Consider the following 224428-nt stretch of genomic DNA (forward strand, 5'->3'; position numbering starts at 1 on the left):
ACGATGCCGTCGCTGAACGCCGCCGGTTCGATCAGCGCCGGGGTGTCTTCGGTGCTCGGGCCGGTGTAGATGTTGCCGGCCCGGTCAGCCATGAACCCGGCCGAGAGCACGACGTTGGGGATCAGGTCCACCACCAGCCGGGCATAGAGTTCGATGTAGGTGTGGATCGCGCCGATTTCCAGCAGTCCGTCTTCGAGCAACTGGCTGATGCGCAGGCTCTGGGTGCCGGCGAAGGAGAAATCGAGCTTGCGGGCGATGCCGCGTTCGAACAGGTCCAGATGCTCGGAGCGACCGACGCTGGGCATGATCATGTGCAGGTCGTGGAGTTTTTCAGGATCGGCCTTGGCCAGCGCACGGGAAAGGAAATCCGCCTGCTTCTGGTTATTGCCCTCCAGCACCACACGGTCGCCGGGCAGAATCAGCGCTTCCAGTGCCGCGACTATTTTGTCGGTGGGCAACACCGCACCGTCGGCCAACCCGCGCACCTTGTCGAGGCGCCGCTGCTTCTCGTCGCGCCGCCGCGTCCAGCGCGAGTCGGGGGAAATTGTTGTTGTCATGCTCACTCCACGGGGTTCGCTGTCGTGGAGCTACCTTAGGAGTGTCGGGTGGGGGCATCAATCAAGCGCGGTGGTGAATCATTACGCTCAGCGTAATGGTTGGAATCGCTATCGCGAGCAGGCTCGCTCCCACAAGGGAAACGCATTTCAAATGTGGGAGCGAGCCTGCTCGCGATGGGGCCAACCCGAACACTGCAGACTCTGGATCAGTGGACAAGCCCCGCATCCACCAACAACTTCTCCAGTGCCAACAAATCCGGCACCTTCGCCACCTGTTCCCCGACCTGCACCGCCGCCTGCTCCAGCGCACACAGCGGCACGTCGACATAGCTCAACTGGCTGTCGAGCTTGTACGAGCGCGGAATACCCTGCACCAGCAAGGCGATGAAGCGCAGCGTGGGCAATCCACCCAGAGCGTTGAGGATGACGATCCGTGCCCGTTCGCCGATGACGATCTTGTTGCCGCACGCCGACTCGAAACTCAGCAGCGGGATCTGCCGCTCGCGCCAGGTCACCCGGCCCAGATACCACGGCGGGGTATCGAGGTCGAAGGCGCTGGACTGGTAGTCGATCAGCTCGGCGACGGCGACGTTGGGCAGGATCAGGTTGCGATCGGCCAGCGGCAACAACAGCCCGGTGAGCTGACTGCTGCGTTGATTGTGGCGCCGCTCATGCATGTTTTTTGCTCCACAGGGCAATGCTTTCGAGCAGCACCGATTCCTGGTACGGCTTGCCGAGGTAGTCGTTGACGCCGATGGCCATCGCCCGGTCGCGGTGTTTCTGCCCGGTACGCGAGGTGATCATGATGATCGGCAAGTGTCGCAGGCGCTCGTCGTGGCGCACCTGGGTCGCCACTTCAAAGCCGTCCATGCGCGGCATTTCGATGTCGAGCAGCATCAGGTCCGGCATGTGTTCTTCCAGCAGCAGCATCGCATCGACCCCGTCCTTGGCGGTCAGCACGTTCATGCCGTGGCGTTCGAGCAGACGGCTGGTGACCTTGCGCACGGTGACCGAATCGTCGACCACCATCACCAGCAGCGGCTTTTGCGGCTCACTGTCGATCTCGTGACTGACCGGACGCTGCGGCAATCGCGCCTGCATGGCGCGGATCGGCGCCAGCAGATCGAGGATCAGCACCACCCTGCCATCGCCGAGGATCGTCGCCCCGGACACGCCCTGCACCGATGCGAACTGCGGGCCGAGGCTTTTGACCACGATCTCCCGGGTGCCGGCCATGGCATCGACCTGCACCGCAATGTGCCGGTCGTTGCACTGCACCAGCAGCACCGGCAGCGGCAGGCTCTGGCCAATGAGTTTCGGGCGCGGCGCGGTTTTCAGCAGCTCGCCCAGATAACACAGTTCATATCGCTGGCCACCGTACTCATAGCGCGGCGGATCGTGACGGAAATGCCCGTCCAGTTCGTTCGGCAGCACGCGGACGATGCCGTCGATGGTGTTCAGCGGAATCGCGTATTGATCCTCACCGCACTGCACCATCAGCGCACGGTTGACCGATACGGTGAACGGCAGGCGAATCCGGAAATGCACGCCCTGCCCCGGCACCGAGTCGATGCTCATGGTACCGCCCAGTTGCCGCACTTCTTCGTGAACCACGTCCATGCCCACGCCACGCCCGGAAATCTGGGTGATTTTCTCGGCGGTGGAGAAGCCCGGCTGAAGGATGAACTGCAACACTTCGCGGTCGCTGATTTCCGCGTTCGGCGCCAGCAGGCCGCGCTTGATCGCCTTGCGTCGAACGGCATCCAGCGGCACGCCAGCGCCGTCATCGCGGATGTCGAAAACGATGTCGCTGCCCTCGCGGGACAGGTCGAGGCTGATCTGGCCCTGGGCGGGTTTGCCCGCTGCCAGTCGCACGTCGGCCGGTTCCAGGCCATGGTCGACGGCATTACGCAGCATGTGTTCCAGCGGCGCGGCCATGCGTTCGAGGACATTGCGATCCATCTCGCCTTCGGCGTTGCCGACGGTGAACGCCACGTCCTTGCCCAGCTCTTCGGCGACCTGCCGGACGATGCGTTTCAACCGCGGCAACATGCGTTCGAACGGCACCATGCGCGTGCGCATCAGGCCTTCCTGCAACTCGGTGTTGATTCGGCCCTGCTGCTGCAACAGGTTCTCGGCGTCGTGGGTGCGTCGGTCGAGGGTTTCCTTCAGGTCCAGCAAGTCGGAAGCGGACTCGAACAGCGCCCGTGACAGTTGCTGCAACTGCGAGTGACGGTCCATTTCCAGCGGGTCGAAATCTTCGTAACCGAGGCGTTCGGCATCCACTTGCTGACGGCTGAGAATCCGCCCCTGGGTTTCGGTATCGAGCCGGCGCAACTGATCGCGCATACGCTCGATGGTGGTTTCCATCTCGTTCAGGGCGGTCTGTGCATCGCTGACCTGCTGCTCGATACGGCCACGGAAAATCGACGTTTCGCCCGCGAGGTTGACCAGGTCATCGAGCAGTTCGGCGGAGACCTTGACCATGTCCGCGCCGGCCTCGGCAGCGGGCGCGGCGGGCTCGGCCTTCACCGGTGCCGGCAGCATCGGCGCAGGTGCTTCCACCGTCACCGGATGGCTGAAATTCTGGATCGCACTGATCAGCCGATCCGCTGGCGGGCACGGCTGGCCGGCGCGCACCGCATCGAGCATCTGCGCCAACCGGTCATGGCCGCGCTGCAACAGGGCAAACAGTTCGGCGCTGCCCTGCAGGGTGCCGGAGGACAGGCTTTCGTAAAGGTATTCCAACTCATGGGCGAGGTCGCCGATCGGGCCGATCTCCACCATCCGCGCGCCGCCCTTGAGGGTGTGCAGGTCGCGCAGCAGGGTTTCCACTTCCTGGCGGTTGCCGGGTTCGGCCTGCCAGCGCAGCAACGCGGCACCGGAGTTTTCGATGATGTCGAAACCTTCTTCGAGGAAGATCTCCAGCAGCTCCGGATCGTGTCCGGCGCCGTCATGGCTGGCGGCGGGCGGTGTTGCGGGGCTGCCGGCCTGGCCCTGACGGAACTGGCGGATCGCGTCGATCAGGTCCTGCGCCGGTTTCAGTGGCTGAGGGTCAAGCAGCTCGTCGAGGAACAACGCCAGGCGGTCATGGCATTGCAGCAACAGTCGACCCAAGGCGTCGCTGTGGTTGTAGCGGCGATCCACCAGGCCTTCGTAAAGGTTCTCCAGCTCCTGGGCCAGGTCGCCAACGGCCTCGACCTCGGCCATTCGTGCCCCCCCCTTGAGGGTGTGCAGATCCCGTTGCAGCGACGACAGCGGCGCAGCGTTTTCCGGGTCGTTCAACCAGCGCTGCAAGGCTTGTCCGGCGCTGTCGAGAATGTCCACCGCCTCTTCGAGGAAGATCTCGACGATCTCCTCATCCGGGGCGATCCCGGTGGTGCTTTTTTGCAGTTCGGCGGTGGCGCTGCCCAGCTCTGAAATGCTCAGGGTACGACTGCCATCGCTGCGAATCAGGCCCATGGCCGATGGGTCGAGGCCTTCGTCGAGCAGTTCGTGAAGTGCACGGATGCGCTGCGGTTGCGGGGTGATTTCCTGGCCGGCGGCCAGTTCGTCGAGCATGTTGATCAACGCTTCGTGGGCCTGCTGCGCCTCATGGAAAAACCGTTCGCTGACCGCCAGGCTGCTTTCTTCCACCGCGCCATACAAATCGAGCAAGGCTTCGCACAACACATCCACCGGCAGCAGGTCTGCCAGGTGCGCGCCCTCGCCGAGGGTCGTCAGTTCATCCAGCAACGCGCTGAGTTCCTGGCGCTCTCCGGGGTGCTGCTGCCAGCGCTGCAGGAGGTTTTCGGCGTCGAGCAGGATGTCCATGCCCTGGGCCAGGAAGTTGTTGATCAACTGTGGATCACGCTTGACCCGCAAGCTGCTGCTCGGCGTGTTGAGGATGGATTCCAGCCGCTCACTCAGCAGGGTTTCGGTGCGTTTGATCAGCGACTGCGCACCGACAATCGGCGCCAGCGGATCGTGCTTGAGCTGGCGCAGACCGACGCGGAACAGGCCTTCGGCCTCCAGCAGCAGTTCCACTTCGTCCAGGTCCAGCGCCAGTTGATGGGCCTTGAACTCCCGGGCCAGTTTGTCCAGCGGCGCCGCCAGTTCGGCAATCGGTAATACGCCGGCCATCGACGCACTGCCCTTGAGGGTATGCAACGCTCGCTGCAACTCGTCGCTGGCCTGCAACGGCACATGCTCGGCGGCCTGATCGAGGAAACGATTGAGGCTGGCGAGGTGGGTTTCGGCTTCGTTGCGGAAAATTTCCAGCAACAGCGGATCGAGCGCCGCGACGTCTTCCACGTCTTCGGCCGGTAGCGGTGTATCACCCTTGGCCAATGCGTGAGCGCGAGCCGCCAGTTGATCGACATCCTGACGCTGGCGCTGGTGGTTGATGGCGAATTCGGCAATCAGGTCCGGCAGCAACAGCAACGTATCGGCCAGCAATTGCTGCACCGCCGGCCCAGGTTCAATGCTGTGCTCCAGCACGCGGTTGAGCAGGTTTTCCACGGCCCAGGCCAGTTCGCCGAGAACCAGTGCACGGACCATTCGCCCGCTGCCTTTCAAGGTGTGAAAGGCCCGGCGCAGTTCACTCAGGGCTGCGCTGTCCTGCGGATCGGCGGTCCAGCGCGGCAGGTAGTCGCGCAATACATCGAGCACTTCCTCGGTCTCTTCGAGGAACACTTCACGCAACTCATCGTCCACCGGTTCTTCATCGGCCGGTGGCGGCAGCAGACTGCCGGGTGTGGTCAGCGCGGGCGGGTTGACCGCCGACACCGGGCTGGCCAGCACATCGGCCAGCGACTGGGCGATTTGCGGGTCATCCAGCGCTTGCAGGTCCTGCATCACCAGCGCTTCGCCGGGGCTGAGAACGTCGTCGAGCAGCGGCACATGCTGTTCGCTGGGCGGTTCGTCAGGAAAGTAGCCGAGGCTGGCCAGGCTTTTCTGCGCGACATCCAGCAGTTGCTCGCTCGGTGCCTGTGGGTCATCGGTCAGACGTTCGAGGTAATACTCGATACTGGTGATGACATCCGCGAGGTTGTCCAGTTGCTGCCAGCCCGGCTCGTGCGGGTCGAGCAGCAGATGCTCGCGGATAAAACCGTTGCAGGCTTCCAGCAGGCTCGCCGCACGCGTCAGCGGAATCATTGCCAGCGCACCTCGCACCTGGGTCAGCAGCGCCGGCAATGGTTGCAGTTGCTGGCGATCCCAGTCGGCGTCGATGTAGTCGACGATCATGTCCTTGGCCTGTTGCAGGCAGATGCGTGCTTCCTTGATCACGATTTGATGGATCTGCGTCAGGTCGGTGGTTGGCAGCCGCGAGTCTTCCGGGCTCTCCGGTTCCACCGTGCCGACCATCCCGGCCAGGGTCGCTTCGACGTAAAGCAAGGCGCCGGCGACGTCCATCAGCGTGGCGTCATTCGGTTCGCGCTGGCCCTGAACGAGGCTGAGCACCACCGCCAGTTGATCGATGATGACCTTGCGCGGCTGGCCGAAACCAAGCACCGCCAGGGTGTCGGCGATCTGCCGCAGCGGCGCCAGCAGGCTGTCCAGATCCGAGGTGTGCTGGCGGTCGCTGCGCACGAACAGATCAAGGCGTTCCTTGACCCGCACCAGCTCTTCGCACAGCGCCGCGAGCACCGAGCGCATGGCATCGCGGTCGGGGCCGGCCAGGCGCGCGCGTTCTTCGTCGACCATCGCGCTGTCGGGCAACGCGTCGTCCAGGGAGTAGCGATCTTTCATGGTCAGCATCTGCCCGGTGGGATGTTCGGCTTTGGCAATGTAGAACAGCAGGCTTTTGAACAGCTCGGGTGGCGGTGGCTGGTTGAGGCCGGCCATGCCTTGTTCGAGCAGGCGCTTGAGCTCCTTGTCGGCGTCCTTGAACAGGCTGCGCAGGGCCGGGCTGTTGGCGATCCGGCCTTCACGCATGCCCTCGACCAGCGCCGAGGCGACTTGCCACAACGGACTCAAGGGTGCATCGCCGCTCAGGGCTTCGAGGCGGGTGAAGACTTTGCTCAGGTAACCGAGGTGCGTCTGGTCGTCCTGTTCGCGGAGCAAGCCCACCAGCGCCATCTGCAACATTTGCCGCAACTTGCGCAGCATATTGGGCAGATCCGCCGGTTCCAGCAGGGCCAGCGCTTGCGGGCTCAAGGGCGGCAGTTCGGGCAATTGCGGGCTGAACAGGCTGGTCTCCGACAACAGGCTTTCGCCCCGGGCGCTGCGCAGATCGTTGATCAGCGGCAACACCACCAGCGGCAAATCACGGCGGGCGCCTTGTACGCGATCAAGGTAAGTCGGCAATTGACCAAAGGCCTGCAACAGCAGGTGCAAGGCTTCGTCACGGTGACTGACGCGGTCGTTCAGCAAGGCTTCGACCAGATGCTCCATTTCTTCGGCGAGCAGTGCCGCGCCGTAAAACTCGACCATCTGCAGACTTCCGTGCACCTGATGGATGCATGTCAGGCACTCATCGAGGCCGGGCACCGACTGCGGATCGTCGAGCACGGCTTCGATGGCCTGATGCGCCTGCCTCAGCGTTTCGGCAATTTCACCCTTGACCCATTCGAGGGCCACGTAGTCGTGCCGGTCACTCATAACCACTCCGCTCGACATGAACTCGCCCGCAGGCCTCACGCCTTGTCCGTGGCGGGCGCTGGCGCCGCCGGCAAGGTGAACCCGGACACCGAACGCCGCAACTGGCTGGCCATTTTCGCCAGGTTGCCGATGCTTTCAGCGGTGGCCGTGGAGCCGGACGAGGTCTGCGAGGTGATCTGCTGGATCACGTTCATCGTCAGGGAAATCTGCCCGGCCGAAGACGTCTGCTGCTGCGCCGCGTTGGAAATGCTCTGGATCAGCGCTGCGAGGGTCTTGGACACGCCTTCGATTTCTTCCAGGGCCACTCCGGCATCCTGCGCCAGCCGCGCGCCGCGCACCACTTCGGTGGTGGTCTGCTCCATGGAGATCACGGCTTCGTTGGTGTCGGTCTGGATCGCCCGCACCAGCGTCTCGATCTGCCGGGTCGCGGCGGACGAACGTTCTGCGAGCCGCTGTACTTCGTCGGCAACCACCGCGAAACCGCGCCCGGCGTCACCGGCCATCGAGGCCTGAATGGCCGCGTTGAGGGCGAGGATGTTGGTCTGGTCGGCAATATCGTCGATCAGGCTGACGATGTCGCCGATTTCCTGGGACGACTCGCCCAGGCGTTTGATGCGTTTGGCGGTGTCCTGGATCTGTTCACGAATGTTGTCCATGCCATGGATGGTGTTGTGCACCACCTCGTTGCCCTTGTTGGCGATCTCCACCGAGCGCTCGGCCACCGCCGAGGATTCGGCGGCGTTGGCCGACACCTGATCGATGGACTGGGCCATGTCGTTGATCGCAGTCGAGGCCTCGGAAATCTGCTGGGCCTGATGCTCCGAAGCCTGGGCCAGGTGCATGGCGGTGGCCTGGGTTTCCTGTACCGCTGCGGCGACCTGGCCGGCGGTGAGGTTGATGGTCGCCACCAGGTCGCGCAACTGGTCGACGGAATAGTTGATCGAGTCGGCGATGGTCCCGGTGAAGTCTTCGGTCACCGAGGCCGTCACGGTCAGGTCGCCGTCGGCGAGGTCTTCGATTTCGTCGAGCAGGCGCATGATCGCGTTCTGGTTGCGTTCATTCTTCTCGGCGGTCTCGCGCAACTGACGGTTGGTTTCCCGGACCATGACCATGCCGATCAGGATGATCGATGCCAGCGCCAGCAGGCCCAGCACGTAGCCGCCGATGGTGTCGGTGCTGCGCCCCCCGGCGAGGTTCTCGAAACCGCTGGCCAGGTGCGAGGCTTCGTCGAGCAGGGTCTGCGACAGGGTGAAGATGTTGGTGGCGGACTCGCGGACCTTGAACAATTCCGGCGAGGTTTCGAGGATTTCATCCACCGAACCCGAGACGAACTGGAACAGCTCGGAAATCTCGCTCAAACGCGCACGGGCGTCGCGGTCTTCGACCTGGCTGACTTTCAGCGTCGGGTTGCCTTGCAGCATGCCGTTGAGCACCTGACCGAAACGCGCGGCATCACGACCGAAGGCATCGGCCGCCTGTTGCGAGTTTTCGTCGCCGGAAAGCACGGTGTTGACCGCGCCGAGGATCCGCTCGGCCAGCAGCGACTGCCGCTGGGCCATGGCGACCTGCGCCGCCGGAGCGCCGCGCTGCAGCAGGATCTCGACGACTTTTTCGTATTCGATCTGCAACTGCGGCACGGTTTCGGCCAGGGTCGCGGCGACCTGATGCAGGGACAGCACGGTCTGTTCGCTGGACAGGATGGCATCCGTGTTTTTCAGCAGGCGTTCCCAGTCCAGCTGCACGGCGCGCATTTCCGGGCGCACGGTGGACGGCGCCGGCGGCAGGCCGGTGGCAGGGTCGCCTTTCTTCAGGTAGCCCCAGCGCTGGGCGAAATCGTTGCGCGCATCGCTGAGCAGCTTGAACGCGGCAGCCTTTCCGGCCGCCGCCTCGGTGGCGTTCTTGGCGATCCGCTGTGACAGCACCCGCAGCTCGCCGGCGTGACCGATGTACTGCTTGTCGTAATTGGCCTGGGTGTTGAGGTAAGCGAAGTTGGCGAACAGCAGCATGATGAACACGATCAGCGCGATGAACAGCACGATGATCTGCGAGCGGCTGCGCGAGCCTTCTGCGGGCTTGCTGGTTTTTGCTTTGATCATCGGTCCTCGCCTGTTAAACCGCGACGTGCATGAAACTCGGTGACTGCGCCAGTGCAAACAGGCTGAACACTCGCCAGTTCTGCTCGCGCCGGAAATACCCTTTGACGAACTCGCCCTTGGAGCCTTGCCGTTTACGGATCGACACGGGTTCGAAGCTGTCCTGCTCGAAGTGCTGCAGACCGAAGACCTCATCGACCAGCACACCGGCAAAAACGTCCTGATGCTCCACTACCAATACCCGCCGCTGCTTGCGCATGGGTGACAGTTCATGGCCGAAAAATCCGCACAGGTCCATGATCGGCAACAACCGCCCGCGCAGATTGGCCACGCCCTTGACCCAGGGTTTTACCCCCGGCAATTGGGTGAAACGCGGCTCGGGCAGCACTTCGCTGACCTCGCCCATCGGCGCGACGTACCAGTGCTCGCCGAGGCGAAAGCCAATGCCGCTCCAGCGATCCTGGCGCGCCGGTTGCGACGGCAGGTCCGCCGCCAGCAGGCGACAGCGCTGGTCGATCTGCCACAACAGTTCGAACGCGGTCAGCGACTCGCTCATGACGGCGCGATCAACCGGCCAGCACGTTGTTCAGGGTCTTGATCAGCGTGTCTTCGTCGACCGGTTTGGTCAGGTAATCCCTGGCGCCCTGGCGAGTGCCCCAGACCTTGTCGGTTTCCTGATCCTTGGTGGTGATGATGATGACCGGGATGTGGCTGGTTTCAGCGTCCTTGGTCAGCTGACGGGTCGCCTGGAAACCGTTGAGGCCGGGCATGACGATGTCCATCAGCACGGCATCGGGCTTTTCCTGACGGGCCAGGGCCACGCCGTCGGCGCCGTTTTCGGCTTTCAACACTTCGTGGCCGTGCTTTTCCAGCATGCCGGTGAGTTTGTACATTTCGGTCGGCGAATCATCGACGATCAGAATACGTGCCATGGTTTCCCCCATTTTTCTTGTCGACACCGGGCCCGCTGGCCGAGCGTCACGGTGCGTGTCTTACTGCGGCAAATCAGCGGCAAAGCCCGGAACATGGGCCGCAATCGCGTCGAGCAGTTCTTCCTTGCTGAAAGGCTTGGTCAAAAATTGATCGGAACCGACAATCCGCCCCTTGGCCTTGTCGAACAGCCCGTCGCGGGACGACAGCATGATCACCGGCGTTGCCTTGAAAGCACTGTTGTTCTTGATTAAAGCGCAGGTCTGATAACCATCCAGACGCGGCATCATGATGTCGACAAAAATGATCCCGGGGTGGTGGTCGGCGATCTTCGCCAGGGCGTCGAAACCGTCGATCGCCGTGATGACTTCGCACCCTGCATTTTTCAACAGGGTCTCGGCGGTGCGACGAATCGTTTTCGAGTCATCGATCACCATGACCTTCAAGGCGCTGGACTGCTGTTCCATAAGGGGGCTCTACCGTCGCCTTTGCGAATCAATTTGTCCGTTTTGCGATGACTGATGGCTGGAAACCCTTGATGTTCAAGGGCCAACACGGCTGGGAGCCTTTTTAGCACAGTCTCCTGACGCAATCTATCGACGGGTTTTTCCTTGACCGAAAACCCGCCCGGCGCCACTCTGGCGGCACTTTTTTCATACCGATCCGGTAGCCAATTTTCGAGGAAAACCCAATGAGCGTTCGCGTCGGGATTGTCATGGACCCTATCGCCAGCATTTCCTATAAAAAGGATAGCTCGCTGGCCATGCTGCTGGCGGCGCAGAAGCGCGGCTGGGAACTGTTCTACATGGAACAGAAAGACCTTTATCAGGCCGAAGGTCAGGCACGGGCGCGGATGAAGCCGCTGAAAGTCTTCGCCAACCCGGAAAAATGGTTCGAACTGGGCGCCGAACAGGATTCCCTGCTCAGCGACCTGAACGTGATCCTGATGCGCAAGGATCCGCCGTTCGACATGGAATTCGTCTACTCCACCTACCTGCTCGAACAGGCCGAAGCGGCTGGCGTACTGGTGGTCAACAAGCCGCAGAGCCTGCGCGACTGCAACGAGAAGTTGTTCGCCACACTGTTCCCGCAGTGCACGCCGCCGACCATCGTCAGCCGTCGCCCGGACGTGTTGCGCGAATTCGCCGACCACCACGGTGACGTGATCCTCAAGCCGCTGGACGGCATGGGCGGCTCGTCGATTTTCCGTCACACCGCCGGTCATCCGAACCTGTCGGTGATTCTGGAAACCCTGACCTTGCACGGCAAGCAGCAGATCATGATCCAGGGTTACCTGCCGGCCATCGTCGATGGCGACAAGCGCATCCTGATGATCGACGGCGAGCCGGTGGATTACTGCCTGGCGCGGATTCCGGCCCAGGGCGAAACCCGTGGCAACCTCGCGGCCGGCGGCCGTGGCGAAGCCCGTCCGTTGACCGACAAGGATCGCTGGATCGCCGCCCAGGTCGGCCCGACCTTGCGCGAGAAAGGCCTGCTGTTCGTCGGCCTGGACGTGATCGGCGAGCACCTGACCGAAATCAACGTCACCAGCCCGACCTGCATCCGCGAGATCGACAATGCCTTTGGCACCGACATCGGCGGGATGCTGATGGATGCGATCGAGAAAAAGCTGCAAGCTTGATGTGTGTCACATGCAGCCTGTCGCTTGATGCTTGAAGCCCAAGGCGTGAAACCAACATTGCGTTATCATGCGCGGCCTGTGAAAAACGCGATGTTGGTTTTCTTGTCATGACACTTCCGTCCGATCTGCCCGCTGAACTCGCCCATAAAGGCGTGCGCCCGGTCGATCGCCTCGGATTTACCCTGTTTCTCGCGGCGCTGATCCATTTGGCGTTGCTGCTCGGCGTGGGTTTCACCATGGTCGAGCCCAAGCAGATCAGCAAAACCCTGGAAATCACCCTCGCCACCTTCAAGAGCGAAAAGAAGCCGGCGAAGGCCGATTTCCTCGCCCAGGAAAACCAGGAAGGCAGCGGCACCCTCGACAAGAAGGCGATTCCCAAGACCACCGAGGTCGCGCCGTTCCAGGACAACCAGGTCAAGAAGGTCACTCCGCCACCGGCCGCCAAGCCGCAGGTGCAGGAAGCCGCGCCCAAGGCGGCGGTGACCACCGTCGCGCCGAAACCGAAAAAGGCGCCGACCAAGAAAGAAGAAGCGAAGACCGAGACAAAACCAACGGTCGACGCCCCGACTTTCGACAGTTCGCAGCTCTCCAGCGACATCGCCAGCCTCGAAGCCGAACTGGCCAACGAACAACAGTTGTACGCCAAGCGCCCGCGCATCCACCGCCTGAGCGCCGCCTCGACCATGCGCGACAAGGGGGCCTGGTACAAGGACGAGTGGCGCAGGAAGGTCGAGCGCATCGGCAACCTCAATTACCCGGAAGAGGCCCGGCGCCAGCAGATTTACGGCAATTTGCGTCTGATGGTGTCGATCAACCGCGACGGCTCGCTGTATGAAGTGCTGGTGCTGGAATCATCCGGCCAGCCGCTGCTGGATCAGGCGGCGCAGCGCATCGTGCGGCTGGCAGCCCCGTTTGCACCGTTTACCGGGGACCTGTCGGACATCGACCGGCTGGAAATCATCCGCACCTGGAAATTCGCCCGGGGCGACCGGTTGTCCAGTAACTGAGTCGATCTTTTGCCCGCTCCAGCTTGTCAGTTCGCCCCCCGAACGCCACACTAGCGCACATGAAAAACGTCAGCCCCAGCTACCTCAAGCATCACTTCCTGATCGCCATGCCACACATGGCCGACCCGAACTTTGCCCATACCTTGACCTACATCGTCGAGCACACGGCCAATGGCGCCATGGGGCTGGTGGTCAACCGACCGCAAGAGCTGAATCTGGCCGACATCCTCGAACAACTGCGCCCCGACATCGATCCGCCAGCACTGTGCCAGCATGTGCCGATCTTCATCGGCGGCCCGGTGCAGACCGATCGCGGTTTTGTCCTGCACCCGGCGGGCCAGACCTTCCAGGCCACCGTCGAGCTGGAGGGCGATCTGGCCCTGTCCACCTCGCAGGACGTGCTGTTCGCCATCGCCGACGGCGTGGGCCCGGCCAAGAGCGTCATCACTCTCGGTTACGCCGGTTGGGAAGCCGGGCAACTGGAGGCTGAAATGGCCGACAACGCCTGGCTGACCTGCCCGTACGACGCCGACATCCTGTTCAACACCAGCAGTGAACTGCGCCTGGAAGCGGCGGCCAAGCACCTGGGGATCAACCTCAGCCTGCTGACCAGCCAGGCAGGACACGCCTGATGGCCCTGCGCCTGATCCTCGGCTTCGACTACGGCACCAAACAGATCGGCGTGGCGGTCGGCCAGGTGATTACCGGCCAGGCTCGCGAACTGTGCACCTTGAAGGCGCAAAACGGTGTACCGGACTGGAATCAGGTCGAAGCCCTGATAAAGGAATGGAAACCCGACGCCGTGGTGGTCGGCCTGCCGCTGAACATGGACGGTACGCCCAGCGAAATGTGCGCCCGCGCCGAGAAATTCGCCCGCCGCCTCAATGGCCGCTTCAACCTGCCTTTCTATACCCACGACGAACGCCTGACGACCTTCGAAGCCAAGGGCGAACGACTGGTGCGCGGGGGACAGAAAGGCAGTTACCGCGACAACCCGGTGGACGCCATCGCCGCCGCCCTGCTGTTGCAGGGCTGGCTCGACGAAAACACCGCACTGTTTGAATCCTGACAAGCGCTACGGCGCTTTTCTTTTGGTTACAACCCGAGCCCCGGTTCGCGAGAACCGGCTCGACCCCGAGAAGGAGCAACCATGAGCCTGCCCAATCCCGCCGATCTGATCAGCCAGATGGCGACCCGCCTCAAGGCGCACCTTGCCCAGCGCAATATCAGCGAACCGCGTTACATCGGCATCCGCACCGGCGGCGTCTGGGTCGCCCAGGCCCTGCTCAAAGAACTGGGCAGCGACGCGCCATTGGGCACGCTGGATGTTTCCTTCTACCGCGACGACTTCAGCCAGAACGGCCTGCACCCGCAAGTGCGTCCGTCCGCCCTGCCCTTCGAAATCGAAGGCCAGCATCTGGTGCTGATCGACGACGTATTGATGAGCGGCCGGACCATCCGCGCCGCCATGAACGAACTGTTCGACTACGGCCGCCCGGCCAGCGTGACGCTGGTCTGCCTGCTGGACCTGGACGCCGGCGAACTGCCGATCCGCCCGAACGTGGTCGGCGCGACGCTGTCGCTGGCCGCCCATGAGCGGGTCAAGCTGTCCGGGCCGGAGCTGGCCCTCGAACTGCAAGACCTTGCCCTTTAATCCGCCCTATTGAGAGTCCCATTCGCGATGACGCCTCTAGATACCAAGCGCCCGCTGCAGCTCAATGATCAGGGCCAGCTGCGCCACTTCCTCTCCCTCGACGGCCTGCGCCGCGAGTTGCTGACGGAAATCCTCGACACCGCCGACTCGTTCCTCGAAGTCGGCGCCCGGGCCGTGAAGAAGGTCCCGTTGCTGCGCGGCAAAACCGTGTGCAACGTGTTCTTCGAAAACTCCACCCGCACCCGCACCACCTTCGAACTGGCGGCCCAGCGCCTGTCGGCGGACGTGATCACCCTGAACGTGTCGACCTCGTCGGCCAGCAAGGGCGAAACCCTGCTCGACACCCTGCGCAACCTGGAAGCCATGGCCGCCGACATGTTCGTCGTGCGCCACGGTGACTCGGGCGCTGCGCACTTCATCGCCGAACATGTCTGCCCGCAGGTGGCGATCATCAACGGCGGCGACGGCCGACACGCGCACCCGACCCAGGGCATGCTCGACATGCTGACCATCCGCCGTCACAAGGGCGGTTTCGAGAACCTCTCGGTGGCCATCGTCGGCGACATCCTGCACTCGCGGGTGGCGCGTTCGAACATGCTGGCCCTGAAGACCCTCGGTTGCCAGGACATCCGCGTGATCGCGCCCAAAACCCTGCTGCCGATCGGCATTGAGCAGTACGGCGTGAAGGTCTACACCGACATGACCGAAGGTCTGAAAGACGTCGACGTGGTAATCATGCTGCGCCTGCAGCGCGAGCGCATGACCGGCGGCCTGCTGCCGAGCGAAGGCGAGTTCTACCGCCTGTTCGGTCTGACCACCGCGCGCCTGGCCGGCGCCAAGCCCGATTGCATCGTCATGCACCCGGGGCCGATCAACCGCGGCGTGGAGATCGAGTCGGCGGTGGCCGACGGCCCGCACTCGGTGATCCTCAATCAAGTCACCTACGGCATCGCGATCCGTATGGCCGTGCTGTCGATGGCCATGAGCGGACAAACAGCGCAGCGTCAATTCGAGCAGGAGAACGCCCAGTGAAGCTCAGCATTCTCGGCGCCCGCGTCATCGATCCAAGCAGCGGCCTGGATCAAATCACCGATATTCACGTTGAAGCCTGCAAGATCGTCGCCCTCGGCGCCGCACCGGCCGGTTTCACCGCCGTCGAAACCATCGACGCCAAAGGCCTCGTCGCCGCTCCGGGGCTGGTCGACCTGAACGTCGCCCTGCGCGAGCCGGGCTACAGCCGCAAAGGCACCATCGCCAGCGAAACCCGCGCTGCGGCGGCCGGCGGCGTGACCAGCCTGTGCTGCCCGCCGAAAACCAAACCGGTGCTCGACACCTCCGCCGTGGCCGAGTTGATCCTCGACCGCGCCCGCGAGGCCGGCAACACCAAGGTGTTCCCGATCGGTGCGCTGAGCAAAGGTCTGGATGGCGAACAGCTGGCCGAACTGGTGGCCCTGCGCGACGCCGGTTGCGTGGCGTTCGGCAACGGCCTGGAAAGCTTCCGCAATACCCGCACCCTGTGCCGGGCGCTGGATTACGCGGCGACCTTCGACCTGACGGTGATTTTCAACTCGCAGGATCACGACCTCGCCGACGGCGGCCTGGCCCACGAAGGCGCCACCGCCAGTTTCCTCGGCCTGCCGGGTATCCCGGAAACCGCTGAAACCGTGGCTTTGGCCCGGGATCTGCTGCTGGTCGAACAGACCGGCGTGCGCGCGCACTTCAGCCAGCTGACCAGCGCTCGCGGCGTGGCTCTGATTGCCCAGGCCCAGGCTCGTGGCTTGAAAGTCACGGCGGATGTCGCCCTGTATCAGCTGATCCTGACGGACGAAGCGCTGATCGACTTCAGCAGCCTGTATCACGTGCAACCGCCGCTGCGCACCCGCGCCGACCGCGACGGCCTGCGTGAAGCGGTGAAGTCCGGCGTGGTCTCGGCGATTTCCAGCCATCACCAGCCCCACGAGCGCGATGCCAAACTGGCACCGTTCGGCGCGACCGAGCCAGGCATCAGCAGCGTTGAACTGCTGCTGCCGCTGGCGATGACGCTGGTCGAAGACGGTCTGCTTGATCTGCCGACCCTGCTGGCGCGCCTGAGCGCCGGCCCGGCCGAGGCCCTGCGCCTGCCGGCGGGCAAACTGGCGGTGGGGGGTGCAGCGGATATCGTGCTGTTCGATCCGAAGGCTTCGACAGTAGCCGGCGAAAGCTGGCTGTCGAAGGGCGAGAACTGCCCGTTCCTCGGCCATAGCCTGCCGGGTGTGGTGCGTTACACATTGGTGGATGGCCGGATCAGCCACCAGGCTTGATACCGAGTTGCCCCAATCGCGAGCGAGCTCGCTCCCACAAGGGTCACCGCGAACCCTGTGGGGGCGAGCTTGCTCGCGAAGCTTTATTGGAAAGCGCCTCTGCCCTCGGCGTTACGCACCGATACCTGATCGTTCAGCGTCCAGAAGTCATACAGCACGCCAATAAAGAACAGCCCGCCCGTCAGCAGGTACAGCAGGCCGCTGATCCACTTGCCCTGATACATCCGGTGCACACCGAACACCCCGAGGAATGTCAGCAGAATCCACGCCACGTTGTATTCGATCGGTCCCGCCGCAAAGCGCAGGTCCGCTTCCCGGTCCATCGCCGGGATCAGGAACACGTCGATCAGCCAGCCGATCCCCAGTAACCCGAAGGTGAAAAACCAGATCGTGCCGGTCACCGGCTTGCCGTAATAGAAGCGGTGAGAACCTGTGAAACCGAATATCCACAACAGGTAACCGATCACCTTGCTATGGGTGTCTTTTTCCTTCACACGGGGCAGCTGATAGCCGTTCATTAAGACCTCGATACACGCGATAGATAAATATTCTTTAATTCTTTGTGACTTTTTTACAGGTAGCCGACGTACGGCAAATGCTACCTTGTGGTCCGTCAAAGCCTTATAGCACCGGACTTCTGTCCGACAATTGCGTTTTTTTGCCGCTTGTTTGGTTCCGTTGGCACCTGATTGAATCGACCAACGGCCTCGGAAGGGACAAAAAAGCTGTTATAAAGTTGCGCGCTAACACATAAGAGCCCTGCCTAATGCGTCCATTTTTCAAGACATGGCTAACTATTTGCCTATTAATGCCACTGGCCGCCCACGCCACCAATCGTGAGCAACGTCTTCCCAACGTTAACGGTTTCACTCCCAAATCCCATGCCTCTGCTCCTACGAACAAAGGCAAGCAAACGAAACACACCACGCTCGCCAGCAAGAGTCACGGCAAGCTGGTTCCACCGATGGCGAACAAGGAAAGCAGTAACGTCCTCAGTCGTGCGGTGAACGTCCTCGGTACACCTTACCGTTGGGGCGGCAGCAGCCCGAGCAAAGGCTTCGACTGCAGCGGTCTGGTCAAATACGCGTTCAACGACGCCACGTTCGACCTGCCGCGTACCTCGAATGCCATGGCCAGTGGTCACGGCGAGAAAGTCGAGCGCAAGGACCTCAAGCCTGGCGACCTGATTTTCTTCAATATCAAAAGCCGTCGGGTCAATCACGTTGCCATCTACCTGGGCAACGACCGCTTCATCCACGCACCACGCCGTGGCAAAGCGGTGAGTATCGATACGCTGAACAAACCGTATTGGGAACAACATTACGTGGTTGCCAAGCGCGTGCTGCCGAAAGAACCAGGTGGCAAGCAGATGCGCGTGGTTCAGCGCTGATCTGTACAGATCATAAAAAACGCAGCCTTCGGGCTGCGTTTTTTTTTCGTCCCTAGAAATTATCCGGTGTCCGCGCCTTCTCCCGCGCATGTTCACGACTGATCAGGCCCTTGGTCACCAGATCCTTCAGGCACATGTCGAGTGTCTGCATCCCCAGCGACCCGCCGGTCTGAATCGCCGAATACATCTGCGCCACCTTGTCCTCGCGGATCAAGTTACGGATCGCCGACGTCCCCAGCATGATCTCGTGTGCCGCCACCCGGCCGCCGCCGATCTTCTTGATCAATGTCTGCGACACCACGGCCAGCAATGACTCGGACAACATCGAGCGCACCATGGACTTCTCATCCCCCGGAAACACATCCACCACCCGGTCGATGGTCTTGGCCGCCGACGTGGTGTGCAGCGTGCCGAACACCAAGTGCCCGGTCTCGGCCGCCGTCAGCGCCAGGCGGATGGTTTCCAGATCACGCATCTCGCCGACCAGGATCACGTCCGGGTCTTCGCGCAGCGCTGAACGCAATGCCGTGGCGAAACTGCGGGTATCGCGGTGGACTTCACGCTGATTGATCAGGCATTTACGCGATTCGTGGACGAATTCGATGGGGTCTTCGATGGTCAGGATGTGGTGATGACGGTGGGTATTGAGGTAATCGATCATCGCCGCAAGCGTCGTGGATTTGCCGGAGCCGGTTGGTCCGGTGACCAGCACGAGCCCCCGCGGAGCATCGGTGATTTTGCGAAAGACGTCGCCCATGGCGAGGTCTTCCATGCTCAGCACTTTCGACGGGATGGTACGGAACACAGCGCCGGCGCCACGGTTCTGGTTGAAGGCATTGACCCGAAACCGCGCCACACCGGGCACTTCGAAGGAAAAGTCGGTTTCCAGATGTTTCTCGAACTCCACTCGCTGGGTGTCGTTCATGATGTCGTAGATCAGCTCGTGCACCTGCTTGTGATCCAGCGCCGGCAGATTGATCCGTCGCACATCGCCATCCACGCGGATCATCGGTGGCAGACCGGCCGACAGGTGCAGGTCGGAAGCGCCCTGTTTGGCGCTGAAGGCCAGCAGTTCAGTGATATCCATAGCGTCCCTCAATTCCAGTAGAATGCCGCGAACCTTCAGACCGCTGGCGCCTCTTGATGTCCACGATAGCAGACAACATTCTCCAGGTTAGTTCGCGTATTCATGCCGCCACCGCTGCCGCCGGACGCGATGAAAACAGCGTCCAGCTACTGGCCGTGAGCAAGACCAAACCGTCCGAAGCCCTGCGCGAAGCTTATGCCGCCGGCCTGCGCGACTTTGGCGAGAACTACCTGCAGGAAGCCCTGGCCAAACAGCTCGAACTGGCCGACCTACCCTTGATCTGGCACTTCATCGGCCCCATTCAGTCGAACAAGACCCGCTCGATTGCCGAGCATTTCGCCTGGGTGCACTCCGTGGATCGTCTGAAAATCGCCCAACGCCTGTCCGAACAACGCCCGGCGGAGCTGCCGCCGCTGAACATCTGCATTCAGGTCAACGTCAGTGGTGAAGCCAGCAAGTCCGGCTGCACCCCGGCCGACCTGCCGGCCCTGGCCCAGGCCATCAGCGCGCTGCCGCGCCTGAAGCTGCGCGGCTTGATGGCAATCCCCGAGCCAACCGAAGATCGCGCCGAACAAGACGCTGCATTCGCCGCCGTTCAGAAGTTGCAGGCCGACCTCGACCTGCCGCTCGACACGCTTTCCATGGGCATGAGCCACGACCTCGAGTCGGCCATTGCCCAAGGCGCGACCTGGGTCCGTATCGGTACGGCCCTGTTTGGCGCCCGCGACTATTCCCCATCTTGATGATTTCCAGATAAGGACCTGACATGAGCAACACACGTATCGCCTTTATCGGAGCCGGCAACATGGCCGCCAGCCTGATCGGCGGCCTGCGGGCCAAGGGTCTGGAAGCCGCACACATCCGCGCCAGTGATCCGGGTGAAGAGACCCGCAACCGGGTCAGCGCCGAACACGGCATCGAGACCTTCGCCGACAATGCTCAGGCCATCGACGGCGCTGACGTGGTGGTACTGGCGGTCAAGCCACAGGCCATGAAAGCCGTGTGCGAAGCGATCCGCCCGAGCCTGAAGCCGAATCAACTGGTGGTGTCCATCGCCGCCGGCATTACTTGCGCCAGCATGACTGCGTGGCTCGGTGAACAGCCAATCGTGCGCTGCATGCCCAACACCCCGGCGCTGCTGCGTCAGGGCGTGAGCGGTCTGTACGCCACCGGCGAAGTCAGCGCCGAACAGCGCCAGCAGGCCGAAGAGCTGCTGTCCGCCGTGGGCATCGCCCTGTGGCTGAACGAAGAGCAGCAACTGGACGCGGTCACCGCCGTCTCCGGTTCCGGCCCCGCGTATTTTTTCCTGCTGATCGAAGCCATGACCGCCGCTGGCGTCAAACTCGGCCTGCCGAAGGAAACCGCCGAACAACTGACCCTGCAAACCGCGCTGGGCGCGGCGCACATGGCCGTGTCCAGCGACGTCGACGCCGCCGAACTGCGCCGCCGCGTGACCTCGCCGGCCGGCACCACGGAAGCTGCAATCAAATCGTTCCAGGCCGGTGGCTTCGAAGCCCTGGTGGAAAAAGCACTCGGCGCCGCCGCGCACCGCTCGGCCGAAATGGCCGAACAACTGGGCAAATAAGGAGCCTTACATGATTGGATTGAACACCGCAGCGGTCTACGTGCTGCAAACCCTCGGCAGCCTGTACCTGCTGATCGTGCTGCTGCGCTTCGTCCTGCAACTGGTGCGGGCGAACTTCTACAACCCGCTGTGCCAGTTCGTGGTCAAGGCTACCCAGCCGCTGCTCAAGCCACTGCGCCGGATCATCCCGAGCCTGTTCGGCCTGGACATGTCGTCGCTGGTGCTGGCGATCCTTGTGCAACTGGCTCTGATGGCGCTGACCCTGCTGCTGACCTACGGCACCACCGGCAACCCGCTGCAACTGTTCATCTGGTCGATCATCGGCGTGACCGCGCTGTTCCTGAAGATCTTCTTCTTCGCCCTGATCATCAGCGTGATCCTGTCCTGGGTCGCTCCGGGCAGCCACAACCCGGGCGCCGAGCTGGTCAACCAGATCTGTGAACCGGCCCTGGCGCCGTTCCGCCGCTTCCTGCCGAGCATGGGCGGCCTGGACCTGTCGCCGATCTTCGCCTTCCTCGCGCTGAAGCTGATCGACATGCTGGTGATCAACAACCTCGCGGCGATGACGATGATGCCGGAAATCCTGCGCCTGTTGATGTGAGCTGGTTTCGTTGGGACGGTGACGACCTGATCCTCGAGTGTCACCTGCAACCGGCAGCCCGCAGCGATGACTTCGCCGGGCTGCACGGCGACCGCCTGAAGATCCGCCTGACCGCCCCGCCGGTCGAGGGCAAGGCCAATGCGTACCTGATGGGGTTTCTGGCCAAGGCTTTCGGGGTCTCCAAGAGCCAGGTCAGTTTGCTCAGCGGTGAGTTGAACCGGCAGAAGCGCGTGAAGATCTGCTCGCCGAAGAAGCTGCCGGATTTGCCGGGGCTCTGCCGCCCCTGATCGTTGCTTGCCGCTAACCCCACCGGTCTTTAGACTTACGCCTCATTTCAACGAGAGCAGGGTCGATGCCAGCTGCCTTTCCCCCCGATTCTGTTGGTCTGGTGACGCCACAAACGGCGCACTTCAGCGAACCGCTGGCCCTGGCCTGCGGCCGTTCGCTGGCCGCTTATGACCTGATCTACGAAACCTACGGCACGCTCAACGCGCAAGCGAGCAACGCCGTGTTGATCTGCCACGCCTTGTCCGGCCACCACCACGCCGCCGGCTACCACAGCGTCGACGACCGCAAGCCCGGCTGGTGGGACAGCTGCATCGGCCCCGGCAAACCGATCGACACCAACAAGTTCTTCGTGGTCAGCCTGAACAACCTCGGCGGCTGCAACGGTTCTACCGGCCCGAGCAGCCTCAATCCGGAAACCGGCAAGCCGTTCGGCGCCGACTTCCCGGTGCTGACCGTGGAAGACTGGGTGCACAGCCAGGCACGCCTGGCCGACCGGCTCGGCATCGGGCAGTGGGCGGCAGTGATCGGCGGCAGCCTCGGCGGCATGCAGGCGCTGCAATGGACCATCACGTATCCGGACCGCGTACGCCACTGTCTGGCCATCGCCTCGGCCCCCAAGCTGTCGGCGCAGAACATCGCCTTCAACGAAGTGGCGCGCCAGGCGATCCTCACCGACCCGGAATTCCACGGCGGCTCATTCCAGGAACACGGCGTGATCCCCAAACGCGGGCTGATGCTGGCGCGGATGGTGGGGCACATCACCTACCTGTCCGACGACTCCATGGGCGAAAAATTCGGCCGCGGCCTGAAGAGCGAAAAGCTCAACTACGACTTCCACAGCGTCGAGTTCCAGGTCGAAAGCTACCTGCGTTATCAGGGCGAAGAGTTCTCCGGGCGCTTCGACGCCAACACCTATCTGTTGATGACCAAGGCGCTGGACTACTTCGATCCGGCGGCCAACTTCGACGATAACCTGGCGAAAACCTTCGAAGGTGCGAAAGCCAAATTCTGCGTGATGTCGTTCACCACCGACTGGCGCTTCTCCCCGGCCCGCTCGCGAGAGCTGGTGGACGCGCTGATGGCCGCGCGCAAGGACGTCAGCTACCTGGAAATCGACGCGCCGCAGGGCCACGACGCCTTCCTGATTCCGATCCCGCGTTATTTGCAGGCGTTCGGCAATTACATGAACCGCATTACGTTGTGAGAAAGCCATGAGAGCTGATCTGGAAATCATCCAGGAGTGGATCCCCGCCGGCAGCCGTGTACTCGACCTCGGTTGCGGCGACGGCGAGTTGCTGACCTGGCTGCGCGACCACAAGCAGGTCACCGGTTATGGCCTGGAAAACGACCCGGACAACATCGCCGAGTGCGTGGCCAAGGGCATCAACGTCATCGAGCAGGACCTGGACAAGGGCCTGGGCAACTTCGCCAGCAACAGCTTCGACGTGGTGGTGATGACCCAGGCCCTGCAAGCTGTGCATTACCCGGACAAGATCCTCGACGAAATGCTGCGGGTCGGCCGCCAGTGCATCATCACCTTCCCCAACTTCGGTCACTGGCGCTGCCGCTGGTATCTGGCGAGCAAGGGCCGGATGCCGGTATCCGAATTCCTGCCGTACACCTGGTACAACACGCCGAACATTCACTTCTGCACCTTCGAAGACTTTGAAGAACTTTGTCGCGAACGTGAGGCGAAGGTCATTGATCGGCTTGCCGTGGATCAACAGCACCGCCACGGGTGGGCCAGTAAGCTATGGCCTAATCTGTTAGGTGAGATCGGTATCTACCGCGTCAGCAGCCCGGGGCTGCAGGATCACAGAATCGCGGTCTGAACCACGACATTGCGAGGAGAACGAACATGGGACGCCTGATTACCGCGTTATTGGCCGCCTGCCTGAGCCTGTCGGCCGTGGCCGCCGATGCCATCAAGAGCGAGCGCCAGGAAACCTTCGGCGACGTGACGGTGCACTACAACACCTTCAACTCGACCTACCTGCAACCGGACATCGCCAAGGCTGCCGAGCTGATCCGCAGCAAGAACCAGGGCGTGATCAATGTCTCGGTGATCAAGGATGGCAAGCCGTTGATCGCCAACGTCACCGGTACGGTGAAAGATCTGACCAGCCAGAGCGTGACCCTGAATTTCCGTCAGGTCACCGAACAGGGCGCGATCTACTACATCGCCCAGTACCCGGTGGAACAGCAGGAAACCCGCACCTTCGAAATCAAGGTGCAGACCGGCGACAAGATCAACACCATCAATTTCAACCAAGAGCTTTTCCCTGGCCAATGATCAATCTCAAGCAACTCGTACTGGCCAGCCATAACGCCGGCAAACTCAAGGAACTCCAGGCCATGCTCGGCAAATCGGTGCACCTGCGCTCGATCGGCGAATTCAGCAGCGTGGAACCGGAAGAAACCGGTCTGTCGTTCGTCGAGAACGCGATCCTCAAGGCCCGCAACGCGGCGCGTATTTCTGGGCTGCCGGCGCTGGCTGACGATTCGGGTCTGGCGGTGGATTTCCTCGGCGGTGCGCCGGGCATCTACTCGGCGCGCTATGCCGACGGCAAAGGCGATGCGGCGAACAACGCCAAGCTGCTCGACGCCTTGAAGGATGTGCCTGAAGCCGAACGCGGCGCACAGTTCGTCTGCGTGCTGGCGCTGGTGCGTCACGCTGACGATCCGCTGCCGATCCTGTGCGAAGGCCTGTGGCACGGACGCATCCTGACCGCCGCCAGCGGCGAGCACGGTTTTGGTTACGATCCGCTGTTCTGGGTGCCGGAGCGTAACGTGTCCAGCGCCGAGCTGAGCCCGAGCGACAAGAACCAGATCAGCCACCGCGCCCGTGCAATGGATCTGCTGCGCCAGCGTCTGGGCTTGAAATGACCGATAGCTCCTGCGCGTCGTCGCTGATTATCGGCGGCGCCGCCTCCTCGCCTCGGGCACCGTTGCCGACGCTGCCGCCCCTGGCGCTGTACATCCACATTCCGTGGTGTGTGCGCAAATGCCCGTATTGCGACTTCAACTCCCACACCGCCAGCCCCGTGCTGCCGGAGCAAGAGTACGTCGACGCGATGCTGGCCGACCTCGACCAGGATCTGCACGCGGTGTATGGCCGTGAGTTGAGTTCGATCTTCTTTGGCGGCGGTACACCGAGTCTGTTCAGCGCACAAGCCCTTGGTCGCTTGCTGGAAGGCGTCAAACAGCGCATCCCATTTGCCGATGACATCGAAATCACCCTGGAAGCCAACCCCGGGACCTTCGAACAGGAGAAGTTCGTCGCCTACCGCAAACTGGGGATCAATCGCCTGTCGATCGGTATCCAGAGCTTCCAGCAGGAAAAACTCAAGGCCCTCGGCCGCATCCACAACGGCGATGAAGCGGTACGCGCCGCCGGCATGGCGCGCCAGGCCGGGTTCGATAACTTCAACCTCGACTTGATGCACGGCTTGCCGGACCAGTCGCTGGACGATGCCTTGAGCGACCTGCGTCAGGCCATCGAACTGAAGCCGACACACATTTCCTGGTATCAGCTGACGCTGGAGCCGAACACCGTGTTCTGGAACCAGCCGCCAGTGCTGCCGGAAGACGATACGTTGTGGGACATTCAAGAGGCTGGTCAGGCGCTGCTGGCCGAGCACGGTTACGCGCAGTACGAAGTTTCCGCCTATGCGCAACCGGGCCGCCCGGCGCGGCATAATCTCAACTACTGGAGTTTCGGCGACTTCATCGGCATCGGCGCCGGCGCCCACGGCAAGCTCAGTCACCCGGACGGGCGCATCGTGCGCACCTGGAAGACGCGCCTGCCAAAGGACTACCTCAACCCGGCCAAAAGCTTCCAGGCCGGCGAGAAAGCCCTGACCAACGACGAGATGCCGTTCGAGTTCCTGATGAACGCCCTGCGCCTGACTGCCGGCGTGGAATCACGCCTGTATCCCGAGCGCACCGGCCTGCCGCTGGAGAGCCTCGACGAACACCGCCGCGAGGCCGAACAAAGCGGCCTGTTGCAGGTCGAACCGTCACGTCTGGCGGCCACCGAGCGCGGACAACTCTTTCTCAATGACTTGCTGCAAAAATTTCTGAGCTGATTAGCTCCCGGGGAAACCGCATGGATTTGATACTCGACCTGCTCGCCACCGTGTCCCGCTGGAGCCGCAGCAACCTCTCGGAAATCGCCCTGGCCCTGGTGGGCTGCCTGCTGGTGCTGTTCGGTGCCGACTTCAAAGGCTGGGTCGAGCAACGCCTGGGCAGCATTGCCGGCGCCCTGCGTGTGCCGCTGATGGCCCTGCTGTGCATGATCGGCAGCGGCGCCGCGCTGATCTACGCCACGCCTTGGGTGGTGAAGGGGTTGAGCCAGTTCAACAACTACAGCCTGGCGCCGGTGTTGTTGGTGGTGCTGGTGCTGATTGGCGTGGTCGCTGACCGCCGCTGATTTTCAGCACACACAGAACGCAAATGTGGGAGCGGGCTTGCTCGCGAAAGCGGTAGATCATTCGATATTGATATCGACTGACATGACGCCTTCGCGAGCAAGCCCGCTCCCACATTTATTGTTGCGTGATATTCAGGACTGCTTCTCGAACTTCAGATCCCACACGCCATGCCCAAGACGCTCGCCGCGGCGTTCGAACTTGGTGATCGGGCGCTCGGCCGGGCGTGGTACGCACTTGCCGTCTTCGGCGAGGTTGCGATAGCCCGGGGCGACGTTCATCACTTCCAGCATGTATTCGGCGTACGGCTCCCAGTCGGTGGCCATGTGCAGAATGCCGCCAACCTTCAGCTTGCTGCGCACCAGTTCAGCGAAGGACGCCTGAACGATGCGGCGCTTGTGGTGGCGGCTCTTGTGCCACGGATCCGGGAAGAACAGCATCAGGCGATCGAGGCTGTTGTCGGCGATGCAGCGATTGAGCACTTCGATCGCGTCGCAATCGTAGACCCGCAGGTTGGTCAGGCCTTGAGTCAGCACGCCGTTGAGCAGCGCGCCGACACCCGGACGGTGAACCTCGACACCGATGAAATCCTGTTCCGGCGCAGCGGCGGCCATTTCCAGCAGCGAGTGGCCCATGCCGAAACCGATCTCCAGCGAACGCGGCGCGGCGCGGCCGAACACCTGGTCGTAATCCACCGGCGCATCGGCCAGCGGCAGGACGAACTTCGGCGCGCCCTGATCCAGGCCGCGCTGCTGGCCTTCGGTCATGCGCCCGGCGCGCATCACGAAACTCTTGATGCGGCGGTGTTGGCGCTCGTCGCCTTCTTCCGTCTGGATTGGCGTGTCGTTCGATTCAGTCATCAATAGCTCTTACTTGATCAGACCATCCAGCGGCGAAGAGGCGCTGGCATAGAGTTTTTTCGGCATGCGGCCGGCGAGGTAGGCCAGACGGCCCGCGACCATCGCGTGTTTCATGGCTTCGGCCATCATGATCGGCTGCTGGGCGTGAGCGATGGCCGAGTTCATCAGCACCGCGTCACAGCCCAGCTCCATCGAGATGGTGGCGTCGGAAGCGGTACCGACACCGGCATCCACCAGCACCGGAATTTTGGCTTCTTCGAGGATGATCTGCAGGTTGTACGGGTTGCAGATCCCCAGGCCCGAACCGATCAGACCGGCCAGCGGCATGACCGCGATGCAGCCGATTTCCGCCAGTTGCCGGGCGATGATCGGGTCGTCGCTGGTGTAAACCATCACGTCGAAGCCTTCCTTGACCAGCACTTCGGCGGCCTTGAGGGTTTCGATCACGTTGGGGAACAGGGTTTTCTGGTCGGCCAGCACTTCCAGCTTCACCAGGTTGTGGCCGTCGAGCAGCTCACGGGCCAGGCGGCAGGTGCGCACGGCTTCGACCGCGTCGTAGCAGCCGGCGGTGTTCGGCAGGAAGGTGTAGCGATCCGGCGACAGCACTTCGAGCAGGTTCGGCTCGCCTTCGATCTGGCCCAGGTTGGTGCGGCGCACCGCGAAGGTGACGATCTCGGCACCCGAGGCTTCGATGGCCAGGCGGGTTTCTTCCATGTCACGGTACTTGCCGGTACCGACCAGCAAACGCGACTGGTAAGTACGACCGGCCAGAACGAAAGGCTTGTCGCTACGAACGATGCTCATGGGGAATCCTCTGTTGGGGTGAGGGTCTTGCAGAATTCTCGGCCCGTGCAGGCCTGGCGACTAGCCGCCGCCGATGGCGTGCACCACTTCGACGTTGTCGCCGTCGTTCAAAGTGGTGTCGGCATGCTGGCTGCGCGGGACGATATCCAGATTGAGTTCGACCGCGACGCGGCGTCCGGTCAGATCCAGACGGGTCAGCAGGGCCGCAACGGTTTCACCGTCGGGCAGTTCAAAGGATTCACCGTTCAACTGAATGCGCATGCGCAACGCCGCCATCACTTTTTAGGGGGTGGCATTCTAGCCCGATCATGACCTAAAGGTCAGCACCAAGCGTCAAGCGGTTGGCTGCAGGCGCCAGGCGGCGAGCCCGAGGCACAGCCAGCCGATCAGGAATGCCAGGCCACCGAACGGAGTGATGATGCCGAGCTTGCCGATGCCGAGGGTGGTCAGCAGGTACAGGCTGCCGGAGAACAGCAGGATGCCGACGGTGAACGAGATGCCGGCCCAGGCGACCAGCCGCCTCTGAAGCTGGGTGGCCAGCAGCGCCACGCCGAACAGCGCCAGCGCGTGCACCAGTTGATAGGTGACGCCGGTGTGGAAGATCGCGAGGTACTCCGGGGTCAGCCGGTTTTTCAGGCCGTGGGCGGCGAATGCGCCGAGGCCGACACCGGTGAAACCAAAGAAGGCAGCCAGCATCAGAAAGCTACGCAGCATGTAGAACTCCAGTCAGACTCGATCGGCAGGGTCTGTATAATGGCCCGCTCAACCGGTTCGGCCAAGCCATCTCTATGCTGCGTTTATCTCTCCGTCGTTTCACGAAGGCCCTGCTCTGGTTCGCGGGCGGCAGCGTATTGCTGGTGTTGGTGTTTCGCTTCGTGCCGCCACCGTTCACGGCGCTGATGGTCGAGCGCAAGATCGAATCCTGGGTCGACGGCGAGCCGATCGATCTGCAACGCACCTGGAAGCCATGGGACGAGATTTCCGATGACCTGAAGGTCGCGGTGATTGCCGGCGAAGACCAGAAATTCCCCGAGCACTGGGGTTTTGACCTGAGTGCAATCAAGGCCGCACTGGCCCACAACGAACTCGGCGGCTCGATCCGCGGTGCCAGCACCTTGAGCCAACAAGTGTCGAAGAACCTGTTTTTGTGGTCCGGTCGCAGCTATCTGCGTAAAGGTCTAGAGGCGTGGTTTACTGCGCTGATCGAAGTGTTCTGGCCCAAGCAGCGGATTCTCGAGGTGTACCTGAACAGTGTCGAATGGGATGACGGCGTGTTTGGTGCCGAAGCAGCGGCAAGGCATCACTTTGGCGTAGGTGCCAGGTCGCTGTCCCGACAGCAGGCGAGTTACCTGGCGGCGGTGCTGCCGAATCCCCGAGTCTGGAGCGCCAGCCATCCGACCGCTTACGTGTCGCGCCGAGCCGGCTGGATTCGCCAGCAGATGAGCCAGCTGGGTGGCGACAGCTATCTGCTGACACTCAATGATTCCCGCCGGGCGCCCTGGGCCCAATGACTTTGTGACAGGCAAACAAAAACGCCCCGATCATCACTGATCGGGGCGTTTTTTATTGCCGGACTACCGGTTATGCGGCAATCGACAACTTGAGCTTGTTCATCGCGCTCTTCTCGAGCTGACGGATCCGCTCGGCCGACACGTTGTACTTCTGCGCCAGGTCGTGCAGCGTGGCTTTCTCTTCTGCCAGCCAGCGCTGGTAGAGGATGTCGCGGCTGCGTTCGTCCAGCACTTCCAGCGCTTCGTGCAGGTTGTGATTGGAATTGTCGCTCCAGTCGGCATCTTCCAGTTGACGCGCCGGGTCGTACCGGTGGTCTTCCAGGTAATTGGCCGGTGACTGGAAAGCACTGTCGTCGTCGGCTTCGGCAGCCGGGTCGAAGGCCATGTCATGGCCGGTCAGGCGACTTTCCATCTCACGCACTTCACGCGGCTCGACACCGAGGCTTTCCGCCACACGGTGGACTTCCTCGTTGTTCAGCCAGGCCAGACGTTTCTTCTGGCTGCGCAGATTGAAGAACAGCTTGCGCTGGGCCTTGGTGGTCGCGACTTTCACGATCCGCCAGTTGCGCAGGATAAACTCGTGAATCTCGGCCTTGATCCAGTGCACCGCGAAGGACACCAGACGCACGCCCATTTCCGGGTTGAAACGCTTCACGGCCTTCATCAGACCGACGTTGCCTTCCTGGATCAGGTCAGCCTGAGCCAGACCGTAGCCGGAATAGCTACGGGCGATGTGTACGACAAACCGCAGGTGGGCGAGCACCATCTGCCGAGCCGCCCCCAAATCCTGCTCATAGTAGAGACTCTCGGCCAGTTCACGCTCCTGCTCCGGCGTCAGCAATGGAATGCTGTTGACGGTGTGTACATAAGCTTCCAGGTTTGCGCCCGGAACCAATGCATACGCAGGTTGCAAAGAATTGGTCATACGAAAAAACCTCCGACTTACATACTCGCGCCTTTCGGCACTGCGAAAAATTGACCGGGAACTCAAGTACAAGTTCCCAAAAAACCGCAAGGCCAATCACGCGCAAAAAAGATTCTACTTCGGCGCCAGCTCCCTGAGATGACGTGCGACTGCAATCCATGCACCGATATAACCCAACAGCACCGCGCCAAGCAAGAGCGACAGACCGTCGGCAACTGGCACTCCGGCCAGTGCGAAATCACTGCCGTACAAGCCGGCCAGCCCAACCACCGCGTCGTTCAGCCAGTTCAGGCCGAACGCCAGCACACCCCAGGACAGCAGCCCTGCACCGAAGCCATACAACGCGCCCATATAAAGGAAGGGACGACGCACATAGCTGTCGGTGCCGCCGACGAGTTTAATCACTTCTATCTCTGTGCGGCGGTTTTCAATATGAAGACGAATGGTATTGCCTATCACCAAAAGTAATGCGGAAACCAGCAACACCGTCAGACCGAAGACAAAGCGGTCGCCGAGCTTGAGGATGGCGGCCAGACGCTCGACCCAGACTAGATCAAGTTGCGCCTGTTGTACCTTGGGTAACTCGGAAAGTTTTTGTCTTAATGCTTCCAGGGTCGACTTGTCGACCTCCTTCGGCGTCACCAGCACCACGCCCGGCAGCGGGTTTTCCGGCAGCTCGCGCAGGGCTTCGCCCAATCCGGACTGCTGCTGGAACTCTTCCAGCGCCTGGTCGCGGCCGACATATTCAGCATCAGCTACGCCGGGCATGCCTTTGATCTGATCACGCAATGCTTCGCCCTGGGCCGGGCTGGCCTCAAGCTCCAGGTACAGCGAGATCTGCGCCGCGCGCTGCCATGAACCACCCAGACGCTCGACATTGTTCAGCAACAGTGACAGGCCCATCGGCAGACTCAGCGCAACCGCCATCACCATGCAGGTGAAGAAGCTGCCGATCGGCTGCTTGCCGAGACGGCGCAGGCTGTCGATCCAGCTGGCGCGGTGACTTTCGATCCAGGCACGGAACAACGTGGCAAAGTCTGGCCCGTCGTCATCGTCGTGCTTTTTCTTCTTTGGCGGTTGCGGATCGGCGGCCTTCGGAGCCACGCGCTCGGAAACCTTCGGACTGCGTGTCGCACTCATACGCCGGCCTCCCCGTCGCCGATCAATCGGCCGCGTTGCAGGGTCAGCATGCGATGGCGCATGCGCGCAATCAGCGCCAGGTCGTGACTGGCGATCAGCACGCTGGTGCCCAGACGGTTGATATCTTCGAACACACCCATGATCTCGGCCGCCAGACGCGGGTCGAGGTTACCGGTCGGTTCGTCCGCCAGCAGCAAGGCCGGACGGTGAACGATGGCGCGGGCAATGCCGACGCGCTGTTGTTGACCGGTGGACAGGTCGCCGGGGTACAGATCGGCCTTGTCCGACAGCGCCACGCGCTCCAGCGCCGAATCGACGCGCTTGGCGATCTCGACCTTGGACAGCCCGAGAATCTGCAACGGCAGCGCGACGTTGTTGAACACCGTGCGATCGAACAACAGTTGATGGTTCTGGAACACCACACCGATCTGCCGACGCAGGAACGGAATCTGCGCATTGCTGATGGTGCTCAGGTCTTGCCCGGCCAGCAACAGTTTGCCACTGGTCGGACGTTCCATCGCCAGCAGCAGGCGCAACAACGTGGATTTACCGGCACCGGAGTGGCCGGTGACAAACAGGAACTCGCCGCGACGGACTCGAAAGCTCAGCTCATGCAAGCCGACGTGACCGTTCGGGTAGCGCTTACCGACCTGTTCGAAACGAATCATGAACGCTCCCGCTCGGCAAACAGTGCCTGGACAAAGGGTTCGGCTTCAAAGGTACGCAGATCGTCGATGCCTTCACCGACGCCGATGTAGCGGATCGGCAGACCAAACTGCTTGGCCAGGGCAAAAATCACCCCGCCCTTGGCCGTGCCGTCGAGCTTGGTCAGCGCCAGGCCGGTCAGTTCGACAGTCTGGTTGAATTGCTTGGCCTGATTGATGGCGTTCTGGCCGGTACCGGCATCGAGCACCAGCAGCACTTCGTGCGGCGCATCGGCGTCGAGCTTGCCGATTACCCGGCGAACCTTTTTCAGTTCTTCCATCAGGTTGTCTTTGGTGTGCAGACGACCGGCGGTGTCGGCGATCAGCACGTCGATGCCACGGGCCTTGGCGGCCTGCACGGCGTCGAAGATCACCGAGGCCGAGTCCGCGCCAGTGTGCTGGGCGATCACCGGGATCTTGTTGCGCTCACCCCAGACCTGTAACTGCTCGACAGCCGCAGCACGGAACGTGTCACCCGCGGCGAGCATGACCTTCTTGCCCTCCAGTTGCAGCTTCTTCGCCAGTTTGCCGATGGTGGTGGTCTTGCCGGCGCCGTTGACACCGACCACAAGGATCACGAACGGCTTGTTCTGCGAAACGATCTTCAGCGGTTGCTCGACCGGTTTGAGCATCGCGGCCAGCTCGGCCTGCAGGGATTTGTACAGGGCGTCGGAATCGGCCAGTTCCTTGCGGGCGACCTTCTGGGTCAGGCGCTGGATGATGACCGACGTCGCCTCGACGCCAACGTCGGCGGTCAGCAGACGGGTTTCAAGATCGTCGAGCAGATCGTCATCGATGGCTTTCTTGCCGAGGAACAGGCTGGCCATGCCCTCGCCGATGCTGGCACTGGTCTTGGACAGGCCTTGCTTGAGCCGGGCGAAGAAGCCGGCCTTGGTTTCCTCGGTGCGCGGGGCCTGGACAGGGGTTTCGACGACAGCGACAGGCGCAGCGACTATCGGTGCAGGTGCAGGTGCAGGTGCAGCGACTATCGGCGCAACCGGGGCAGCGACCACAGGCTCGGGAATGACAGGAGCAGGTTCGACCACCGGCGGCTGAACAGGCTCAGGCGTGAATGCAACCGGTGCCGGAATCGGCGGCGTAATGTGCGGCGCAGCCTCTTCAACCAGTGCCACCGGCTCTTCGGCCACCGGCAAGGTCAGCCACGGCTGGGCGGCCGGGGTCAGGGGCAGTTCAGCGGCGGTCGGCGCTACAGGCTCGGCCTCGGCCACCGGTTGCAGCACCGGCTCGGCAATCGGAAGCACAACCGGTGCCGGCACTTCTTCTATGACAGGTGCTGGCGCCGGGGCTGGCTCAGGAATGGCAGTCGGCTGTTCGACGACGGGTTCCTGCGGCTTTTTGCGCAGCCATCCGAACAGGCTTTTTTTCTCGCCAGCCGCAGCTGGGGTCTTCTTGTCGTCGTTGGAACCAAACATGGAGGACGGCTATCTCACGGTAGCGACGCGCCACAGGGGCGCCCCGGCAAATAAATATTCGATGCAGAACAGACTGTGTTTCATCCAGCTTGTTCACGCGCAACATTTTGTCGAGGTGCAAGCGGCACCTCAAAAGATTGATCAACACGAAGGACTGGTAGGCCATCGTCGGGGAAAAAGCAGAGTCTAGCGGACAAAATCCAGATTAAATCCGCAAATAGCATCACCTGCCTGCCGATCAAAGGCCTTATAGGCGTGGCCCCCAGTAAAACGGATCAGTATCCTAGCACCCTCTCGCCCGCCGACGCTAAGACCAAGCGGGCAGCCCAACAGGTTTAAAAACGAATGAATGCTCTAGCCCGCCGCGCCGCAGGCCTGTTGCTCAGCACAGTCTGCCTGCCCCTTTCGGCCCTGGCGGCCGACCCGCAACCGACTCACGAATTCACCCTAGACAACGGCTTGAAGATCGTCGTGCGCGAAGACCATCGCGCACCGGTGGTGGTGTCGCAGGTCTGGTACAAGGTCGGTTCCAGCTACGAAACCCCGGGCCAGACCGGTCTGTCCCACGCCCTCGAACACATGATGTTCAAGGGCAGCGAAAAAGTCGGCCCCGGCGAAGCCTCGCTGATCCTGCGCGACCTCGGCGCCGAAGAGAATGCCTTCACCAGCGACGACTTCACCGCTTATTACCAAGTGCTGGCCCGCGACCGTCTGGGCGTGGCCTTCGAACTGGAAGCCGACCGCATGGCCAACCTGCGCCTGCCGGCCGACGAGTTCGCCAAGGAAATCGAAGTCATCAAGGAAGAGCGCCGCCTGCGCACCGACGACAAGCCGATGTCCAAGGCCTACGAGCGCTACAAGGCCATGGCCTACCCGGCCAGCGGCTATCACACGCCGACCATCGGCTGGATGGCTGACCTGGAGCGGATGAAGGTCGAAGAGCTGCGTCACTGGTATCAGTCCTGGTACGTGCCGAACAACGCCACGCTGGTGGTGGTCGGCGACGTGACCCCGGACGAGGTGATGACCCTTGCTCAGCGCTACTTCGGGCCGATCCCGAAACGCGACGTGCCGCCGGCGAAAAAGCCGCTGGAACTGGCCGAGCCCGGCGAACGCCAGATCACCCTGCACGTGCAGACCCAACTGCCGAGCCTGATGCTCGGTTTCAACGTTCCAAGCATCGCCACCGCCGAAGACAAACGTTCGGTCAACGCCTTGCGCCTGATTTCGGCGTTGCTGGACGGCGGCTACAGCGGCCGCATCCCGACACAACTGGAGCGCGGCGAAGAGTTGGTGTCCGGCGGTTCATCGAGCTACGACGCCTACACGCGCGGTGACAGCCTGTTCACCCTGTCGGCCACGCCGAACACCCAGAAGAAAAAGACCATGGCCCAGGCTGAAGCCGGCCTGTGGAAACTGCTGGAACAGCTGAAAACCTCCGCGCCGTCCGCCGAAGAGCTGGAACGTGTGCGTGCCCAGGTCATCGCCGGCCTGGTCTTCGAGCGCGATTCGATCACCAGCCAGGCCACCGCCATCGGCCAACTGGAGACCGTCGGTCTGTCGTGGAAGCTGATGGACACCGAACTGGCGGATCTGGAAAGCGTCACCCCGCAAGACATCCAGAACGCCGCCAAGCTGTATTTCACCCGCGAACGTCTCAGCGTCGCCCATGTCCTGCCACTGGAGACGACTCATGAGTGAGCGCAAAACCCCACGCCTGCTGCTCGGCCTGATCGCCGTGGCCATCATCGGCTCCGCCGCGCTCTATCTGGCGCCGAGCGACGACAGCAAGGCCAGCGAAGCGCTGGATAACGCCAAGTCCAGCCAGAAGCTGCAATCGCTGGCCGAACTCGACGGCAAGGCCCCGGCCAGCCGCAAGCTCGACGTACAGACCTGGAACACCGCCGAAGGCGCCAAGGTGCTGTTCGTCGAGGCTCGCGAACTGCCGATGTTCGACATGCGCCTGATCTTTTCCGCCGGCAGCAGCCAGGACGGCAATGCACCGGGCCTGGCCCTGTTGACCAACGCCATGCTCAACGAAGGTGTGGCGGGCAAGGACGTCGGCGCCATCGCTCAAGGCTTCGAAGGCCTGGGCGCGGACTTCGGCAACGGCGCCTATAAAGACATGGCCATCGCGTCGCTGCGCAGCCTCAGTGCTGCCGACAAACGCGAGCCGGCGCTGAAGCTGTTCTCGGAAGTGGTGGGCAAACCGACCTTCCCGGCCGACTCCTTCGCGCGCATCAAGAACCAGATGCTCGCCGGTTTCGAGTACCAGAAACAGAACCCCGGCAAACTCGCCAGCCTGGAATTGATGAAGCGTCTGTACGGCGATCATCCGTATGCCCATTCCAGCGACGGCAATGCGCAAAGCGTGCCGAAGATCACGCTGGCGCAACTGCGTGAATTCCACGCCAGGGCCTATGCGGCCGGCAACGTGGTGATTGCGCTGGTGGGCGATCTGTCCCGCAGCGAAGCCGAGGCGATTGCCAACCAGGTGTCCGCTGCGCTGCCAAAAGGCCCGGCGCTGGCGAAAGTCGAGCAACCGACCGAGCCGAAAGCCGGCATCGGCCACATCGAGTTTCCGTCGAAGCAGACCAACCTGATGCTCGCGCAACTGGGCATCGACCGTGATGACCCGGACTATGCCGCACTGTCGATGGGCAACCAGATCCTCGGGGGCGGTGGCTTCGGCACCCGTTTGATGAGCGAAGTCCGCGAGAAACGCGGCCTGGCCTACGGCGTGTATTCGGCGTTCAGCCCGATGCAGGCGCGCGGCCCGTTCATGATCAATCTGCAGACCCGCGCGGAAATGAGCGAAGGCACCCTGAAACTGGTGCAGGACGTGCTCGCCGACTACCTGAAGACCGGCCCGACCCAGAAAGAACTCGATGACGCCAAGCGCGAACTGGCCGGCAGCTTCCCGCTGTCCACAGCGAGCAACGCCGATATCGTCGGCCAGCTCGGCGCCATGGGCTTCTACAATCTGCCGTTGAGCTATCTGGACGATTTCATGCGTCAGTCCCAGAGCCTGACCGTCGAGCAGGTCCGCGACGCCCTGAACAGACACCTGAGCACGGACAAAATGGTCATCGTCAGCGCTGGCCCGACCGTGCCGCAAAAGCCGTTACCGGCCCCATCTGATAAACCTGCCGAGCAGCCGCTCGGGGTTCCGGAGCATTAATGGCCAGTCCAAAGAAACCTGTACAAAAACTGCACAACGGTGTGAACCAGTTGCGCATCATCGGCGGCGAATGGCGCAGCCGCAAACTGAGCTTCCCGGATGCGCCGGGCCTGCGTCCGACGCCGGACCGGGTACGCGAAACCCTGTTCAACTGGCTCGCGCCATACGTTGCCGGGGCCAAGGTGCTCGATCCGTTCGCCGGCAGCGGCGCGCTGTTTCTGGAAGCGCTGTCCCGTGGCGCGTCCATGGGCCAGGCACTGGATGCCAGCCATGTCGCGGTCTCCAGCCTGAAAGAACACCTCGGCACGCTGCGCTGCACCAACGGCCACGTGCAGACCGCCGACGCCCTGCGCTATCTGGAAACCCAGACCGCGACCGCGTTCGACCTGGTGTTCCTCGACCCGCCGTTCAACCAGAACCTGTTGCCTGCCGTGTGCACGCTGCTGGAAGAACGCCAATGGCTGGCGGATGATTCGTGGATCTACACTGAAAGTGAAACCGCGCCATCGACCCTCGGCCTGCCAGGCAGCTGGCGCCTGCACCGCGAACAGAAATCCGGGCGGGTGTACTACGCGTTGTGGCAACGCAGCGTGCCCTCTCCTGACGTCTGATGAACGCAGTATTCGGCGTGCGGTAGATAACTACCGCACGCCGCCCGCGCAAAATCTCCACAGTGGATTACGCATTTCAGTAATCCATTGAGGACGAATCATTTATGGACACTTTGTGCAGCAGGATGCTGCCTTGTCTGGCCTTTGCCCCGCTGCTGGCGCTGGCCGACCCACTACCGACTACCCACGAGTTTCTGCTGGACAACGGATTGAAGGTCATCGTCCGCGAAGATCACCGGGCCCCGCTGGTCACCTCCCAACTGTGGTTCAACGTCGGATCGGCCGACGAAGCGCCAGGCCAGACAGGGCTGTCGCATGCACTGGAACACATGCTTTACAAGGGCAGCAGCAAGACTTGCCCGGGCGAGGCGTCCGCGATCCTGGAGTCGTTGGGGGCATCGGAAAATGCCTTTACCAGCAAAGACGTCACTGCCTACCATCAGACGCTGCCCAAGCCTTATCTGGGGGTTGCGTTCGAATTGATGGCCGACATGATGTCGACTGCTCACCTCAAACCCGAAGACTTCGCCTCCGAGATCAGTGTCATTCAAGAAGAGCGCCGCTTGAATGTGGAAGACAGTTCTCTGGACACCGCCATGGAACGTCTGGAAACCCTGGCCTACCCATCCAGCAGCTACCGAACGCCCGTCATCGGCTGGATGAATGACCTGCACGGTTTGAACACCACTCAGTTGCGGGACTGGTATGAGTCACGCTATGCCCCCGGCAATGCCACGCTGGTAGTCGTCGGTGACGTCACGCTCGATTACGTTCAGCCCCTGGCTCAGCGCTACTTCGGCGGCCTCGCCAGTCGCCCTTTTCCCCAAGCCGTGAAACCGCGAGAACTGTCGGAACCGGGAGAGCGCCGAATCACACTGAACCAACCGGTTCCTGCCCCCGAACTGATCATGGCATTCAACGTTCCCAGCCTGGCTACTGCAGAGACATATCAGACCGCGCATGCATTGCGCCTGATCGAAATGTTGCTGGCAGGCTCCCAGAGCGCACGTCTGCAAAAACGCCTGCTGCACCATGAACATATGCTCAGTCACGTCGACGCCAGCTATGACCTTTACAGTCGTGGCGACACCCTCCTGATATTGCGCACCCGACTCGACAACTCGCACTCGGCCAGTCCTGACGAGGCGCAATCAAGAGTCTGGGATCTGCTCGAGGAGCTGCGTACCACGCCTCCTCCCATCGACGAACTGGAACGCGCGCGAACCCAATTGATCGCCCGAAGTTTTTTTGCACGAGATTCGATCGATAGCACTGCCCAACATCTGGCCGCACTCGAGAGCATTGGCCTGTCGTGGCAATTGCTCGATCAGGAGATTGCCGAGTTAAAGAGCGTGACGCCTGAGGACATCCGTCAGACCGCTGAAAAATATCTGATCCGCGAACGCCTCAGTACCGCCCATGTGCTCATGGAGAAAAAACATGGATAAATCTGCGCACATCTTTGGGCCTGCCCTGGCCTGTTTCGCATTCATCGGTTGGCTGTCAGCCAGCCCGGCTGCTGCCCTTACCGCGCCAGTCGCCTTTCCCGAGTCCCGATTGCAATCATTGTCGGAAACAGACACGACCCGACAGAGCCCACGCCCATTGATCATCCAGGGCTGGAAAACCACGACAGGCATCAAAACGTTATTCATCCGCACCACGGAGCTGCCGATGTTCGATGTTCACGTCAGCTTCGCCTCCGGCAGCGCACACGATGGCGACACCCCCGGCCTGGCAGCGGTGACCTTCAGCCTGTTCAACGAAGGTGTGAGCGGCAAGCGTGATCATGCAGCGATCGCCGAAGTCTTTGACGGGCTGGGTGCGAAGCTCGGCATGGATCTGGATCAGGAGCGTGCTACCTTCACGTTGCGCAGCCTCAGCGATCCAGACAAAAGCAGCCCGGCCCTGCAATTGTTCACGCAAATGCTGGGGCAGCCTTCTCTTACCGAAGAAGCTCTGCTCAGGGTCAAGAGCGAGCTTCGCGGGTTACAGCTGGCACAACAGCAACAACCTGCGGAAATTGCTGCGCAACGCCTTCAGGAGCTGCTGGCCCCGGACACGCCATACGCCCGTCCGCTCTACGGAACCGATGCCGGCCTGACCTCGATCACCCGCCAGGCCGTACAAACGTTCCACCGCCAAACCCACTCGGCAAGCCAAACACAAATTACGTTGGTGGGAGATCTTTCCGTCGAACAGGCGCAGGCCATCAGCCTGCAAATCACCAACGCACTCCCCGCGCCCCTCGTCGCACTCCCCGCAGTCGAACCGCCCAAATCGTTCGGCATTGAAATGCATCGCCATGTCGAGCGTGCACAGGAACAGACTCACGTATTGCTTGGGCAACCGAGCCTGTCGCGCCAACACGACGACTTCGTCGCGCTGTATGCCGCGACGCAGATTTTCGGCAGGGGTGCGAACTCCCGTCTGATGACCGAACTGCGGCACAAACGCGGTCTCGTGTACGACGCCAGCATTCGCACCAAAGACTGGGCGGGCAGCGGACTGACATCAATCGCTCTGCAGACCAGCCCCCAATTCGCGAATGAAACGGTGGCACTGGTGAAATCGATGCTCAGCAATTTCCAGCGTGAAGGCCCCTCGCAGGAGGAACTCGATCACTTCAAGCGCGGACTGGCCAACACCAATATCATTGGCAGCGCCAGCAACGAGCAGATTCTCGGGCGCCTGGCCGAGATCAACCGTCATCACTTGCCACTGGACCTGGATTTCTTCGCGCAACAGGTGCAGCGCCTGACGCTTGAGCAGATCAGAATGGCAGTGGACAAACATTTGTCAGACGATCAGTGGCGGGTAGTGACCATAGGTCCCACGGTCCAGCAACTGCCGCTCCCGCAACCGGCCATTGTCCCGACCGTCGAGCCGTCAGGGCATTCGTGTCGCGCTGATGCAGGCTTTGTGGCAAGTTAGACCTCCCTTGAAGTGACAGCGCTTTGCATGACTGTCACTTCATGCATAACACCGTCGAGATTTACCGTGCGCGCACTTCTTTCTCCTTCCGAACCCGGATTTCGTTTCACGCCCGCCTTCGGCCTCGGCAATCCGCACCTGCAAACCTTGTGGGGGCCGCTGTGGCGCAAAACCGTACACCTTGATCGCCAGCGCGAACGGCTGTGGCTGGAGGACGGTGACTTCCTCGACCTCGACTGGCATGGCCCACACAGCGCCGACGCGCCACTGGTGCTGGTCTTGCACGGGCTGACCGGTTCTTCCAACTCGCCTTACGTCGCCGGGATCCAGGCAGCGCTCGCAGCACAGGGCTGGGCCAGTGTCGCGCTGAACTGGCGTGGCTGCTCGGGCGAGCCGAATCTGTTGCCGCGAAGCTACCATTCCGGCGCCAGCGAAGACCTCGCCGAAGCCATCCGTCATCTGAAAGCCAAGCGACCACTGGCGCCGCTGTATGCGGTCGGCTATTCCCTCGGCGGCAACGTGTTGCTCAAGCATCTGGGGGAAACCGGCAGCGCCAGCGGCGTGCTCGGCGCAGTGGCGGTGTCGGTGCCGTTTCGACTGGATCAATGCGCCGACCGTATCGGCCAGGGCTTTTCGAAGGTCTATCAAGCGCACTTCATGCGCGAAATGGTCGCCTACATCAAGAACAAGCAGCGCCAGTTCCAGCACGACGGACGCGAGGACGGTCTGGCCGCACTGGCAGCCCTCGGCTCGCTGGAAAACATGCGTACCTTCTGGGATTTCGACGGCCGGGTGACCGCGCCGCTGCACGGTTTTGTCGATGCCGAGGATTACTATCGCCGTGCGTCGAGCCGCTACTTTCTTGGGGAAATCCGCACGCCGACCCTGATCATTCAAGCGGCGGATGATCCGTTCGTGTTTCCCCACAGCCTGCCGCAGGCCAGCGAGCTGTCGACCTCGACGCAGTTCGAATTGCAGAGCAAGGGTGGCCATGTCGGTTTCGTCGACGGCTCATTCCGCCAACCGGGTTATTACCTGGAACGGCGCATTCCCCAATGGCTGGCCGAATCGGGGCGCGGGTGAGGTCATGAGCGATCAGGGCGAGTCGATCCGTTTCTGGCAAACCGCGCCATTGGCCGGCGTCGAACTGCTCTCGGCGCGCTACATCGAGCATCGTTTCGCCCCGCATGTCCATGACGGCTATGTGATCGGCATGATCATGGCCGGCGCCCAGCGCTACCGCTATCGCGGCGCCGAACACCTGGCGGGCAGTGGCACGCTGGTGCTGATCAACCCGGACGAATTGCACACCGGCCACAAAGGCACCGAGGACGGCTGGCTGTACCGTGCGTTCTATCCGGACACCGGCAAGATTGTCTCGTTGCTCGAAGAACTGGAACTGCCGACCACGCCAATGCCAGCCTTTGGCGCGACGCTGTACCGCGATCCGGATCTGGTCAACGGCTTCAGCCAGTTGCACCGTTTACTGGAAAGCCCCGCCACCGCGCTGCAACAACAGACGGTATGGCGCGAAATGATGATGCGGCTGTTGCAACGCCACGCGGCGGTGCAGATCAACGGCAATCCCGGCAAAGAGCACCGCGCAGTGGCGATGGCCAAGGAGTTGCTGCACACGCAACTGGCGGCGCCGCCCTCGCTGGAAGAACTGGCGGCGGCGGTGAACCTGTCGCCCTTCCACTTCGCCCGGGTGTTCCGCCGCGCCACCGGCATGCCGCCCCACAGCTGGCTGATGCAGCAGCGGATCGCCTGCGCCCGGGGCTTGTTGCAGAGCGGTTGCCTGCCGGTGGAAGTCGCCACCCGGCTGGGTTTTGCCGACCAGAGCCATCTGAGCCGGCAGTTCAAACAGGTTTACGGCGTGGGGCCGGCGGCCTATCGCAGCGCGCGGCTGGATCGCTGAACGCGTTTACTCGCCCGTAGCGATACCGCGCGAAGGCTCGTTGATCCATTCGCTCCACGATCCGGCATACAAAGAACCCAATGGGTAACCCGCCAGGCACAGGGCGAACAGGTTGTGACACGCCGTCACCCCGGAGCCGCAGTAAGCCACCAGATCGTTCGGCGAACGCTCGCCGAGTTTCGCGGCGAAACGCTGCTTGAGCTGATCGGCCGGCAGGAAACGCCCATCGCTGCCCAGGTTGTCGGTGAACGCCGCGCATTGCGCGCCGGGAATGTGCCCCGCTATTGGATCAATCGGCTCCACTTCGCCTTTGAACCGCGGCAAGGCGCGGGCATCGAGCAGGGTCAGGGCCGGCTGGCCCAGGCGCTGCTGCAATTGCTCGGCGCTGAGCAGCAGGCTCATGTCCGGCTGGCCGCTGAAGTTGCCCCGGGCCGCTGACGGTGGATCAAGACTCAACGGCAGCCCCGCCGCATGCCAGGCCTTGAGCCCGCCATCGAGAATGAACACGCCGTCACGCTTGCCCAGCCACGCCAGCAACCACCAGGCCCGCGCCGCATAGGCGCCCGGGCCGTCGTCATACAGAACCACGTCGCTGTCGTTGTCGATGCCGAACGCTTGCAGGCGTTCGATCAGCGCCGCCGGCTCTGGCAGTGGATGGCGACCGGTCACACCCTTGGTCACCGGGCCGCTGAGGTCGCGCTCAAGATCGGCGAAGTGTGCCCCGGCAATGTGCCCCTCGGCGTAGCTGCGCTGGCCGTAATCCGGGTCTTCGAGGGCAAAACGGCAATCGAGAATCACCAGCCCCGGCCGCGCCTTGCGGGCATCCAGTGCGGTCGGGCTGATCAGTTGCGCAATCGGCATAGCGAACGACTCCAGTGAGGAAGTGGGCTTACGGTCTTTCTTCGAGGGCCTGGGCCAGCGGCACGTAGAACTCTTCGAACAAGGCGTTGACCTCATCGCGGGCCTGCTCGGTGACGAACCCTGCTTCCAGCACCAGCACCTGATACACGCCGCGTTTAATGGCCTGCTCGCTGAGGTGGTTGGAGTTTTCCCGGGTGGTGCACAGGAAGCGCACCCAAGAGGTGAGGATGATCCACGCGTTGAGGGTCAGGGATTCGATCTGCACCCGGTCCATTTTCAGGATGCCGGCGGCGACGAAACCTTCATAGATGGCCGCGCCCTGAATCACGCAGCGCTGGGAAAAGCGCCGGTAACGCCCGGCCAGATCCGGATCGCTGTCGAGCAGATGCTCGAGATCGCGATGCAGGAAACGGTAGCGCCACATCGCCGACAGCAGTTCCTTGAGGTAGAAACGCTTGTCTTCGACCGTCGCCGGCCGCCCCTGAGGCGGGCGCAGGAAGCTGTCGACCAGGCTTTCGTACTCACTGAACAGCACAGCGATGATCGCCTGCTTGTTGGGGAAGTGGTAGTACAGATTGCCCGGAGAAATCTCCATGTGGGCGGCGATGTGATTGGTGCTGATGCTGCGCTCGCCCTGCTGATTGAACAGCTCAAGGCTGTTCTGCACGATGCGCTCGCTGGTTTTGATCCGTGGGGCCATGGCTTGAGCTTTAATTCAGAGTGCGTTGGGGGGCATCTTACGACCTAACCGGAATTGGATAAAACCGTGACGCACCAGGAAGTCATTTGACTTTCTAGAGCATAGACTCTAGAAAGTTCCTCACGACAACAAATCCGGAGCCGACAATGACCGCCGATATTGCCTACCTGCAATCGTTGAAACAGCCGTTGGAGGCGCTCAACCGGTTATTCGAAGCCCAGCGCACCGCCTACGCCGCCAACCCGATGCCGCCTGTCGCCCAGCGCCAGCAATGGCTCAAGGCCCTGCGCGATCTGCTGAGCAGCGAACGTCAGGCGCTGGTCGAGGCGATCAGTTCTGACTTCAGCCATCGCAGCGCCGATGAAACCCTGCTCGCCGAGCTGATGCCGAGCCTGCACGGCATTCATTACGCCAGCCGGCATATCAGCCAATGGATGAAGCCTTCTCGGCGCAAGGTCGGCGTCGCCTTCCAGCCGGCATCGGCAAAAGTCGTGTATCAGCCGCTGGGCGTAGTGGGCGTTATCGTGCCGTGGAACTACCCGCTGTTCCTGGCCATGGGCCCGTTGACCGGCGCGCTCGCGGCAGGCAACCGGGTGATGCTCAAACTCAGCGAATCGACCCCGGCCACCGGACTGCTGCTCAAGGAATTGCTGGCGCGGATCTTCCCCGAAGATCTGGTGTGCGTGGTGCTCGGCGAGGCCGATGTCGGTGTAGCGTTTTCGAAACTGCGCTTCGATCACCTGCTGTTCACCGGCGCCACCAGTATCGGCAAGCACGTGATGCGCGCGGCGGCGGAAAACCTCACGCCAGTGACTCTGGAGCTGGGCGGCAAGTCGCCGGCCATCGTTTCCCACGACGTGCCGCTCAAGGACGCCGCCGAACGCATCGCCTTCGGCAAGACCCTCAACGCCGGCCAGACCTGCGTGGCCCCGGACTACGTGCTGGTGCCGGAAGAGCGCGTCGGCGGTTTCGTCGAAGCCTATCGCCAGGCCGTGCGCGGGTTTTATCCGACACTCGCCGACAACCCGGACTACACCGCCATCATCAATGAACGCCAACTGGCGCGTCTCAACGGCTACCTCAGCGACGCCACCAGCAAGGGTGCGCTGCTGATTCCGTTGTTCGACCAGGGCCAGGGCCGACGCATGCCTCACAGCCTGCTGCTGAATGTCAGCGACGAAATGACAGTGATGCAGGACGAAATCTTCGGCCCGCTGCTGCCGATCGTGCCGTACCAGAATCTGGATCAGGCATTTGCTTACATCAATCAGCGACCACGTCCTCTGGCTCTTTACTACTTCGGCTACGACAAGCGCGAACAGAACCGCGTGCTCCATGAAACCCATTCCGGAGGAGTTTGCCTGAACGACACCTTGTTGCATGTGGCCCAGGACGACATGCCGTTCGGCGGTATCGGACCGTCGGGGATGGGCCATTACCACGGGCACGAAGGTTTTCTGACCTTCAGCAAGGCCAAGGGCGTGCTGGTCAAACAGCGCTTCAACGCGGCGAAGCTGATCTACCCGCCGTACGGCAAAACCATTCAGAAACTGATCCAGAAACTGTTCATTCGCTAACGTCACCGCCGGGTAATAACAACAATGCACCCAAGCCTGACCGAATCACCCGCCCTCTCGCGCCGTGGCCTGCTGAAATTCAGCCTGGGCGCCACGGCTTTCCTCGCCACCGCCGGCCTTGGTGCCAGCCTCAGCGGCTGTTCGTCGAGCGTATCGGCCAACGGATTCGCCACGTTGCGCAGCGGTGATCTGCTGTTTCTGCGCGCACTGATTCCAGTAATGCTGGATGGCGCCGTTGCTGTGGAAAAGATGCCCGCCGCTGTCGATGGAACCCTGAAGTCCCTGGACTACAGCCTCGATCACCTGTCGCCGGAAATGCTCAAGCTCACCCGGCAACTGTTCGATGTACTGGGCATGGCGGTGACGCGCGGGCCATTGACCGGAATCTGGGGCAGTTGGGAAAACGCCAGCCCCGAGGCGATCCGCCACTTCCTCGAACGCTGGGAAAACAGCTCGCTGAGCCTGCTGCGCATGGGCCACAGCTCCCTGCAGCAAATGGTGAAGATGGCCTGGTACACCCGCGCCGAATCCTGGGCCCATTGCGGTTACCCCGGCCCGCCCGCCGTTTGAGCCTGGCGACCCACGCAAAAAATAATAAGAGAACCTGATCGATGCCCGTACCCGACCCGTTTCGCGAAGGCCTTGCCCGTGGCTGGAAAACCTACAACGGCGCACAACTGAACGATGACCTGACCCTGGAAGCCGACGTGGCGATCATCGGCAGCGGCGCCGGCGGCGGCACCACGGCGGAAATCCTCAGCGCCGCCGGCTACAAGGTGCTGCTGATCGAAGAAGGCCCGCTCAAGACCAGCAGCGACTTCAAACTGCTGGAAGACCAGGCCTACAGCAGCCTCTATCAGGAAGGCATCGGCCGCATGAGCAAGGACGGCGCAATCACCATCCTTCAGGGCCGCGCGGTCGGTGGCACCACCCTGATCAACTGGACTTCGAGCTTTCGCACCCCCGAGCCGACCCTCGAACACTGGGCCAAGGAACACAACGTCAAAGGCCACAGCCCCGCCGACATGGCGCCGTGGTTCGAAAAAATGGAGCAGCGTCTCGGCGTCGCCCCTTGGAGGGTGCCGCCCAACGCCAACAACGACGTGATCCGCAAAGGCTGCGAACAGCTCGGCTACAGCTGGCACGTGATCCCGCGCAACGTGCGCGGCTGCTGGAACCTCGGCTATTGCGGCATGGGCTGCCCGACCAACGCCAAGCAATCGATGATGGTCACCACCATTCCGGCGACCCTGGAAAAGGGTGGCGAGCTGCTCTATCTGGCCCGCGCCGAAAAACTGCTGATCAACGGCGACAAGGTGACCGGGCTGCGATGCGTGGCGATGGACGAACGCTGCGTCGAACCGACCGGACGCCAGATCACGGTCAAGGCCCGCCATTACGTGCTGGCCGGTGGCGGGATCAACAGCCCAGCCCTGCTGCTGCGCTCGGACGCGCCGGATCCGCATCGACGCCTCGGAAAACGCACCTTTCTGCACCCGGTGAACATGTCCGCCGGGCGCTTCGACGAGGTCATCAACCCGTTTTACGGGGCGCCACAATCGATCTACTCCGACCATTTCCAGTGGAAGGACGGCATCACCGGGCCGATGGCCTTCAAACTCGAAGTGCCGCCGCTGCACCCGGCGCTGGCCGCCACCCTGCTCGGCGGCTTCGGCCAGGAAAACGCCCGGCACATGGCGGATCTTCCGCACACCCACGCCATGCTGGCATTGCTGCGTGACGGCTTTCATCAGGACAGCCAGGGCGGCAGTGTCGAATTGCGTGGCGACGGTTCGCCAGTGCTGGATTATCAGGTGTCGTCCTACGCCTGGGACGGTTTGCGCCGGGCCTTCCACGTCATGGCCGAGATCCAGTTCGCCGGTGGTGCCAAAGCGGTGATGCCGATGCACGCCGATGCGCGTTATGTGAACAGCCTGGCCGAGGCGCGCACGATGATCGACGGCTTGAGCCTTGAGCTGTACCGCACTCGCCTGGGCAGCGCCCACGTCATGGGCGGTTGTGCGATGGGCGAAGACCCGAAGACCGCGGTTACCGACAGCCTTGGCCGCCATCATCAGTTGAGCAATCTGTCGATTCATGACGGCTCGCTGTTCCCCACCAGCATCGGCGCCAACCCGCAGCTGTCGGTGTATGGTCTGACAGCACAACTGGCGACATCCCTCGGCGAACGGTTGAGAAACCCGTGAAAAAGCCGAAGATTCGTACCGCCTATAGTGCTTTCTTACCCAAAAGGCGACTTGGCCGACCGGGACGGCTGCGATACCATCCGACTCCCCAACGGATTCCCGCCAGGACGACGCGATGAACCGAGTGTTGTACCCAGGTACCTTCGACCCTATTACCAAGGGCCATGGCGATCTGGTCGAACGCGCCTCGCGCCTGTTCGATCACGTAATCATCGCCGTTGCCGCCAGCCCCAAGAAAAATCCGCTGTTCCCGCTGGAACAACGGGTCGAGCTGGCCCGCGAAGTCACCAAGCACCTGCCCAACGTGGAAGTGGTCGGCTTCTCGACGCTGCTGGCGCATTTCGCCAAAGAGCAGAACGCCAACGTGTTCCTGCGTGGCCTGCGCGCGGTGTCGGACTTCGAATACGAATTTCAGCTGGCCAACATGAACCGCCAGTTGGCGCCGGATGTGGAGAGCCTGTTTCTCACCCCGTCCGAGCGTTATTCGTTCATTTCCTCGACACTGGTGCGGGAAATTGCAGCCCTGGGCGGCGATATCAGCAAGTTCGTCCACCCGGCAGTGGCTGATGCCCTGACCCTGCGCTTCAAGAAGTAACGACCGTTCAAACGGTGCCCGCGTGCACTGCGGGCGCCAATGCGGCACAATTGCGCGCATTGATTTATTGCGCCCGGGCCCGCCGCCCCGGCTGGAGTTAGCATGTCCCTGATCATCACCGACGATTGCATCAACTGCGACGTCTGCGAACCTGAGTGCCCGAACGCCGCCATTTCCCAAGGCGAAGAGATCTACGTGATCGACCCGAACCTGTGCACCCAGTGCGTCGGCCACTACGACGAGCCGCAGTGCCAGCAGGTCTGCCCGGTGGATTGCATTCCGCTGGACGAAGCCCATCCGGAGACTGAAGAACAGTTGATGGAGAAGTACCGCAAGATTACCGGCAAGGCTTGAGTCTCTGACCGCGATCGCAGCGCAAGGCTGCGATCGCGTCATTCACGCTGCTCGAATCCCTCCCCGGTACATCCCAGACAGCGCACGAACGCCGCTTTCGCCGGTGCCACCACCAGCGCCTCCCCCGCATCGCCGACGCCACCACCCAGCGCGGTAAACGGCAACGACACCACGAACACCCCCGCACCGATCACTGTGGCCGCCACCAGCAAGGGGCGGGCAATCAGCAGATCGCCGATCATGGCGTAGGCCGGTGGATTCTGGATGGCGTAACGCGGATCACCGCTGCCGCCTTCCGTGGCCTGAACGGTCAGGCTGGAACACAGCAGCAGTGCGAGGAAAAGGGCTAGCGAGGATTTCATGGCACGATCCTTCGGGCTGAACAGTGAGACAACTCACTATAGACCGTAGGACTTTTTCAGCTTTTCGTCAGGTCTGGCAGCGCGGGCAGAAAACGCTGGCCCGCTGACCCAGCTTAACGTCTCGAAGGCCTGTGCCGCAGACCTTGCAGTGCTCGCCACCGCGACCGTAAACAAACAGTTCCTGCTGGAAATACCCCGGCTGCCCGTCACCACCGATGAAATCGCGCAACGTGGTACCGCCACGCTCGATGGCAGCGGCGAGGATGCGTTTGATCTCGATCGCCAGCTTCAGATAGCGCGCCCGGGAAATACCCTTGGCTTCGCGGCGCGGATCAATACCGGCGGCGAACAGCGCCTCGGTCGCGTAAATGTTGCCGACGCCCACCACCACCGCGTTGTCCATGATGAACGGCTTGACCGCCATCGACCGTCCGCGTGACAGCTGAAACAACCGCTCGCCATCGAACAGATCGGTCAACGGCTCCGGCCCCAGGCGAATCAGCAACTCGTGATTAAGCGGGTCAGTGCTCCAGAGCATCGCCCCGAAACGCCGTGGATCGGTGTAGCGCAGGGCCAGGCCCGACTCCAGTTCGATGTCGACATGCTCATGCCTGGCCGCCGGCATCCCGACCTCAACCAGCCGCAAATTGCCCGACATGCCCAGATGGCTGATCAGCGTGCCGACTTCGGCGTTGATCAGCAGATACTTGGCGCGCCGCTCGACCAGCACGATGCGCTGCCCGGACAGGCGCACATCGAGGTCCTCGGGAATCGGCCAGCGCAGCCGCCGGTCACGTACGATCACGCGGCTGACGCGCTGGCCTTCCAGGTGCGGGGCGATGCCGCGGCGGGTGGTTTCGACTTCCGGCAATTCAGGCATGAGCGTCTCGAATCAGGAGCGGTTTGATCAGTGTGCGCCGAGTTCGCGGATCGTCTGCTTCAGGGTTTCGAAGTCGTAATCCGAGAGACCGATGTATTCGAGCACCAGCGGCCCGACAGCCTGCCACTCGAAGTCTTCGCTCTGGTTGCCCAGCACCCGGTACGACGCGCAGATATGCTCGGCCATTTTCAGGATCGCCAGCAGGTTTTTCATCTGACTGTTGCGCGAAGTCTCGTCGCTGAAGATCGCCATGGCGTTGTGGTGATTGGCGATGGCCGCGCTGACATGCTCCGGCAGGCGCCAGGACTTGGCCGTGTAGTAACCCACCACCGAATGGTTGGTGTTGTAGACGCGGTTTTCGGTGTCCACCACCCGGCATTCGGCGCTGGCGTTGGCGTAAGCCTCTTCGAGCGTCTTCATATAGTCCGGGAAGCGCTGAAGCATCAACGGCACGCCGCAGTCATGGAACAAGCCCAAGGCGTAGGCCTCGTCGCTCGCCTCGGTACCGACGCGCTTGGCCAGGGTCAGGCAGGTCATGGCCACGTCCTGGGCGGTGTCCCAGAACCGGTTGAGGGTGACGATGGTGTCGTCGTTCATCTCGCCCTTGATCGACATCGCGTTGATCAGATTGATGATCGAACGGCTGCCCAACAGGTTCACCGCGCGCTTGATCGAGGTGATCTTGTTGCTCAGGCCGTAATAGGGCGAATTGACGATTTTCAGCAGTGAGCCGGACAGGCCGGGATCCTGGGAGATCAGCTTGGCGATCGTCTCCAGATCCGGATCGGGCATGTACTGCTCCATTTGCAGATCCACCATGATCTGCGGCTGCGCGGGCACACTGATGCCTTGCAGGGACTGTTGAATCTGTTCGGTGGTCAGCTCTTGGGACATAAGTACACACTCTGGGACAGGCGGCGATTCTAACCCCTAAAAACCGACGAACGACACATCGCGGGGCAGATCGGCGGAAACTTTCATTCAAGACCATCGAGCGAATTCTGCCTTCGTCCGTTTGCGCGCCAGGCCGGGGCGCCACATGTCCAGCATCGAACCTGCATGCATCGCAACACGGTATACTCCCGCTCTTTTTTCCGGAGCGACGTCATGTCCCTGCCTAGCTTGCGCCTCAAAGCCAACGCCGACCGTCGCCTGCGCGCCGGCCACCTGTGGGTCTACAGCAACGAAATCGACGTGGCCGCCACCCCGTTGCACGGCTTCAAGGCCGGCGACCAGGCGATCCTTGAAGCCGCCGGCGGCAAGCCGATGGGCATCGTGGCCATGAGCCCGAACAACCTGATCTGCGCCCGCCTGCTGTCGCGCGACATCAAGCTGGCGCTGGACAAGTCGCTGCTGGTGCATCGCCTGAACGTAGCGCTTTCCCTGCGTCAGCGCCTGTTCGACAAACCGTTCTATCGCCTGGTCTACGGCGACTCCGACCTGCTGCCGGGTCTGGTGGTCGACCGTTTCGGCGACATCCTCGTGGTGCAGATCGCCTCCGCCACCATGGAAGCCCATAAAGATGACGTGATCGCGGCACTGACCCAAGTGCTCAAGCCGAGCGGCATCCTGTTCAAGAACGACTCCGCCGCCCGTGACGCCGAAGGTCTGGAGCGCTACACCGAAACCGTATTCGGCCTGGTACCGGAGTGGGTGCCTCTGGAAGAGAACGGCGTGAAATTCGAAGCCCCGGTGATCCAGGGCCAGAAGACCGGCTGGTTCTACGACCACCGCATGAACCGCGCACGCCTGGCGCCTTACGCCAAAGGAAAACGCGTGCTGGACCTGTACAGCTACATCGGTGGCTGGGGTGTGCAGGCTGCCGCGTTCGGCGCCAGCGAAGTGTTCTGCGTCGATGCATCGGGCTTCGCCCTCGACGGCGTCGAGCGCAATGCCGCGCTGAACGGCTTTGCCGACAAGATGACCTGCATCGAAGGCGACGTCTTTGAAGCCCTGAAGGAGCTCAAGGCCAGCGAAGAGCGCTTCGACGTGATCGTGGCCGACCCACCTGCGTTCATCAAGCGCAAAAAGGACATGAAAAACGGTGAAGGCGCCTACCGCCGCCTGAACGAGCAGGCCATGCGTCTGCTCAACAAGGACGGCATCCTGGTCAGCGCTTCGTGCTCGATGCACCTGCCGGAAGATGATCTGCAGAACATCCTGCTGACCAGCGCCCGCCACCTGGACCGCAATATCCAGCTGCTGGAGCGCGGCGGTCAGGGCCCGGATCACCCGGTACACCCGGCCATTGCTGAAACCCGCTACATCAAGAGCATCACCTGCCGCCTGCTGCCCAACAGCTGACAGGCGCACGGCATTGATGCTGTTGAAAGGGGAGCCTGCGGGCTCCCCTTCTTTTTGTCTTGCACTGTGCTTTCCTACATTTAGCGTCCTGCCGTCGTGCAGGATATTTCCTTAAATACTTTATTTTCCGAAATTTAACTTACACATTCACTCCCAGCCAAAGATCACTCCGACAAAATTACTGGATAATTCCTACTTAATATTTGCTTGCGATTAATCCATTACAAACTATTATTAAGTCGTCACCACGGAGGTGACACCAACTAACCACGAAGCAACAATGAACAAGGAGTTCAATCATGAAAGCAATTACTCTGGAATCCCGCACCCTCGCAAACCTGGCTTTTCTGGTCGCACCTAAAGCCCGCTAAGTAAGGTGGGCGCTGGGTATGCCGGCTACCCAGCGCCTCTGACAACGCACCTATCCAGAGCAGCGTGCCCCAACATGCATATAAATCCTTATTTATTCATACTGCCACGAACGCCCGGCCAGATAGTCTGGAACTACAAAGACCATACTCAGCACGAACTTGATCTCGAATACTCTTCTCGACTGACACAACTTATCCACGATCCGGATTTATATGACAGCAACAACATAATAGACACGCAACTTCTAAAAGCCGGAATATTGACTTCTTTAAAAGTCACAGCGCCGGTCTGGGGCTGGGATGAACTGTCAAGGATCTACCATATCGGCACGCGGAATATTCCCTGCGAACACACTCCCCGAAATATTCAGGAATGGTCCAGGCAATACCTCGAACACTGCGAGACAGTGCTTGCCACTTCACCTCCGGCGGACGCCTCTGCAGACAACGGTCCAAATGCACTCATCGCCCTGCCAGCACCACTGGCACTGAATGACGACAGCCTGTCGAGTTCGCTCACCCGGCGCAAGACCTGCCGGTCCTTCACCGGCGCCCCCCTGTCGCTGGACGATGTCGGCACCTTGCTATACCTGTCTCTCGGTTACCTGCGAGAACGCGAGGCCGACTGTGACGACAGCATCGCCGAAGGGCTTGGCGCGCGGCGCAGCAGCCCTTCCGGGGGCGGGCTTAACGCCTGCGAAGGTTACTTGCTGATCCAGAACGCCGAAGGCCTGGCACCCGGCCTATATGCCTATCACCCGGCGGAACACGCCTTGAGCCTGATCAATCTGCCACCCGACACGGCACTGGGTAATCTCCTGGGAGGGCAGCACTTCATCAATAACCTGCCAATGGGCCTGTTCATCACCGCCCGCTTCGACAGACTCTGGTGGAAGTATCCCCACTCGCGCGCCTATCGAATGGCATTCGTCGAAGCCGGACACCTCTCACAGACGTTTCAACTGGTGGCCACTGCCCTGGGCATGAACACCTGGCTGACAGGTGCGTTTTCCGACGACCAGGTCGAGCGCTTGCTGAAACTCGAGAACAGTGCGGAACAACCCTTGTTCTTCGTCGGCTGCGGGGAAAGCGACGGTCAGGCGATGTGCCAGGAAATGCGTGACCTGTTGCGCGAGACGCAAGCATGAGCCTTCTCTCCCACGCCCCGACCTTCGAGTTTTCACTGGGCGACTGGAACACTCGCGCTTCAGTGCGCACCAGTGCCCACGATTACCGCTTGCCGGCTGATATAGCGCAGCAACTGGAAACCCGTCATTGGTTCCCGCCGGCATTTCTCCCCTATCTCGCGCACCCTGCCATCAAAGCGTCGGGCCGTTCGATGCTGCACCGACTCACGGCCAATCATCTGGTGCACTTTCTTGACTACACAACCCTGCTGGAGCACCGCATCGTCAATCGCGCCGTGGAAGTCATCGTTCACGGCGAACTGCCGATCGATGTTCCGCCGCTCATGAAAACTGCCGCGCTGCAGCTCTACACCGACGAGGGTTACCACGCCCTGTTCTCTCATCAGGTCGCGGAGCAGATCGCCGGGCTCTACGCCATCAACGCGCGCCCGGTGACGCCCAGGCGGATCATTCGCATGAACAGGCTGATCGCCAAAACCCTTCCAGAGCAACAACCGCTGACATGGTTCCTGCTCGGCTTCGTCTCGGAAACCATCATTGCCCGGGAACTGCTCGACGTCTGCCGGGACAGCCTGGTGTCCGGGGTCAGTGACATGCTGCGCGATCACCTCACCGACGAGGCGCGCCACAGTCGCTACTTCACTGAAGTGTTCCACTACCTCTGGCTGCATCTGGACTCGCACCAGCGAACTTTCGCGGCCGCCACCCTGCTCGAGATCATCGTGATCTTCTTCGAAGCCGATGACCGGTGGCTGCGACGAAGCCTGCGCGACGCCGGGATTGCCGACAGCGCGGTGCGGGAGATAGTCGACAGGTTGGTAACGGCGCAAGCCACCCGATTGCGCGCACGGACAGGCAGCATCGCCACATTGAATGCACTGAAAAAAGCCGGATTTTTTGCTGAATCTCAAAACCAGACACTTTTCGCCAGGGCGGGACTGATCGATGGATAACGGAAAATCCGGGATGACGACCCGACAGCGTCGCGGGGCCGTCAGCCTGTTGCTCGCGTTGGTACTGCTGGGTGTATTTCCACTGGACGTCCTGCTGCCTTCGTTCCCGGCGCTGGCCGAACACTTTCGCAGCACCCCGGCGGACATCGCGCTGTCCATCAGCCTGTTCGCCGTCGGCATCGCCTTCGCCCAGCTGCTGATCGGGCCGCTGTCGGATGTGATCGGGCGCAAGGGTTTGCTGCTCGCCGGCATGAGCGTTTCAATGCTCGGCGCCCTCGGCTGTGTCATGACCACTGATTATTCGCTGTTCCTGATGTTCCGGGTCGTGCAGGCGCTGGGCTGCGGTTGCTTCGTACTGTCCCAGGCACTGGTCCAGGATCTGTTCGAAGGTCAGGAACGTGATCGCCTGCGAATCCTGATGGTCACCGCCGGCGGGATTTTCATCTCGCTATCGCCTCTTGCCGGTACGTTCTTGCAGGCAACACTGGGATGGCGTGGCAGCTTCTGGGTGTTCATCGCATTATCAGCCGCCGTGCTGCTCAAGGCCTGTCTGTTTCTGGAGAACACACGACCGACCACCCGTGGAACACGTACAAACTTCCTCACGGCTTACCGACAGGTTCTGGGGGATTTCGACTTCGTCGGCTACTGGCTGATTTCGGCATTTGCGTTCGCCTGCCACTTTTCATTCATCGTGATCTCGCCGCTGATCTTCATGGACCGGCTGCAATTGTCCGCTTACGAGTTCTCGTTGATCCTGCTGATCTACGGTGCGGCGTATGTCGCCGGTGGCATCCTCGCCAGCGTGCTGAGCAGGCGCATCACCAGTGGCCAGCAGATCGTCGTCGGCCTGAGCCTGATCCTGTTCGCCGGCGTGACCATGCTGTACCTGTCGTCGAGTTTTTCCCTGGCTGCGGCGACAGTGCTGATCCCGATGCTGATCTGCACCGCCGGCACCACCATTGCCCGACCAGCGGCCACGTCCAGGGCCATGAGCCTGTTTCCGGACAACGCCGGCACGTCGGCGTCGGCCGGCAGCACCATCATTTTCATCTGCGGCGGCCTCATCAGTGCCTTGATCAGCCTGAGCCCGACCAATCTGCAATCCACACTGGGTTACGCTTTTGTCTTGCTCAGTGGCGTGGCACTCACATTGAACAGCCGGATCAGCCGTCGCGCCAGAATCCTCCAAGCCGACGCCATTGCACAACCGAACGGTGATTAACCCTGCCGGTCGTCATTCCGCACGCAGCGTCAGCACTGGAACAACGTTTTGCGCCATTCCCTCCTGACGCCAGCGGTGTAGAATCGCGAGATTCATCGCCATTCATCCCCGGCGGGTTTATGAGCTCAGGCTGAGACCAGCGGCGATCCCGCAACGTCATCGGCAACTTCAGGACACACGGCCATTTCTGAGTGTTCCAGACGTCAATAGAAGCTCACTCCCTTTTGATACCTGATTTAGCCGCCCGGAGTGCTCCATGCCAGATTACCGCTCGAAAACATCCACCCACGGCCGCAACATGGCCGGCGCCCGCGCACTGTGGCGCGCCACCGGGATGAAAGATGACGACTTCAAGAAGCCGATCATCGCCATTGCCAACTCCTTCACCCAGTTCGTACCGGGCCACGTCCACCTGAAGGACCTGGGCCAGCTGGTTGCCCGTGAGATCGAACGCGCCGGTGGCGTGGCAAAAGAATTCAACACCATCGCCGTGGACGACGGCATCGCCATGGGCCACGACGGCATGCTCTATTCGCTGCCGAGCCGCGAGATCATTGCCGACTCCGTCGAGTACATGGTCAACGCCCACTGCGCCGACGCCATCGTCTGCATCTCCAACTGCGACAAGATCACCCCGGGCATGCTGATGGCCGCCCTGCGCCTGAACATTCCGGTGATCTTCGTTTCCGGCGGCCCGATGGAAGCCGGCAAGACCAAACTGGCCAGCCACGGTCTCGACCTCGTCGATGCCATGGTCATCGCTGCCGACTCCAGCGCTTCTGACGAGAAGGTTGCCGAGTACGAGCGCAGCGCCTGCCCGACCTGCGGTTCGTGCTCCGGCATGTTCACCGCCAACTCGATGAACTGCCTGACCGAAGCCCTGGGCCTCGCACTGCCGGGCAACGGTTCGACCCTGGCCACCCACAGCGACCGCGAACAGCTGTTCCTGCAGGCCGGCCGCACCATCGTCGAACTGTGCAAGCGCTACTACGGCGAGAACGACGAGTCGGTCCTGCCGCGCAACATCGCCAACTTCAAGGCGTTCGAGAACGCGATGATGCTCGATATCGCCATGGGCGGTTCGACCAACACCATCCTGCACTTGCTGGCCGCCGCCCAGGAAGCCGAGATCGACTTCGACCTGCGCGACATTGATCGTCTGTCGCGCAAGGTGCCGCAACTGTGCAAGGTCGCGCCGAACATCCAGAAGTACCACATGGAAGACGTGCACCGCGCCGGCGGCATCTTCAGCATTCTCGGTTCGCTGGCCCGTGGCGGCCTGCTGCACACCGACCTGCCGACCGTGCACAGCCGCAGCATGGAAGAAGCCATCGCCAAGTGGGACATCACCCAGACCAACGATGAAGCCGTGCATCACTTCTTCAAGGCAGGTCCTGCCGGTATCCCGACCCAGACCGCGTTCAGCCAGTCGACCCGCTGGGAAACCCTGGACGACGACCGTGAAAACGGTTGCATCCGCAGCGTCGAACACGCCTATTCGAAAGAAGGCGGCCTGGCCGTGCTGTACGGCAACATCGCCCTGGACGGCTGCGTGGTGAAAACCGCCGGCGTCGACGAATCGATCCACGTGTTCGAAGGCAACGCGAAGATTTTCGAAAGCCAGGACAGCGCCGTGCGCGGCATCCTCGCCGACGAAGTGAAGGAAGGCGACATCGTCATCATTCGCTACGAAGGCCCGAAAGGCGGCCCGGGCATGCAGGAAATGCTCTACCCGACCTCGTACCTGAAATCCAAGGGCCTGGGCAAAGCCTGCGCCCTGCTGACCGATGGCCGTTTCTCCGGCGGCACCTCCGGCCTGTCCATCGGCCACGCTTCGCCAGAGGCTGCAGCCGGCGGCGCGATCGGTCTGGTGCAAGACGGTGACAAGGTACTGATCGACATCCCGAACCGCTCGATCAACCTGTTGATCAGCGACGAAGAACTGGCGGCTCGCCGGGTCGAGCAGGACAAGAAAGGCTGGAAACCGGTCGAACAGCGTCCACGCAAAGTGACCACCGCCCTCAAGGCCTACGCCCTGCTGGCGACCAGCGCCGACAAGGGTGCCGTGCGCAACAAGGCGATGCTCGACGGGCTGTAAGCGTCAACTCGCAGAAACAGAAATGCCCCGCCAAGTGCGGGGCATTTTTTTGCCTGACCGAAATCCCAATGTCACTGCAGATCAAAACTGTGGGAGCAAGCCCGCTCCCACATTGGATCTATGCAGGTTTACTGGATTTCTTCAGGTTTGACGATCACCCAGTTCTTGTCCGCCGTCACCGGCAAACCTTCTTTTGCCTGGGCCGCGGCATGCTTGGCCATCATGCCGTTGAGCTGGGTCATATACTTGTCCTTGCGGTTGACCCACAGGTGAATCCCACCCTTGGCCACGTCCACATCGTGGAACAGCATGTAGCCGTCGCTGGTCGGCGTGTCGCCACCCACCAGCACCGGTTTTTTCCATTCGTCGATGTAGGTCAGGATCGCCGCGTGCTTGCCGGCCATCCAGGTCGCCGGGGTCCAGAGGTATGGCGTCAGTTCCAGGCCGAGGTTGGCCTTCTCGTCATACTTGCCGGCGGTGATCTGCTTGCGTGCGGTGGTCAGTTCACCGGTCTCGCGGTTCTTCAGCAAGGTGGTCACACCGATAACGTTCTGCGGTTTGACGTTGTAGCCGTACTTCGGATCGGCCGCGACCATCCGCACCAGTTCTTCGGAGGCGGCGGTCATCACGTAGACCTCAATGCCGTTCTCCATCAGTTTGTTGTACAGCTCAGCCTGACCGGTGAAGACTTTCGGCGGCTGCACGTCGATGTTCTTCACTACATCGCCTTCGTAATAGGTCGCCGGCACCGGCTTGCCCGACGCCATCAGTTCGTCGACGTAGCCTTTGAGTTCCTTGAGGGTGAAGCCGGAGAACACCTGCGCCACCCATGGGTAGCAGACCATGTCGTCGACTTCGCAGAGGCGGTAGTAGTAGCTGAACAGGCTTTCCTTGTGGTCGGCGGTGTCCTTGAACGGCATCAGTTTCAACGACGGGTCGAGCTTGTCACGGGTGATCAGGCCCTTGTTTTCCATGAACGGCAGCAGCGACTCTTCCAGGTCGTAGCGGTAACTGGTGTTGTCCATGTCGAACACCGCGTAGTTACCCTTGTTGGCGTTGGCGGCGATCATCGCGTCCAGCGCCTTGGCCTGATCCGCCGGCCAGTGCTTGAGGTCAGTGGCGAACGCTTGGCCAACAAGGCCGAAGCAGAGTGCGGCAGCCAGCAATTTAGGTGCGAACTTCATTCTGCGTTTCTCCCCGATTGAAAGAGATCGACGCTAACAAATCAGTGTGACAGTTACCGTCTGTCAGCGACTGTCCACGTCCCTTTTGCGCCAACTGCATCCCCGAGAACGACACCCGCTTATTCCAAAAACGACGGACGACCTTTGATTTCGGTATTAAATCATTGGAAATCAAGCTGTTAGGCTTGCCGGTTCGCAACAGCCCCGGAAGGTTGTTGGCACAGTCTTTTCTGGAGTCCTCATGAATCTGCCCCTGATTCTCAACTTGCTGGTGTTCCTTGCCTTGCTCTTCGGTCTGGCGCAAACCCGTCACACCACGTGGAGCCTGGCGAAAAAAGTTCTGCTCGCGTTGGTGCTGGGCGTGGCATTCGGTGTCGCGCTGCACACGATTTACGGCGCGGGCAACCCGGTGCTGAAAGCCTCGATCGGCTGGTTTGATCTGGTCGGCAACGGTTATGTGCAACTGCTGCAAATGATCGTGATTCCGCTGGTGTTCGCCTCGATCCTCAGCGCCGTGGCCCGTCTGCACAACGCTTCGTCGCTGGGCAAGATCAGCTTCCTGACCATCGGCACGCTGCTGTTCACCACGGCGATTGCGGCACTGATCGGCATCGGCCTGACCAACCTGTTCGGCCTGACCGCCGAAGGCCTGGTCGCCGGCACCCAGGAAATGGCCCGTCTGCAAACCATCCAGACCGACTACGCCGGCAAGGTCGCCGACCTGAATGTGCCGCAGCTGCTGCTGTCGTTCATCCCGCAGAACCCGTTCGCCGACCTGGCGCGGGCCAAGCCGACCTCGATCATCAGCGTGGTGATCTTCGCTGCGTTCATGGGGGTTGCCGCGCTGCAACTGCTCAAGGATGACGCCGAGAAAGGTCAGAAAGTGATCAACGCCATCGACACCCTGCAAGCCTGGGTGATGCGTCTGGTGCGTCTGGTGATGAAGCTGACCCCGTACGGCGTGCTGGCGCTGATGACCAAAGTGGTGGCCGGTTCCAACCTGCAGGACATCATCAAGCTCGGCAGCTTCGTGGTGGTGTCGTACCTCGGTCTGGGCCTGATGTTCGTGGTACACGGTCTGCTGGTCTCGGCGGCCGGGATCAACCCGCTGCGTTTCTTCCGCAAGATCTGGCCGGTGTTGACCTTCGCGTTCACCAGCCGCTCCAGCGCCGCGAGCATTCCGCTGAGCATCGAAGCGCAGACCCGGCGTCTGGGCATTCCACAATCGGTTGCAAGCTTCGCCGCTTCGTTCGGCGCGACCATCGGCCAGAACGGCTGCGCCGGTCTGTACCCGGCAATGCTGGCGGTGATGGTTGCGCCAACGGTCGGCATCAACCCGCTGGATCCGCTGTGGATCGCGACGCTGGTGGCGATTGTGACCTTGAGTTCCGCCGGTGTGGCGGGCGTGGGCGGCGGCGCGACCTTCGCGGCACTGATCGTTCTGCCGGCCATGGGCTTGCCGGTTTCGCTGGTGGCGTTGCTGATTTCGGTCGAGCCGCTGATCGACATGGGTCGTACGGCACTGAACGTGAGCGGTTCGATCACCGCTGGTGCGATTACCAGCCAGGTGATGCAGCAGACCGACAAGGCACTGCTGGAAGCGGATGAGCATGCGGAGCTTGCTCAGGCTTAAACTCTTTAGCGCCTAAGCGGGCCTCTTCGCGGGCAAGCCCGCTCCCACAGGGATCATCGGTGTTAACACAATGTGTGTCTCACCTTAGATACTGTGGGAGCGGGCTTGCCCGCGATGCTTTTAAGTCCTTTCCCAGACTTCGAAGTTGTAAGCCGGTTTGTCGCCTTCGGCCGGGTTAGGAGCAACCCACACCCGTTTCCATAGGTTGAGATCAAACTCCGGGAACCAAGCATCCCCCTTAGGGCTCAGCTCAACAGTGGTGAGATACAACCTGTCTGCATGTACCAAGCCCTGTGCATACAGCTGAGCTCCGCCGATCAGCATTACCTCATCGACACATTGCTCACGGGCCCACTCTTCAGCCCTCTCCACCGCAGCCTCTAACGACGTAAATACCTCTGCACCTTGAAGTTGCAGTCCCTCTTGGCGACTGACCACAATATTCAATCGCCCAGGTAACGCACGCCCCAAAGAATCCCAAGTCTTGCGACCCATGATTATCGGTTTACCGAGCGTAGTTTCTTTGAAGTACTTGAAGTCACCCGGCAAGTGCCAAGGCATGGTGTTGTTCACGCCGATCACACGGTTTTCACCGAAAGCTGCAATCAAGCTTAAAGTAAGAGTCTTTTTCATGCGGGCGAGCATACCAGAGGCTTCACATCCCGCAACTTGCCCCGACCAGCGCCACAGCGGTTATGCTCACGGCTCAATCAAGCAACGGGACGCCGCGTGACTGAACTGACTTCACTGCAAAACCTCTGGCTCACCGAAACCGTGCGCCTGCGCGAAGAACACGCAGGCCCGCTGGACGATCAGGAAGCCAATCGCCTGGCCCGCGCGGCCGGCGGCGATCTGCCGGGACGCATTCAACGACGCGCCCTGTGGCTGGCCGAGCGCGATGGCCTGACCTCTGCGCTCAAGCACTGGCTGCAAGGCGCGCGTCTGGCGCTGGTGTTGCTGGCGATCTTCGCGGTTCTGAGCGGCGCCGGCCTGGCCTTCGCCGCACTGGGCCAGACGCCGGTCAATGTGTTCTGGGCCCTGGGCAGTCTGCTCGGGCTGAATCTGATCTTGCTGTCGAGCTGGGCGCTGGGGCTGATCTTCGCCGGGGAGCACGGCGCCACACTCGGCCGCTTGTGGCTGTGGCTCAGTGAAAGACTCGCCCGCGACGCCAAGGCTGCGCAACTGGCGCCGGCCCTGTTGTTGATGCTGCAACGCCAGAAACTCAATCGCTGGGCGCTCGGCTCGCTGGTCAACGGTTTGTGGTTGCTGGCGATGCTCAGCGCGCTGGTTTTGCTGCTGACGCTGATGGCGACCCGGCGCTACGGCTTCGTCTGGGAAACCACGATTCTCAGTGCCGACACGTTCATCAACATGACCCAGGCCCTCGGCACCTTGCCGGCGCTGCTGGGCTTCAACGTGCCGACCGTGGACATGATCCGCGCCAGCGGCGACACCGCGCTGAACATCGAAAGCGCCCGTCAGGCCTGGGCGACCTGGCTGGCCGGCGTGCTGGTGGTGTACGGCGTGCTGCCGCGCCTGCTGTTGGCGCTGTTTTGCTTCTGGCGCTGGAACAGCGGCAAGGCGGCGTTGCGCCTGGACCTGAACCTGCCCGGTTACGCCCAGTTGCGCGAACGCCTGATGCCGACCAGCGAACGCCTCGGCATCACCGACCCGGAGCCTGCGCAATTGCACCGCGTCGAAAGCACCGTCGGCGAACACGCCAGCGATGGCGCGCTGCTGGTGGCCATCGAACTGGACGATCAACACCCATGGCCACCGGCGTTGCCGAAAAACGTCAGCAACGCCGGCATCCTCGACAGCCGCGAATCGCGCAACAAACTGCTCGAACAACTCAGCCGCTTCCCCCCGGCGCGCCTCGCGATTGCCTGCGACCCACGACGTTCGCCGGATCGCGGCAGCCTGGCGCTGATCGCCGAGCTGGCACGCAATGCCGCCGCGACCCGGGTCTGGCTGTTGCAGGCGCCGCCAGGACAAGCGCTGGACGCCGAACGCCTCGGTGACTGGCACGTCGCATTGCAACAGTTGCAACTGCCGTTCGCCGATTGCGCCCCGTTGAACTGGCTGGAGCACGGACATGACTGATGCCTGGAAAGCACCGCTGAAACTGGCGGTGGTCGGCCACACCAACGTCGGCAAGACTTCACTGTTGCGTACCCTGACTCGCGACGTCGGCTTCGGCGAAGTCTCCCATCGACCGAGCACCACCCGGCATGTCGAAGGCGCGCGGTTGTCGGTGGATGGCGAGCCGTTGCTCGACCTCTACGACACACCCGGTCTGGAAGACGCCATCGCCCTGCTGGACTTTCTCGAACGACTGGAACGCCCCGGCGAACGCCTCGACGGCCCGGCACGGTTGGCGCGGTTTCTCGACGGCAGCGAAGCGCGCCAGCGTTTCGAACAGGAAGCCAAGGTGCTGCGGCAACTGCTCGATTCCGATGCCGGCCTGTACGTGATCGACGCCCGCGAACCGGTGCTGGCCAAGTACCGCGATGAACTGGAAGTGTTGGCCAGTTGCGGAAAACCGTTGCTGCCGGTACTGAATTTCGTCAGCAGCGCCAACCACCGCGAGCCGGACTGGCGTGAAGCCCTGGCGCGCCTCGGCCTGCACGCGCTGGTGCGTTTCGACAGCGTCGCCCCGCCCGAAGACGGGGAGCGGCGGCTGTACGAAAGCCTCGCACTGTTGCTGGAAAATGCCCGCCCACAACTTGAACGCCTGATCGCCGATCAACAGGCCCAACGCCTCGCCCGCGAGCAAAGCGCCGCACGCCTGATTGCCGAATTGCTGATCGACTGCGCCGCGTGCCGACGCAGTGTGGCGAGCAACGCCGAGCAGGAACAACAGGCCATCAGCGAACTGCGCAAAGCCGTGCGCCAGCGCGAACAACGCTGCGTCGAAGCGCTGCTCAAGCTCTACGCCTTCCGCCCGCAGGACGCCGCCGCCAGCGATCTGCCGTTGCTCGACGGACGCTGGGGCGATGACCTGTTCAACCCGGAAACCCTCAAGCAGCTCGGCGTGCGGGTCGGCGGCGGGATTGCCGCCGGAGCCGCAGCCGGTGCGGGCGTGGATTTGCTGGTCGGCGGCATCACCCTCGGCGCCGCCGCACTGGCCGGTGCCATTGCCGGCGGCGCCCTGCAAACCGCCCGCAGCTATGGCAACCGCCTGCTGGACAAGATCAAAGGGCAGCGGGAACTGACGGTCGACGACAACGTGCTGCGCCTGTTGGCATTGCGTCAGCGGCAATTGTTGCAAGCGCTGAATGTTCGTGGTCATGCGGCGATGGACGCCGTTCAGGTGGCGACGCCGCAGGACAAGACATGGCGTGAGGGCAAGTTGCCGGAAGCGCTGAACATCGCCCGGGCCCATCCGCAATGGTCGTCGCTCAACCCGCATCCGAAACTGAATCAGGCCCAGCGTCAGGAACAGATCGATGAGCTGGTGAGCAAGGTCCTCGAGCTCTAGAACCAGCCGAGCTTGAGGAACTGTTTGACCAGCGCCGTCACCCGACTGCGATCGGTACGATTGGCGCGCCCGTCGTTGTCGACGTCCGAACACAGGACAACCTCGAAGCGGCCATCGTTATCCAGGTCGTGGACGGCGGCCTTGTAAGCAATGGTTTCGCCCTGGTGAAAGTGCAGCCTCACTGATTCCGGCGTTCCATCGCTGCCGGGGTTCAGAACGAAGATCCGCAGATGTCGCGAATCCTCGTCGGCCGCGTTGAACCAGGCACATTTCAGATAGGTGCTGGTGAAGCTGCGTAGTTGCGCCACCTCGCGAGCCGAGGCTTCGCGCCAGTCCTGTTCACTGTCATGAAAGCGCAGCTGGACACTGTCCCCTGCGCCGCTGCCCGATCGATCCCGGGCAATCACTTTCAAAAAACGCATCCGTGCGCTCCTTCGGCAAAGAACCAGTCTGGGCCGACGGGGCAACACGCGCCATGCACCGTTTCCCCGTTTGGCGTAAGAAGGTTCAGCGCGCCTCGCGAGACAACACGGTAAAAGCCTTGTGCTTCAACAGCGCAAGATCCATCACCGGAACAGCCATTTCTTTGGCCAGCTCATCCCACTGGCGCATTCGCAGGCTGACGGCACACAACGGATCCTGCTCGAACGCATCCGCTTCAGCCTCGGTCATCACCCCGCCCTGATAGTCCAGGGTGCGGCGGCTGGCTTCGCTCAAGCGCTCGTAGTAGCTCGCCTCCCTGAGCGTCAGATAGCGCTTGGCCTGGACGTGATATTCCACCAGCCGCGCCAGGCGTTCGCTGAAGCCGGCCTCACGCAAATAATCCGCGCCGAGGCGCTCGTGGCTGACCACGCCATAACCGCCCATGTTCTCCGCGCCTTCGGCACACAAGTGACCGATGTCATGGAAGAACGCGGCGAGCACCACTTCATCGTCGAAGCCTTCGGCGATGGCCAGTTGCGCCGCCTGGGACATGTGCTCGATCTGCGACACCGGTTCGCCGATGTAGTCGCTGGCGCCGAAACGCTCATAGAGGCCGAACACCCGCTCGATGATTTGTTCGTGGCTCAACATCCGTTCTCTCCAAAAAGCTGTGCCACATTGCGCTCGGCCATGGCCGGGCCGACGCTCATGCCAACGCCGCTGTGCATCAGCGCCACACTCAACCCCGACGCCGGCCGCAAAAACGAAAACGGCCCCGGCCCCCGGGAACCATAGACACCCTGCCAGCGCTCGACCACTTGCACCTTGCAGCCGAGGGTCTGTTCGGCCAGTTCGAGCATCCAGTTGTCGACCTGCTCGGCGTTGAACGGCGACGGATCGCTGCCGTAATGGTGCGAATCGCCAATGATCAGTTCGCCATACGGCGTCGGGCTGATCAGCAGGTGAATGCCGTTTTCCTGCAAGTGCGGTTGCTCGCGCAGGATTTGCGCCTGCACTGCAGCCGCTTCCGGCAGATCGGCGAAGGCGCCGTAGTGCACGCAACTGAGGCCGGTGAGCAAGGCGTGTTGCAGGTTCAGGTCGATCTGCGGCCGAGCGCGAAGCATTTGCAGGCGGCAGATTTGCGGGTCGAGGGCGGCAATCGGCTCGGCCAGCAGGGTCTGATAATCGTGACCGGAACAGACGATGATCTGCTCGGCGGTGAAGATCCCGGCGGTACTGTGCAAGCGCTCCGGTTCGACGTCGCGCACCAGCGTCGAGAAGTGAAACTCGACGTTGAGTTCGCGACGCAAGTAGTCGATCAGCGCCGCAATCGCTTCCCGGGAATACAGCTGTTGATCGTCCATGCCGTGCAGCGCGGCGCGGTGATGGCTGAACTGACCACCGTACAGATCGCGCAACGCGGCACCACGCAGCAGCTCGACGCGGTAGTCATGCTCCACGGCGCGCCCGGCGCAGAAGGCTTCCAGCAAATGTTCTTCCGCCTCGGTGCGGGCGAACAGGTACGAGCCGTTGCGCTTGAGTTGCAGGCCGGCGAGCTGCGCCCACCGGCCCCAGATTTCGCGGCTGGCCTTGGCCAGTTCGAGCATCGGGCCCGGTGGCTGGCCGGTGACCAGGGCCTGACCGAAGTTACGAACCGAGGCGCCGAGTGGCGTGGCGGTGCGTTCGAAAACCGTGACCTTGAGACCGCGCCGGGCGGCGGCATAGGCATGGGACAGGCCCAGGATGCCGGCGCCGACGATCAGCAAGTCTTTGTGTTGTGTCATCTAGAGGTGCTCTGAATGCGAGACCGCTTTCGCGAGCAGGCTCGCTCCCACACTGGATCGCATTCACAACGCAAATCACTGTGGGAGCGAGCCTGCTCGCGATAGGGCCCTGTCAGTCGATGAAGATCTTACTTGGCCGCGACTTTCTCGGACTTGCCGTCATAGCGCTTGCGCCATTCGGTCAGGATCTCGTCGCGGTTCTTCGAGGCCCAGGCGAAGTCATTCTTGATCAGGCGTTGCTCGTAGTCGGCCGGCAGTTCGGTCTGCGGCTTGGCGATGCCCGGCTGGGCGAGGACGGCGAAGTTTTCCTTGTACAGGTCCATCGCCGGGGCGCTGGCGGAGAAGTCGGCCAGTTTCTTCGCGGCCTCTTCGTGCGGCGTGCCTTTGATCACGGCAGTCGCCTCGATCTCCCAGCCCAGGCCTTCCTTCGGCAGGATGATGTCCAGCGGCGCGCCCTGGCGCTTGAGCTGAACAGCCGGGTATTCGAAGGAAATCCCGATCGGGAATTCACCCGCCGCCGCCAGTTTGCAAGGCTTGGAACCGGAGTGAACGTACTGGCCGATGTTCTGGTGCAGACCGTCCATATAGGCCCAGCCCTGCTTCTCGCCGAAGGTTTGCAGCCAGGCGCTGACGTCGAGGAAACCGGTGCCGGACGAAGCCGGATTCGGCATCACGATCTTGCCTTTGTACTCAGGCTTGGTCAGGTCCTGCCAGCTCACCGGTTTGGTCAGGCCCTGTTTCTCGGCCTCGACGGTGTTGAAGCAAATGGTCGCGGCCCAGACGTCCATGCCGACCCAGGCTGGCGGGTTGGCGGCGTCGCGGTAGTTCGCGCCGATCTTGCCCAGATCCTTCGGCGCATAGCTTTGCAGCATGCCTTGCTGATCGAGGATCGCCAGGCTCGACGCCGCCAGGCCCCACACCGCGTCAGCCTGCGGGCGTTCCTTTTCGGCCAGCAGTTTGGCGGTGATGATCCCGGTGGAATCGCGCACCCACTTGATCTCGACGTCCGGGTTGGCCTTTTCGAAGGCCTCTTTATAGGACTTCAACTGTTCGGCTTCGAGGGCGGTGTACACCGTCAACTCGGTTTTTGCCGCGAAGGCATTCAGGCTGAAAGTCGCGAGCACAGCAGCGGCCAGGGCCATAGGCTTGAACATGATCGTTTTCCTGTCGTTGAGTTGAGGCTTTAGGGATTAGTCGTGGATCAGTGGCCGGGCGCCGTTTGCCGCCAGGCCTGGGAACGGCGCAGCAGGCCGCGCGAAGCCCACGCCAGCAGCAAGGACACGCCCGCCGAGGTGAACAGAATCAGGGTCGACATCGCCGCCGCGCCGCCGACGTTGCCGGCGTCATCCATGTTCAGCACCGCCACCGCCGCGAGGATGGTGTCGGGGCTGTAGAGGAAGATCGCGGCGGACACGGTGGTCATGGCCGAGACGAACAGGTAGCGCACGATGTCCAGCAGCGCCGGCAGGCAGATCGGCACGGTGACCCGCAGGTAATGCCGGTACAGCGGCGCTTTCAGCGACAGCGCGGCGGCTTCGAACTCGGCGTCGAGCTGACGCAGCGCGGTGGTGGCGGTCATCTGCGCGGTGGTCAGATAGTGAGCAATGGTGCAGATGATCAGCAGGGTCATGGTCCCGTACAGCACGTGCAGCGGGTTGCCGGTGAGGTTGAAGAAGAAGACGTAACCCAGACCGAGCACCAACCCAGGCACCGCCATCGGTACGAAACTGAGCATGCGCAACGTCAGATTCAGCCCGCGCTGGCTGCGGGTCTTTTCCATCAGGTAGGCGCCAGTGAAAATCAGCACGCTGCCGATCAACGCCGTGCCCAACGCCATCTTCAGGCTGTTGCCGTAGGCCAGCCAGCCACCGCCGGCGGTCTCGTTGAACTGGTAGTGATTGAGCGACAGCGACAGGTTGTACGGCCAGAACTTCACCAGCGACGAGAACACCGCCATACCGAACACCAGCAGCAACGCGGCGCTGATCAGCAGGACAACGCTGAGATAAAAGGCATCGCGCTTCTTCGACGGCGCCGGTTTGAACACCTGGGCGCGGCCACTCATGGCGTCGCCGTGACGCCGACGCAACCAGGCATCGACGCCGAAACTGAATAGCGCCGGCAGCAGCAGAACCATGCCGATCAAGGCGCCGCGACCGAACTGCTGTTGACCGACCACCGCTTTGTAGGCTTCCAGCGCCAGCACCTGATAGTCGCCACCGACCACCACCGGCACACCGAAATCGGTGATGGTCAGGGTGAACACCAGGCAGAACGCGGCGAACACGGCCTGACGGGTCGCCGGCCAGGTGATGCTGCGAAAAGCTTTCGCTGGACTGGCGCCCATACTCGACGCGGCGTCGAACAGTCGCGCATCCGCCAGCGACAGGGCTGACAGCAAAATCATCAAGGCGTGTGGGAAGGTGTAGATCACCTCACCCAGAACAATCCCCCAAAAACCGTAGATGTTGTCCGACAGCAGCCCCCGCAGCATGCCCTGATTGCCGAACAGATAGACCAGCGCAATCCCCGGCAGCATCGAGGGTGCCATCAGCGGCAGCAGGGAGATCCCGCGCCAGATGCCTTTGGCCGGAATCAACGTGCGCTGCAAGGCGTAGGCAAACAGGTAGGCCAGCGGTACGACGATCGCTGCGACGCTGAGGGAAACTTTCAGGCTGTTGCCGAGCAACCAGTGGAAATTGTCGCTGGTCACCAGCTCCTTTGCGGCGAGCCAGCCACCGCCCTGCCCGGCTTCGCTGCTGAAACCGCGCCAGAAGATCGCCAGCAATGGCAACAGCACCGCCACACCGAGCAGCACCAGCAGCAGGAGTTTGCCGCCGAGGACGAAGATCCGGTCGCCGACCTCGGCCCCGGACACCTGCCGCGCCTGCTTGTGCGGTAGCGGCAGTGCAAGGTTGCTGTTCATCAGGCAAACACCTGCAGGCTGCGCGGCGGCAAGGCGACCATGATCTGCTGGGCGCCGAGGCGCGGCATGGCTTCCGGCGCCAGTTCGGCGAGCAAGGCGTGACCGGGCAATTGATCGAGTTCGAAGCTCATGCGGCAGCGGTTGCCGAGGAAGGTGATCTCGCGGACCTTGGCCGGGAACAGGTTTTCCTCATGCACCAACGGATTGACGTTGATCGCTTCCGGGCGGCAGAACAGTCGGCCCGACGGGCTGTGGACGCTGCCGTCGGCCAGGCGCAGGTTCATCCCGCCGACCTTGGCATGGCTGTCACTGCTGCGCTGGAACGGCAGCCAGTTGCCCTGGCCGACAAACTCGGCCACGAACGGCGTGGCCGGCCGGTTGTAGATTTCCTGCGGGGTGGCGTACTGCTCGACCTTGCCGTTGTTCATCACAGCAATACGATCGGCCATCAGCATGGCTTCGTCCTGATTGTGGGTGACCATCAGGGTGGTGATGCCGAGGTTGCGTTGCAGTTGGCGCAGCTCGGTGCACAGATGCTCGCGAACCCGGGCGTCGAGGGCCGACATCGGTTCGTCGAGCAGCAACAGCGACGGCGCGGGGGCCAGGGCTCGGGCCAGTGCCACACGTTGCTGCTGACCGCCGGACAACTGGCCCGGGTATTTTTTCTCACTGCCGGTGAGGCCGACCAGTTCCAGCATCTGACCGACGCGACGGCGCACTTCATCACGACCGCTGCCGGCGAGGCCGTAGGCAATGTTCGATTCGACGGTCAGATTGGGGAACAGCGCGTAGGACTGGAACAGAATGCCGTAGTCCCGAGCCTGCGGCGCGAGGTGGGAAACGTCGCGCTCGCCGAGGTACAACTCGCCGCTGTCCTGCTTTTCCAGACCGGCGATGCAGCGCAGCAACGTGGTCTTGCCACAGCCCGACGGGCCGAGCAGGCAAACGAGCTCACCAGCCGCGACATCAAGGGAGACGTTATCCAGCGCAGTGAAGGCGCCGAAGCGCTTCTGCACGCCGCGCACTTTCATCGGTGCGCCGGGGTTGGTCAGGGCAGTTGCGATTGCAGGGTTCATGGACAGACCTCATCAAGCAGATGAGACGAATCCTAGAGTTGTAATGCGTCGGTCATATGGCAGTGAGGCAAAAACGACCGATAGTGGTATTGGCAGATTTGAGGTTATCCGTTGTCCGGGCTGCCGCCATCGCTAGCAGGCTAGCTCCCACAGGGGAGCCGGGTGCTAACAACATTGTATTCACTGAAGATCCAATGTGGGAGCTAGCCTGCTAGCGATGAGGCCTGAACAGGCACTGAAGATCTCAGGCCGGGGACATTTCCTGCGCCAGCCCGAGAAACGCCGCCGGCAACCGGGCGTTCTTGCGTTCCTTGAGGCAGTAGAGGTATTCGGGAATCTGCGGCGCATTCTCCAGGGTCAGCACGCGCAACTGCGGATCGTGCGGCACTTCCTGACGGGCAATGATGCTGATGCCGATGTTGCGCAGCACCGCCTCGCGGATCGACTCGCGGCTGCCGATTTCCAGCAACGGGCCGAAACTGACACCGGCACTGGCCAGCAATTCTTCGGTGAGACGCCGGGTGGTCGAGCCGGATTCACGCATCAGCAAGGTATGCCCGGCCAGCGCGCTCAGCGTGACATGATCGTGCACCGCCAGCGGATGATTGCGATGCACCGCCAGCACCAGCGGATCGCTGCCGAGCACCCGGCGGATCAGCCGCGCATCGTCGAGCAATTGCGACGACGCCGCGACATCCACCCGATAATCCTCCAGCGCTTCGAGCACTTGTTGCGAGTTGCCGATTTCCACTGACACTTCCACCTGCGGCAGGCGCTCGCGGAAGGTCTTCACCAGATCGAGGATGTAATACGGCGCGGTGGCGGCGATGCGCAGCGTGCCCTGCACCTGACCGCTGTTGCGCAGGAAAAACTCGATATCGGCTTCCTGCTGCAACAACGCCTTGACCATCGGCAACAGCCGCGCGCCTTCCTCGCTGACACTCAGACGCCGGCCGCCACGGTAGAACAGCTCCACCGAATACTGACTTTCCAGATTGCGGATCTGGGTGGTCACGGTCGGTTGGCTGAGGCCGAGTTTTTTCGCCGCCAGCGTGATGCTGCCCAGCCGGGCCACCATGTAAAACGCTTTCAGCTCGGCACTCAGCACAACCGTCCCTCTTCCTCTATTTGCGCAACAGGCGCAAACCGTTGAACACCACCAGCAGACTCACGCCCATGTCGGCAAACACCGCCATCCACATGGTGGCGAGCCCGGCGAAGGTTACCCCAAGAAAGATGGCCTTGATCACCAATGCCAACGCAATGTTCTGTTTCAGGATACTGGCCGTGTTGCGGGACAGGCTGATGAAGGCCGGAATCTTGCGCAGATCGTCGTCCATCAGGGCGACATCGGCGGTTTCAATCGCCGTATCGGTTCCAGCCGCCGCCATCGCAAAACCGATCTCGGCCCGAGCCAATGCCGGCGCGTCGTTGATACCGTCGCCGACCATGCCGACCCGACGGCCCTGCGCATACAGGTCTTCGATGGCTTGCAATTTGTCGGTCGGCAGCAAGTCGCCCTTGGCTTGATCGATTCCGACCTGCGCCGCAATCGCCTGCGCGGTGTGGACGTTGTCGCCGGTGAGCATCAGGGTTTTCACGCCCAGTTCGTGCAGTTGGCGAATCGCCTCGCGGCTGGTTTCCTTGACCGTGTCGGCCACGGCGAACAGTGCGAGCGGACCGGAGCTGTCGAGCAGTAGCACCACGGACTTGCCCTGCTTCTCCAGCGCGAACAGTGTTTCTTCCAATTGCGGCGAGCACAGGCCCAGTTCTTCCACCAGACGGTGGTTGCCCAAATGGTAGACCTGACCGTTGACCTCGCCTTTTACGCCACGGCCGGCCAGCGCTTCGAAGTTATCCACAACCAGCGCCGCAAAACCTTTATCCACAGCCGCATGGGCGACGGCCAGCGACACCGGGTGATCGGAGCGCCCGGCCAGTGCCGCGGCAATGGCCGGGGCCGTGGCGTCGGCGGTCGGATCGAGGGACAGGTAGTCGGTCTGCACCGGTTTGCCGTGGGTGATGGTGCCGGTCTTGTCGAGGGCCAGATAGTCGAGCTTGAAACCGCCCTCCAGGTACACGCCGCCCTTGACCAGAATACCTTTGCGCGCCGCAGCAGCGAGGCCGCTGACGATGGTCACCGGGGTGGAAATCACCAGCGCACACGGGCAGGCGACCACCAGCAACACCAGCGCCCGGTAGATCCAGTCGAACCACGCGGCGCCCATGAACAGCGGCGGGACAATTGCCACGGCCAGGGCCAGAACGAAGATTACCGGGGTGTAGATTTTCGAGAATTGATCGACGAAACGCTGGGTCGGCGCACGCGCGCCTTGCGCCTGCTCCACGGCGTGGATGATTCGCGCCAGGGTGGAATGGTTGGCCGCAGCGGTCACCGTGTATTCCAGCGAACCGGCCTGGTTGATGGTGCCGGCGAACACCTTGTCGCCAACGGTTTTCTCCACCGGCAGGCTCTCACCGGTGATCGGCGCCTGATCGATGGTCGAGCTGCCGCTGACGACTTCACCGTCCAGCGCAATACGCTCGCCAGGTTTTACCCGCACGCGGGCGCCGAGATCGATACTTTTGACGTCCAGTTCGACCCAGTTGCCGTCAGCCTGCAACACCGTCGCCTGCTCCGGTGTCATCTGCATCAGGCCGCTGATGGCGTTGCGTGCGCGATCCAGCGAGCGCGCTTCGATCAGCTCGGCCACGGTGAACAGGAACATCACCATCGCCGCTTCCGGCCATTGGCCGATCAACACGGCGCCGGTCACGGCGATGCTCATCAGCGCATTGATGTTGAGGTTGCGGTTCTTCAGGGCAATCCAGCCCTTCTTGTAGGTGGTGAGGCCGCCGCTGAGGATCGAGATCAGCGCGATGATCGCCACCACCCAGGTCGGGGCGGCGCTGGTGAAGTGGATCACTTCGGCAGCGAGTGCGCCGACGCCGGACAGCGCCAGCGGCCACCAGTGTTTTTTCACCGGCGCAGGCGTTGGCGCTTCGACGCCTGCTTCCAGCGGCTCGGCCTGCATGCCGAGGGATTTGATCGCGTCGATGATCGGCGCGGTGTCCGGCAGATTGTGGGTCACGCCGAGCACGCGGTTGATCAGGTTGAATTCCAGTTGCTGGATCCCGGCCAGTTTGCCGAGCTTGTTCTGGATCAGCGTCTGCTCCGTCGGGCAATCCATCGCCTCGATGCGGAAACTGCTCAACCGGGCGTCGGCGCTTTTTGCCTCGCTCAGTTGAATCAGCGACGGTGCCGCGGCTTTTGACGCACAGCAGGAATCAGCGCCGTGGTCGTGTTTATGCACAGGCTGCAATTTGTGGCTGTGGTCGTGTCCCGCGTGGGATTTGTGGGTGTGCTGGGAATCGCTCATTGGTCGCGTCCATGAAGGTGCCTGTTGCCAAGTAAAGACCCTGTAGCCACTATAGGGTCAAGCACCCTTTTGGAGATTGCCGTCATGAAGATCGGAGAACTGGCGAAACAGACCGATTGCGCCGTGGAAACCATCCGCTACTACGAACGCGAAAACCTGCTGCCCGAGCCGGCCCGCAGTGACGGCAACTACCGCGTCTACACCCAGGCCCACGCCGAACGCCTGACCTTTATCCGCAACTGCCGCACCCTCGACATGACCCTCGAAGAAATCCGCAGCCTGCTCGCCTTGCGCGACAGCCCGCAGGATCAGTGCGAAAGCGTGAATGCGCTGATTGACGAGCATATTCAGCACGTCAAGGCGCGAATCGATGGGTTATTGGCGTTGCAGACGCAACTGCTCGACCTGCGCCAGCGCTGTGGCGAAGGGCCGGAGGCGGATCAGTGCGGGATCCTGCAGCGGCTGGAAGTCAGTGGCGGGGTTGTGGCGGCGGAGGTCGAGCATTCGCATGTAGGCCGTAGCCACGGTCATTAAGAACGGCGGAAACAATTGAGGGAGCCATTTGGCTCCCTCAATATTTGGTCACTCGTGCTTCAGACCGCCATCGGCGCGGTCATCGGCGCATGGTGCTCGTAGCCTTCCAGCGAGAAGTCGCTCGGCTCCACCAGCTCCAGCCATTCCGGCTGGTACACGCCCGTCTTGGCAAACTCCGGCACGCGGTCCGAAATCTTCAGCTTCGGCATGGCGAACGGCTCGCGCTTGAGCTGTTCGTTGAGCATGTCGAGGTGGTTTTCGTAGACGTGGGCATCACCGATGAAATAGGTGAACCAGCGCGGCGTGTAGCCGGTCAGGCGACCGATCAGGCTCAGCAGCGCAGCGCCTTCGGTGAGGTTGAACGGCGTGCCCAGGCCCAGGTCGTTGGAGCGGATGTAGAGGGTCAGGGAAATTTCCTTGGTCTCGACATTCGGGTGGAACTGGTACAGCAGATGGCACGGCGGCAGGGCCATTTCATCGAGCTGGGCGCAGTTCCAGCCGTGGAACAGGATGCGCCGGCTGCCCGGATCCTTGATGATCGTGTCGACGCACTGGCGCACCTGATCGATGGCTTTGTACAGCACCACATAGGCCTGGCCGTCTTCTTCGCCCTGGGCAATCTGCTTGTAGCCGTTGTTCAGGGTTTGTTCGATGGCGGCGGTGTTGCTTAACGGGATCTGCTTGTACGCCGGCCATTTGCGCCATTGCACGCCGTAGATCTCGCCGAGGTCGTCTTCGCCCTGGCGGAACGGGTTGGCCAGCCACTGGGCGTTTTCGTTGGCGTTCTGATCCCAGACCTTGCAGCCCAGCGCACGGAATTCGGCGGCGTTGTTCACGCCACGCAGAAAGCCGCACATCTCGCCGATAGCCGATTTGAAGGCCATCTTGCGGGTGGTGATCGCCGGGAAACCTTCCTGCAGATCGAAGCGCAGCATGGCGCCCGGAAAGCTGATGGTGTTCACGCCGGTACGGTTGGCCTGTTTGGTGCCGTTGTTGATGACGTGCGACACCAGATCGAGATATTGCTTCATGAGTTACCTGTGTCCTTGCCCCCGGCCAACCGCGCCGGGGGTCGAATATTTAAGCTGTCGGGGCAACCGGCGCCGACGGGGCACGGCGATAGGCCAGCCAGATCAGGAACAGCCCGCCGATGATCATCGGTACGCAGAGTACCTGACCCATGGTCAGCCAGTTCCAGGCCAGGTAGCCCAGTTGCGCGTCCGGCACGCGGACGAATTCGACGATGAAACGGAAGATGCCATAGAACAGCGCGAACATGCCCGAGACCGCCATGGTCGGCCGCGGCTTGCGCGAGAACAGCCAGAGGATCAGGAACAGCGCGACACCTTCGAGCGCGAACTGATACAGCTGCGACGGGTGACGCGGCAGTTGCGCCGGGTCGCTGAACGGCGGGAACACCATGGCCCACGGCACGTCGGTGGCCTTGCCCCACAGCTCGGCGTTGATGAAGTTGCCGATACGCCCGGCGCCCAGGCCGATCGGCACCATCGGCGCCACGAAGTCCATCAGCTGGAAGAACGACTTGCCATTACGCTTGCCGAACCACAACGCCGCCAGCATCACGCCGATGAAGCCACCGTGGAACGACATGCCGCCCTTCCACACCTCGAAAATCAGCGTCGGGTTGGCGATGTAGGCGCTCAGATCGTAGAACAGTACATAGCCCAGTCGCCCACCGACAATCACCCCCATCGACAGCCAGAACACCAGGTCGGAGAGTTTCTCCTTGGTCCAGGTCGGGTCGAAACGGTTAAGCCGGCGCGACGCCAGCAGCCACGCACCGCCGATGCCGACCAGATACATCAGGCCGTACCAATGGATTTTCAGCGGACCGATGGCCAGAGCCACCGGGTCGATCTGCGGGTAAGGCAGCATTGCGACTCCTCGTTAGCGTTCAAATCTTCAAAATTCCCGGGCGACGCTGCCACCTCAGGATTAAGCCAGGATTGTGGCCTGCTCAGAACAAAAAGCTCAGCCCCACGCAGAACAGCAAAGCGGCGAACAGCCGTTTCAGCAACTTCGGCGACAATTTGTGCGCCAGCCGCGCGCCGAGACGGGCGAATACCATGCTGGTCAGCGCAATGCCCAGCAACGCCGGCAGATACACAAACCCGAGACTATGGGCCGGCAGCAACGGATCATGCCAGCCAAGAATCATGAAACTTATTGCACTGGCCACGGCGATCGGCAGACCACAGGCCGACGAGGTCGCCACGGCCTGCTGCATCGGCACGCTGCGCCAGGTCAGGAACGGCACGGTCAGCGAGCCGCCGCCAATGCCGAAAATCGCCGAGGCCCAGCCGATCACACTGCCGGCCATGGTCAGACCAAGCTTGCCGGGCACCGTTCGACTGGCCTTGGGTTTGACGTCCAGCGCCAGTTGCGCCGCGATCACCAGGGCGAACACGCCGATGATCTTCTGCAGGTTGGGCCCGGAAATCGCTTCGGCGGTCAGCGCGCCGAAACCGGCGCCTAGCAGAATGCCGACGGTCATCCACTTGAATATCGGCCAGCGCACCGCGCCGCGTCGGTGATGCTCGCGCACGGCATTGACCGACGTGAAGATGATCGTCGCCAGGGACGTGCCGACCGCCAGATGGGTCAGGATCGACGGATCGAACCCCTGCAAGGTGAAACTGAACACCAGCACCGGGACGATGATAATCCCGCCGCCCACCCCGAACAGCCCGGCCAGTACGCCCGCACAGGCGCCCAGCGCCAGATAGAGCAGAAATTCCATGACCGCCTCCCAAGGCACGTCCCCAAAACCGGAGCGGCATGGTAACGGATGGATACCCTTCGGCTCCACTGGCGATGGATGCACGGACGATGTCTGCGTAGAGTGGACAAAAAACACACAAGGACCACCTTATGTGCCTGATCGTTTTCGCCTGGCGGCCGGGGCATGCCCAGCCGCTGATCGTCGCGGCCAACCGTGACGAATTCTACGCCCGACCCAGCCTGCCGCTGGCGCAGTGGCCCGAGTCGCCGCATGTCCATGCCGGTCGCGATCTTGAGGCCGGGGGCACCTGGCTCGGTCTCGGCGCCAACGGTCGTTTTGCGGCGCTGACCAACATTCGCGATCCGCATCAGCCGCCGGCGCGACGCTCTCGGGGCGAGTTGGTGGCGGGTTTTCTGACCGGAAACCTGTCGATCGATGACTATTTGTCCGACGTTGTCGCCCGTTCCCCGGAATATGCCGGGTTCAATCTGCTGCTGGGCAATGCCAACGAGCTGTGGCATTTCAACGCCCGGTCTTCGGAACCGGTGATGTTGCAACCGGGCCTCTACGGGCTTTCAAACGCGGGGCTGGATACGCCGTGGCCGAAACTGCTCAAGGCCAAGGCAGCATTGAGTGCGGTGCTGGATGATCCGCAGCCCGACCGGTTGTTGGCGTTGTTGGGAGATGCGCAGACGGCACCGTTTGCCGAGCTGCCGGATACCGGCGTGGGGCTGGCGACCGAGTCGTTGCTGTCGAGTGTGTTTATTGCCAGCCAGAGCTACGGGACGCGGGCGAGTACGGCGCTGATCGTGCAGGCGGACGGGACGCGGCGGATGGTGGAGCGCAGTTTTGGACCGTATGGCGGGCACTTGGGGGAAGTGGAAATCAACCTCTGAAGATCGCAGCCCGAAGGCTGCGATCCTGTGCTCAGAGAGGTTTGGCCGCCGCTGGACTGACCATCTTCGCCAACCCGAGGTTCTTCAGCGCCAGTTGCAGCGAGCTGTGGATAACTTGCGGATTGTCGATGGTCATCAGTTCCGCCAGCAGATCCTTGGCCTTGCTCAGGTTGATCTGGCGCAACATCCATTTCACCTTCGGCAGGTTGGTGGCGTTCATCGACAGGCTGTCGAAGCCCATCGCCATCAACAGCACCGCAGCCGCCGGGTCACCGGCCATCTCGCCACAGATGCTCACCGGCTTGCCTTCGGCATGGGCGTCGCGCACCACGGTCTGCAGGGCTTGCAGGACTGCCGGGTGCAGGTAGTCGTAGAGATCGGCCACCCGCGGGTTGTTGCGGTCCACCGCCAGCAGGTACTGGGTCAGGTCGTTAGAGCCGACCGACAGGAAGTCCACCATCCGCGCCAGTTCCTTGGTCTGGTAGACCGCCGCAGGAATTTCGATCATCACGCCCACCGGCGGCATCGGCACGTCGGTGCCTTCGTCGCGCACTTCGCCCCAGGCCCGGTGAATCAGGTGCAGCGCCTCTTCGAGCTCGTGGATGCCGGAAATCATCGGCAGCAGGATCCGCAGGTTGTTCAGGCCTTCGCTGGCCTTGAGCATCGCGCGGGTCTGCACCAGGAAGATTTCCGGGTGGTCGAGGGTGACGCGGATCCCGCGCCAGCCGAGGAACGGGTTGTCTTCCTTGATCGGGAAGTACGACAGCGACTTGTCGCCGCCGATGTCCAGGCTGCGCATGGTCACCGGTTGCGGGTGGAACGCGGCGAGCTGCTCGCGGTATATCGCCAGTTGCTCCTTCTCGCTCGGGAAGCGCTGGTTGATCATGAACGGCACTTCGGTGCGGTACAGGCCAACGCCTTCGGCGCCACGCTTCTGCGCCCGCGCCACGTCCGCCAGCAGGCCGGTATTGACCCACAGCGGCATGCGGTGGCCATCGAGGGTCACGCATGGCAGGTCACGCAGGGTATCGAGCCCCAGCGCCAGTTGTTTCTCTTCCTCCACCACCTCGGTGAATTGTTTGCGCAGCACTTCGCTGGGGTTGGTGTAGACCTCACCCTTGGTGCCATCGACGATCATTTCGATGTTGTCGACCTTGGCGTACGGGAGGTCGACCAGGCCCATCACCGTCGGGATGCCCATGGCCCGGGCCAGGATCGCGACGTGGGAGTTACCCGAACCGAGCACCGACACCAGACCGACCAGCGTGCCTTCCGGCACCTCGCCGAGCATCGCCGGCGTCAGTTCTTCGCTGACCAGAATGGTTTTTTCCGGGTAGACCAGATTCTGCTGGCGCTCTTCCTGCAGATAGGCGAGCAAGCGACGGCCCAGGTCCTTGACGTCCGACGCCCGCTCACGCAGGTACTCGTCGTCCATCAAATCGAAACGGTTGACGTGATCGGTCACGACCTGACGCAACGCGCCCTGGGCCCATTGGCCGGTCTTGATCACGTTGGTGATTTCGCTGCCCAACGAGGCATCGTCGAGCATCATCAGGTAGACGTCGAACAGCGCGCGCTCTTCCGGGCGCAGCTGGGTCGCCAGCTTGGCCGACAACGCACGCATGTCGGCGCGCACGCCTTCGATGGCGGTCTTGAACAACGCCAGTTCCGCGTCGATATCGGTGATGGTCTTGTCCGGCACCACGTCCAGGTCCGCCGGCGGCAGCATGACCACCGCGGTACCGACCGCCGCACCCGGCGAGCCCGGCACACCGACGAACTTGGCTTCCTGGATGCCCTTGCCCTGCCGGCCCAGGCCACGGATCGACCCGGTGGCCTCGGCGTGAGCGATCACGCCGGCGAGCTGCGCGCTCATGGTCACGAGGAAGGCTTCTTCACCTTCATCGAACTGGCGGCGTTCCTTTTGCTGGATGACCAACACCCCGACGACTCGACGGTGGTGAATGATCGGGGCTCCGAGGAACGAGGCGTAGCGCTCCTCGCCGGTCTCGGCGAAGTAGCGGTAACGCGGGTGATCCGCCGCGTTTTCGAGGTTCAGGGGTTCTTCACGCGTGCCGACCAGGCCGACCAGACCTTCGTTGGGTGCCATGCTGACCTTGCCGATCGAGCGCTTGTTCAAGCCCTCGGTGGCCATCAGGACGAAGCGGTTGGTCTCGGGATCAAGCAAGTAGACCGAGCAGACCTGGCTGCCCATGGCCTCTTTGACGCGCAACACAATAATCCCCAACGCCGCCTTGAGATCCTTGGCGGAGTTAACTTCCTGGACGATCTTGCGCAGCGTATTGAGCATGGCTCGGGGTCGAACTCCGTCGTCAGTCGCGCGCTAAAAGGCGCGGGGCAAGCTCTTTGAGAGCGCGGCGATACACTTCGCGCTTGAATGTCACCACCTGGCCCAACGGATACCAATAGCTGACCCAGCGCCAGCCATCGAACTCCGGTTTACCGGTCAAATCCATCCGCACCCGCTGCTCGTTGGAGATCAGGCGCAGGAGAAACCACTTCTGCTTCTGGCCGATGCACAGCGGTTGGCTGTGGGTTCGCACCAGACGTTGCGGCAAACGATAGCGCAACCAGCCCCGGGTACAGGCGAGAATTTCAACATCTTCGCGTTCCAGGCCCACTTCTTCGTTCAACTCGCGGTACAAGGCGTCTTCCGGCGTCTCCTCGGGATTGATTCCCCCTTGCGGAAACTGCCAGGCATCTTGATTGATACGGCGAGCCCATAGCACCTGGCCGGCGTCATTCGTCAGAATGATCCCGACATTAGGACGGAAACCATCGGGGTCGATCACGGCAACAACCTCGCAAACGCATGTCGCCGCATTGTTCCACAAAGCTTGTGAAGGCGGCAACGAAGGTTCCGAGCTTATGTGCACTCTTGTGAAAAGACCGTATTCTTGTGGCCTTTTTACTGACTTTTCAGCGGGTAACTGCAATGCGCCTGGCTTTATTCGATTTGGACAACACCCTTCTGGGCGGCGACAGCGATCACGCCTGGGGCGACTATCTGTGTGAACGCGGCTTCCTCGACCCGATCGCCTACAAGGCGCGCAACGACGAGTTCTACCAGGATTACCTGGCGGGCAAACTGGATAACGCGGCGTACCTGAACTTCTGCCTGGAAATCCTCGGCCGCACCGACATGGCCGTGCTCGAGCAATGGCACAGCGATTACATGCGCGACTGCATCGAGCCGATCGTTCTGCCGAAGGCGCTTGAGCTGCTGCAACAGCACCGCGACGCCGGCGACAAACTGGTGATCATCACTGCCACCAACCGCTTCGTCACCGCACCGATTGCCGTGCGCCTGGGCGTTGAAACCCTGATCGCCACCGAGTGCGAGATGCAGGATGGCCGCTACACCGGCCGCAGCACCGACGTGCCGTGCTTTCGCGAAGGCAAGGTGACGCGCCTGAACCGCTGGCTGGAAGAAACCGGGCATTCGCTGGAAGACAGCTACTTCTACAGCGACTCGATGAATGATCTGCCGCTGCTGGAGCAGGTGGTGAATCCGGTGGCCGTTGATCCGGACCCGAACCTGCGGGCCGAAGCAGAGAAGCGTGGCTGGTCGGTCATCTCGCTGCGCGATTGATGCCGAGACCGGGCGCCGGGCCTCAAACCGGTTTGGCGCCCATCAATCCGGCAATCGCGACAAAGCAGACAAAACTGAACAGCGCCAGGGCAAAGCTGAACCGGCCGACGCCACCCGGCGTCTTGCGCAAGCGGTTCAAGCGCACCAGCAGCCAGAACCACGCCAGCGCCGACACGGTGTACAGCACGCTGGAGGCCAGAATCCAGGTCTGCCCCAACGGCCAGCCCACCAGATGCACCATCCACCAGCCGGTAAACGGCATGCTCAGCAGCGCCAACCCCATCAGCAGCCAGACAAACACCCGCGGCCGCTGCAACGTGCGGCTGCCCGCCGTCGCATCCCCCCTGCGCCGGGCCAGGAAAACCCAGACGCCCAGCCCCAGCGCACCCGCCAGCAAAACCACGGTGGCGACCATGTGCGCCGTTTTCAGGGCAGTTAATGTTTCCATTGTCGAATTTCCTTATGGCCTGCCCATCAGCGTAGCCGCTCAGCCAAGAAACAGCTGATAGGCCGGGTTGTCGCTTTCGTCCCAGTACGGGTAGCCGATTTGCGCCAGCGCTGCGGGAACCAGGTGACGCTCCTCGTGAGGCACTTGCAGACCGGCGACCACACGACCGTCCGCCGCGCCGTGGTTGCGGTAGTGGAACATCGAGATGTTCCAGCGCCCGCCGAGCTTGTTGAGGAAGTTGAACAGCGCGCCCGGACGCTCCGGGAACTCGAAGCGCAGCACCACTTCATCGACCACCTGCGCCGCGCGCCCGCCGACCATGTGGCGGATGTGCAGCTTGGCCAGTTCGTTGTCGGTCAGGTCGAGCACCGGGAAACCCTGTTCGGTCAGGCTCGCCAGCAGTGCGCTGCGCGGGTCGTTGTCCGGGTGGGTCTGCACCCCGACGAAGATGTGCGCTTCGCTGCCATTGTTGTAGCGATAGTTGAATTCGGTGATCTGGCGCTTGCCGATGGCTTCGCAGAACGCCTTGAAGCTGCCGGCCTTCTCCGGGATGGTCACGGCGATGATCGCTTCACGGCCTTCACCCAACTCGGCGCGCTCGGCGACGTGGCGCAAACGGTCGAAGTTGACGTTGGCCCCGGAGTCGATGGCGACGAAGGTCTTGCCGCTGACGCCGCGCTGCTCGACATACTTCTTGATCCCCGCCACGCCCAGTGCACCGGCAGGCTCGGTGATCGAACGGGTATCGTCGTAGATGTCCTTGATCGCCGCGCAGATTTCGTCGGTGCTGACGGTGATCACTTCATCGACGTAATCCTTGCAGATATCGAACGTGTGCTGGCCGATCTGCGCCACCGCCACGCCGTCGGCGAAAATGCCCACGGTCGGCAGCACGACGCGCTCGCCCGCCGCCATCGCCGCTTGCAGGCAATTGGAGTCGTCGGGCTCAACGCCGATGACCTTGATGTCCGGACGCAGGTATTTCACGTAGGCCGCGATACCGGCGATCAGGCCGCCGCCGCCCACCGGGACGAAAATCGCGTCCAGTGGCTGCGGGTGCTGGCGCAGGATTTCCATCGCCACGGTGCCCTGCCCGGCAATGGTGTGCGGATCGTCGTACGGGTGGATGTAGACGTAGCCTTTTTCATCGACCAGTTTCAGCGAATAGGCCAGTGCTTCCGGGAAAGAATCGCCGTGCAGCACCACTTTGCCGCCACGGGAACGCACGCCTTCGACCTTGATCTCCGGGGTGGTCTTGGGCATCACGATAGTCGCCTTCACGCCCAGCACTTTCGCCGCCAGGGCCAGACCCTGCGCATGGTTGCCCGCCGACGCGGTGACCACGCCGCGAGCGCGTTCTGCGTCGCTCAACTGGGTCAGCTTGTTGTAGGCGCCGCGAATCTTGAACGAGAACACCGGCTGCAAGTCTTCGCGCTTGAGCCAGATGTCGTTGCCCAGCCGCTCGGAGAGCTGGCGAGCGTTCTGCAGCGGGGTTTCTACGGCAACGTCATAAACGCGCGAGGTGAGGATCTTCTTGACGTACTGTTCGAGCATCGGAAAGCATCACTGAGCGGGTTGGGCAGGGCCAACGAGTCTAACCCGGCTTTCGGGCGCACGACCACACGAATCCAGAGGTTTTAGCCCGGCTTGAGGCTATAATGCCGGCCTTTCCGTTCTTACCTTGCCCGCTTCCGGAGCCCGCATGACCCAGGATCAACTCAAACAGGCCGTGGCCCAGGCCGCCGTCGACTTCATCCTTCCGAAACTCGACGACAAGAGCATCGTCGGCGTCGGCACCGGCTCCACCGCCAACTGCTTCATTGACGCCCTGGCCCAGCACAAGGGCGCGTTCGATGGCGCCGTCGCCAGTTCCGAAGCCACCGCTGCGCGCCTCAAGGGCCACGGCATTCCGGTGTATGAGCTGAACACGGTCAGCGACCTGGAGTTCTACATCGACGGCGCCGACGAAAGCGACGCGCACCTGAACCTGATCAAGGGCGGCGGCGCAGCCCTGACCCGCGAGAAGATCGTCGCGGCCGTGGCCAAGACCTTCATCTGCATCGCCGACGGCAGCAAACTGGTGCCGGTGCTCGGCGCATTCCCGCTGCCGGTGGAAGTGATCCCGATGGCCCGCAGCCACGTGGCCCGCCAACTGGTGAAACTGGGCGGCGACCCGGTCTACCGCGAAGGCGTGCTGACCGACAACGGCAACATCATCCTCGACGTGCACAACCTGCAGATCACCAACCCGGTGGAGCTGGAAGCACAGATCAATGCGATCGTCGGCGTGGTCACCAACGGCTTGTTCGCGGCGCGCCCGGCGGATCTGCTGTTGCTGGGTACCAGCGAAGGCGTGAAAACCCTGAAGGCCGAGTAAGCCTCAAGATCCTGTGGGAGCCTGCCCGCTCTCACAGGGGGTCAAAGAAGAATGTCAGTTCTGCGCAGGCTTTCTGAAGACATAAAACAGATTCGGCTCGCTCACCAGATACAACGTCCCGTCGTCATCCATCGCGATACCTTCCGCCTGCGGCACGGTTTTCTTCAGTCCTTGCCGGCCACCGCGCAACGACATCGTGCTCAACGGGCGCCCGTCCACATCCAGCTCCAGAATCAGCCGTGACTCGTCCGACAGCGCCAGCAGATGACCGCTGCGCTCGTCGTATTGCAGGCTCGACAGATCGCGCACGAACATTCCGGCGTCGCGCTTGGGGTTGTTGATCACATGCACTGCGTAAGACTTTTCCGGGTTGAAGTGCGGAAAACCGTGCACCTCGTAGATCAGCATCGGATCGCGTTCCTTGGCCACGAACAGGCGCTTGCCCACTGAGTCGTAAGCCAGACCTTCGAAACCCTTGTTGCCGCTCATGTGCACGCCGAGCGTCATCTGCTCGGCGTCCGCCGCATCGAGGAACGTGGTGTCGTGCTCCAGATGAATCTTGATCAGACGCTGCTGGCGCTCGTCGGTGATCACGTAAGTGTCGGCACTGATGAACTCGACCGCCTCCGCATCGCCGAAACCGATCAGCGCGACACGGCGCAGTATCCGCCCCTCAAGCGACAGCTCGATCAGCTCGGCATTCTTGTTGGTGACAGTGAACAGGCTCTTGCGCACCGGGTCGTAGGTCAGCGCGGAGACGTCATCGTTCAGCCCCTCGATGACCCGAGCCTCGATGCCCACTCGATACTGATCCAGATTGATCGCCTCAATGCTGTGGGGCTGCCAGTGACTTTGCAGGTTGAACCAGGCGCGCTCGAACAGACGCAGGTATTGGCCGATCGCAATCAATACGATCAGGGCAATCACCGAAAGGATGATCAGAAGAGGCTTGGGACGGGCAAGTCGACGCATGCGGGTTGTGCTCGGGATCAAAACAGGCGGATGAAATATCACGCCTGTCTGAATCGAAGCTTAAAGGCCACTTGCCCCGCACGACAACCTTGCGGCGGCAGGCCGGTTATTTCTGCTTTTCGAAGCGATAGAACAGGTTCGGCTCACTGACCATGTACAGCGTGCCCTGCTCGTCCATGGTCACGCCTTCGGCGCGGGGAATGGTTTTCTTCAGGCCGTTGAAACCGCCGAGCAGAGTCATGAAGCTGACTTGTTCGCCCTTCTCGTCCAACTCCAGCAGCAGGTGTGAATCAGCGGACAGCACCAGGGTATGGCCGGTACGCGGATCGACCGCCAGCGCCGAGAGGTTGCGGATGTCCAGCTCGTCGTTCGCCAGCTTCTGCTTGTCGCCGGAGAGGGTCTGGCTGCCGTCGCTCTTCCAGATGAACAACGCCGGTGGACGCTCTTCGCCCAGCAACAACTGGTGATTGCGCGGGTCCCAGGCAATCGCTTCGAAGGCCTTGTTCTGGTCCTTCGACGGGCCGAGGTCGTATTTCGGGAAATCGTCGCGCTTCAATTCGCGGGTCGCGGCGTCGACCTTGACGATGGACAGAATGTGCTCGCGCTCATCGACGATAGCCAGCAGGCCGTTGCCCAGCACGGTCACGCCTTCCGGGTTGCTCCAGCCCACCAGCGGCATCTTGCGCAACACGTCGCCCTGCAAGGTCAGTTCGACCAGGAACGGGTTCTTGCCCATCACCGAAAACAGGGTCTTGCTCTGCGAGTCGTAGGAGACGTCCGAGGCCTCGTCCTTTTCCATGCCCGGCAACAGCTTGGCATCAATCACCACGCGATAGTCGGGCAGCCAGATGCTCGCCGTACGTTCGGCCGGCGTTTCGAAGCGCTCGCGCACCCACAGCAGGCCCCGGTCATCCCAATGCATGGCATGCGCCAGACCGTAAGCGGCAGCGACCACCAGCAACAGCCAGTAATACCAGCGCAGGGCGAAACGTGAACGACGGGCAGGGGTGAGCGGAGTTTGAGATGACATCAGAGGACGCGTTCCGAAAATTCAGGCTATGGGTAATAGCACAAGGAGGCCGGCTCAGACGCCAGGATGACCGGAATTATCCGGACAAAATGTGAAAAAAACGGCAAATGGCGGGATTGCCTTATGCCTTTGAGAGCCGCAACACAAAACAACTGTGGGAGCGAGCCTGCTCCCACAGTTTTTTCCAAGTGTTGCAGTCAGCGCACGCTGCTGGTGAATCGGCTTGCGCCCGGCAGTTCCAGCACAATGTCATCGCCGACGTTCAGCGGCCCCACGCCCACCGGCGTGCCGGTCAGGATCACGTCACCGGCCTGCAACGAGAAGCAGCCGGCCATGTGCTGGATCATCGGTACGATCGGGTTGAGCATCGCGCTGCTGTTGCCGTCCTGGCGCACTTCGCCATTGATGGTCAGGCGGATGCCGATGTCGGTCAGGTCAGGGAATGTGCTGCCAACCACGAACGGTGCAATGACCGCCGCGCCGTCGAACGACTTGGCGATTTCCCACGGCAGGCCCTTGGACTTGAGTTCGGCCTGCTTGTCGCGCAGGGTCAGGTCCAGTGCCGGAGCAAAACCGGAGATGGCGTCCAGCACTTCTTCACGACTCGGTTTGGTCGACAGGGGCTTGCCGATCAATACAGCGATTTCCGCTTCGTAATGCACGGAGCCACGCTCGGTGGGAATGCTGAAACCGCCTTCCAGCGGCACCACACAACTGCCCGGCTTGATGAACAGCAGCGGCTCGGTAGGGACCGGGTTGTCCAGTTCCTTGGCGTGTTCGGCGTAGTTACGGCCGATGCACACCACTTTCCCCAGCGGAAAATGAATCCGCGTACCGTCGACATACTGGTGCTGATAGCTCATTACCGACTCCTGCCTTCATTGATTCATCAGGGATTGCCAATCAAACCGCGAAAATCTTGCCCGGGTTCATGATGCCGTTCGGGTCGAACACCGCCTTGACCGCTTTCATGTATTCGATTTCGACCGGCGAGCGGCTGTAGGTCAAGTAGTCGCGCTTGGTCATGCCCACGCCGTGTTCGGCAGAAATCGAACCGTTGTACTTCTCGACGGTTTCGAACACCCACTTATTGACGGTGGCGCACTTGGCGAAAAACTCGTCCTTGCTCAGGTTGTCCGGTTTGAGGATGTTCAGGTGCAGGTTGCCGTCGCCGATGTGACCGAACCAGACGATTTCGAAGTCCGGATAGTGTTCGCCGACGATCGCGTCAATTTCTCGCAGGAATGCCGGAACTTTCGAGACGGTCACCGAGATATCGTTCTTGTACGGCGTCCAGTGGGAGATGGTTTCGGAGATGTACTCGCGCAACTTCCACAGGTTCTGCAACTGGGTTTCGCTCTGGCTCATCACGCCGTCCAGTACCCAGCCCTGTTCCACGCAATGCTCGAAGGTTTCCAGGGCGCTGTTGGCCACTTCTTCGGTGGTCGCCTCGAATTCCAGCAAGGCGTAGAACGGGCAATCGGTCTCGAACGGGGCCGGGACATCGCCACGGCCCATGACCTTGGCCAGGGCCTTGTCGGAGAAGAATTCGAACGCGGTCAGGTCGAGCTTGCCCTGGAAGGCGTGCAGCACCGGCATGATCGAATCGAAATCGGCGGTGCCGAGGACCATCGCGGTCAGGTTTTTCGGCGCACGATCCAGGCGCATGGTGGCTTCGACCACGAAACCGAGGGTGCCTTCGGCGCCGATGAACAGCTGTCGCAGGTCATAACCGGTGGCGTTCTTGATCAGGTCTTTGTTGAGTTCCAGCACATCGCCCTTGCCGGTCACCACTTTCATGCCTGCGACCCAATTGCGGGTCATGCCGTAGCGAATGACCTTGATCCCGCCGGCATTGGTGCCGATATTGCCGCCAATCTGACTCGAACCAGCCGAAGCGAAGTCGACCGGGTAGTACAGGTCATGTTCTTCGGCAGCATTCTGCAGTTGCTCGGTGACCACGCCCGGCTGGCACACAGCGGTACGGTCGGTGAGGTTGATGTCGAGAATCTGGTTCATGTAGTCGAACGACACCACCACTTCGCCATTGGCGGCCACGGCCGCGGCGGAAAGTCCGGTGCGCCCGCCCGACGGCACCAGCGCCACTTTATGTTCGTTGGCCCAGCGGACGACGGCCTGCACCTGTTCGATGGTCTTGGGGAACACGATGGCGCTGGGCGCCGGGGCGAAGTGCTTGGTCCAGTCCTTGCCGTAAGCGTTCAGGGAGTCGGCATCGGTCAGGACCTTGCCAGGCTCGACCAGGGTCTTCAGTTCATCAATCAGGACAGGATTGGTCATCGACGGAACTCTCGAACAATTCATGGTCATCCTGAGAACGCTTCACGTCGCAGGAATGAGTGTTTAGCGGGGCGGCTATGCTAGCATACCGACCCCGCAGGCCAGTGCCCAAGGCCGGTTCTGCGGTGACGGCTTTCTTGTCGTCCAGGTCAATGTCTGTTGACCATTTCCTGCCATTTTTCTCCGGGATACAGGTTTACGCAGATGAGCAAGACTTCTCTCGATAAGAGCAAGATCAAGTTCCTTCTTCTCGAAGGCGTCCACCAATCGGCTGTCGACGTCCTCAAGGCGGCGGGCTACACCAGCATCGAATACCTGACTGGCTCCCTGCCGGAAGACCAGCTCAAGGAAAAGATCGCTGACGCTCACTTCATCGGCATTCGCTCGCGCACCCAACTGACCGAAGAAATCTTCGATCACGCGAAGAAGCTGGTGGCAGTCGGCTGTTTCTGCATCGGCACCAACCAGGTCGACCTGAGTGCCGCCCGCGAGCGCGGCATCGCCGTGTTCAACGCGCCGTACTCCAACACCCGCTCCGTGGCCGAGCTGGTGCTGGCCGAAGCGATCCTGCTGCTGCGCGGCATCCCTGAGAAAAACGCTTCCTGCCACCGTGGCGGCTGGATCAAGTCCGCAGCCAACTCCTTCGAGATCCGTGGCAAGAAACTGGGCATCGTCGGCTATGGCTCGATCGGTACTCAGCTGTCGGTCCTGGCCGAAGGTCTGGGCATGCAGGTGTTCTTCTACGACACCGTGACCAAGCTGCCCCTGGGCAACGCGACCCAGGTCGGCAACCTGCACGAACTGCTGGGCATGTCCGACATCGTCACCCTGCACGTCCCGGAAACCGCTGCGACCCAGTGGATGATCGGCGAGAAGGAAATCCGCGCCATCAAGAAGGGCGGCATCCTGATCAACGCTGCACGCGGCACCGTGGTCGAGCTGGATCACCTGGCCGCTGCGATCAAGGACAAGCACCTGATCGGCGCCGCCATCGACGTGTTCCCGGTCGAGCCGCGCTCCAACGATGAAGAATTCGAAAGCCCGCTGCGTGGCCTGGACAACGTGATCCTGACCCCGCACATCGGCGGTTCCACCGCTGAAGCGCAGGCCAACATCGGTCTGGAAGTGGCAGAGAAACTGGTCAAGTACAGCGACAACGGTACGTCGGTATCGTCCGTGAACTTCCCGGAAGTGGCCCTGCCGGCTCACCCTGGCAAGCACCGCCTGCTGCACATCCACGAGAACATCCCGGGTGTGATGAGCGAGATCAACAAGGTCTTCGCCGAAAACGGCATCAACATCTCCGGTCAGTTCCTGCAGACCAACGAGAAGGTCGGTTACGTGGTGATCGACGTCGACGCCGAGTACTCGGAGCTGGCGCAAGAGAAGCTGCAACACGTCAACGGCACCATCCGTAGCCGCGTGCTGTTCTGATCAAGCGTTGAGCGACAAAAAAGGGAGCCCCTCGAGGCTCCCTTTTTCATGCACGCGGAAACGTCATTTGACGTTGACGGTGATTTTCTTCGACACGATCGGCGGATCGAAGGCCATGTGGCCGCTGTCACCCAGCTCCAGTTGCAAGGTGTGCTCGCCCGGTGCGAGTTTGATCTCGGCCTGGGTCTGCGCCTTGCCGAAGTGCATGTGGTTGGCGTCGGTCGGCACGACGGAACCGGCCGGCACGATTTCCTTGGCATCGATCAGCAGATGGTGATGACCAGTATTCTTGGTGACGTCACCGGCCGGTGCCAGCGCGATGTCCTTTACACCGAACTTGACCGTGAAGGTCTGCGGAACCGTGGCTCCGTCCTCGGGAGAAACGATGAACACTTCGGCGCCCTTCGGTGCCGGTGTGGCCGCACTGGCCAGTACCGAAACACCCATCAGCACACCGGCCAACGCTGCACGTGACATAAAGCTTTTCATTTTCTTCTCCAGTTTTTCCGTAAAATCGGCACGGTCATGACAACTTCATGACCATTCGTTGTCGAAGGCACTCGACAACCATAGCAAAGCGAGCCTGGAAAACAGGCCGCGACAATGATTTCAAAGGAGTGACCATGCGTTTTCTGCCTGGCCTGATCTGCCTGCTACCCCTTCTGAGCCCTCTGGCTCACGCCGAACTGATTGATGACGTCAACGACCGTGGCGAGTTGCGCATAGCCCTGGAGGCTAATACACCGCCCTTCAATTTCAAGGATGGTGACACACTCACGGGGTTCGAGGTCGAGCTTGGGCAACTGCTGGCCAACGAGCTGGATGTACGCGCCGACTTCATCGTCACGGACGAAGCCGATCTGCTCCAGGGCGTTGAAAGCGGCAAGTACGACGTCGCGCTCAACCACATAGCACTGACCCCGGAACTCAAGGATCGTTTCGACGTGAGCGAGCCTTACACGCAGGTCAATTCGCAATTGCTGGCGAAAAAGGACGAGCAGCCTCGGCCGCTGGTGCTGGTGCAGACGCTGACGGAAGAAAAGCCGAAGGTCGGCCCGCCGGTGGATCTGGCGATTCCGTTTCAGAAGGGCAACCCGGCGTTTCACGCGAGCCTGGAGAATGCCTTGCAGCGGATCAAGGCGGATGGGCGGTTGGAGGCGTTGTCGAAGAAGTGGTTGAGTGCGCCGGCTGCGGAAAACTGAAGTGATCGTGACTAGTCGAGCAAGCTGAGGGCCTGTGCGGCTTCGGGCAGTTCCAGTTCGCTGAAGACCTGCACGCCATGACGCTTGAGCAACGCGGCGGTAACGCCCTCGCCACTCACCTTCACCCCACTGAACGTCCCGTCATAGGTCAACAGATTGCCGCACGAAGGGCTGTTGGCCTTGAGCACCGCCACCCGAATCCCATGCTTTTGCACCAACGCCAGCGCCTGCCGCGCACCGTCGAGAAACTGCGCACTGACGTCTTCGCCCTCGGTGGTGATCACCGAGGCGAGCCCGTCCAGCACTTCGCTGCCCTGCCCGCCCGGAATTTCTGCCGCCGCCCGTGGCGTCGGCAAACCACCGGCGACTTCCGGGCACAGCGGCACTACGCGCCCTTCGCTGATCCACTGCTCCAGCAGATCGAACGGCCCGCTGGCCCCACCGTCGTAACGCACGCGATGGCCCAGCAGGCAGCGGCTCACAAGAATCTTGTGCATCTCAGAACGGCTCGTTGCCACGGCGGCGGAACCAGCCTGTCAGCGACAGCCGCTCACGGTTGGCTGGCAACACTTCGTGAGGGACTTCGCCGGAGAGAAACACCACCAGACAACCGCCCGTTGGTTGCACGTCATGGACGCGATCATTCTCCAGATACATGCGCAACTGCCCGCCGTCTTCCGGCAGCCAGCCGTCATTGAGGTAGATCACCGCCGAGACCATGCGCCGGTCATCGTCGCGAAAGCGATCGACATGCTTGCGATAGAACGCACCCGGCGGGTACAGGGCGAAATGGCATTCGAAGTCTTCCAGCCCCAGGAACAGTCCGCGATTGAGCGCCTCGCGCAGGCTGTCCATCAGGTTCAGATAACGGTCGCTGGCCTCGGCCTGACCGGGATCGATCCATTGGATATGGTCGCCGCGAATGCCCTCGCGGACCTCCGAAAACGGCCCGCGTCCGACGCCCGCCGGTGCCAGTTCACCTTCGGCCTCACGTTTACGGCACTCGGCGGCCAGCGCGCGGGTCAGATCCGCAGGCAGGAATATGTTCTGCTGCGACCAGCCACGCTCGGCCAGGTCGTCGACGATACGTAACAGCAGCGGGTGTTCAGAGGATATTTGCATGGCGCGCATAGTATGCCTGCGGCAAGAATTCCGACAGAGCCACGCGGCGGCTTGATACGAATTCTCGACAAGTACTGGCACCGCACGGAGAATAGTCCGCTGCCGACAGGAGTCCCTATGCGCCGTTTGCTTTTTTCACTGTTGATGTTCTGCGTTTTGCCCGCCTGGGCGGACGGCCACGACCAGTTGTACAAGGTCGCCGGCTGGCCAGAACAACGCGCGCATTTCAACGACGCCCTGAGTGCCGCGCAACAGCGTTACCAAAGCAGCTTGCCGCCGGCGGTGTTTCAGGCGCTGGTGAACAACAGCAATCAGCGCTTCGCGCCCCAGGCCGTGGACCGGCGCGCCGAAGCGCAACTGCGCAAGAACCTCGCCGATCCGCAGCCGGCCCTGTCGTTCTTTCAGTCACCGCTGGGCAAGAAGATCGTCGCCGCCGAACTGTTGGCGACCCGTCGCGATCAATTGGCGAAAAACGCCAAGGGCCTGCCGAAGATGCCGGCCAGCGACAGTCGCCTGCTGATCATCGGCCACCTCGCCCAGGCCCTGCCCGCCCGTGAAGCCGGTGCCGAAGTCAGCCTGGCGATTGCCGGCGTGGCGGCGGACAGTTTGAGCTCGATGATTCCCGGCCTGCTCGGTGGCGGTCAGGCCCAGGGCATGTTGAACGGTCAACGCCAGCGCCTGATGGATCAGATCGGCGCCGACCTGAACAACACGCTGCTGTACGTCTATCGCGACCTGTCGGATGAAGAGCTGGAAGAGTTCGCGACCTTTGCCGAATCCACCGAAGGCAAGGCCTACTATCAGGCCGCGCTGGCAGCGATCCGCGCCGGGCTGGCCGTGGGGCAAAGCACCTCGAACCTCAGCCAGTAATCTTTACGGCCTGACTGACCGCCTTCGCGAGCAAGCCCGCTCCCACATTCGACCGAGTTGATGCTGGATGAATACGGTTAAATGTGGGAGCGGGCTTGCTCGCGAAAGGGCCATCAGGATCACTAGGGGTTGCGGCCCTTGATCCGCTTGCTCAAGAACTCGAAATACTCCTCGCGCATTTCCGCCGTCTCATTGGCCAGGTGATGCCGCGCCTCGGCCAGCAACAGAATCTGCGGCCGGTCGAATTTCCACTTCAATACTTGCAGGTTGTGCTGCCAGTCCACGGTCATGTCTGCCTGGCCCTGAACGATCAGCGGCCGACGCGGGCTCTTCTTCGCGTATTCCACCCGTTTGATCCAGCGCGACAACGCCCCGACCCACGCGGTCGGCAAGCGTTTTGGCTGCAACGGATCGGCCTGCAGGAACGGCAGGAAGTCCGGGTCGTTGGAGTTCTCGCTGAAACGCCGGGCGATGCCCCTGACGAAGGGGCGCAACAGGTAATAACTGAACTGCGACCAACCCCAGGCACGCGGACGCACCAACGGCGCCAACAGAATCAGCTGCCCCTGGGCCGGGCTGTTTTCACCATGATTGAGCACGTGATCGACAATGATCGCCCCACCGGTGCTTTGCCCGCACAAGTGCCACGGCTGCGGCAACGCAATCGAGCGCGCCTCGGCGAACAGGCCTTGCAGCGCATCTTGATATTCCGAGAAATCGCGGATGCTCGCACGCGGCCCGCTCGACAGACCATGCCCCGGCAAATCGCAGGCAATCACCGCAAATCCCATATCCAGCGCCCATTCGATCACATGCCGGTAGAGGCCGGTGTGGTCATAAAACCCGTGCACCAGAAACAGCGTGGCCCTGGCCGTTTGCGCCGGCCACCAGCAATGGCTTACGAGCTCATAGCCATCGATGTCGAACCGGCCCATGCCGCGCCAGACATCGCGCTCCGGAAAGTCGGTCTTGTAGAACCGCTGATACGCCTTCGCCTCCTCGGACAACGGCTGCCACTCGGCCAGAGGCTTGAGGCTCGCACGCAGATGATCGGGATCGAAGGCAGCAGACATGGGCAATTCCAATACGTTAAACGGACTTTATCGGCCTGCGATATTCATCTGTAGGAGCAAGCATGGCAAGCTAGCGCGCTCTTGAGGATCCAAAGCCATGCGTTCGCCCTACCGCACCGCACTGTTTGCCAGCCTGCTCGCCATCGTGTGTGCCGGCGTGCTGTGGGCCGCGTACGACTGGTTTCAGGGCCGCTATCTGCGGGCCTTCAGCGAACACACCGCGGTGTTTTCCGGCGATCCGCTGCGTCTGCCCGACGACCTCGCCGGCCCCGGCAATATCCGCCTGGTGCACTTCTGGGACCCGGCCTGCCCGTGCAACGTCGGCAATCAGCAGCACCTGACCGAGATGGTCGAACAGTTCGGCCCCAAGGGCGTCGAGTTCTTCGCGGTGCAGAAGGCCGGCAGCCACGGCCAGTTGCCCGCCACCCTCAGCAACCTCAAGACCATCGCGGTGCTGCCCGGCTCCGAACAGATTCCCGCGAGCCCGGCCGTGGCGATCTGGGATCGCAGCGGCAGACTGGCGTACTTCGGCCCCTACAGCGAAGGCCTGACGTGCAACTCCAGCAACAGCTTTATCGAACCGATCCTGCAAGCGTTGAGTGATGATCGTCCGGTCAATGCGACCCATACGCTGGCGGTCGGTTGCTACTGTCCGTGGCCGACGCAGACGAAGTAAGGCATTCCGGACATTTCAAGGACGGCGATGCGCAGCACACGAGGCGTGTGCTAATTGTTTGCAGCCCGCACGGGCGGCAACCCCGAATGCACAAGGAGTCACCATGAAACGCGTCTTCACCGTTCTTGCCTTGCTCATCGTTGCACTGCTCGCCGCCGCCGGCTGGTACGTATACAGCAAGCAACCGACGCGTCAGGGCCAGGTGGAGTTGCGCAACCTGCAAGGCTCGGTGACCGTGCGTTACGACGAACGCGGCGTGCCGCACATCCGTGCCGAAAACGAAACCGACCTCTATCGCGCACTCGGTTATGTGCACGCCCAGGACCGACTGTTCCAGATGGAAGCCATGCGCCGTCTGGCCCGGGGCGAACTGGCCGAAGTGCTCGGACCGAAACTGCTCGACACCGACAAACTGTTTCGCAGCCTGCGCATTCGTGAACGCGCCGCCAGTTACGTGGCCGGCCTCGACAAACAGTCACCGGCGTGGAAGGCCCTGCAAGCCTATCTGGACGGCATCAATCAATATCAGGACTCACACGCCGCCCCGGTCGAGTTCGACGTGCTGGGCATCCCCAAGCGGCCGTTCACCGCGGAAGACAGCATCAGTGTCGCCGGCTACATGGCCTACAGCTTTGCCGCCGCGTTTCGCACCGAACCGCTGCTGACCTATGTGCGCGATCAACTGGGGGCCGATTACCTCAACGTGTTTGATCTCGACTGGCAGCCCAAGGGTGTGCTCGCCAAGGGCCGCGCCAGCACCACACCGCCACTGGCTGCCGAAGACTGGAAGGATTTGAACGCCCTCGCCCGCCTCAGCGAACAGGCGCTGATCGACAACGGCCTGCCGCAGTTCGAAGGCAGCAACGCCTGGGTGATCGCCGGCAGTCGCAGCAAGGGCGGCAAGGCATTGTTGGCCGGTGACCCGCACATCCGTTTTTCGGTGCCGTCGGTGTGGTACGAAGCGCAGTTGTCGGCGCCGGGTTTTGAACTCTATGGTCATCATCAGGCGCTGGTGCCGTTTGCGTTTCTGGGGCACAACCTGGATTTCGGCTGGAGCCTGACCATGTTCCAGAACGATGACCTGGACCTGATCGCCGAGAAGGTCAATCCGGACAATCCGAATCAGGTCTGGTACCACGGCCAGTGGACCGACATGGTCAGCACCGAGCAGCAGATCGCCGTGAAAGGCCAGGCGCCGGTGACCCTCACCCTGCGCCGGTCGCCCCACGGGCCGATCGTCAACGATGCCCTCGGTACAGCCGCCGGAAAAACCCCGATTGCCATGTGGTGGGCGTTCCTCGAAACGCCGAACCCGATCCTTGAAGGTTTCTACCAGCTCAACCGCGCCGACACGCTGGCCAAGGCCCGCACCGCTGCGGCCAAGGTGCAGGCACCGGGATTGAACATCGTCTACGCCAATGCCAAGGGCGATATCGCCTGGTGGGCTTCGGCGCTGCTGCCCAAGCGCCCGGCCGGGGTCAAACCCGAGTTCATCCTCGATGGCAGCGGCAATCAGGCGGACAAGGACGGCTACTTCCCGTTCAGTGCCAACCCGCAGGAGGAGAACCCGACGCGGGGGTATATCGTCTCGGCCAACTTCCAGCCCGTGTCGCCGACCGGCATGGAGATTCCCGGTTACTACAACCTCGCCGACCGTGGCCAGCAACTCAACCGCCAGCTCGCCGACAAGAATGTGAAGTGGGACAACGACGCCAACCAGAAGCTGCAACTGGGCACCACCACCGGTTATGGCCCGCGCGTGCTGGCGCCGTTGCTGTCGGTGTTGCGTGAAGTGGTGACCGATCCGGCGCAGCTGAAACTGGTCGAGCAACTGGCGCAGTGGCAAGGCGACTATCCGCTGGACTCGGTCAGTGCGACGGTGTTCAACCAGTTCCTCTACGACCTGGCCGACGCGGCGATGCGCGATGAGCTGGGCAACGACATGTTCGAGACCCTGCTGTCGACCCGCGTGCTCGATGCAGCGTTGCCGCGGCTGGCAGCCAACGCCGACTCACCGTGGTGGGACAACCGCAACACGCCAGGCAAAGAGACCCGTGCCGACACCGTGCGCACCGCGTGGCAGGCGAGCATGGCGCACCTGAAGCAGACCCTCGGCGACGATGCTTCCGGCTGGCAATGGGGCAAGGCCCACACCCTGACCCATGGTCATCCGCTGGGCCAGCAGAAACCGCTGGATCGCATTTTCAACGTCGGTCCGTTCGCAGCACCGGGCTCCCATGAAGTGCCGAACAACCTCTCGGCGAAGATCGGCCCGGCGCCATGGCCGGTGACCTACGGGCCGTCGACGCGGCGGCTGGTGGACTTCGCAGATCCCGCTCACAGCCTGACCATCAACCCGGTCGGCCAGAGCGGCGTGCCGTTCGACAGCCACTATGACGATCAGGCGGAAGCCTATGTGGACGGGCTGTATGTGCAGGCGCATTTCAGTGATGAGGAGGTGACGGCGAATACGCGCAGTACCTTGAAACTCTTGCCCAAACGTACAGAGCCTTAAAAGCCGCCCTCACCCCAGCCCTCCCGAAACGTCGGACCGCCCGGAGGGAGAGGGAGCCGACCGAGGTGTCTTGCGTCATACGTCGACCTGAAAGATCGGAGTCGATTATGGATTCACAGCAGATCGTTCAGGTCGGCGTATCTCTCCAACATCCCCCAATCGGCCCCCTCTCCCTCCGGGAGTGTATGTACCGGAGACATGGTGAACACATGTTCGGAGACATGGTGGACGGTTTTTAGATCCTCTTACCTGCCGTAACAATCTGCAAGTTCAAGTCGATTCGGGCGATACGATGTCTACTCCAGTAGACATCGTGGATGCCATCCTCCGCTGTTTCCCTGATCGCTATCGACAGCCCGTGAAATGCTTTTCCGATTGAGTATTCACGGTTCCTCCAGTAAATCTCGCCCTTCACCTGGACCTTTCTGACCACATCTCCGTCGGCGTATTCCGGCGCCATTTGCTGCTCCTGATACTCCCGAGGGCTGCTGCTGTAGCGAGTCGCCGGCACCTGCATATCCAGCGCTTGATGAGGACGTTTCTGGTTGTAGACATCACGCCAGATATCAAATGCCTGTTGTGCGCTGTTGAGGTCCGTGAAGTGCCGACCTTGCAGCACTTCACTCTTCAGGCTGCGGTGGAAACGCTCCAGTTTTCCCTGGGTCTGCGGATGATAAGGCCGGGAGTGACCTACCTTGATGCCCTGACCCATCAGCCAGACTTCCAGCGCGGTATAAACCCCAGTCTGGTCACCCCAGGGCGAACCGTTGTCCATCGTTATGCGCAAAGGCAAGCCGTAACGCCGAAAGACCCGGATTAGATGCTCCTGGACGGTGTCACGCTGCTCATTGGCGCACGCGGCGATACACATCGAAAACCGCGAGTGATCGTCCAGTATCGTCAATGGATGGCAACGCCCTGACTCAGGCTGAAATGGCCCTTGAAGTCCATCTGCCAGAGATCGTTGGGCGCTTCATGCTCGAACCGGATAAACGGTTTGATCTCAGCAGCCTTTGGATCAACGCGCGAATGACGCTGTAAAACTGCATGCACAGTACTGACGGAAGGCATCGCTAAACCTTTGTCTTCCAGCACGCGTTTGAGCTTGCGAGCGCCCCAAGCCGCGTACTCCTGACTCACGATCAGAATCTGCTTCTCCACCTCGTCAGCACAACGTTTGGGGGACGTCTTCGGTCGTCGTGACTGATTGTTCAGCCCCTCGGCCCCTGATTTTTCAAACCTGCTGAGCCATTTGTAGGCAGTGCTTGGGCTGATGTTGAATCGACGGCAAAGCTGCCGAACATTGGCCCCTTCTTGCCGAGCCAAAAGCACGAATTCTGTACGTAGCTGCACGGTAGACACCTCTTCCCAAGACACAGGCCATCTCCTTCGCGATGAGCAATGTGTCTATTTAAAAGTGTCCACCATGTCTCCGAACACCTGTCCACCATGTATCCGGTACATACAGGGAGAGGGCTGGGGTGAGGGGTGGCGATCCAAAGCCGATCACCGCTCAAACCATCGCCGCAAAATTCAGCCGAAACTGCTGCGGCGTCACCCCCAACCGCCGGTTGAACACGCTGCGCATATGTTGCGCATCGCGAAACCCGCATTGATACGCGACGGTCTTCAGCGGCGCCGTGGTGCTTTCGAGCATCACCCGCGCCGCATCCACCCGCGCCCGTTCGACGAATTCCGCCGGGGTGACTTTCGCTTCGCGAGCAAACACCCGGGAGAAATTCCGCGCACTCATATTCGCCGCCTTCGCCAGGTCGGCGATGGTCAGGTCGCCGGTGAGATTGGCCAGCACATACAGCTGCACCATCGCCACCGCCGACGTCGGTTCGGCGTGGGGCGTGAGGAACGGACTGAACTGCGACTGCCCGCCCGAGCGCTGGGTGAACACCACCAGCCGCTTGGCCACACTCAGCGCCACCTCGGCCCCGTAATCACGCGCCAGCAGGTACAACGACAGATCGATCCCCGCCGTCACCCCCGCCGAGGTGTAGAGCTGGCCATCCTCGACGTACAGCCGATCAGCCTCGACCCGGCTCGACGGGCACAACTGCGCCAGCGCCTCGGCGTCGTTCCAGTGGGTGGTGACCGTGCGCCCGTCCAGCAACCCGGCACGGGCGAGCATGAACGCACCGTTGCAGATCGAGCCAAAACGCCGCGCCCGCCCACAGGCTTCGCGCAACCAGGCATCAAAGGTCTCGCCGAAATCCAGAAACGGCAACTGCGGCCCACCCGCCACCAGCAGCAAATCGTAAGCCTGCGACGCTTCGCTGAAATGCCGATGCGCACTCAGGGTCAGCCCGTTGGAACACGGCATCGGCCCGCGCTCGACGCCGATCACTTCGAGCCGGTAATGATCCTCCGGCGCCAGGAAGCGGTTGGCCTCGGCGAACACGTCCATCGGCCCGCTGACGTCCAGCGCCTGCACGCCGGGGAACACCACGATGGCGACGGTTTTGTTCATGGCAATGAAGGCTCCGGGGGAATGGCGGATCAGCGCCAACCCTAGCCAATCCACGCAGCAGAAGCGAGCTGGCACGATTTGCAGGTGCAATGGCAAGGATCGCAGCCATGGATCGATTGTCCGGTCTTGCCCCCGGGAACAGACTTTCTCCCTCAGCGCCGTGACGGCGTTTTCGACGAGGAAGCTCAACATGACCACGACCATCGCCGGTATCCGGATCCCCGACAGCGCCCTCGCCCGGGCCACCACCGAGTACATTCGCGACATCGAATCCGACCTGCTTTACCACCACTCGCGCCGTGTGTTTCTGTTCGGCGCCTTGAGCGGCGAGCGCCGTCAACTGGCCTACGATCCGGAGCTGCTGTACGTCGGCGCGATGTTCCACGATCTGGGTCTGGTCGAGGGTCACCGCAGCGATGACGAGCGTTTCGAAGTCGATGGCGCCAACGCCGCGGCGGCGTTTCTCAAACCTTACGGGCTGAGCGATGACGACATCGAACAGGTCTGGCTGTCGATCGCCCTGCACACCACGCCGGGCGTACCGAAGCATCTGCGTCCGACCGTGGCGCTGGTGACGGCGGGTGTCGAGATGGATGTGCTGGGCATGGACTACGCGGCGTTCACCACGGTGCAGCGTGAGGCGGTGGTGCATGCGCATCCACGGGGCGAAGGCTTCAAGGAGTGCATCATCTGCGCGTTCGCCGATGGCTTGCGCCATCGTCCGCAGACCACGTTCGGCAATGTGAAAACCGATGTGCTGAGAGATCAGGTGCCGGGGTTCAAGCCGATGAACTTCGTCGAGGTCATCCGCAGTTCTCCGTGGACTTCCTGATCACCACAAAACACTGTGGGAATGGGGCTGATCACACAGTTGTGATCAACCCCGCTGGCTTAAGCCGCTTCCGGCGTCGGCGCCCGGCGCACGTCCGGTTGCTTCCACGAATCGGCAGCGCTTTCTTCGATGGCTTGCTGGATTGCCTTGCGGCGCGCTTCTTCGGCACGGCGGCTGAAGAACCAGACCATGAAGGTCACCAGCGATACCGCCAGCAGAATCAGGCTGGCCACGGCGTTGATCTCCGGCTTCACGCCCAGACGCACCGCCGAGAACACTTCCATCGGCAGGGTCGTCGAACCCGGGCCGGAGACGAAGCTGGCCAGCACCAGGTCGTCCAGCGACAGGGCGAACGACATCATGCCGCCCGCCGCCAGCGACGGCGCGATCATCGGGATGGTGATCAGGAAAAATACCTTCCACGGTCGCGCACCCAGATCCATCGCCGCTTCTTCGATCGACAGGTCCAGCTCACGCAGACGCGCCGACACCACCACCGCCACATACGCCGCACAGAACGTCGTGTGGGCGATCCAGATGGTGACGATGCCACGCTCCTGCGGCCAGCCGATCATCTGCGCCATCGCCACGAACAGCAGCAACAGCGACAGACCGGTAATCACCTCGGGCATCACCAGCGGCGCGGTGACCAGGCCGCCGAACAACGTGCGGCCCTTGAACCGGGTGATGCGGGTCAGGACGAACGCCGCCAGCGTACCCAGCGCCACCGCCGCGACGGCGGTGTAGCAGGCGATTTCCAGCGAACGCACCACCGAGCCCATCAGTTGGGTGTTGTCGAGCAGGCCGACGTACCACTTGATCGACCAGCCGCCCCACACCGTCACCAGTTTCGAGGCGTTGAACGAGTAGATCACCAGGATCAGCATCGGCAGGTAGATGAACAACAGGCCGAGCACCAGCATCAGGCTGGAGAAACGGAAGCGCTTCATTCTTTACCCTCCATTTCCTTGGCCTGACTGCGGTTGAACAGGATGATCGGCACGATCAGGATCGCCAGCATCACCACCGCCAGGGCGGACGCCACCGGCCAGTCACGGTTGTTGAAGAACTCTTGCCAGAGCACTTTACCGATCATTAGGGTTTCCGGACCGCCGAGCAGTTCCGGGATCACGAACTCGCCCACCACCGGGATGAACACCAGCATGCAGCCGGCGATGATGCCGTTCTTGGACAGCGGAACAGTGATTTTCCAGAAGCTGTTGAAGGTGCTCGAACCCAGGTCGGACGCGGCCTCCAGCAGGCTGGTGTCGTGCTTCACCAGGTTGGCGTACAGCGGCAGAATCATGAACGGCAGGTACGAATAGACGACGCCGATGTACACCGCCAGGTTGGTGTTGAGGATCTGCAGCGGCTCGTCGATCAAGCCCATGCTCATCAGGAAACCGTTGAGCAGGCCGTTGTTGCTGAGGATGCCCATCCACGCATAGACGCGGATCAGGATCGCGGTCCAGGTCGGCATCATGATCAGCAGCACCAGCACCGTCTGCACTTCCTTGCGGGCACTGGCGATGGCGTAGGCCATCGGGTAGCCGATCAGCAGGCACAGCAGCGTGCTGAAGAACGCCATTTTCAGCGAACCGAGGTACGCCGAGATGTACAGTTCGTCGTCGCCGAGCATCGCGTAGTTGCCCAGGTTCAGCAGCAGTTGCAGCTTCTGCTCGGCGTAGGTGTAGATCTCGGTGTACGGCGGGATGGCCACGTCCGCTTCAGCAAAGCTGATCTTCAGGACGATGAAGAACGGCAGCATGAAGAACAGGAACAGCCAGATGAACGGAACCCCGATGACCAGCTGACGGCCACCGGGAATTATTCGATTGAGCCGGCGTTTGAATTTGCGCATGTTCATGAGCGAAGTACCACGCCGCTGTCGTCTTCCCACCACACGTAGACCTGATCGCCCCAGGTCGGACGTGCGCCACGGCGTTCGGCGTTGGCCACGAAGGACTGCACCAGTTTGCCGCTCGGCAGTTCGACGTAGAACACCGAGTGCCCGCCGAGGTAAGCGATGTCGTGCACCTTGCCGCTCGACCAGTTGTATTCGCAGGTCGGCATTTCGGCGGTGACCAGCAGTTTTTCCGGACGGATCGCGTAGGTCACGGACTTGTCCTGCACCGAGGTGCTGATGCCGTGGCCGACGTAGATCTGCCGGTCGAGGTCCTTGCAGGTGATGGTCGCGTGACCTTCGGCGTCGTCGATCACTTCGCCTTCGAAGATGTTCACGTTGCCGATGAATTCGCAGACCAGACGGCTGGTCGGGGTTTCGTAGATGTCGATCGGGCTGCCGATCTGGGCGATCCAGCCCAGATGCATGATCGCGATGCGCTCGGCCATGGTCATGGCCTCTTCCTGGTCGTGGGTCACCATCACGCAGGTCACGCCGACACGCTCGATGATTTCCACCAGCTCCAGCTGCATCTGCGAACGCAGTTTCTTGTCCAGTGCGCCCATCGGCTCGTCGAGCAGCAGCAGCTTCGGACGCTTGGCCAGAGAACGGGCGAGTGCCACACGCTGACGCTGACCGCCGGACAACTGGTGCGGCTTGCGCTTGGCGTACTGGCTCATCTGCACCAGTTTGAGCATCTCGGCCACACGGGCGTCGATCTCGGCTGCCGGGATCTTGTCCTGCTTGAGGCCGAACGCGATGTTCTGCGCCACGGTCATGTGCGGGAACAGGGCATACGACTGGAACATCATGTTGATCGGTCGCTCGTACGGCGGCATGTCGGTGATGTCGACGCCGTCGAGGAAAATGCGCCCCTCCGTGGGCCGTTCGAACCCTGCCAGCATCCGCAGCAGAGTGGATTTGCCCGATCCCGAACCGCCGAGCAGGGCGAAGATCTCGCCCTTCTTGATTTCCAGGGACACATCGTCCACGGCAACCGTCTCGTCGAACTTCTTCGTGACCCGGTCGATTTTAACCAGCACCTGTTTCGGTGTCTGGTCGCCCTCGAGGGCTTTCTTATAGGCGCCGGAGGCAACTGCCATTTACGAAACTCCCAGAAAAAAGAGTGCAGTTCGCCCACGCAAGACGAACCCAGGATGATTTGCGCGTTATTTACCCGACTTGACCTTGGTCCAGCTACGGGTCATCAAACGCTGAATATTCGGTGGCAACTCGATGGACACATAGGTCTTGTCGAGGACGGCCTGCGGTGGATAAACCGCTTCGTCGGTGCGAATGGACTGCTCCATCAGCTTGTCCGAACCCGGGTTGGGGTTGGCGTAACCGACGTAATCACTGACCTGGGCAATCACCTCAGGTTTCAGCAAATAGTTGATGAAGGCGTGGGCCTCTTTGACGTTGGCCGAATCCTTCGGAATCGCCAGCATGTCGAACCAGAGCGCGCCGCCCTCTTTCGGGATGGCGTAGGCGATGTTGACGCCTTTCTTGGCTTCTTCGGCACGATGCTTGGCCTGGAAGATATCGCCGGAGAACCCGATGGCCACACAGATGTCGCCGTTGGCCAGATCACCGATGTATTTCGAGGAGTGGAAGTAGGTCACGTACGGACGCACCGCCAGCAATTTGGCCGTGGCTTTTTCGTAATCCTTGGGATTGGTGCTGTTGGCGTTCAGGCCCATGTAGTTGAGCACGGTCGGCATCATTTCATCGGCCGAATCGAGGAACGCCACGCCGCAGCTGTGCAGCTTCTTGATGTTCTCGGGTTCGAACAGCACGCTCCAGGAGTCGATCTTGTCGACACCGAGCACGGCTTTCACTTTATCGACGTTGTAGCCGATGCCGTTGGTGCCCCACAGGTACGGAACGGCGTACTGGTTGCCCGGGTCGTTCTGTTCCAGGCGCTTGAGCAGCACCGGGTCGAGATTGGCGTAGTTCGTCAGCTGCGCCTTGTCGAGCTTCTGGAACGCGCCCGCCTTGATCTGCTTGCCAAGGAAGTGGTTCGACGGCACGACCACATCGTAACCGGTACGCCCGGCAAGCAGTTTGCCTTCCAGGGTTTCGTTGGAATCGAACACGTCGTAGACCGGTTTGATCCCGGTTTCTTTCTGGAAATCGGCCAGGGTGGTCTCGCCGATGTAATCCGACCAGTTATAAATATGCACAGTACCGGCAGCCTGGGCACCGACAACGAACGTCAGGCCGGCAGCGGCCAGCAGGGCATTGCGCAAAGAAGAAAAAATAGGCAAGTGGAGGTCCTCTGATTGAGTTGGGCCCAAGTTGCCCCGCGCTGCATGACAGTCACGGTTGCCCGGCAACAAAACCGGCGCGCAACTTACCTTCGAAAAACCGTTCCAGCAAAACTTTCTGTCATTTAATTGCACCGCTGGCCGCCCTGGTGAAGGCGACGGCCAGCGGTTGCGGCTTCAAACCGGCTTATTTGCCGGATTTGATCTTGGTCCAGCTGCGCGTCATTTCACGCTGGGTCGCCGCCGGCAGATCGGCGATGGCATACAGCTTGGCCTGCACGTCGGCTGGCGGGTAGATGCCTGGATCACTGGTGATGTCTTTCTCTACCAGCGCTGTTGCAGCAGCGTTACCGTTCGGGAAACGTACGGCGTTGGTGATGCTGGCCATGACTTCAGGCTTCTGCAGGAAGGTCATGAACTTGTAGGCGCCTTCAACGTTTTCGGCATCCTTGGGAATGGCGACCATGTCGAAGAAGCTGCCAGCGCCTTCCTTCGGAATGGCGTAGCTGACTTTCACCTTGTCACCGGCCTCGGCGGCACGGGACTTGGCCTGCTGCACGTCACCCGAGTAGCCGACCGCTACGCAGATGTTGCCGTTGGCCAGGTCCGAGATGTACTTGGACGAGTGGAAGTAGGTGATCGAAGGACGAATCTTGAGGAACAGATCCTCGGCTTTCTTGATGTCTTCTTTCTTCTGGGAGTCGGTTGGCAGGCCCAGGTAGTGCAGCGCGACCGGGAGCATTTCGGTCGGCGAATCGAGGAAGCTCACGCCGCAGCCCTTGAGCTTGGCGATGTTTTCCGGCTTCAGCAGTACGTCCCAGGAATCGATCTTGTCGACGCCCAGCGCAGCCTTGACCTTCTCCGGGTTGTAGCCGATGCCGATCGAACCCCACATGTACGGGAAAGCGTGCTTGTTGTCCGGGTCGCTGACCGATACGGCCTTGAGCAGGTCCTGGTTGAGGTTCTTCCAGTTAGGCAGCTTGGAGCGATCCAGTTCCTGGTACACACCGGCCTTGATCTGCTTGGCCAGGAAGTTGTTGGACGGCACGACCACGTCGTAGCCGGACTTGCCCGCCAGCAGCTTGGCTTCCAGGGTTTCGTTGGAGTCGAATACGTCGTAGACCACCTTGATCCCCGACTCTTTCTCGAAGTTCGCGATGGTGTCCGGAGCGATGTAGTCAGACCAGTTGTAGACGTGCAGCACTTTGTCGTCCGCGTGAACCGCGCCCGCCATCATGCCCGCGACGGACAGGGCCAGAAGAGTCTTGCCAGCAAGCTTTTTACCTAATGCCTTCATGCGTCATGCTCCAAATTTTTCTTTTTTGAACCACTTTGTTCAGCGGCCGAACCCGGACAACTGGAACCGCGGCTAGTCTGGCAAGATACGAGGCGGTCTTTCAAGAAAAGACCAGCCTTTGCAACTGCTCCGAGCGACAGCGCAACAGCTCCATCGCTCAGAGCCTAGCACTTAGCCCTGCAATGCACTGAGGGTCAGGTCCAGGCATTTGCGTGCCTTGGTCACCAGTTCATCGATCTCCGCCTTGCTGATCACCAGCGGCGGCGCAATGATCATGGTGTCGCCCACGGCGCGCATGATCAGTCCGTTGTCGAAGCAGAACTGGCGGCAGATCATGCCCACACCCTTGCCTTCGTAACGCTTGCGAGTGGCCTTGTCCTGCACCAGCTCGATGGCCCCCAGCAGACCGACTCCGCGCACTTCCCCCACCAACGGGTGATCGTTCAGCTCGCGCAGACGTTTCTGCAAATACGGTGCCGTTTCTTCGTGGACGCGCTCGATGATTTTCTCTTCGCGCAGAATCCGGATGTTTTCCAGACCCACCGCCGCCGCCACCGGGTGACCGGAGTAGGTGAAACCGTGGTTGAAATCGCCGCCCTCGTTGAGCACCGCCACCACTTCGTCACGCACGATCAGGCCACCCATCGGGATGTAACCGGACGTCAGGCCTTTGGCGATGGTCATCATGTGCGGCTTGAGGTCGTAGAAATCGCTGCCGAACCATTCGCCGGTACGGCCGAAACCGCAGATCACTTCATCGGCCACGAACAGGATGTCGTACTTGGCGAGGATTTCCTTGATGCGCGGCCAGTAGGTATCTGGCGGAATGATCACGCCGCCGGCGCCCTGGATCGGCTCGGCAATGAAGGCGCCGACGTTGTCCACGCCGACTTCCAGAATCTTCTCTTCCAGTTGATTGGCCGCCCAGATCCCGAATTCTTCCGGGGTCATGTCGCCGCCTTCGGCGAACCAGTAAGGCTGGGCGATGTGGACGATGCCCGGAATCGGCAGGTCGCCCTGTTCGTGCATATAAGTCATGCCGCCGAGGCTCGCACCGGCCACGGTGGAACCGTGGTAGCCGTTCTTGCGGCTGATGATGACCTTCTTGTTCGGCTGGCCCTTGATCGCCCAGTAGTGGCGAACCATGCGCAGCATGGTGTCGTTGCCTTCGGAGCCGGAACCGGTGAAGAACACGTGGTTCATGCCTTCCGGCGCCACGTCGGCGATGGCCTTGGCCAGTTCCAGCGCCGGCGGGTGGGCGGTCTGGAAGAACAGGTTGTAATAAGGCAGCTCGCGCATTTGCCTGGCGGCCGCATCGGCCAGCTCATCGCGCCCATAACCGATCGCCACACACCACAGACCCGCCATGCCATCGAGGATCTTGTTGCCCTCGCTGTCCCACAGGTACACGCCCTTGGCGTTGGTGATGATCCGTGGACCCTTTTCTTTCAGCTGCTTGAAGTCGCTGAACGGGGCCAAGTGGTGCTCGCTGCTGAGGGCTTGCCACTCACGGGTTTGCGGGTTGTTGCTGGTCATGCCAATTCTCCTTGTTATCGGTGAAGGCGCGGCGGCTGCCCGCCGCGCCCGGCGTATCAGACGGCGAAGAGCAGGTACTCACGCTCCCAGGAACTGATCACGCGCTTGAAGTTTTCATGCTCGGCCCGCTTGACCGCGACGTAGCCGGTGATGAAGGTCTTGCCCAGGTATTTCTCGATGGTTGCGCTGTTTTCCATACGCTCCAGCGCGTCTTCGATGGTCAGCGGCAGGCGCAGGTTGCGGCGCTCGTAGCCACGGCCCACCACCGGCGCGCTCGGGTTGATCCCCTCGACCATGCCGATGTAGCCGCAGAGCAGGCTCGCGGCAATCGCCAGGTACGGGTTGGCGTCGGCGCCCGGCAGGCGATTTTCCACGCGGCGGTTCTGCGGCCCGGCATCCGGTACGCGCAGACCCACGGTGCGGTTCTCTTCGCCCCACTCCACGTTCACCGGTGCCGAGGTGTCCGGCAGGAAGCGACGGAACGAGTTGACGTTCGGCGCGAACAGCGGCAGCAGTTCCGGGATCAGTTTCTGCAGGCCACCGATGTGGTGCAGGAACAACTGGCTCATGGTGCCATCGTCATTGGAGAACACGTTCTTGCCGGTCTCGATGTCGATGATGCTCTGGTGCAGGTGCATCGCGCTGCCCGGCTCGCCGGTCATTGGCTTGGCCATGAAGGTCGCGGCGACGTTGTGCTTGAGGGCGGCCTCACGCATGGTGCGCTTGAACACCAGAATCTGGTCGGCCAGGGACAGGGCGTCGCCGTGACGGAAGTTGATTTCCATCTGCGCAGTGCCGTCCTCGTGGATCAGCGTGTCGAGGTCCAGCTCCTGCAATTCGCACCAGTCGTAGACGTCTTCGAACAGCGGGTCGAACTCGTTCGCCGCCTCGATGGAGAATGACTGGCGACCGATTTCCGGGCGCCCGGAACGGCCGACTGGTGGCTGCAACGGATAGTCGGGGTCGTCGCTGCGCTTGGTCAGGTAGAACTCCATTTCCGGCGCCACGATCGGCTGCCAGCCCTTGTCGGCATAGAGTTTCAGGACTTTCTTGAGCACGTTGCGCGGCGACAGCTCGATCGGGTTCCCTTGCTTGTCGTAGGTGTCGTGGATCACCTGGGCAGTCGGTTCGACGGCCCAAGGCACCAGGTACACGGCGTTCTGGTCGGGGCGGCAGATCATGTCGATGTCGGCCGGGTCGAGCAGTTCGTAATAGATGTCGTCTTCGACGTAGTCGCCGGTCACGGTCTGCAACAGAACGCTCTCTGGCAGGCGCATGCCTTTTTCGGCGATGAACTTGTTGGTCGGCGAAATCTTGCCCCGGGTGATGCCGGTCAAGTCGCCGATCATGCATTCGACTTCTGTGATCTTGTGGTCTTTCAACCAATCGGTGAGCTGGTCGAGGTTGTTGCTCATAAATGCCTCTGGGCTGAGTCTCCTGACGCATGTCAGGCAAGTTTGACGCACGGGGCGTCGCGTTAAAGGGGGCTTGTTTGTGCGCAGTGCCGGCTTACGCCTGGCACCGCGCATCGACAATGAAGGAGGAGCTTACCTGCCCTTTACGCTGGCGTTGCATTTCCTGTGCACATCCCGGGTGTGCGCAATCACGGGCACGGCGACGGGCGCGGTGCAGGCCGGGAGCAGGAAAGAGATCTATATTGAAAGCAGAACCGCTGAAGAGGATGCCCTTCCCTGCGTCCAGAATATCGGACGCCGGCGCCTGATCCGCCATGGTCAAAGAGATCGCTGGCAGAATGCGAGCCTGGCTGTCGGCTGCGCTGCGGACGGACGTGTCGCCACTGATGTGATAAGCATGCAGACCGCACTGCACGGAGCAGTCGGTGACGCCGATTAACGGCAGGCGAGACATGAAGCACCCCGGTATTATTGCTGTTATGGGTTTGACCCGAGCTTAGCCTTGTTCATTTTTTTACACAACACCCCCGTAAAAAATACAACACGGCCTGCTCAAGCCTGCGGGTGGCACGTCTTTCACGGATAAAAAAATGCCCCAAAGTGCCCCGTAAATGCCCTCTCGGCGCTTTTTCAGGGCAAAAAAGGCCTCGCTTGACTTCGGCAGGCCGTTCGGGTTGACTGAAACCAGAAAAGATCAATGATTGATATTTTTAACAACAAAGGTGTTGCATCATGTCGGTACCCCCGCGTGCCGTTCAGCTTAACGAAGCGAACGCGTTCCTTAAGGAACATCCTGAGGTTCTGTACGTTGACCTTCTGATTGCGGATATGAATGGTGTGGTGCGCGGCAAGCGCATCGAACGCACCAGCCTCCACAAGGTTTACGAGAAAGGCATCAACCTGCCGGCCTCTCTATTTGCTCTGGATATCAATGGTTCGACGGTGGAAAGCACCGGCCTGGGCCTGGACATCGGCGACGCCGACCGTATCTGCTATCCAATCCCCGATACCCTGTGCAACGAGCCATGGCAGAAGCGCCCGACCGCGCAACTGTTGATGACCATGCACGAACTCGAAGGCGACCCTTTCTTCGCCGATCCGCGCGAAGTGCTCCGTCAAGTTGTTGCAAAGTTTGACGAGCTTGGCCTGACCATCTGCGCCGCGTTCGAACTCGAGTTCTACCTGATCGACCAGGAAAACGTGAACGGCCGCCCTCAGCCGCCACGCTCGCCGATCTCCGGCAAACGCCCGCATTCGACCCAGGTCTACCTGATCGACGACCTCGACGAATACGTCGACTGCCTCCAGGACATTCTGGAAGGCGCCAAAGAGCAAGGCATCCCGGCCGACGCCATCGTCAAGGAAAGTGCCCCGGCGCAGTTCGAAGTGAACCTGCACCACGTCGCCGACCCGATCAAGGCGTGCGATTACGCGGTCCTGCTCAAGCGTCTGATCAAGAACATCGCTTACGACCATGAAATGGACACCACTTTCATGGCCAAGCCGTACCCGGGTCAGGCAGGCAACGGTCTGCACGTCCACATCTCGGTTCTCGACAAAGAAGGCAAAAACATTTTTGCCAGCGAGGATCCCGAGCAGAACGCCGCGCTGCGTCACGCGATCGGCGGTGTGCTCGAGACCCTGCCCGCGCAGATGGCTTTCCTCTGCCCCAACGTCAACTCCTACCGTCGTTTCGGCGCGCAGTTCTACGTGCCGAACTCGCCGAGCTGGGGTCTGGACAACCGCACCGTGGCCCTGCGCGTACCGACCGGCTCCGCCGACGCGGTCCGCCTGGAGCACCGCGTGGCCGGCGCCGACGCCAACCCGTACCTGCTGATGGCTTCGGTGCTGGCGGGCGTGCATCACGGCCTGACCAACAAGATCGAGCCACCGGCCCCCACCGAAGGCAACAGCTACGAGCAGAACGAGCAGAGCCTGCCGAACAACTTGCGCGATGCCCTGCGCGAGCTGGACGACAGCGAGGTGATGGCCAAGTACATCGATCCGAAATACATCGATATCTTCGTCGCCTGCAAAGAGAGCGAGCTGGAGGAGTTCGAACACTCCATCTCCGACCTCGAGTACAACTGGTACCTGCACACCGTTTAAGCGGACTGCAGCAAAGGAAAACGCCGTTGGCTTCTCAGCCCGCGGCGTTTTTTTATTGGCCTCTGTGGCAGACATTCAAGCTCTGCGTACAATGCCCGCTGCCCCGCAGGAGACTTTCATGACGCGTCCCGCCCCCGTCCGCAAACCCCGTGCCCGCAGTCAGGCGCGGATCGATTCGATACTCGACGCCGCGCGCACGCTGCTGGCCGCCGAGGGCGTGGCGAGCCTGTCGATCTACAGCGTGGCCGAGCGCGCGCAGATTCCGCCCTCCTCGGTCTACCATTTCTTCGCCAGTGTCCCGGCGCTGCTTGAAGGCCTGACGGCGGATGTTCACGCCGCCTTCCGCGCCTGCCTGCAAGCACCGATCGATCACGAGGCCCTGCGTGACTGGCGCGACCTGTCCCGCCTGGTCGAGCAACGGATGCTGGAGATCTACGATGAAGACGCCGCCGCCCGCCAACTCATCCTCGCGCAGCACGGCCTTACCGAAGTCACCCAGGCCGACCGCCAGCACGACCTTGAACTGGGCGACCTGATGCACAAGCTGTTCGATCATCACTTCGAACTGCCGAGGCTGCCGGATGACGTGGACGTTTTCGCGCTGGCAATGGAGCTGGGCGACCGCGTCTACGCCCGCTCGGTGCAGCAGCACGGGCAGATCACCCCGCGCATGGCCGAGGAAGGCATGCGCGTGTTCGATGCCTATCTCGGGCTGTATCTGCCGCCCTATCTGCCCAAGCGAACTCTCTAGCGCCGCACGACAGACACAAAAAACCCCGAAGGGCTCACACCCTTCGGGGTTGTTTTTGTCCCACGCCCTTACAACTTGGCGATGGACACCTCGGTGGATTTCACGAAGGCGATCACTTCGCTGCCGACCTCCAGTTCCAGCTCCTTGACCGAACGGGTGGTGATCACCGACGTGACGATGCCGGAGGCGGTCTGCACGTCGATTTCCGACAGCACGTCGCCGAGAACGATCTCCTTGATCGCGCCTTTGAACTGGTTGCGTACGTTGATGGCTTTGATAGTCATGGCATTGATTCCTGTCGTTTGCTTGAGTTATTGAGCCCAACGCAGTTGCGTAGGCAAGGGTGAAACGGGTTCCGGCGCCGGCGGCTCGCCGGGCAGGGACAACACACGGTTGAGTACTTCGGTTTCCAGCGCCGCCAGGCGATGGGAGCCACGCACCCGAGGGCGCGGCAGGTCCACTTGCAGGTCGAGGCCGACTTCGCCGTCCTCGATCAGAATCACCCGGTCGGCAATCGCCACCGCTTCGCTGACGTCGTGGGTCACCAGCAACACGGTGAAACCATGCTGTTGCCAGAGACGTTCGATCAGTTGCTGCATCTCGATCCGGGTCAGCGCATCCAGCGCACCCAGCGGCTCGTCGAGCAGCAACAGACGCGGTTGATGAATCAGCGCCCGGGCCAGCGCCACACGCTGCTTCTGCCCGCCGGACAGTGCCGCCGGCCATTCATGGGCGCGATCGGCGAGGCCGACTGCATCCAGCGCCTGCAAGGCTTGCGCACGCCAGTTGCCCTTGAGGCCGAGACCGACGTTGTCGATGATCTTTTTCCACGGCAGCAGTCGCGCTTCCTGGAACATCAACCGGGTGTCATCCCGCGCATCGCTGAGCGGTGCAGCCCCGGCGAGCAGATCACCGCCGGTGGGTTGATCGAGGCCGGCGAGCAGACGCAGCAACGTACTTTTGCCGCAGCCACTGCGCCCGACCACGGCGACGAATTGCCCCGCCGGAATGTGCAGGTCGATGTCACGCAGCACCTGCCGCGAACCGAAGGTTTTTTGCAGGTTGCGCAGCGCCAGCGGAATTCCGCGCAGCAGACGTGGAGGTTGTTGAGCGGTCATGCCGCACCTCCTTTCGCCACTTGATACGCCGGATGCCAGCGCAGCCACACACGTTCAAGTCCACGGGCCGCAAGGTCGGCCAGTTTGCCGAGCACTGCGTAGAGCAGAATCGCCAGCACCACCACGTCGGTTTGCAAGAACTCGCGGGCGTTCATCGCCAGATAACCGATGCCGGAGCTGGCGGAGATGGTTTCCGCCACGATCAGCGTCAGCCACATGAAGCCCAGTGCGAAGCGCACGCCGACCAGAATCGAAGGCAACGCGCCCGGCAGAATCACCTGCCAGAACAGGCTGAAACCGGACAGGCCATAACTGCGCGCCATTTCCACCAGCGCCGGATCGACGTTGCGGATGCCGTGGTACGTGTTGAGGTAGATCGGGAACAGCGTCCCGAGCGCCACCAGGAAAATCTTCGCCGACTCATCGATGCCGAACCACAGAATCACCAGCGGAATCAGCGCCAGGTGTGGCACGTTGCGGATCATCTGCACCGAGCTGTCGAGCAGGCGTTCGCCCCACTTCGACAGGCCGGTGATGAAACCCAGCACCAGACCGATGCTGCCACCGATGGTGAAGCCCAGCGCGGCGCGCCAGCCGCTGATCGCCAGGTGCGTCCAGATTTCGCCGCTGCGCACCAGGCTCACGCCGGCTTCGATTACCGCCACCGGCGCCGGCAGAATCCGCGTCGACAGCCAGCCCGCCGACACCGACAACTGCCACACCGCCAGCAGCAACACCGGCAACGCCCAGGGCGCGAGGCTGTGGATAAATTTCTTCATGGCGGCGCCTCAGCTCTGGGACGCGGCTTTGGGAAGAATGTCGTTGGCCACCATCTCGCCGAACGGGCTGACGTAACCGGCGCTTTTCGGCAGTTCCGGGCGCTCGACGTCGAGGTGCGGGAACAGCAACTCGGCGACGCGATACGACTCTTCGAGGTGTGGATAACCGGAAAAGATAAAGGTATCGATGCCCAACGCCGCGTATTCCTTCACGCGTGCAGCCACGGTCGGGCCGTCACCGACCAGCGCCGTGCCGGCACCGCCGCGCACCAGACCGACGCCGGCCCACAGGTTCGGGCTGACTTCGAGATTGTCACGGCTGCCACCGTGCAGTGCGGCCATGCGCTGCTGGCCGACCGAATCGAACCGCGCCAGCGAAGCCTGGGCGCGCTTGATGGTGTCGTCGTCCAGATGCGAGATCAGGCGATCCGCCGCCTGCCAGGCTTCAGCGTTGGTTTCCCGCACGATCACGTGCAGACGGATGCCGAAGCGCACGGTGCGCCCAAGCTTGGCCGCTTTGGCGCGAACCTGTTCGATCTTCTCGGCTACGGCTGCGGGCGGCTCGCCCCAGGTCAGGACCATCTCCACTTGTTCGGCGGCCAGATCCTGCGCCGCTTCCGACGAACCACCGAAGTACAGCGGTGGACGCGGTTGCTGGATCGGCGGATAGAGCAATTTGGCGCCCTTCACGCTGATGTGCTCGCCGTCGTAATCCACGGTTTCGCCTTCCAGCACGCGGCGCCAGATCCGGGTGAATTCCACCGAGGCCTGATAGCGCGCTTCGTGATCGAGGAACAGACCGTCGCCGGCCAACTCTTCCGGATCGCCACCGGTCACCAGGTTGAACAGCGCACGACCGCCGGACAGTCGATCCAGGGTCGCGGCCTGACGCGCCGCCACCGTCGGGGAAATGATCCCGGGGCGCAGGGCGACAAGGAATTTCAGACGCTGGGTCACCGGGATCAACGATGCCGCCACCAGCCACGAATCCTCGCAGGAGCGGCCGGTGGGAATCAGCACGCCGCCAAAACCCAGTCGATCCGCCGCTTGCGCGACCTGTTGCAGATAGCCGTGGTCGACGGCGCGGGCGCCTTCGGCGGTGCCAAGGTAATGGCCGTCGCCGTGGGTTGGCAGGAACCAGAAGATGTTGAGGCTCATGGAGTGGTCTCCTTGGGGATTCGATTTACTGGGCTTGGGTGACCGAGCTTTGGGCCACAGCGGCCGGCGGGGTCCAGATCACGTCCTTGATGCTCAACGGCTTGGGAATCAGCTTGAGCTGGTAGAAGGTGTCGGCGATTTTCTGTTGTGCGGCGACCACTTCCGGGGTCAGGAACAGCGCGCCGTAGCCCTGGCGTTTCACCGAGGTCAGGGTGATGTCTGCCGGCAGACCGAGCAGCGGCGACACCTGTTGAGTCACGTCTTGCGGGTTGGCCTTGGACCACTCGCCCACGGCGCGCACTTCTTCCACGAGGGTCTTGATCACCTCGGGATTTTTCTGTGCGTAGGGTTTGGTCGCCAGGTAGAACTGATGGTTGTCGACGATGCCTTTGCCGTCACGCAGGGTGTGCGCTTGCAGCTGCTTCTCGGCGGCGGCCTGGTACGGATCCCAGATGACCCAGGCGTCGACGCTGCCACGTTCGAACGCGGCGCGGGCATCGGCCGGCGGCAGGAATACGGTTTGAATATCGGTGTACTTGAGGCCGGCGTCTTCCAGCGCGCGCACCAGCAGGTAGTGGACGTTGGAGCCTTTGTTCAGGGCGACTTTCTTGCCCTTGAGATCCGCCACCGATTTGATCGGCGAATCTTTCGGCACGAGGATCGCTTCGCTGTTCGGCGCTGGCGGCTCATAGGCCACGTAGAGCAGATCGGCACCGGCTGCCTGGGCGAAGACCGGCGGGGTTTCACCGGTGACGCCGAAGTCGATCGAGCCGACGTTCAGGCCTTCCAGCAGTTGCGGGCCGCCGGGGAATTCAGTCCATTGCACGTCGACGCCTTGGGCGGCGAGGCGTTTCTCCAGCGTGCCTCTGGCTTTGAGCAGCACCAGCGTGCCGTATTTCTGATAACCGATCCGAAGCGTCTCGGCCTGAGCTTGAGTGATGGCGCCGAAGGACACAGCCGCAGCAAACAGAGCGACCAGACCACGACGCAAAAATACAGTGCGCATAGCGCTCTCCTTTTTGCTGTTGGGTTTTGGCTGCACCTGCTTGGCCGTTGGCGGCTGAGTAAGGTGAGTACTTCAAGTTTCGGTGTGGCTCAAATGCTCCAGCGAGCACTCAACAAACGTTCGTTCAACAGCCCCGGATCCAGCGGCTTCGGCCGGCGGGCCATGGCGCTGACAAACTGGTCCAGCTCTTCATGCAGTCGCTGCTCCAGAGCCGGCGCCAACTGCGCCTGGGCACTGCCTTCGCCGTAGGCGATCTGGCTGTCCTCGGCAAAAATCCCTTGCAGCATTTCCTGGGCCTTCAACGCCGACAGCACAGGCTTGAGGGCGTAATCGACCACCAGCATGTGGGCGATACTGCCGCCGGTGGCCATCGGCAGGACAATCTTGTGGTTCAGCGCGCGCTCGGGCAGCAGATCCAGCAAGGTCTTCAGGGCGCCGGAGAACGACGCCTTGTAGACCGGTGTGGCGATCAGCAGGCCATCGGCATTTTCAATCTGTTGCAGCAGGTCGAGCACCTTCGGGCTGTCGAAGCGGGCGTGGAGCAGGTCTTCGGCCGGGAAGTCCCGTACCTGATAACTCACCACTTCCACCCCTTGCTGCTGCAACCAGCGTTGCGAGCGCTCCAGCAACACCCCGGAGCGAGAACGTTGACTGGGACTGCCACCGAGTGAGACGACCAGCATTCAGACGATTCCTTGCGCGTTACAGGCGATTCGCGGGTTGCGATCTCGCTTCGATGTGAGTGACCTTACCAGCTGATTCATATATCCAGAAATCATATTTATTCATTTGGTTATGCTATTAAGAGATATTGAATTGAGGTTTTTCCAGACGAAAAAAAAGGCCGTCGAAACGGCCTGAAATTCCCTGCATCGTGGTTCTGAATTCTGTGTCGCTCAAGCCGACGCCTTCGTCGGAACGCCGCCCGGAACAAGCCCGCTCCCACAGGGGAACGCATTCCAGAATGTGGGAGCGGGCTTGCTCGCGAAAGCGGTGGTGACTACACCGCTAAATTTATTGATTCACTTGTTCGGCTGTGGGGTGAGGCGCAGGTACGGTTTCACCGCGCGATAGCCCTTCGGAAAGCGTTGCTTGATTTCGTCTTCGTCCTTGAGCGACGGCACGATCACCACCTCTTCACCGTCCTGCCAGTTGGCCGGGGTGGCCACCTTGTAGTTGTCGGTGAGCTGCAGCGAATCGATCACCCGCAGGATCTCGTGGAAGTTGCGCCCGGTGCTCGCCGGGTAAGTGATGGTCAGGCGGATCTTCTTGTTCGGATCGATCACGAACAGCGAGCGCACGGTCAGGGTGTCGCTGGCGTTCGGGTGGATCAGGTCATAGAGATCCGAGACCTTGCGATCGGCATCGGCCAGGATCGGAAAGTTGACGATGGTGTTCTGGGTTTCGTTGATGTCCTCGATCCACTTGTGGTGCGAGTCCACCGGGTCGACCGACAGTGCGATGGCTTTCACGCCACGCTTGGTGAATTCGTCCTTGAGCTTGGCAGTGAAGCCCAGCTCGGTGGTGCAGACCGGGGTGAAGTCTGCCGGGTGGGAAAACAACACGCCCCAGCTATCGCCCAGCCATTCGTGGAAACGAATCTTGCCGGCGCTGGAATCCTGTTCGAAATCGGGGGCGATATCGCCAAGTCTGAGGCTCATGGTGCTGCTCCTGATGAGTGGTGGGAGACCTCAACTGTAGCTCGGGATTTCATCTTCTGAAAAAGAATATATAACTAGATATTTATATCTTTTAAGAATATTAAACTTCTGTTCACTGGACGCTTGCCGGGAACGCGTCGAACATCGGCCCCGAGGTTCGAGAAGGCCTTGAGTTGCTGTAAAGAGGGAAATGTCGGGAAAGGTCTACGGGGGTGGGCCGGACCCGAAAACGCAAAAGCCCCGTCCGGCGCGATGCCGGACGGGGCTTTTTTACTTCGGGCTTTTTACATCAGTGCAGGAGCGCGCTATTACAGCAGCGGGATCGAGTAGCTGACGATCAGGCGGTTTTCGTCCTGGTCACGCTGACCAGGAATGTCGTTGCGCCAGGTAGCGTTTTTCCACATGAAACCCAGGTTCTTGGCTGGGCCTTCCGGAATCACGTAACCGATGGTCAGGTCGCGTTCCCACTCGGAGTTGCCATTGCCGTTCTCACGACGGTTGGAACCCACGGTGTCGATGTCGCTGCCACGCAGGTAGACCATACCGGCAGTCAGGCCTGGCAGGCCGACTTTGGCGAAGTCATACGAGTAGCGAGCTTGCCAGGTTTTCTCGCCGGCACGACCGAACTTCTGGATCTGCATGTCGGTGATGGTGTAGTTCGACGAACCGTCGCCCTGGTTCAGCCAAGGGAAGTCGGAGCTGCCGTTGGAAACCTGATAGCCGCCACCGAAGGTGTGACCTTCAACGGTGTACAGGAACAGGCCGCTGTACAGGTTGTTGTCGATCGGGCCTTTGCCGCTGACGTTGCCGACATAGTTACCGTTGCCAAAGTAGGCCGCGGTGTTGTGGTTGGCGCCATCGTCGCTGCTGTGGAAGTAACGGAAGTCAGACTTCAGCACGCCCGGGCCGATTGCCCAGTTGTGAACCAGACCCAGGAAGTGTTGCTTGTAGAAGTCTTCCAGGTTGCCGTAGTAGTACTGGGCAGTCAGGTCCTTGGTGATCTTGTAGTCACCACCGGCGTAGTAGAACTTGTTGCTGTTGGCTACGCGAGCGTTCGCACCGCCAATGGACAGGTTCTCGTTGTTGCTGGAGTTACGACCTTTCACAGCTTCGATTTGACCTGCGACCAGGGACAGGTCCTTGATCTCGCCGGAAGTGATCTGACCGCCCTGCCAGGTTTGTGGCAGCAGACGACCGTCGTTGGTCACGATAACCGGGTTCTTCGGCTGCAGCGTACCCAGCTTCAGTTCGGTCTGGGAGATCTTGGCCTTGGCGGTCAGGCCCAGGCTCGAGAAGTTATCAACAGCTTCGCCGTTGGACTTGCTCGGGAACACAGTGCCACCGTAGGACGTCGAGGTTGCACCGTTGGTGCCACCGCCCGAATCCAGACGCACGCCCAGCAGGCCGATGGCGTCGATACCGAAGCCTACGGTGCCTTGGGTGTAACCGGAGATGAAACGCAGATCGAAGCCTTGGCCCCACTCTTCGTTCTTGCTCTGCACGCCAGAGGCAGTTTTGGCAGCGCTGTCGCGGTTGTCGGTGTTGATGTAGAAGTTACGCAGCCCCAATGTGGCCTTGCTGTCTTCGATGAAACCGGCTGCGCCTGCCTGCTGCGCAATAACCCCTACGGCCACGGCCAGGGCCAAGGTGGACTTGTTCATGTATCGCTCCTCTCGTTTCTAATTCTTGTGTTCCTGGTCCGGAGTCTGACGCCCCTGGATCCTAAGATGCGCGATTAGCACCAGACCGTGACTGACAAGTCAATCGTAACCTTGTGTGTCTACGACCAAGGTCTAATCGCAGTTATTTGGTCCCTGCAGGGTAAAGACTTCCAGATAAACCCAAAAAGAATTTATTCATTCTTTTTCATAACATTCAGGAATATGACGAAATAGTGGCCATCTGTGCCGGGATACAGTGTATCGGCGACTAAGCTCATTCCTAAATGGTATTTATTGGCCTTTTTTTAGATCGTTTAGCTTTGTCGAAACCCCGATTCGTCAAACCCTATCGAAAAGGCGACGCCATCATGGCCAAACGCGCACTATCCAGTCAATTTGTTACAGTTTGTGTGTCAGCTCTGATTTCTTTTTCTGTCCATGCTTCCAGTCTCACTGTCGGCTACCAGACCGGCATCGATCCAAGCAAAGTCCCCCAGGCCGACGGCATTTACGAGCAGACCATAGGCGAAAAAATCGACTGGCGCCGTTTCAATAGCGGCCCGGAAGTAGTGACAGCCATCGCTTCCGGCGATGTGCAGATCGGCAACCTCGGTTCCAGTCCGCTGGCAGCCGCCGCCTCACGCAATCTGCCGATCGTTGCCTTCATCGTCTCGGCGCAGATCAATGCCGCCGAAGCGTTGGTGGTGCGCAACGGCAGTGGTATCAACAAGCCCGAAGACCTGATCGGCAAGACCATCGCCACCCCGTTCGTCTCCACCTCCCACTACAGCCTGCTCGGCGCACTCAAGCACTGGGGCCTGGACACCTCGAAAGTCAAAGTGGTGAACCTGCAACCCGCAGAAATCGCGGCTGCGTGGAAGCGCGGCGACATTGATGGCGCCTTCGTCTGGTCGCCGGCGCTGGGCGAAATCCGCAAGACCGGCAAGACCCTGACCGATGCCGCCCAGGTCGGCCAGTGGGGCGCACCGACCTTCGAAGTCTGGGTGGCACGCAAGGACTTTGCCGAGAAACATCCTGAGGTCGTGGCCAGGTTCGCCAAGGTGACTCTGGACTCGTTCGCCGACTATGCCGCCCATAAAGACAGCTGGACCGCCGACTCGGTACCGGTGCAGAAAATCGCCAAACTGACCGGTGCCAACGCCGCGGATGTCCCGGAACTGCTCGCGGGTTCGGCATTCCCGGACGCCAAGGCACAACAGACTGCGGCGCTGCTGGATGGCGGCACGGCGAAGGCGATTGGTGAGACGGCGAAATTTTTGAAGGAACAGGGCAAGGTCGAAAGCGTTTTGCCTGACTACTCGCCTTATGTCAGTGCGAAGTTTGTCGCGGAGTAAAGGATTTGCCCCCACCTGCCGCGTGGGGGCAATCGCTCATCACAGAGACTTTTCGAAAATCTTCGAATTGCGCTGATAGTTGTACAGAGAAGCCCGAGCCGCCGGCAGGCGCTCGACGCTGCTCGGCTCGAAACCGCGCTCGCGGAACCAGTGGGCAGTGCGGGTGGTGAGGACGAACAGAGTCTTCAAACCCTGCGCCCGGGCACGGGTCTCGATGCGCTCGAGCAATTCGTCGCCACGACCGCCATGGCGGTATTCAGGATTCACCGCCAGGCACGCCAGTTCACCGGCATCCGAATCGGCAATCTGATACAGCGCCGCACAGGCGATGATCATCCCTTCACGCTCGACCACACTGAACTGCTCGATCTCACGCTCCAGCACTTCGCGGGAACGACGCACCAGAATGCCCTGCTCTTCCAGCGGACTGATCAGGTCAAGCAAACCGCCGACGTCTTCAATCGCCGCCTCGCGCACCAGTTCGAACTGCTCCTGGGCCACCAGCGTACCGCCACCGTCGCGGGTGAACAGTTCGGTCAGCAGCGCGCCGTCCTCGGCATAACTGACGATATGGCTGCGCGCCACACCGCCACGGCAGGCTTCGGCGGCGGCATCCAGCAATTCCGCCTGATAGTTGCTGCCCAGACGCTGCAAATGCGCCGGCACCTGTTGCGGACGCAGCTCGCGCACCAGTTTGCCGTTTTCGTCGATCAGACCGAGGTCGGCGCCGAACAGCAGCAGTTTGTCGGCGCCCAGATCAATGGCGGCGCGAGTGGCGACGTCTTCGCAGGCGAGGTTGAAGATTTCACCGGTCGGCGAGTAACCCAGCGGCGAGAGCAGCACGATGGAGCGCTCGTCGAGCAGACGGTTGATACCCTTGCGGTCGACCCGGCGCACTTCGCCGGTGTGGTGATAGTCGACGCCTTCCAGTACGCCGATCGGCCGTGCGGTCACCAGGTTGCCACTGGCTACCCGCAGGCGCGAGCCCTGCATCGGCGACGAAGCCATGTCCATCGACAGCCGCGCTTCGATGGCGATGCGCAACTGGCCGACCGCGTCGATCACGCACTCAAGGGTTGCGGCATCGGTGATGCGCATGCCGTGGTGGTAATGCGGGGTCAGGCCACGGGCGGCGAGGCGGGTTTCGATCTGCGGACGGGAGCCATGGACCAGCACCAGTCGCACGCCGAGACTGTGCAGCAGCACGATGTCATGGACGATGTTGCCGAAGTTCGGATGCTCCACGCCGTCGCCGGGCAGCATGACGACGAAGGTGCAGTCGCGGTGGGCATTGATATAAGGAGACGCGTGGCGAAGCCAATTGACGTATTCGGGCATGAACCTGGGCCTGTAATAAATAGCAGCCGGAAAAGGGGCGAAACAGAAAACGCACAGCGGGCTGATGGTTATCGTCGGAACAGGCTTGGCGACACGCGCGCTCTCCTCATGAATACGGGTTGGCAGGACGGCAATTTATACAGCTTTGAGACAGTAATGTTCGATCAACTGCCGCAATAGATGCACGGTAGGCTGCAAACGTGACATTTCAAGGTACTCGTCCGGCTGATGCGCACAGGCAATATCACCAGGGCCGAGCACAATGGTTTCACAGCCAAGGCGCTGAAGATAAGGCGCTTCGGTGCCGAACGCTACCGCTTCGGCCGTATGGCCGGTGAGTTTTTCGGCAATCCGCACCAGCTCGGCGTCCTCGGACTGCTCGAACGGCGGAACTTCAGGGAACAGCGGTGCGTAGTCGATCTTCACCTGATGCCGTTCAGCGACCGGGTTGAGCTTGCGCAGGATCTCGGCCCGCAGCACTTTCGGGTCCATTCCCGGCAACGGCCGCAGATCGAACTCCAGCGAACACTGGCCACAGATGCGGTTGGGGTTGTCGCCACCATGGATGCAGCCGAAGTTCATGGTCGGCTGCGGCACGCTGAACTGCGGATTGTTGAATTCGCGCTGCCACAGCAGGCGCAGGCCGCGCAGTTCACCCATGGCATCGTGCATCGCCTCGAGAGCGCTGTGCCCCAGACGCGGATCCGACGAATGGCCGCTCTGCCCGAGGATATCGATGCGCTCCATCATGATGCCCTTGTGCATGCGGATCGGCTTGAGCCCGGTCGGCTCGCCGATCACCGCCGCGCGCCCGATTGGACGCCCGGCCTCGGCCAGCGCCCGGGCGCCGGACATCGAGCTTTCTTCATCGCAGGTGGCGAGAATCAGCAGCGGTTGCCTGAACGGCTGGTCGAGCAGCGGCTGCACAGCCTCGATGATCAGGGCGAAAAAACCCTTCATGTCGCAACTGCCAAGGCCGACCCAGCGGCCGTCGACTTCGGTGAGTTTCAGCGGATCGGTTTTCCAAAGCGCATCGTCGTACGGCACCGTGTCACTGTGCCCGGCCAGCACCAGCCCGCCGGGACCGCTGCCGAAACTGGCGAGCAGGTTGAACTTGCCGGGGCTGACCTGCTGGATGTCGCAACTGAAGCCCAGATCTCCCAGCCATCCGGCGAGCAGATCGATCACCGCCCGGTTGGATTGATCCAGGTTCGGCTGGGTGCAACTGACCGACGGCGCGGCGATCAGTGCAGCGAACTGGTCTTGCATGGATGGCAAAGGCATCGCTGACTCCAACTCCCGGATTGAAGTCCATCATAGAACCATCCGGCGCCGAGAATAAACCGCCGCAAGGCGTAGGAAGGTTCAGTCCTGTACACTGCACGACCTTGGCAGCCACACATTCCCCCGGCTGCGCTCCCGATCCTGGATTTTCCGGCCATGCAGAAAGAAACCGAAATCAAACTCCGCGTCAGCCGCGAAACCCTCGCCGCCCTGCGCGAGCACCCTCTCCTGAAAAAACGCAACAAAAGTGGCTGGGAACGCCGTGAGTTGATGAATCAGTACTTCGACACGCCCGAGCGTGACCTGGCCCGGGCCAAGGTTGCCCTGCGCCTGCGCAAGGACGGCGAAGAAGTGATCCAGACCCTCAAGACCCGTGGCCAGAGCGTTGCCGGTCTGTCCGAGCGTAACGAATACGACTGGCACCTGCCCAAAGCCAAACTCGACGTGAAGAAACTCGACGGCGAATGCTGGCCCGAGTCCCTCGCCGAGCTGGACAAGAAAACCCTGAAGCCGATCTTCACCACCGATTTCGTCCGCGAGCGCGCCGAAATCGCCTGGGGCCGTGGCAAGACCAAAGTGGTCATCGAGGCCGCTCTGGACCTGGGCCACGTAGTGGTCGGCAAGCAGAAAGAAGAAATCTGCGAGCTGGAACTGGAACTGCGCGAAGGCGAACCTGCCGCGCTGCTGGAACTGGCCGCCGAACTGGCCGAAACCCTGGCCCTGATGCCGTGCGACATCAGCAAGGCCGAGCGCGGCTATCGCCTGTACGATGCCAACAGCTACTCGCTGAGCCTGCCGGCACCGGCCATCACCGCTGAAACCCCGCTGGACGACGCTTTCGCTGCCCTGAGCTGGCACTTGCTCGGCAGCAGCCAGCGTCTGGCCGAACAGTATCGTTTCAACGGCCACTGGCGCCTGCTGCAGGACTGGGTCGAGAACCTCGCGGAAATGCGCGCCCTGCTCAGCAGCCTCGGCCAGGCCGCGCCGCGTCAGTCGACCCACGACCTGCGCGTTGCGCTGGACGCCCTGCTGGAAGACTGGCGTCCGCTGGTACAAGTCGGCCTTGAAGACGAAGATGTGCGTAAAGCCGCACCGGAGCAGTTCCTCGAAGAACTGGAAGATCCGCGCTGGGGCCTGTTCTCGCTGAACGCTTCGCGCTGGTTGCTGGCCCGCACCTGGGCGGCTGATCGCAACACCCGTGGCAACCGCCAGGGCGCTGCGCAATTGAGCAGCTGGCTGCCGCGCCTGCTGGGCGAAGAAGCCACTTCGCTGCAACTGCAGCGTTATCAGCAGCAGCCGGAAGATCTGGCCGAGCAACTGCCACGCATCGAACGCATCCAGGTCTGGCTGCACCACGCGCGCAGCGTGCTGGAGATCCCGGAAATGGATCGCCTGTACGGCGAACTGAACAAACTGGCGCAACTGGCCAACGAGCCGACCATCACTGATGAACTGCTCGATGCACGCAAACATCAGGCGATTGCGGTTTACCAGAATCGCGCCTGGAAAATGCTGCTGCGCATGTAATCTCCGGATGATGATCGTTCCCGCTCACGGGAACGATCATCAGCGCAGGACCGGCAGGCTAGTCGTCGACTTGATCTCCGACAGCGCCACGATCGAGTTCACCTCCTGAATCCCCGGCACCAGCGACAGCTTCTCGAAGAAGAAGCGCTCATACGCCTCGATGTCCGCCGCGACAATCCGCAACAGAAAGTCCACCGCCCCCATCAATACGTAACACTCCAGCACTTCGGGGAAACCGCGAATCGCCTCGGTGAATTCGGTGAAGTTCGAACGGCCGTGGGCGTTGAGTTTGATTTCGGCGAAGATCTGCGTGTTCAGGCCGATTTTCTTGCGATCGAGCAAGGTCACCTGACCACGAATGATCCCCTCCTCCTTCATCCGTTGAATCCGCCGCCAGCACGGCGACTGCGACAGACCCACCTGTTCGGCGATCTGTGCGCTGGACAGGGAAGCGTCCTCTTGCAGCAGGGCGAGAATGCGCCGGTCGTAGCTGTCCAGCTCACTGTGCATAAATAATCCTCAAAATCGGACAATGGCGAATTGATCTTCCTTATCAATCGCCTGACCAGCTCATCTTAGACAAGAAATGCCCGGCATCGGATGTAAAAATTCCTCCACTGATTCCGGAGACCTGCCATGCCACACCTCGAAGCCGTCAACACCCCAGCGCCCCGTGCCGATGTGTGGAACGCCAGCAACGCCCACTGCCACGCGCAGTACCAGATACTGGCCGAGGCCGAGCCGGATCTGTTGGTACGTGTGCTGAACCTGTTCGCCTTGCAGTTCCTCACCCCGGAGCAGGTCAGTGTCCAGCGTCTGGACGATCTGCTGTCGATCGACATCGTCATGGGCGGCCTGAGCTGGCATCGCGCCCGGGTGATCGCGGAAAAACTTCGTAACCTGATCAGTGTCTGCTCGGTCAACCTGCAAAACCCCGACGCGGCGTGGGGTGCGCCGGCTCAGGCAACAGGCTGACAAAACCGGAAACGCCTTTGTCGGGTAGTGGCCCAACGGTAGGCGGGGCCACGACTATCCTTTGCGGACTGTCGTTCAAAAGGAGCCCGCATGTCCGTTCAACTCGCCACTCAGGACCGCTGGCTGGATCTCAATGATGTACTGCGTGAACTGGTCGCCCAGGGCTTCATCAGCCAGGACTCGGCCGAGCAGGCGCTGAATGCGCGCCGCCGCCAGGCGACCCTCGGGCAGGTTCACCCGCTTGAATTCATCGCCAGCCAGCAGCTGGAGGACCTCAGCCGTCCGGGCAGACACCTGGACCTCGAAAGCCTGACCCTGTGGCTGGCGCAGCAGGCCGGCCAGCCATACCTGCGCATCGATCCGCTGAAGATCAACGTCGCCGCCATCACGCCGCTGATGTCCTATGCCTTTGCCCAGCGCCACAAGATCCTTGCGGTGTCGGTCGACCGCGACGCGGTGACCGTGGCCAGCGCCCAGCCCTACGTCAATGGCTGGGAAGCCGACCTGACCCACGTACTGAAACTGCCGGTCAAACGGGTGGTGGCCAACCCGGCGGACATTCAGCGTTTCAGCGTCGAGTTCTTTCGCCTCGCCAAATCGGTCAGCGGCGCCAGCAACGCCGACCAGCCGGGCAGCAACCTCGGCAACTTCGAACAACTGCTCAACCTCGGCGCCAGCGATCAGGAGCCGGACGCCAACGACGCGCACATCGTCAACATCGTCGACTGGCTGTTCCAGTACGCCTTCCAGCAGCGCGCCAGCGATATCCACATCGAGCCGCGGCGCGAGCAAGGCACGGTGCGTTTTCGCATCGACGGCGTGCTGCACAACGTTTATCAGTTCCCGCCACAGGTGACGATGGCCATCGTCAGTCGCCTGAAAAGCCTCGGCAGAATGAATGTCGCCGAGAAGCGCAAACCCCAGGACGGCCGGGTCAAGACCAAGACACCGGACGGCGGCGAAGTCGAGTTGCGGTTGTCGACCCTGCCCACCGCGTTCGGCGAAAAAATGGTGATGCGGATCTTCGACCCGGAAGTGCTGCTCAAGGATTTCGATCAGCTGGGGTTTTCCGCCGACGACCTGCGCCGCTGGCAGGACATGACCCGCCAGCCCAACGGCATCATTCTGGTGACCGGGCCGACCGGTTCGGGCAAGACCACCACGCTCTACACCACCCTGAAAAAGCTGGCGACCCCGGAAATCAACCTCTGCACCATCGAAGACCCGATCGAGATGGTCGAGCCGGCCTTCAACCAGATGCAGGTGCAGCACAACATCGACCTGACCTTTGCCGCCGGGGTACGGGCACTGATGCGGCAGGACCCGGACATCATCATGATCGGCGAGATCCGCGACCTGGAGACCGCCGAAATGGCCATCCAGGCTGCGTTGACCGGGCACCTGGTGCTATCGACCCTGCACACCAACGACGCACCCAGCGCCATCAGCCGCCTGCTGGAACTCGGCGTGCCGCATTACCTGATCAAGGCAACGGTGCTCGGGGTCATGGCCCAGCGTCTGGTGCGCACGTTATGCCCCCACTGCAAGGCGCCGCTGCCCATCGGCGAAGAAGACTGGCAAACCCTGACCCGGCCGTGGCAGGCACCACTGCCGGGCAACGCACAACGGGCCATCGGTTGCCTGGAATGCCGCGACACCGGTTATCACGGTCGCGCCGGGGTCTACGAAATCATGCAACTGACCGACAGCCTCAAAGGGCTGATCAGCCCCGACACCGATTTGACCGCGCTCCGGCGCCAGGCTTTCAAGGAAGGCATGCGCAGCCTGCGATTGTCCGGCGCGCAGAAAGTCGCGGCGGGGCTGACGACCATCGAGGAGGTGCTGCGGGTGACACCGCAGAGCGAGCAGAAATAGTCCTTTACGGAACCGGATCGCCGAATTGGCGATCCAAGCCGTTATTCAACACCAGTGGAGTCAACCCTCATGCGTCTCAAACTTGCTGTCGCCACCCTTGCCCTGCTGTCTCTGCCCGTCGGTTCGGCAATGGCTGACAGCTTTTGGCGTAACGTCATTTCATCCGGCGCCACCACCGGCTCGACGTACCTGACCTTCAAGGATCACAAGCTGATCGTCGCCGCCCAGGACGACGCCGGCAGCTTCGTCGCCAGCGATGGCGGCATCCGTGGCCCCTATCTGGAAGCCGCCATGCAGAAAGTCCGCGCCGATAACCCGGGCCTGCAGGCAACGGACATGGAACTGGCGAACGCGATTCTGGCGAAGAACGCCGTGGCGTCGGAATAAACCTGTCGCCCACAAAAATGCCGCTCACATGAGCGGCATTTTTTTGCCCGCCAATCAGCGGTAATCGTCTACCGGCACACACGCGCAGAACAGGTTGCGGTCGCCATAGACGTTGTCCACCCGGTTTACCGCCGGCCAGTACTTGTGCGCTCTGGTATGCGCATCCGGCGTAATGCCCTGCTCAATGCTGTAGGGCCGTTCCCAGACACCAGTGACATCGGCCAGCGTATGCGGCGCACGCTTGAGCGGATTGTCCTCGGCCGGCCAGTTGCCGTTCTGCACTTCGGTGATTTCCGCGCGAATACTCAACATGGCACCGATGAAACGGTCCAGCTCAGCCTTGGACTCACTCTCGGTCGGCTCGACCATCAGCGTCCCCGGTACCGGGAACGACATGGTCGGCGCGTGGAAGCCGTAATCCATCAGGCGCTTGGCGATGTCTTCCTCACTGATGCCGGTCTGCGCTTTCAGCGGCCGCAGATCCAGAATGCACTCGTGGGCGACCCGATCATTGCGACCGGTGTAGAGCACCGCAAAGGCGCCGGACAAGTGCTGCGCCAGGTAATTGGCCGCGAGAATTGCCACTTCGCTGGCGTCCGCCAGTTGCGGCCCCATCATCGCAATGTACATCCAGCTGATCGGCAAAATGCTCGCACTGCCCCAGGGCGCGGCACTCACGGCACCGTTCTGCGGCTGCGGCCCGTCGATCGGCACCACCGGATGATTGGCGACGAACGGCGCCAGATGCGCGCGCACGCCAATCGGCCCCATGCCCGGCCCGCCTCCGCCGTGAGGAATGCAGAAGGTCTTGTGCAGGTTCATGTGTGACACGTCGGCGCCAATGTCCGCCGGCCGGGCCAGGCCGACCTGGGCATTGAGGTTGGCGCCGTCCATGTAAACCTGACCGCCGTACTTGTGGATAACTTCGCAGATTTCGCTGATGCCCTCCTCGTACACGCCGTGGGTCGACGGATACGTCGCCATCAGGCACGACAACTTGTCCCCGGCCTCGGCAGCCTTGGTCTTCAAATCCTCCAGATCGACGTTACCGGCCTCGTCGCACTCGACGATCTCCACGCGCATCCCGGCCATTTGCGCCGAGGCCGGGTTGGTGCCGTGGGCCGAGGACGGAATCAGGCAGATATCGCGCCCGCCCTGCTGACGGCTTTCGTGATATTTGCGGATCGCCAACAACCCGGCGTATTCGCCCTGAGCGCCGGAATTGGGCTGCATGCAGATCGCGTCGAACCCGGTGATCGCGCACAGCCAGCGCTCCAGTTCCTCGATCATCAGTGTGTAACCGACGGCCTGCTCCCGGGGCACGAACGGGTGCAGGTTGGCGAACTGCGGCCAGGTGATCGGGATCATTTCGCTGGTGGCATTGAGTTTCATGGTGCAGGAGCCGAGCGGGATCATCGACTGGTTGAGTGCCAGATCCTTGTTCTCCAGCTGCTTGAGGTAGCGCAGCATCTCGGTTTCGCTGTGGTGGGCATTGAACACCGGGTGGCGCAGGTACGGCGTGCTGCGTTGCAGCGTGTCGGGAATGCCGCAGGCCAGCGTTTCAGCGTCGAGCTCATCGACGCTCAACCCATGATCGGCGCCCAGCAGCACATCGAACAGTTTGGCCACGGTGTCTTCATTGCAGGTCTCGTCGAGGCTCAGGCCCAGGTGGCCGCGACCGAGAATGCGCAGGTTGATCTGCGCAGCCTGGGCGCTTTCGATGATCGCGGTTTGCGCTCCGCCCACGTCCAGCGTGAGGGTGTCGAAGAAGTGTTCGTTGAGGCGCTTGATGCCATGGCGCTCTAGGCCGGCAGCGAGAATGCAGGTCAGCCGATGGATTCGCTGGGCAATGCGTTTCAGCCCTTGCGGCCCGTGGTACACGGCATAGAAACTGGCGATGTTGGCCAGCAGCACTTGAGCGGTGCAGATGTTCGAATTGGCCTTCTCCCGGCGGATGTGCTGCTCGCGGGTCTGCAGGGCCATGCGCAGCGCGACGTTGCCGCGAGCATCTTTCGAGACACCGATGATGCGCCCGGGAATCGCCCGTTTGTACTCCTCGCGACTGGCGAAAAACGCCGCGTGCGGCCCGCCGTACCCCATCGGTACGCCGAATCGCTGGGATGAGCCGAACACCACGTCCGCACCCAACTCGCCCGGCGGGGTCAGCAACAACAGACTCAGCAGATCGGCCGCGACACAGGCCAGCGCCTGCTGCGCATGCAGATGGTCGATCAACGGACGCAGGTCCCGGACCTCGCCGTGGGTGTCGGGGTATTGCAGCAGTGCGCCGAACACTTGGTGCTGTTTCAAGTTATCCACAGTGTCGACGATCAACTCGAAACCGAAGCCTTCGGCGCGGGTCTGCACCACGGAAATGGTTTGCGGATGACAGTTTTCGTCGATGAAAAACAGATTGCTCTTCGACTTCGCCACACGTTTGGCCAGCGCCATGGCCTCGGCGGCGGCAGTGGCCTCATCAAGCAGCGACGCGTTCGCCAGCTCCAGACCGGTCAGGTCGATGGTCAGTTGCTGGAAGTTGAGCAACGCTTCGAGCCGGCCTTGGGCAATTTCCGGTTGATACGGGGTGTAGGCGGTGTACCAGCCGGGATTTTCCAGCACATTGCGCAGAATGACCGTCGGCGTGAGGGTGCCGTGGTAACCCATGCCGATCAGGCTGGTCCAGACCTGATTCTGTTCGGCGTATCCGCGCAGTTTCGCCAGCGCGGCCTGCTCGTCCAGTGCCGGCGGCAAGTCCAGTTCCCGGTTGAGGCGGATCGCAGGCGGTACGGTCTGTTCGATCAGTTCGATCCGGCTGCCCAGGCCCAGGCTGTCGAGCATGGCCTGTTGTTCGGCGGCATCGGGGCCAAGGTGACGGCGCAGGAAGGCATGGGGGTCGCGTAACTGGCTCAAGGATGGCAACTGGGACATGACGGGCTCTCTCTTGGCTGGCGGCTCGGCGTCAATGCAACACGGTCAAACCAGCATAGCAGCGGAAACCGACGCAGACGGCTTGGCGGCAGGTGGCCGGACGGGGCATGCTGTGGCACCTGCAACAAGGGTCCAACCAGCGGATGATCGAGTCCTCATGAGCCAACAGCCGTTTCTGCCGTTTTCCAAACCTGTCATCGATGAAGCCACCATTGCCGCCGTCGGCGATGTCCTGCGCTCCGGCTGGATCACCAGCGGGCCAAAGGTCCAGGCCTTCGAAGCACAATTGTCGGAGTATTTTGGCGGCCGTCCGGTACGCACCTTCAACTCCGGCACCTGCACCATGGAAATCGCCTTGCGCATCGCCGGCATCGGGCCGGGGGACGAAGTGATCACCACGCCGATTTCCTGGGTGGCCACGGCCAACGTGATTCTTGAAGTGGGTGCCACGCCGGTGTTCGCCGACATCGATCCGGTCACCCGCAACATCGACCTGGACCGGCTGGAAGCGGCCATCACCCCGCGCACCAAAGCTGTCATTCCGGTCTTTCTCGCCGGGCTGCCGGTGGACATGGAGCGCCTGTACGCCATCGCTGAAAAGCACAACCTGCGCATCGTCGAAGACGCCGCCCAGGCCCTTGGTTCGAGCTGGAACGGGCAGCGCATCGGCGCCACCGGCGACTTCGTATCGTTCAGCTTTCAGGCCAACAAGAACGTGACCTGCTCCGAGGGTGGCTGCCTGGTGCTGAACACGCCCGAGGAAGCGCGCCTGGCGGAGAAGTACCGTTTGCAGGGCGTCACCCGCAACGGGTTCGACGGCCTGGACGTCGATGTACTGGGCGGCAAATTCAACATGACCGACGTCGCAGCGACCATCGGCCTCGGCCAGTTCGCCCACATCGAAGCTTTGACGGCCCATCGTCAGGAACTGGCTCGCCACTACTTCAAATGCTTTGGCGACGACTTCGAGGCCAAGTACGGCGCGCAACTGCCACCTGCCGACTTCACCAACAGCAACTGGCATCTGTTCCAACTGGTGCTGCCGGAACGCAAGGACGGCTTGCCGGCGCGGGCCACGTTCATGGAGAAGATGCAGGAATTGGGCATCGGTATCGGTTATCACTATCCGCCGATCCACTTGCTGAGCCTGTACCGTGAGCGCGGTTTCAAGGAAGGGATGTTGCCGGTGGCCGAACGCGTGGGGCGGCTGATCGTGTCGTTGCCGATGTTCAACACCATGAACAAGGACGATGTCGAGCGTTCCGTGGCAGCCGTCAAAGCGGTGCTGGGCAACGCCTGAGCCATCCCCGATAAAAAGCTGCGCACAAAAAAGCCCCGACGGATCGGGGCTTTGCGGTATTGCCTGAAGCTTATTCGCCGATGGCGGCCTTGTAGCCTGCTGCATCGAGCAGCTTGTCCAGCTCGGCCTTGTCGCTTGGCTTGAGCTTGAAGATCCACGCGGCGTACGGATCGTTGTTCAGTTCTTCCGGCGAGTTGGCCAGTTCCTCGTTGACCGCGATCACTTCACCGCCAACCGGGGAGTAGATGTCGGAAGCGGCTTTCACCGACTCGACAACACCCGCCGCTTCACCGGCAGCAAACACCTTGCCGACTTCAGCCAGTTCAACGAACACCACATCGCCCAACGCTTCCTGAGCGTGATCGCTGATGCCCACGGTGACAGTGCCGTCGGCTTCCAGGCGCGCCCATTCATGACTTTCGGCAAAACGCAGTTCGGCTGGGATGTTGCTCATGCTCGGTGTCCTCAAGAAATTGTCAGCGGTCGTGCCCGCCGGAAAAGGTTAGATCAAGGTTTTGCCGTGACGGACGAAGGTCGGTTTGACCACTCGTACCGGATACCACTTGCCACGGATTTCCACTTCGGCGCGATCGGCAGTCGCCATCGGTACACGCGCCAGGGCAATCGACTTGCTAAGCGTAGGAGAGAAACTACCACTGGTGATCTCTCCTTCGCCAACATCAGCGATACGAACCACCTGATGCGCACGCAAAACCCCGCGTTCCTCAAGCACCAGACCCACCAGTTTGTGCTGCACGCCGGCGGTTTTTTCCGCTTCCAGCGCATCGCGACCGATGAATCGGCGCGTGGCCGGTTCCCAGGCGATGCTCCAGGCCATGTTCGAGGCCAGAGGCGAAACGTCCTGATGAATGTCCTGACCGTAGAGGTTCATCCCCGCTTCCACCCGCAAAGTGTCGCGAGCACCGAGGCCAATGGGAGAAATGCCGGCGCCCACCAGATCGTTGAAGAAACCGGGGGCCTGATCGGCCGGCAGGGCAATTTCCAGACCGTCCTCACCGGTGTAGCCGGTGCGGGCAATGAACCAGTCCCCGTCGGCGTGGCCTTCGAACGGCTTGAGCATCTGGATCAGATTGGCGCGGGACTGGGTCACCAGCTCGGCAATCTTGTGCCGGGCATGGGGGCCTTGGATGGCGAGCATCGCCAGATCCGTGCGCTCTTGCAGCTGCACGTCGAAGCCGGTGAGTTGGGCCTGCATCCAGGCCAGGTCCTGATCGCGGGTCGAAGCGTTGACCACCAGGCGGTAACCGTCTTCGAGACGATAGACGATCATGTCGTCGACGATGCCGCCACGCTCGTTGAGCATGGTGCTGTACAACGCACGGCCGGTGCTGTGCAGGCGTTCGACGTCGTTGGCCAGCAAATGCTGGAGCCAGGCCTTGGCCTGTTGGCCGGCGACATCGATCACGGTCATGTGGGAAACATCGAACACCCCGCAATCGCGTCGCACCTCGTGGTGCTCCTCGACCTGCGAGCCGTAATGCAGTGGCATGTCCCAACCGCCAAAATCGACCATCTTCGCGCCGAGGGCGAGATGCAGGTCATACAGAGGCGTACGCTGTCCCATGGGTTTCTCCTTCCGGGCGTGGCGAAGGTGCGGAGCGCTGCCGTGCGGTTTGAAAGCCCCGCAAGAGAAGGCTTTCAGCCGATTTCAGCGACAGGGTCTGTCAGACGGACCGCACCGAATGCCGCGCATTGTAGCCGCATGATTCAGGTCTCACTACTAAGTGTTTCGGTGTGCCGAACGACGGATCAGTCCGATGACCGGCAACAGACCGACCAGCACTAACGTCAGCGCCGGCAGCGACGCCCTCGCCCATTCGCCTTCGCTGGTCATTTCGAAGATGCGCACCGCCAGCGTGTCCCAGCCGAACGGGCGCATCAGCAGGGTTGCAGGCATTTCCTTGAGCACGTCGACGAACACCAGCAGCGCGGCGCTGAGCGTGCCGGGCAACAGCAACGGCAGATACACTTTGAAAAACAGTCGCGGCCCACTGACACCCAGGCTACGTGCCGCTTCAGGCAAAGAGGGCCGTATACGCGCCAGACTGCTTTCCAGCGGCCCGTAGGCCACCGCCACGAAGCGCACCAGGTAAGCCATCAGCAACGCCGCCAGACTGCCCAGCAGCAACGGTTTGCCCGCACCGCCGAGCCAGCCGGACAGCGGAATCACCAGCTCGCGATCCAGATAACTGAACGCCAGCATGATCGATACCGCCAGCACCGAGCCCGGCAACGCGTAGCCGAGGTTGGCCAGACCGACCGCGGAGTTGATCGTCCGGGTGGGTGCCAGACGCCGGGCGAATGCCAGCAACATCGCCACGCTGACCGTGATCAACGCTGCCATGCCGCCCAGATACAACGTATGGAGAATCAGCCCGGCGTAACGCTCATCCAGATCGAATCGCCCGCGCTGCCAGAACCACACCACCAGTTGCAGCACCGGGATGACAAACGCACAGGCAAACACCAGACCGCACCACCCCGTTGCCGCCCAGGCCTTGGGCCCACGCAGGTGATACAGCGCCTTGCCCCTTGGCCGTTCATTACTTGCCCGGTTTGCACCCCGGGCACGGCGCTCGCCGTACAGCACCAGCATCACCACCAGCAGCAACAGACTGGCCAGCTGCGCGGCGCTGGGCAGGCTGAAAAAGCCATACCAGGTCTTGTAGATCGCCGTGGTGAAGGTGTCGAAGTTGAACACCGACACGGCGCCGAAATCCGCCAGGGTTTCCATCAGCGCCAGCGCCACACCGGCGCCGATGGCCGGCCGCGCCATCGGCAGTGCCACGCGCCAGAATGCTTGCCACGGTGATTGGCCGAGCACTCGCGCAGCTTCCATCAATCCCTTGCCCTGCGCCAGGAACGCGGTGCGAGCCAGCAGGTAGACGTAGGGATAAAACACCAGCACCAACACCAGAATCACCCCACCCGTGGAGCGCACTCGCGGCAGACGCAGGCCGGAGCCGAACCATTCGCGCAGCAGGGTTTGCACGGGGCCTGCGTAGTCCAGCAGTCCGACAAAGACGAACGCCAGCACGTAGGCCGGGATTGCGAACGGCAGCATCAGCGCCCAGTCGAGCCAGCGTCGACCGGGAAATTCGCAGAGGCTGGTGAGCCAGGCGAGGCTCACACCGATCAGTGTCACACCGATGCCTACGCCGAGGACCAGCGTCAGGGTGTTGCCCAGCAGGCGCGGCATCTGGGTTTCCCACAGGTGCGACCAGATCTGCTGGTCGATGGTTTGCCACGACAGCAGAAGGACGCTGAGGGGGAGCAGCACCAACGCGGCGATGGCGAAGACGATGGGGTACCAGCGGCGTTGGGCGGGGTGGGCCAAGGAAAAACTCTCGTTGAATGATTGTGCCCACGCATGGCGTGGGCACGTATCGTGTGACGCTGTGCGTCACGCTTGCGGCGATTCGACTCGCAGCGTCAGTTCCAACCCGCCCGATCCATCATCCGGATCGCTTCAGCCTGACGCTTGCCCGCCACCTCGACCGGCAACGTATCAGCCACGAACTGCCCCCACGCCGCCACTTCTTCCGAAGGCTTCACCGCCGGATTCGCCGGGAACTCCTGGTTCACGTCGGCAAAGATCTTCTGCGCCTCAGGCGTGGTCATCCACTCCACCAGCGCCTTGGCGGCTTCCGGATGCGGCGCATGCCTGGTCAGGCCGATGCCCGACAGGTTGACGTGCACCCCGCGATCCGCCTGGTTCGGCCAGAACAGTTTCACCGGCAATTCCGGCTTCTGCTTGTGTAGGCGACCGTAGTAGTAGGTGTTGACGATGCCGACATCGCACTGGCCGGCGTTGATGGCTTCCAGCACCGCGACGTCGTCGGAGAACACGTCGGTGGACAGGTTGTTGACCCAGCCCTTGAGAATCTTCTCGGTCTTCTCGGCGCCATGCACTTCGATCATGGTGGCGGTCAGCGACTGGTTGTAGACCTTCTTCGCCGTGCGCAGGCACAGCCGGCCTTCCCAGTTCTTGTCGGCCAATGCTTCGTAGGTGGTCAGTTCGCCCGGTTTCACCCGTTCAGTGGAATAGGCGATGGTTCGCGCGCGCAGGCTCAGGCCGGTCCAGGCGTGGCTGGACGAGCGATATTGCAGGGGAATGTTGGCGTCGATGGTTTTCGAGGTGAACGGCTGGAGAATGCCCATCTGCTCGGCCTGCCAGAGGTTGCCGGCATCGACGGTCAGCAGCAGGTCGGCGGTGGCGTTCTCGCCCTCGGCCTTGATCCGCTGCATCAGCGGCGCTTCCTTGTCGGTGATGAACTTGATCTTCACCCCGGTCTTGGCGGTGTAGGCATCGAACACTGGCTTGATCAGCTCATCGATACGCGAGGAGTAGACCACCACCTCATCGGCAGCCTGGGCGGCAGTGCTGCCGATCAGGGTCAGGGCCAGTGCGGTCAGAACACGCTTGGATGCCAACATGGGAGCGGTCTCTCGGTCAGGAAAAGTGGCCCAAATGATAAGGACTCACATTTACCAGCTCAATCGAACACTTTCCCAAGGAGTTACCAGATGTTGCACAACATTCGTCAGGCCTTGGCCAGTGCCGGCAGATCCCCGGTCAGCCCCAAGGCTTCGCGCACGAACAACGCCTTGGCCTCGGGCATCTGCTCGACGATTTTCAGTCCGGTGTTGCGCAACCAGCGCAGTGGCAACGGGTCAGCCTGGAACAACCGCTCGAAACCTTCCATCGCGGCCATCAGCGCCAGGTTATGCGGCATGCGCCGGCGTTCGTAGCGGCTCAGGACTTTCACGTCCGCCAGGCGTTCGCCGCGTTCGTGCGCTTGCAGCAACACTTCAGCCAGCACCGCCGCGTCGAGGAAGCCGAGGTTCACACCCTGCCCCGCCAACGGGTGAATGGTGTGCGCGGCATCGCCGATCAGTGCCAGGCCTTCGGCCACGTAGCGCTTGGCGTGACGCTGACGCAGCGGCACACAAAGACGCGGGTCGGCGCTGATGACATCGCCGAGGCAACCTTCGAAGGCACGCTCCAGCTCCCGGCAGAAATCCGCTTCATCCAGCGCCATCAATCGTTCGGCCTCGCCCGGCGTGGTCGACCAGACGATCGAGCACCAGTCCTGCTGCCCGTCACGCTCCAGCGGCAGAAACGCCAGCGGCCCGTGATCGGTGAAACGCTGCCACGCGGTCATGCGATGCGGCTTGCTGCTGCGCACGCTGGTGACAATGGCGTGATGCAGATAATCCCATTCGCGAGTGGCGACACCGGTCAGACGGCGCACGGCTGAGTTGGCCCCGTCCGCCGCAATCACCAGCGGTGCGCGCAAGGTGCGACCGTCAGCCAGGGTCAGGAGCCAGTCGTCACCGGAACGGCGCATCTGCTCCAGTCGCGCGTTGGCCAACAGGCCCAGGTCGCACTCGTGCAGGCGGTCGAGCAAGGCGTCCTGGACCACGCGGTTTTCGACAATGTGGCCGAGCACATCGGCGTGCACGCTGCTGGCCGAAAAGTGGATCTGGCCGGTGCCGCTACCGTCCCAGACATGCATGTCGGTGTAAGGGCTGCTGCGTCGGTTGACGATGCCGTCCCATACGCCGAGGCGATCGAGGATCCGCTGGCTCGCCGCCGACAAGGCGCTCACCCGTGGCTCGAACGGCGCATCGCCATTGAAGGGTTTGACGCTCAGCGGGCTGCCGTCGAGCAGCAGGACTTCCAGCCCGCTGTTCTGCAACGCCAGCGCCAGGGCGCTGCCGACCATTCCGGCTCCGACAATCAGCACATCCGCGCGCATTTCCATGCTTTAAGCCTGTCTCGCTGGCGGCTTGAGCCGCACGTAAAGGGTTTTACCGACCCGCGCCACCAGGTTGCCGGCGCCGTCATGAATGTCGACCTGCAACTGCGGCAGGTATTTCTCGCCACTGGCGGTCTGCCGACGGATTTCGTCGAGCAGGGTGTCGTCGATGTTGAACCGGGCGAACACCGGGCCTTTGCCAGGCGCAATGAAATCAATGTCGGCGGCCTTGTCCCAGACGATGTACCGCGAGCCGAGGTTCTCCATGAGCATCAACATGAAGAACGGATCGACCATCGAATACAGACTGCCGCCGAACTGGGTGCCGACGTAATTGCGGTTGTACCAGCCCAGGCCCATCGAGACCTGGATGTCACGAAAGTCATCGCTGATGTGCTTCACCCGGACGCCGGCGCCGAAGTATGGCGGGTAGAACGTCATGATCCAGCGCATCAGCCGCGCCTTGCCAAACTGTATGATCAGCCACTCACGCATCCGGCCGCGTCCCCAGCCCCATGGCCTGACGGGCGAACCAGCGCTTGGCCGGCGGCAGCAGATCGAGGCCGAGCAAACCGATGTTTCGGCCCAGCGACACCAGTGGCTGAGTGCTGCCGAACAGGCGCGTGACCTGATCGGAGAACCCTACGGTGAGGTCCTGATCCAGGCGCTGGCGCTCGCGATACGCCTGCAACGTGGCGAAATCCCCCAGCGGTTTGTCGCTGGCCAGCAGTGCGGCGGCCAACGCATCGGCATCGCGCAGGGACAGGTTGAAACCTTGCCCGGCAATCGGGTGCAGGCTGTGGGCGGCGTTGCCGAGTACGGCCAGATGCGAACGCACCTGCTCTTCGGCCTCCACCAGCGACAGCGGGTACAGATGTCGTGCGCCGACCTGCTTCAGAGTGCCGAGACGGTAACCGAACACACCTTGCAGCTCGCTGAGGAAATCACGTTCGCTCAGGTCCGCCAGCCGTTGCGCGTCCATCCCCAGACGGGTCCAGACCAGCGCGCAGCGGTTTTCCGGCAGCGGTAGCAACGCCATCGGGCCTTCATCGGTGAAGCGCTCGAACGCCATGCCGTTGTGCGCTTCGCTCGGGGTGATGTTGGCGATCAGCGCGCTCTGGTTGTACGGGCGCTTGCGCACGTTGATACCCAGTTGCTCACGAAGGCCGGAGCGGCCGCCATCGGCGAGCACCGCCAGATCGCATTCGACCGTGGTTTCATCGTTGAGGGTCAGGCGATAGCCGTCCGACAGCGGTTCCATGCGGGTGACTTCTGCCGGGCAGCGCCAGCTGATCACGTCCCTGTCGACGTGCTGCCACAGGCAATGGCCGAGCCAGGCGTTTTCCACTACATAGCCGAGCGCCGGTACGCCCTCTTCCATCGCCGACAGTCGGGCGGTGGAAAAGCGTCCGCGGTCGGAGACGTGAATCTGTTTGATCGGCTCGGCGCGGCGGGAGATTTCCTGCCACACGCCCAGCCGCTGATAAATCTGCCGCGAGCCGAAGGACAGCGCCGACGAGCGCGCGTCGTAGCTGGGCTGCCAGCTGTCGCCGGGGGCGAACGGTTCGATCAGTACGATCTTCCAGCCACGGGCCTTGGCCCCGGCCTGCAAGGCCAGCGCCAGACTGGCGCCGACCAGGCCGCCACCGATGATTGCCAGATTGACCCGACTCATGCCGCGCAGGTCCGTGCTTGCGCCATCAGGGCTTCGATCTCGGCGACGGTTTTCGGCACGCCTTGGGTCAAAATTTCACAACCGCTCTTGGTCACTACCACGTCATCCTCGATGCGCACGCCAATGCCGCGCCATTTCTTCGCTACGTTCTGATTGTCCGGGGCGATGTAGATGCCCGGCTCCACGGTCAGCGCCATGCCGACTTCCAGCACCCGCCATTCGCCGCCGACCTTGTATTCACCGACGTCATGCACATCCATGCCCAGCCAGTGGCCGGCGCGGTGCATGTAAAACGCCTTGTAGGCCTCGGAGGCAATCAACTCGTCGACTTCACCCTGCAACAACCCCAGTTTCACTAGCCCGGCGGTGATCACCCGAACCGTGGCTTCGTGCGCCTGGTTCCAGTGTTTGTTCGGGGCGATTTCGGCGAATGCAGCTTCCTGCGAGGCCAATACCAGTTCGTAGATCGCCTTCTGCTCAGCGGAAAACTTGCCGTTGACCGGCCACGTCCGCGTGATGTCGCTGGCGTAGCAGTCGATTTCGCAACCGGCGTCGATCAGCACCAGATCACCATCCTTGAGCAACGCGTCATTCTGCTGGTAATGCAGGATGCAGCTGTTGCGCCCGGCAGCGACGATCGAGCCGTAGGCCGGCATTTTCGCCCCACCCTTGCGGAACTCGTAATCCAGTTCGGCTTCGAGGCTGTATTCGTAGAGGCCGGCACGGCTGGCCTGCATCGCCCGGATATGGGCCTGGGCGGAAATCCGCGCCGCTTCACGCATCACCTTCACTTCTGCCGCCGATTTATACAGGCGCATGTCGTGCAGCAGGTGATCCAAAGCAACGAATTCGTTCGGCGGCTGGGCGCCGAGGTGCGCCTTGGAGCGGATCACGTTGATCCAGTCCATCAAATGGCGGTCGAATTCCGGGTTGCTGCCCATCGCCGAATACACCCGGTCGCGGCCTTCGATCAGGCCCGGCAGGATGTCGTCGATGTCGGTGATCGGGAACGCGTCATCGGCGCCAAAATCGCGAATCGCGCCTTCCTGGCCGGCGCGCAGGCCATCCCAGAGTTCCCGTTCGGCATTGCGTTCACGGCAGAACAGCACGTATTCGCCGTGTTCGCGACCGGGCATCAGGACGATGACCGCTTGTGGCTCGGGGAAACCGCTGAGGTACTGGAAGTCGCTGTCCTGACGATAGACATGCTCGACATCGCGGTTGCGGATGGCGACCGCGGCGGCAGGCAGGATCGCGATGCTGTTGGGTTCCATCTGCGCCATCAGCGCCTTGCGGCGCCGGGCGTATTCCGCTTTCGGGATATGGATCATGGGCAGATGGCTTTCCCTGGCACGCGATCAGTGCAGCGACGGCTTGGCCGCTGGCGGCACGTCGGCCTTTTTGGTTTCGGAGAACAGCAGCAGCGGGGCTACGCGCAGGTACTCCATGACTTCCATATAGTCGCTTTCGCCGTCTTCGGATTCTTCCAGTGCATCTTGCACCTGAGAGATCGCTGCCAGATCCTGCAACACTTCAGTGGCTTCGGTGCTCAGCATGCTGCTGTCGCGGCAGTTCAGGCCGAAACCGGTGAGGAAGCCCTGGCACCACTGGCCCAGCGCGACGGCGCGATCGGCCAGTGGCACGTCATCGGTCGGCAACAGCAGCACAACGGTCACGTCGTCACCGGTGAGCTCACCCTTGACCATTTCCTGCAGGCCGATCAAGGCATTGCGAACGTTGTCCTGCGGCTCGCTTTCGAGCAGCTCGGCGGCGTCGATCAGCCATTCTTCGGCATTGAAGCCGGCACCGGCGCAGCTGCGGCCGAGCAGCAGGCCATGCAGTTCGGCAGGCGAGACATTGTGACCGCTGGCAGTCAGCAGGGTGGCGAAGGCTTGGTACGGGGAATTCTGAATGGGCATGGGCAGCTAGGCGCCAGACGGCGCTATGTCTAGAATGAAGGCCTTGTATCCTACATCGACAGACTCGCCAAAACCATTAAAGGCTGTCCGCCAGCCAAACCCATCAGACCGAATCAGTGGACACAATGGAAGACACCGACCTGCAAGCGCTGATGGCCAGACTCGAACGGCTGATTACCCGAGTCGAGCAACTAAAGAGTCAAAATGCACTCTTACTAGCTCAGGAAAAGACCTGGCGCGAGGAACGCGCGCACCTCATTGAAAAAAACGAAATCGCCCGGCGTAAGGTCGAATCGATGATTTCGCGCCTCAAGGCCCTGGAGCAAGACTCATGAGTTCAAGCAATAGCGTTACCGTGCAGATCCTCGACAAAGAGTATTCGATCATCTGTCCCCAGGAAGAGCGCAGCAATCTGATCAGCGCCGCCCGCTACCTGGACGGCAAGATGCGCGAGATCCGCAGCAGCGGCAAAGTCATCGGCGCCGACCGCATCGCCGTGATGGCCGCACTGAACATCACCCACGACCTCTTGCACAAAGAAGAGCGCCCGGACATCCAGGCCAGCGGCTCGACCCGTGAACAGGTGCGTGACTTGCTCGATCGTGTCGATCTGGTGCTGGCCGACGATCCGGACATCCGCAAGGGCTGATTCGCCAGGCGGCTTGAGGTATACTCGCCGCACTCCCTGGGGTGCTTGCCAGTTGACGATGTCCCTGAGCCGATTTGCACTACCCTGGGGGTTGCACGTTGGGCTGGTGTGCATGTCCGCCAGACGGAAAGCCTTAAAGCCTACTGCATCCTCCACCTTGAACTTTCGGGTTCAAGGGCTAAGTCGACAGCGGCTCATCCGGGGAGCCTGATTCGAATCCGATGCCGGTGCATGCCGGCATCGGATTTTTTATGCGTGCGTTTTCGTCCCTATCCTGCCGAAGCCGAACCATGACAGAACTCTCGTTGCTGCCCCGCCCCCAACTGCGCCGCCTGCTGCGCAAGGCCCGCCGCTCACTGACACCGAGTCAGCAACGCCAGGCCGCCGAAGGCCTGTACAAGCAACTGGCACAAGACCCGCACTTTCGCCGGGCGAAACACATTTCCCTTTACCTGCCCACCGACGGTGAAATCGACCCGCGCCTGTTGCTGCGCGCCGCCCAGCGTCGGGGCAAGAAAACCTACCTGCCAGTGCTCAGTGCCTGGCCGCGGACCAAAATGGTCTTTCAGCAGATCCGCCCCGGCGAGAAGCTGCGGCCCAACCGCTTCCGCATTCTCGAGCCTCGAGTCAATCCGGCCCGTCAGCGCAAGATCTGGGCACTGGATCTGGTGTTGTTGCCACTGGTGGGATTCGACGATGTCGGCGGGCGCCTGGGCATGGGCGGCGGTTTCTACGACCGCAGCCTGGCGTATCTGGCCCGACGCCAGAAATGGCGCAAGCCGACGCTGTTGGGCCTGGCCCATGAATGTCAGAAAGTCGAACGTCTCGCGCAAGCGAGCTGGGATGTACCGTTGCAGGGAACGGTGACGGACAAGGCGTGGTATTTCGCGGGATAGACGCCGCGCGGAGCAGCGGCGTCGAAAAGGCAGTTTCAGCGTTTGAAGGCTGTCGACTGTTGTACTTGTTGCGCCACTTCAATCGGTGCATCGGCCTTGTTGGCCCACAGACTTTGCGCATAACCGGTGGTCACGACGCCCAGACCGAACAAAATCACCAAAGTCCACAGCAAATCCGGTTTGCGTTTCATCGATTGCCCCCCTCAAGGCACATCATCACGATGACAGCAGCGGTTTCCATTCGTAGGCCGTGCAGCAGCGTCAAGCTTTAAAGGCCGGCATTTTGCGACAACGTGAACCTGCGCGCAAATGCTGACGTCAACCGACCGTCGGTTTGTCATAAAATTGCCCGACAACCTGCCCAATGACCGTTTCAGGAGCACCCAACATGGCCTATTGGCTGATGAAGTCCGAGCCCGACGAACTCTCGATCAAGGGTCTGGAAAAACTAGGCAAAGCGCGTTGGGACGGGGTGCGCAACTATCAGGCACGTAATTTCCTGCGAGCGATGGCGGTGGGGGATGAGTTTTTTTTCTATCACTCCAGTTGCCCTGAGCCAGGCATTGCCGGAATCGGCAGGATCATCGAAGCCGCGTACCCGGATCCCACCGCGCTGGAGCCGGAAAGTCATTACTTCGACCCGAAGGCCACACCGGAGAAGAATGCCTGGAGTGCAATCGACGTCGCTCATGTCGAGACGTTTGCCCGGGTGTTGAAGCTGGATTACCTTAAGCAGCAGACCGCGCTGGCCGAAATGCCACTGGTGCAGAAAGGTTCGCGACTGTCGGTGATGCCGTTGACAACCGAGCAGTGGGCGGCAGTACTCGACTTGCGTTGAAGTGGCCAGGTCTGCCGCTCATTTGATTGATATCAAGCGATACCGTCGTTTGAACCGTCAAACTGGACGCCACAGTCGCAGGATGCCTCCATGTCAGCGCACAGCCGCTCCTCCCTTTTATTTGCCGGATCTCTCATCGTGTTGCTGGTGGCCGCCGGTGGTTTCGGTTACTGGACATCGATGAGCAGCCGTCTGCCCGAGGGCCTGTCCTCCGGCAACGGGCGCCTGGAAGCCACGGAAGTGCAGATCGCCAGCAAGACACCTGGGCGTCTCGCCGAGGTGCTGGTCGATGAAGGCGACAAGGTCAGCAAAGGGCAGCTGCTTGCCCGAATGGATACCCGAACCCTCGAAGCCCAGCGCAATCAGGCCGAAGCCGAAGTCATACGTGCCCGAGAGAATCTGGCTGCCGCCCAGGCCAACGTGCAGTTGCGCCAGAGCGAGCAGCTGCTGGCCCAGCAGGAGCTCGGCCGGTCACAGTCGTTGTTCAAGCATGGTTTCGTCAGCGCACAGGTCATCGATCAACTGCAATCGCGCATCGGCACGGGCAACGCCGCCGTAGCGGCGGCCCGGGCGCAGGTCGCCGCCGTCAGCGCCGCCATCGGTGCGGCACAGGCCCAGGTGGCGCAATTGGCCAGTGAAATCGATGACAGCAGTTTGCGCGCACCGATCGACGGCGTGATCCAGCTACGCATGGCCGAACCCGGTGAAGTGTTGGGTGCCGGCGGTCGGGTCTTGCTGTTGATCGATCCCACTGACCAGTACATGAACCTTTACCTTTCGGCCTCCGTCGCCGGACGCCTGGCAGTGGGCGATGACGCACGGATCCTGCTGGACGCCCTGCCCGACCGGTCGTTACCGGCGAAAGTCAGTTTCGTGGCAGCCAAATCGCAATTTACCCCCAAAGAGGTCGAGACCCGCGACGAGCGACAGAAACTGGTCTTTCGCGTCAAGCTGCGCCTGACAGAGCCCGGCAACGTACCGCAGGCCAAGCCCGGCATGCCTGGCGTCGGCTATGTGCGCACCGCGCCGATCGGCTGGCCGGCCAATTTGCAATGAACGGCATCGCGCTCAGGGCGAGCGCCATTGCGCACCGCTATGGCCAGCGGCAGGCTCTGGACGCGATCACGTTCGATCTGCCGGCGGGTACCCGCTGCGGTTTGATCGGCCCCGACGGTGCCGGCAAGTCCAGCCTGCTGGGCCTGATCGCCGGGGTAAAAGCCCTTCAGCAGGGACAACTGGAAGTCCTTGGCGGCCCGATTCAGGATCGCGCCCATCGCAACACGTTGTACGCGCGCATCGCCTTCATGCCACAGGGGCTGGGTGGCAACCTGTACCCGGAACTGTCGATCCGCGAAAACGTGCAGTTTTTTTCCACGCTGTTCGGCTTGTCTGCCGACGAAAGCGAACAGCGGCTGCACAACCTGCTGCTCGCCACGGACCTGTTGAGGTTCGCTGATCGCCCGGCCGGCAAACTGTCCGGCGGCATGAAACAGAAGCTGGGGCTGTGTTGCGCATTGATCCATGAGCCGGATCTGCTGATCCTCGACGAGCCCACCACGGGTGTCGACCCACTCTCTCGGCGGCGCTTCTGGGAGCTGATCGACGACGTGCGACGCCAGCGACCGCAACTGACCTTGCTGGTTGCCACGGCCTATATGGAGGAAGCCGAACAATTCGAGCACTGTCTAATGCTCGACGGTGGCCGGATGATTGCCTCGGGCTTGAGCCGTGAGCTGGCAGCGATCACTCAAAGCGGCAAACTCGATGATGCCTTCACCCACTTTCAGGGGGACAGCCATCGCGACCCGCAACCTCTGCAAATCCCGCCTCGCACCAGCAATTCCGATATCGCCATCGAAGCCCACGAGCTGACGTTGCGCTTTGGCGACTTTACCGCAGTGGATCACGTCAGTTTCGCCATCGGGCGCGGTGAAATTTTTGGCTTTCTCGGCTCCAATGGCTGCGGCAAGACCACCACCATGAAAGTCTTGACCGGGCTGATACCAGCCAGTGAGGGCAGCGCGACGCTGCTGGGCAACCCGGTGGATGCAAGGGATCTGGCCACGCGCAAGCGGGTCGGCTTCATGTCCCAGAGCTTTTCGCTGTATGGCGAACTCAGCGTCCGGCAGAACCTTGATCTGCACGCACGTCTGTTCGACCTGCCCAAGGCAGAGAGCGCCCCGCGCATCGACGCCTTGATTCAGCGCTTCGATCTGCACGGCGTCGCCGATCAGCCGTCAGGCGCCTTGCCACTCGGGTTGCGTCAACGCCTGTCATTGGCCGTCGCCGTTTTGCATCGCCCGGAAGTACTGATACTGGATGAGCCGACGTCCGGCGTCGATCCGGCAGCACGGGACGACTTCTGGCGACTGTTGATCGAGCTGTCCCGTGATCAGGGCGTGACCATTTTCCTCTCAACCCATTTCATGAACGAAGCGCAGCGATGCGACCGCATCTCCCTGATGCATGCAGGCCGGGTACTGGCCTGTGATACGCCGGCCGCCCTGCAGCAGCAATTCAACGGCCAATCCCTGGAGGCTGCGTTCGTGACCTGTCTTGAACAGGCCCAGGGCATCACCGAAGCGCCGCCGGCACCCGAACCGCCGCCGGCCGCGATGGCCCCGCCCATGTCCGTCACGGAACACGGTTTCAGCTTCGGGCGTCTGGCGGCGGTGGCCAGCCGGGAAGGCAAGGAATTGCTGCGCGACAAAGTGCGCCTGGCGTTCGCCCTGCTGGGCGCCATTTTCATGATGGTGATTTTTGGCTACGGGATTTCCCTCGACGTGGAAAATCTTGCCTTTGCCGTGTACGACCAGGATCAGACCCCCCAAAGCCGTGCCTACCTGGAGGCCTTTCGCGGCTCGCGCTACTTCGCCGAACAGCCGGCCATTCAAGATGCGCAGGTCCTGCACCGACGTCTGCAACGTTCGGAAATCAAACTGGCGCTGGAGATCCCGCCCGGATTCGGCCGCGACCTGTACGCCGGGCGTCGACCGACGGTGGCGGCCTGGCTGGATGGCGGCATGCCGTTTCGCGCGGAAACCAGTCGCAACTACGTCGAAGCCGTTCATCAGGCCAATCTCGAGCAACTGGCCGAACAGAGCAGCCCCGCGCTCAACCGTCAGGCCGCCGCCAGCCTGGAAACCCGTTTTCGTTATAACCAGGACGTAGTCAGCGTCAACGCGATCGGCCCAGGTGTGATGGCGCTGATCCTGGCGTTCATTCCGGCGATGCTGACGGCCCTCGGCATCGTGCGTGAGAAAGAGCTGGGCTCGATCACCAACTTCTACGCCACACCCCTGACGCGGCTGGAGTTTTTGCTGGGCAAGCAGATGCCTTATCTGCTGGTCAGCCTGGTCAACCTGGCCGTCCTGGTGGCCATGAATCGCTGGCTGTTCGGCGTACCGTTCAAGGGCAGCGGACTGACCCTCGCTTTCGGCGGGCTGCTCTATGTACTGGCCACCACCAGCATGGGGCTGCTGATCTCGGCGTTCACCCGAACACAGATCGCGGCGATTCTCGGCACCATGATCATTACCAGCCTGCCGACCATTCAGTTTTCCGGGCTGATCGTGCCGCGCTCGTCACTGGAGGGCGCCGCCGCCGTGATGGGCATGCTGTTCCCGGCCGGCCACTTCCTCGATATCGCGGTAGGTACGTTCACCAAAGCACTGGATCTGCGACAGCTCTGGCCGCAATGCCTGGCGCTGTCCGCCTTCTTCATAGGGTTCACCGGACTGAGCCTGGTCATGTTGAAAAAGCAGGAGGCCTGATGCACAAGTTCGCGCATATCCTGCGATTGGGGCTCAAGGAACTGACGAGTCTGCGGCACGACAGCGTGTTGCTGCTGTTCCTGTTCTACGCCTTCACCGTAGCCATCTACATGCCGGCTGCGGGATCGGTAATCGGTGTGCACAACGCCAGCGTGGCGATAATCGACGAGGATCACAGCGCTCTCTCCCGCCAATTGGCCCAGGCGCTGCAACCTCCGGAGTTCCAGCCCCCCGTCCCGCTGCGCTACGAACAACTGGATGAAGCCATGGATAGTGGCCAGTACACGTTCGTCATCAATATTCCGGCTCGCTTCCAGACTGACCTGCTCGCAGGCCGTCAACCGGCCGTGCAAGTCAATGTCGATGCCACCGCCATGAGCCAGGCGTTCATGGGCGCCGGCTACATTGGCCGGATATTCCAGCGCGAGCTGTTGGCTTATACCGGCCAGGGTAATGCGCAGGCCTATGCCCCGGTGCAGCTGACGACCCGTGCACTGTTCAATACCAACCTGGAGGGTGGCTGGTTTCTGGCCGTGATCCAGATCGTCAACAACATCACCATTCTGGCGATCATCCTGACCGGCACCGCACTGCTGCGGGAACGCGAACACGGCACCCTCGACCATTTGCTGGTGCTGCCGCTGACCGCGCTGGAAATCATGCTGGCGAAAATCTGGAGCAATCTGCTGGTGGTGGTGCTGTGCACCTGGCTGTCGCTGGAAGTGATCGTCAAAGGCGCGCTGGGCGTGCCGTTGTCCGGCTCGTTGAGCCTGTTTTTGCTGGTCACGGCTGTTTATCTGTTCGCCAGCACCGCGCTGGGTATCTTCCTGGCAACGCTGGCGCGTTCGACACCGCAGTTCGGCCTGCTGGCCATCCCGGTGATTATTCCGATGTTGCTGCTGTCGGGCGGCAGCACGCCGCTGGACAGCATGCCGCAATGGCTGCAATGGGTCATGCAGGGATCGCCGTCCACTCATTTCGTCAGCCTCGGTGCCGCGATTCTGTTCCGCGACGCCGGGCTGAGTGTGGTCTGGCCAGACTTGCTGGCCCTGACCGTCATCGGATTGCTGTTCTTCTTCATCGCCCTGGCGCGCTTTCGCAAGAGCCTGGCGTCCTGAACCGCAGCCGCGATGCTTATTGAATGATCAGGTTGTTGAACAACAGATCCTCGACCACCGGTTTGCCGGTCTCGTCATTCATCACTTGCTGGGTCTGCTTCAAGGCTTCCTGACGCAGTTTTTCCTTGCCTTCGATGCTGCCCATCGCATCGGTGGTCTGCTGAGTGAACAGCGCCACCAGTTGATTGCGGATCAGCGGCTCGTTGGCCTTGACCAGTTTGGTCGCTTCCTCACCCGTCACCCGCAACGCCACGTCGGCCTTGTAGACCTTGAGTTTCGGCGTGCCGTCCAGCCCGTAGTTGCCCACGAACGGCGGGCTCAGGGTGATGTAGTTGACCTTCGGCGCCTCGCCCTCTTTGGCTTCTTCGGCCAGCGCTGCCACAGGCAGAGACAGGGCCAGCAACAACATGATCCACGCTTTCACAATTCGCTCCTTATCCGGTTTGCGGCCTAGCATAACGACCCGCCGCGCAAGCACAAGCTTATGGCGGACTATCAGGGCCGGGCATGCTCGTTGACCCGTTGACTGCCACACCTACACTTATCGGCCATCACTCCCAAAGGAATAGCCCTGATGAAAGCCGTGCTGTGCAAAGCCTTCGGTCCTGCCGAATCGCTGGTGCTGGAAGACGTCGCCAGTCCTGTCGCGAAGAAGAATGAAATCCTGCTGGACGTGCACGCCGCCGGGGTCAACTTCCCGGACACGCTGATCATCGAGGGCAAGTACCAGTTCAAGCCGCCCTTCCCGTTCTCACCGGGTGGCGAAGCCTCCGGCGTGGTCAGCGCGGTGGGTGAAAAGGTCAGCCACTTGAAAGTCGGTGACCGGGTCATGGCCCTGACCGGCTGGGGCAGCTTCGCCGAGCAGGTGGCGGTGCCGGGCTATAACGTGCTGCCGATTCCGCCGTCGATGGACTTCAACACCGCCGCCGCGTTCAGCATGACCTACGGCACCTCGATGCACGCCCTCAAACAGCGCGGCAACCTGCAACCGGGCGAAACCCTGTTGGTGCTCGGTGCCTCCGGCGGCGTCGGGCTCGCAGCCGTCGAGATCGGCAAAGCCATTGGCGCCCGGGTCATTGCCGCCGCCAGCAGCGCCGAGAAACTCGCCGTGGCCAAGGCGGCCGGTGCCGACGAACTGATCAACTACAGCGAAACCAGCCTCAAGGACGAAATCAAGCGCCTGACCGACGGTCAGGGCGCCGACGTGATCTACGACCCGGTCGGCGGCGACCTGTTCGACCAGGCCATCCGCGCCATCGCCTGGAACGGCCGCCTGCTGGTGGTCGGTTTCGCCAGCGGACGCATCCCCGAACTGCCGGTCAACCTTGCATTGCTCAAGGGTGCGGCGGTGCTCGGCGTGTTCTGGGGCTCCTTCGCCCAACGCCAGCCAAAGGACAACGCCGCGAACTTCCAGCAATTGTTCGCCTGGTTTGCCGAGGGCAAGCTGAAACCGCTGGTGTCGCAAGTCTATCCGCTGAGCGAGGCGGCACAGGCGATCAATGATCTGGGGCAGCGCAAAGCTGTGGGCAAGGTTGTGGTGCAGGTTCGTTGATTCAATCGGCGATCCGGACGCGGTCCGGATCGCCATTCTTTCCGCCCGGCACTACAGCAACTGGCGGACTTCCTCCGGCAAAAACCTCGTGAATCTGCTCACTGGCCACTGCCGACAACGCCAGACGACGCCCTCCACGCTTCGGTTCAGCCGGGCAATCAACGCCAGCCTTTTGTCATCCGACAGTTGTGACTGGAAGACGCCACTCGACAGGTGGCTACGGAGATAGTGAAACGGCGCGGAATCGATCCACGCATACTCGGGCATATGATTGAGGTGTGCGTTCAACTCTCGGCATTTCAATTGTTGAACCCATTGGTGAGCACCTTCCGGCGCCTCGAGGCGAAATATCATAGGAGCAACTATTTCCTGAGCGGCTGGCTTCTTGTCGTCAACCTTCCACGGTTTGAACCTCCACTGAGCTATTGCCTCTCTGACCGCTTGCGCCAGCTCCGGATGATCACTGCGCAGAATGGCGATTTCGCTCACGGAGCCATCCGCCTTGGCGGTGAATCCGACCTTTACGTCACCGGTAATTCCCGCTCTGGATAACGCACGTGGGTAAATCGGCTTGGGATTGTGTTCCGGAATCAGAAACACTTCTCCAGCCTGAGCCGGGAGAGTCACCAACAAAAAAACTGCTATGGCCCATCGCATGATTTCCGTTCCTTTTGCACTGATATGCCCTGTCGGCAACAACACAAAGGTTACGGAGTAATGATTTTCCACTGAATGGCGCAGCTTCTGCGTTGGATGCAGGACATTGCCTAAGCTGCGAAGGGAAATTGAGTAAAAACGCTGCGCAAATGTGCCTGGGTAACTTTTCTGACGGACTACTCCCTCGGACTGTCGTCATCAGCATCGCCCGGCAGCAGGTGCTCCAGAACCTTTCGGCTATCGGCCTTGATAATCCGGCCCTTGTCATCGAAGCGCAGCACGAGCATCCAGTCGTAAACCTCGTCCGGCCATTTTTTCTGGCCCATCAGGGCCGTGCTGTCGCCACCGAACGCACTGATCAGCTTGTTGATGTGCCCATGGTGCCAGGCGATCAGGATCACCGGCGCCTGATTGCTCTTGCGCAACAGCTTGACCAGTTCATGTACGTCGCCATTGATGTAAGGCTGTTCGATAGACAGGTTCAGACGCTCGGCCAGCGGGGTCAGGGTCAAACGTGAGCGGGAGCTCTCGGGGCTGTCGCCGGCGGCAATCAGCCGTTCCGGGGTCAGCGTCTGGCCATCCAGTTTCAACGGATTGAAATAATCGACATAAGCGCGGGCCCGTTCTTCACCCCGGGCATTGAGTACCGAGCCCTCGATCGGCTTTTCCGCATGACGGATGATCAGCACCGTGGCATTGCGCAAACCGGACTGTGCAGGGTGATCGGTGTAAATCAAGGTCAGCGCCGCCACGGCGATTACTGCCGCCGCCAATAATCGGCGCATCAACATGCGAACCCTCAAAGCCATCATTCATCTCTGCAGAACAGTCGGTCGACGGATCGCGAGTCTAAGCTGCGCGATGTTCACAAGTGGTGAAAACGCCCCGTTCTTACAGCTGAGCGACAGGTTCGTAAAAGAACGTGCGACTTCCAACATTTTCCGCTGTTTTGCCGATGCGAACCGGTGCTATTTTCGGTAACGAAACTGTAACATTCGCATCCGCAGTCAAAACAAGAAATCTGGAGCTCTTGAATGTTTGCTTTCTTTCGTCCTGCCGCACATCAGGCTCCATTGCCTGAAGAAAAAATCGACAGTACCTACCGACGTCTGCGCTGGCAGATCTTCGCCGGTATCTTCTTTGGCTACGCGGGTTACTACCTGCTGCGCAAGAACTTCTCCCTGGCCATGCCGTACCTGATCGACGAGGGTTACACCCGTGGCGAACTGGGTCTGGCGATGTCGGCCATCGCGATCGCCTATGGTCTGTCCAAATTCCTCATGGGCCTGGTCTCCGACCGTTCCAACCCGCGCTACTTCCTGCCCTTCGGCCTGCTGGTCTCGGCGGGGGTGATGTTCATTTTCGGTTTCGCGCCCTGGGCGACGTCCAGCGTGACCATGATGTTCATCCTGCTGTTCATCAACGGCTGGGCCCAGGGCATGGGCTGGCCGCCGAGCGGACGGACCATGGTGCACTGGTGGTCGCAGAAGGAACGCGGCGGCGTGGTATCCGTATGGAACGTGGCGCACAACGTCGGTGGCGGCCTGATCGGCCCGCTGTTCCTGATCGGCATGGGCCTGTTCAACGACTGGCACGCAGCGTTCTACGTGCCGGCGGCGGTGGCTCTGGCGGTGGCGGCATTTGCCTTCATCACCATGCGTGACACCCCGCAATCGGTCGGTCTGCCACCGATCGAGAAGTACAAGAACGATTACCCGGAAGGCTACGACGCCAGCCACGAAGACGAATTCAGCGCCAAGGAAATCTTCGTCAAATACGTGCTGCGCAACAAAATGCTCTGGTACATCGCCCTGGCCAACGTCTTCGTCTACCTGCTGCGCTACGGCGTGCTGGACTGGGCGCCGACTTATCTCAAGGAAGCCAAGCACTTCGACGTCGACAAGACTTCGTGGGCGTACTTCTTTTATGAGTGGGCGGGCATTCCGGGCACGCTATTGTGCGGCTGGATGTCGGACAAGATCTTCCGTGGCAACCGTGGCCTGACCGGCATGGTGTTCATGGCGCTGGTGACCGTCGCGACTCTGGTTTACTGGCTGAACCCCGCCGGCAACCCGACCATCGACATGATCGCGCTGTTCTCCATCGGCTTCCTGATCTACGGCCCGGTGATGCTGATCGGCCTGCAGGCGCTGGAGCTGGCGCCGAAGAAAGCCGCCGGTACTGCGGCAGGCTTCACCGGCCTGTTCGGTTATCTGGGTGGTTCGGTCGCGGCCAGTGCCGCGATGGGCTATACCGTGGACCACTTCGGCTGGGATGGCGGTTTCGTGCTGCTGGTGGGCGCTTGCCTGCTGTCGATGGCCTTCCTGGCCCCGACCCTGTGGCACAAACAGGTCGCCAGTCAGAGCCGCGAAGCAGTCGCCTGATCGGCTTTTGACTTGCAGCGCTTGAGCCGCGCCTCCAGATTCCGGTCTGGCATGGCGTGGCTACGCAGGGCGTGGGCGGTCTGCTCGACATAATCGCGAGTGGTGCCGTAACGCCCGCAAGCGCTTTCGAACACCTGGCTCAGCACATGATCCGGCAGATTGCCGGCATAGCTGGGCAGGTGTCGCTCCAACACAAATCCCAGGGCCTGCACCTGGCTGCCATCTTCGAGCCGGCAGTTGAGCCAGTGCGGGCGATAGGACGGGAACGGCATCTCGCGTTTCCACAGCGCATACAGCGCACTGTCGAGGTTGTCTTCCGGCAACCGATAGGCAAAGCCGCTGCACGAGCCACCGCGATCCAGACCGAATACCAGCCCCGGCATTTCCGGCGTACCGCGATGTTCGTGGGACCACAGGTACAAGCCGCGATGGTAGCCATGCACCCGCCCGCGCACCCGCTCCACCGCCGAACATTCCGGCCGCCAGATCAACGATCCATATGCGAACAACCAGACCGGCCCGCCCTTGTGGCGTGCCATGGTCGATTGCATGGAAGCGAGAAGTTGTTCGTGAGTCAGCTGCGGCCCCAGGTCGAGCCGCGGAGGGTAAGCCAGATTCAGAAAAGCAGATTCAATGGCTGTCATGACGGAAGTATTCGGCCCCGCAAGTATTACAAGATGTAAGCGCAATTCGCTTGATAGAACATATAGCAGTAACTGTAAAACGAAAAGTGCTAAAGGATGTATGACACCTTTGATAGCGCTGATACGGGGTTATCCGCGAGGGCTATCTTGTTTGATATAGCCTAATACCATTGCGCAGATATCTTAAATACCCGAATGAAATATCGTTAAGCCCTCTCTTCGTTCAGGTTTCGTTCATGAAACCCCGGGATTTTTCCTACTAAAATTTCGGACTTTCCATATTTACCGTCGCTGAACGCCTACGTACAACGGCTTTCCTCTGGCGCAAGCCAACCGTTCAACCGAGGCTGCACGATGAACACACCAAGGCTTTTGGCCGCACTGTTATTGATTCAGACCGGCCAGGCACTGGCCGCCGATGATTCGCAAGAGGACAAGGGGTTCTGGTATGCACAGACCAGTGTCTATACCAAACATTACTCACCCGACCCCGAACACAACAATCATCAGGACTTGATCGGTATCGAACGCAATCAGGCGTCTGGCTGGGTATTTGGCGGGGCAACTTTCCGTAATTCATTCAGCCAGCGTTCAAACTATGCCTATGCCGGCAAACGCTTCGAGAGCGCCAACTATCCGGTGTACGTGAAACTCACGGGCGGGTTGCTGCAGGGCTATCGAGGTGACTACAAGGACAAGATCCCGCTCAATCACTTCGGCGTGGCACCGGTGATCATTCCGTCGGTTGGCACCCACTATGGCCCACTGGGCGCCGAGCTGGTGTTTCTCGGCGCCAATGCGGCCATGGTGACGACGGGCGTGCGGTTCTAGGAAGGCTCAAGAGCGAGGCGCGTATGCAAACACATCGGCGCGCATCTGGTGGGCGTCCATCCCCGCCTCCACCAGCGCATCCAGCGTGCCATAGACCATCGCCGGCGAACCGCTGGCGTAGACATGCAGCGATTTCAGGTCCGGGAAATCCTCACACACCGCCTCATGCAACATCCCGCAGCGCCCTTCCCAACCGCATTGATCGCTGACGACCTTGTGCAGGAACAGGTTGGGCAGCTTCAGCCATTCGTCCCAATGCTCGATTTCGTAGAAATCTTCCGGACGACGCACGCCCCAGTACAAATGCACCGGATGCTTGAAACCGTTGGCCCGGCAATGTTCGATCAGGCTGTGGATCTGGCCCATGCCGGTGCCGGCGGCAATCAATACCAGCGGTCCGTCCGGCAATTCCGCGAGATGGGTGTCGCCGAACGGCAGTTCGACCCGCACCATGGCGTTGCGCTGCAGTTGCTCGATCAGGCTCAGGGCACTGGCTTCACGCGCCAGGACATGGATTTCCAGATCTCGCCCACCGTGGGGCGCAGAAGCCATGGAAAAGGCTGACTTCTCGCCGTTCTCGCGCTCGATCATCAGGTACTGACCGGCGTGATAACGCGGCGGCTTGCCGGCCGGCGCACGCAGGCGCACGCGCCAGGTATCGCCACCGACGTCCCGGCATTCGATGACCTGACACGACAGGCTGCGCACCGGCAGTTCTCCCAGCGCAAGCACGCCATCCCACAGCAGGATGCAGTCTTCCAGCGGCTGCGCTATGCAAGTGTAGAACTCGCCGTGGTCATACACCTTGCCGTCCTGTTCGACCCGGCCTTCCACCAGCAGCGCTGCGCACACGTGACAGTTGCCGTTGCGACAGCTTTGCGGGCATTCATAGCCCAGGCGCCGCGCACCATCGAGAATCCGCTCTCCGGGCCGTATCTCGAGCACGGCTCCGGAGGGCTGCAGGGTTACACGCATCAATCTATTCCTAACTGATTCCAGATGGCATCGATCCGTTGGGTGACGGCATCATCCTTGACGATGACACGGCCCCACTCGCGAGTGGTTTCGCCCGGCCACTTGTGGGTGGCATCCAGGCCCATCTTCGAGCCGAGTCCCGACACCGGCGAGGCGAAGTCGAGGTAGTCGATCGGCGTGTTGTCGATCATCACCGTGTCGCGCTTGGGGTCCATGCGCGTGGTGATGGCCCAGATCACGTCGTTCCAGTCCCGCGCGTTGATGTCGTCGTCGGTGACGATAACGAACTTGGTGTACATGAACTGTCGCAAAAACGACCAGACACCCAGCATCACGCGCTTGGCGTGGCCCGGATACGACTTCTTCATCGTCACCACGGCCATGCGGTACGAGCAGCCTTCCGGCGGCAGGTAAAAGTCGGTGATCTCCGGAAATTGCTTCTGCAGGATCGGCACGAACACTTCGTTCAGCGCCACGCCGAGAATCGCCGGCTCATCCGGCGGACGGCCGGTGTAGGTACTGTGGTAGATCGGTTTGATTCGGTGGGTGATGCGCTCGACGGTGAACACCGGGAAGCTGTCGACTTCGTTGTAGTAACCGGTGTGGTCGCCGTACGGGCCTTCGTCGGCCATCTCGCCCGGGTGGATCACGCCTTCAAGGATGATTTCGGCAGTGGCCGGCACTTGAAGGTCGTTGCCACGGCACTTCACCAGCTCGGTGCGACTGTCGCGCAACAGACCGGCGAAGGCGTATTCGGAGAGGCTGTCCGGCACCGGGGTGACGGCGCCGAGAATGGTCGCCGGATCCGCGCCGAGGGCCACGGACACCGGGAACGGCTGGCCCGGGTGCTTCTCGCACCACTCACGGAAGTCCAGCGCACCGCCACGGTGGCTGAGCCAGCGCATGATGACTTTGTTGCGGCCGATCACTTGCTGACGGTAGATGCCGAGGTTCTGCCGATCCTTGTTCGGGCCTTTGGTGACGGTCAGGCCCCAGGTGATCAGCGGCGCCACGTCGCCCGGCCAGCAGGTCTGCACCGGCAGCATCGCCAGATCAACGTCATCGCCTTCGATGACGACTTCCTGGCAGGGTGCGTCTTTGACGACTTTCGGCGCCATCGCAATGATCTTGCGGAAGATCGGCAGCTTCGACCACGCGTCCTTCAAGCCCTTCGGCGGCTCCGGCTCCTTGAGGAACGCCAGCAGCTTGCCGATTTCGCGCAGCTCGCTGACCGACTCGGCACCCATGCCCATGGCAACCCGCTCGGGGGTGCCGAACAGGTTGCCGAGCACCGGAATGTCATAGCCGGTCGGCTTCTCGAACAGCAGCGCCGGGCCCTTGGCCCGCAGTGTGCGGTCGCACACCTCGGTCATTTCCAGCACCGGCGAGACGGGAATCCGGATGCGTTTCAACTCTCCGCGCTGCTCAAGCTGCTGCACGAAATCCCGAAGATCCTTGAATTTCATTGATGATGGCACCCTCAAAATAGGCGTACATCCTACCTGCTATGCCGGTCGCTGGCAGCCCGTCACTGCTTACTTGGCTGCATTCACCTGGCCTTTTGCGAGTTTTTTCCCGGACTGAAGACCGACAAACAACGGTTCAAGGATCGGTGCCACCAGGCGTGCGCCGACCTCCGAAAGGTGATTGTCATCGGTGTACAGGGAGTAGCCATCGAGCTCGGCGCGGCACAGACCGCTTTCGTCGCACAACCGAGACGCCGGGTCGATCACCCGTACCGCCGGATCCTTCGCCAGTTGGGCGAACAACTGGCTGATGAAGGCCTGGCGCTTGTGATGCTCGTCGACACTCTGGCCAACGCCCTCTACCGAGTGATCCAGCATCGCCAGCCGTGTGAGCCGATACGGTGGGCTGAAGGCCTGCAACGGCGCCTCCTTCACCAGCCAGACCCGGTGGCCGCCAGCGCGCAGTTGCGCGACCCGCGCCCGCAGACCGACGGCCAGACGCTGTTCGGCGGCGCTGCGGTCATATTGGCCGTCGCTTGTTCTGAGCACATGACCGAGATCACCTTTGGCATCGCCGTACAGATAGAGACTCCAGCGTGCGACCAGCACCACATCACTGACCCGCTGCGCGCTCAAACCTTGCTCGACCCGTCGGTTGAAACGCGCACAAACCCCGTCATGCTCCAATCCTTCAACCGGGATACAACCGGGAGAACTGGCGAGAATCACGCTGACGCCGTGGGCTTTCGCGCCGTCGTCGAATATCGGAATCAGCGCCGTGGCATGACTGTCCCCCCAGACCATGGCCTGAGTCGGCAGGTTCTCCACACCGTAATGACAGAACAGTTTGTCGTCCGGCGTCTTGTCATCCGCCAGGCATGCCATCAGCTCCGGGCGCCATTCGCGCCCCTTGGCGTATTGCAGTGCCTGTTCGGACAGGCGCCACGGCAAACCGTCGGTCCAGCGCAACGCCTGCCCGGCCAGGCCGATCACCAGGATGCCGCACAAGCCTGCGAGCAGAATCTGCCGGCGTCCGGCGAGCAAGCGTCGTTCGCGAAACGGCGTCTCGACGAATTTCCACGACAGATAGCCCAGTACCAGGGTCAACAGGATCAATCCTGCGATATCCAGCGCGCCGGGTTCTTCAACGCTGGCGTAGCTGGAAAACACGAATACCGGCCAATGCCAGAGATACCAGGAATAAGAGATCAGACCGAGACCGACCATCACCCGACTGCTCAAAAAGCGCCCCACTGCCGTTTCGCGATGACCGTTGGCCAGAATCAGCAGCACCACGCCCAGCACCGGCAACAACGCGGTCGCACCCGGGAACGGCGTCGACTTGTCATAGACGAACACCGCGAACAGGATCAGCCCCATGCCCGACAGGCTCAACAGCTGCGCTGCCAACGGTTTCAAACGCCACGCCTGTTTCGGCGCCACCGCCAGCATGGCACCGGCCAGCAACTCCCAGGCTCGCATCGGCAGCAGGAAGAAAGCTTTTTCCGGGTGGTGATTGATTGCCCACACACTCAGCCCGAAGGACAGCAGCAATATACCGAACAGCGCCAGTCGCCAGTGTTTCAGCCGGCTCGACAGCAGCGTCAGCAGCAACGGGAACACAATGTAGAACTGTTCCTCCACCGCCAGCGACCAGGTGTGCAGCAGTGGCTTGAGATCGGACGCGACGTCGAAATAGCCGTCCTGACGCATGAACAGGATGTTCGAGACAAAGGTCACCTGGTAGCGCACCGACCGCCCCAGCTCCTCGTAGTCCTTGGGTGCCAGCAGGAACCAGCCCACCGCCATCACGGCGATGATCATTGCAAACAGTGCCGGCAGGATCCGCCGGGCACGCCGGGCCCAGAACTCGACGAAGCTGAAACGCCCTGCCTGGCGCTGGTTCCAGATGATCGAGGTGATCAGGTAGCCGGAAATCACGAAAAACACGTCCACGCCGACAAAGCCGCCGGTGAACCCCGGGACGCCAAAGTGGAACAGCACCACGGCAATCACCGCGACTGCCCGCAAGCCGTCGATATCCCTTCGATAAGCGAGTGTGCTCATAAATCTTTAATGCCAATCATTTGGTTGTTTTTTGTACAGCCTCAGTCGCTGCGTGTTGTTTTGCCAACTCACTGACCTTACCAGATCGCAAACCTCCCATCGTCCGGACAAAAAACAGGCAAAAAAATGGCGCCCCCTCAGGGACGCCATTTCTGGACTCGACCGACGATGTTACTTGCGCTTCATCGACAGGAAGAATTCGTCGTTGGTCTTGGTCGTTTTCAGCTTGTCGACCAGGAACTCGATGGCCGCCACTTCGTCCATCGGGTGCAGCAGCTTGCGCAGGATCCACATACGCTGCAGTTCGTCGTCGGCGGTCAGCAACTCTTCGCGACGAGTACCGGACTTGTTGATGTTGATGGCCGGGAACACACGCTTTTCGGCGATGCGACGGTCCAGTGGCAGCTCCATGTTGCCGGTGCCCTTGAACTCTTCGTAGATCACTTCATCCATCTTCGAACCGGTTTCAACCAGCGCGGTGGCGATGATGGTCAGCGAGCCGCCTTCTTCGATGTTACGCGCGGCACCGAAGAAACGCTTCGGCTTCTCCAGGGCATGGGCATCGACACCACCGGTCAGCACCTTGCCAGAGCTCGGGATCACGGTGTTGTAGGCACGGGCCAGACGGGTGATGGAGTCAAGCAGGATCACCACGTCCTTCTTGTGCTCGACCAGGCGCTTGGCCTTCTCGATCACCATTTCAGCAACCTGCACGTGACGGGTCGGCGGCTCGTCGAAGGTCGAGGCAACCACTTCGCCGCGCACGGTGCGCTGCATTTCGGTCACTTCTTCCGGACGTTCGTCGATCAACAGCACGATCAGGTGAACTTCAGGGTTGTTACGGGCGATGTTCGCTGCGATGTTCTGCAGCATGATCGTTTTACCGGCTTTCGGCGGTGCAACGATCAGACCACGCTGGCCTTTGCCGATCGGGGCGCACAGGTCGATGACTCGACCGGTCAGGTCTTCGGTGGAACCGTTGCCGGCTTCCATCTTCATGCGCACGTTCGGGAACAGCGGGGTCAGGTTCTCGAAGAGAATCTTGTTCTTCGCGTTTTCCGGACGATCGAAGTTGATCGTGTCGACCTTGAGCAGGGCGAAATACCGCTCGCCTTCCTTCGGAGGGCGGATCTTGCCAACGATGGTGTCACCGGTGCGCAAGTTGAAACGGCGGATCTGGCTCGGCGAGACGTAAATGTCGTCAGGACCGGCGAGGTAGGAAGCGTCAGCGGAGCGCAGGAAGCCGAAGCCGTCCTGGAGAATCTCCAGCACGCCATCACCGGAGATTTCCTCACCGCTTTTAGCGTGCTTTTTCAGCAGGGAGAAAATCACGTCCTGCTTGCGCGAACGGGCCATATTTTCTATGCCCATCTGTTCGGCCAATTCGAGCAGTTCGGTAATCGGCTTTTGCTTGAGTTCAGTCAGATTCATATAGGAATGACGTAATCATTTATGGAGGGGGGAAATTAAGCTTTTGGCTTAATGAGGCCGCGCCGCGGAGAAGGCGACAGGATCGCGTACTTGTTCGAAAAGGAGTGCGTCGGCGACGGCTAGCAGGGGGCAGTGGAGAAACCAGTGCGGGGCCGAATGTACCACCTGAGTTTCGGAGCGTCTAGCCCTGAATACGCAAAAAGCCCCGCAATTTGCGGGGCTTTTTGAGGACAATCTTTACCGCGACGCTTAGATGTTGGCGTCGAGGAAAGCAGCCAGTTGCGACTTCGACAGGGCGCCGACCTTGGTCGCTTCCACGTTGCCGTTCTTGAACAGCATCAGGGTAGGAATACCCCGTACGCCGTGCTTGGCAGGGGTTTCCTGGTTTTCGTCGATGTTCAGCTTGGCAACGGTCAGCTTGCCTTTGTAAGTCTCTGCAATCTCGTCCAGAACCGGAGCGATCATTTTGCAAGGGCCGCACCATTCAGCCCAGTAGTCGACCAGGACAGCGCCTTCGGCCTTGAGTACGTCGGCTTCGAAGCTAGCGTCGCTAACGTGTTTGATCAGATCGCTGCTCATGGAATTCTCCAGGTTGTAAGCAAAAAAACGTGGCCCATCATAGCCGCCCTTCCCTTGTTCAGGAAGCCGCAGATGATTGAGTCTTGCTATGGCACTCGATGAGTTTGGGTATAGCTCAAGTCACGCACCGGCGGGGGCGATGAAGGCGATTCCGGTGCGCAGGGCTGCGTTGCGCACGTGCTCCTGCATGGCTTTCTGCGCGGCGGCGGAGGCCCGGCGGGCCAGGGCGCGGAGGATCTTGCGGTGTTCCTGCCAGGTTTCCATGGCCCGCTCGGCGCGGATGAACGGTAGTTTCTGGCTTTCCAGAAAGATGTCGGCGCTGGCGGTGAGGATGCTCAGCATCGCCTGATTGCCGCTGGCCAGCAGAATCCGCCGGTGGAATTCGAAATCCAGTCTCGCCGCTGCCTCGAAGTCGCCGGCACGCAGCTGCTCGCGCATGGCGGCGACGTTGTCTTCCAGTTCGTCCAGATCAAACGTGCTCAGCGTCACCGCCGCCAGACCGGCCGCAAACCCTTCCAGCGCATAGCGCAACTGAAAGATTTCCAGCGGCGAAGCCTGGGCTGCAAACGGCCAGGCCGGTGCGCCCTCACCGCGCGGCAACTCTACCGGCGCCTGCACGAAAACGCCCTTGCCCGGCTGGATGCTGACCACCCCCAGCGCGCTCAAGGACGACAACGCCTCACGCAACGACGCGCGACTGACGCCCAGTTGAACCGCCAGATGCCGTTGCGAAGGCAGCGCATCGCCGGGGCGGAAGCCCTGCTCGGTAATCAATTTGCGGATCGCTTGCAGCGCCACTTCGGGTACGGCGCGAGAGATCGAGTTCATGGTTTTCCAGACGGACCAGGCCAAGGTGCGGCCAGTTGTAATGCTATTCGAGGCATCAGGCAAGTCGTGCCCCAGCGGGGTTCGGCGGTGCACGCCGATGCGCTATCGCAGTGCGAAATCCAACCTGACTGTTCAGACCAGTAAGACCGAACAAACCCGCTAAACCCGTGGCTTTGCACAGCCGAAGCCCAGTCTTGGCACGGCCCGTGCTCTGTCTGATCGCAGAATTCACTTCCCGCCGATCCGGAGATTGTCCATGACGAAGCGTTACAGCGCCCTCCTCGCCGCCCTGTTTGCCGGTCTGATGCTGAGCCAGGCCCCCGCCCATGCCGACGGACTGGACGACGTGGTCAAACGCGGCACCTTGAAAGTCGCCGTGCCTCAGGACTTCCCGCCCTTCGGTTCGGTCGGCCCGGACATGAAGCCTCGGGGCCTGGATATCGACACCGCGAAACTGCTGGCCGACCAGCTCAAGGTCAAACTCGAACTGACCCCGGTCAACAGCACCAACCGCATCCCATTCCTGACCACCGGCAAGGTCGACCTGGTGATTTCCAGCCTCGGCAAGAACCCCGAGCGCGAAAAGGTGATCGATTTCTCCCGCGCCTACGCGCCGTTCTACCTCGCCGTGTTCGGCCCGCCGGATGCAGCCGTCAGCACCCTGGACGATCTCAAGGGCAAGACCATCAGCGTCACCCGTGGCGCGATCGAGGACATCGAGCTGACCAAGGTTGCCCCCGAAGGCGTGACCATCAAGCGCTTCGAAGACAACAACTCGACCATCGCCGCCTACCTCGCAGGGCAAGTTGACCTGATCGCCAGCGGCAACGTGGTGATGGTCGCCATCAGTGAAAAGAGCCCGAAACGCGTGCCCGCGCTGAAAGTGAAGCTCAAGGATTCGCCGGTTTACGTCGGCGTGAACAAAAACGAGCCGGCGCTGCTGGCCAAGGTCAACGAGATCCTGACCACCGCCAAGGCTGACGGCGCGCTGGAAAAGAACGCGCAGACCTGGCTCAAAGAGCCGCTGCCGGCCGACCTCTGACCGGCGCCGCGGGAGACTTTCATGGCCTATCAGTTCGATTTCTTGCCGGTGGTGGAAAACACCGACCTGCTGCTGCGCGGGGCGTTGTTCACCCTTGAGCTGACGGCCATCGGCGCGCTGTTCGGGGTTGGCGTGGGCATCGTCGGGGCGCTGGTGCGGGCGTGGAACATCCGCCCGTTCTCGGCGATCTTCGGCGTGTATGTGGAGTTGATCCGCAACACGCCGTTCCTGGTGCAACTGTTCTTCATCTTTTTCGGCCTGCCGTCCCTCGGCGTGCAGATTTCCGAGTGGCAGGCGGCGGTGCTGGCGATGGTGATCAACCTTGGTGCGTACTCGACCGAGATCATCCGCGCCGGCATCCAGGCGATTCCGCGCGGGCAGCTGGAAGCAGCGGCGGCCTTGGCGATGAGTCGCTTCGAAGCGTTCCGCCATGTGGTGCTGCTGCCGGCGCTGGGCAAGGTCTGGCCGGCGCTGAGCAGCCAGATCATCATCGTGATGCTCGGTTCGGCGGTGTGTTCGCAGATCGCCACCGAAGAGTTGAGCTTCGCCGCCAACTTCATTCAGTCGCGCAACTTCCGCGCTTTTGAAACCTACGCCCTGACCACCCTCATTTATCTGTGCATGGCGCTGCTGATCCGTCAGTTGCTGAACTGGCTCGGCCGGCGCTACCTGTCGAAAAGCAGCGCAAGGAGCAGCCAATGAGCGACTTCACGTTCTGGGACATCCTGCGCAACCTGCTCACCGGCCTGCAATGGACGCTGGCGCTGTCGCTGGTGGCGTTCATCGGCGGCGGGATCGTCGGGTTGCTGATCCTGATCATGCGCATCTCGAAAAACCCGCTGCCCAGCAGCATCGCCCGCACCTGGATCGAACTGTTCCAGGGCACACCGCTGTTGATGCAGCTGTTTCTGGTGTTCTTCGGCGTGGCGCTGGCCGGGGTGGAAATTTCGCCGTGGATGGCAGCGGCGATTGCCCTGACGCTGTTCACCAGCGCTTATCTGGCGGAGATCTGGCGCGGCTGCGTCGAGGCGATTCCCCATGGTCAGTGGGAAGCGTCGTCGAGCCTGGCGCTGAATCCGCTGGAGCAACTGCGCTACGTGATCCTCCCGCAGGCGCTGCGCATTGCCGTAGCACCGACCGTGGGTTTCTCGGTGCAAGTGGTCAAAGGCACCGCTGTGACCTCGATCATCGGCTTCACCGAACTGACCAAGACCGGCGGCATGCTCGCCAACGCCACCTTCGAACCGTTCATGGTCTACGGCCTCGTCGCCCTGGGCTACTTCCTGCTCTGCTACCCCCTGTCCCTCAGTGCGCGCTACCTGGAAAGGAGACTGCATGCCTCTGCTTAGAATTTCCGCCCTGCATAAATATTACGGCGATCACCACGTGCTCAAAGGCATCGACCTGAGCGTCGAGGAAGGCCAGGTCGTGGCGATCATCGGCCGCAGCGGCTCGGGCAAGTCCACCCTGCTACGCACCCTCAACGGCCTGGAATCGATCAACGACGGCGTGATCGAAGTCGACGGCGAATACCTCGACGCCGCCCGCGCCGATTTGCGCAGCCTGCGGCAGAAAGTCGGGATGGTGTTCCAGCAGTTCAACCTGTTCCCGCACCTGACGGTGGGCGAAAACGTGATGCTCGCGCCGCAAGTGGTACAGAAAGTACCCAAGGCCAAAGCGCAAGAGCTGGCGCGGCAGATGCTGGAGCGCGTCGGCCTGGGCGAGAAATTCGATGCCTTCCCGGATCGTCTCTCGGGTGGCCAGCAACAGCGCGTGGCGATTGCCCGGGCGCTGGCGATGTCACCCAAGGTGCTGCTGTGTGACGAGATCACTTCGGCGCTGGATCCGGAACTGGTCAATGAAGTGCTCGGCGTGGTCCGCCAGCTCGCGAAGGAAGGCATGACGCTGATCATGGTCACCCACGAAATGCGCTTCGCCCGGGAGGTCGGGGACAAACTGGTATTCATGCACCAGGGCAAGGTGCATGAGGTGGGCGACCCGAAAGTGCTGTTTGCCAATCCGCAGACGCCGGAGCTGGCGAATTTCATCGGAACCGTGGAAGCCGCAGGCTGAAAGCTGGCCGTCAGTGCGCTAAATCAAGGGTTTGAGCCATGCGCGTTGGCGGCAGCGTTTGATCGTGGCACGATGTCGGGGTTATCGACCGAGACCCCCAGACCATGCCGCAATCCCAAGCCAAGAATCTGTCCCTGATCGCCGCGATCGACCTGGGCTCCAACAGCTTCCACATGGTCGTGGCCAAGGCCCAGAACGGCGAAATCCGTATTCTCGAACGTCTCGGGGAGAAGGTTCAGCTGGCTGCCGGCATCGACGATGAGCGCCATCTCAACGAAGAATCCATGCAGCGCGGGCTCGACTGCCTCAAGCGTTTTGCCCAACTGATCAACGGCATGCCGCTGGGCGCCGTGCGGATCGTCGGCACCAATGCCCTGCGCGAAGCCCGTAACCGCCTGGAGTTCATCCACCGCGCCGAAGAAATCCTCGGCCACCCGGTGGAAGTCATTTCCGGCCGTGAAGAGGCGCGTCTGATCTACCTCGGCGTGTCCCACACCCTCGCCGACACCCCGGGCAAACGCCTGGTCGCCGACATCGGCGGCGGCAGTACCGAATTCATCATCGGCCAGCGTTTCGAGCCGTTGCTGCGCGAAAGCCTGCAAATGGGCTGCGTGAGTTTCACCCAGCGCTATTTCAAGGACGGCAAGATCACCCCGGCCCGCTACGCCCAGGCGTACACGGCGGCGCGGCTGGAAATCATGAGCATCGAACACGCCCTGCACCGTCTGACCTGGGATGAAGCCATCGGCTCCTCGGGCACCATCCGCGCCATCGGCCTGGCGCTGAAGGCCGGCGGTCACGGTACCGGCGAAGTGAACGCCGAAGGTCTGGCGTGGCTCAAGCGTCGCCTGTTCAAGCTCGGCGATGTCGACAAGATCGATTTCGAAGGCATCAAGCCGGATCGCCGGGCGATCTTCCCGGCGGGCCTGGCGATTCTCGAAGCGATCTTCGACGCCCTCGAACTGCAACGCATGGACCACTGCGAAGGCGCGCTGCGTGAAGGCGTGCTCTACGACCTGCTCGGCCGCCATCACCACGAAGACGTACGCGAACGCACCCTGACCTCGCTGATGGAGCGCTACCACGTCGACCTGGAACAGGCCGCACGGGTCGAGCGCAAAGCCCTGCACGCCTTCGATCAAGTGGCCGTGGACTGGGAACTGGAAGACGGCATCTGGCGCGAACTGCTGGGCTGGGCGGCGAAAGTGCACGAAGTCGGGCTCGACATCGCTCACTACCACTACCACAAGCACGGCGCCTACCTGATCGAGCACTCGGACCTCGCCGGGTTCTCCCGCGAAGACCAGCAAATGCTCGCCCTGCTGGTGCGCGGCCACCGCCGCAACATCCCCAAGGACAAGTTCGCCGAGTTCGGCGACGAGGGCGACAAGCTGATCCGCCTGTGCGTACTGCTGCGTTTCGCCATCCTGTTCCACCATATCCGTGGCACCCAGGCAATGCCGCAAGTGGCGCTGCACGCCAACGGCAACAACCTCGACGTGGAATTCCCGGAGAACTGGCTGGATGAAAACCAGCTGACCCAGGCGGATTTCGCGCTTGAGGCGGAGTGGCTGACACGGGTGGGGATTGTTCTGACCGTGCACTGAGTAACCGGCAGGCACAAAAAAGGCGATCCGGATGGATCGCCTTTTTTATGGCCTTGAAACCTGCGGTCAGCTGCTGACCGGCAGAATCGGGCTGCCCAATCGCTCCAGCAGAGTCGCCTGGGCACTGCGCGGGTTCTGGTTGCCGGTCGGCGTGTTGCGGATGTAGCGGCCGTCCGATTGCAGGCTCCAGCTGTGGGTGTTGTCGGTCAGGTACAGCTCCAGCTCTTTCTTGACCCGGGTCAGCAGCTTCTTGCCTTCCACCGGGAAGCAAGTCTCGACGCGCTTGTCGAGGTTGCGCTCCATCCAGTCGGCACTGGACAGGAACATCTGCTCCTCGCCACCGTTGAGGAAGTAGAACACTCGGGTGTGCTCAAGGAAGCGACCGATGATCGAGCGCACGTGAATGTTGTGCGAAACCCCGGCGATACCCGGACGCAGGCAGCACATGCCGCGCACCACCAGATCGATGCGCACGCCGGACTGGCTGGCCTTGTACAGCGCGCGGATGATCTTCGGATCGGTCAGCGAGTTGAACTTGGCGATGATGTGCGCCGGCTTGCCGTCGAGCGCGAACTGCGTCTCGCGGGTGATCATGTCGAGCATGCCCTTCTTGAGGGTGAACGGCGCATGCAGCAGTTTTTTCATGCGCAGCGTTTTGCCCATCCCGATCAACTGGCTGAACAGTTTGCCGACGTCTTCGCACAAGGCATCGTCGGAGGTCAGCAGGCTGTAGTCGGTGTACAGGCGGGCGTTGCCGGCGTGGTAGTTACCGGTGCCGAGGTGCGCGTACCGCACGATTTCGCCGGCTTCGCGGCGCAGGATCAGCATCATCTTGGCGTGGGTCTTGAAGCCGACCACGCCGTAGATCACCACCGCACCCGCCGCCTGCAGGCGGCTGGCCAGTTGCAGGTTGGACTCTTCGTCGAAGCGCGCACGCAGCTCGATGACCGCCGTCACTTCCTTGCCGTTACGCGCGGCGTCCACCAGCGCATCGACGATTTCCGAGTTGGCACCGGAGCGGTACAGCGTCTGGCGCACGGCCAGAACGTGCGGGTCTTTAGCGGCCTGGCGCAGCAGGTCGACCACCGGGGTGAACGACTCGAACGGGTGCAGCAGCAGGATGTCCTGCTTGCTGATCACGCTGAAAATGTTCTCGCTGTTCTGCAGCAGTTTCGGGATCTGCGGGGTGAACGGCGTGTATTGCAGCTCCGGATGGCTGTCCAGACCAGTGATGCTGAACAGACGGGTCAGATTGACCGGGCCGTTGACCTGATAAAGCTCGGTCTCGCTCAGGTTGAACTGCTTGAGCAGGTAGTCCGACAGGTGTTTCGGGCAAGTGTCGGCGACTTCCAGGCGTACGGCGTCACCGTAACGACGGGAGAACAGTTCGCCACGCAGGGCGCGGGCCAGGTCTTCGACGTCTTCGGAATCGAGCGCCAGGTCGGCGTTTCGGGTCAGGCGGAACTGGTAGCAGCCTTTTACCTTCATGCCCTGGAACAGATCATCGGCGTGGGCGTGGATCATCGACGACAGGAACACATAGTTGTCGCCAGGTCCGCCGACTTCTTCCGGCACCTTGATGATCCGTGGCAGCAGACGCGGTGCCGGAATGATCGCCAGACCGGAATCGCGACCGAAGGCGTCGATGCCTTCGAGCTCGACGATAAAGTTCAGGCTCTTGTTCACCAGCAACGGGAACGGGTGCGTCGGGTCGAGGCCGATCGGGGTGATGATCGGCGCGATCTCGTCGCGGAAGTAGCGGCGCACCCAGGTTTTGATCTTGGTCGTCCAGTGGCGGCGACGGATGAAACGCACCTGATGCTTTTCCAGCTCTGGCAGCAGGATGTCGTTGAGGATCGCGTACTGGCGGTCTACATGACCGTGCACCAGCTCGCTGATGCGGGCCAGGGCCTGATGCGGTTGCAGACCATCGGCGCCGGCCTGTTCACGGGCGAAGGTGATCTGCTTCTTGAGGCCGGCGACGCGGATTTCAAAGAATTCGTCGAGGTTGCTGGAGAAGATCAGCAGAAACTTCAGCCGCTCCAGCAACGGGTAGGACTCGTCCAGCGCCTGCTCCAGCACGCGGATATTGAACTGCAGTTGCGACAATTCACGGTGGATGTACAGGCTGCTGTCATCCAGGCCGGGAATCGCGATCACCGGTGCCGCCGCGACGGGTTCAGTTGCCGGCGCGGGTGGCGCAGGCTCCAGTTCCGGCGGGGTTTCGGAAATCTGCTCGACCACGGGTTGAGCTTCTTTTACGGCAACTTCAGTGAGTCCTTCGGTATTCATCGAATGTTCCTGGGAGGGCTATTTCTGCTCTCGTAACAATTGAGCGGCGCGGACAGCAAAGTAAGTCAGGATGCCATCAGCGCCGGCACGTTTAAAGGCGGTCAGGGATTCGAGGATCACGCCTTCGCTCAACCAGCCATTCTGGATCGCCGCCATATGCATGGCGTATTCGCCGCTGACCTGATAGACGAAGGTCGGCACTTTGAAGGCATCTTTTACCCGGAACAAAATGTCCAGGTACGGCATGCCGGGTTTGACCATGACCATGTCCGCGCCTTCAGACAAGTCCGCGCCCACTTCGTGCAGCGCTTCGTCGCTGTTGGCCGGGTCCATCTGGTAGGAGGCCTTGTTCGCCTTGCCCAGGTTCGCGGCCGAACCCACGGCGTCACGGAACGGGCCGTAATAGGCACTGGCGTACTTGGCCGAGTAGGCCATGATCCGCACGTTGACGTGACCGGCCAGCTCCAGCGCTTCGCGGATCGCCTGGATGCGGCCGTCCATCATGTCCGACGGGGCAACCACCTGGGCGCCTGCGGCAGCATGGGACAACGCCTGTTTGACCAGTGCATCGACGGTGATGTCGTTCTGCACGTAGCCTTCTTCGTCAAGAATGCCGTCCTGACCGTGAGTGGTGAACGGGTCGAGGGCGACATCAGTGATCACGCCCAGCTCCGGGAATCGGTCACGCAGGGCGCGGGTGGCGCGCTGGGCGATACCTTCGGGATTCCAGGCTTCGGCGGCATCGAGGGATTTGAGTTCAGGTGGCGTGACCGGGAACAGCGCCAGTGCCGGAATCCCCAATTCGACCCATTTGGCGGCTTCTTCAAGCAGCAGGTCGATGGTCAGGCGTTCGACGCCCGGCATCGAGGCCACGGCTTCGCGGCGGTTTTCACCGTCGAGCACGAACACCGGCAGGATCAGGTCATCGACCGTCAGGACATTCTCACGCACCAGCCGCCGGGAAAAATCATCACGACGATTGCGACGCAGGCGGGTGGCGGGGAACAGGCGGTTGGCTGGGGTAAAGCTCACGGCAGACTCCTGAGCCCGCGCAAACGGGCGAGCGTGACAGTTATAAGCGGCCATTATGACGGTCGTATTACAGTTATGTGCACCCCTGTGACACGTAGCCGCAATCCATTGTCGTTGTAGGAAATGTTAACGTCGAGACACATTTCGACACTTTCCTGAATGTGTCCGAAGGGTTAGGCTGCGCGTTCATTTCGCCAGCACCCAGACAATGCTCCAACAATTTCTGCATGACTTCGGCTACTTTGCCCTGTTTCTCGGGACGTTTTTCGAAGGCGAAACCATCCTGGTGCTCGCGGGCTTCCTCGCGTTCCGTGAATACATGGACATCAAACTGGTGGTGGTCGTGGCGTTCTTCGGCAGCTATGCCGGCGATCAGCTGTGGTACTTCCTGGGCCGCAAGCACGGGCGCAAATTGCTGGCGCGCAAGCCGCGCTGGCAGATGATGGGCGACCGCGCGCTGGAACACATCCGCAAGCACCCGGACATCTGGGTCTTGAGTTTCCGCTTCGTGTACGGCCTGCGCACGGTGATGCCGGTGGCGATCGGCCTGTCGGGCTATCCGCCGGGACGTTATCTGCTGCTCAACGGTATCGGCGCCGCGATCTGGGCCACCGCCCTGGCCGCTGCCGCCTACCATTTCGGCGCCGTGCTCGAAGGCATGCTCGGCAGCATCAAGAAGTATGAATTGTGGGTACTGGGCGCGCTGCTGGTGCTCGGCCTGGGCCTGTGGCTGCGCCGCCGGTTCAAGAATGCCCGGCTGGCCAAGAAAGTCTATGAGGACGAGCAGTTGGCCAAGGCCGAGCGGCACAAAGCCGAACAGGCCGAGGCCGCCGAGCCTAAGACGCCAGCCGAGTAAAGCGCCGGTGGCAGCAATACAGCCCGATGCCGCTGAGCAGGCTGTAACCGAACAGGCCGACCCACATCGGCGGGCCGGCCGGCCATAGCCCGACCTGCGGCGCCAGCCACACCAGCGGCAGGTTCGCCGCCAACCGCAGCAGCTCCAGTTTCAGCGCCCACGGGCGATTCTCCAGGGCCACGCCCAACACAAACAAACCGAACGCCACCGCGCCCCAGCCCAGCACCAATGCACTGGTGGGCAGACGGTGTTCCAGATTCATCAGATAACTGCCCAGCGCCACGTACACGCTGAATTGCAGCGCCACATACCCCTGCTGTCGGGCGCCCAGCGGCACTTCGAATTTGCGGAACCGGCTCAGGTCCGGCTTGCTCATCGGGTATTTCTCCGCCACATCCGCCGGCCGCCATCCCGTGCGCATGAACCAGATCCGCCACTTGTCCCACTTGCGCCCGGCACGCCGCGCGTCGTCCCAAAGCTGCGCGTAGAACTGCAGGTTGGCCCACAACGGATTCCAGCTCGCCAGCGGTGTGGTCACGCCGAAAATCACCGGTTCATCGTCGTCCTCTTCCTGGAACGAGCCAAACAGACGGTCCCAAATAATGAACACCCCGCCGTAGTTGCGATCCATGTAGAGAGCGTTCTGTGCATGGTGAGCCCGATGATTGGACGGCGTGACGAAGCACCATTCGAACCACCCGAGCTTGGGAATGTGCCGGGTATGAACCCAGAATTGATACAGCAGATTCAGCGCCGCAACGCTGACGAACACCAGCAGCGGCACCCCGAGCACGGCCATCGGCAGGTAAAAGATCCAGCCGAGCAAAAACCCGGTGCTGGTCTGGCGCAAGGCAGTGGAAAGGTTGTAGTCCTCGCTCTGGTGATGCACCGAATGCGCCGCCCAGAGGATGTTCCGTTCGTGACCCATGCGGTGCAGCCAGTAGTAGCAGAAATCGTAGAGAACAAAGGCGAAGAACCACACCCAGACGCTGTCCGCCGGCAGCCTGAGCAGCGCCAGATGCTCCAGGGCAAAGCCGTAGGTCACCAGCCCCACGCTCTTGGTCAGCAGGCCGGTGGTGGTCGACAGCACCCCGGTGCTGATGCTGTTCACCGCATCGGCCAGGCGATAGTTGCTCACCCCGCGCCAACGGTCGGCGATCAGCTCGGCCGCGATCAATACGAAGAAAAACGGCACCGCATACAGAATGAAGTTCATGACGCGCCCTGATCGAGATCCGTGTGCACAGATCCTAGGTGTAGCCGCGGCTAGACCCTATGGCAACGAACGACAAATTAGTGGACATTTAGCGCCATGAATCTGGAGAGAAACCCATGAGCAAAAAAGTTGCAGTGATCCTGTCCGGTTGCGGCGTGTACGACGGCGCCGAGATCCACGAAAGCGTCATCACCCTGTTGCGCCTGGATCAGCGTGGCGCCCAGGTGCAGTGCTTCGCCCCGGACATCGCGCAATTGCATGTGATCAACCACCTCACCGGCAAAGAGATGCCCGAGTCGCGCAACGTGCTGGTGGAATCGGCGCGCATCGCCCGGGGCAACGTCAAGGATGTCCGTGAAGCCGATGTCGATGATTTCGATGCGCTGATCGTGCCCGGCGGTTTCGGCGCGGCGAAGAACCTGTCGAACTTCGCCGTCGACGGCGCTGGCTGCTGCGTCCAGCCTGACGTACTGGCATTGGCCGAAGCCTTTGCCGAAGCGGGTAAACCGGTGGGACTGATCTGCATTTCGCCGGCGCTGGCCGCCAAGATCTACGGCCCGGGTGTGACCTGCACCATTGGCAACGATGCCGACACCGCAGCAGCCATCGGCAAGATGGGCGCCACCCACGAAGACTGCGCGGTGACCGACATCATCGAAGACAAGGCACGCAAACTGGTGACCACCCCGGCCTACATGCTGGCGCAGTCGATCAGTGAGGCGGCTTCGGGGATCAACAAGCTGGTCGACCGCGTCCTCGAACTGACTCACGAAAACGACGCCTGATCTCTTGGTCGAACACACACCCAATGTGGGAGCGGGCTTGCTCGCGAAGACGTCAGGTCAGACAACTATTCGTTGAATGACACACCGCCTTCGCGGGCAAGCCCGCTCCCACAAGGGATTTGTGTAGTGTTCAGGTTGTGCGGGCGAGCCTGGTGAGGATCCGGTCCAGCGCATTGGCGAACGCCTGCTTCTCCCGATCGCCGAACGGCGCCGGGCCGCCGCTGACCTGGCCCTGTTCGCGCAGATCGGTAAACAGGTTGCGTGTCGCCAGCCGCTCCCCCATGTTCTGCGCGTCGAACTCCTTGCCTCGCGGGTCCAGCGCTGCCACGCCCTTCTTCACCAGCCGGTCGGCCAGCGGAATGTCGCTGCAGATCACCAGTTCACCCGGCACCGCGTACTCCACCAGATAATCATCCGCCGCATCCGGGCCGCTCGGCACCACGATCAGCTTGACGATTGCCAGCGCCGGTTTGCTCTGCGGCTGCCCAGCCACCAGCACCACTTCGAATCGGCGCTTGAGGGCGAACTTGACCACCAGCTCCTTGGCCATCTTCGGGCAGGCGTCGGCATCGATCCATACGCGCATGTTTTCTACCTCGCAAATATGAGCGCAGCGAATGCCTTCAAGCAGCCGTCACCCTACGTTTTTCAGCCACCCGACTGCGGCCGTACAGCACGATGATCGCCGCAATCGCCACGGCCTGCGCGGTCAACGAGTAGGCATCGGCATGGATCCCCAACCAGTCGAAATCGAAGAACGCCACCGGCCGGGTGCCCAAGATCCCGGCTTCCTGCAACGCCTTCACACCGTGACCGGCGAATACCACCGACAACGCACAGAGCAGCGCCGCGTTGATGCTGAAGAACAGCGTCAACGGCAATTTCGCTGAACCGCGCAGAATGATCCACGCCAGGCCGAACAGCAGCACCAGCGCCGTTGCGCCGCCCGCCAATACCGCGTTGTGTCCGGCAGGACCGGCCTGCAACCACAGGGTTTCGTAAAACAGGATCACTTCGAACAGCTCGCGATACACCGAGAAGAATGCCAGGACCGCGAAGCCGAACCGTCCGCCGCCACCGACCAGGCTCTGACTGATGTAATCCTGCCAGGCTGCCGCGTGCCGACGGTCATGCATCCAAACCCCGAGCCACAGCACCATGACACTGGCGAACAACGCCGTGGCGCCTTCCAGCAGTTCACGCTGGGAGCCGCTGACGTCGATCACATACGCCGCCAGCGCCCAGGTCCCCAGACCGGCCAGCAACGCCAGTCCCCAACCGACGTTGACACTGCGCACCGCCGATTGCTGGCCGGTGTTGCGCAGGAACGCGAGGATCGCTGCCAGTACCAGAATGGCTTCCAGGCCTTCACGCAGCAGAATCAGCAGACCGGAAATGTAGCTCAACGACCCACTCAAACCGTCGCTGCCGAGCAGGCCGGCCGATTCCTTGAGCTTGGCCTTCGCCGCGTCGAGACGCTGCTCGGCCTGCTCCACCGACAAGCCGTCCTGCAGCGATTGCCGGTAGGCCATCAAGGATTTTTCGGTGTCCTTGCGCACGTTGGCGTCGACGTTATCCAGCGAGCTTTCGACCAGTTCGAAACCTTCCAGATACGCTGCAACGGACAAGTCATACGCCTGATCACGTTCGCCGGCACGATAAGCGGCCAGGCTCTTGTCCAAAGTCGCGGCGGTGTAGTCGAGCAACTGCGCCGGGCCACGCTTGACCTGCGGCGGTTGCGCCCGTTGAGCACGGAAGATCGCAGCCGCCTCAAGCCCCTCAGAGGCCTGCACTTCGGCCGGCGTCTGACGGGCGAGATCGGCGATGTTGTAAGTCTTGTCGGTTTTGGCCGTGGCCGGATCGACACTGAACTGAGCGATATAGGTCGCCAGATCCCAGCGCTGACGATCATCCAGTTGATCGGCGAAGGCCGGCATGTCGGTGCCTTCGACGCCCTGGCCGAGGGTGTTGTAGATCGCGTACAGGCTCAGGTGATCCAGGCGCGCCGCGTCACGCAGGTTGGCCGGCGCGGGCTCCATGCCGACACCCGCCGGGCCATCGCCGGCACCGTTGGTGCCGTGGCACACGGAGCAGTGCTGGGTATAGAGCGGCGCGCCACGGGTCGGATCCGGGGTGATGATCGGGGCCTGGCTGACTTCATAGGCCACCGCCAGTTTCGCCCCCAGTTGCCGGGCCTGACGGGCGACGTCCGCGCCGTCCTGCTTCGCGGTGATGGCGGCGAGCAAAGCGTCGATGCCCTGCTCCAGACCAGCCTTCTCCGGTTTGGCCGGCATGCCGGCGATCAGCCCCTGCAAGGCGTGGGTGAACTCAAGCTGCTCGCGGTATTCGGCATCGTCGATGACCTTGCCCGCTTGTACCGTTGGCGGGTAATCGGCGCTGATGTAATCGAGCAGGTGCAGCGCTTGCGGCGCGCCTTCCACGGTATCGGCCAGCAGATTGAAGCTGCTCAGGGCAAACAACGGGAACACCAGCCAGGCCAGGAATCGGGACAAGGCAGTCATGAAAGGGTCTCAATTGGAAATGCGAAGTAACACATTGTTCACGTCGGGGGAGCCTGACTCAAGCTTTCTCGTTGGCCGCATCGGTATTACGCGCATTGTGCTGCAGCACATAGCCATCACTCGCCTCTATACTGCGTCGCCTCTCGCCCCTTTCGATTAAGGAAAATCTCGTGGTCATGCGCCATTGTCTGCTGTTTCCCTTGCTGTTAAGCGCGGTCCTGCAATTGAGCGGTTGCGGGGCCTACCGCAATTACGACCTGGAACTGGAACAGACAACCGATCAGTTGAAAGCGGGCAACACCGACGGTGCGCTGGCCCTGATCGAGGCGCATAACCCGGATGAAGAGAAAGACCTGCTTTATTACTTCGAGAAAGGCGCGGTACTCAGCGCTGCCGGCGAGTTGCCGCAAAGTCAGGTTGCCTGGCGCAGCGCCGAACAGATGGTGATTCAGCGCCAGGACGCCATTGAAACCAACGGCGACAAGCTGCTTTCCGCCCTGGGCAATCAATGGGGCAGCATCATCAACGACAAGATTCGTCGCTACGATGGTTACGACTATGAAAAGGTCATGCTGACCACGCAAATGGCCCTGAATCAGTTGGCCGTGAACGACTTCGACGGCGCTCGTGCGGACATCAAGAAAACCCACGAGCGCGAAACACTGATCGCCCGGCAACGAGAGCTCGAATACGAGCGTGTTGAAAACGCCGCCAAGGACCAGGGCGCCCGTGTGCATTACAAGGACCTGCAAGGTTACCCGGTCGTCATGCTGGATGCGCCTGCAGTCATCGCTCTGAAGAACGGCTATCAAAGTGCGTTCAGCCATTATTTGGCCGGCTTCACTTATGAAGCCCTGGGTGAAAAGGATCTGGCTGCACCGGGTTATCGTCAGGCCATAGAACTGCGCCCTGACATGCCGTTCTTCCAACAGGCATTGCGTGACCTCGACAGCCCCGGGCTCAAGGCCGGCGAAAGCGACGTGCTGATCATCGTGCAAAGCGGACTGGCACCGGCTCGCAGCTCGGTGCGCGTGCCATATCCGGTGAAGCTTGAGGACGGTCAGGTGATCGTCGCCAATGTATCGTTTCCGGTAATGGTGCCCGACACCTCCACCCAGCCTTTCAATCAGATAAGCCTCGACGGCCGCCAAAAGAAGCTGATCACGATCAACAACATCACCGACATGTCCCTGCGCACCCTGCGTGACGACATGCCCGGGATCATTCAGCGCACCACGTATCGAGCGTTCCTCGCCGCAGACGTCCAAGGCACCGACAATCGGCGCAACCCGGCGAAGGCGTCCTATGTAACCCATTACGATGGATTCGAGCACGCAGACACCCGCACCTGGCGCACCCTGCCCAACCTCACGCAAGTGCTGCGCCTGCGTCTGAAGAAAGGCGAACACTTGATCAGCCTGCCTACCGCACCCGGTGTCGCACCGCTGAAAATCCGCATCGATCAGGATCGCCAGATCATCGGCCTGCGAGCCCTCGGCGACCGAATCTATGCCAATGGCAGTGCTTTCCAGGCGTCCGTTTCAGCGGAAAGCCGCGTGGTATCCGGCCTGAAATAAATAATGGCATCTAACTAATTGGTGCAATTAAAAAGCTATTACATAGCCAGCATCCGCCGCCTATAATGCCGCGCCCTCGTTATCGCGATGCGGCATTAAAGCTCCTCTGATTATGAGGAATTGGCAGGAGGCCAGCGCCACTGCCGATCGGTCCCAGCAGCCCGACCCGCACCCGAGGCTGTCGTTACTCATGGAAGAAGTACCCCATGGCATTCCGCGCTCCCACTCTGATCGCGCTTGGCGCCGTCACCCTGCTGTCCGGCTGTTCGGCGTTTCGCAACTACGACTCCGAACTGGCCCAGACCAACCAGCAACTGGCCACCGGCAACGTTGACGCCGCCCTGACTCTGCTGGAAAAGAACAACACCGGCCCGGACAAGGACCTGCTCTATTACTTCGAGAAAGGCGAACTGCTGCGCGCCAAGGGCGATCTGTCCGGCAGCCAGAACGCCTGGACCAGCGCCGATCAGGTGGTGGGCAAGTGGGAAGACTCGGTCAAGCTCGACACCGACAAGTACCTGGCCCAGTTCGGCAGCTTCCTGGTCAATGACAAAGTCCGTCGCTACGAAGGCTACGACTACGAAAAAGTCATGCTGACCACGCAAATGGCCCTGAATCTGCTGGCGGTCAACGACTTCGACGGCGCCCGCACCGCGATCAAGAAGACTCACGAACGTGAAGCGGTGATCGCCGACCTGCGTGACAAGGAATACCTCAAGAGCGAAGAGGAAGCCGAGAAGCAAGGCATCAAGACCGAGTACAAGGACTTGCAGGGCTACCCGGTCGCCAGCCTCGACGCCCCGGAAGTGATCGGCCTGAAAAACAGCTATCAGAGTGCGTTCAGCCATTACCTGGCCGGTTTCGTCTACGAAGCCCTGGGCGAGAAAGACCTCGCCGCACCAGGCTATCGCAAGGCTGCCGAGCTGCGTCCGAAAACGCCGCTGCTGGAGCAGGCGCTGGTCAACCTCGACAAACCGGTCAAGAGCGATGACAGCGACATTCTGATCGTGGTGCAGAGCGGTCTGGCGCCGGCCCGTGACTCGATCCGCGTGCCGCTGCCGCTGCCAATCTCCAACAACGTGGTAATCACTCCGCTGTCGTTCCCGATCATCAAGCCGGACACCTCGACCGCAACGTTTGCGCAGATCGGCGTCGACGGCCGGCAACTGGACCTGACGGCCCTCAACAGCACCACCGCCATGTCCCGCCGCGCCCTGCGCGATGACATGCCGGGAATCATCCTGCGCACCACCGTGCGCGCGATCACCAAGGGCGTGGCGCAGAAGAAGATCAACGAAACCAACCCGCTGGCGGGTCTGGCAGTCGGTATCTCTTCAGCGGTGCTCGAAGGTGCCGATACCCGTACGTGGCGCACGTTGCCGGACACCACCCAAGTGGTGCGCCTGCGTCTGAAAAAAGGTGAACATCAGGTCACCCTGCCAAGTGCCGTGGGCGGTTCGGTGGTCAAGATCAACGTCGATCAGCGTTTTCAGGTGATCACCCTGCGCGCCGTGGGCAACCAGGTATTCGCCGCAGGCCTCGCCGCTCACGTGATCCCGAGTGCTGGCGCCACCGCCGTGGCCAGTCTCAAACAACCTTAAGAACGGAGTCTTTGCATGCGCTTCAAACTCTTCGCCGTCGCCGCCCTCGCCGTGCTGGCCAGCGGCTGCGCCACCCCGCCACCACCGGAGCCGGGCAGCGCCGCGAGCAAGGTCGTGGCCATGGGCCCGCAGAAACACATCGCGGTCGGCGCCATGCGCGTCGCCCGCGAAAACGGCTTCATGACCGTCAATGTGCAGTTGACCAACACCCTCAACAGCAACAAGACCTTCTACTACCGCTTCGCGTGGCTCGGTGCGGAAGGCTTCCCGATTGCCGAAGAAGAAGTCTGGAAGAGCCAGATGATGTACGGCGCCCAGACCAGCTTCATCCAGGGCATCGCCCCAACGCCGAAAGCCGTGGATTTCCGTCTTGAAATGAAGACGCCTTAAGCCCGACACCCTATTCCCGATTCAGAGAGCATTCCCATGTTTGCACGCTTTTCCTTCATCGCCGTCCTCGCCCTGCTGGCCTCCGGTTGCGCCAACACTTCGCCGACCCTGGGCAGCAAGAACATCAGCTATGGCGACACCAAGGCCGTTGAAACCGTGACCAACGAGTTCGGCTCGACCGACCTGCAGATGATCGCCGAGTCGATGACCCGCTCCCTGGCCCAGTCCGGCATTCTGCAGGGCCGTCCGGTGGTTCAGGTCTACGACGTGAAGAACAAGACCAGCGAATACATCGACACCCGCGAAATCACCACCAGCATCAAGACCCAGCTGATGAAGTCCGGCACCGCCCGCTTCGCCAGCGACAACACCGCGATGCAGAGCCAGGTCGACCAGCTCAAGCTGCAAAACCAGAGCGGCCTGTACAAGAAGAGCACCGTGGCCAAGACCGGCAACATGGTCGCCGCCAAATACCGTCTTGAAGGTTCGATCAGCTCGATCGTCAAGCGCAGCAGCGACTACAAGGACGTCTTCTACAAATTCAGCCTGCAACTGATCGACGTTGAAAGCGGTCTGGCCGAGTGGATGGACGAGAAAGAGATCCGCAAAACCACGGAGCGTTAATCGATGCGCACATGGATTGGCATGATGGCCCTGGCTTGCGCGTTCAGCGTGCAAGCGGCCCCGAAAGTCGCGGTGACGGATCTGGCGTATCAGGAACGTGTGGAGCAATACATCCACATCGTTTCGGCCCAGAACAATTACCGTGAGGGTTACTACAGCGCCAGCGGTTCTTCGAGCTACAACGAGCTCGAAGCCACCACCAGCTACATCGAACAGACCGAACTGCGCAAGTTCACCGGCGACATCAAGGGTGAAATCCTGCGCACCGGCATGTTCCAGCTGGTGCAGGGCACGCCATACACCGCGTCCTCCAAGGGTGACGTCTACGACGTGATCAAGCGGATCAAGGCCGGCAACTTCAAGGGTGCCGACTACGTGCTGTTCGGCACCGTGTCGGACATCGACTTCACCCAGGACGTGAACGAGCTGGCGAACACCGACAGCTATTCAGCCGTGCTGGGCCTGACGCTGGTGGCCGATTTCAGCCTGATCAACACCAAGACCTTCGAAATCACTTCGGCCTTCACGGCGATGGGTGAAGCGCAGGACACCAAACTGGTGAACCACCGCGACATCAAGATCTCGCTCAACCGCCCGCGGGTGGTGCGTGACGTGTCGAAGGCGCTGGGCGAAGACGTGGCCGGACAGCTGAGCATGCAGCTTGGCGGTGGCGGTTACGAGCAACCGCGTGAACCGCAGCAGCGCAACAATCTGCCGCGTGATACGGCGCCGGTGATTCTGCACTGACCGGCTGCCGGAAACGAAAAAGGCGACCTTCTCAGGTCGCCTTTTTTTGCGGCTGCACGCTTTATACGGCCGCTTTGCGCAACGTCGCCATGAACGCCGCCGCACCGATGAACAGCCCGGCAAACGTGCGGTTCATGCGTCGCTGCTGGGTCGGCGTGCGCAACAGGCGCAGCACCTTCGACGCCAGCCCGGTGTAGCCGGCCATGACGATCAGGTCGACGCAGATCATGGTCGCACCGATCACCACGTACTGGATCAGCAGTGGCGCGTGAGGGTTGATGAACTGCGGCAGCACCGCGAGCATGAACACCAGCGCCTTGGGGTTGCTGATGTTCACCAGAAAGCCACGGAACACCAGGGCCAGCGGTTTGCCGATCGGCCGCACCGCCGCGTCGTCACTCATGTCCATCGGCAGTGCGCGCCACTGCTTGATCGCGAGATAGACCAGGTAGGCGACACCGAACCATTTGATCGCATGGAACGCGGTGGCCGAAGCGGTGAGGATCGCGCCGACACCGGCGCCGACGATAGCAATCTGCACAGCCAGGCCGATCTGCAGGCCCAGGGCGTTCCAGTAACCGCGCCAGAAACCGTATTGCAGGCCGCTGGACATCGACGCAATGGCGCCGGCACCCGGAGAAAGACTGATTACCCAACACGCGGCAAAAAACGCCAGCCATGTTTGAAGCTCCATCGCACACCTCGACTTCGGACTCGTGACAATCCTCAAAGCTAATGCGGATTTGGCCGGATGACTACCGATTTTTGCAGGATGTTGCGGCCGCCGACCAACGTGGCCGGCGTCCGATCACTTTTCGAAACCGCTGGAAGGGAAGACATCCGTGCCGCGCCAGCGTCGCACCGAACGCTGGAAGAACAGGCTGTTGGGTACCTGCACCATGGCGCTGCCGGTGCCGAGTTCTTCGGCTTCGATCAGCGTGGTGTAGAGCAGATTGATCGCCACCACCCGGCCTTTGACGCCGGGCTTGTCGGTGGTGTCCACCAGCTCCACCACATCGCCCAGACGAAACGGGCCGACGGTGAAGATCAGAATCGCGCAGAGCAGGTTCGACAGCACACTCCACATGGCGAAGAACGCCACCGCCGCCACCGCGACGAAGCCCGACAGCGCGGTCCACAGCACCGTGGCCGACACCCCGAGGCGTTCCAGCACGAAGATCAACGCGCTGCCCATGATCAGCCAGCGCAGGCCACCGCGCAGCGGCATCAGCAGCTGCGGAGGGAAGGGGTACTTCTCGCCCAGGCGAGTCAGGAATCGGGCGACGACACGCTGGGCGAAGTAACCGGCCAGCAGGATCAGCAGAATCTGCACGCCGAGCCAGATCGGCTCGACCCACATCGCCGGCAATGGAAGTTTGAAGGCTTCCATCAGGACAACGCCTCCAGCTCCGCCTGCATGCTTTCCAGCGTTTCCAGAGCTTCCATCCACGCTTCTTCAAGTTCGCCTTCGCGGACTTTCAGCTTGGCCTGTTCGGCCAGCAGGTCGCGCAATTCGTTCTTGCGCGCCGGCTCGTAGAGGTCGCTGTCGCCGAGGCTGGCATCGACCTTGGCCAGTTTCTCGTGCAGCTTGCCAAGCTCGGCTTCGAGCTTGTCGGCCTCGCGCTTGTGCGGCGCCAGTTGCTGACGCAATGCAGCGGCGGCCTGACGCTGAGCCTTCTTGTCGGTCTTGTCCGGGTTGACCGGCGTGTTGCTGACCGGGGCGTTGCGCTGGCGGTATTCGACCAGCCAACGGGCGTAGTCTTCGAGGTCGCCATCGAACTCCTCGACCTTGCCGTCCGCGACCAGGAAGAAGTTGTCGGTGGTGCTCTTGAGCAAATGCCGATCGTGGGAAACCACCAGCACCGCACCGCTGAACTCCTGCAACGCCATGGTCAGCGCCAGGCGCATTTCCAGATCCAGGTGGTTGGTCGGTTCGTCGAGCAGCAACAGGTTCGGCCGCTCCCAGGCGATCAACGCCAGGGCCAGACGGGCCTTTTCGCCACCGGAAAAATTCAGCACCGGCTCGTCGATCCGCGCGCCACGGAAGTCGAAACCACCGAGGAAGTCGCGCAGGGTCTGTTCGCGCTCGGTCGGCGCCAGACGCTGCAAGTGCAGCAACGGGCTGGCCTTGGCGTCCAGCGAGTCGAGCTGATGCTGGGCGAAGTAACCGACCACGGTGTTCTCACCGCGAGTCAGGCGCCCGGCCAGCGGTTCGAGTTCGCCGGCGAGGTTCTTGATCAGGGTCGACTTACCCGCGCCGTTGGGGCCGAGCAAGCCGATCCGCGCGCCGGGGGTCAGTTGCAGCTTGACCTTCTCCAGCACGGTTTTCTCGCCATAACCCAAGCGCGCATCGGACAGGTCGATCAGCGGGCTGGAGATCTTGGTCGACTCGCGGAACACGAAATCGAACGGCGAATCGACGTGGGCCGCCGACAGCTCCTCCATCCGCTCCAGGGCCTTGATCCGGCTCTGGGCCTGACGGGCCTTGGTGGCCTGGGCCTTGAAGCGGGCGATGTAGCTTTCCATGTGCGCACGCTGCGCCTGTTGCTTCTCGTAGGCCTGTTGCTGCTGGGCCAGACGTTCGGCACGGGCGCGTTCGAACGCGGTGTAGCCGCCACGGTAGAGCGTCAGCTTGCGCTGATCGACGTGGGCCACGTGATCGACCACTTCATCCAGGAAATCCCGGTCGTGGGAAATCAGCAGCAAGGTGCCGGGGTAACTTTTCAGCCAGTCTTCGAGCCAGATGATGGCGTCGAGGTCCAGGTGGTTGGTCGGTTCGTCGAGCAGCAGCAGGTCTGATGGGCACATCAAAGCCTGCGCAAGGTTCAGACGCATCCGCCAGCCACCGGAGAAATCTCCTACCTGACGATCCATCTGCTCGTTGGTGAAACCGAGACCGGCGAGCAGCTTGCGCGCCCGCGCATCGGCGGTGTAGCCGTCAGCGCTGTCGAGTTCGGCGTGCAGGCGGGCCAGCGCGGTGCCGTCATGGGCCTCTTCGGCTGCTGCGAGCTCGCGCTGTACTTCGCGCAGACGCAGGTCGCCGTCCAGCACATAGTCGACCGCCAGGCGCTCGAGCGTGTCGACCTCCTGGCGCATGTGGGCGATACGCCAGTCGGCCGGCAGCAGGCAGTCGCCGGAGTCCGGGTGCAACTCACCGCGGAGCAAGGCGAACAGGCTGGATTTGCCGGCGCCGTTGGCACCGATGAGGCCGGCTTTGTGGCCGGCGTGCAGGGTCAGCTCGGCGTCTTCTAGCAGACGTTGCGGGCCACGCTGTAAAGTCAGGTTCTGAAGTCGGATCATAATGGCGGCGGAGTCTACCAGCTTCCCCCGCAACTGGCGCGAGTAGCACGATGTCCTCTGACCTGTGGAGCTTTGCCCTTGCCGTCTACGCCCGTCCCGGCGTGGAGGATGCCTGCCTGCGCCTGCAATCGGCGGGGGCCAACGTGTGCCTGATGCTGTGCGGTTTATGGCTGGAACAACGCGATGCAACCTGTGACGAGGTACGTGCTCGACAGCTTCTGGAGCTGACAGAGCCCTGGGACCGGGAAGTGGTGCAGCCATTACGCGCATTGCGCATGCAGTGGAAAACCCTGGCCGACACCGATCCGGTGCTCAAGGGGATGCGCGAGCAGATCAAAGGATTGGAGCTTGAGGCGGAGCGTGCGCTGCTGTCACGACTGGAAGGCGCCGCGCAAGGCTGGAAGCGTAATTCGAAGGAATCGAGTGACTGGCTGCAAGTGCTGGCCGGCCCGGCGGCCAACCTGAACCGCGACGCGCTGCAAGTGCTGCGCGTCGCGGCGACCGGCGCTTAGGAAGCGCTGGACGGGTTGCTGGCGACGCTCGACACCGGCGCCGACGATGGCGTGGTTGCGGTGGTCGAGGTAGTGGCGGCGGATGCAGGAGCTGCGGTCGGAGCCGGGGTTGCCGCTGCGGCAGGTTTGGCAGCAGGCGCAGTGGCCGGTTTTGCTGCAGCTGGTTTTGCTGCTGGCTTGGCAGCGGCAGGCTTTTTCACCGCAGGTTTTGCAGCAGGTTTCGCTGCTGGTTTGGCGGCCGGTTTGGCAGCGGTCGCTGGCTTGGCGGCAGTCGTTGCAGGCTTCGCTGCAGCAGCCGGTTTGGCCGCTGGTTTTGCAGCAGGTTTGGCCGCAGCTTTTACCGCAGGCTTGGCCGCTGGTTTCGCTGCAGCTTTGGCAGCAGGTTTGGCAGCAACCGGTTTGGCAGCAGTTTTCGCCGCAGGCTTGGCAGCAGCCGTTTTGACGGCTGGTTTAGCGGCGGCTTTCACGGCTGGTTTTGCTGCCGGTTTAGCGGCCACTTTGGTGGCTGGCTTGGCAGCAGGTTTTGCAGCGGCGGTTTTTGCCGGAGCCGCTTTCGCAGCAGCGGTTTTCGCCGCAGGTTTGGCGGCTGGTTTTGCAGCAGCCGGCTTCGCGGCAGCTGGTTTGGCCGCTGTGGTTTTGGCCGCAGGTTTGGCAGCGCTGGCTGCAGCGGGTTTCTTCGCGGCTGGTTTTGCGGCGGCTTTGGCAGGGGCTTTCGCAGCAGGTTTGGCGGCCGCTTTTTTCACAGGCGCCGCTGCCGGTTTGGCCGAACGCAGGGACAACGCCTTGCCGACGGCTTCTTGAACACGACCGACACCCTGCGCCAGTTTCAGGCTTTCCTGGGCATCGCGCTTGAGTTGCAGAATGTAGCCGCGAGTATCGGACTGACGCTCCTTCAGCGCATCGAGCAGGTCTTCGAGTTCCTTCACGGCAGCCTTGGCCTTGGTCTGCGCCTTGGCTTTACCGGCTGCTGCTGCGTCCTGCAATTTGGTGCGGGATTTGTGCAGTTTTTCTTGCGCCTTGCCGCGTTGCTTTTCCAGTTTGGCGAGCAGTTTTTCAGCATCAGCCAAGGCTTGGGAGCAAGCGTTTTCCAGATGCTCGAGCAAGCTGCCCGAGAGTTGTTGGAGTAAATGCAACGGAGTGTTTACAGGCTTCTTGGTGGCCGACATGGTTTACCTCCTGGCTGACGTGAGTGCGGCTCATACTAGACCTCTGCTGCTACCGCCGCTAGGGCATGTTGACAGTATCGAAAGCACTCGGTTGCAGGCTTGCGAAAAACTTCTGCGCATTGGCAAAAGCAGTTCACCGTTGCAGACGTTCGCGCTGGCATAATCCACCGCAATTCAGGACGGAGAGTGCCCATGTCGCGCTACCTTTTTTTATCCCTCTGCATGTTCTTTTCGGCGGTCCAGGCCGACGAAAAAAACACCGCGAACGATGCCCATGATCTGGCCTACAGTCTCGGCGCGAGCCTCGGTGAACGGCTGCGTCAGGAGGTTCCGCAACTGCAGATCCAGGCATTGATCGAAGGCTTGCAACAGGCTTATCAAGGCAAGCCTCTGGCATTGAGCGAAGCGCGGATCGAACAGATTCTGGCCGATCACGAATCGCAGACGGCCGAGCACGCGACCATGCCTTCAAGTGATGCGGCAATGGAAAACGAGCAGCGCTTTCTCACGGCGGAAAAGGCCAAGCCCGGCGTAAAGGAGCTGGCTGACGGCATTCTGTTGACCGAGTTGACTCCAGGAACTGGCGCAAAAGCCGGCCCCGACGGAAAAGTACAGGTGCTGTATATCGGGCGGCTGCCGGACGGCACCGTGTTCGACCAGAACACTCAGCCGCAGTGGTTCAATCTCGACAGCGTGATCGCCGGATGGCGCACCGCGTTGCAAAACATGCCGGTGGGCGCGAAGTGGCGCCTGGTGATTCCATCGGATCAGGCTTACGGCGCCGACGGTGCCGGCGACTTGATCGCGCCATTCACACCGCTGGTGTTCGAAGTCGAATTGCGCGGCGCGACCAGTTGATCGCCCAATAAAAAACGGTGCGTTTGGGGCGCACCGTTTGTGTGTCTTGCAGGGTCGGCTCAGGCCTGAACCGAATCCTCTTCCTTGTGGGCGGTGTGCAGCACTTCGATCAGGCAGTCTTCCAGTTCGAAGCGTTCGTGAAGCAGGCCGCCCAGCTCCTTGAATTTCTCCGCAACGCATTTGCCTTCATCGCAAAGGTCGTTGAACGCGAGCAGTTTTTCGGTGATGACATCGATCCGCGGATAGATCGTCTCGGCCAGTTCCAGGCCGCGCTTGTCATTGAAGGCCTTGGCCTCGCCCGTCAGCTGTTCGTAGATCTCGAAGTGCCCCGCCGAAACGTAATCGACCAGCACACCGCAGAATTCCTGCAAAGGCTTTCGATCCTCGGATAGCGACTGAGGTTTGGCACCCAGCTTGTCGTAAGCGGCGATCAGTTCCTCACGCTCCTGGAGCCAGCGGTCGATCAGCAGATGAACTCCACCCCAACGTTCCTGAGCATTCTGACAACTTTCGAGCATGGCGATCTCTCTTCCCTTGTGGGTCATGCTGCCCTGCACCTGCGCCTCTTTCTTTGGCTGTTGCTTTGAGAGGCGGGCAGGCAGAGTGTCACCGAGCAACATAAATCCAATGACACGTGCGGGCCAGATTATGCCCGCACGCCTATGGCTTCAAGGTACGCAGGAGAGAAAGTTCATACAAGTGTTTAATCCCCGGCCAATGCCCGGTGCGACGGTTCGCCGCTGAGCGGTCGTTGCAGAGCGCTCCAGGCCAGGCGCAGCAATTGATAAACCGCCAGGATCGACATGGCGACGAAGAACAGCAGACTCCACTCCGGAATGCTCAGATCGAACAGCGTCCAGGACAATTGCGCGCAATCCTCGCTGTCATTGAACATCCGCCCCAATGCGCAGAGCCAGGGAAGGTGGCTGAACAACTCTTGCGCGCCGGGCGCGCACTGCGCTAGGTGATGCAGCGAATCACTCTGCAGCAGTACCTGTCGCCAGGCCGCCATCGTGCCGCCGAGGCTGGCCGACAGCGCACCGAACCAGTAGAGCGACAGACCGAAGCGTCCGGGCCCATGCACGGCCGCCACGCCACAGCAGGCGGTAAGGACACTCAGAAAGAGTCGCTGCACCAGACACAGGCTGCACGGCATGAGGCCGACCGTGTATTCAAGGTAGTAGGAAGCTCCCAGCGCCAGGATTCCCGCCGTGAAAACCATAAAGAACAGGGAGCGTGAGCAGGTCGCCGACATGGCTTATCCGTAACAATAAAGACAGGCAGTTACGGTAGAGGAAAGGGCCTCGGCCTTTCAAGGCGGGCCACTGGCGACACTTCACCAGAAGTGTAGGGAAATCCCGACAAGCGCGAGAGGAATGGATGTAGTCCCTTGTAGGACTTTGCCCAAGAAGAGAAAAGACGGTAACTATTCAGTCAAGAACATGAGCGAGGGAGCGTACTCCCTCGTCCATTCAGGCATGAGCCTGGACCGGTAACGGCGAGGCCAGCAGACGCTCATCCAGCAGACCGAGCCCTTCCTGGAACAGCTGGTTACTGCGATCGGTATCGCCGAGTCGAGCCAGCAACCGCGCCAGTTCCGCACAGGCCTCCGGATTGCGCTGCGTGCGCAGGCTGCTTTCCAGATAGTCCCTCGCCTTGCCCCACAGACTGGCTTGCAGGCACAGTCGACCGAGCGTCAGCAGCAGACTCGGGTCGGCGGGATGATCCTTGAGCCAGCCTTCGGCGGTTTGCAGTTGACGCGCGGGATCGCTGCCGCGCACCAGACCATAGAGCCGCGCAAGGTGGCTGTCGTACTTGCGCTTGAGGGCGCCGCGCAATACCTCTTCAGCTTCGACCTGGGCTCCCAACTGGCGCAGTTGCTCGGCGTAGGCCAGAACCAGAGGCGGCTCCTGGCGCTGCGACGAGGTCAATTGCTGCCAGGCGCGATTGAGCGACTGCAGACCGACCGTGCCATCTTCCTCGCGATGTGCTGCCAGCGACAGGTTCTCCCCCCAGGCGCGACGCTCCAGTTCGGCCAGTTCGGCGGAGGGCAGGACTTTGTCCTTGCGCAACTCGGGCAACAGCCGAATGACTGCCGACCAGTCGCCACGTTGTTGATGCAGGCGCTGCAACTGACGCAGGGTCTGAACGTTGTGCGGGTGACGCTCGCGCATGGCCTGCAGGGTCACCAGTGCGCCATCCGTATCACCACGGTCGGTTTGCAGTTGCGCGTGGTTCAAGGCAATCGCCAGTTCAGCCTGTGGCTGGCGCTCAAGGGCACGCTCCAGCAACCGATCGCTTTCTTCGTAGTTGCCTTGCTCGTTGGCGGCACGGGCGGCACCGAGGTAATACAGCAATGGCTGGCGCTCGGCCTCGGCAGCCCGGTAGAGATGGCGCTGCGCACTGGCCCAGCGACCTTCAGCCAGATCCAGCTGACCGTGTTCGATCGCCACTTGTACGCGGCGACTGCGGTTGCGCCGCGACCAGGGATTGACTACGCCACCGGACGTCAGCACCAGTTCCACCAAGGCCTTGATGCCCCAGATCAACAGCCACAGCACCGCCACCAGTGCCAGGGTCGCCCACAGGCTCGACTCATAGCGGAAGCTTTTGTAAGCCACCAACACGTAACCGGAATGCTCGGCAATTGCCAGACCAAGGGCCGCCGTCGCAGCGATCACCAGAAACACGATGACATACAGGCGCTTCATGGCGTGGCCTCCTGCGCGGTGGCGGCAGGTTTGGCGAAGGGTTTCACCGAGTCTTCAGCGTTGACGTTACGGCGCTCGAGGTAGGCCTGTACCGCGCTGAGGGTGCCCGCCAGATCCGGGGTGACAACCGTAACCGGTTGCTTGCTCAGCTCCGCCACCTGCTCGAGCATGATTTTGCTCTGCGGATTGTCCGGGTTGAAGTTGCCCTTGAGCACATCCCGCGCTTCAGTCAGCGCCTGGGTATACACCGCAGCCTGGCCGTTGAGCGCCGCCCATTGCGCCTGCTCCAGCGAAAGACTGAGGGCCAGGCGCACCTGGCTCAGACTCTGCCCGGCGAGCAGTGGCCTTACGTTTTTATCGGCGTTGAAATCAATGCGGATGTAGCGCGAGATCTGATCCCACCACTGCGACCAGCGGCTGGCGCCGTCGCCATCGGCGGTCAGGCCCAGCAGCGAATCGCCGCGATCCTTGTATTCGGGCGCCAGCTCGGTGAGCCCGATGACCTGATCGCGCAGTGCGCCCAGCTTCAGGAACAGGCCGGTACGATCGGGCTGCTCGGTACTGCGCAACGCCACCAGGGTTTTCGCCACTTGTTCACGCGCGGCAAACGAACCCGGATCATTTTGTTCCTTCAGGATCTCGTCGGCCCCCTGCACCAGCGCCTGAGCGCTGCTGATGTCCTGCAGGGCCGAAAGACGCAGGCTGGCCAGACGCAACAGATGCTCGGCCTCGGCCAGACGCCAGTCCTTGCGGCTGGCCCCGAGGACGGTTTCCAGACGCTGATTGAGGCGCTGCTGATCACCTTGAAGCTGGGTCACCAGACGCTGGCGCTCGGCGAGCTCGTCAGCGCCCGGCAGTTGTCCGAGACGCTCGGTCAGACGTTGCTCGTTGAGTTTCAGGTTCTGGGCCTGATCATTCAACGCCTGCACCTGACTCAATTGCTCCTGAGTGTTGGCTTGCAGGTGCCGCACCTGCCAGACACCCCAGCCACCCACCGCGACACCGGCGGCGCCCAGCAGCAGCGCGACAATGGCCAATCCGTTGCCTCGGCGCGGTTCGGTGGCCGGTGGCGGTGCATCAACCTGTGCGTCGATCACAGGTTGGACGTCATCTTTAGGCAAGGCTGTTTCGCTCACGTATCCATCCTTTGCATTAGGGAACGGGCACGGGATGCTCCCGTAACGCCGTCAGCAAAGCCGCGGCACTCGCGCCGCGGCAATCCACAACTGTTTGGGCCCCGGCGGCACGTGCCTGCCCGGCGACCCTTGGGCTTGGAACAAACAACGGCAACTGCGCCAGCACCGGCCATGTGTCGCCGGCCAATTGGCGCAGGTGCTCAAAACCCTGTCCACTGCTGACCACCAGCCCGTTCAGGCGTTCCGCCGCAATCCGTCGGGGCAGTTCCTGCGCCGGATAGTCCGGCAGGTCACGGCGATACATTTCCAGATACTCGACACTAGCACCAAGCTCGCGCAGGCGCTCGGCCAGCAGCTCGCGACCGCCCTCTCCGCGCAGGATCAACACCCGTGCGCCGGGCCGTGCAACGGCGTCGAGCAGACGCGGCAATTGCAGCAAGGCTTCACTGTCATCGCCCTCGTCCGGGCAATGCGCATCGAGACCCCGATCCTGAAGAATCTGCGCCGTCGCCGCACCCACGCTGAACCAGGGTATGGCCGGCACGGCATCGATCATCTGCACAGCGATGCGCGCCGCCGGCTTGCTGACCACGATCACCGCGCTGTAGCGCGACAACCCGGCAAACGTCTGGCGCATTGTGTCAGAGACCGGCAGCGGCGCGATTTCCAAAAGCGGCAGGCAACTGCTGAAAATCCCCTGCCCGGCCAGCACCTCGGCCAGCGCCTCGCAATCGTCCGCGGGGCGCGTCAGCAGCAGGCGCCAGGCCGTCACTCGTGACCTGCCTCGCCGTAGACCGCCTTGAGAATGTCGTCGGCACCCTGGCGGAGCAAATCTTCAGCAACTTGCACGCCCAGCGCTGCAGCGTCAGAGCGCGGCGCCCGGGCTTCGGCACTCAGCAGCTTGCCGCCGCTCGGTTCGCCGACCAGGCCACGCAGCCACAATTGCTCGCCTTCAAGCACGGCGTAGCAGGCGATCGGCACCTGGCAGCCGCCATTCAGGTGTTTGTTGAGGGCACGTTCGGCGCTCACACGGTCAGCCGTATCGGCGTGATGCAAAGGCGCGAGCAAGGCGTGGATTTCAGTGTCGGCGCTGCGGCATTCGATACCGACGGCGCCCTGGCCACCGGCCGGCAGGCTGTCGTCGACACTGATTGCGCAGGTGATGCGATCTTCGAAACCGAGGCGAATCAGACCGGCCGCCGCGAGGATGATCGCGTCGTACTCGCCGGCATCGAGCTTGGCCAGACGGGTGTTGACGTTGCCGCGCAGGAAACGGATTTCCAGGTCGGGACGACGGGTCAGCAACTGTGCCTGGCGACGCAGGCTGGAGGTGCCGACGATACTGCCGGCCGGCAACGCGTCGAGGCTGGAACAGGTATTGGAGACAAACGCGTCGCGCGGATCTTCGCGCTCGCAGATGCAGAACAGACCGAGGCCTTCAGGGAAATCCATCGGCACGTCTTTCATCGAATGGACGGCGATGTCGGCTTCGTTTTCCAGCAGCGCGGTTTCCAGCTCCTTGACGAACAGGCCCTTGCCGCCGATTTTCGACAGGGGCGAATCGAGCAGCTTGTCGCCGCGACTGACCATGGGCACCAGCGTCACCAGCAGTCCCGGGTGGGCTGCTTCCAGACGGGCTTTGACGTATTCGGCCTGCCAGAGGGCCAGTGCACTTTTGCGGGTGGCGATGCGGATTTCGCGAGAGGACATGGATCAATCCGTACTGAATAGATACGGCGGATAATAACAGCTCAGCCAAATCCACTTTGACCTGAATCAGAAACGGCGTGGCCTCCCTGGCCGGCAATGCCTGGTGAATGGAAAAACGAGCCGCCCGACGCCAGCGGACTAAAGCCCTTGCATCATCTTGCGCACGCCCGCCACATGCCGGCGGCTGACGATCAGCGCGTCACCGTTCAGGCCCTTGAGGAACAACTGGAAGTGGCCCAGCGGGGTGCGTTGCAGCCGCTCGATGCGGTCGCGGGCGACCAGCGCATTGCGGTGGATCCGCACGAAGCGCTCGCCGAACTCGTCTTCCAGTGCCTTGAGGGGCTCGTCCAGCAGGACTTCACCGGTTTCATGGCGCAGGGTCACGTATTTGTGATCGGCAATGAAATACACCACCTGATCCAGCGGGATCAGCTCGATGCCCTTGCGGGTTCGGGCGCTGATGTGGCTGCGTGGGCCATTGCCGCTTTCCGCGGCGGGACGAGTCAGGGCCGATAGCTGAGCCCGATTCGGACGTTCGGCCCTTTTCAGGGCTTCCTGCAGATGTTCGGTTCGCACGGGTTTCACCACATAGCCCACGGCGCTGGCCTGCAGGGCTTCCACGGCAAATTCATCGGGACCTGCGCAAAACACCACGGCTGGCGGTGTTTCACGTTCGCACAGACGGGCAGCCACCTGCAGGCCGTCGAGGCCCGGCATGCGGATATCAAGGAGCACGATATCCGGCTTGTGGCTGTCGATCAGTGCCAACGCCTCTTCGCCATTGGTGGCGCTGGGCTCCAGGACTGTGTAGCCCTCGAGCTCGCTCACCATTCGGGCGAGGCGCTCGCGGGCCAGTGGTTCGTCATCAACGATCAGGACATTCATATTGCGCTGGATTCCTGCGTGAGTCTCGCACAAGGATAGCGTAGACAAGTGGAGTGACGTCCGTCACCGCGATCCACGCTAAGACTAGCGCGAGCGCCAAAAAGTGCCGTACGTCGGCCGGCAATATTTGCCGGCACCCGGAACGCACCCCTCAAGGCTCGCGCCTGTCTGCGTTTTACGCAGGGTATGCCGATGGTCAAAACACCCACCCCTCTCTTCTTATAGTCGGCTGCCAGACCTTTGCACGATCCACAGTCGCGCCGACCCTTAGTCCTACTGTAGACGCTTGCCGGGCCGATATTGCTCAATCGGAAAATATCCTTGCGCAAATCCCCCGGAACCGGCGGTGACTATGAACGCAGAGATGAGAAAAAAACGTATCGACCAGTGTCAGCGACAGGATTGGCAACCCTGTTATTATCCGCGCCAGCGTTTCACGCCTTCTTTCTTCAAGCCGATACGAGCGAATTCATGAGCACTGACAAGACCAATCAGTCCTGGGGCGGCCGCTTCAGTGAACCCGTCGACGCCTTCGTCGCCCGCTTCACCGCCTCCGTCACTTTCGACCAGCGCCTGTATCGCCACGACATCATGGGCTCGATCGCCCACGCCACCATGCTGGCCAAGGTCGGTGTGCTGACGGATGCCGAGCGCGACAGCATCATCGATGGCCTGAAGACCATCCAGGGCGAAATCGAGGCCGGCCAGTTCGACTGGCGCGTGGACCTCGAAGACGTGCACATGAACATCGAGGCACGCCTGACCGACCGCATCGGCATCACCGGCAAGAAACTGCACACCGGCCGCAGCCGCAACGACCAGGTCGCCACCGACATCCGCCTGTGGCTGCGCGACGAGATCGACCTGATTCTGGCCGAGATCACTCGCCTGCAAAAAGGTCTGCTGGAGCAGGCCGAGCGCGAAGCCGCGAGCATCATGCCGGGCTTCACCCACCTGCAGACCGCGCAACCGGTGACCTTCGGGCACCACATGCTGGCCTGGTTCGAAATGCTCAGCCGCGACTACGAGCGTCTGGTCGACTGCCGCAAGCGCACCAACCGCATGCCGCTGGGCAGCGCCGCGCTGGCCGGCACCACCTACCCGATCGACCGCGAATACACCGCACAGCTGTTGGGCTTCGACGCTGTCGGCGGCAACTCGCTGGACAACGTGTCGGATCGCGACTTCGCCATCGAATTCTGCTCGGCCGCCAGCATCGCGATGATGCACCTGTCGCGCTTCTCCGAAGAGCTGGTGCTGTGGACCAGCGCGCAGTTCCAGTTCATCGATCTGCCGGACCGTTTCTGCACCGGCAGCTCGATCATGCCGCAAAAGAAAAACCCGGACGTGCCGGAACTGGTACGCGGCAAGACCGGTCGTGTGTTTGGCGCCCTGATGGGCCTGCTGACCCTGATGAAGGGCCAGCCGCTGGCCTACAACAAGGACAATCAGGAAGACAAGGAACCGCTGTTCGACGCCGCCGACACTCTGCGCGACTCGCTGCGTGCCTTTGCCGACATGATCCCGGCGATCAAACCGAAACACGCAATCATGCGTGAAGCGGCGCTGCGCGGTTTCTCCACCGCCACTGACCTGGCCGACTATCTGGTTCGCCGTGGCCTGCCGTTCCGTGACTGCCACGAGATCGTTGGCCACGCGGTAAAGTACGGCGTCGACACCGGTAAGGATCTGGCGGAGATGAGCCTGGAAGAACTGCGTCAGTTCAGCGACCAGATCGAGCAGGACGTGTTTGCCGTACTGACCCTGGAAGGCTCGGTGAATGCCCGTGACCATATCGGCGGGACTGCGCCGGCACAGGTCAAGGCAGCCGTTGCTCGCGGTCAGGCATTGATCGCCAGCCGCTAAAGACCAAAGCTTCGCGAGCAAGCCCGCTCCCACATTCGATCTGCTGCGAACACCGAATGGTGTCCAATCGAGATCAAGTGTGGAGCGGGCTTGCTCGCGAAAGCTATCTCGAAAGCACCAAAAAACTTACTTCTTCGCAGCGATCATCGCCAAAAACGCCGGCATCGCCGCGTCCTTGTCCGCGGCAATCTTCTGCACGTGCGAATTCTGCTCAAGTCGCTCCAGCAACGCCTTGGCCTTCGGCATGTCCGCCAGCAGATCCAGACCGAACAGCTTGTGCCCCACCGCAGCCGCCAGCGGCACGCTGTAGAGGAAGTACAGGTCAGCGATGCTCAGGCTGTCGCCCGCCACATAGGGAGCGAACTTGCCATGGCGACCCAACGCGGCGAACCCCAGCAGCAGTTCGGTCCTGGACTTTTCCTTGATCGCTTCAGGCAGCACCGCGCCGAAAAACGCTTCGCCGAAGCAGGCCCGGGCCGGCAGTTCGATGTACAGCTCGATTTCCTTGGCCAGCGCCAGCACCTGGGCACGCTCGAACGCGTCGACCGGGAGCAGCGACACACCCTTGCCAGTACTTTCGAGGAACTCGAGGATGACCGCCGTTTCGTTGATGTAACCCCGCTCCGTGCCCAACACCGGCACCTTGCCGCGAGGACTGATCTTCAAAGACTCTGGAGTCTGGGCCGGATAGAACGTGACCTCTTCGAACGGCAGGCCTTTTTCCAGCAGCGCCAGTTTGACCATGTTGTAGTAGTTGCTGACTGAGAATCCGTAGAGCTTGAACATCACATAGCCTCCAGGCCGTGCGGGGTGGGCAGTGCCTGTTTATAGATCGCCCCGGGGATTCGTGCCAGCAGCATCACGCCGCTGAATGCGGGTAAACTGGCGCCTTTCCTTGAGGAGCCTGCCATGAGCGAGCCGACTGACATCGACAATGATGAAGAAGAGTTCACCGAATCGACGCTGATCGAAGCGATCGAGAACCAGATCGAAAGCGACAACCCGCCAGCGGCCAAGGCAACCTTCAACAAGCTGACCCTGGTCGGCTACGAGCGCGAAGACATTCTGAACCTGATGGCCCATGTGCTGGCCTACGAAATCGACGCTATGCTCGACGATGACCGCGCGTTCGATACCGAGTGGTACGAAACGGCGCTGCGCGCTCTGCCGGAACTGCCACCGGAAAAGCAGTAAACGGCCGCTCCTGTGGGAGCAGACCTGCTCCCACACAATTTGTCACCCATCTCTGCGGCCTTCTCCCGCCCTCTGACTACACTGGAATCCACCCCGGGACAAAAACCCTGGCACGCGTACTGGACAGGCCGCGCCGGCAGGTTCACCTTAGGGGCGCTGTCGTCCAATTCCTAGAAAGTCTGGAGTCCTTATGTCGCTTACCCCTGAGTTGGTTGCCGAACTGGAAGTCCTCGCACTCTTCAACCTGGACAGTTCCCAGGAAGGTCTGAAAATTCATCAGACCGCTGCCCCGAAGCACATTGCCGCTGCACAACGCCTGTTCGAAAAAGAACTGACAGACCAGCCTGATGGCGGTTACCTGACCAGCCTCGGTCGCGATGCCGCACAGAACGTGCAAACCGTACTGACGATTCTCAAAGAGCAACAAACCGCCTGATCCTCCCGACTTTGCCCACGGAAACCCCTGCCACGGGATTTCCGCGGGCCAGCCATGAACGTCGCCCCTCGCCGCGCGATAGAAATCTGACGTCAAAAAAACAAATTCAGCTTAAAACTCCTGCCGCTCAGGCGCTAAACTCCCGGACACCCGAGACCCCTTGCCTCCGAGCCCTGCGCGCCGGTTTGAGCCGACATGACCCTCACCCATGAAATCCGCCCCGACCTGGACGAAGGCATCGACCGCAAGGTTCTCAGCCAGCTGCGTGCACGCTTTCTCAAACTCAATGAAGGCCGCCTGAACCTGGCCCTCGAAGGCCTGTCGACACGCCAGCAAAGCGTGCTGACCCTGTTGCCGCTGTTTTTCCACGTCAATCATCCGCTGTTGCCCGGATATGTCTCGGGCAGCACGCCGGCCGGACTGTCGAATTACGAACCGGACGCCGATGCACTCGCCGAAGCCCAGCGCCTGACGCGTTCGTTTTCCTACAAGCCGCGCCATGGCAGCAATCCGCCACGGCCTATTCATGGTTTGTACCTGATGGGCAGCCTCGGCACCCTGGCCCAGGCCGACCAGAGCGACATGGACGTGTGGGTGTGCCACGCCCCCGACCTGAGCGACAGTGAACTGGCCGAGCTGCGTAAAAAGTGCCAGTTGCTCGAAACCTGGGCCGCCAGCCAGGGCGCGGAGGCGCATTTCTTCCTGATCGACCCGGCACGCTTCGTCAAAGGCGAGCGCGATACCCAGCTCAGCTCCGAAGATTGCGGCACCACTCAGCACTATCTGCTGCTGGACGAGTTCTACCGCACCGCGATCTGGCTGGCCGGGCGTACGCCGATCTGGTGGCTGGTGCCGGTCTACGAAGAACGTGCCTACGACGCGTACACCCACACCCTGATTTCCAAGCGTTTCATCCGCAACGATGAAACCCTCGACCTCGGCCCCCTGGCCCACATTCCGCCGGGCGAGTTCGTGGGCGCCGGGCTGTGGCAACTGTTCAAGGGCATCGAGTCGCCTTACAAGTCGGTGCTCAAGCTGCTGCTGATCGAGGTCTACGCCAGCGAACATCCGCAGGTGCAATGCCTCAGCCTGCGCTTCAAGCAGGCCGTATTCGCCAATCGGCTGGATCTCGACGAGCTGGATCCGTACATGGTGGTTTACCGCCGGATCGAGGAGTACCTCACTGCGCGCAACGAGCCGGAACGGCTGGAGCTGGTGCGTAGGGCGCTGTACCTCAAGATCAACCGCAAGCTCACCGGCAACAGCCGCACCCAGAGCTGGCAGCGCTCATTGCTGGAAAGACTGGCCAGCGAATGGCACTGGGACCAGCGGCAACTGGCACTGCTCGACAGCCGCAGCCAGTGGAAAGTCCGCCAGGTCAGTGCAGAGCGCCGTGCCCTGGTCAACGAGCTGAACTACAGCTACCGCTTCCTGACCCAGTTCGCCCGCACCGAACAGACCGTGAGCCTGATCAACAAGCGCGACCTCAACGTTCTCGGCCGGCGCCTGTACGCCGCATTCGAACGCAAGGCCGACAAGGTCGAGTTCATCAACCCCGGCATCGCCCCTGACCTGGCTGAAGACACCCTGACCCTGGTGCAGTCGCCGAACAAAAAGGAGCCCGGCCAAACCCAATGGGGCCTGTACAACGGCAGTCTCACGGCGCTGGAGTGGGAGCATTTCGCTCCGATCAAGCGCTGCCGGCATCTGTTGGAGCTACTGACCTGGTGTCACCGCAACGGCGTGATCGACAGCAGCACGCGACTGGCCCTGCACCCCGGCACCAGCGACATGAGCGAGTTCGAGCTGTTCAATTTGCTCGGCAGCCTGCAACAGAGCATTGCCCTGCCCCTGACCACGGTTGCAGAAGAACCACTGCTGCGCGCCAGTGTGCCGAGCGAGGTGCTGATGCTGGTGAATGTCGGGGTCGACCCGCTCAAGCATCACCGCGACCTGAACATCCTCATGACCACCGAGCGCACCGATTCCCTGAGTTATGCCGGGGTCCGCGAGAACCTCGTACTGACCCTCGATCAGGTCACGCTCAACAGCTGGAACGAAGTGCTGGTCAACCGCTTCGACGGCCCGCACGCGCTGCTCGACTGTCTGTGCGACTACCTCAACAACCTGCCGCGCGGACCGCAGCAGCCATCGCTGCGGGTACGTTGCTTCTGCCACAACCGCGCGCAATTCATCGCCCGCCGGGTAGAAGAAATCGTCGATACCGCGCAGACCCTGTTGCTCAGCGACTTGAATCACCGCTACCTGATCCAGGTGCAGCAGCACTATCACGTGCTGGAGCTGGTGCCGGGCCAGGTCAACCACGTCGCCCTCGCCACCCTGCCGGCGCTGCTCGATTATCTGGGCGAGGAACAGCCACGCTATAGCCCGCTGCACCTGGACCCGATGGCACTGGAAGACCACGACCTGGCGTTGATCCTGCCGATGGGCCAGCCCGAATGCATACAGGTGTTCTACCGGATCATCGAGCAAACAGCCGAGCTGTACGTACTCGACGAATTCAATGCGCTGTGGCAACAGCACTTGCCCTACCACGACGAGCAAAGCCTGTTGGTGCCGTTGCAGCGGTTCCTGCAATCGATCCAGTTCCGGCGCGAAGCGCTGCTGCCGATGGATGCGAGCCAGACCGCCAGCCTCGAAATCTCGTATTACCAGTTATTGCCATCAGGGCCGGGACGCGCACGACGGGTCGAAATGCGCCCCGCACCGCAGACGCCGGTCAACAAACCGTTCTACGACGTGCAGGCGATCGTCGGCAAAGCCGCGCCCGGCGAAGTGCAGGTCACGCTGTATTGCAATCAACGGGAATTCAGCGAGCTGGAACATGGCGACCAACTGTTCAGCGTGGTCGCCCGGGAAATCGTCGGCCAGCGCCGGGAAACCGAGCGCTACCGCTGCTACATCACCGACCTCGACCTCTCGGGCCTGCTCGGTGACGGGCAGAGTTCCAGCAATCTGTATCTGCGTTACAAGGCCGACCTGGAACGCTCTCTGAACGAGGCGCTCGAGCAGGTCTGAGGCGGGGTTACTCCGGAAAGTCGCCGCCGTTGGCCGGCTGCGATTCGACTTCGAGCAACGTCAGTTTCAGGGTCTTGCCGCCCGGTGCCGGCCAGTCGATGTGCTGGCCGACTTTCAGGCCCAGCAGCGCACTGCCGACCGGAGCGAGGATCGAGATTTTGCCTTCGTCGGCATTGGCGTGCTTCGGGTAGACCAGAGTCAGGTGGTAGTCCTTGCCACTGCCTTCTTCGCGACAGTGCACACGGGAATTCATCGTTACGACGTCGGCGGGCACTTCATCGTGGCCGACCAGGGTATCGGCGCGGTCCAGTTCGGTTTGCAGCGCGATCACGCCCGGCAGCGAGTCATCCAGGCTGTCGATCAGGCGCTCCAGACGTTGCACGTCCAGACGGGTAAGGGTGATGGAAGGTGCGGTCATGATCCGGGCAGACTCCTTTCTTCTGCACACAAAAAAAGCAAAACCCCGCCAAAAAAAGACGGGGTTTTCACCAGGCCTCGATGGGTTGAGGCGTTTCCGGACACTATCACAGCTCAAAAAATATACAAGCTACGTCCCGGACAGTTGCCTGCGTTGCATCGCCTGGGCACAGATAACCCGGCGGCGCTCGTCATCGGCCGAACGCCATTCACGGATGTCTTCGACATGCCGCAGGCAGCCGAGACAGACCTTCTGCTCATCCAGCCGACAGACGCCGGTGCACGGCGAAGGCACTGCCGGGCTGACGTTGCTGTAGAGCGGCTTGGCAGGCCGTGGCGCGGTACTCATCTCAGATTTCGTCGAAATCGAGTTTTTCGCCGGCGCGCTCCCAGACGATGCGCTCCAGCATTTCGCCCAGCAACTCTTCGGTTTTCTCGCAGACCCACTTGCCGGCCTGCTCGTCATAGTCGAAATGGAAACCGCCGGAACGGTCGGCCAGCCACAGCTGACGCAGAGGTTCCTGACGGCTGAAGATCAACTGACTGCCGTTGTCGAACTTGATAGTCAGCACACCGGCCGAGTTCTCCATATCCAGATCCAGGCCACTTTCATCAAAGATGTCCTCCAGCGCTTGCTGGGTGGCATCGACCAGATCATGGAAACGGGCTTCGGACAAACTCATTGCGGCAACCTCAAAAAATGTCTGATCAGGCTCAAGCGCCGCAAGATACGGACGCGGCCAGCCGATTGCAAAGGATAACGACCAAGCGCCCTGCCCGGCGACGAAATATGCACCCGCCTTGCAGGAAAAGTTTCCGCGCCGCAGCCCGAGCCCCGCCGGACGGGAGTTCCGTCGCATAGGCAAGCTGCCGGGTGGCCGGTATACTCCGGCGCAATTAACGCATATTCAAGGATTTCGCCATGAAGCGCCTGATCTCTTCCCTTGCTGCGCTCGTCGCGGTTGCCTGCCTCGTTTCGGCCTGCGGTCAGAAAGGCCCGCTGTACCTGCCCGATGAAGATCAGGACCCGGCCGAGCAAGCCCAGTCTTCGCAAAAGCAGCCTGTCTCCAAGGCACACAAGCACGACGTTTACTAAGGGATCGCCATGGACGCTTTTAACTACCGTGGCGGGGAGCTGTTCGCGGAAGGTGTGGCGCTGTCCGCCATCGCCGATCGCTTCGGCACACCGACCTACGTCTACTCCCGCGCCCACATCGAGGCCCAGTACCTGGCCTATGCCGATGCGCTGGCCGGCATGCCGCACCTGGTGTGCTTCGCGGTCAAGGCCAACTCCAACCTCGGCGTATTGAATGTCCTGGCCCGTATCGGCGCCGGTTTCGACATCGTGTCCCGTGGCGAGCTGGAACGCGTCCTGGCCGCTGGCGGCAGCCCGGACAAGATCGTGTTCTCCGGCGTCGGCAAGACCCGTGACGACATGCGTCGCGCGCTGGAAGTCGGCGTGCATTGCTTCAACGTCGAATCCACCGACGAGCTTGAGCGCCTGCAAGTGGTCGCCGCCGAGCTGGGCGTTCGTGCGCCGGTCTCGCTGCGCGTGAACCCGGACGTCGATGCCGGCACCCACCCGTACATTTCCACCGGTCTCAAAGAGAACAAGTTCGGCATCGCCATCGCCGACGCCGAAGACGTGTACGTGCGTGCCGCGCACCTGCCGAACCTGGAAGTGGTCGGCGTCGACTGCCACATCGGTTCGCAACTGACCACTCTGCCTCCGTTCCTCGATGCCCTCGATCGCCTGCTGGATCTGGTCGATCGCCTCGGCGATTGCGGCATCCACCTGCGCCACATCGATCTCGGTGGCGGTCTGGGTGTGCGTTATCGCGATGAAGAGCCGCCATTGGCCGCCGATTACATCAAGGCCGTGCGCGAGCGTCTGGTCGGTCGTGATCTGGCGCTGGTGTTCGAACCGGGCCGCTTCATCGTCGCCAACGCCGGCGTGCTGCTGACTCAGGTCGAGTACCTCAAGCACACCGAACACAAGGACTTCGCCATCGTCGATGCGGCGATGAACGACCTGATCCGCCCGGCGCTGTACCAGGCCTGGATGGACGTGACCCCGGTCAAGCCCCGCGAGACCGCTGCGCGCACCTATGACGTCGTCGGCCCGATCTGCGAAACCGGCGATTTCCTCGCCAAGGAACGCGAACTGGCGCTGGAAGAAGGCGATCTGCTGGCCGTGCATTCGGCCGGCGCCTATGGTTTCGTAATGAGCTCCAACTACAACACCCGCGGCCGTGCCGCCGAGGTGCTGGTAGATGGCGATCAGGCATTTGAAGTGCGTCGCCGCGAGACCGTGGCCGAGCTGTTTGCCGGCGAAAGCCTGCTGCCGGAGTAACCCCATGCTGCTGCGTTTTACCAAGATGCACGGCCTGGGCAACGACTTCATGGTTCTCGACCTGGTCAGCCAGCACGCGCATATTCAGCCCAAGCACGCAAAAATGTGGGGCGACCGGCACACCGGCATCGGTTTCGACCAGTTGCTGATCGTCGAAGCGCCGAGCAATCCGGATGTGGATTTCCGTTACCGGATCTTCAACTCCGACGGTTCCGAAGTGGAGCAGTGCGGCAACGGTGCGCGCTGCTTCGCCCGCTTCGTGCTCGACAAGCGTCTGACCGCCAAGCGGCAGATCCGCGTCGAGACCAAGGGCGGCATCATCGAACTGGACGTGCGTAACGACGGCCAGATCAGCGTGAACATGGGCGCCCCGCGCCTGGTGCCGGCGGACATTCCGTTCCAGGCACCGGAGCAGGCCTTGAGTTATCAGGTCGATGTCGACGGTAAGCCGGTCGAATTGGCCGCAGTGTCCATGGGCAACCCCCATGCGGTGCTGCGAGTCAGCGATATCAACACTGCACCGGTGCATGAACTGGGGCCGAAAATCGAACACCATCCGCGCTTTCCGGCGCGGGTCAACGTCGGTTTTCTCCAGGTCATCGACCGCCATCGCGCACAATTGCGCGTCTGGGAGCGCGGTGCCGGGGAAACCCAGGCCTGCGGCACCGGTGCCTGCGCTGCTGCTGTAGCTGCGATCAGCCAGGGGTGGATGGATTCGCCACTGCTGATCGACCTGCCGGGCGGGCGCCTGTCCATCGAATGGGCAGGCCCCGGCCAACCGGTGCTGATGACCGGCCCGGCAGTGCGTGTATACGAAGGACAAGTGCGTCTTTGAGTGAGCAGAAGCCATGACCGACAAGCCTCAGGTACCCGCCCGAAAGTCCACTGAAACAGCGCCCGAAAGTCTGGAGGCGGCAGCGGTTGCCGCGTACCTGGAGGCTCATCCGGATTTCTTCATCGAACACGAAGAGCTGCTGCCGTCCCTGCGCATTCCTCATCGTCGCGGCGACACCGTATCGCTGGTCGAGCGCCAGATGTCCATCCTGCGCGACCGCAACATCGAGATGCGCCATCGCCTCTCGCACTTGATGGACGTGGCCCGGGACAACGATCGCCTGTTCGACAAGACCCGTCGCCTGATCCTCGCCCTGATGGACGCTGCCACTCTGGAAGATGTGGTGATCAGCGTCGAAGACAGTCTGCGTCAGGATTTTCAGGTGCCCTTTGTCAGCCTGATCCTGCTCGGCGACAACCCGGCCCCGGTCGGCCGCTGGGTGACCCACGCCGACGCACAAACCGCCATCGGTGGATTGCTCACCGAAGGCAAGAGCGTCAGCGGCAGCCTGCGCGAGCATGAGCTGGACTTCCTGTTCGGCGAGGAGCAGCGCAAGCAGATCGGCTCCACCGCCGTGGTCGCCGTCAGCCATCAGGGCATCCACGGAATCCTGGCCATTGCCAGCCGTGATCCGCAGCACTACAAGAGCTCGGTCGGCACGCTGTTCCTCAGCTACATCGCCGAAGTCATGGGCCGCGTGCTGCCACGGGTCAACAGCTCCCTGCGCTCGGTACGCTGAGCATGGAACGACAACTGGACGCTTACTGCGAACACCTGCGCAGTGAGCGGCAGGTGTCGCCGCACACGCTGTCGGCCTACCGCCGCGACCTCGATAAAGTCCTCGGCTGGTGCAACAAACAGAACATCGGCAGCTGGCAGGCGCTGGACATCCAGCGCCTGCGCAGCCTGATCGCCCGCCTGCATGCACAGGGCCAGTCCTCCCGCAGCCTGGCACGCCTGCTTTCGGCGGTGCGCGGGCTCTATCACTACCTGAATCGCGAAGGCCTTTGCGATCACGACCCGGCTACCGGCCTGGCACCGCCCAAAGGCGAGCGCCGCTTGCCGAAAACCCTCGATACCGACCGAGCGCTGCAACTGCTCGAAGGCGCAGTCGAGGACGACTTTCTGGCCCGGCGCGATCAGGCGATTCTGGAATTGTTCTATTCCTCCGGCCTGCGGCTGTCGGAGCTGACCGGGCTCAACCTCGATCAGCTCGATCTGGCCGACGGCATGGTCCAGGTGCTCGGCAAGGGCAGCAAGACACGCCTGCTGCCCGTCGGCAAAAAGGCTCGGGAAGCGCTGGAGCAATGGCTGCCGCTGCGGGCGCTGACCAACCCGTCGGACGACGCCGTGTTCGTCAGCCAGCAAGGCCGCCGCCTCGGCCCGCGAGCGATTCAGGTGCGGGTCAAACTGGCCGGCGAGCGCGAACTGGGGCAGAACCTGCACCCACACATGTTGCGACATTCCTTCGCCAGCCATTTGCTCGAGTCCTCCCAGGACCTGCGCGCGGTGCAGGAACTGCTCGGCCACTCGGACATCAAGACCACCCAGATCTATACCCACCTGGACTTCCAGCACCTGGCGGCGGTCTATGACAGCGCCCACCCACGGGCCAAACGCATGAAAGGCGACGATTCATGAGCATCCAGTTGATCACCTTCGACCTCGACGACACCCTGTGGGACACCGCCCCGGTGATCGTCAGCGCCGAAGCGGTTTTGCGTGAATGGCTGGGCGAACATGCACCGAATCTGGGCGCGGTGCCGGTGGAGCATCTGTGGTCGATCCGCGAGCGGGTGCTGGCCAGCGAACCGGGGCTCAAGCACCGCATCAGCGCGTTGCGGCGGCGGGTGCTGTTCCATGCGCTGGAAGAAGCCGGGTACGCCCACGGCGAAGCGTCGGATCTGGCGGACAAGAGTTTTGAAGTGTTTCTGCATGCCCGGCATCAGATCGACGTGTTCCCGGAAGTCGAGCCAATCCTGGAAACCCTCGCCAAACACTACGCCCTCGGCGTGGTCACCAACGGCAACGCCGATGTGCGTCGCCTCGGGCTGGCGGACTACTTCAAGTTTGCGCTGTGCGCCGAAGACATCGGCATCGCCAAGCCGGATGCGCGACTGTTCCATGAAGCGTTGCAGCGCGGTGGCGTGAACGCCGAAGCGGCGGTGCATATCGGTGATCACCCGGGGGATGACATCGCCGGGGCTCAGCAGGCCGGTCTGCGAGCGATCTGGTTCAACCCGGCCGGCAAGGTCTGGGAAGCGGAGCGCCTGCCGGATGCCGAGATTCGCAGTCTTAACGATCTGCCCGCGGTGCTCGCCCGCTGGAACAGCCTCGGCTAGTTTCTTTCGCCCATGAAAAAGCCCGCAGCGACGGCGGGCTATTTCAGCAAGCAAGCGACACGCCTCAGATAGGGCGGCTGCCGTACTTGTTGTCCGGCTTCTTGGGCGGATCGGCGACCACGTTGGCCTCCACTTCCTGAACCTTGCCACCGCGCGCAAGGAATTCTTCCATGGCCTTGGCCAGGGCGTCGCGCTCCTTGTTCTTGGCTTCGATGCTCGGCAACTCGTCGACCGACACCGCAGCCTTGGCTTTACCTTTGGCAGCCGGGGCCGGCGTATCGTCACCGCCATCGTCTTCAGCAACGTCTTCCGCTGCTGCTTCCAGACCGTCTTCGGCCTCGTCTTCGTCGCCTACTTCGAGGTCGTCGTTTTCCAGATCATCGTCGCTCATGTTCTACCTCATGACTTGCGAAAAGCAGATTAGTTATAGACCAGCTTTGGCGACTGTCGAAAGTCGCCGGAAAAAAATCGGTAACCATTGGTGACCAACGGCTTATGCCCCTTCACCGTGCAAGGTGGCGAGGACTTTACGGGCACCGCCATGATCACGGTGCTCGCCCAGATAAACGCCTTGCCAGGTACCCAGTGCCAGTCGACCCGCCGTTACCGGCAAACTGATCTGACAGCCCAGCACGCTGGCCTTGAAGTGCGCCGGGAGGTCGTCCAGGCCTTCGTCGTTATGCTCATAGCCGTCTGCTCCTTGTGGGATCAGACGATTGAAAAATCGTTCGAAGTCGCGACGTACCGCCGGATCGGCGTTCTCGTTGATGGTCAACGACGCCGAGGTATGCTGCAGCCACAAATGCAACAGACCGACCCGGCATGCCCTGAGTTCAGGCAGGCCGGCGAGCAACTCGTCCGTCACCAGATGAAAGCCCTGGGGCCGTGCCCGCAGGGTTATCAGAGTCTGTTGCCACATACAGTTCTCCGCACGTTCGGGGCGCATTCTAGCGCGCTCTGGAAAAAAACAAAGGCCCTAATATTCCTTCAATGATGTAAGCCTTTGGCCGCAGAAAAACACTCGTCGTAAACACGACCAAAGCAGTACGAAAAATCCTTTCAGCTGTATCAGGGAAGACAAATTCCAGACAAAAAAATACCCGGCGAGCCGGGCAAGTTTTTTGCGGCGCGTGCTTACAGGTTGTAGCCGCGCTCGTTGTGTTGTGCCAGATCCAGGCCGACCGATTCTTCTTCCTCGGTCACGCGCAGACCCATCACGGCATCCAGCACCTTGAGGATGATGAAGGTGACGATGGCGGTGTAGATCACGGTGAAGCCGACGCCTTTGCACTGAATCCACACTTGTGCGGCGATGTCGGTGACGGTGCCGAAGCCACCCAGCGACGGTGCGGCGAACACACCGGTCAGGATCGCGCCGAGGATACCGCCGATACCGTGCACGCCGAAGGCGTCCAGGGAGTCGTCATAACCGAGTTTGCGTTTCAGGGTGGTGGCGCAGAAGAAGCACACCACGCCTGCCGCCAGACCGATCACCAGTGCGCCCATCGGGCCCACGGTACCAGCGGCCGGAGTGATCGCGACCAGACCGGCAACGACGCCGGATGCGATACCCAGTGCGCTTGGTTTGCCGTGAGTGATCCACTCGGCGAACATCCAGCCCAGTGCGGCAGCGGCGGTCGCGATCTGAGTCACCAGCATCGCCATGCCGGCGGTGCCGTTGGCGGCCGCAGCGGAACCGGCGTTGAAGCCGAACCAGCCAACCCACAGCATCGCCGCGCCCATCAGGGTGTAACCCAGATTGTGTGGCGCCATCGGAGTGGTCGGGAAGCCTTTGCGCTTACCCAATACCAGGCAGGCAATCAGACCGGCCACACCGGCGTTGATGTGCACCACGGTGCCGCCGGCGAAGTCGAGTACGCCCCAGTCCCACATCAGGCCGCCGTTGCCGGACCAGACCATGTGCGCGATCGGTGCATAGACCAGGGTGAACCAGATGCCCATGAAGATCAGCATCGCGGAGAACTTCATCCGCTCGGCGAACGCACCGACGATCAGCGCCGGGGTGATGATCGCGAAGGTCATCTGGAAGGTGATGAACACCGCCTCAGGGAACAACGCCGCAGGGCCGGTCAGGCTCGAAGGTGTGACACCGGCGAGGAACGCCTTGCCCATGCCGCCGAAGAACGAGTTGAAGTTGACGACGCCCTGCTCCATGCCGGTGGTGTCGAACGCAATGCTGTAGCCATAAATGACCCACAGGATGCTGATCAGACCGGTAATGGCGAAGCACTGCATCATCACGGAAAGAATGTTTTTCGACCGAACCATGCCGCCGTAGAACAGCGCGAGGCCGGGAATGGTCATGAACAGCACGAGGGCTGTGGAGGTGAGCATCCAGGCGGTGTCGCCGGAGTTCAGGACTGGAGCTGCCACTTCGTCTGCCGCCATGGCCAGGCCGGGCATTACGATAGACAACAGGGCTCCTAGCCCTGCGAATTTACGCAGAGTCATATTGTTTTCTCCTGGGGCGTTGGGTTTGTGGCGGCGTTTAGATTGCGTCGGTATCGGTTTCGCCGGTACGGATGCGGATCGCCTGTTCCAGATTGACCACGAAGATCTTGCCGTCACCGATCTTGCCGGTGTTGGCAGCCTTGGTTATCGCCTCGATAACCCGATCCAGATCCTTGTCGTCGATGGCAACGTCGATTTTCACCTTGGGCAGAAAATCGACCACATACTCCGCGCCGCGATACAGCTCGGTGTGACCCTTCTGCCGACCGAAGCCTTTGACTTCAGTAACGGTAATGCCCTGCACGCCGATTTCGGACAGCGACTCGCGCACGTCGTCCAACTTGAACGGCTTGATGATGGCAGTGACTAGCTTCATGAAACTCTCTCCCGAATTGGTGGACTTGCCCCAGGAAAACAAACCCGACTCAAGTCTAAGCGCAGTGCCTGGCTTTGTAACGCTTCGTTGTCGACGCCAGCTAACCGCTCCAGACGAAACTCCCCGCTCCGTCTGCCGCACTGCATTCGTCACAGCGACTGCATCAGTGCATGGGTCGAAGGTGACTAAGCAGAAAGCTTGCCATCTCGCCAAAAACCACTGATTTCAATCCCTTGGCCGCTGTCGCAGATGCCATCACCCAAATGGCACGCGGGATACGCACAACAACGGTGCGCGGCCGTGCATCCCATTGCGCGAAAAGCGTGCATCCATGCCTGCGCCAATGACTATAGACACTGCGTGATACACTGCCGGCCATTGTTTCCAGGACATATCCCATGCTCGCGCCCAAAGACTTCCTCGACGCCCTGAGCGGCACCGCCTCCCGCCTGTTCAGCGGCGACACGCCCTTGCCAAAAGCCGAAATCGAAAGCCAGTTCAAGATGCTGCTGCAAAGTGCCTTCAGCAAACTGGACCTGGTGAGCCGCGAAGAGTTTGACAGTCAGATGGTGGTGCTGGCGCGCACTCGCGCCCGGCTCGAGAGCCTTGAGGCGAAGGTGGCGGAAATGGAGGCGAAGCTGACGCCGCCGGCTGAGTAACACCTCGTTTCTTTGTGAATGCCGCCCCTTGTGGGAGCGGGCTTGCTCGCGAATGAAGGTCGGAACGACCTTCCCGCCATTCAGGATTCGCTATCAACTCTCGGCAGAATCCTACAGCTTGCAACCCCGCCGTCCGATTGCGTCGTGAAGCCCTGATTCCTAAGCTCACCCAATGCTGAATGTTCAGCACTGGGTTTGGCGACCCGGAAGGCTTAAGGCGCATGACAAACATGATGGCGGCTATGTTTACCGCCACATCGAGTCATGGCGGTTGTGCGTGGGAGACCTTCGGGTCTGCCGGGTTCCTTTTGCTCCGGTTCGCCAACCTGCGTACGACTGCCACCCAATTGTTTGGCGACAATTGAGGGCAGCCCTAAAGCAAAAGGAGCTGTTCAATGAATAACGAAGAGACGTATCTCACTCCTCAGGTTTTCACCCGCCACAAACTCCCCCTCCACGCCCTGCTCATCCAGAACCAACCCTGGTTCTCCGCCCGCGACCTGGGCCGTCTGCTGCACATTTACCTCAACGAACGCATGCTGCGAAAACTCGACCCCGACCAATACCAAACCCGCAAAACCCTGATCCACAACCAGATCGAAAACACCCTCCTGATCAGCGAATCCGGCATCTACGCCCTCCTCGTCTATCACTACTGCCCCGAATACCGTGCCCTGCGCGAATGGCTCACCCATCAGGTCATCCCCACCCTGCGCGACGCCCAGCACCCCACCACAAGCGAACGCCCACAGCTAAGCCTTCTGAATTGGCCCGAGATGTCGTTGAGTTTGCTGCACTGGAATAACCAGCCGTGGATTCGGTTGCAGGATGTGCCGTTGATGGTGGTAGAACGGGAAAAGCTAAAGCGCCCAGAACCGGGCACTTGGTGGAAGAGGGCTTCGCGGATGCTGCAATCGCTATAGGCCCGCATCCCGGATGCTGGGCCCTGCGTAAATCGCAAGTCGACTGAAGACTCATCCAGAACTCAGGCGGGGTGTTGAGGTGGATGGCCAGCCTGATTGCCAGATCGGCGCAGATCCTGGAGCTGGCATTTCACAAGCTTCTCGATCTCGATTTCAGGCCAGTTCGTGGGCATGGCCAAGTCCATGACAGGCATGCCCAACGGCTCCATGAACTCCTTATTCAGAACCTCGCCGGGATGAATCGAGCGCATACCATTGCGGTTCATTTTTCGCCTCCAGAGGCTGCATTGAGTGGTCAAACTGGAGCATCCGATTTTGCAATACAAGACCGTCGAGTCGCTTTCACTAGCGTCCTACAACTATTAGGGCATGCCCCTACAAAAATCGGCGTCTACGCCTGGTTATGCAGTCCTTACACCTGTCATTACATTGGCAAACGAAAATTCACCCATCAGGATGGAGGTCTCTGTGAAGGATAAAAAGAGGAAGACAAAGCTACTTCTGATTGTTGAACTACACCTTGAAGCACTCCGACTGGCTGGAAATATGTCAGCCAATCAACGGAGGTTTATTGAAGTCGCCCTTACGTGCGGACCTGAGCTTGAGCCAAGCGGTCTGTTGGCAGGCAGAAGATACTGAATCAGAAAAAGAAAAAGGCGTCCGACAGGACGCCTTTTTTGTATTTGGAGGAGTAGTCGCAGCGATTCTTTAGCTCCTGGCTTTACGGCCTTGGGTTCAGAATCCGACGGGCTGGCCCGTCGTCACTACTTCAGAGAAACCAGCTTCTCTACTGCCAAAAATGCGGGGGAGCCTTGCTGGTGCCCAGTCCCGACAGATGCGCAATTGCAGTCCTCGAGCGCGAGAATCCTTTAATACTTCTCGAGAGTCAACGCTTCAGCGTGAGTGCATAGGCCCGCACAACCGCTTTCTGATACGTCTTGTAAACCTCTACTCAAACGCTAGAACCCCGCTCAACTACCCTTCAAAAACCCGCAGGAAGCGGCCCCTCGATTCAACTCAAGGAACGACCATGTCCCTCGCCATCGTCCACAGCCGCGCCCAGATTGGCGTGGATGCTCCCGCCGTCACCGTCGAAGTTCACCTGGCCAACGGCTTGCCCTCGCTGACCATGGTCGGCTTGCCCGAAGCGGCGGTGAAAGAGAGCAAGGACCGGGTGCGCAGTGCGATCATCAATTCCGGGCTGCAGTTTCCGGCGCGGCGGATCACCTTGAATCTGGCGCCGGCGGATCTGCCCAAGGATGGCGGCCGGTTCGATCTGGCGATTGCGCTGGGGATTCTGTCGGCGAGTGTGCAGGTGCCGACGTTGACGCTCGATGACGTGGAATGTCTGGGTGAGTTGGCGCTATCCGGCGCAGTGCGGGCGGTACGCGGGGTGTTGCCGGCGGCGCTGGCGGCGCGCAAGGCCGGGCGGACGCTGGTGGTGCCACGGGCGAATGCCGAGGAAGCGTGTCTGGCGTCAGGATTGAGGGTGATCGCAGTGGATCATCTGCTCGAGGCCGTGGCGCATTTCAACGGGCATACGCCAGTCGAGCCTTATGTCTCGGATGGGCTGATCCATGCCGCCAAACCCTATCCCGACCTGAATGAAGTCCAGGGCCAACTGGCCGCGAAACGAGCGCTGCTGATTGCCGCGGCCGGCGCGCACAACCTGCTGTTCAGCGGGCCACCGGGGACGGGTAAAACGTTGCTGGCCAGTCGATTGCCGGGGTTGCTGCCACCGCTGGCCGAGAGTGAGGCGCTGGAAGTGGCGGCGATTCAATCCGTCGCCAGCGGCGTCCCCCTGACTCACTGGCCACAGCGCCCGTTCCGCCAACCGCATCACTCGGCCTCCGGGCCGGCGCTGGTCGGCGGCAGCTCAAAACCGCAACCCGGCGAAATCACACTCGCCCACCACGGCGTGCTGTTCCTCGACGAACTGCCGGAGTTTGATCGCAAGGTGCTGGAGGTGCTGCGCGAACCGCTGGAATCCGGCTGCATCGTGATCGCAAGGGCCAAGGAACGGGTGCGGTTTCCCGCGAGATTCCAGTTGGTGGCGGCGATGAATCCCTGCCCCTGTGGATATCTTGGCGAGCCGAGCGGCAAATGCTCGTGCACACCGGACATGGTGCAGCGCTATCGCAACAAACTGTCGGGGCCGTTGCTGGACCGGATCGATTTGCACCTGACGGTGGCGCGGGAGGCCACAGCGTTGAACCCTGCGGTGAAACCGGGAGAGGACAGTGCCAGTGCGGCGGCGTTGGTCGCCGAAGCCCGCGAGCGCCAGCAAAAGCGCCAGGGCTGCGCCAATGCGTTTCTCGATTTGCCAGGGCTGAAGAAGCACTGCAAGTTATCCACAGCCGATGAAACCTGGCTGGAGACCGCGTGCGAAAGATTGACCTTGTCTCTGCGCTCGGCGCACCGGCTGCTCAAGGTCGCGCGGACGCTGGCGGATCTGGAAAAGTGCGCGGATATCAGTCGCGAGCATCTGGCCGAAGCGTTGCAGTATCGGCCGGCGACTCAGTAAGTGCCGAGATTGTGGCGAGCTCAAACGCGAGCAGGCTCGCTCTCACAGGTTCAACGCGAATCCTGTGGGAGCGAGCCTGCTCGCGATAGCTATTTCAAAAACACTTCAACGGAAGCGGTCGACCTCTTGGCGCAGGTCGGCTGCCAGGCCTTCCAGCTCCTTGGCGGTGATCGCCAGGTTCGACACCACTTCGCGCTGTTCGCTGTTGGCCATCGCAATGCTCTGCAGATTGCTGCTCAACAACGTCGCGGTGCTGCTCTGTTCCTGGGTCGCCGTGGTGATTGCCGCAAACTGCTGCCCGGCCGAACGGCTCTGCTCATCGATCCGCGCCAGCGCCGACGCCACGTTGGCGTTACGCGACAGGCCTTCCTGCATCAGCAGGTTGCCCTGCTCCATGGTGCTGATGGCGTTGCCGGTTTCCTGCTGAATGCTGTGAATCATGCTGGAAATTTCATCCGTCGCCTGACGGGTACGCGAAGCCAGGCTGCGCACCTCGTCGGCCACCACAGCAAAGCCGCGACCTTGCTCGCCAGCACGGGCCGCCTCGATGGCAGCGTTGAGTGCCAGCAGGTTGGTCTGTTCGGCAATCGAGGTGATCACGCTGACGATGCCGCCGATTTCCTGGGAGCGCTGACCCAGGGTGTTGATCACGGTCGCCGTGGTGTTCAGCGCGCCGGCAATCTGCTCCAGCGAGGACGACGCTTCTTCCATCGAGCTGCGACCGATCTGGGTCTGCTGGGCATTTTCCTGGGCCAGACGCTGGGTGTTGCCCATGTTGTCGGCAATGTTCAGCGAGGTGGCGGAGAACTCTTCCACCGCGCCGGCCATGCTGGTGATTTCGCCCGACTGCTGCTCCATGCCTTCGTAAGCGCCACCGGACAAACCGGACAGCGCCTGGGCACGGCTGTTGACCTCTTCCGAGGCGCGGCGGATGTGCTCGACCATGGTCGACAGCGCCTGGCTCATCTGATTGAAGGCGCGGGCCAGTTGGCCGATTTCATCGTTGCTCGACACGTTCAGACGCACGCTCAGATCACCGGCACCCAAGGCTTCAGCCTGACGCACCAGATCGCCCAGCGGCGCCAGTTTGCTACGCAACAACCAGACTACGGAGCCGACCGCCAGCAGCATCGCCAGCAGGCTGCCGATGGCCAACTGAGTGCCGACGCTCCAGGTCACCGCGCGGATCTCGGCTTTCGGCATGCTCGCCACCACCGACCACGGGCCGCCTTCGAACGGCACGGCGATGCTGTAGAAGTCTTCGGACTTGTCGCTCCAGAACCGGCCTTTACCCGGTGCTTTCGCCAGACCGTTGATCACCGGGACCGCTTGATCCAGCGCCTGTACGCCGGCCGGCGCCACCAGCCACTGGTTCTTTTCGTCCAGCAGCGCCAGCGAGCCGGTCTGGCCGATGCGGAAGCGCTTGAGGTTGTCGAACTGGGCGTTCTGCGCGTCGGTGTAATCGAAACCGACGAACAACACCGCGATCACCTTGCCGCTGCTGTCGCGCACCGGGGTGTACTGAGTCATGTAGGAACGATCAAACAGCAGCGCACGACCGACGTAGCCCTGCCCCGCCATCAACTTTGCGTAGGCCGGGTGAGCGTGATCAAGCAAGGTGCCGATGGCGCGGCTGCCGTCCTGCTTGGTCAGCGAGGTGCTGACCCGCACGAAGTCTTCGCCGCTGCGCACAAACAGCGTGGCAACGCCCGCCGTCATCTGCTTGAACTCGTCGACTTCCTTGAAGTTGTTGTTCAACACTTCGCTGCCCAGGTGCAGGCCCGGGGTCTGGGTGCCCGCCACGCTGACCGGCTCGTCCGGGTGAATGCTCAGGCCCGCGCTGAAGCGCTTCTCGAACAGCCCGCTGAGGCGCTGGGTGCTTTCACGCAGCGTGCCGTGGAAGGTACTCAACTGGTCGGCGAGCAGGCGGGCTTCGCTGGCCAGGTGTTCTTCACGGGTGGCGAGGTTGGCGGTATCCAGCGAACGCAGGGCGAACACCGTACTGCCGCTGATGACTATCGCCAGTATCACGGCGAGCGCGAGGCCCAGCTGCGAGGCGATCCGAGCGCGAGGTTGAGACATGGACAGCTCCTGGCCGAGTCTGCGGATCCTCCCTGATCGCGGCTCGGAAAATTCTAATAATGGGGGTGATGCGTGGAACCGGCACGACGGTTCCACTTGGACATATTCGGCGGTAAACGCGAATACTTGAGCGCACAGCAGGGGTATGGCCCCGGGCCTGCATTGTGGCGGCTCGAACGTTTCAGCTCAAGCGCGCGACCTGCGGCAGCACCATGGCGTGGACTTCGCCTTGCAGGAAGTCGCTGAGTCGGCGCAAACGTTCACCTCCCGGACGGGTCTTTGGCCACACCAGGTAATAATTCAGTCCGCTGGCAACCGCCGTTGGCCACGGCAGACTCAGGCGCCCTTGCGCGACATCCTCGGCCACCATCAGCAGATCGCCCATGGAAACCCCATAGCCACGGGCGGCCGCAATCATCCCGAGTTCCAGGGTATCGAACACCTGCCCGCCCTTGAGCGACACCTGATCGGACAGACCCATGTGCTCCAGCCAGCTGCGCCAGTCGCGACGATCCGGGGTCGGGTGCAGCAATTCGGTGGCGGCCAGTCGCGCCACATCCCAGGGCTGGTCATTAAGCAGGTTGGGCGCCCCGACCGGGATCAGTTCTTCCGGGAACAACAAACTGGCCTCCCAGTCCGGCGGAAAATGCCCGTCGCTCAACAGCACCGCGCAATCGAAAGGCTCGTTGTTGAAGTCCACCGAGTCCACGTCCATCCAGGCACTGGTCAGCTGCACCTCGTTACCCGGCTGCAAATGGCGGAAGCGACTGAGCCGCGCCAGCAGCCAGCGCATGGTCAGGGTCGATGGGGCTTTCATGCGCAGGATGTCGTCTTCGGCACGCAACGTATTGCAGGCTCGCTCAAGCGCCGCAAAACCTTCACGGATGCCGGGCAACAGCAGGCGCGCCGATTCGGTCAGTTGCAGATTGCGTCCGCTGCGATGGAACAGCCGGCAAGCGAAGTGCTCTTCGAGCGTGCGGATATGCCGGCTGACCGCACTCTGCGTAATCGAAAGCTCTTCGGCTGCGCGGGTGAACGAGCTGTGGCGTGCCGCCGCTTCGAATGCACGCAGGGCATACAAGGGTGGAAGACGACGGGACATGCACAGCACTCCAATGGCGGGATTGCGCCAACTTAGCAGAATCGCGGCAGGATGAGTTTTAATCATGCCACCCATCCTTTTTATCCCTTTGTGCAACCTGCGCCAAACCCTGAGAATCGACGGTCTCTTGCTCCCTCTTTTATAAGGATGTGAACACCATGCAGCGTCCTGTGCATAACGAACTCTGGGCCATCCTGCGGCTGGCGGGGCCGTTGATCGCCTCGCAGTTGGCGCACATGCTGATGGTGCTGACCGACACCCTGATGATGGCGCGCCTCAGTCCCGAAGCACTGGCCGGCGGCGGTCTGGGAGCGGCGAGCTATTCATTCGTGTCGATCTTCTGCATTGGTGTGATCGCGGCGGTCGGCACCCTGGTGGCAATCCGTCAGGGCGCCGGCGACATTCTCGGCGCCGCCAAGCTGACCCAGGCCGGACTGTGGCTGGCGTGGCTGATGGCGCTGGGCGCCGGGCTGCTGCTGTGGAATCTGAAACCGGTGCTGTTGCTGTTCGGCCAGACCGAGACCAACGTCAACGCCGCCGGGCAATTTCTGATCGCACTGCCGTTCGCCCTGCCCGGCTATCTGAGCTTCATGGCCCTGCGCGGTTTCACCAGTGCCATCGGCCGGGCAACGCCGGTGATGGTCATCAGTCTCGCCGGCACCGTGGCCAATTTCCTGCTCAATTACGCGTTGATCACCGGCATGTTCGGCCTGCCGAAACTGGGGCTGACGGGGATCGGACTGGTTACGGCGATTGTTGCCAACTGCATGGCGCTGGGGTTGGCGTGGCATATCCGTCGGCATCCGGCCTATGACGCTTACCCGCTGCGCCAGGGCCTGTCGCGGCCGAACCGGCAGTACCTGAAAGAACTCTGGCGCCTGGGCCTGCCGATTGGCGGCACCTACGCGGTGGAAGTCGGCCTGTTCGCCTTCGCGGCCCTGTGCATGGGCACCATGGGCAGCACCCAACTGGCGGCGCACCAGATTGCCCTGCAAATCGTTTCGGTAGCGTTCATGGTGCCGGCGGGCATGTCCTACGCGATCACCATGCGCGTCGGCCAGCACTACGGCGCCGGACAACTGGGCGATGCGCGGATGTCGGGCCGGGTCGGCATCGTCTTTGGTGCAGTGGTGATGCTGGGGTTCGCGATGGTGTTCTGGTTGCTGCCGAATCAGTTGGTCGGCTTGTTCCTCGACCATAACGACCCGGCGTTTGCCGAGGTGATTCGTCTGGCCGTCAGCCTGCTCGCCGTGGCAGCGTGGTTCGAGCTGTTCGACGGCACCCAGACGATTGCCATGGGCTGCATCCGCGGACTCAAGGATGCCAAGACCACTTTCCTGGTCGGCCTCGGTTGCTACTGGCTGATCGGCGCGCCGGCAGCATGGCTGATGGCGTTCCACTTGCACTGGGGACCGACCGGCGTCTGGTGGGGTCTGGCGCTGGGGCTGGCGTGTGCGGCGATCAGCCTGACGCTGGCGTTCGAATGGAAGATGAAGCGGATGATTCGACTGGAACCGCAATCTCAAGGCTTCAAAATCGCTCAGCCCGAGTGAGTTTCCCTGCGGGAGCACGCTCGCTCCCACAGGGATTTGAGGCTAAACCACGATCCCCAGCGGAGGCTGGCTGGCGTCAGCAATCAGATAGTCAACCAGCTCCGCCAGTGGCAACGGCTTGCTGATCAGGTAACCCTGCACCTGATCGCAGCCGAATCCGCGCAACAGATCCAGTTGCTCCCGGGTTTCCACCCCTTCGGCCACCACCTCCAGGTGCAGGTTGTGGGCAAGGTTGATCATCGCGTGCACCAGTTTGCGGTTCTCTTCGCGCTGCTCCATGCCGCCCACGAAGCTCTTGTCGATCTTCAGCAAGGTGATCGGCAGGCTGTTGAGGTGCACGAACGACGAGAACCCGGTGCCGAAATCATCCAGCGAGAACCGCACACCGAGGCGACCGAGGGCGTCCATGGTTTGCTTGACCAGATCGCTGCGACGCATCACGGCGGTTTCGGTGAGTTCGAATTCCAGCCATTGCGCCTCAACCCCGCGCTCCGCAATCAAACGGCTGAGGGTCGGCAGCAACTGGCTGTCCTGGAACTGGCGGAACGACAGGTTGATCGCCATGTGCAGCGCCGGCAATCCGCGTTCGCGCAAGGCCTGCATGTCGCGCAGGGCCCGGGAAATGACCCAGTAACCCAGCGGCACGATCAGACCGCTCTGCTCGGCCAGCGGCACGAATTCGCTCGGCGGCAGCAGACCGCGTTCACTGTGACGCCAGCGCACCAACGCCTCGAGGCCGACGATCTGGCCGTCCTGCAGGTTCAGGCGCGGCTGGTAATGCAGCTCCAGTTCGTCGCGGCGCAGCGCCCGGCGCAACTCACTTTCGAGGTCGGCAATGCTCCGGGCGTTGCGGTTGATCCGTTCGTTGAAGATGTGAAAGGTGCAGCCTTGAGTGCTCTTGGCCTGCTGCATGGCAATGTGCGCGTGCCACATCAATGGATCGGCCCCCCCCTGCGCACGGGCATGAGCGATGCCCAGACTGGAACCGATCAACAGGCTTTCACCGTCGATCCAGTAAGGCTCGGCCAAGGCTTCGGTAATACGCTCAGCCATCCATTCGGCCCGTTGCGGGGCGCGACGGGTGTCGATCAGCAGGGCGAATTCATCGCTGCCCAGACGCGCCAGTTGATCGCCGGCCTCCAGCTGACTTTTCAGCCGGGCGACCACTTGCAGGATCAAGCGGTCGCCGGCCTGGTGGCCGAGGGCATCGTTGGCGTAGCGGAAGTTATCGAGATCGAGATGGCCGAGGGCCAGGCCACGGCCGTCATTTTCGGCAAGGCGCGCCGCCAGCAAGGTCTGAAAGCCCTGGCGGTTGGCGATACCGGTCAGCGGATCCTGCTCCGCCAGACGTTGCAAGGTGTTTTCCAGCACGCCGCGTTCGCGCACATGGCGCAGGCAACGCCGCAGCATGCCGGCATCGAGGGCATCGAACACCAACCAGTCGCTGACGCCGTCGGGCGCGGTCGCCGGTTCGTGCTCCAGCAGCAACACCGTCGGCAGGTTGCACCGGCCGGGCGCCGGCTGCAACGCGGGAACAGTCAACAGCACCGCATGGCGGTTGTCTTCGAACAGAGTGCTGACCGACTCCCAGCTTGGCGCGCTGATCAGCACCGCTGCGCTCCCCATCGGAGCCAGACACTCGCGCAATAACGCTGTCCACGCTGGCTCTTCGGCCAGTAGCAGCAAACGCAAGGGTTCGACAGGCGTAGACAAGCTGACTCCCTAGACTCTGCAATGATGTGGGCGGCGGGCATTATGCCGTTGCGAAGAACAATGACCAATGACAACGGTTATCAAAACGTTATTTTGTGTCACGAATGAGTACATTAGCCGCAAAATCACCGCGCATCCTGCGTGAAAGTAACAAAACCGGCAAATTTGAATCGCGTGGTACGTCACAAGTCGGAGAGAGCAGCACAAATCGCTGAGCCTGTTAAAATGCCGGCCCATTTCGTCAACGACTCCCGAATTTTCGTATGTCCCGACTCAATCCCCGGCAGCAAGAAGCCGTGAACTACGTCGGCGGCCCTCTATTGGTGCTCGCCGGTGCCGGCTCCGGCAAGACCAGCGTGATCACCCGCAAGATCGCGCACCTGATCCAGAACTGCGGCATTCGCGCCCAGTACATCGTCGCCATGACCTTCACCAACAAGGCCGCGCGGGAGATGAAGGAACGGGTCGGCACCCTGCTGCGTCCAGGTGAAGGTCGCGGCCTGACCGTTTGCACCTTCCACAACCTGGGCCTGAACATCATCCGCAAGGAACATGAACGACTGGGCTACAAACCCGGTTTCTCGATCTTCGACGAAACCGACGTCAAGTCGCTGATGACCGACATCATGCAGAAGGAATACGCAGGCGACGACGGCGTCGACGAGATCAAGAACATGATCGGCGCCTGGAAAAACGACCTGATCCTGCCAGCCCAGGCCCTGGAAAACGCCCGCAACCCCAAGGAACAGACCGCCGCCATCGTCTACACCCACTACCAACGCACGCTCAAGGCGTTCAACGCGGTGGACTTCGACGACCTGATCCTGCTGCCGGTGAAGCTCTTCGAAGAGCACGCCGACATCCTCGAAAAGTGGCAGAACAAGGTGCGTTACCTGCTGGTCGACGAATACCAGGACACCAACGCCAGCCAGTACCTGCTGGTGAAAATGCTCATTGGCAAGCGCAACCAGTTCACCGTGGTAGGCGACGACGACCAGTCGATCTACGCCTGGCGCGGCGCGCGGCCGGAAAACCTGATGCTGCTCAAGGACGATTATCCGTCCCTGAAAGTGGTGATGCTGGAGCAGAACTACCGCTCCACCAGCCGCATCCTGCGCTGTGCCAACGTGCTGATCTCGAACAACCCGCACGAATTCGAAAAGCAGCTGTGGAGTGAGATGGGCCACGGCGACGAGATCCGAGTGATCCGCTGCCGCAACGAGGACGCCGAAGCCGAGCGCGTGGCCATGGAAATCCTCAGCCTGCACTTGCGCACCGACCGCCCGTACAGCGATTTCGCGATCCTCTATCGCGGTAACTATCAGGCCAAGCTGATCGAGCTGAAACTGCAGCACCACCAGGTGCCGTACCGTTTGAGCGGCGGCAACAGCTTCTTCGGCCGCCAGGAAGTGAAAGACCTGATGGCCTACTTCCGCCTGATCGTGAACCCGGACGACGACAACGCCTTCCTGCGGGTGATCAACGTACCGCGCCGGGAAATCGGCTCGACGACCCTGGAAAAACTCGGCAACTACGCCACCGAACGCAAGATTTCGATGTACGCCGCCACCGACGAACTCGGCCTGGGCGAGCATCTGGACAGCCGCTTCACCGATCGTCTGTCGCGCTTCAAGCGCTTCATGGACAAGGTGCGCGAGCAATGCGCCGGCGAAGACCCGATCTCGGCCCTGCGCAGCATGGTCATGGACATCGACTACGAGAACTGGCTGCGCACCAACAGTTCCAGCGACAAGGCCGCGGACTACCGGATGAGCAACGTCTGGTTCCTGATCGAAGCCTTGAAGAACACTCTGGAAAAAGACGAAGACGGCGAAATGACCGTCGAGGACGCCATCGGCAAACTGGTCCTGCGTGACATGCTGGAACGTCAGCAGGAAGAAGAGGACGGCGCCGAAGGCGTGCAGATGATGACCTTGCATGCGTCCAAAGGTCTGGAATTCCCCTACGTGTTCATCATGGGCATGGAAGAGGAAATCCTCCCGCACCGCTCCAGCATCGAAGCCGACACCATCGAAGAAGAACGCCGCCTGGCCTACGTGGGCATTACCCGTGCGCGCCAGACCCTCGCGTTCACCTTCGCCGCCAAGCGCAAACAGTACGGCGAGATCATCGACTGCGCGCCCAGCCGCTTCCTCGATGAGCTGCCGCCGGACGACCTGGCCTGGGAAGGCAACGACGACACACCGACCGAAGTCAAAGCCGTGCGGGGCAACAGCGCACTGGCTGATATACGCGCGATGTTAAAGCGCTAGAATTGACCACTTTTTTACTAGACCTTCGGCGCACAAAGCGCCAACAGAGGACAGCTTCATGGAAGCATTGCACCAGAAAATCCGCGAACAAGGCATTGTGCTTTCCGACCAGGTCCTGAAGGTCGACGCCTTCCTGAACCACCAGATCGACCCGGCCCTGATGAAGCTGATCGGCGACGAATTCGCCTCGCTGTTCAAGGATTCCGGCATCACCAAGATCGTCACCATCGAAGCGTCGGGCATCGCCCCGGCGATCATGACCGGTCTGAACCTCGGCGTCCCGGTGATCTTCGCCCGCAAGCAACAGTCCCTGACCCTGACTGAAAACCTGCTGTCGGCGACCGTTTACTCGTTCACCAAGAAGACCGAAAGCACCGTCGCCATCTCCCCGCGTCACCTGACCAGCAGCGACCGCGTGCTGATCATCGACGACTTCCTGGCCAACGGTAAGGCGTCCCAGGCGCTGATTTCGATCATCAAGCAGGCCGGCGCCACCGTCGCGGGCCTGGGCATCGTGATCGAGAAGTCGTTTCAGGGCGGCCGTGCGGAGCTTGATTCGCAGGGTTACCGCGTCGAGTCGCTGGCTCGCGTGAAATCGCTGAAGGATGGCGTGGTTACTTTCATCGAATAACCCGGCTTCATCGCATTATCCCTGTGGGAGCGGGCTTGCTCCCACAGTTGGTTTTACGGTGAATACAATTGCGCGGTGGCCTTCAGGCCACTGAGCAACAACCGTTGAAACAGGTCTTCCTTCAGGCCTTCCGGATGGGTGAGCTGCATGCGCGCCAGATGCTCCGGATACAGCGAAGCCTCAGGCGCGTCCAGCGCTGCCTTGCCCAGTTCCAGAATCTCGGTCAGCTTGAACTTGCTCTTGAGCCAGTTCAGCGCCCGCAACAGATCCTTCTCGACCTCAGTGAAATCGCAGCCCAGCGGATACTCCGGAAACAGGTTCGGATGCCGTGCGGCAATCGCCTGCAAGCGTTGCGGCGTGTTGTCGGTAAAGCGCGGATCGAGTCGAAAATCCTTCGGCAGCTTGCCGACCTTCTGCGCCTGTTCGATCAGGCCCTGCTGGAAGCGTGAGTCGCTGATATTGAGCAACGCCTCGATCACCACTGCATCGGACTTGCCGCGCAGATCGGCGATGCCGTACTCGGTCACCACGATGTCGCGCAGGTGCCGTGGAATCGTGCAGTGGCCGTACTCCCAGACAATGTTCGAACTGACGTCACCGCCGGATTCGCGCCAGCTGCGCAGCAGCAGGATCGACCGCGCATCGTGCAACGCATGGCCCTGGGCGACGAAGTTGTACTGCCCGCCGACGCCGCTGAGCACCCGACCATCCTGTAGCTGATCGGACACCCCTGCCCCGAGCAGGGTCATGGTGAATGCGGTGTTGATGAATCGAGCATCAATGCGCTGCAGGCGCTTGAGCTCTTCCTGACCGTACAGCTCGTTGATGTAGCTGATGCGGGTCATGTTGAATTCAAGACGTTTGCTGTGGGGCAGTTCGCGCAATCGCTCATAGAAACTGCGCGGTCCGAGGAAGAAACCGCCGTGCACTGAAATGCCGTCGGTTTGCGCGGCCTCGTCGAGGGTGCCGGCGTTGGCCTGTTCCTGAGTCTGCACGTCAGGGTAGACCTTGCGCCGGATGATCCCCGCGTCCGCCAGTACCAGCAGGCCGTTGACGAACATTTCGCTGCAACCGTAAAGGCCTTTGGCGAACGGCTCGATGCCGCCCTCGCGTTCGATCAGTTGCGCCCACTGGCTGAGATTCATATCGCCCAGCAACTCCCGGTAGCCGGTATTGTCGGCCTGACGCGCCAGCAACGCGGCGGTCAGCGCATCGCCCATCGAACCGATACCGATCTGCAACGTGCCGCCGTCACGCACCAACGTACTGGCGTGCAGGCCGATGAAGTGATCCTGAAAGCCGACGGGCATGTTCGGCGTGGAAAACAGTGTGCTGCTGTCCTTTTCGTCGATCAGCAGGTCAAAGGTATCGATATCCACTTCGGCGTCGCCGGGCATGTACGGCAACTCCGTGTGCACCTGACCGACCAGCAGTATGGTCTCCCCCGCCGCCCGGCGTTTGGCGATCATCGGGAACAGGTCGAGAGTGATGTCCGGGTTGCAGCTCAGGCTCAGGCGATCGGGATGTTCACTGCTGCTGGCGAGCAACTGCGCCACCAGGTTCAGGCCGGCGGCGTTGATGTCACGGGCGGCGTGGCTGTAGTTGCTGCTGACGTAATCCTGCTGGGCCCGCGCGCTGTTGAGCAGACTGCCGGGCTGCATGAAAAATTGCTCGATACGGATGTTGGCCGGCAGGCTGTCGCGGCGCAGGTCAGCAAGAAACTCCAGCTCCGGGTAATCACCGAACACCCGCTCGACGAAGGGTTCGATGAAGCGCTTTTGCAAACCATCGCCCAGGGCAGGACGGCCGAGGCACAGGGCGGTGTAGATCGTCAGCTGCCGTTCAGGCAATCCGGCAACCCGCCGGTACAGCGCGTTGACGAAGGGATTGGGTTTGCCCAGCCCCAGCGGCAGGCCCATGTGGATGTGCGCCGGCAACCGTGCCAGTACGTCGTCCACTGCTTGTTCGATCGAACACAACTGCACCATCTGAAGCCTCCTGCCCGTTCCGTGAATAGGGGTACGACCGAGATTGCCGGTTGTTTGCTGCAATGAACAGCCTAGAGCCTGAATCGCAGGTACAAAAAAACCGTCCGAAGACGGTTTTTTTCGTCAGAAGCGCGCCTTACTTCAGGCCGGACATCTTCTGGATGGCGCCCTTGAGCTCATCATCCGAGCAGTCGGCGCAGGTGCCTTTCGGAGGCATGGAGTTGATACCGGTGATGGCCTTGGCCAGGATGCCGTCGAGGCCGCCCTGGTGATCGGCGCGCTCTTTCCATGCTGCGGCGTCACCGATTTTCGGTGCACCCAGCAGGCCGGTGCCGTGGCAAGCGTTGCAATGTTTGGCAATCACTTCATCCGGCGTCTTGGCGCCGCCACCGCCGCCCGCCGAAGCAGCGACTTCCATCCCCTTGCACTCTTGCCCTTGAACACAGACCTGGCCGACGGGCTCGAGGCGTTTGGCAATGTCGTCATTCGTCGCAGCTTGAGCGCTGACAG

214 protein-coding genes, 1 other RNA gene and 3 pseudogenes (2 of these 218 cut by a window edge) are annotated in these 224428 nt (G+C 61.6%); 98 read left to right on the forward strand and 120 right to left on the reverse strand.

The annotated features are described in order from the left end of the window. The 7 genes from mdcA to pilG form a co-directional block, all read right to left on the reverse strand. Window positions 1–557, reverse strand: partial view of a malonate decarboxylase subunit alpha gene (gene mdcA, locus ACSPX5_RS21755; RefSeq protein WP_439820238.1) — the beginning only. Its footprint begins 1114 nt before the window's first position; 557 of the gene's 1671 nt are visible here — the first part of the coding sequence; its start codon is at window positions 555–557; the stop codon falls past the left edge of the window. A 206-nt stretch (window positions 558–763) separates the two neighbouring features. Beyond that, window positions 764–1234: a chemotaxis protein CheW gene (locus ACSPX5_RS21760; RefSeq protein WP_085709087.1), complete on the reverse strand. Its 471-nt coding sequence runs from the start codon at window positions 1232–1234 to the stop codon at window positions 764–766. Further along, window positions 1227–7139: an Hpt domain-containing protein gene (locus ACSPX5_RS21765; RefSeq protein WP_439820239.1), complete on the reverse strand. Its 5913-nt coding sequence runs from the start codon at window positions 7137–7139 to the stop codon at window positions 1227–1229. The genes ACSPX5_RS21760 and ACSPX5_RS21765 overlap by 8 nt, the downstream gene beginning before the upstream one ends. A gap of 35 nt (window positions 7140–7174) precedes the next feature. Next, window positions 7175–9235: a methyl-accepting chemotaxis protein gene (locus ACSPX5_RS21770; protein ID WP_439820240.1), complete on the reverse strand. Its 2061-nt coding sequence runs from the start codon at window positions 9233–9235 to the stop codon at window positions 7175–7177. A gap of 13 nt (window positions 9236–9248) precedes the next feature. Next, a complete protein-coding gene (locus ACSPX5_RS21775) occupies window positions 9249–9788 on the reverse strand; it encodes a chemotaxis protein CheW (RefSeq protein WP_085731577.1) in 540 nt (179 codons plus the stop codon). 10 nt (window positions 9789–9798) lie between these two features. Then, window positions 9799–10164 (reverse strand): twitching motility response regulator PilH, encoded by a 366-nt coding sequence (gene pilH / locus ACSPX5_RS21780; RefSeq protein ID WP_011336365.1) that lies wholly within the window; start codon window positions 10162–10164, stop codon window positions 9799–9801. Window positions 10165–10224: 60 nt separating this feature from the next. Further along, window positions 10225–10629: a twitching motility response regulator PilG gene (gene pilG, locus ACSPX5_RS21785; protein ID WP_065258976.1), complete on the reverse strand. Its 405-nt coding sequence runs from the start codon at window positions 10627–10629 to the stop codon at window positions 10225–10227. Window positions 10630–10853: 224 nt separating this feature from the next. Between pilG and gshB the strand changes: the two genes are divergently transcribed. The 7 genes from gshB (at window position 10854) to ACSPX5_RS21820 (ending at window position 16765) form a co-directional block, all read left to right on the forward strand. Continuing rightward, a complete protein-coding gene (gene gshB, locus ACSPX5_RS21790) occupies window positions 10854–11804 on the forward strand; it encodes a glutathione synthase (protein WP_323159774.1) in 951 nt (316 codons plus the stop codon). Between the two features lie 107 nt (window positions 11805–11911). Next, on the forward strand, window positions 11912–12811 hold the full coding sequence (locus tag ACSPX5_RS21795) for an energy transducer TonB (protein WP_169432293.1): 900 nt from the start codon (window positions 11912–11914) through the stop codon (window positions 12809–12811). A 59-nt stretch (window positions 12812–12870) separates the two neighbouring features. Continuing rightward, window positions 12871–13443 (forward strand): YqgE/AlgH family protein, encoded by a 573-nt coding sequence (locus ACSPX5_RS21800; RefSeq protein ID WP_169432294.1) that lies wholly within the window; start codon window positions 12871–12873, stop codon window positions 13441–13443. Continuing rightward, window positions 13443–13880 (forward strand): Holliday junction resolvase RuvX, encoded by a 438-nt coding sequence (ruvX, locus tag ACSPX5_RS21805; RefSeq protein ID WP_007953334.1) that lies wholly within the window; start codon window positions 13443–13445, stop codon window positions 13878–13880. Before ACSPX5_RS21800 ends, ruvX begins: the two co-directional genes overlap by 1 nt. An 81-nt stretch (window positions 13881–13961) precedes the next feature. Further along, window positions 13962–14465 carry a bifunctional pyr operon transcriptional regulator/uracil phosphoribosyltransferase PyrR gene (pyrR, locus tag ACSPX5_RS21810; protein WP_207863789.1) on the forward strand — a complete coding sequence of 168 codons (504 nt, stop codon included), beginning with the start codon at window positions 13962–13964 and terminating at the stop codon, window positions 14463–14465. A gap of 27 nt (window positions 14466–14492) precedes the next feature. Beyond that, the gene (locus tag ACSPX5_RS21815; RefSeq protein ID WP_108591854.1) at window positions 14493–15497 is read left to right on the forward strand and encodes an aspartate carbamoyltransferase catalytic subunit; all 1005 of its coding nucleotides are present in this window, start codon (window positions 14493–14495) and stop codon (window positions 15495–15497) included. Beyond that, complete coding sequence (locus tag ACSPX5_RS21820; RefSeq protein WP_439820241.1) at window positions 15494–16765, forward strand: dihydroorotase; 1272 nt, start codon at window positions 15494–15496, stop codon at window positions 16763–16765. The genes ACSPX5_RS21815 and ACSPX5_RS21820 overlap by 4 nt, the downstream gene beginning before the upstream one ends. Before the next feature lie 83 nt (window positions 16766–16848). Here ACSPX5_RS21820 and ACSPX5_RS21825 read toward each other — a convergent pair whose 3' ends face one another. Beyond that, window positions 16849–17283: an NINE protein gene (locus ACSPX5_RS21825; protein WP_169432297.1), complete on the reverse strand. Its 435-nt coding sequence runs from the start codon at window positions 17281–17283 to the stop codon at window positions 16849–16851. Between the two features lie 248 nt (window positions 17284–17531). Here ACSPX5_RS21825 and ACSPX5_RS21830 point away from each other — a divergent pair, with 248 nt between their 5' ends. After that, the gene (locus ACSPX5_RS21830; protein ID WP_169432298.1) at window positions 17532–18155 is read left to right on the forward strand and encodes a C40 family peptidase; all 624 of its coding nucleotides are present in this window, start codon (window positions 17532–17534) and stop codon (window positions 18153–18155) included. Window positions 18156–18207: 52 nt separating this feature from the next. On the opposite strand, the gene ACSPX5_RS21835 is transcribed toward ACSPX5_RS21830, so the two are convergent. Beyond that, window positions 18208–19242, reverse strand: a complete 1035-nt coding sequence (locus ACSPX5_RS21835; RefSeq protein ID WP_114886090.1) for a type IV pilus twitching motility protein PilT — start codon at window positions 19240–19242, stop codon at window positions 18208–18210. A 56-nt stretch (window positions 19243–19298) separates the two neighbouring features. On the opposite strand from ACSPX5_RS21835, the gene ACSPX5_RS21840 reads away from it, so the two are divergent. The 10 genes from ACSPX5_RS21840 to ACSPX5_RS21885 all read left to right on the forward strand — a co-directional run bounded on the left by ACSPX5_RS21840 (window position 19299) and on the right by ACSPX5_RS21885 (window position 26148). Continuing rightward, on the forward strand, window positions 19299–19985 hold the full coding sequence (locus ACSPX5_RS21840) for a YggS family pyridoxal phosphate-dependent enzyme (RefSeq protein WP_169432299.1): 687 nt from the start codon (window positions 19299–19301) through the stop codon (window positions 19983–19985). Between the two features lie 23 nt (window positions 19986–20008). After that, on the forward strand, window positions 20009–20827 hold the full coding sequence (gene proC / locus ACSPX5_RS21845; RefSeq protein WP_085731569.1) for a pyrroline-5-carboxylate reductase: 819 nt from the start codon (window positions 20009–20011) through the stop codon (window positions 20825–20827). Between the two features lie 10 nt (window positions 20828–20837). Next, window positions 20838–21428, forward strand: coding sequence for a YggT family protein (locus tag ACSPX5_RS21850; protein ID WP_085709070.1), 591 nt, complete (start codon window positions 20838–20840; stop codon window positions 21426–21428). Further along, window positions 21425–21715 (forward strand): DUF167 domain-containing protein, encoded by a 291-nt coding sequence (locus ACSPX5_RS21855; protein WP_169432301.1) that lies wholly within the window; start codon window positions 21425–21427, stop codon window positions 21713–21715. The genes ACSPX5_RS21850 and ACSPX5_RS21855 overlap by 4 nt, the downstream gene beginning before the upstream one ends. 65 nt (window positions 21716–21780) lie before the next feature. Beyond that, a complete protein-coding gene (metX, locus tag ACSPX5_RS21860; protein ID WP_169432302.1) occupies window positions 21781–22920 on the forward strand; it encodes a homoserine O-succinyltransferase MetX in 1140 nt (379 codons plus the stop codon). Between the two features lie 7 nt (window positions 22921–22927). Next, window positions 22928–23548 carry a methionine biosynthesis protein MetW gene (gene metW, locus ACSPX5_RS21865; RefSeq protein ID WP_096817600.1) on the forward strand — a complete coding sequence of 207 codons (621 nt, stop codon included), beginning with the start codon at window positions 22928–22930 and terminating at the stop codon, window positions 23546–23548. Between the two features lie 26 nt (window positions 23549–23574). Further along, window positions 23575–24009 carry a DUF4426 domain-containing protein gene (locus tag ACSPX5_RS21870; RefSeq protein ID WP_169432303.1) on the forward strand — a complete coding sequence of 145 codons (435 nt, stop codon included), beginning with the start codon at window positions 23575–23577 and terminating at the stop codon, window positions 24007–24009. After that, a complete protein-coding gene (rdgB, locus tag ACSPX5_RS21875; protein ID WP_439820242.1) occupies window positions 24006–24602 on the forward strand; it encodes an RdgB/HAM1 family non-canonical purine NTP pyrophosphatase in 597 nt (198 codons plus the stop codon). The genes ACSPX5_RS21870 and rdgB overlap by 4 nt, the downstream gene beginning before the upstream one ends. Beyond that, the gene (hemW, locus tag ACSPX5_RS21880; protein WP_249314347.1) at window positions 24599–25804 is read left to right on the forward strand and encodes a radical SAM family heme chaperone HemW; all 1206 of its coding nucleotides are present in this window, start codon (window positions 24599–24601) and stop codon (window positions 25802–25804) included. Before rdgB ends, hemW begins: the two co-directional genes overlap by 4 nt. 20 nt (window positions 25805–25824) lie before the next feature. Continuing rightward, window positions 25825–26148 (forward strand): DUF3392 domain-containing protein, encoded by a 324-nt coding sequence (locus ACSPX5_RS21885; protein WP_011336381.1) that lies wholly within the window; start codon window positions 25825–25827, stop codon window positions 26146–26148. 132 nt (window positions 26149–26280) lie between these two features. Here the strand turns inward: ACSPX5_RS21885 and trmB are convergent, their stop codons facing one another. The 4 genes from trmB to ACSPX5_RS21905 all read right to left on the reverse strand — a co-directional run bounded on the left by trmB (window position 26281) and on the right by ACSPX5_RS21905 (window position 28524). Further along, entirely contained in the window at window positions 26281–27006 is a 726-nt protein-coding gene (gene trmB, locus ACSPX5_RS21890; RefSeq protein WP_439820243.1) for a tRNA (guanosine(46)-N7)-methyltransferase TrmB, read from the reverse strand. 9 nt (window positions 27007–27015) lie between these two features. Further along, a complete protein-coding gene (locus ACSPX5_RS21895) occupies window positions 27016–27810 on the reverse strand; it encodes a thiazole synthase (protein ID WP_439820244.1) in 795 nt (264 codons plus the stop codon). A gap of 60 nt (window positions 27811–27870) precedes the next feature. After that, window positions 27871–28071, reverse strand: coding sequence for a sulfur carrier protein ThiS (gene thiS / locus ACSPX5_RS21900; RefSeq protein WP_007953386.1), 201 nt, complete (start codon window positions 28069–28071; stop codon window positions 27871–27873). Window positions 28072–28143: 72 nt separating this feature from the next. Next, window positions 28144–28524, reverse strand: a complete 381-nt coding sequence (locus ACSPX5_RS21905; protein WP_439820245.1) for a DUF423 domain-containing protein — start codon at window positions 28522–28524, stop codon at window positions 28144–28146. Between the two features lie 74 nt (window positions 28525–28598). Here ACSPX5_RS21905 and mtgA point away from each other — a divergent pair, with 74 nt between their 5' ends. Continuing rightward, window positions 28599–29321, forward strand: coding sequence for a monofunctional biosynthetic peptidoglycan transglycosylase (gene mtgA, locus ACSPX5_RS21910; protein ID WP_439820246.1), 723 nt, complete (start codon window positions 28599–28601; stop codon window positions 29319–29321). A gap of 70 nt (window positions 29322–29391) precedes the next feature. Here mtgA and rpoH read toward each other — a convergent pair whose 3' ends face one another. The 4 genes from rpoH to ftsY all read right to left on the reverse strand — a co-directional run bounded on the left by rpoH (window position 29392) and on the right by ftsY (window position 33523). Next, window positions 29392–30246 (reverse strand): RNA polymerase sigma factor RpoH, encoded by an 855-nt coding sequence (gene rpoH, locus ACSPX5_RS21915; protein ID WP_003229146.1) that lies wholly within the window; start codon window positions 30244–30246, stop codon window positions 29392–29394. 114 nt (window positions 30247–30360) lie between these two features. Further along, window positions 30361–31386 (reverse strand): permease-like cell division protein FtsX, encoded by a 1026-nt coding sequence (gene ftsX / locus ACSPX5_RS21920; protein ID WP_169432307.1) that lies wholly within the window; start codon window positions 31384–31386, stop codon window positions 30361–30363. Continuing rightward, window positions 31383–32054 carry a cell division ATP-binding protein FtsE gene (ftsE, locus tag ACSPX5_RS21925; protein WP_064380087.1) on the reverse strand — a complete coding sequence of 224 codons (672 nt, stop codon included), beginning with the start codon at window positions 32052–32054 and terminating at the stop codon, window positions 31383–31385. Before ftsE ends, ftsX begins: the two co-directional genes overlap by 4 nt. Continuing rightward, window positions 32051–33523, reverse strand: a complete 1473-nt coding sequence (gene ftsY / locus ACSPX5_RS21930; protein WP_439820247.1) for a signal recognition particle-docking protein FtsY — start codon at window positions 33521–33523, stop codon at window positions 32051–32053. The genes ftsE and ftsY overlap by 4 nt, the downstream gene beginning before the upstream one ends. A 345-nt stretch (window positions 33524–33868) precedes the next feature. Between ftsY and ACSPX5_RS21935 the strand changes: the two genes are divergently transcribed. From ACSPX5_RS21935 to ACSPX5_RS21965, 7 genes are all read left to right on the forward strand, one after another. Continuing rightward, a complete protein-coding gene (locus ACSPX5_RS21935) occupies window positions 33869–35224 on the forward strand; it encodes a M16 family metallopeptidase (protein WP_439820248.1) in 1356 nt (451 codons plus the stop codon). Beyond that, on the forward strand, window positions 35217–36704 hold the full coding sequence (locus tag ACSPX5_RS21940) for a M16 family metallopeptidase (RefSeq protein WP_439820249.1): 1488 nt from the start codon (window positions 35217–35219) through the stop codon (window positions 36702–36704). The genes ACSPX5_RS21935 and ACSPX5_RS21940 overlap by 8 nt, the downstream gene beginning before the upstream one ends. Continuing rightward, a complete protein-coding gene (rsmD, locus tag ACSPX5_RS21945; RefSeq protein WP_439820250.1) occupies window positions 36704–37315 on the forward strand; it encodes a 16S rRNA (guanine(966)-N(2))-methyltransferase RsmD in 612 nt (203 codons plus the stop codon). The genes ACSPX5_RS21940 and rsmD overlap by 1 nt, the downstream gene beginning before the upstream one ends. Before the next feature lie 104 nt (window positions 37316–37419). Further along, window positions 37420–38763, forward strand: coding sequence for a M16 family metallopeptidase (locus tag ACSPX5_RS21950; RefSeq protein WP_169432312.1), 1344 nt, complete (start codon window positions 37420–37422; stop codon window positions 38761–38763). Further along, on the forward strand, window positions 38756–40249 hold the full coding sequence (locus tag ACSPX5_RS21955; protein WP_323159766.1) for a M16 family metallopeptidase: 1494 nt from the start codon (window positions 38756–38758) through the stop codon (window positions 40247–40249). The genes ACSPX5_RS21950 and ACSPX5_RS21955 overlap by 8 nt, the downstream gene beginning before the upstream one ends. Before the next feature lie 66 nt (window positions 40250–40315). Continuing rightward, a complete protein-coding gene (locus ACSPX5_RS21960; RefSeq protein ID WP_249314349.1) occupies window positions 40316–41332 on the forward strand; it encodes a hydrolase in 1017 nt (338 codons plus the stop codon). Window positions 41333–41336: 4 nt separating this feature from the next. Continuing rightward, window positions 41337–42167, forward strand: a complete 831-nt coding sequence (locus ACSPX5_RS21965) for an AraC family ligand binding domain-containing protein (protein ID WP_439820251.1) — start codon at window positions 41337–41339, stop codon at window positions 42165–42167. A gap of 6 nt (window positions 42168–42173) precedes the next feature. Here ACSPX5_RS21965 and ACSPX5_RS21970 read toward each other — a convergent pair whose 3' ends face one another. Together ACSPX5_RS21970 and ACSPX5_RS21975 are read right to left on the reverse strand one after the other, a co-directional pair. Continuing rightward, window positions 42174–43028, reverse strand: coding sequence for a sulfurtransferase (locus tag ACSPX5_RS21970; protein ID WP_439820252.1), 855 nt, complete (start codon window positions 43026–43028; stop codon window positions 42174–42176). Window positions 43029–43056: 28 nt separating this feature from the next. Next, window positions 43057–43728 carry a TetR/AcrR family transcriptional regulator gene (locus tag ACSPX5_RS21975; protein ID WP_169432316.1) on the reverse strand — a complete coding sequence of 224 codons (672 nt, stop codon included), beginning with the start codon at window positions 43726–43728 and terminating at the stop codon, window positions 43057–43059. Window positions 43729–43874: 146 nt separating this feature from the next. On the opposite strand from ACSPX5_RS21975, the gene ACSPX5_RS21980 reads away from it, so the two are divergent. From ACSPX5_RS21980 to ACSPX5_RS22000, 5 genes are all read left to right on the forward strand, one after another. Continuing rightward, complete coding sequence (locus ACSPX5_RS21980) at window positions 43875–45305, forward strand: coniferyl aldehyde dehydrogenase (protein WP_439820253.1); 1431 nt, start codon at window positions 43875–43877, stop codon at window positions 45303–45305. Window positions 45306–45329: 24 nt separating this feature from the next. Beyond that, on the forward strand, window positions 45330–45875 hold the full coding sequence (locus ACSPX5_RS21985; protein ID WP_439820254.1) for a twin-arginine translocation pathway signal protein: 546 nt from the start codon (window positions 45330–45332) through the stop codon (window positions 45873–45875). A 41-nt stretch (window positions 45876–45916) separates the two neighbouring features. Beyond that, the gene (locus ACSPX5_RS21990; protein ID WP_439820255.1) at window positions 45917–47512 is read left to right on the forward strand and encodes a GMC family oxidoreductase N-terminal domain-containing protein; all 1596 of its coding nucleotides are present in this window, start codon (window positions 45917–45919) and stop codon (window positions 47510–47512) included. Window positions 47513–47627: 115 nt separating this feature from the next. Further along, window positions 47628–48107 carry a pantetheine-phosphate adenylyltransferase gene (gene coaD, locus ACSPX5_RS21995; protein ID WP_003229157.1) on the forward strand — a complete coding sequence of 160 codons (480 nt, stop codon included), beginning with the start codon at window positions 47628–47630 and terminating at the stop codon, window positions 48105–48107. 102 nt (window positions 48108–48209) lie between these two features. Further along, complete coding sequence (locus ACSPX5_RS22000) at window positions 48210–48461, forward strand: YfhL family 4Fe-4S dicluster ferredoxin (RefSeq protein ID WP_003195146.1); 252 nt, start codon at window positions 48210–48212, stop codon at window positions 48459–48461. Between the two features lie 38 nt (window positions 48462–48499). Here ACSPX5_RS22000 and ACSPX5_RS22005 read toward each other — a convergent pair whose 3' ends face one another. The 3 genes from ACSPX5_RS22005 to ACSPX5_RS22015 all read right to left on the reverse strand — a co-directional run bounded on the left by ACSPX5_RS22005 (window position 48500) and on the right by ACSPX5_RS22015 (window position 50543). Next, window positions 48500–48823 (reverse strand): multidrug transporter, encoded by a 324-nt coding sequence (locus tag ACSPX5_RS22005; RefSeq protein ID WP_169432320.1) that lies wholly within the window; start codon window positions 48821–48823, stop codon window positions 48500–48502. A 67-nt stretch (window positions 48824–48890) separates the two neighbouring features. Then, complete coding sequence (gene mutM / locus ACSPX5_RS22010; RefSeq protein ID WP_169432321.1) at window positions 48891–49703, reverse strand: bifunctional DNA-formamidopyrimidine glycosylase/DNA-(apurinic or apyrimidinic site) lyase; 813 nt, start codon at window positions 49701–49703, stop codon at window positions 48891–48893. Between the two features lie 27 nt (window positions 49704–49730). Further along, entirely contained in the window at window positions 49731–50543 is an 813-nt protein-coding gene (locus ACSPX5_RS22015) for an HDOD domain-containing protein (protein WP_169432715.1), read from the reverse strand. Between the two features lie 267 nt (window positions 50544–50810). Between ACSPX5_RS22015 and ACSPX5_RS22020 the strand changes: the two genes are divergently transcribed. The 5 genes from ACSPX5_RS22020 to ilvD all read left to right on the forward strand — a co-directional run bounded on the left by ACSPX5_RS22020 (window position 50811) and on the right by ilvD (window position 57802). Then, on the forward strand, window positions 50811–52007 hold the full coding sequence (locus ACSPX5_RS22020) for a class I SAM-dependent rRNA methyltransferase (protein WP_169432322.1): 1197 nt from the start codon (window positions 50811–50813) through the stop codon (window positions 52005–52007). Between the two features lie 445 nt (window positions 52008–52452). Further along, window positions 52453–53526, forward strand: a complete 1074-nt coding sequence (locus ACSPX5_RS22025) for a SagB family peptide dehydrogenase (protein WP_439820256.1) — start codon at window positions 52453–52455, stop codon at window positions 53524–53526. Then, window positions 53523–54479 carry a diiron oxygenase gene (locus ACSPX5_RS22030; protein WP_207863806.1) on the forward strand — a complete coding sequence of 319 codons (957 nt, stop codon included), beginning with the start codon at window positions 53523–53525 and terminating at the stop codon, window positions 54477–54479. Before ACSPX5_RS22025 ends, ACSPX5_RS22030 begins: the two co-directional genes overlap by 4 nt. After that, on the forward strand, window positions 54472–55704 hold the full coding sequence (locus ACSPX5_RS22035; RefSeq protein ID WP_439820257.1) for an MFS transporter: 1233 nt from the start codon (window positions 54472–54474) through the stop codon (window positions 55702–55704). Before ACSPX5_RS22030 ends, ACSPX5_RS22035 begins: the two co-directional genes overlap by 8 nt. Window positions 55705–55960: 256 nt before the next feature. After that, complete coding sequence (gene ilvD, locus ACSPX5_RS22040; protein ID WP_169432326.1) at window positions 55961–57802, forward strand: dihydroxy-acid dehydratase; 1842 nt, start codon at window positions 55961–55963, stop codon at window positions 57800–57802. 128 nt (window positions 57803–57930) lie between these two features. On the opposite strand, the gene ACSPX5_RS22045 is transcribed toward ilvD, so the two are convergent. Next, on the reverse strand, window positions 57931–58986 hold the full coding sequence (locus ACSPX5_RS22045; protein WP_207863809.1) for a haloacid dehalogenase-like hydrolase: 1056 nt from the start codon (window positions 58984–58986) through the stop codon (window positions 57931–57933). Window positions 58987–59227: 241 nt separating this feature from the next. On the opposite strand from ACSPX5_RS22045, the gene ACSPX5_RS22050 reads away from it, so the two are divergent. Then, window positions 59228–60619 (forward strand): L-cystine transporter, encoded by a 1392-nt coding sequence (locus ACSPX5_RS22050; protein ID WP_439820258.1) that lies wholly within the window; start codon window positions 59228–59230, stop codon window positions 60617–60619. 120 nt (window positions 60620–60739) lie between these two features. Here ACSPX5_RS22050 and ACSPX5_RS22055 read toward each other — a convergent pair whose 3' ends face one another. Next, window positions 60740–61252: a dihydrofolate reductase gene (locus ACSPX5_RS22055; protein ID WP_439820259.1), complete on the reverse strand. Its 513-nt coding sequence runs from the start codon at window positions 61250–61252 to the stop codon at window positions 60740–60742. Between the two features lie 96 nt (window positions 61253–61348). Between ACSPX5_RS22055 and ACSPX5_RS22060 the strand changes: the two genes are divergently transcribed. Together ACSPX5_RS22060 and ACSPX5_RS22065 are read left to right on the forward strand one after the other, a co-directional pair. Further along, window positions 61349–62722 carry a DUF2868 domain-containing protein gene (locus ACSPX5_RS22060; protein WP_439820260.1) on the forward strand — a complete coding sequence of 458 codons (1374 nt, stop codon included), beginning with the start codon at window positions 61349–61351 and terminating at the stop codon, window positions 62720–62722. Further along, window positions 62715–64100 (forward strand): GTPase/DUF3482 domain-containing protein, encoded by a 1386-nt coding sequence (locus ACSPX5_RS22065; RefSeq protein WP_207863812.1) that lies wholly within the window; start codon window positions 62715–62717, stop codon window positions 64098–64100. The genes ACSPX5_RS22060 and ACSPX5_RS22065 overlap by 8 nt, the downstream gene beginning before the upstream one ends. Here the strand turns inward: ACSPX5_RS22065 and ACSPX5_RS22070 are convergent. The 8 genes from ACSPX5_RS22070 to ACSPX5_RS22105 all read right to left on the reverse strand — a co-directional run bounded on the left by ACSPX5_RS22070 (window position 64097) and on the right by ACSPX5_RS22105 (window position 73689). Next, a complete protein-coding gene (locus ACSPX5_RS22070) occupies window positions 64097–64522 on the reverse strand; it encodes a hypothetical protein (RefSeq protein WP_439820261.1) in 426 nt (141 codons plus the stop codon). The genes ACSPX5_RS22065 and ACSPX5_RS22070 overlap by 4 nt on opposite strands. Before the next feature lie 85 nt (window positions 64523–64607). Continuing rightward, on the reverse strand, window positions 64608–65174 hold the full coding sequence (locus ACSPX5_RS22075) for a phosphonate degradation HD-domain oxygenase (protein ID WP_439820262.1): 567 nt from the start codon (window positions 65172–65174) through the stop codon (window positions 64608–64610). Further along, window positions 65168–66307, reverse strand: coding sequence for a TIGR03364 family FAD-dependent oxidoreductase (locus tag ACSPX5_RS22080; protein WP_439820263.1), 1140 nt, complete (start codon window positions 66305–66307; stop codon window positions 65168–65170). Before ACSPX5_RS22080 ends, ACSPX5_RS22075 begins: the two co-directional genes overlap by 7 nt. Before the next feature lie 128 nt (window positions 66308–66435). After that, on the reverse strand, window positions 66436–67461 hold the full coding sequence (locus ACSPX5_RS22085) for a putative 2-aminoethylphosphonate ABC transporter substrate-binding protein (protein WP_102619669.1): 1026 nt from the start codon (window positions 67459–67461) through the stop codon (window positions 66436–66438). Window positions 67462–67508: 47 nt separating this feature from the next. Beyond that, entirely contained in the window at window positions 67509–69233 is a 1725-nt protein-coding gene (locus ACSPX5_RS22090) for a putative 2-aminoethylphosphonate ABC transporter permease subunit (protein WP_439820264.1), read from the reverse strand. Further along, the gene (locus ACSPX5_RS22095) at window positions 69233–70309 is read right to left on the reverse strand and encodes a putative 2-aminoethylphosphonate ABC transporter ATP-binding protein (protein ID WP_323159750.1); all 1077 of its coding nucleotides are present in this window, start codon (window positions 70307–70309) and stop codon (window positions 69233–69235) included. Before ACSPX5_RS22095 ends, ACSPX5_RS22090 begins: the two co-directional genes overlap by 1 nt. A 244-nt stretch (window positions 70310–70553) precedes the next feature. Then, a complete protein-coding gene (locus ACSPX5_RS22100; RefSeq protein WP_207863816.1) occupies window positions 70554–71417 on the reverse strand; it encodes a LysR substrate-binding domain-containing protein in 864 nt (287 codons plus the stop codon). Between the two features lie 16 nt (window positions 71418–71433). Then, on the reverse strand, window positions 71434–73689 hold the full coding sequence (locus ACSPX5_RS22105; protein WP_439820265.1) for a heavy metal translocating P-type ATPase: 2256 nt from the start codon (window positions 73687–73689) through the stop codon (window positions 71434–71436). Between the two features lie 84 nt (window positions 73690–73773). On the opposite strand from ACSPX5_RS22105, the gene cadR reads away from it, so the two are divergent. Then, the gene (gene cadR, locus ACSPX5_RS22110; protein ID WP_007953454.1) at window positions 73774–74223 is read left to right on the forward strand and encodes a Cd(II)/Pb(II)-responsive transcriptional regulator; all 450 of its coding nucleotides are present in this window, start codon (window positions 73774–73776) and stop codon (window positions 74221–74223) included. 59 nt (window positions 74224–74282) lie between these two features. Here the strand turns inward: cadR and ACSPX5_RS22115 are convergent, their stop codons facing one another. The 3 genes from ACSPX5_RS22115 to ACSPX5_RS22125 all read right to left on the reverse strand — a co-directional run bounded on the left by ACSPX5_RS22115 (window position 74283) and on the right by ACSPX5_RS22125 (window position 76984). Then, a complete protein-coding gene (locus tag ACSPX5_RS22115) occupies window positions 74283–75254 on the reverse strand; it encodes a thymidylate synthase (protein ID WP_169432339.1) in 972 nt (323 codons plus the stop codon). Between the two features lie 49 nt (window positions 75255–75303). Next, window positions 75304–76119, reverse strand: coding sequence for a prolipoprotein diacylglyceryl transferase (gene lgt / locus ACSPX5_RS22120; RefSeq protein ID WP_169432340.1), 816 nt, complete (start codon window positions 76117–76119; stop codon window positions 75304–75306). An 82-nt stretch (window positions 76120–76201) separates the two neighbouring features. Further along, a complete protein-coding gene (locus ACSPX5_RS22125) occupies window positions 76202–76984 on the reverse strand; it encodes a sulfite exporter TauE/SafE family protein (protein ID WP_096817504.1) in 783 nt (260 codons plus the stop codon). A gap of 131 nt (window positions 76985–77115) precedes the next feature. Here ACSPX5_RS22125 and ACSPX5_RS22130 point away from each other — a divergent pair, with 131 nt between their 5' ends. Continuing rightward, window positions 77116–77862: an NRDE family protein gene (locus tag ACSPX5_RS22130; protein ID WP_439820266.1), complete on the forward strand. Its 747-nt coding sequence runs from the start codon at window positions 77116–77118 to the stop codon at window positions 77860–77862. A gap of 31 nt (window positions 77863–77893) precedes the next feature. Here ACSPX5_RS22130 and ptsP read toward each other — a convergent pair whose 3' ends face one another. Next, window positions 77894–80173: a phosphoenolpyruvate--protein phosphotransferase gene (ptsP, locus tag ACSPX5_RS22135; protein ID WP_207863818.1), complete on the reverse strand. Its 2280-nt coding sequence runs from the start codon at window positions 80171–80173 to the stop codon at window positions 77894–77896. A gap of 22 nt (window positions 80174–80195) precedes the next feature. Continuing rightward, window positions 80196–80675, reverse strand: coding sequence for an RNA pyrophosphohydrolase (locus ACSPX5_RS22140; RefSeq protein ID WP_003229203.1), 480 nt, complete (start codon window positions 80673–80675; stop codon window positions 80196–80198). A 143-nt stretch (window positions 80676–80818) separates the two neighbouring features. Here ACSPX5_RS22140 and ACSPX5_RS22145 point away from each other — a divergent pair, with 143 nt between their 5' ends. Then, the gene (locus ACSPX5_RS22145) at window positions 80819–81475 is read left to right on the forward strand and encodes an HAD family hydrolase (protein ID WP_439820267.1); all 657 of its coding nucleotides are present in this window, start codon (window positions 80819–80821) and stop codon (window positions 81473–81475) included. A 22-nt stretch (window positions 81476–81497) separates the two neighbouring features. Here ACSPX5_RS22145 and ACSPX5_RS22150 read toward each other — a convergent pair whose 3' ends face one another. Together ACSPX5_RS22150 and ilvA are read right to left on the reverse strand one after the other, a co-directional pair. Continuing rightward, on the reverse strand, window positions 81498–81923 hold the full coding sequence (locus tag ACSPX5_RS22150) for a DUF2269 domain-containing protein (protein WP_439820268.1): 426 nt from the start codon (window positions 81921–81923) through the stop codon (window positions 81498–81500). 39 nt (window positions 81924–81962) lie between these two features. Beyond that, window positions 81963–83477 (reverse strand): threonine ammonia-lyase, biosynthetic, encoded by a 1515-nt coding sequence (gene ilvA / locus ACSPX5_RS22155; RefSeq protein ID WP_169432345.1) that lies wholly within the window; start codon window positions 83475–83477, stop codon window positions 81963–81965. A 148-nt stretch (window positions 83478–83625) separates the two neighbouring features. Between ilvA and rpiA the strand changes: the two genes are divergently transcribed. Continuing rightward, complete coding sequence (rpiA, locus tag ACSPX5_RS22160) at window positions 83626–84300, forward strand: ribose-5-phosphate isomerase RpiA (protein WP_169432346.1); 675 nt, start codon at window positions 83626–83628, stop codon at window positions 84298–84300. Between the two features lie 54 nt (window positions 84301–84354). Here the strand turns inward: rpiA and ACSPX5_RS22165 are convergent, their stop codons facing one another. The 4 genes from ACSPX5_RS22165 to ACSPX5_RS22180 form a co-directional block, all read right to left on the reverse strand. After that, window positions 84355–85272: an SdiA-regulated domain-containing protein gene (locus tag ACSPX5_RS22165; RefSeq protein ID WP_439820269.1), complete on the reverse strand. Its 918-nt coding sequence runs from the start codon at window positions 85270–85272 to the stop codon at window positions 84355–84357. A gap of 106 nt (window positions 85273–85378) precedes the next feature. Continuing rightward, window positions 85379–86302, reverse strand: a complete 924-nt coding sequence (locus tag ACSPX5_RS22170) for an SdiA-regulated domain-containing protein (RefSeq protein WP_207863822.1) — start codon at window positions 86300–86302, stop codon at window positions 85379–85381. Between the two features lie 197 nt (window positions 86303–86499). Next, a complete protein-coding gene (locus ACSPX5_RS22175) occupies window positions 86500–87165 on the reverse strand; it encodes a fumarylacetoacetate hydrolase family protein (RefSeq protein WP_169432349.1) in 666 nt (221 codons plus the stop codon). Between the two features lie 40 nt (window positions 87166–87205). Next, window positions 87206–88600, reverse strand: coding sequence for an FAD-binding oxidoreductase (locus tag ACSPX5_RS22180; RefSeq protein WP_323159741.1), 1395 nt, complete (start codon window positions 88598–88600; stop codon window positions 87206–87208). A 204-nt stretch (window positions 88601–88804) separates the two neighbouring features. Between ACSPX5_RS22180 and serA the strand changes: the two genes are divergently transcribed. Further along, window positions 88805–90034: a phosphoglycerate dehydrogenase gene (serA, locus tag ACSPX5_RS22185; protein WP_169432351.1), complete on the forward strand. Its 1230-nt coding sequence runs from the start codon at window positions 88805–88807 to the stop codon at window positions 90032–90034. Between the two features lie 63 nt (window positions 90035–90097). Here the strand turns inward: serA and ACSPX5_RS22190 are convergent, their stop codons facing one another. Next, on the reverse strand, window positions 90098–90523 hold the full coding sequence (locus ACSPX5_RS22190; protein ID WP_207863825.1) for a DUF4399 domain-containing protein: 426 nt from the start codon (window positions 90521–90523) through the stop codon (window positions 90098–90100). A 134-nt stretch (window positions 90524–90657) separates the two neighbouring features. Between ACSPX5_RS22190 and ACSPX5_RS22195 the strand changes: the two genes are divergently transcribed. Then, window positions 90658–91236: a transporter substrate-binding domain-containing protein gene (locus ACSPX5_RS22195; protein WP_439820270.1), complete on the forward strand. Its 579-nt coding sequence runs from the start codon at window positions 90658–90660 to the stop codon at window positions 91234–91236. A gap of 11 nt (window positions 91237–91247) precedes the next feature. Here ACSPX5_RS22195 and ACSPX5_RS22200 read toward each other — a convergent pair whose 3' ends face one another. Further along, the gene (locus ACSPX5_RS22200; RefSeq protein WP_439820271.1) at window positions 91248–91733 is read right to left on the reverse strand and encodes a DUF523 domain-containing protein; all 486 of its coding nucleotides are present in this window, start codon (window positions 91731–91733) and stop codon (window positions 91248–91250) included. A gap of 1 nt (window position 91734) precedes the next feature. After that, window positions 91735–92367 (reverse strand): 2OG-Fe(II) oxygenase, encoded by a 633-nt coding sequence (locus tag ACSPX5_RS22205; RefSeq protein ID WP_169432355.1) that lies wholly within the window; start codon window positions 92365–92367, stop codon window positions 91735–91737. 108 nt (window positions 92368–92475) lie between these two features. Here ACSPX5_RS22205 and ACSPX5_RS22210 point away from each other — a divergent pair, with 108 nt between their 5' ends. Next, window positions 92476–93228 carry a DUF2059 domain-containing protein gene (locus ACSPX5_RS22210; RefSeq protein ID WP_169432356.1) on the forward strand — a complete coding sequence of 251 codons (753 nt, stop codon included), beginning with the start codon at window positions 92476–92478 and terminating at the stop codon, window positions 93226–93228. A 122-nt stretch (window positions 93229–93350) separates the two neighbouring features. Here the strand turns inward: ACSPX5_RS22210 and ACSPX5_RS22215 are convergent, their stop codons facing one another. After that, a complete protein-coding gene (locus ACSPX5_RS22215; RefSeq protein WP_439820272.1) occupies window positions 93351–94301 on the reverse strand; it encodes an alpha/beta hydrolase in 951 nt (316 codons plus the stop codon). A gap of 97 nt (window positions 94302–94398) precedes the next feature. On the opposite strand from ACSPX5_RS22215, the gene ACSPX5_RS22220 reads away from it, so the two are divergent. Continuing rightward, the gene (locus ACSPX5_RS22220) at window positions 94399–94977 is read left to right on the forward strand and encodes a DUF6436 domain-containing protein (protein WP_169432358.1); all 579 of its coding nucleotides are present in this window, start codon (window positions 94399–94401) and stop codon (window positions 94975–94977) included. A 103-nt stretch (window positions 94978–95080) separates the two neighbouring features. Then, window positions 95081–97492 (forward strand): penicillin acylase family protein, encoded by a 2412-nt coding sequence (locus ACSPX5_RS22225; protein ID WP_439820273.1) that lies wholly within the window; start codon window positions 95081–95083, stop codon window positions 97490–97492. Between the two features lie 235 nt (window positions 97493–97727). Here the strand turns inward: ACSPX5_RS22225 and ACSPX5_RS22230 are convergent. Together ACSPX5_RS22230 and ACSPX5_RS22235 are read right to left on the reverse strand one after the other, a co-directional pair. Next, window positions 97728–98869: pseudogene (locus ACSPX5_RS22230) on the reverse strand (IS481 family transposase). 136 nt (window positions 98870–99005) lie between these two features. Continuing rightward, window positions 99006–99971 carry a GlxA family transcriptional regulator gene (locus tag ACSPX5_RS22235; protein ID WP_439820274.1) on the reverse strand — a complete coding sequence of 322 codons (966 nt, stop codon included), beginning with the start codon at window positions 99969–99971 and terminating at the stop codon, window positions 99006–99008. 190 nt (window positions 99972–100161) lie between these two features. Here ACSPX5_RS22235 and ACSPX5_RS22240 point away from each other — a divergent pair, with 190 nt between their 5' ends. Continuing rightward, entirely contained in the window at window positions 100162–100803 is a 642-nt protein-coding gene (locus tag ACSPX5_RS22240) for an HD domain-containing protein (protein ID WP_323159737.1), read from the forward strand. Between the two features lie 59 nt (window positions 100804–100862). Here ACSPX5_RS22240 and ACSPX5_RS22245 read toward each other — a convergent pair whose 3' ends face one another. The 8 genes from ACSPX5_RS22245 to ACSPX5_RS22280 all read right to left on the reverse strand — a co-directional run bounded on the left by ACSPX5_RS22245 (window position 100863) and on the right by ACSPX5_RS22280 (window position 109675). Further along, a complete protein-coding gene (locus ACSPX5_RS22245; protein WP_169432362.1) occupies window positions 100863–101753 on the reverse strand; it encodes an ABC transporter permease subunit in 891 nt (296 codons plus the stop codon). Further along, window positions 101750–102631: an ABC transporter permease subunit gene (locus tag ACSPX5_RS22250; protein WP_170931574.1), complete on the reverse strand. Its 882-nt coding sequence runs from the start codon at window positions 102629–102631 to the stop codon at window positions 101750–101752. The genes ACSPX5_RS22245 and ACSPX5_RS22250 overlap by 4 nt, the downstream gene beginning before the upstream one ends. Before the next feature lie 35 nt (window positions 102632–102666). Continuing rightward, complete coding sequence (locus ACSPX5_RS22255) at window positions 102667–103809, reverse strand: ABC transporter ATP-binding protein (protein ID WP_169432363.1); 1143 nt, start codon at window positions 103807–103809, stop codon at window positions 102667–102669. Between the two features lie 66 nt (window positions 103810–103875). After that, window positions 103876–104973 (reverse strand): polyamine ABC transporter substrate-binding protein, encoded by a 1098-nt coding sequence (locus ACSPX5_RS22260; RefSeq protein WP_323159736.1) that lies wholly within the window; start codon window positions 104971–104973, stop codon window positions 103876–103878. A gap of 187 nt (window positions 104974–105160) precedes the next feature. After that, a complete protein-coding gene (locus tag ACSPX5_RS22265) occupies window positions 105161–106270 on the reverse strand; it encodes a polyamine ABC transporter substrate-binding protein (protein ID WP_169432365.1) in 1110 nt (369 codons plus the stop codon). Between the two features lie 171 nt (window positions 106271–106441). Continuing rightward, a complete protein-coding gene (locus ACSPX5_RS22270) occupies window positions 106442–107806 on the reverse strand; it encodes an aspartate aminotransferase family protein (RefSeq protein WP_439820275.1) in 1365 nt (454 codons plus the stop codon). A 56-nt stretch (window positions 107807–107862) separates the two neighbouring features. Then, complete coding sequence (locus ACSPX5_RS22275; RefSeq protein ID WP_169432367.1) at window positions 107863–109221, reverse strand: glutamine synthetase family protein; 1359 nt, start codon at window positions 109219–109221, stop codon at window positions 107863–107865. Between the two features lie 94 nt (window positions 109222–109315). Then, a complete protein-coding gene (locus ACSPX5_RS22280) occupies window positions 109316–109675 on the reverse strand; it encodes a gamma-glutamyl-gamma-aminobutyrate hydrolase family protein (RefSeq protein ID WP_439820276.1) in 360 nt (119 codons plus the stop codon). Window positions 109676–109953: 278 nt separating this feature from the next. On the opposite strand from ACSPX5_RS22280, the gene ACSPX5_RS22285 reads away from it, so the two are divergent. Both ACSPX5_RS22285 and ACSPX5_RS22290 read left to right on the forward strand, forming a co-directional pair. Further along, window positions 109954–111330 carry a glutamine synthetase family protein gene (locus ACSPX5_RS22285; RefSeq protein ID WP_011336449.1) on the forward strand — a complete coding sequence of 459 codons (1377 nt, stop codon included), beginning with the start codon at window positions 109954–109956 and terminating at the stop codon, window positions 111328–111330. Between the two features lie 118 nt (window positions 111331–111448). After that, the gene (locus ACSPX5_RS22290; protein WP_439820277.1) at window positions 111449–112081 is read left to right on the forward strand and encodes a TetR/AcrR family transcriptional regulator; all 633 of its coding nucleotides are present in this window, start codon (window positions 111449–111451) and stop codon (window positions 112079–112081) included. Between the two features lie 68 nt (window positions 112082–112149). Here ACSPX5_RS22290 and ACSPX5_RS22295 read toward each other — a convergent pair whose 3' ends face one another. From ACSPX5_RS22295 to ACSPX5_RS22330, 8 genes are all read right to left on the reverse strand, one after another. After that, window positions 112150–112365, reverse strand: coding sequence for a TOBE domain-containing protein (locus ACSPX5_RS22295; RefSeq protein ID WP_007953520.1), 216 nt, complete (start codon window positions 112363–112365; stop codon window positions 112150–112152). Window positions 112366–112392: 27 nt separating this feature from the next. Then, entirely contained in the window at window positions 112393–113199 is an 807-nt protein-coding gene (ssuB, locus tag ACSPX5_RS22300; RefSeq protein ID WP_169432370.1) for an aliphatic sulfonates ABC transporter ATP-binding protein, read from the reverse strand. Then, window positions 113196–113978: an aliphatic sulfonate ABC transporter permease SsuC gene (ssuC, locus tag ACSPX5_RS22305; RefSeq protein WP_011336451.1), complete on the reverse strand. Its 783-nt coding sequence runs from the start codon at window positions 113976–113978 to the stop codon at window positions 113196–113198. The genes ssuB and ssuC overlap by 4 nt, the downstream gene beginning before the upstream one ends. Before the next feature lie 9 nt (window positions 113979–113987). After that, window positions 113988–115136 carry an FMNH2-dependent alkanesulfonate monooxygenase gene (ssuD, locus tag ACSPX5_RS22310; protein WP_102619651.1) on the reverse strand — a complete coding sequence of 383 codons (1149 nt, stop codon included), beginning with the start codon at window positions 115134–115136 and terminating at the stop codon, window positions 113988–113990. A gap of 25 nt (window positions 115137–115161) precedes the next feature. Next, entirely contained in the window at window positions 115162–116142 is a 981-nt protein-coding gene (locus ACSPX5_RS22315; RefSeq protein WP_439820278.1) for a sulfonate ABC transporter substrate-binding protein, read from the reverse strand. Window positions 116143–116231: 89 nt separating this feature from the next. Continuing rightward, on the reverse strand, window positions 116232–116825 hold the full coding sequence (gene ssuE, locus ACSPX5_RS22320) for an NADPH-dependent FMN reductase (RefSeq protein ID WP_439820279.1): 594 nt from the start codon (window positions 116823–116825) through the stop codon (window positions 116232–116234). A 339-nt stretch (window positions 116826–117164) separates the two neighbouring features. After that, the gene (locus tag ACSPX5_RS22325; protein WP_169432372.1) at window positions 117165–117803 is read right to left on the reverse strand and encodes a peroxiredoxin; all 639 of its coding nucleotides are present in this window, start codon (window positions 117801–117803) and stop codon (window positions 117165–117167) included. Between the two features lie 308 nt (window positions 117804–118111). Further along, window positions 118112–119464 (reverse strand): OprD family porin, encoded by a 1353-nt coding sequence (locus ACSPX5_RS22330; protein WP_169432373.1) that lies wholly within the window; start codon window positions 119462–119464, stop codon window positions 118112–118114. Between the two features lie 365 nt (window positions 119465–119829). Here ACSPX5_RS22330 and tauA point away from each other — a divergent pair, with 365 nt between their 5' ends. Beyond that, the gene (gene tauA, locus ACSPX5_RS22335; protein ID WP_439822049.1) at window positions 119830–120819 is read left to right on the forward strand and encodes a taurine ABC transporter substrate-binding protein; all 990 of its coding nucleotides are present in this window, start codon (window positions 119830–119832) and stop codon (window positions 120817–120819) included. Window positions 120820–120858: 39 nt separating this feature from the next. On the opposite strand, the gene argA is transcribed toward tauA, so the two are convergent. Continuing rightward, the gene (gene argA, locus ACSPX5_RS22340) at window positions 120859–122157 is read right to left on the reverse strand and encodes an amino-acid N-acetyltransferase (RefSeq protein ID WP_007951778.1); all 1299 of its coding nucleotides are present in this window, start codon (window positions 122155–122157) and stop codon (window positions 120859–120861) included. 135 nt (window positions 122158–122292) lie between these two features. After that, window positions 122293–123441, reverse strand: a complete 1149-nt coding sequence (gene argE / locus ACSPX5_RS22345; protein WP_439820280.1) for an acetylornithine deacetylase — start codon at window positions 123439–123441, stop codon at window positions 122293–122295. 156 nt (window positions 123442–123597) lie between these two features. Here argE and ACSPX5_RS22350 point away from each other — a divergent pair, with 156 nt between their 5' ends. Then, window positions 123598–124968 (forward strand): CYTH domain-containing protein, encoded by a 1371-nt coding sequence (locus ACSPX5_RS22350; protein ID WP_169432375.1) that lies wholly within the window; start codon window positions 123598–123600, stop codon window positions 124966–124968. A 39-nt stretch (window positions 124969–125007) separates the two neighbouring features. On the opposite strand, the gene ACSPX5_RS22355 is transcribed toward ACSPX5_RS22350, so the two are convergent. Then, window positions 125008–125478 carry an Lrp/AsnC family transcriptional regulator gene (locus ACSPX5_RS22355; RefSeq protein WP_007951785.1) on the reverse strand — a complete coding sequence of 157 codons (471 nt, stop codon included), beginning with the start codon at window positions 125476–125478 and terminating at the stop codon, window positions 125008–125010. Between the two features lie 126 nt (window positions 125479–125604). Here ACSPX5_RS22355 and ACSPX5_RS22360 point away from each other — a divergent pair, with 126 nt between their 5' ends. The 3 genes from ACSPX5_RS22360 to ACSPX5_RS22370 all read left to right on the forward strand — a co-directional run bounded on the left by ACSPX5_RS22360 (window position 125605) and on the right by ACSPX5_RS22370 (window position 128205). After that, window positions 125605–125943: a hypothetical protein gene (locus ACSPX5_RS22360; RefSeq protein ID WP_169432376.1), complete on the forward strand. Its 339-nt coding sequence runs from the start codon at window positions 125605–125607 to the stop codon at window positions 125941–125943. 90 nt (window positions 125944–126033) lie between these two features. After that, entirely contained in the window at window positions 126034–127818 is a 1785-nt protein-coding gene (locus ACSPX5_RS22365) for a GspE/PulE family protein (RefSeq protein WP_207863839.1), read from the forward strand. 69 nt (window positions 127819–127887) lie between these two features. Then, window positions 127888–128205 carry a DUF2388 domain-containing protein gene (locus ACSPX5_RS22370; RefSeq protein ID WP_007951791.1) on the forward strand — a complete coding sequence of 106 codons (318 nt, stop codon included), beginning with the start codon at window positions 127888–127890 and terminating at the stop codon, window positions 128203–128205. A 54-nt stretch (window positions 128206–128259) separates the two neighbouring features. Here the strand turns inward: ACSPX5_RS22370 and gcvP are convergent, their stop codons facing one another. After that, a complete protein-coding gene (gene gcvP, locus ACSPX5_RS22375) occupies window positions 128260–131133 on the reverse strand; it encodes an aminomethyl-transferring glycine dehydrogenase (protein ID WP_439820281.1) in 2874 nt (957 codons plus the stop codon). A gap of 157 nt (window positions 131134–131290) precedes the next feature. On the opposite strand from gcvP, the gene ACSPX5_RS22380 reads away from it, so the two are divergent. Next, window positions 131291–132433 carry a DegT/DnrJ/EryC1/StrS family aminotransferase gene (locus tag ACSPX5_RS22380; RefSeq protein WP_169432379.1) on the forward strand — a complete coding sequence of 381 codons (1143 nt, stop codon included), beginning with the start codon at window positions 131291–131293 and terminating at the stop codon, window positions 132431–132433. Between the two features lie 70 nt (window positions 132434–132503). On the opposite strand, the gene gcvH is transcribed toward ACSPX5_RS22380, so the two are convergent. The 9 genes from gcvH to ACSPX5_RS22425 form a co-directional block, all read right to left on the reverse strand. Continuing rightward, a complete protein-coding gene (gene gcvH / locus ACSPX5_RS22385) occupies window positions 132504–132887 on the reverse strand; it encodes a glycine cleavage system protein GcvH (protein ID WP_169432380.1) in 384 nt (127 codons plus the stop codon). A gap of 48 nt (window positions 132888–132935) precedes the next feature. Beyond that, on the reverse strand, window positions 132936–134018 hold the full coding sequence (gcvT, locus tag ACSPX5_RS22390; protein WP_169432381.1) for a glycine cleavage system aminomethyltransferase GcvT: 1083 nt from the start codon (window positions 134016–134018) through the stop codon (window positions 132936–132938). 156 nt (window positions 134019–134174) lie between these two features. Beyond that, window positions 134175–135791 carry an ABC transporter permease gene (locus ACSPX5_RS22395; RefSeq protein WP_439820282.1) on the reverse strand — a complete coding sequence of 539 codons (1617 nt, stop codon included), beginning with the start codon at window positions 135789–135791 and terminating at the stop codon, window positions 134175–134177. 95 nt (window positions 135792–135886) lie between these two features. Beyond that, window positions 135887–136891: an extracellular solute-binding protein gene (locus tag ACSPX5_RS22400; protein WP_169432383.1), complete on the reverse strand. Its 1005-nt coding sequence runs from the start codon at window positions 136889–136891 to the stop codon at window positions 135887–135889. 107 nt (window positions 136892–136998) lie between these two features. Next, window positions 136999–138216, reverse strand: a complete 1218-nt coding sequence (locus ACSPX5_RS22405; protein ID WP_169432717.1) for a 2-octaprenyl-3-methyl-6-methoxy-1,4-benzoquinol hydroxylase — start codon at window positions 138214–138216, stop codon at window positions 136999–137001. A gap of 9 nt (window positions 138217–138225) precedes the next feature. Next, the gene (locus tag ACSPX5_RS22410; protein WP_439820283.1) at window positions 138226–138711 is read right to left on the reverse strand and encodes a DUF4442 domain-containing protein; all 486 of its coding nucleotides are present in this window, start codon (window positions 138709–138711) and stop codon (window positions 138226–138228) included. After that, window positions 138704–139891, reverse strand: coding sequence for a 2-octaprenyl-6-methoxyphenyl hydroxylase (gene ubiH, locus ACSPX5_RS22415; protein WP_323159727.1), 1188 nt, complete (start codon window positions 139889–139891; stop codon window positions 138704–138706). The genes ACSPX5_RS22410 and ubiH overlap by 8 nt, the downstream gene beginning before the upstream one ends. Continuing rightward, on the reverse strand, window positions 139888–141222 hold the full coding sequence (gene pepP / locus ACSPX5_RS22420) for a Xaa-Pro aminopeptidase (RefSeq protein WP_169432386.1): 1335 nt from the start codon (window positions 141220–141222) through the stop codon (window positions 139888–139890). The genes ubiH and pepP overlap by 4 nt, the downstream gene beginning before the upstream one ends. Window positions 141223–141249: 27 nt before the next feature. Then, window positions 141250–141810 carry a YecA/YgfB family protein gene (locus ACSPX5_RS22425; RefSeq protein WP_169432387.1) on the reverse strand — a complete coding sequence of 187 codons (561 nt, stop codon included), beginning with the start codon at window positions 141808–141810 and terminating at the stop codon, window positions 141250–141252. Window positions 141811–141935: 125 nt separating this feature from the next. Between ACSPX5_RS22425 and ACSPX5_RS22430 the strand changes: the two genes are divergently transcribed. From ACSPX5_RS22430 to ACSPX5_RS22445, 4 genes are all read left to right on the forward strand, one after another. Beyond that, a complete protein-coding gene (locus ACSPX5_RS22430) occupies window positions 141936–142145 on the forward strand; it encodes a TIGR02449 family protein (RefSeq protein WP_169432388.1) in 210 nt (69 codons plus the stop codon). After that, a complete protein-coding gene (locus tag ACSPX5_RS22435) occupies window positions 142142–142459 on the forward strand; it encodes a cell division protein ZapA (protein ID WP_169432389.1) in 318 nt (105 codons plus the stop codon). Before ACSPX5_RS22430 ends, ACSPX5_RS22435 begins: the two co-directional genes overlap by 4 nt. 30 nt (window positions 142460–142489) lie before the next feature. After that, window positions 142490–142668: non-coding RNA, 6S RNA (gene ssrS / locus ACSPX5_RS22440), on the forward strand. A gap of 81 nt (window positions 142669–142749) precedes the next feature. Further along, window positions 142750–143355: a 5-formyltetrahydrofolate cyclo-ligase gene (locus ACSPX5_RS22445; protein ID WP_169432390.1), complete on the forward strand. Its 606-nt coding sequence runs from the start codon at window positions 142750–142752 to the stop codon at window positions 143353–143355. Window positions 143356–143390: 35 nt separating this feature from the next. Here the strand turns inward: ACSPX5_RS22445 and ACSPX5_RS22450 are convergent, their stop codons facing one another. Then, window positions 143391–143546 (reverse strand): hypothetical protein, encoded by a 156-nt coding sequence (locus ACSPX5_RS22450; protein WP_007911192.1) that lies wholly within the window; start codon window positions 143544–143546, stop codon window positions 143391–143393. 197 nt (window positions 143547–143743) lie between these two features. Here ACSPX5_RS22450 and ACSPX5_RS22455 point away from each other — a divergent pair, with 197 nt between their 5' ends. From ACSPX5_RS22455 to ACSPX5_RS22470, 4 genes are all read left to right on the forward strand, one after another. Next, window positions 143744–144193, forward strand: a complete 450-nt coding sequence (locus ACSPX5_RS22455) for an EVE domain-containing protein (RefSeq protein ID WP_439820284.1) — start codon at window positions 143744–143746, stop codon at window positions 144191–144193. 90 nt (window positions 144194–144283) lie between these two features. Continuing rightward, window positions 144284–145249, forward strand: a complete 966-nt coding sequence (locus tag ACSPX5_RS22460; RefSeq protein WP_169432392.1) for an HlyD family secretion protein — start codon at window positions 144284–144286, stop codon at window positions 145247–145249. After that, a complete protein-coding gene (rbbA, locus tag ACSPX5_RS22465) occupies window positions 145246–147966 on the forward strand; it encodes a ribosome-associated ATPase/putative transporter RbbA (RefSeq protein WP_439820285.1) in 2721 nt (906 codons plus the stop codon). The genes ACSPX5_RS22460 and rbbA overlap by 4 nt, the downstream gene beginning before the upstream one ends. Beyond that, window positions 147966–149084, forward strand: a complete 1119-nt coding sequence (locus ACSPX5_RS22470; RefSeq protein WP_439820286.1) for an ABC transporter permease — start codon at window positions 147966–147968, stop codon at window positions 149082–149084. The genes rbbA and ACSPX5_RS22470 overlap by 1 nt, the downstream gene beginning before the upstream one ends. A 16-nt stretch (window positions 149085–149100) precedes the next feature. On the opposite strand, the gene ACSPX5_RS22475 is transcribed toward ACSPX5_RS22470, so the two are convergent. Continuing rightward, window positions 149101–149508: a flagellar basal body-associated protein FliL gene (locus ACSPX5_RS22475; RefSeq protein WP_007951814.1), complete on the reverse strand. Its 408-nt coding sequence runs from the start codon at window positions 149506–149508 to the stop codon at window positions 149101–149103. A gap of 150 nt (window positions 149509–149658) precedes the next feature. Between ACSPX5_RS22475 and ACSPX5_RS22480 the strand changes: the two genes are divergently transcribed. Beyond that, window positions 149659–150636, forward strand: a complete 978-nt coding sequence (locus ACSPX5_RS22480; RefSeq protein WP_439820287.1) for an NADPH:quinone oxidoreductase family protein — start codon at window positions 149659–149661, stop codon at window positions 150634–150636. 51 nt (window positions 150637–150687) lie between these two features. On the opposite strand, the gene ACSPX5_RS22485 is transcribed toward ACSPX5_RS22480, so the two are convergent. Then, window positions 150688–151365, reverse strand: a complete 678-nt coding sequence (locus tag ACSPX5_RS22485; protein WP_439820288.1) for an energy transducer TonB — start codon at window positions 151363–151365, stop codon at window positions 150688–150690. 104 nt (window positions 151366–151469) lie between these two features. After that, complete coding sequence (locus ACSPX5_RS22490; RefSeq protein ID WP_439820289.1) at window positions 151470–152102, reverse strand: flagellar basal body-associated protein FliL; 633 nt, start codon at window positions 152100–152102, stop codon at window positions 151470–151472. A 225-nt stretch (window positions 152103–152327) separates the two neighbouring features. On the opposite strand from ACSPX5_RS22490, the gene glpT reads away from it, so the two are divergent. Continuing rightward, window positions 152328–153677, forward strand: coding sequence for a glycerol-3-phosphate transporter (gene glpT, locus ACSPX5_RS22495; RefSeq protein WP_169432397.1), 1350 nt, complete (start codon window positions 152328–152330; stop codon window positions 153675–153677). Here the strand turns inward: glpT and ACSPX5_RS22500 are convergent. Beyond that, window positions 153653–154321 carry a gamma-glutamylcyclotransferase gene (locus ACSPX5_RS22500; RefSeq protein WP_085708964.1) on the reverse strand — a complete coding sequence of 223 codons (669 nt, stop codon included), beginning with the start codon at window positions 154319–154321 and terminating at the stop codon, window positions 153653–153655. The genes glpT and ACSPX5_RS22500 overlap by 25 nt on opposite strands. A gap of 354 nt (window positions 154322–154675) precedes the next feature. On the opposite strand from ACSPX5_RS22500, the gene ACSPX5_RS22505 reads away from it, so the two are divergent. Continuing rightward, window positions 154676–155152: a sn-glycerol-3-phosphate transporter gene (locus tag ACSPX5_RS22505; protein WP_169432398.1), complete on the forward strand. Its 477-nt coding sequence runs from the start codon at window positions 154676–154678 to the stop codon at window positions 155150–155152. A 6-nt stretch (window positions 155153–155158) separates the two neighbouring features. Here the strand turns inward: ACSPX5_RS22505 and ACSPX5_RS22510 are convergent, their stop codons facing one another. From ACSPX5_RS22510 to ACSPX5_RS22535, 6 genes are all read right to left on the reverse strand, one after another. Beyond that, on the reverse strand, window positions 155159–156127 hold the full coding sequence (locus tag ACSPX5_RS22510; protein ID WP_439820290.1) for a CDP-6-deoxy-delta-3,4-glucoseen reductase: 969 nt from the start codon (window positions 156125–156127) through the stop codon (window positions 155159–155161). Then, on the reverse strand, window positions 156127–157593 hold the full coding sequence (gene ubiD, locus ACSPX5_RS22515; RefSeq protein WP_207863848.1) for a 4-hydroxy-3-polyprenylbenzoate decarboxylase: 1467 nt from the start codon (window positions 157591–157593) through the stop codon (window positions 156127–156129). The genes ACSPX5_RS22510 and ubiD overlap by 1 nt, the downstream gene beginning before the upstream one ends. A 69-nt stretch (window positions 157594–157662) precedes the next feature. After that, the gene (locus tag ACSPX5_RS22520; protein ID WP_169432401.1) at window positions 157663–159660 is read right to left on the reverse strand and encodes an acyltransferase family protein; all 1998 of its coding nucleotides are present in this window, start codon (window positions 159658–159660) and stop codon (window positions 157663–157665) included. Window positions 159661–159831: 171 nt separating this feature from the next. Continuing rightward, entirely contained in the window at window positions 159832–161091 is a 1260-nt protein-coding gene (rho, locus tag ACSPX5_RS22525; RefSeq protein ID WP_007951825.1) for a transcription termination factor Rho, read from the reverse strand. A gap of 249 nt (window positions 161092–161340) precedes the next feature. Beyond that, window positions 161341–161670 (reverse strand): thioredoxin TrxA, encoded by a 330-nt coding sequence (gene trxA / locus ACSPX5_RS22530; RefSeq protein WP_003206727.1) that lies wholly within the window; start codon window positions 161668–161670, stop codon window positions 161341–161343. A gap of 120 nt (window positions 161671–161790) precedes the next feature. Beyond that, window positions 161791–162498, reverse strand: a complete 708-nt coding sequence (locus tag ACSPX5_RS22535) for a FadR/GntR family transcriptional regulator (RefSeq protein WP_439820291.1) — start codon at window positions 162496–162498, stop codon at window positions 161791–161793. Between the two features lie 256 nt (window positions 162499–162754). On the opposite strand from ACSPX5_RS22535, the gene ACSPX5_RS22540 reads away from it, so the two are divergent. From ACSPX5_RS22540 to ppx, 5 genes are all read left to right on the forward strand, one after another. Beyond that, window positions 162755–163540: a transporter substrate-binding domain-containing protein gene (locus ACSPX5_RS22540; protein ID WP_169432403.1), complete on the forward strand. Its 786-nt coding sequence runs from the start codon at window positions 162755–162757 to the stop codon at window positions 163538–163540. A 21-nt stretch (window positions 163541–163561) separates the two neighbouring features. After that, entirely contained in the window at window positions 163562–164242 is a 681-nt protein-coding gene (locus tag ACSPX5_RS22545) for an amino acid ABC transporter permease (RefSeq protein WP_039765327.1), read from the forward strand. Continuing rightward, entirely contained in the window at window positions 164239–164889 is a 651-nt protein-coding gene (locus tag ACSPX5_RS22550) for an amino acid ABC transporter permease (RefSeq protein ID WP_011336490.1), read from the forward strand. Before ACSPX5_RS22545 ends, ACSPX5_RS22550 begins: the two co-directional genes overlap by 4 nt. After that, window positions 164876–165613: an amino acid ABC transporter ATP-binding protein gene (locus tag ACSPX5_RS22555; RefSeq protein WP_439820292.1), complete on the forward strand. Its 738-nt coding sequence runs from the start codon at window positions 164876–164878 to the stop codon at window positions 165611–165613. Before ACSPX5_RS22550 ends, ACSPX5_RS22555 begins: the two co-directional genes overlap by 14 nt. Before the next feature lie 104 nt (window positions 165614–165717). Beyond that, a complete protein-coding gene (gene ppx / locus ACSPX5_RS22560) occupies window positions 165718–167220 on the forward strand; it encodes an exopolyphosphatase (protein WP_169432406.1) in 1503 nt (500 codons plus the stop codon). 66 nt (window positions 167221–167286) lie between these two features. Here the strand turns inward: ppx and ppk1 are convergent, their stop codons facing one another. Both ppk1 and hemB read right to left on the reverse strand, forming a co-directional pair. Next, entirely contained in the window at window positions 167287–169512 is a 2226-nt protein-coding gene (gene ppk1 / locus ACSPX5_RS22565; protein ID WP_207863851.1) for a polyphosphate kinase 1, read from the reverse strand. A gap of 18 nt (window positions 169513–169530) precedes the next feature. Then, window positions 169531–170544 carry a porphobilinogen synthase gene (gene hemB, locus ACSPX5_RS22570; RefSeq protein ID WP_007951836.1) on the reverse strand — a complete coding sequence of 338 codons (1014 nt, stop codon included), beginning with the start codon at window positions 170542–170544 and terminating at the stop codon, window positions 169531–169533. A gap of 208 nt (window positions 170545–170752) precedes the next feature. Between hemB and ACSPX5_RS22575 the strand changes: the two genes are divergently transcribed. Further along, window positions 170753–171400 (forward strand): DedA family protein, encoded by a 648-nt coding sequence (locus tag ACSPX5_RS22575; RefSeq protein ID WP_169432408.1) that lies wholly within the window; start codon window positions 170753–170755, stop codon window positions 171398–171400. Here ACSPX5_RS22575 and ACSPX5_RS22580 read toward each other — a convergent pair. Further along, window positions 171381–172616, reverse strand: a complete 1236-nt coding sequence (locus ACSPX5_RS22580) for a sterol desaturase family protein (protein ID WP_439820293.1) — start codon at window positions 172614–172616, stop codon at window positions 171381–171383. The genes ACSPX5_RS22575 and ACSPX5_RS22580 overlap by 20 nt on opposite strands. 116 nt (window positions 172617–172732) lie before the next feature. Here ACSPX5_RS22580 and elbB point away from each other — a divergent pair, with 116 nt between their 5' ends. Continuing rightward, on the forward strand, window positions 172733–173401 hold the full coding sequence (gene elbB, locus ACSPX5_RS22585; protein ID WP_169432410.1) for an isoprenoid biosynthesis glyoxalase ElbB: 669 nt from the start codon (window positions 172733–172735) through the stop codon (window positions 173399–173401). Between the two features lie 130 nt (window positions 173402–173531). Here elbB and ACSPX5_RS22590 read toward each other — a convergent pair whose 3' ends face one another. Both ACSPX5_RS22590 and ACSPX5_RS22595 read right to left on the reverse strand, forming a co-directional pair. Further along, window positions 173532–173987 carry a YaiI/YqxD family protein gene (locus ACSPX5_RS22590; RefSeq protein ID WP_169432411.1) on the reverse strand — a complete coding sequence of 152 codons (456 nt, stop codon included), beginning with the start codon at window positions 173985–173987 and terminating at the stop codon, window positions 173532–173534. Between the two features lie 37 nt (window positions 173988–174024). Then, window positions 174025–175923 carry an FTR1 family protein gene (locus tag ACSPX5_RS22595; RefSeq protein WP_439820294.1) on the reverse strand — a complete coding sequence of 633 codons (1899 nt, stop codon included), beginning with the start codon at window positions 175921–175923 and terminating at the stop codon, window positions 174025–174027. A 176-nt stretch (window positions 175924–176099) separates the two neighbouring features. Between ACSPX5_RS22595 and ACSPX5_RS22600 the strand changes: the two genes are divergently transcribed. The 5 genes from ACSPX5_RS22600 (at window position 176100) to ACSPX5_RS22620 (ending at window position 180862) form a co-directional block, all read left to right on the forward strand. Next, on the forward strand, window positions 176100–177500 hold the full coding sequence (locus tag ACSPX5_RS22600) for a COG3014 family protein (protein WP_439820295.1): 1401 nt from the start codon (window positions 176100–176102) through the stop codon (window positions 177498–177500). Window positions 177501–177706: 206 nt separating this feature from the next. Further along, entirely contained in the window at window positions 177707–179101 is a 1395-nt protein-coding gene (locus ACSPX5_RS22605) for a COG3014 family protein (protein ID WP_207863855.1), read from the forward strand. Window positions 179102–179116: 15 nt separating this feature from the next. After that, on the forward strand, window positions 179117–179491 hold the full coding sequence (locus ACSPX5_RS22610; protein WP_085731449.1) for a YcfL family protein: 375 nt from the start codon (window positions 179117–179119) through the stop codon (window positions 179489–179491). Between the two features lie 36 nt (window positions 179492–179527). Next, entirely contained in the window at window positions 179528–180115 is a 588-nt protein-coding gene (lpoB, locus tag ACSPX5_RS22615) for a penicillin-binding protein activator LpoB (protein ID WP_169432415.1), read from the forward strand. A 3-nt stretch (window positions 180116–180118) separates the two neighbouring features. Then, window positions 180119–180862: a penicillin-binding protein activator LpoB gene (locus ACSPX5_RS22620; RefSeq protein WP_085612047.1), complete on the forward strand. Its 744-nt coding sequence runs from the start codon at window positions 180119–180121 to the stop codon at window positions 180860–180862. A 61-nt stretch (window positions 180863–180923) separates the two neighbouring features. Here ACSPX5_RS22620 and ACSPX5_RS22625 read toward each other — a convergent pair whose 3' ends face one another. From ACSPX5_RS22625 to ACSPX5_RS22635, 3 genes are all read right to left on the reverse strand, one after another. After that, on the reverse strand, window positions 180924–181556 hold the full coding sequence (locus ACSPX5_RS22625) for a LysE family transporter (RefSeq protein WP_207863856.1): 633 nt from the start codon (window positions 181554–181556) through the stop codon (window positions 180924–180926). Between the two features lie 114 nt (window positions 181557–181670). Beyond that, entirely contained in the window at window positions 181671–182252 is a 582-nt protein-coding gene (locus tag ACSPX5_RS22630) for a mechanosensitive ion channel family protein (RefSeq protein ID WP_011336505.1), read from the reverse strand. Continuing rightward, window positions 182252–184162, reverse strand: a complete 1911-nt coding sequence (locus ACSPX5_RS22635) for an ATP-binding cassette domain-containing protein (protein ID WP_439820296.1) — start codon at window positions 184160–184162, stop codon at window positions 182252–182254. Before ACSPX5_RS22635 ends, ACSPX5_RS22630 begins: the two co-directional genes overlap by 1 nt. A 50-nt stretch (window positions 184163–184212) precedes the next feature. Here ACSPX5_RS22635 and ACSPX5_RS22640 point away from each other — a divergent pair, with 50 nt between their 5' ends. Then, window positions 184213–184674 carry a TIGR02444 family protein gene (locus ACSPX5_RS22640; RefSeq protein ID WP_323159712.1) on the forward strand — a complete coding sequence of 154 codons (462 nt, stop codon included), beginning with the start codon at window positions 184213–184215 and terminating at the stop codon, window positions 184672–184674. Here ACSPX5_RS22640 and ACSPX5_RS22645 read toward each other — a convergent pair. Further along, entirely contained in the window at window positions 184671–185840 is a 1170-nt protein-coding gene (locus ACSPX5_RS22645; protein ID WP_439820297.1) for an AlgP family protein, read from the reverse strand. The genes ACSPX5_RS22640 and ACSPX5_RS22645 overlap by 4 nt on opposite strands. A 192-nt stretch (window positions 185841–186032) precedes the next feature. Between ACSPX5_RS22645 and ACSPX5_RS22650 the strand changes: the two genes are divergently transcribed. After that, entirely contained in the window at window positions 186033–186698 is a 666-nt protein-coding gene (locus tag ACSPX5_RS22650; protein ID WP_169432420.1) for an FKBP-type peptidyl-prolyl cis-trans isomerase, read from the forward strand. Window positions 186699–186757: 59 nt separating this feature from the next. Here ACSPX5_RS22650 and rsd read toward each other — a convergent pair whose 3' ends face one another. From rsd to ACSPX5_RS22690, 8 genes and pseudogenes are all read right to left on the reverse strand, one after another. Next, window positions 186758–187216 carry a sigma D regulator gene (gene rsd, locus ACSPX5_RS22655; protein ID WP_169432719.1) on the reverse strand — a complete coding sequence of 153 codons (459 nt, stop codon included), beginning with the start codon at window positions 187214–187216 and terminating at the stop codon, window positions 186758–186760. Between the two features lie 185 nt (window positions 187217–187401). Continuing rightward, window positions 187402–187953: a disulfide bond formation protein B gene (locus ACSPX5_RS22660; protein WP_169432421.1), complete on the reverse strand. Its 552-nt coding sequence runs from the start codon at window positions 187951–187953 to the stop codon at window positions 187402–187404. A gap of 217 nt (window positions 187954–188170) precedes the next feature. Continuing rightward, window positions 188171–189409 carry a heme biosynthesis protein HemY gene (locus ACSPX5_RS22665; RefSeq protein WP_207863861.1) on the reverse strand — a complete coding sequence of 413 codons (1239 nt, stop codon included), beginning with the start codon at window positions 189407–189409 and terminating at the stop codon, window positions 188171–188173. Beyond that, window positions 189406–190545, reverse strand: coding sequence for a uroporphyrinogen-III C-methyltransferase (locus tag ACSPX5_RS22670; protein ID WP_439820298.1), 1140 nt, complete (start codon window positions 190543–190545; stop codon window positions 189406–189408). The genes ACSPX5_RS22665 and ACSPX5_RS22670 overlap by 4 nt, the downstream gene beginning before the upstream one ends. A gap of 16 nt (window positions 190546–190561) precedes the next feature. Next, the gene (locus ACSPX5_RS22675) at window positions 190562–191317 is read right to left on the reverse strand and encodes a uroporphyrinogen-III synthase (RefSeq protein WP_169432424.1); all 756 of its coding nucleotides are present in this window, start codon (window positions 191315–191317) and stop codon (window positions 190562–190564) included. After that, window positions 191314–192255, reverse strand: a complete 942-nt coding sequence (gene hemC, locus ACSPX5_RS22680; protein WP_169432425.1) for a hydroxymethylbilane synthase — start codon at window positions 192253–192255, stop codon at window positions 191314–191316. Before hemC ends, ACSPX5_RS22675 begins: the two co-directional genes overlap by 4 nt. 138 nt (window positions 192256–192393) lie before the next feature. Next, entirely contained in the window at window positions 192394–193140 is a 747-nt protein-coding gene (locus ACSPX5_RS22685; RefSeq protein WP_169432426.1) for a LytR/AlgR family response regulator transcription factor, read from the reverse strand. Beyond that, a pseudogene (locus ACSPX5_RS22690) lies at window positions 193137–193268 on the reverse strand (sensor histidine kinase); the annotation flags it as partial. The gene ACSPX5_RS22685 and the pseudogene ACSPX5_RS22690, both read right to left, overlap by 4 nt. Window positions 193269–193611: 343 nt before the next feature. On the opposite strand from ACSPX5_RS22690, the gene argH reads away from it, so the two are divergent. Then, a complete protein-coding gene (gene argH / locus ACSPX5_RS22695) occupies window positions 193612–195006 on the forward strand; it encodes an argininosuccinate lyase (protein WP_103368168.1) in 1395 nt (464 codons plus the stop codon). A 126-nt stretch (window positions 195007–195132) separates the two neighbouring features. On the opposite strand, the gene ACSPX5_RS22700 is transcribed toward argH, so the two are convergent. Next, window positions 195133–195792: a glutathione S-transferase gene (locus tag ACSPX5_RS22700; RefSeq protein WP_439820299.1), complete on the reverse strand. Its 660-nt coding sequence runs from the start codon at window positions 195790–195792 to the stop codon at window positions 195133–195135. A 123-nt stretch (window positions 195793–195915) separates the two neighbouring features. Between ACSPX5_RS22700 and ACSPX5_RS22705 the strand changes: the two genes are divergently transcribed. From ACSPX5_RS22705 to ACSPX5_RS22715, 3 genes are all read left to right on the forward strand, one after another. Continuing rightward, complete coding sequence (locus tag ACSPX5_RS22705) at window positions 195916–196200, forward strand: hypothetical protein (protein ID WP_085689966.1); 285 nt, start codon at window positions 195916–195918, stop codon at window positions 196198–196200. A gap of 190 nt (window positions 196201–196390) precedes the next feature. After that, the gene (locus tag ACSPX5_RS22710) at window positions 196391–196636 is read left to right on the forward strand and encodes a TIGR02647 family protein (protein WP_007951883.1); all 246 of its coding nucleotides are present in this window, start codon (window positions 196391–196393) and stop codon (window positions 196634–196636) included. Between the two features lie 195 nt (window positions 196637–196831). Beyond that, a complete protein-coding gene (locus ACSPX5_RS22715) occupies window positions 196832–199675 on the forward strand; it encodes a class I adenylate cyclase (protein WP_439820300.1) in 2844 nt (947 codons plus the stop codon). A 7-nt stretch (window positions 199676–199682) separates the two neighbouring features. Here ACSPX5_RS22715 and rnk read toward each other — a convergent pair whose 3' ends face one another. The 3 genes from rnk to cyaY form a co-directional block, all read right to left on the reverse strand. Then, on the reverse strand, window positions 199683–200093 hold the full coding sequence (gene rnk, locus ACSPX5_RS22720; protein WP_085708929.1) for a nucleoside diphosphate kinase regulator: 411 nt from the start codon (window positions 200091–200093) through the stop codon (window positions 199683–199685). A gap of 129 nt (window positions 200094–200222) precedes the next feature. Next, window positions 200223–200441, reverse strand: coding sequence for a DUF1289 domain-containing protein (locus ACSPX5_RS22725; protein ID WP_169432430.1), 219 nt, complete (start codon window positions 200439–200441; stop codon window positions 200223–200225). 1 nt (window position 200442) lies between these two features. After that, window positions 200443–200775, reverse strand: a complete 333-nt coding sequence (gene cyaY / locus ACSPX5_RS22730; RefSeq protein WP_114886277.1) for an iron donor protein CyaY — start codon at window positions 200773–200775, stop codon at window positions 200443–200445. 239 nt (window positions 200776–201014) lie between these two features. Between cyaY and lptM the strand changes: the two genes are divergently transcribed. Genes lptM through ACSPX5_RS22760 form a run of 6 tightly spaced genes read left to right on the forward strand, consistent with a single transcriptional unit; the run spans window position 201015 to window position 205622 of the window. Further along, window positions 201015–201188: an LPS translocon maturation chaperone LptM gene (gene lptM, locus ACSPX5_RS22735; RefSeq protein ID WP_007951888.1), complete on the forward strand. Its 174-nt coding sequence runs from the start codon at window positions 201015–201017 to the stop codon at window positions 201186–201188. A 9-nt stretch (window positions 201189–201197) separates the two neighbouring features. Continuing rightward, complete coding sequence (gene lysA / locus ACSPX5_RS22740; RefSeq protein ID WP_169432431.1) at window positions 201198–202445, forward strand: diaminopimelate decarboxylase; 1248 nt, start codon at window positions 201198–201200, stop codon at window positions 202443–202445. A gap of 4 nt (window positions 202446–202449) precedes the next feature. Beyond that, window positions 202450–203280, forward strand: coding sequence for a diaminopimelate epimerase (gene dapF, locus ACSPX5_RS22745; protein WP_439820301.1), 831 nt, complete (start codon window positions 202450–202452; stop codon window positions 203278–203280). Window positions 203281–203293: 13 nt separating this feature from the next. Beyond that, the gene (locus ACSPX5_RS22750) at window positions 203294–204019 is read left to right on the forward strand and encodes a DUF484 family protein (protein WP_169432433.1); all 726 of its coding nucleotides are present in this window, start codon (window positions 203294–203296) and stop codon (window positions 204017–204019) included. 2 nt (window positions 204020–204021) lie between these two features. After that, window positions 204022–204921, forward strand: coding sequence for a tyrosine recombinase XerC (gene xerC / locus ACSPX5_RS22755; protein WP_323159705.1), 900 nt, complete (start codon window positions 204022–204024; stop codon window positions 204919–204921). Continuing rightward, window positions 204918–205622: an HAD family hydrolase gene (locus ACSPX5_RS22760; protein ID WP_323159704.1), complete on the forward strand. Its 705-nt coding sequence runs from the start codon at window positions 204918–204920 to the stop codon at window positions 205620–205622. Before xerC ends, ACSPX5_RS22760 begins: the two co-directional genes overlap by 4 nt. A gap of 64 nt (window positions 205623–205686) precedes the next feature. On the opposite strand, the gene sutA is transcribed toward ACSPX5_RS22760, so the two are convergent. The 4 genes from sutA to glnK all read right to left on the reverse strand — a co-directional run bounded on the left by sutA (window position 205687) and on the right by glnK (window position 208470). Then, window positions 205687–206013 (reverse strand): transcriptional regulator SutA, encoded by a 327-nt coding sequence (sutA, locus tag ACSPX5_RS22765; RefSeq protein WP_007951900.1) that lies wholly within the window; start codon window positions 206011–206013, stop codon window positions 205687–205689. 102 nt (window positions 206014–206115) lie between these two features. Beyond that, window positions 206116–206541: a secondary thiamine-phosphate synthase enzyme YjbQ gene (locus tag ACSPX5_RS22770; RefSeq protein WP_439820302.1), complete on the reverse strand. Its 426-nt coding sequence runs from the start codon at window positions 206539–206541 to the stop codon at window positions 206116–206118. Window positions 206542–206756: 215 nt separating this feature from the next. Continuing rightward, a complete protein-coding gene (locus tag ACSPX5_RS22775) occupies window positions 206757–208094 on the reverse strand; it encodes an ammonium transporter (protein WP_027610437.1) in 1338 nt (445 codons plus the stop codon). Between the two features lie 37 nt (window positions 208095–208131). Further along, window positions 208132–208470, reverse strand: a complete 339-nt coding sequence (glnK, locus tag ACSPX5_RS22780) for a P-II family nitrogen regulator (RefSeq protein ID WP_002555808.1) — start codon at window positions 208468–208470, stop codon at window positions 208132–208134. Window positions 208471–208868: 398 nt separating this feature from the next. On the opposite strand from glnK, the gene ACSPX5_RS22785 reads away from it, so the two are divergent. Both ACSPX5_RS22785 and ACSPX5_RS22790 read left to right on the forward strand, forming a co-directional pair. Next, the gene (locus ACSPX5_RS22785) at window positions 208869–209129 is read left to right on the forward strand and encodes an accessory factor UbiK family protein (protein ID WP_007920416.1); all 261 of its coding nucleotides are present in this window, start codon (window positions 208869–208871) and stop codon (window positions 209127–209129) included. Between the two features lie 395 nt (window positions 209130–209524). After that, window positions 209525–210052 (forward strand): BRO-N domain-containing protein, encoded by a 528-nt coding sequence (locus ACSPX5_RS22790; RefSeq protein WP_439820303.1) that lies wholly within the window; start codon window positions 209525–209527, stop codon window positions 210050–210052. Between the two features lie 16 nt (window positions 210053–210068). Here ACSPX5_RS22790 and ACSPX5_RS22795 read toward each other — a convergent pair. Then, window positions 210069–210318: pseudogene (locus tag ACSPX5_RS22795) on the reverse strand (HigA family addiction module antitoxin); the annotation flags it as partial. A 764-nt stretch (window positions 210319–211082) separates the two neighbouring features. On the opposite strand from ACSPX5_RS22795, the gene ACSPX5_RS22800 reads away from it, so the two are divergent. Beyond that, entirely contained in the window at window positions 211083–212576 is a 1494-nt protein-coding gene (locus tag ACSPX5_RS22800) for a YifB family Mg chelatase-like AAA ATPase (protein ID WP_207865440.1), read from the forward strand. A 105-nt stretch (window positions 212577–212681) separates the two neighbouring features. Here the strand turns inward: ACSPX5_RS22800 and ACSPX5_RS22805 are convergent, their stop codons facing one another. After that, window positions 212682–214658 carry a methyl-accepting chemotaxis protein gene (locus ACSPX5_RS22805; protein ID WP_207865439.1) on the reverse strand — a complete coding sequence of 659 codons (1977 nt, stop codon included), beginning with the start codon at window positions 214656–214658 and terminating at the stop codon, window positions 212682–212684. A gap of 181 nt (window positions 214659–214839) precedes the next feature. Further along, on the reverse strand, window positions 214840–215760 hold the full coding sequence (locus tag ACSPX5_RS22810) for a LysR substrate-binding domain-containing protein (protein ID WP_169432442.1): 921 nt from the start codon (window positions 215758–215760) through the stop codon (window positions 214840–214842). 158 nt (window positions 215761–215918) lie between these two features. Here ACSPX5_RS22810 and ACSPX5_RS22815 point away from each other — a divergent pair, with 158 nt between their 5' ends. Then, complete coding sequence (locus ACSPX5_RS22815) at window positions 215919–217313, forward strand: NorM family multidrug efflux MATE transporter (RefSeq protein WP_207865438.1); 1395 nt, start codon at window positions 215919–215921, stop codon at window positions 217311–217313. Window positions 217314–217355: 42 nt separating this feature from the next. On the opposite strand, the gene ACSPX5_RS22820 is transcribed toward ACSPX5_RS22815, so the two are convergent. After that, entirely contained in the window at window positions 217356–219026 is a 1671-nt protein-coding gene (locus tag ACSPX5_RS22820) for a putative bifunctional diguanylate cyclase/phosphodiesterase (protein ID WP_169432444.1), read from the reverse strand. Window positions 219027–219289: 263 nt separating this feature from the next. On the opposite strand from ACSPX5_RS22820, the gene rep reads away from it, so the two are divergent. Next, the gene (gene rep / locus ACSPX5_RS22825; RefSeq protein WP_039765244.1) at window positions 219290–221299 is read left to right on the forward strand and encodes a DNA helicase Rep; all 2010 of its coding nucleotides are present in this window, start codon (window positions 219290–219292) and stop codon (window positions 221297–221299) included. A gap of 58 nt (window positions 221300–221357) precedes the next feature. Continuing rightward, on the forward strand, window positions 221358–221930 hold the full coding sequence (locus tag ACSPX5_RS22830) for a xanthine phosphoribosyltransferase (RefSeq protein WP_007920398.1): 573 nt from the start codon (window positions 221358–221360) through the stop codon (window positions 221928–221930). Between the two features lie 53 nt (window positions 221931–221983). On the opposite strand, the gene ACSPX5_RS22835 is transcribed toward ACSPX5_RS22830, so the two are convergent. After that, window positions 221984–223918: an acetyl-CoA hydrolase/transferase C-terminal domain-containing protein gene (locus tag ACSPX5_RS22835; RefSeq protein ID WP_439820304.1), complete on the reverse strand. Its 1935-nt coding sequence runs from the start codon at window positions 223916–223918 to the stop codon at window positions 221984–221986. A 136-nt stretch (window positions 223919–224054) separates the two neighbouring features. Further along, window positions 224055–224428, reverse strand: partial view of a c-type cytochrome gene (locus tag ACSPX5_RS22840; protein WP_034152043.1) — the 3' portion only. Its footprint extends 43 nt past the window's final position; only the last 374 of its 417 coding nucleotides appear in the window; its start codon lies off the right edge, out of view; it ends in the stop codon at window positions 224055–224057.

The organism is Pseudomonas sp. HLG18 (assembly GCF_051903985.1).
In the GTDB taxonomy this organism is placed as follows: domain Bacteria; phylum Pseudomonadota; class Gammaproteobacteria; order Pseudomonadales; family Pseudomonadaceae; genus Aquipseudomonas; species Aquipseudomonas fluorescens_BT.

Bases quoted from the DNA above. Each gene is read 5' to 3' on its own strand.
- ACSPX5_RS21760 (WP_085709087.1), bottom strand. From the start codon at position 1,234: ATGCATGAGCGGCGCCACAATCAACGCAGCAGTCAGCTCACCGGGCTG.
- ACSPX5_RS21765 (WP_439820239.1), bottom strand. From the start codon at position 7,139: ATGAGTGACCGGCACGACTACGTGGCCCTCGAATGGGTCAAGGGTGAA.
- ACSPX5_RS21770 (WP_439820240.1), bottom strand. From the start codon at position 9,235: ATGATCAAAGCAAAAACCAGCAAGCCCGCAGAAGGCTCGCGCAGCCGC.
- ACSPX5_RS21775 (WP_085731577.1), bottom strand. From the start codon at position 9,788: ATGAGCGAGTCGCTGACCGCGTTCGAACTGTTGTGGCAGATCGACCAG.
- pilH (WP_011336365.1), bottom strand. From the start codon at position 10,164: ATGGCACGTATTCTGATCGTCGATGATTCGCCGACCGAAATGTACAAA.
- pilG (WP_065258976.1), bottom strand. From the start codon at position 10,629: ATGGAACAGCAGTCCAGCGCCTTGAAGGTCATGGTGATCGATGACTCG.
- gshB (WP_323159774.1), top strand. From the start codon at position 10,854: ATGAGCGTTCGCGTCGGGATTGTCATGGACCCTATCGCCAGCATTTCC.
- ACSPX5_RS21795 (WP_169432293.1), top strand. From the start codon at position 11,912: ATGACACTTCCGTCCGATCTGCCCGCTGAACTCGCCCATAAAGGCGTG.
- ACSPX5_RS21800 (WP_169432294.1), top strand. From the start codon at position 12,871: ATGAAAAACGTCAGCCCCAGCTACCTCAAGCATCACTTCCTGATCGCC.
- ruvX (WP_007953334.1), top strand. From the start codon at position 13,443: ATGGCCCTGCGCCTGATCCTCGGCTTCGACTACGGCACCAAACAGATC.
- pyrR (WP_207863789.1), top strand. From the start codon at position 13,962: ATGAGCCTGCCCAATCCCGCCGATCTGATCAGCCAGATGGCGACCCGC.
- ACSPX5_RS21815 (WP_108591854.1), top strand. From the start codon at position 14,493: ATGACGCCTCTAGATACCAAGCGCCCGCTGCAGCTCAATGATCAGGGC.
- ACSPX5_RS21825 (WP_169432297.1), bottom strand. From the start codon at position 17,283: ATGAACGGCTATCAGCTGCCCCGTGTGAAGGAAAAAGACACCCATAGC.
- ACSPX5_RS21830 (WP_169432298.1), top strand. From the start codon at position 17,532: ATGCGTCCATTTTTCAAGACATGGCTAACTATTTGCCTATTAATGCCA.
- ACSPX5_RS21835 (WP_114886090.1), bottom strand. From the start codon at position 19,242: ATGGATATCACTGAACTGCTGGCCTTCAGCGCCAAACAGGGCGCTTCC.
- ACSPX5_RS21840 (WP_169432299.1), top strand. From the start codon at position 19,299: ATGTCCACGATAGCAGACAACATTCTCCAGGTTAGTTCGCGTATTCAT.
- proC (WP_085731569.1), top strand. From the start codon at position 20,009: ATGAGCAACACACGTATCGCCTTTATCGGAGCCGGCAACATGGCCGCC.
- ACSPX5_RS21850 (WP_085709070.1), top strand. From the start codon at position 20,838: ATGATTGGATTGAACACCGCAGCGGTCTACGTGCTGCAAACCCTCGGC.
- metX (WP_169432302.1), top strand. From the start codon at position 21,781: ATGCCAGCTGCCTTTCCCCCCGATTCTGTTGGTCTGGTGACGCCACAA.
- metW (WP_096817600.1), top strand. From the start codon at position 22,928: ATGAGAGCTGATCTGGAAATCATCCAGGAGTGGATCCCCGCCGGCAGC.
- ACSPX5_RS21870 (WP_169432303.1), top strand. From the start codon at position 23,575: ATGGGACGCCTGATTACCGCGTTATTGGCCGCCTGCCTGAGCCTGTCG.
- rdgB (WP_439820242.1), top strand. From the start codon at position 24,006: ATGATCAATCTCAAGCAACTCGTACTGGCCAGCCATAACGCCGGCAAA.
- hemW (WP_249314347.1), top strand. From the start codon at position 24,599: ATGACCGATAGCTCCTGCGCGTCGTCGCTGATTATCGGCGGCGCCGCC.
- ACSPX5_RS21885 (WP_011336381.1), top strand. From the start codon at position 25,825: ATGGATTTGATACTCGACCTGCTCGCCACCGTGTCCCGCTGGAGCCGC.
- trmB (WP_439820243.1), bottom strand. From the start codon at position 27,006: ATGACTGAATCGAACGACACGCCAATCCAGACGGAAGAAGGCGACGAG.
- ACSPX5_RS21895 (WP_439820244.1), bottom strand. From the start codon at position 27,810: ATGAGCATCGTTCGTAGCGACAAGCCTTTCGTTCTGGCCGGTCGTACT.
- thiS (WP_007953386.1), bottom strand. From the start codon at position 28,071: ATGCGCATTCAGTTGAACGGTGAATCCTTTGAACTGCCCGACGGTGAA.
- ACSPX5_RS21905 (WP_439820245.1), bottom strand. From the start codon at position 28,524: ATGCTGCGTAGCTTTCTGATGCTGGCTGCCTTCTTTGGTTTCACCGGT.
- mtgA (WP_439820246.1), top strand. From the start codon at position 28,599: ATGCTGCGTTTATCTCTCCGTCGTTTCACGAAGGCCCTGCTCTGGTTC.
- rpoH (WP_003229146.1), bottom strand. From the start codon at position 30,246: ATGACCAATTCTTTGCAACCTGCGTATGCATTGGTTCCGGGCGCAAAC.
- ftsX (WP_169432307.1), bottom strand. From the start codon at position 31,386: ATGAGTGCGACACGCAGTCCGAAGGTTTCCGAGCGCGTGGCTCCGAAG.
- ftsE (WP_064380087.1), bottom strand. From the start codon at position 32,054: ATGATTCGTTTCGAACAGGTCGGTAAGCGCTACCCGAACGGTCACGTC.
- ftsY (WP_439820247.1), bottom strand. From the start codon at position 33,523: ATGTTTGGTTCCAACGACGACAAGAAGACCCCAGCTGCGGCTGGCGAG.
- ACSPX5_RS21935 (WP_439820248.1), top strand. From the start codon at position 33,869: ATGAATGCTCTAGCCCGCCGCGCCGCAGGCCTGTTGCTCAGCACAGTC.
- ACSPX5_RS21940 (WP_439820249.1), top strand. From the start codon at position 35,217: ATGAGTGAGCGCAAAACCCCACGCCTGCTGCTCGGCCTGATCGCCGTG.
- rsmD (WP_439820250.1), top strand. From the start codon at position 36,704: ATGGCCAGTCCAAAGAAACCTGTACAAAAACTGCACAACGGTGTGAAC.
- ACSPX5_RS21950 (WP_169432312.1), top strand. From the start codon at position 37,420: ATGGACACTTTGTGCAGCAGGATGCTGCCTTGTCTGGCCTTTGCCCCG.
- ACSPX5_RS21955 (WP_323159766.1), top strand. From the start codon at position 38,756: ATGGATAAATCTGCGCACATCTTTGGGCCTGCCCTGGCCTGTTTCGCA.
- ACSPX5_RS21965 (WP_439820251.1), top strand. From the start codon at position 41,337: ATGAGCGATCAGGGCGAGTCGATCCGTTTCTGGCAAACCGCGCCATTG.
- ACSPX5_RS21970 (WP_439820252.1), bottom strand. From the start codon at position 43,028: ATGCCGATTGCGCAACTGATCAGCCCGACCGCACTGGATGCCCGCAAG.
- ACSPX5_RS21975 (WP_169432316.1), bottom strand. From the start codon at position 43,728: ATGGCCCCACGGATCAAAACCAGCGAGCGCATCGTGCAGAACAGCCTT.
- ACSPX5_RS21980 (WP_439820253.1), top strand. From the start codon at position 43,875: ATGACCGCCGATATTGCCTACCTGCAATCGTTGAAACAGCCGTTGGAG.
- ACSPX5_RS21985 (WP_439820254.1), top strand. From the start codon at position 45,330: ATGCACCCAAGCCTGACCGAATCACCCGCCCTCTCGCGCCGTGGCCTG.
- ACSPX5_RS21990 (WP_439820255.1), top strand. From the start codon at position 45,917: ATGCCCGTACCCGACCCGTTTCGCGAAGGCCTTGCCCGTGGCTGGAAA.
- coaD (WP_003229157.1), top strand. From the start codon at position 47,628: ATGAACCGAGTGTTGTACCCAGGTACCTTCGACCCTATTACCAAGGGC.
- ACSPX5_RS22000 (WP_003195146.1), top strand. From the start codon at position 48,210: ATGTCCCTGATCATCACCGACGATTGCATCAACTGCGACGTCTGCGAA.
- ACSPX5_RS22005 (WP_169432320.1), bottom strand. From the start codon at position 48,823: ATGAAATCCTCGCTAGCCCTTTTCCTCGCACTGCTGCTGTGTTCCAGC.
- mutM (WP_169432321.1), bottom strand. From the start codon at position 49,703: ATGCCTGAATTGCCGGAAGTCGAAACCACCCGCCGCGGCATCGCCCCG.
- ACSPX5_RS22020 (WP_169432322.1), top strand. From the start codon at position 50,811: ATGTCCCTGCCTAGCTTGCGCCTCAAAGCCAACGCCGACCGTCGCCTG.
- ACSPX5_RS22025 (WP_439820256.1), top strand. From the start codon at position 52,453: ATGCATATAAATCCTTATTTATTCATACTGCCACGAACGCCCGGCCAG.
- ACSPX5_RS22030 (WP_207863806.1), top strand. From the start codon at position 53,523: ATGAGCCTTCTCTCCCACGCCCCGACCTTCGAGTTTTCACTGGGCGAC.
- ACSPX5_RS22035 (WP_439820257.1), top strand. From the start codon at position 54,472: ATGGATAACGGAAAATCCGGGATGACGACCCGACAGCGTCGCGGGGCC.
- ilvD (WP_169432326.1), top strand. From the start codon at position 55,961: ATGCCAGATTACCGCTCGAAAACATCCACCCACGGCCGCAACATGGCC.
- ACSPX5_RS22045 (WP_207863809.1), bottom strand. From the start codon at position 58,986: ATGAAGTTCGCACCTAAATTGCTGGCTGCCGCACTCTGCTTCGGCCTT.
- ACSPX5_RS22050 (WP_439820258.1), top strand. From the start codon at position 59,228: ATGAATCTGCCCCTGATTCTCAACTTGCTGGTGTTCCTTGCCTTGCTC.
- ACSPX5_RS22055 (WP_439820259.1), bottom strand. From the start codon at position 61,252: ATGAAAAAGACTCTTACTTTAAGCTTGATTGCAGCTTTCGGTGAAAAC.
- ACSPX5_RS22065 (WP_207863812.1), top strand. From the start codon at position 62,715: ATGACTGATGCCTGGAAAGCACCGCTGAAACTGGCGGTGGTCGGCCAC.
- ACSPX5_RS22070 (WP_439820261.1), bottom strand. From the start codon at position 64,522: ATGCGTTTTTTGAAAGTGATTGCCCGGGATCGATCGGGCAGCGGCGCA.
- ACSPX5_RS22075 (WP_439820262.1), bottom strand. From the start codon at position 65,174: ATGTTGAGCCACGAACAAATCATCGAGCGGGTGTTCGGCCTCTATGAG.
- ACSPX5_RS22080 (WP_439820263.1), bottom strand. From the start codon at position 66,307: ATGACACAACACAAAGACTTGCTGATCGTCGGCGCCGGCATCCTGGGC.
- ACSPX5_RS22085 (WP_102619669.1), bottom strand. From the start codon at position 67,461: ATGTTCAAGCCTATGGCCCTGGCCGCTGCTGTGCTCGCGACTTTCAGC.
- ACSPX5_RS22090 (WP_439820264.1), bottom strand. From the start codon at position 69,233: ATGAACAGCAACCTTGCACTGCCGCTACCGCACAAGCAGGCGCGGCAG.
- ACSPX5_RS22095 (WP_323159750.1), bottom strand. From the start codon at position 70,309: ATGAACCCTGCAATCGCAACTGCCCTGACCAACCCCGGCGCACCGATG.
- ACSPX5_RS22105 (WP_439820265.1), bottom strand. From the start codon at position 73,689: ATGAGCGATTCCCAGCACACCCACAAATCCCACGCGGGACACGACCAC.
- cadR (WP_007953454.1), top strand. From the start codon at position 73,774: ATGAAGATCGGAGAACTGGCGAAACAGACCGATTGCGCCGTGGAAACC.
- ACSPX5_RS22115 (WP_169432339.1), bottom strand. From the start codon at position 75,254: ATGAAGCAATATCTCGATCTGGTGTCGCACGTCATCAACAACGGCACC.
- lgt (WP_169432340.1), bottom strand. From the start codon at position 76,119: ATGCTGCCTTACCCGCAGATCGACCCGGTGGCTCTGGCCATCGGTCCG.
- ACSPX5_RS22125 (WP_096817504.1), bottom strand. From the start codon at position 76,984: ATGGAATTTCTGCTCTATCTGGCGCTGGGCGCCTGTGCGGGCGTACTG.
- ACSPX5_RS22130 (WP_439820266.1), top strand. From the start codon at position 77,116: ATGTGCCTGATCGTTTTCGCCTGGCGGCCGGGGCATGCCCAGCCGCTG.
- ptsP (WP_207863818.1), bottom strand. From the start codon at position 80,173: ATGCTCAATACGCTGCGCAAGATCGTCCAGGAAGTTAACTCCGCCAAG.
- ACSPX5_RS22145 (WP_439820267.1), top strand. From the start codon at position 80,819: ATGCGCCTGGCTTTATTCGATTTGGACAACACCCTTCTGGGCGGCGAC.
- ACSPX5_RS22150 (WP_439820268.1), bottom strand. From the start codon at position 81,923: ATGGAAACATTAACTGCCCTGAAAACGGCGCACATGGTCGCCACCGTG.
- ilvA (WP_169432345.1), bottom strand. From the start codon at position 83,477: ATGCTCGAACAGTACGTCAAGAAGATCCTCACCTCGCGCGTTTATGAC.
- rpiA (WP_169432346.1), top strand. From the start codon at position 83,626: ATGACCCAGGATCAACTCAAACAGGCCGTGGCCCAGGCCGCCGTCGAC.
- ACSPX5_RS22165 (WP_439820269.1), bottom strand. From the start codon at position 85,272: ATGCGTCGACTTGCCCGTCCCAAGCCTCTTCTGATCATCCTTTCGGTG.
- ACSPX5_RS22170 (WP_207863822.1), bottom strand. From the start codon at position 86,302: ATGTCATCTCAAACTCCGCTCACCCCTGCCCGTCGTTCACGTTTCGCC.
- ACSPX5_RS22175 (WP_169432349.1), bottom strand. From the start codon at position 87,165: ATGAGCTATCAGCACCAGTATGTCGACGGTACGCGGATTCATTTTCCG.
- ACSPX5_RS22180 (WP_323159741.1), bottom strand. From the start codon at position 88,600: ATGACCAATCCTGTCCTGATTGATGAACTGAAGACCCTGGTCGAGCCT.
- serA (WP_169432351.1), top strand. From the start codon at position 88,805: ATGAGCAAGACTTCTCTCGATAAGAGCAAGATCAAGTTCCTTCTTCTC.
- ACSPX5_RS22190 (WP_207863825.1), bottom strand. From the start codon at position 90,523: ATGAAAAGCTTTATGTCACGTGCAGCGTTGGCCGGTGTGCTGATGGGT.
- ACSPX5_RS22195 (WP_439820270.1), top strand. From the start codon at position 90,658: ATGCGTTTTCTGCCTGGCCTGATCTGCCTGCTACCCCTTCTGAGCCCT.
- ACSPX5_RS22200 (WP_439820271.1), bottom strand. From the start codon at position 91,733: ATGCACAAGATTCTTGTGAGCCGCTGCCTGCTGGGCCATCGCGTGCGT.
- ACSPX5_RS22205 (WP_169432355.1), bottom strand. From the start codon at position 92,367: ATGCGCGCCATGCAAATATCCTCTGAACACCCGCTGCTGTTACGTATC.
- ACSPX5_RS22210 (WP_169432356.1), top strand. From the start codon at position 92,476: ATGCGCCGTTTGCTTTTTTCACTGTTGATGTTCTGCGTTTTGCCCGCC.
- ACSPX5_RS22215 (WP_439820272.1), bottom strand. From the start codon at position 94,301: ATGTCTGCTGCCTTCGATCCCGATCATCTGCGTGCGAGCCTCAAGCCT.
- ACSPX5_RS22220 (WP_169432358.1), top strand. From the start codon at position 94,399: ATGCGTTCGCCCTACCGCACCGCACTGTTTGCCAGCCTGCTCGCCATC.
- ACSPX5_RS22225 (WP_439820273.1), top strand. From the start codon at position 95,081: ATGAAACGCGTCTTCACCGTTCTTGCCTTGCTCATCGTTGCACTGCTC.
- ACSPX5_RS22235 (WP_439820274.1), bottom strand. From the start codon at position 99,971: ATGAACAAAACCGTCGCCATCGTGGTGTTCCCCGGCGTGCAGGCGCTG.
- ACSPX5_RS22240 (WP_323159737.1), top strand. From the start codon at position 100,162: ATGACCACGACCATCGCCGGTATCCGGATCCCCGACAGCGCCCTCGCC.
- ACSPX5_RS22245 (WP_169432362.1), bottom strand. From the start codon at position 101,753: ATGAAGCGCTTCCGTTTCTCCAGCCTGATGCTGGTGCTCGGCCTGTTG.
- ACSPX5_RS22255 (WP_169432363.1), bottom strand. From the start codon at position 103,809: ATGGCAGTTGCCTCCGGCGCCTATAAGAAAGCCCTCGAGGGCGACCAG.
- ACSPX5_RS22265 (WP_169432365.1), bottom strand. From the start codon at position 106,270: ATGAAGGCATTAGGTAAAAAGCTTGCTGGCAAGACTCTTCTGGCCCTG.
- ACSPX5_RS22270 (WP_439820275.1), bottom strand. From the start codon at position 107,806: ATGACCAGCAACAACCCGCAAACCCGTGAGTGGCAAGCCCTCAGCAGC.
- ACSPX5_RS22275 (WP_169432367.1), bottom strand. From the start codon at position 109,221: ATGAGCAACAACCTCGACCAGCTCACCGATTGGTTGAAAGACCACAAG.
- ACSPX5_RS22280 (WP_439820276.1), bottom strand. From the start codon at position 109,675: ATGTCTCGCCTGCCGTTAATCGGCGTCACCGACTGCTCCGTGCAGTGC.
- ACSPX5_RS22285 (WP_011336449.1), top strand. From the start codon at position 109,954: ATGTCGGTACCCCCGCGTGCCGTTCAGCTTAACGAAGCGAACGCGTTC.
- ACSPX5_RS22290 (WP_439820277.1), top strand. From the start codon at position 111,449: ATGACGCGTCCCGCCCCCGTCCGCAAACCCCGTGCCCGCAGTCAGGCG.
- ACSPX5_RS22295 (WP_007953520.1), bottom strand. From the start codon at position 112,365: ATGACTATCAAAGCCATCAACGTACGCAACCAGTTCAAAGGCGCGATC.
- ssuB (WP_169432370.1), bottom strand. From the start codon at position 113,199: ATGACCGCTCAACAACCTCCACGTCTGCTGCGCGGAATTCCGCTGGCG.
- ssuC (WP_011336451.1), bottom strand. From the start codon at position 113,978: ATGAAGAAATTTATCCACAGCCTCGCGCCCTGGGCGTTGCCGGTGTTG.
- ssuD (WP_102619651.1), bottom strand. From the start codon at position 115,136: ATGAGCCTCAACATCTTCTGGTTCCTGCCAACCCACGGCGACGGCCAT.
- ACSPX5_RS22315 (WP_439820278.1), bottom strand. From the start codon at position 116,142: ATGCGCACTGTATTTTTGCGTCGTGGTCTGGTCGCTCTGTTTGCTGCG.
- ssuE (WP_439820279.1), bottom strand. From the start codon at position 116,825: ATGCTGGTCGTCTCACTCGGTGGCAGTCCCAGTCAACGTTCTCGCTCC.
- ACSPX5_RS22325 (WP_169432372.1), bottom strand. From the start codon at position 117,803: ATGAGCCTCAGACTTGGCGATATCGCCCCCGATTTCGAACAGGATTCC.
- ACSPX5_RS22330 (WP_169432373.1), bottom strand. From the start codon at position 119,464: ATGAACAAGTCCACCTTGGCCCTGGCCGTGGCCGTAGGGGTTATTGCG.
- argA (WP_007951778.1), bottom strand. From the start codon at position 122,157: ATGCCCGAATACGTCAATTGGCTTCGCCACGCGTCTCCTTATATCAAT.
- argE (WP_439820280.1), bottom strand. From the start codon at position 123,441: ATGCCTTTGCCATCCATGCAAGACCAGTTCGCTGCACTGATCGCCGCG.
- ACSPX5_RS22350 (WP_169432375.1), top strand. From the start codon at position 123,598: ATGCAGAAAGAAACCGAAATCAAACTCCGCGTCAGCCGCGAAACCCTC.
- ACSPX5_RS22355 (WP_007951785.1), bottom strand. From the start codon at position 125,478: ATGCACAGTGAGCTGGACAGCTACGACCGGCGCATTCTCGCCCTGCTG.
- ACSPX5_RS22360 (WP_169432376.1), top strand. From the start codon at position 125,605: ATGCCACACCTCGAAGCCGTCAACACCCCAGCGCCCCGTGCCGATGTG.
- ACSPX5_RS22365 (WP_207863839.1), top strand. From the start codon at position 126,034: ATGTCCGTTCAACTCGCCACTCAGGACCGCTGGCTGGATCTCAATGAT.
- ACSPX5_RS22370 (WP_007951791.1), top strand. From the start codon at position 127,888: ATGCGTCTCAAACTTGCTGTCGCCACCCTTGCCCTGCTGTCTCTGCCC.
- gcvP (WP_439820281.1), bottom strand. From the start codon at position 131,133: ATGTCCCAGTTGCCATCCTTGAGCCAGTTACGCGACCCCCATGCCTTC.
- ACSPX5_RS22380 (WP_169432379.1), top strand. From the start codon at position 131,291: ATGAGCCAACAGCCGTTTCTGCCGTTTTCCAAACCTGTCATCGATGAA.
- gcvH (WP_169432380.1), bottom strand. From the start codon at position 132,887: ATGAGCAACATCCCAGCCGAACTGCGTTTTGCCGAAAGTCATGAATGG.
- gcvT (WP_169432381.1), bottom strand. From the start codon at position 134,018: ATGGGACAGCGTACGCCTCTGTATGACCTGCATCTCGCCCTCGGCGCG.
- ACSPX5_RS22400 (WP_169432383.1), bottom strand. From the start codon at position 136,891: ATGTTGGCATCCAAGCGTGTTCTGACCGCACTGGCCCTGACCCTGATC.
- ACSPX5_RS22405 (WP_169432717.1), bottom strand. From the start codon at position 138,216: ATGCGCGCGGATGTGCTGATTGTCGGAGCCGGAATGGTCGGCAGCGCC.
- ACSPX5_RS22410 (WP_439820283.1), bottom strand. From the start codon at position 138,711: ATGCGTGAGTGGCTGATCATACAGTTTGGCAAGGCGCGGCTGATGCGC.
- ubiH (WP_323159727.1), bottom strand. From the start codon at position 139,891: ATGAGTCGGGTCAATCTGGCAATCATCGGTGGCGGCCTGGTCGGCGCC.
- pepP (WP_169432386.1), bottom strand. From the start codon at position 141,222: ATGATCCATATCCCGAAAGCGGAATACGCCCGGCGCCGCAAGGCGCTG.
- ACSPX5_RS22425 (WP_169432387.1), bottom strand. From the start codon at position 141,810: ATGCCCATTCAGAATTCCCCGTACCAAGCCTTCGCCACCCTGCTGACT.
- ACSPX5_RS22430 (WP_169432388.1), top strand. From the start codon at position 141,936: ATGGAAGACACCGACCTGCAAGCGCTGATGGCCAGACTCGAACGGCTG.
- ACSPX5_RS22435 (WP_169432389.1), top strand. From the start codon at position 142,142: ATGAGTTCAAGCAATAGCGTTACCGTGCAGATCCTCGACAAAGAGTAT.
- ACSPX5_RS22445 (WP_169432390.1), top strand. From the start codon at position 142,750: ATGACAGAACTCTCGTTGCTGCCCCGCCCCCAACTGCGCCGCCTGCTG.
- ACSPX5_RS22450 (WP_007911192.1), bottom strand. From the start codon at position 143,546: ATGAAACGCAAACCGGATTTGCTGTGGACTTTGGTGATTTTGTTCGGT.
- ACSPX5_RS22455 (WP_439820284.1), top strand. From the start codon at position 143,744: ATGGCCTATTGGCTGATGAAGTCCGAGCCCGACGAACTCTCGATCAAG.
- ACSPX5_RS22460 (WP_169432392.1), top strand. From the start codon at position 144,284: ATGTCAGCGCACAGCCGCTCCTCCCTTTTATTTGCCGGATCTCTCATC.
- rbbA (WP_439820285.1), top strand. From the start codon at position 145,246: ATGAACGGCATCGCGCTCAGGGCGAGCGCCATTGCGCACCGCTATGGC.
- ACSPX5_RS22470 (WP_439820286.1), top strand. From the start codon at position 147,966: ATGCACAAGTTCGCGCATATCCTGCGATTGGGGCTCAAGGAACTGACG.
- ACSPX5_RS22480 (WP_439820287.1), top strand. From the start codon at position 149,659: ATGAAAGCCGTGCTGTGCAAAGCCTTCGGTCCTGCCGAATCGCTGGTG.
- ACSPX5_RS22490 (WP_439820289.1), bottom strand. From the start codon at position 152,102: ATGGCTTTGAGGGTTCGCATGTTGATGCGCCGATTATTGGCGGCGGCA.
- glpT (WP_169432397.1), top strand. From the start codon at position 152,328: ATGTTTGCTTTCTTTCGTCCTGCCGCACATCAGGCTCCATTGCCTGAA.
- ACSPX5_RS22500 (WP_085708964.1), bottom strand. From the start codon at position 154,321: ATGACAGCCATTGAATCTGCTTTTCTGAATCTGGCTTACCCTCCGCGG.
- ACSPX5_RS22505 (WP_169432398.1), top strand. From the start codon at position 154,676: ATGAACACACCAAGGCTTTTGGCCGCACTGTTATTGATTCAGACCGGC.
- ACSPX5_RS22510 (WP_439820290.1), bottom strand. From the start codon at position 156,127: ATGCGTGTAACCCTGCAGCCCTCCGGAGCCGTGCTCGAGATACGGCCC.
- ubiD (WP_207863848.1), bottom strand. From the start codon at position 157,593: ATGAAATTCAAGGATCTTCGGGATTTCGTGCAGCAGCTTGAGCAGCGC.
- ACSPX5_RS22520 (WP_169432401.1), bottom strand. From the start codon at position 159,660: ATGAGCACACTCGCTTATCGAAGGGATATCGACGGCTTGCGGGCAGTC.
- rho (WP_007951825.1), bottom strand. From the start codon at position 161,091: ATGAATCTGACTGAACTCAAGCAAAAGCCGATTACCGAACTGCTCGAA.
- trxA (WP_003206727.1), bottom strand. From the start codon at position 161,670: ATGAGCAGCGATCTGATCAAACACGTTAGCGACGCTAGCTTCGAAGCC.
- ACSPX5_RS22535 (WP_439820291.1), bottom strand. From the start codon at position 162,498: ATGAACTCGATCTCTCGCGCCGTACCCGAAGTGGCGCTGCAAGCGATC.
- ACSPX5_RS22540 (WP_169432403.1), top strand. From the start codon at position 162,755: ATGACGAAGCGTTACAGCGCCCTCCTCGCCGCCCTGTTTGCCGGTCTG.
- ACSPX5_RS22545 (WP_039765327.1), top strand. From the start codon at position 163,562: ATGGCCTATCAGTTCGATTTCTTGCCGGTGGTGGAAAACACCGACCTG.
- ACSPX5_RS22550 (WP_011336490.1), top strand. From the start codon at position 164,239: ATGAGCGACTTCACGTTCTGGGACATCCTGCGCAACCTGCTCACCGGC.
- ACSPX5_RS22555 (WP_439820292.1), top strand. From the start codon at position 164,876: ATGCCTCTGCTTAGAATTTCCGCCCTGCATAAATATTACGGCGATCAC.
- ppx (WP_169432406.1), top strand. From the start codon at position 165,718: ATGCCGCAATCCCAAGCCAAGAATCTGTCCCTGATCGCCGCGATCGAC.
- ppk1 (WP_207863851.1), bottom strand. From the start codon at position 169,512: ATGAATACCGAAGGACTCACTGAAGTTGCCGTAAAAGAAGCTCAACCC.
- ACSPX5_RS22575 (WP_169432408.1), top strand. From the start codon at position 170,753: ATGCTCCAACAATTTCTGCATGACTTCGGCTACTTTGCCCTGTTTCTC.
- ACSPX5_RS22580 (WP_439820293.1), bottom strand. From the start codon at position 172,616: ATGAACTTCATTCTGTATGCGGTGCCGTTTTTCTTCGTATTGATCGCG.
- elbB (WP_169432410.1), top strand. From the start codon at position 172,733: ATGAGCAAAAAAGTTGCAGTGATCCTGTCCGGTTGCGGCGTGTACGAC.
- ACSPX5_RS22590 (WP_169432411.1), bottom strand. From the start codon at position 173,987: ATGCGCGTATGGATCGATGCCGACGCCTGCCCGAAGATGGCCAAGGAG.
- ACSPX5_RS22595 (WP_439820294.1), bottom strand. From the start codon at position 175,923: ATGACTGCCTTGTCCCGATTCCTGGCCTGGCTGGTGTTCCCGTTGTTT.
- ACSPX5_RS22600 (WP_439820295.1), top strand. From the start codon at position 176,100: ATGCGCCATTGTCTGCTGTTTCCCTTGCTGTTAAGCGCGGTCCTGCAA.
- ACSPX5_RS22605 (WP_207863855.1), top strand. From the start codon at position 177,707: ATGGCATTCCGCGCTCCCACTCTGATCGCGCTTGGCGCCGTCACCCTG.
- ACSPX5_RS22610 (WP_085731449.1), top strand. From the start codon at position 179,117: ATGCGCTTCAAACTCTTCGCCGTCGCCGCCCTCGCCGTGCTGGCCAGC.
- lpoB (WP_169432415.1), top strand. From the start codon at position 179,528: ATGTTTGCACGCTTTTCCTTCATCGCCGTCCTCGCCCTGCTGGCCTCC.
- ACSPX5_RS22620 (WP_085612047.1), top strand. From the start codon at position 180,119: ATGCGCACATGGATTGGCATGATGGCCCTGGCTTGCGCGTTCAGCGTG.
- ACSPX5_RS22625 (WP_207863856.1), bottom strand. From the start codon at position 181,556: ATGGAGCTTCAAACATGGCTGGCGTTTTTTGCCGCGTGTTGGGTAATC.
- ACSPX5_RS22630 (WP_011336505.1), bottom strand. From the start codon at position 182,252: ATGGAAGCCTTCAAACTTCCATTGCCGGCGATGTGGGTCGAGCCGATC.
- ACSPX5_RS22635 (WP_439820296.1), bottom strand. From the start codon at position 184,162: ATGATCCGACTTCAGAACCTGACTTTACAGCGTGGCCCGCAACGTCTG.
- ACSPX5_RS22640 (WP_323159712.1), top strand. From the start codon at position 184,213: ATGTCCTCTGACCTGTGGAGCTTTGCCCTTGCCGTCTACGCCCGTCCC.
- ACSPX5_RS22645 (WP_439820297.1), bottom strand. From the start codon at position 185,840: ATGTCGGCCACCAAGAAGCCTGTAAACACTCCGTTGCATTTACTCCAA.
- ACSPX5_RS22650 (WP_169432420.1), top strand. From the start codon at position 186,033: ATGTCGCGCTACCTTTTTTTATCCCTCTGCATGTTCTTTTCGGCGGTC.
- rsd (WP_169432719.1), bottom strand. From the start codon at position 187,216: ATGCTCGAAAGTTGTCAGAATGCTCAGGAACGTTGGGGTGGAGTTCAT.
- ACSPX5_RS22660 (WP_169432421.1), bottom strand. From the start codon at position 187,953: ATGTCGGCGACCTGCTCACGCTCCCTGTTCTTTATGGTTTTCACGGCG.
- ACSPX5_RS22665 (WP_207863861.1), bottom strand. From the start codon at position 189,409: ATGAAGCGCCTGTATGTCATCGTGTTTCTGGTGATCGCTGCGACGGCG.
- hemC (WP_169432425.1), bottom strand. From the start codon at position 192,255: ATGTCCTCTCGCGAAATCCGCATCGCCACCCGCAAAAGTGCACTGGCC.
- ACSPX5_RS22685 (WP_169432426.1), bottom strand. From the start codon at position 193,140: ATGAATGTCCTGATCGTTGATGACGAACCACTGGCCCGCGAGCGCCTC.
- argH (WP_103368168.1), top strand. From the start codon at position 193,612: ATGAGCACTGACAAGACCAATCAGTCCTGGGGCGGCCGCTTCAGTGAA.
- ACSPX5_RS22700 (WP_439820299.1), bottom strand. From the start codon at position 195,792: ATGTTCAAGCTCTACGGATTCTCAGTCAGCAACTACTACAACATGGTC.
- ACSPX5_RS22705 (WP_085689966.1), top strand. From the start codon at position 195,916: ATGAGCGAGCCGACTGACATCGACAATGATGAAGAAGAGTTCACCGAA.
- ACSPX5_RS22710 (WP_007951883.1), top strand. From the start codon at position 196,391: ATGTCGCTTACCCCTGAGTTGGTTGCCGAACTGGAAGTCCTCGCACTC.
- ACSPX5_RS22715 (WP_439820300.1), top strand. From the start codon at position 196,832: ATGACCCTCACCCATGAAATCCGCCCCGACCTGGACGAAGGCATCGAC.
- rnk (WP_085708929.1), bottom strand. From the start codon at position 200,093: ATGACCGCACCTTCCATCACCCTTACCCGTCTGGACGTGCAACGTCTG.
- ACSPX5_RS22725 (WP_169432430.1), bottom strand. From the start codon at position 200,441: ATGAGTACCGCGCCACGGCCTGCCAAGCCGCTCTACAGCAACGTCAGC.
- cyaY (WP_114886277.1), bottom strand. From the start codon at position 200,775: ATGAGTTTGTCCGAAGCCCGTTTCCATGATCTGGTCGATGCCACCCAG.
- lptM (WP_007951888.1), top strand. From the start codon at position 201,015: ATGAAGCGCCTGATCTCTTCCCTTGCTGCGCTCGTCGCGGTTGCCTGC.
- lysA (WP_169432431.1), top strand. From the start codon at position 201,198: ATGGACGCTTTTAACTACCGTGGCGGGGAGCTGTTCGCGGAAGGTGTG.
- dapF (WP_439820301.1), top strand. From the start codon at position 202,450: ATGCTGCTGCGTTTTACCAAGATGCACGGCCTGGGCAACGACTTCATG.
- ACSPX5_RS22750 (WP_169432433.1), top strand. From the start codon at position 203,294: ATGACCGACAAGCCTCAGGTACCCGCCCGAAAGTCCACTGAAACAGCG.
- xerC (WP_323159705.1), top strand. From the start codon at position 204,022: ATGGAACGACAACTGGACGCTTACTGCGAACACCTGCGCAGTGAGCGG.
- ACSPX5_RS22760 (WP_323159704.1), top strand. From the start codon at position 204,918: ATGAGCATCCAGTTGATCACCTTCGACCTCGACGACACCCTGTGGGAC.
- sutA (WP_007951900.1), bottom strand. From the start codon at position 206,013: ATGAGCGACGATGATCTGGAAAACGACGACCTCGAAGTAGGCGACGAA.
- ACSPX5_RS22770 (WP_439820302.1), bottom strand. From the start codon at position 206,541: ATGTGGCAACAGACTCTGATAACCCTGCGGGCACGGCCCCAGGGCTTT.
- ACSPX5_RS22775 (WP_027610437.1), bottom strand. From the start codon at position 208,094: ATGACTCTGCGTAAATTCGCAGGGCTAGGAGCCCTGTTGTCTATCGTA.
- glnK (WP_002555808.1), bottom strand. From the start codon at position 208,470: ATGAAGCTAGTCACTGCCATCATCAAGCCGTTCAAGTTGGACGACGTG.
- ACSPX5_RS22785 (WP_007920416.1), top strand. From the start codon at position 208,869: ATGCTCGCGCCCAAAGACTTCCTCGACGCCCTGAGCGGCACCGCCTCC.
- ACSPX5_RS22790 (WP_439820303.1), top strand. From the start codon at position 209,525: ATGAATAACGAAGAGACGTATCTCACTCCTCAGGTTTTCACCCGCCAC.
- ACSPX5_RS22800 (WP_207865440.1), top strand. From the start codon at position 211,083: ATGTCCCTCGCCATCGTCCACAGCCGCGCCCAGATTGGCGTGGATGCT.
- ACSPX5_RS22805 (WP_207865439.1), bottom strand. From the start codon at position 214,658: ATGTCTCAACCTCGCGCTCGGATCGCCTCGCAGCTGGGCCTCGCGCTC.
- ACSPX5_RS22810 (WP_169432442.1), bottom strand. From the start codon at position 215,760: ATGTCCCGTCGTCTTCCACCCTTGTATGCCCTGCGTGCATTCGAAGCG.
- ACSPX5_RS22815 (WP_207865438.1), top strand. From the start codon at position 215,919: ATGCAGCGTCCTGTGCATAACGAACTCTGGGCCATCCTGCGGCTGGCG.
- rep (WP_039765244.1), top strand. From the start codon at position 219,290: ATGTCCCGACTCAATCCCCGGCAGCAAGAAGCCGTGAACTACGTCGGC.
- ACSPX5_RS22830 (WP_007920398.1), top strand. From the start codon at position 221,358: ATGGAAGCATTGCACCAGAAAATCCGCGAACAAGGCATTGTGCTTTCC.
- ACSPX5_RS22835 (WP_439820304.1), bottom strand. From the start codon at position 223,918: ATGGTGCAGTTGTGTTCGATCGAACAAGCAGTGGACGACGTACTGGCA.